The organism is Veillonellaceae bacterium, from assembly GCA_025992895.1.
Classification (GTDB): domain Bacteria; phylum Bacillota; class Negativicutes; order Veillonellales; family Dialisteraceae; genus Dialister.
Window position 1 is genome coordinate 57,672 of the sequence record DAJPGA010000001.1, and the last position, 230,686, is coordinate 288,357.

The 230,686-nt window shown below is 51.7% G+C and carries 150 protein-coding genes, 3 tRNA genes and 5 other annotated features (1 of these 158 running past the window's edge); of the genes, 60 read left to right on the forward strand and 93 right to left on the reverse strand.

From position 1 onward, the window contains the following. Positions 1-306: the start of a substrate-binding domain-containing protein gene (locus OIM03_00260; protein ID HJI72714.1), read on the reverse strand. It extends 372 nt beyond the left edge of the window; 306 of the gene's 678 nt are visible here — the first part of the coding sequence; its start codon is at positions 304-306; the stop codon falls past the left edge of the window. 38 nt (positions 307-344) lie between these two features. Next, on the reverse strand, positions 345-560 hold the full coding sequence (locus OIM03_00265) for a LysR family transcriptional regulator (GenBank protein ID HJI72715.1): 216 nt from the start codon (positions 558-560) through the stop codon (positions 345-347). 61 nt (positions 561-621) lie between these two features. Here OIM03_00265 and OIM03_00270 point away from each other — a divergent pair, with 61 nt between their 5' ends. Then, positions 622-1,632, forward strand: a complete 1,011-nt coding sequence (locus OIM03_00270) for an alpha/beta hydrolase (protein HJI72716.1) — start codon at positions 622-624, stop codon at positions 1,630-1,632. Then, positions 1,629-2,045, forward strand: coding sequence for a MarR family transcriptional regulator (locus OIM03_00275; protein HJI72717.1), 417 nt, complete (start codon positions 1,629-1,631; stop codon positions 2,043-2,045). The genes OIM03_00270 and OIM03_00275 overlap by 4 nt, the downstream gene beginning before the upstream one ends. 54 nt (positions 2,046-2,099) lie before the next feature. Here OIM03_00275 and OIM03_00280 read toward each other — a convergent pair whose 3' ends face one another. The 3 genes from OIM03_00280 to OIM03_00290 all read right to left on the reverse strand — a co-directional run bounded on the left by OIM03_00280 (position 2,100) and on the right by OIM03_00290 (position 4,825). Continuing rightward, entirely contained in the window at positions 2,100-2,342 is a 243-nt protein-coding gene (locus tag OIM03_00280) for a hypothetical protein (GenBank protein ID HJI72718.1), read from the reverse strand. Between the two features lie 397 nt (positions 2,343-2,739). After that, positions 2,740-3,621 (reverse strand): LysR family transcriptional regulator, encoded by an 882-nt coding sequence (locus tag OIM03_00285; protein ID HJI72719.1) that lies wholly within the window; start codon positions 3,619-3,621, stop codon positions 2,740-2,742. A gap of 13 nt (positions 3,622-3,634) precedes the next feature. Further along, positions 3,635-4,825 (reverse strand): MFS transporter, encoded by a 1,191-nt coding sequence (locus OIM03_00290; GenBank protein HJI72720.1) that lies wholly within the window; start codon positions 4,823-4,825, stop codon positions 3,635-3,637. A 346-nt stretch (positions 4,826-5,171) separates the two neighbouring features. Then, positions 5,172-5,381, forward strand: a binding site (T-box leader). A 45-nt stretch (positions 5,382-5,426) separates the two neighbouring features. Then, positions 5,427-5,679: a binding site (T-box leader), on the forward strand. Positions 5,680-5,770: 91 nt separating this feature from the next. On the opposite strand from OIM03_00290, the gene OIM03_00295 reads away from it, so the two are divergent. The 7 genes from OIM03_00295 (at position 5,771) to OIM03_00325 (ending at position 11,917) form a co-directional block, all read left to right on the forward strand. Then, positions 5,771-6,898 (forward strand): glutathione S-transferase C-terminal domain-containing protein, encoded by a 1,128-nt coding sequence (locus OIM03_00295; GenBank protein ID HJI72721.1) that lies wholly within the window; start codon positions 5,771-5,773, stop codon positions 6,896-6,898. Between the two features lie 21 nt (positions 6,899-6,919). Next, positions 6,920-8,254 (forward strand): MmgE/PrpD family protein, encoded by a 1,335-nt coding sequence (locus tag OIM03_00300; protein ID HJI72722.1) that lies wholly within the window; start codon positions 6,920-6,922, stop codon positions 8,252-8,254. Positions 8,255-8,268: 14 nt separating this feature from the next. Then, positions 8,269-8,751 (forward strand): GNAT family N-acetyltransferase, encoded by a 483-nt coding sequence (locus OIM03_00305; GenBank protein ID HJI72723.1) that lies wholly within the window; start codon positions 8,269-8,271, stop codon positions 8,749-8,751. Between the two features lie 16 nt (positions 8,752-8,767). Then, positions 8,768-9,610, forward strand: a complete 843-nt coding sequence (locus tag OIM03_00310) for a transporter substrate-binding domain-containing protein (GenBank protein ID HJI72724.1) — start codon at positions 8,768-8,770, stop codon at positions 9,608-9,610. An 11-nt stretch (positions 9,611-9,621) separates the two neighbouring features. After that, positions 9,622-10,464: a transporter substrate-binding domain-containing protein gene (locus tag OIM03_00315; GenBank protein HJI72725.1), complete on the forward strand. Its 843-nt coding sequence runs from the start codon at positions 9,622-9,624 to the stop codon at positions 10,462-10,464. A gap of 67 nt (positions 10,465-10,531) precedes the next feature. Continuing rightward, complete coding sequence (locus OIM03_00320; protein ID HJI72726.1) at positions 10,532-11,215, forward strand: amino acid ABC transporter permease; 684 nt, start codon at positions 10,532-10,534, stop codon at positions 11,213-11,215. A 9-nt stretch (positions 11,216-11,224) separates the two neighbouring features. Beyond that, on the forward strand, positions 11,225-11,917 hold the full coding sequence (locus OIM03_00325) for an amino acid ABC transporter permease (GenBank protein ID HJI72727.1): 693 nt from the start codon (positions 11,225-11,227) through the stop codon (positions 11,915-11,917). Between the two features lie 224 nt (positions 11,918-12,141). Here the strand turns inward: OIM03_00325 and OIM03_00330 are convergent, their stop codons facing one another. The 6 genes from OIM03_00330 to OIM03_00355 form a co-directional block, all read right to left on the reverse strand. Then, positions 12,142-13,014, reverse strand: a complete 873-nt coding sequence (locus OIM03_00330) for a protein jag (protein ID HJI72728.1) — start codon at positions 13,012-13,014, stop codon at positions 12,142-12,144. Continuing rightward, complete coding sequence (locus tag OIM03_00335) at positions 12,980-13,984, reverse strand: YidC/Oxa1 family membrane protein insertase (protein HJI72729.1); 1,005 nt, start codon at positions 13,982-13,984, stop codon at positions 12,980-12,982. Before OIM03_00335 ends, OIM03_00330 begins: the two co-directional genes overlap by 35 nt. A 184-nt stretch (positions 13,985-14,168) precedes the next feature. After that, the gene (gene yidD, locus OIM03_00340) at positions 14,169-14,378 is read right to left on the reverse strand and encodes a membrane protein insertion efficiency factor YidD (protein ID HJI72730.1); all 210 of its coding nucleotides are present in this window, start codon (positions 14,376-14,378) and stop codon (positions 14,169-14,171) included. Further along, a complete protein-coding gene (gene rnpA, locus OIM03_00345; protein HJI72731.1) occupies positions 14,375-14,755 on the reverse strand; it encodes a ribonuclease P protein component in 381 nt (126 codons plus the stop codon). The genes yidD and rnpA overlap by 4 nt, the downstream gene beginning before the upstream one ends. Then, on the reverse strand, positions 14,748-14,885 hold the full coding sequence (rpmH, locus tag OIM03_00350) for a 50S ribosomal protein L34 (protein HJI72732.1): 138 nt from the start codon (positions 14,883-14,885) through the stop codon (positions 14,748-14,750). Before rpmH ends, rnpA begins: the two co-directional genes overlap by 8 nt. A 211-nt stretch (positions 14,886-15,096) precedes the next feature. Then, entirely contained in the window at positions 15,097-15,606 is a 510-nt protein-coding gene (locus OIM03_00355) for a flavodoxin family protein (GenBank protein HJI72733.1), read from the reverse strand. 161 nt (positions 15,607-15,767) lie between these two features. Between OIM03_00355 and OIM03_00360 the strand changes: the two genes are divergently transcribed. The 10 genes from OIM03_00360 to OIM03_00405 all read left to right on the forward strand — a co-directional run bounded on the left by OIM03_00360 (position 15,768) and on the right by OIM03_00405 (position 27,550). Beyond that, positions 15,768-16,961 (forward strand): DNA polymerase IV, encoded by a 1,194-nt coding sequence (locus tag OIM03_00360; protein ID HJI72734.1) that lies wholly within the window; start codon positions 15,768-15,770, stop codon positions 16,959-16,961. 68 nt (positions 16,962-17,029) lie between these two features. After that, positions 17,030-18,169 (forward strand): M20/M25/M40 family metallo-hydrolase, encoded by a 1,140-nt coding sequence (locus OIM03_00365; protein HJI72735.1) that lies wholly within the window; start codon positions 17,030-17,032, stop codon positions 18,167-18,169. A gap of 45 nt (positions 18,170-18,214) precedes the next feature. Then, a complete protein-coding gene (locus OIM03_00370; protein HJI72736.1) occupies positions 18,215-18,589 on the forward strand; it encodes a pyridoxamine 5'-phosphate oxidase family protein in 375 nt (124 codons plus the stop codon). Positions 18,590-18,968: 379 nt separating this feature from the next. Further along, entirely contained in the window at positions 18,969-19,667 is a 699-nt protein-coding gene (locus OIM03_00375; protein ID HJI72737.1) for a helix-turn-helix domain-containing protein, read from the forward strand. A gap of 29 nt (positions 19,668-19,696) precedes the next feature. Next, the gene (locus tag OIM03_00380; protein HJI72738.1) at positions 19,697-20,539 is read left to right on the forward strand and encodes an IS3 family transposase; all 843 of its coding nucleotides are present in this window, start codon (positions 19,697-19,699) and stop codon (positions 20,537-20,539) included. A 480-nt stretch (positions 20,540-21,019) separates the two neighbouring features. Next, complete coding sequence (ppsA, locus tag OIM03_00385) at positions 21,020-23,410, forward strand: phosphoenolpyruvate synthase (protein ID HJI72739.1); 2,391 nt, start codon at positions 21,020-21,022, stop codon at positions 23,408-23,410. A 139-nt stretch (positions 23,411-23,549) separates the two neighbouring features. After that, positions 23,550-24,182, forward strand: coding sequence for a helix-turn-helix transcriptional regulator (locus OIM03_00390; GenBank protein HJI72740.1), 633 nt, complete (start codon positions 23,550-23,552; stop codon positions 24,180-24,182). Between the two features lie 9 nt (positions 24,183-24,191). Then, positions 24,192-25,025, forward strand: a complete 834-nt coding sequence (locus tag OIM03_00395) for a kinase/pyrophosphorylase (GenBank protein ID HJI72741.1) — start codon at positions 24,192-24,194, stop codon at positions 25,023-25,025. Positions 25,026-25,173: 148 nt separating this feature from the next. Continuing rightward, on the forward strand, positions 25,174-26,199 hold the full coding sequence (locus OIM03_00400) for a deoxyguanosinetriphosphate triphosphohydrolase (GenBank protein HJI72742.1): 1,026 nt from the start codon (positions 25,174-25,176) through the stop codon (positions 26,197-26,199). Between the two features lie 982 nt (positions 26,200-27,181). After that, positions 27,182-27,550, forward strand: a complete 369-nt coding sequence (locus OIM03_00405) for a metalloregulator ArsR/SmtB family transcription factor (GenBank protein ID HJI72743.1) — start codon at positions 27,182-27,184, stop codon at positions 27,548-27,550. 514 nt (positions 27,551-28,064) lie between these two features. Here the strand turns inward: OIM03_00405 and OIM03_00410 are convergent. From OIM03_00410 to OIM03_00430, 5 genes are all read right to left on the reverse strand, one after another. Continuing rightward, positions 28,065-28,907 carry an IS3 family transposase gene (locus tag OIM03_00410; protein HJI72744.1) on the reverse strand — a complete coding sequence of 281 codons (843 nt, stop codon included), beginning with the start codon at positions 28,905-28,907 and terminating at the stop codon, positions 28,065-28,067. Positions 28,908-28,936: 29 nt separating this feature from the next. Further along, positions 28,937-29,635: a helix-turn-helix domain-containing protein gene (locus tag OIM03_00415; protein HJI72745.1), complete on the reverse strand. Its 699-nt coding sequence runs from the start codon at positions 29,633-29,635 to the stop codon at positions 28,937-28,939. A 424-nt stretch (positions 29,636-30,059) separates the two neighbouring features. Continuing rightward, a complete protein-coding gene (locus OIM03_00420; protein ID HJI72746.1) occupies positions 30,060-31,349 on the reverse strand; it encodes an ArsB/NhaD family transporter in 1,290 nt (429 codons plus the stop codon). A gap of 326 nt (positions 31,350-31,675) precedes the next feature. Further along, positions 31,676-31,749 (reverse strand) — tRNA-Gln (locus OIM03_00425). A 39-nt stretch (positions 31,750-31,788) separates the two neighbouring features. Further along, positions 31,789-31,864: transfer RNA gene (locus OIM03_00430), tRNA-His, on the reverse strand. A 345-nt stretch (positions 31,865-32,209) separates the two neighbouring features. Here OIM03_00430 and OIM03_00435 point away from each other — a divergent pair. Both OIM03_00435 and OIM03_00440 read left to right on the forward strand, forming a co-directional pair. Beyond that, complete coding sequence (locus OIM03_00435) at positions 32,210-32,833, forward strand: cyclodeaminase/cyclohydrolase family protein (protein HJI72747.1); 624 nt, start codon at positions 32,210-32,212, stop codon at positions 32,831-32,833. Positions 32,834-32,889: 56 nt separating this feature from the next. Next, the gene (locus tag OIM03_00440; GenBank protein HJI72748.1) at positions 32,890-34,533 is read left to right on the forward strand and encodes a ClC family H(+)/Cl(-) exchange transporter; all 1,644 of its coding nucleotides are present in this window, start codon (positions 32,890-32,892) and stop codon (positions 34,531-34,533) included. 63 nt (positions 34,534-34,596) lie between these two features. Here OIM03_00440 and OIM03_00445 read toward each other — a convergent pair whose 3' ends face one another. The 5 genes from OIM03_00445 to OIM03_00465 all read right to left on the reverse strand — a co-directional run bounded on the left by OIM03_00445 (position 34,597) and on the right by OIM03_00465 (position 39,638). Next, positions 34,597-35,451, reverse strand: a complete 855-nt coding sequence (locus OIM03_00445; protein HJI72749.1) for a TM2 domain-containing protein — start codon at positions 35,449-35,451, stop codon at positions 34,597-34,599. Between the two features lie 187 nt (positions 35,452-35,638). Beyond that, complete coding sequence (mmuM, locus tag OIM03_00450; GenBank protein HJI72750.1) at positions 35,639-36,571, reverse strand: homocysteine S-methyltransferase; 933 nt, start codon at positions 36,569-36,571, stop codon at positions 35,639-35,641. Between the two features lie 10 nt (positions 36,572-36,581). Then, positions 36,582-37,391 carry a basic amino acid ABC transporter substrate-binding protein gene (locus OIM03_00455; protein ID HJI72751.1) on the reverse strand — a complete coding sequence of 270 codons (810 nt, stop codon included), beginning with the start codon at positions 37,389-37,391 and terminating at the stop codon, positions 36,582-36,584. Between the two features lie 34 nt (positions 37,392-37,425). Next, complete coding sequence (metA, locus tag OIM03_00460) at positions 37,426-38,370, reverse strand: homoserine O-succinyltransferase (GenBank protein HJI72752.1); 945 nt, start codon at positions 38,368-38,370, stop codon at positions 37,426-37,428. A 48-nt stretch (positions 38,371-38,418) separates the two neighbouring features. Continuing rightward, positions 38,419-38,660, reverse strand: a binding site (T-box leader). 69 nt (positions 38,661-38,729) lie between these two features. Next, a complete protein-coding gene (locus tag OIM03_00465) occupies positions 38,730-39,638 on the reverse strand; it encodes a DMT family transporter (GenBank protein HJI72753.1) in 909 nt (302 codons plus the stop codon). A gap of 329 nt (positions 39,639-39,967) precedes the next feature. On the opposite strand from OIM03_00465, the gene OIM03_00470 reads away from it, so the two are divergent. Beyond that, the gene (locus OIM03_00470) at positions 39,968-40,846 is read left to right on the forward strand and encodes a LysR family transcriptional regulator (GenBank protein ID HJI72754.1); all 879 of its coding nucleotides are present in this window, start codon (positions 39,968-39,970) and stop codon (positions 40,844-40,846) included. 414 nt (positions 40,847-41,260) lie between these two features. Here the strand turns inward: OIM03_00470 and OIM03_00475 are convergent, their stop codons facing one another. The 4 genes from OIM03_00475 to OIM03_00490 form a co-directional block, all read right to left on the reverse strand. Beyond that, a complete protein-coding gene (locus OIM03_00475) occupies positions 41,261-42,538 on the reverse strand; it encodes a TRAP transporter large permease subunit (protein HJI72755.1) in 1,278 nt (425 codons plus the stop codon). Next, entirely contained in the window at positions 42,535-43,047 is a 513-nt protein-coding gene (locus OIM03_00480) for a TRAP transporter small permease (protein HJI72756.1), read from the reverse strand. Before OIM03_00480 ends, OIM03_00475 begins: the two co-directional genes overlap by 4 nt. 91 nt (positions 43,048-43,138) lie before the next feature. After that, a complete protein-coding gene (locus OIM03_00485) occupies positions 43,139-44,197 on the reverse strand; it encodes a DctP family TRAP transporter solute-binding subunit (protein ID HJI72757.1) in 1,059 nt (352 codons plus the stop codon). A gap of 1,209 nt (positions 44,198-45,406) precedes the next feature. Further along, positions 45,407-46,261, reverse strand: a complete 855-nt coding sequence (locus tag OIM03_00490; GenBank protein HJI72758.1) for a LysR family transcriptional regulator — start codon at positions 46,259-46,261, stop codon at positions 45,407-45,409. A gap of 166 nt (positions 46,262-46,427) precedes the next feature. Between OIM03_00490 and OIM03_00495 the strand changes: the two genes are divergently transcribed. The 3 genes from OIM03_00495 to OIM03_00505 all read left to right on the forward strand — a co-directional run bounded on the left by OIM03_00495 (position 46,428) and on the right by OIM03_00505 (position 48,787). Next, positions 46,428-46,940, forward strand: a complete 513-nt coding sequence (locus OIM03_00495; GenBank protein ID HJI72759.1) for a hypothetical protein — start codon at positions 46,428-46,430, stop codon at positions 46,938-46,940. A 105-nt stretch (positions 46,941-47,045) separates the two neighbouring features. After that, positions 47,046-47,912 (forward strand): aldo/keto reductase, encoded by an 867-nt coding sequence (locus OIM03_00500; protein HJI72760.1) that lies wholly within the window; start codon positions 47,046-47,048, stop codon positions 47,910-47,912. A 23-nt stretch (positions 47,913-47,935) separates the two neighbouring features. After that, positions 47,936-48,787, forward strand: a complete 852-nt coding sequence (locus OIM03_00505) for an aldo/keto reductase (GenBank protein ID HJI72761.1) — start codon at positions 47,936-47,938, stop codon at positions 48,785-48,787. A 441-nt stretch (positions 48,788-49,228) separates the two neighbouring features. Here OIM03_00505 and OIM03_00510 read toward each other — a convergent pair whose 3' ends face one another. Beyond that, complete coding sequence (locus OIM03_00510) at positions 49,229-49,507, reverse strand: hypothetical protein (GenBank protein ID HJI72762.1); 279 nt, start codon at positions 49,505-49,507, stop codon at positions 49,229-49,231. 605 nt (positions 49,508-50,112) lie between these two features. Further along, positions 50,113-50,354: a binding site (T-box leader), on the forward strand. An 83-nt stretch (positions 50,355-50,437) separates the two neighbouring features. On the opposite strand from OIM03_00510, the gene OIM03_00515 reads away from it, so the two are divergent. Continuing rightward, the gene (locus OIM03_00515; GenBank protein ID HJI72763.1) at positions 50,438-51,265 is read left to right on the forward strand and encodes a MetQ/NlpA family ABC transporter substrate-binding protein; all 828 of its coding nucleotides are present in this window, start codon (positions 50,438-50,440) and stop codon (positions 51,263-51,265) included. A 63-nt stretch (positions 51,266-51,328) separates the two neighbouring features. On the opposite strand, the gene OIM03_00520 is transcribed toward OIM03_00515, so the two are convergent. The 6 genes from OIM03_00520 to OIM03_00545 all read right to left on the reverse strand — a co-directional run bounded on the left by OIM03_00520 (position 51,329) and on the right by OIM03_00545 (position 56,715). Continuing rightward, the gene (locus OIM03_00520; GenBank protein HJI72764.1) at positions 51,329-52,279 is read right to left on the reverse strand and encodes an aldo/keto reductase; all 951 of its coding nucleotides are present in this window, start codon (positions 52,277-52,279) and stop codon (positions 51,329-51,331) included. 185 nt (positions 52,280-52,464) lie between these two features. Next, a complete protein-coding gene (locus OIM03_00525) occupies positions 52,465-53,637 on the reverse strand; it encodes a hypothetical protein (GenBank protein HJI72765.1) in 1,173 nt (390 codons plus the stop codon). Further along, complete coding sequence (locus tag OIM03_00530) at positions 53,630-53,782, reverse strand: hypothetical protein (protein HJI72766.1); 153 nt, start codon at positions 53,780-53,782, stop codon at positions 53,630-53,632. The genes OIM03_00525 and OIM03_00530 overlap by 8 nt, the downstream gene beginning before the upstream one ends. Continuing rightward, positions 53,779-54,435, reverse strand: a complete 657-nt coding sequence (locus OIM03_00535) for an ABC transporter ATP-binding protein (GenBank protein HJI72767.1) — start codon at positions 54,433-54,435, stop codon at positions 53,779-53,781. The genes OIM03_00530 and OIM03_00535 overlap by 4 nt, the downstream gene beginning before the upstream one ends. A gap of 13 nt (positions 54,436-54,448) precedes the next feature. Then, the gene (locus OIM03_00540) at positions 54,449-54,880 is read right to left on the reverse strand and encodes a hypothetical protein (protein HJI72768.1); all 432 of its coding nucleotides are present in this window, start codon (positions 54,878-54,880) and stop codon (positions 54,449-54,451) included. Beyond that, complete coding sequence (locus OIM03_00545) at positions 54,877-56,715, reverse strand: alkaline phosphatase (protein ID HJI72769.1); 1,839 nt, start codon at positions 56,713-56,715, stop codon at positions 54,877-54,879. Before OIM03_00545 ends, OIM03_00540 begins: the two co-directional genes overlap by 4 nt. 262 nt (positions 56,716-56,977) lie before the next feature. Between OIM03_00545 and OIM03_00550 the strand changes: the two genes are divergently transcribed. Continuing rightward, positions 56,978-57,190, forward strand: a complete 213-nt coding sequence (locus OIM03_00550) for a 4-oxalocrotonate tautomerase family protein (protein ID HJI72770.1) — start codon at positions 56,978-56,980, stop codon at positions 57,188-57,190. 317 nt (positions 57,191-57,507) lie between these two features. Here OIM03_00550 and OIM03_00555 read toward each other — a convergent pair whose 3' ends face one another. From OIM03_00555 to OIM03_00580, 6 genes are all read right to left on the reverse strand, one after another. Further along, positions 57,508-57,966, reverse strand: a complete 459-nt coding sequence (locus OIM03_00555; GenBank protein HJI72771.1) for a DNA starvation/stationary phase protection protein — start codon at positions 57,964-57,966, stop codon at positions 57,508-57,510. Positions 57,967-58,023: 57 nt separating this feature from the next. Beyond that, positions 58,024-58,455: a DNA starvation/stationary phase protection protein gene (locus OIM03_00560; protein ID HJI72772.1), complete on the reverse strand. Its 432-nt coding sequence runs from the start codon at positions 58,453-58,455 to the stop codon at positions 58,024-58,026. Between the two features lie 258 nt (positions 58,456-58,713). Then, positions 58,714-59,169: a DNA starvation/stationary phase protection protein gene (locus OIM03_00565; GenBank protein ID HJI72773.1), complete on the reverse strand. Its 456-nt coding sequence runs from the start codon at positions 59,167-59,169 to the stop codon at positions 58,714-58,716. A gap of 286 nt (positions 59,170-59,455) precedes the next feature. Further along, entirely contained in the window at positions 59,456-59,884 is a 429-nt protein-coding gene (locus OIM03_00570; GenBank protein HJI72774.1) for a DNA starvation/stationary phase protection protein, read from the reverse strand. A gap of 639 nt (positions 59,885-60,523) precedes the next feature. Further along, on the reverse strand, positions 60,524-61,153 hold the full coding sequence (locus OIM03_00575; GenBank protein ID HJI72775.1) for a TIGR04076 family protein: 630 nt from the start codon (positions 61,151-61,153) through the stop codon (positions 60,524-60,526). A gap of 30 nt (positions 61,154-61,183) precedes the next feature. Beyond that, positions 61,184-61,708: a nitroreductase family protein gene (locus tag OIM03_00580; protein ID HJI72776.1), complete on the reverse strand. Its 525-nt coding sequence runs from the start codon at positions 61,706-61,708 to the stop codon at positions 61,184-61,186. A 173-nt stretch (positions 61,709-61,881) separates the two neighbouring features. Here OIM03_00580 and OIM03_00585 point away from each other — a divergent pair, with 173 nt between their 5' ends. Beyond that, complete coding sequence (locus OIM03_00585; protein ID HJI72777.1) at positions 61,882-62,232, forward strand: helix-turn-helix transcriptional regulator; 351 nt, start codon at positions 61,882-61,884, stop codon at positions 62,230-62,232. A 242-nt stretch (positions 62,233-62,474) separates the two neighbouring features. Here OIM03_00585 and OIM03_00590 read toward each other — a convergent pair whose 3' ends face one another. Further along, positions 62,475-65,756 (reverse strand): autotransporter outer membrane beta-barrel domain-containing protein, encoded by a 3,282-nt coding sequence (locus tag OIM03_00590; protein HJI72778.1) that lies wholly within the window; start codon positions 65,754-65,756, stop codon positions 62,475-62,477. Between the two features lie 79 nt (positions 65,757-65,835). On the opposite strand from OIM03_00590, the gene OIM03_00595 reads away from it, so the two are divergent. Further along, positions 65,836-66,534, forward strand: coding sequence for a helix-turn-helix domain-containing protein (locus OIM03_00595; GenBank protein HJI72779.1), 699 nt, complete (start codon positions 65,836-65,838; stop codon positions 66,532-66,534). Between the two features lie 29 nt (positions 66,535-66,563). Continuing rightward, complete coding sequence (locus OIM03_00600; GenBank protein HJI72780.1) at positions 66,564-67,406, forward strand: IS3 family transposase; 843 nt, start codon at positions 66,564-66,566, stop codon at positions 67,404-67,406. 696 nt (positions 67,407-68,102) lie between these two features. On the opposite strand, the gene rsmG is transcribed toward OIM03_00600, so the two are convergent. The 3 genes from rsmG to mnmE all read right to left on the reverse strand — a co-directional run bounded on the left by rsmG (position 68,103) and on the right by mnmE (position 72,962). Next, positions 68,103-68,813 carry a 16S rRNA (guanine(527)-N(7))-methyltransferase RsmG gene (gene rsmG, locus OIM03_00605; protein HJI72781.1) on the reverse strand — a complete coding sequence of 237 codons (711 nt, stop codon included), beginning with the start codon at positions 68,811-68,813 and terminating at the stop codon, positions 68,103-68,105. Positions 68,814-68,860: 47 nt separating this feature from the next. Further along, complete coding sequence (gene mnmG / locus OIM03_00610; protein HJI72782.1) at positions 68,861-70,732, reverse strand: tRNA uridine-5-carboxymethylaminomethyl(34) synthesis enzyme MnmG; 1,872 nt, start codon at positions 70,730-70,732, stop codon at positions 68,861-68,863. Positions 70,733-71,582: 850 nt separating this feature from the next. Then, positions 71,583-72,962 (reverse strand): tRNA uridine-5-carboxymethylaminomethyl(34) synthesis GTPase MnmE, encoded by a 1,380-nt coding sequence (gene mnmE, locus OIM03_00615; GenBank protein ID HJI72783.1) that lies wholly within the window; start codon positions 72,960-72,962, stop codon positions 71,583-71,585. Positions 72,963-73,219: 257 nt separating this feature from the next. On the opposite strand from mnmE, the gene OIM03_00620 reads away from it, so the two are divergent. The 3 genes from OIM03_00620 (at position 73,220) to OIM03_00630 (ending at position 76,173) form a co-directional block, all read left to right on the forward strand. After that, positions 73,220-74,110 (forward strand): AraC family transcriptional regulator, encoded by an 891-nt coding sequence (locus OIM03_00620; GenBank protein ID HJI72784.1) that lies wholly within the window; start codon positions 73,220-73,222, stop codon positions 74,108-74,110. Positions 74,111-74,379: 269 nt separating this feature from the next. Beyond that, on the forward strand, positions 74,380-75,558 hold the full coding sequence (gene nhaA, locus OIM03_00625) for a Na+/H+ antiporter NhaA (GenBank protein HJI72785.1): 1,179 nt from the start codon (positions 74,380-74,382) through the stop codon (positions 75,556-75,558). A gap of 63 nt (positions 75,559-75,621) precedes the next feature. Further along, a complete protein-coding gene (locus OIM03_00630; GenBank protein HJI72786.1) occupies positions 75,622-76,173 on the forward strand; it encodes a hypothetical protein in 552 nt (183 codons plus the stop codon). Positions 76,174-76,947: 774 nt separating this feature from the next. On the opposite strand, the gene OIM03_00635 is transcribed toward OIM03_00630, so the two are convergent. The 4 genes from OIM03_00635 to OIM03_00650 form a co-directional block, all read right to left on the reverse strand. After that, entirely contained in the window at positions 76,948-77,358 is a 411-nt protein-coding gene (locus OIM03_00635; protein HJI72787.1) for an endonuclease domain-containing protein, read from the reverse strand. Positions 77,359-78,105: 747 nt separating this feature from the next. Further along, on the reverse strand, positions 78,106-78,909 hold the full coding sequence (gene udp / locus OIM03_00640; protein HJI72788.1) for a uridine phosphorylase: 804 nt from the start codon (positions 78,907-78,909) through the stop codon (positions 78,106-78,108). 16 nt (positions 78,910-78,925) lie between these two features. Next, complete coding sequence (locus OIM03_00645) at positions 78,926-79,690, reverse strand: hypothetical protein (GenBank protein ID HJI72789.1); 765 nt, start codon at positions 79,688-79,690, stop codon at positions 78,926-78,928. Continuing rightward, entirely contained in the window at positions 79,674-81,041 is a 1,368-nt protein-coding gene (locus OIM03_00650; GenBank protein HJI72790.1) for a hemolysin family protein, read from the reverse strand. Before OIM03_00650 ends, OIM03_00645 begins: the two co-directional genes overlap by 17 nt. A 360-nt stretch (positions 81,042-81,401) precedes the next feature. On the opposite strand from OIM03_00650, the gene OIM03_00655 reads away from it, so the two are divergent. Continuing rightward, complete coding sequence (locus OIM03_00655) at positions 81,402-82,973, forward strand: IS3 family transposase (protein HJI72791.1); 1,572 nt, start codon at positions 81,402-81,404, stop codon at positions 82,971-82,973. 280 nt (positions 82,974-83,253) lie between these two features. On the opposite strand, the gene OIM03_00660 is transcribed toward OIM03_00655, so the two are convergent. Continuing rightward, a complete protein-coding gene (locus OIM03_00660) occupies positions 83,254-85,290 on the reverse strand; it encodes a PBP1A family penicillin-binding protein (protein ID HJI72792.1) in 2,037 nt (678 codons plus the stop codon). A 633-nt stretch (positions 85,291-85,923) separates the two neighbouring features. Here OIM03_00660 and OIM03_00665 point away from each other — a divergent pair. Both OIM03_00665 and OIM03_00670 read left to right on the forward strand, forming a co-directional pair. Next, entirely contained in the window at positions 85,924-86,622 is a 699-nt protein-coding gene (locus OIM03_00665) for a helix-turn-helix domain-containing protein (GenBank protein HJI72793.1), read from the forward strand. 29 nt (positions 86,623-86,651) lie between these two features. Then, positions 86,652-87,494 (forward strand): IS3 family transposase, encoded by an 843-nt coding sequence (locus tag OIM03_00670; GenBank protein ID HJI72794.1) that lies wholly within the window; start codon positions 86,652-86,654, stop codon positions 87,492-87,494. A gap of 265 nt (positions 87,495-87,759) precedes the next feature. On the opposite strand, the gene OIM03_00675 is transcribed toward OIM03_00670, so the two are convergent. After that, on the reverse strand, positions 87,760-89,043 hold the full coding sequence (locus tag OIM03_00675) for an adenylosuccinate synthase (GenBank protein HJI72795.1): 1,284 nt from the start codon (positions 89,041-89,043) through the stop codon (positions 87,760-87,762). A gap of 242 nt (positions 89,044-89,285) precedes the next feature. Then, positions 89,286-90,728, reverse strand: a complete 1,443-nt coding sequence (locus OIM03_00680) for an AMP-binding protein (protein ID HJI72796.1) — start codon at positions 90,726-90,728, stop codon at positions 89,286-89,288. 181 nt (positions 90,729-90,909) lie between these two features. On the opposite strand from OIM03_00680, the gene OIM03_00685 reads away from it, so the two are divergent. The 3 genes from OIM03_00685 (at position 90,910) to OIM03_00695 (ending at position 93,351) form a co-directional block, all read left to right on the forward strand. Then, positions 90,910-91,431: a hypothetical protein gene (locus OIM03_00685; GenBank protein ID HJI72797.1), complete on the forward strand. Its 522-nt coding sequence runs from the start codon at positions 90,910-90,912 to the stop codon at positions 91,429-91,431. Between the two features lie 349 nt (positions 91,432-91,780). Beyond that, complete coding sequence (locus OIM03_00690; GenBank protein HJI72798.1) at positions 91,781-92,479, forward strand: helix-turn-helix domain-containing protein; 699 nt, start codon at positions 91,781-91,783, stop codon at positions 92,477-92,479. 29 nt (positions 92,480-92,508) lie between these two features. After that, positions 92,509-93,351, forward strand: coding sequence for an IS3 family transposase (locus tag OIM03_00695; GenBank protein HJI72799.1), 843 nt, complete (start codon positions 92,509-92,511; stop codon positions 93,349-93,351). Positions 93,352-93,594: 243 nt separating this feature from the next. Here the strand turns inward: OIM03_00695 and OIM03_00700 are convergent, their stop codons facing one another. Beyond that, positions 93,595-95,229, reverse strand: coding sequence for an NAD-dependent malic enzyme (locus OIM03_00700; protein HJI72800.1), 1,635 nt, complete (start codon positions 95,227-95,229; stop codon positions 93,595-93,597). A 456-nt stretch (positions 95,230-95,685) separates the two neighbouring features. Here OIM03_00700 and OIM03_00705 point away from each other — a divergent pair, with 456 nt between their 5' ends. The 5 genes from OIM03_00705 to OIM03_00725 all read left to right on the forward strand — a co-directional run bounded on the left by OIM03_00705 (position 95,686) and on the right by OIM03_00725 (position 101,265). Continuing rightward, positions 95,686-96,165: a MarR family winged helix-turn-helix transcriptional regulator gene (locus tag OIM03_00705; protein HJI72801.1), complete on the forward strand. Its 480-nt coding sequence runs from the start codon at positions 95,686-95,688 to the stop codon at positions 96,163-96,165. A 14-nt stretch (positions 96,166-96,179) separates the two neighbouring features. Beyond that, positions 96,180-97,910 carry an ABC transporter ATP-binding protein/permease gene (locus OIM03_00710; protein ID HJI72802.1) on the forward strand — a complete coding sequence of 577 codons (1,731 nt, stop codon included), beginning with the start codon at positions 96,180-96,182 and terminating at the stop codon, positions 97,908-97,910. Beyond that, positions 97,900-99,738 (forward strand): ABC transporter ATP-binding protein/permease, encoded by a 1,839-nt coding sequence (locus OIM03_00715; GenBank protein HJI72803.1) that lies wholly within the window; start codon positions 97,900-97,902, stop codon positions 99,736-99,738. Before OIM03_00710 ends, OIM03_00715 begins: the two co-directional genes overlap by 11 nt. Before the next feature lie 539 nt (positions 99,739-100,277). Beyond that, on the forward strand, positions 100,278-100,604 hold the full coding sequence (locus tag OIM03_00720) for a cupin domain-containing protein (GenBank protein HJI72804.1): 327 nt from the start codon (positions 100,278-100,280) through the stop codon (positions 100,602-100,604). A 73-nt stretch (positions 100,605-100,677) separates the two neighbouring features. Further along, a complete protein-coding gene (locus tag OIM03_00725; protein ID HJI72805.1) occupies positions 100,678-101,265 on the forward strand; it encodes a TetR/AcrR family transcriptional regulator C-terminal domain-containing protein in 588 nt (195 codons plus the stop codon). Positions 101,266-101,491: 226 nt separating this feature from the next. On the opposite strand, the gene OIM03_00730 is transcribed toward OIM03_00725, so the two are convergent. The 7 genes from OIM03_00730 to OIM03_00760 form a co-directional block, all read right to left on the reverse strand. Further along, a complete protein-coding gene (locus OIM03_00730; GenBank protein ID HJI72806.1) occupies positions 101,492-103,309 on the reverse strand; it encodes a phosphoethanolamine transferase in 1,818 nt (605 codons plus the stop codon). A 1,033-nt stretch (positions 103,310-104,342) separates the two neighbouring features. Next, positions 104,343-105,239 carry an oxaloacetate decarboxylase gene (locus OIM03_00735; protein HJI72807.1) on the reverse strand — a complete coding sequence of 299 codons (897 nt, stop codon included), beginning with the start codon at positions 105,237-105,239 and terminating at the stop codon, positions 104,343-104,345. 482 nt (positions 105,240-105,721) lie between these two features. Beyond that, complete coding sequence (locus OIM03_00740) at positions 105,722-106,432, reverse strand: hypothetical protein (protein ID HJI72808.1); 711 nt, start codon at positions 106,430-106,432, stop codon at positions 105,722-105,724. A 43-nt stretch (positions 106,433-106,475) separates the two neighbouring features. Continuing rightward, positions 106,476-107,255 carry a helix-turn-helix domain-containing protein gene (locus OIM03_00745; protein ID HJI72809.1) on the reverse strand — a complete coding sequence of 260 codons (780 nt, stop codon included), beginning with the start codon at positions 107,253-107,255 and terminating at the stop codon, positions 106,476-106,478. 9 nt (positions 107,256-107,264) lie between these two features. Continuing rightward, positions 107,265-107,984: a hypothetical protein gene (locus tag OIM03_00750; protein ID HJI72810.1), complete on the reverse strand. Its 720-nt coding sequence runs from the start codon at positions 107,982-107,984 to the stop codon at positions 107,265-107,267. A gap of 69 nt (positions 107,985-108,053) precedes the next feature. After that, positions 108,054-108,800, reverse strand: coding sequence for a hypothetical protein (locus OIM03_00755; protein HJI72811.1), 747 nt, complete (start codon positions 108,798-108,800; stop codon positions 108,054-108,056). Positions 108,801-108,814: 14 nt separating this feature from the next. Then, on the reverse strand, positions 108,815-109,843 hold the full coding sequence (locus OIM03_00760; protein HJI72812.1) for an NAD/NADP octopine/nopaline dehydrogenase family protein: 1,029 nt from the start codon (positions 109,841-109,843) through the stop codon (positions 108,815-108,817). 172 nt (positions 109,844-110,015) lie between these two features. After that, positions 110,016-110,244 (forward strand) — a binding site (T-box leader). Between the two features lie 87 nt (positions 110,245-110,331). Between OIM03_00760 and OIM03_00765 the strand changes: the two genes are divergently transcribed. The 3 genes from OIM03_00765 to OIM03_00775 are packed head-to-tail and all read left to right on the forward strand — an operon-like array spanning position 110,332 to position 112,515. Further along, a complete protein-coding gene (locus OIM03_00765) occupies positions 110,332-111,078 on the forward strand; it encodes an amino acid ABC transporter ATP-binding protein (GenBank protein ID HJI72813.1) in 747 nt (248 codons plus the stop codon). 40 nt (positions 111,079-111,118) lie between these two features. Next, positions 111,119-111,814, forward strand: coding sequence for an amino acid ABC transporter permease (locus tag OIM03_00770; protein ID HJI72814.1), 696 nt, complete (start codon positions 111,119-111,121; stop codon positions 111,812-111,814). Then, positions 111,814-112,515, forward strand: coding sequence for an amino acid ABC transporter permease (locus OIM03_00775; protein ID HJI72815.1), 702 nt, complete (start codon positions 111,814-111,816; stop codon positions 112,513-112,515). Before OIM03_00770 ends, OIM03_00775 begins: the two co-directional genes overlap by 1 nt. Positions 112,516-112,888: 373 nt before the next feature. On the opposite strand, the gene OIM03_00780 is transcribed toward OIM03_00775, so the two are convergent. Further along, positions 112,889-116,962, reverse strand: coding sequence for a hypothetical protein (locus OIM03_00780; GenBank protein ID HJI72816.1), 4,074 nt, complete (start codon positions 116,960-116,962; stop codon positions 112,889-112,891). 433 nt (positions 116,963-117,395) lie between these two features. Here OIM03_00780 and OIM03_00785 point away from each other — a divergent pair, with 433 nt between their 5' ends. The 3 genes from OIM03_00785 (at position 117,396) to OIM03_00795 (ending at position 123,205) form a co-directional block, all read left to right on the forward strand. Continuing rightward, the gene (locus OIM03_00785; GenBank protein HJI72817.1) at positions 117,396-118,127 is read left to right on the forward strand and encodes a LytTR family DNA-binding domain-containing protein; all 732 of its coding nucleotides are present in this window, start codon (positions 117,396-117,398) and stop codon (positions 118,125-118,127) included. A gap of 164 nt (positions 118,128-118,291) precedes the next feature. After that, positions 118,292-122,905, forward strand: a complete 4,614-nt coding sequence (locus OIM03_00790; protein HJI72818.1) for an ESPR-type extended signal peptide-containing protein — start codon at positions 118,292-118,294, stop codon at positions 122,903-122,905. A 21-nt stretch (positions 122,906-122,926) separates the two neighbouring features. Then, positions 122,927-123,205 carry an S-layer homology domain-containing protein gene (locus OIM03_00795; protein ID HJI72819.1) on the forward strand — a complete coding sequence of 93 codons (279 nt, stop codon included), beginning with the start codon at positions 122,927-122,929 and terminating at the stop codon, positions 123,203-123,205. Between the two features lie 168 nt (positions 123,206-123,373). On the opposite strand, the gene OIM03_00800 is transcribed toward OIM03_00795, so the two are convergent. The 3 genes from OIM03_00800 to OIM03_00810 form a co-directional block, all read right to left on the reverse strand. Continuing rightward, positions 123,374-124,720, reverse strand: coding sequence for a GHKL domain-containing protein (locus OIM03_00800; GenBank protein HJI72820.1), 1,347 nt, complete (start codon positions 124,718-124,720; stop codon positions 123,374-123,376). Beyond that, entirely contained in the window at positions 124,717-126,039 is a 1,323-nt protein-coding gene (locus OIM03_00805; GenBank protein HJI72821.1) for a hypothetical protein, read from the reverse strand. Before OIM03_00805 ends, OIM03_00800 begins: the two co-directional genes overlap by 4 nt. A 455-nt stretch (positions 126,040-126,494) precedes the next feature. Then, positions 126,495-127,928 (reverse strand): hypothetical protein, encoded by a 1,434-nt coding sequence (locus OIM03_00810; GenBank protein ID HJI72822.1) that lies wholly within the window; start codon positions 127,926-127,928, stop codon positions 126,495-126,497. A 118-nt stretch (positions 127,929-128,046) separates the two neighbouring features. Between OIM03_00810 and OIM03_00815 the strand changes: the two genes are divergently transcribed. Beyond that, positions 128,047-129,327, forward strand: a complete 1,281-nt coding sequence (locus OIM03_00815; protein HJI72823.1) for a glutamate-5-semialdehyde dehydrogenase — start codon at positions 128,047-128,049, stop codon at positions 129,325-129,327. A gap of 404 nt (positions 129,328-129,731) precedes the next feature. Here OIM03_00815 and OIM03_00820 read toward each other — a convergent pair whose 3' ends face one another. The 9 genes from OIM03_00820 to OIM03_00860 all read right to left on the reverse strand — a co-directional run bounded on the left by OIM03_00820 (position 129,732) and on the right by OIM03_00860 (position 154,502). Continuing rightward, entirely contained in the window at positions 129,732-130,739 is a 1,008-nt protein-coding gene (locus OIM03_00820; protein ID HJI72824.1) for an aldo/keto reductase, read from the reverse strand. An 8-nt stretch (positions 130,740-130,747) separates the two neighbouring features. Beyond that, a complete protein-coding gene (locus OIM03_00825; GenBank protein HJI72825.1) occupies positions 130,748-131,395 on the reverse strand; it encodes a hypothetical protein in 648 nt (215 codons plus the stop codon). Between the two features lie 183 nt (positions 131,396-131,578). After that, positions 131,579-132,808: a hypothetical protein gene (locus OIM03_00830; protein ID HJI72826.1), complete on the reverse strand. Its 1,230-nt coding sequence runs from the start codon at positions 132,806-132,808 to the stop codon at positions 131,579-131,581. A gap of 718 nt (positions 132,809-133,526) precedes the next feature. Next, a complete protein-coding gene (locus OIM03_00835) occupies positions 133,527-139,973 on the reverse strand; it encodes a hypothetical protein (GenBank protein ID HJI72827.1) in 6,447 nt (2,148 codons plus the stop codon). 580 nt (positions 139,974-140,553) lie between these two features. Then, on the reverse strand, positions 140,554-141,396 hold the full coding sequence (locus OIM03_00840; protein ID HJI72828.1) for an IS3 family transposase: 843 nt from the start codon (positions 141,394-141,396) through the stop codon (positions 140,554-140,556). A 29-nt stretch (positions 141,397-141,425) separates the two neighbouring features. Beyond that, the gene (locus tag OIM03_00845; GenBank protein HJI72829.1) at positions 141,426-142,124 is read right to left on the reverse strand and encodes a helix-turn-helix domain-containing protein; all 699 of its coding nucleotides are present in this window, start codon (positions 142,122-142,124) and stop codon (positions 141,426-141,428) included. A gap of 447 nt (positions 142,125-142,571) precedes the next feature. Continuing rightward, entirely contained in the window at positions 142,572-145,622 is a 3,051-nt protein-coding gene (locus OIM03_00850; GenBank protein HJI72830.1) for a hypothetical protein, read from the reverse strand. A 602-nt stretch (positions 145,623-146,224) separates the two neighbouring features. Next, positions 146,225-150,157 (reverse strand): S-layer homology domain-containing protein, encoded by a 3,933-nt coding sequence (locus tag OIM03_00855; GenBank protein HJI72831.1) that lies wholly within the window; start codon positions 150,155-150,157, stop codon positions 146,225-146,227. A gap of 694 nt (positions 150,158-150,851) precedes the next feature. Beyond that, positions 150,852-154,502, reverse strand: a complete 3,651-nt coding sequence (locus OIM03_00860; protein ID HJI72832.1) for a hypothetical protein — start codon at positions 154,500-154,502, stop codon at positions 150,852-150,854. 174 nt (positions 154,503-154,676) lie between these two features. On the opposite strand from OIM03_00860, the gene OIM03_00865 reads away from it, so the two are divergent. Continuing rightward, a complete protein-coding gene (locus OIM03_00865) occupies positions 154,677-154,946 on the forward strand; it encodes a hypothetical protein (protein HJI72833.1) in 270 nt (89 codons plus the stop codon). A gap of 181 nt (positions 154,947-155,127) precedes the next feature. Here OIM03_00865 and OIM03_00870 read toward each other — a convergent pair whose 3' ends face one another. The 4 genes from OIM03_00870 to OIM03_00885 form a co-directional block, all read right to left on the reverse strand. Further along, positions 155,128-160,686, reverse strand: coding sequence for a hypothetical protein (locus tag OIM03_00870; protein HJI72834.1), 5,559 nt, complete (start codon positions 160,684-160,686; stop codon positions 155,128-155,130). A gap of 860 nt (positions 160,687-161,546) precedes the next feature. Further along, positions 161,547-167,828 (reverse strand): hypothetical protein, encoded by a 6,282-nt coding sequence (locus OIM03_00875; GenBank protein ID HJI72835.1) that lies wholly within the window; start codon positions 167,826-167,828, stop codon positions 161,547-161,549. Between the two features lie 828 nt (positions 167,829-168,656). Continuing rightward, positions 168,657-171,749 carry a hypothetical protein gene (locus OIM03_00880; GenBank protein HJI72836.1) on the reverse strand — a complete coding sequence of 1,031 codons (3,093 nt, stop codon included), beginning with the start codon at positions 171,747-171,749 and terminating at the stop codon, positions 168,657-168,659. Positions 171,750-173,260: 1,511 nt separating this feature from the next. After that, a complete protein-coding gene (locus OIM03_00885) occupies positions 173,261-173,851 on the reverse strand; it encodes a nitroreductase family protein (GenBank protein HJI72837.1) in 591 nt (196 codons plus the stop codon). A gap of 259 nt (positions 173,852-174,110) precedes the next feature. Here OIM03_00885 and OIM03_00890 point away from each other — a divergent pair, with 259 nt between their 5' ends. The 5 genes from OIM03_00890 (at position 174,111) to OIM03_00910 (ending at position 179,865) form a co-directional block, all read left to right on the forward strand. Beyond that, the gene (locus tag OIM03_00890; protein ID HJI72838.1) at positions 174,111-174,761 is read left to right on the forward strand and encodes a nitroreductase family protein; all 651 of its coding nucleotides are present in this window, start codon (positions 174,111-174,113) and stop codon (positions 174,759-174,761) included. Positions 174,762-174,917: 156 nt separating this feature from the next. Next, positions 174,918-176,270 (forward strand): AmmeMemoRadiSam system protein A, encoded by a 1,353-nt coding sequence (gene amrA, locus OIM03_00895; protein HJI72839.1) that lies wholly within the window; start codon positions 174,918-174,920, stop codon positions 176,268-176,270. Between the two features lie 23 nt (positions 176,271-176,293). Next, entirely contained in the window at positions 176,294-177,187 is an 894-nt protein-coding gene (gene amrS, locus OIM03_00900; GenBank protein ID HJI72840.1) for an AmmeMemoRadiSam system radical SAM enzyme, read from the forward strand. Between the two features lie 12 nt (positions 177,188-177,199). Then, on the forward strand, positions 177,200-177,556 hold the full coding sequence (locus OIM03_00905; protein HJI72841.1) for a cupin domain-containing protein: 357 nt from the start codon (positions 177,200-177,202) through the stop codon (positions 177,554-177,556). Between the two features lie 737 nt (positions 177,557-178,293). Then, positions 178,294-179,865: a potassium/proton antiporter gene (locus tag OIM03_00910; protein HJI72842.1), complete on the forward strand. Its 1,572-nt coding sequence runs from the start codon at positions 178,294-178,296 to the stop codon at positions 179,863-179,865. 62 nt (positions 179,866-179,927) lie between these two features. Here OIM03_00910 and OIM03_00915 read toward each other — a convergent pair whose 3' ends face one another. From OIM03_00915 to OIM03_00935, 5 genes are all read right to left on the reverse strand, one after another. Continuing rightward, positions 179,928-180,410, reverse strand: a complete 483-nt coding sequence (locus OIM03_00915; GenBank protein HJI72843.1) for a prolyl-tRNA synthetase associated domain-containing protein — start codon at positions 180,408-180,410, stop codon at positions 179,928-179,930. 26 nt (positions 180,411-180,436) lie between these two features. Beyond that, a complete protein-coding gene (locus OIM03_00920; protein HJI72844.1) occupies positions 180,437-180,817 on the reverse strand; it encodes a VOC family protein in 381 nt (126 codons plus the stop codon). A 9-nt stretch (positions 180,818-180,826) separates the two neighbouring features. Next, the gene (locus OIM03_00925) at positions 180,827-181,156 is read right to left on the reverse strand and encodes a cupin domain-containing protein (protein ID HJI72845.1); all 330 of its coding nucleotides are present in this window, start codon (positions 181,154-181,156) and stop codon (positions 180,827-180,829) included. A gap of 162 nt (positions 181,157-181,318) precedes the next feature. Beyond that, positions 181,319-182,620, reverse strand: coding sequence for an ATP-binding protein (locus OIM03_00930; GenBank protein HJI72846.1), 1,302 nt, complete (start codon positions 182,618-182,620; stop codon positions 181,319-181,321). A 750-nt stretch (positions 182,621-183,370) separates the two neighbouring features. Further along, entirely contained in the window at positions 183,371-183,913 is a 543-nt protein-coding gene (locus tag OIM03_00935; protein ID HJI72847.1) for an RNA 2'-phosphotransferase, read from the reverse strand. Positions 183,914-184,078: 165 nt separating this feature from the next. On the opposite strand from OIM03_00935, the gene OIM03_00940 reads away from it, so the two are divergent. Beyond that, entirely contained in the window at positions 184,079-184,423 is a 345-nt protein-coding gene (locus tag OIM03_00940; GenBank protein HJI72848.1) for a hypothetical protein, read from the forward strand. 81 nt (positions 184,424-184,504) lie between these two features. Further along, the gene (locus OIM03_00945; GenBank protein ID HJI72849.1) at positions 184,505-184,960 is read left to right on the forward strand and encodes a hypothetical protein; all 456 of its coding nucleotides are present in this window, start codon (positions 184,505-184,507) and stop codon (positions 184,958-184,960) included. Between the two features lie 111 nt (positions 184,961-185,071). Here the strand turns inward: OIM03_00945 and rlmD are convergent, their stop codons facing one another. The 8 genes from rlmD to OIM03_00985 form a co-directional block, all read right to left on the reverse strand. Beyond that, a complete protein-coding gene (rlmD, locus tag OIM03_00950; GenBank protein HJI72850.1) occupies positions 185,072-186,442 on the reverse strand; it encodes a 23S rRNA (uracil(1939)-C(5))-methyltransferase RlmD in 1,371 nt (456 codons plus the stop codon). 151 nt (positions 186,443-186,593) lie between these two features. Beyond that, positions 186,594-187,559, reverse strand: coding sequence for an NADH:flavin oxidoreductase (locus OIM03_00955; protein HJI72851.1), 966 nt, complete (start codon positions 187,557-187,559; stop codon positions 186,594-186,596). Positions 187,560-187,701: 142 nt separating this feature from the next. Beyond that, complete coding sequence (locus OIM03_00960; GenBank protein ID HJI72852.1) at positions 187,702-188,016, reverse strand: helix-turn-helix domain-containing protein; 315 nt, start codon at positions 188,014-188,016, stop codon at positions 187,702-187,704. Between the two features lie 513 nt (positions 188,017-188,529). Continuing rightward, the gene (locus OIM03_00965; GenBank protein ID HJI72853.1) at positions 188,530-188,688 is read right to left on the reverse strand and encodes a hypothetical protein; all 159 of its coding nucleotides are present in this window, start codon (positions 188,686-188,688) and stop codon (positions 188,530-188,532) included. 67 nt (positions 188,689-188,755) lie between these two features. Next, entirely contained in the window at positions 188,756-189,184 is a 429-nt protein-coding gene (locus tag OIM03_00970) for a YbjN domain-containing protein (protein HJI72854.1), read from the reverse strand. 158 nt (positions 189,185-189,342) lie between these two features. Continuing rightward, complete coding sequence (locus OIM03_00975; GenBank protein HJI72855.1) at positions 189,343-191,010, reverse strand: BamA/TamA family outer membrane protein; 1,668 nt, start codon at positions 191,008-191,010, stop codon at positions 189,343-189,345. Positions 191,011-191,034: 24 nt separating this feature from the next. After that, positions 191,035-191,364, reverse strand: a complete 330-nt coding sequence (locus OIM03_00980; GenBank protein HJI72856.1) for a hypothetical protein — start codon at positions 191,362-191,364, stop codon at positions 191,035-191,037. A 3,137-nt stretch (positions 191,365-194,501) separates the two neighbouring features. Further along, entirely contained in the window at positions 194,502-210,695 is a 16,194-nt protein-coding gene (locus tag OIM03_00985; GenBank protein HJI72857.1) for a leukotoxin LktA family filamentous adhesin, read from the reverse strand. A gap of 340 nt (positions 210,696-211,035) precedes the next feature. Here OIM03_00985 and OIM03_00990 point away from each other — a divergent pair, with 340 nt between their 5' ends. Further along, the gene (locus OIM03_00990) at positions 211,036-211,161 is read left to right on the forward strand and encodes a hypothetical protein (GenBank protein HJI72858.1); all 126 of its coding nucleotides are present in this window, start codon (positions 211,036-211,038) and stop codon (positions 211,159-211,161) included. A 545-nt stretch (positions 211,162-211,706) separates the two neighbouring features. Here OIM03_00990 and OIM03_00995 read toward each other — a convergent pair. From OIM03_00995 to OIM03_01020, 6 genes are all read right to left on the reverse strand, one after another. Next, complete coding sequence (locus OIM03_00995; protein ID HJI72859.1) at positions 211,707-224,045, reverse strand: hypothetical protein; 12,339 nt, start codon at positions 224,043-224,045, stop codon at positions 211,707-211,709. A 139-nt stretch (positions 224,046-224,184) separates the two neighbouring features. Continuing rightward, the gene (locus OIM03_01000) at positions 224,185-225,027 is read right to left on the reverse strand and encodes an IS3 family transposase (protein HJI72860.1); all 843 of its coding nucleotides are present in this window, start codon (positions 225,025-225,027) and stop codon (positions 224,185-224,187) included. Between the two features lie 29 nt (positions 225,028-225,056). Beyond that, positions 225,057-225,755 carry a helix-turn-helix domain-containing protein gene (locus tag OIM03_01005; protein ID HJI72861.1) on the reverse strand — a complete coding sequence of 233 codons (699 nt, stop codon included), beginning with the start codon at positions 225,753-225,755 and terminating at the stop codon, positions 225,057-225,059. 84 nt (positions 225,756-225,839) lie between these two features. Next, positions 225,840-228,548 (reverse strand): hypothetical protein, encoded by a 2,709-nt coding sequence (locus OIM03_01010; protein HJI72862.1) that lies wholly within the window; start codon positions 228,546-228,548, stop codon positions 225,840-225,842. A 678-nt stretch (positions 228,549-229,226) separates the two neighbouring features. Beyond that, positions 229,227-229,303: transfer RNA gene (locus OIM03_01015), tRNA-Arg, on the reverse strand. 44 nt (positions 229,304-229,347) lie between these two features. Then, entirely contained in the window at positions 229,348-230,511 is a 1,164-nt protein-coding gene (locus OIM03_01020) for a hypothetical protein (protein HJI72863.1), read from the reverse strand. Positions 230,512-230,686: the final 175 nt, after the last annotated feature.

The following is a 230,686-nucleotide window of genomic DNA, read 5'->3' on the forward strand; positions in this document are numbered from 1 at the left end:
ATCTGCTCTCATGATGACGCCCCAGCGGGCATCGGGACCGATCGGGACGGAATCATACTTCACTGAATCAAAGGGACGGACGAGGACAGCCGCATCGATGAGGCCCATGTCCATCCACTCGGTGACGCGGTCCGTGACCCCTGTCTGGTAATCGAAGAACACATGGGGATGCTCCTTCTGGAACTTCCGTATCAGGGAAACGAAGACAGATGTCACAAGGAGCTCGCCGCCTCCGACAGCAACCGTCCCCGCCAGTTCCTCGCCCGAAGAAATTTCCTCCTTCGTCTTGGCCAGGAGCTCTTCCATTTCCTCTGCGCGGCGGCGGAAGAGGATGCCCTCGCTCGTCAGTGTGATCCTTCGGCTCGAGCGCTCGAAAAGGCGCGCGCCAAGCTCTGACTCCAGCTCTGCCAGTGACGGGAAAGCGTCGGCTGCGTCATGTGGAGACGCTTCGCTGCCTTTGTGATATTTCCCTCTCTGGCAGCCGCCAGAAAATAATGAATCACACGCATGTCCATGATTTCCTCCTGCCCAATAAAGGGCGTCTTGACAATTAGTAACATATCGTACTAATATGGAATTGTCAAATGAATTGTCCTTGCCGAAAGGCGGAAAGGAGCCTATATGAATAAGAAATGGCTGACAGCCCTTGCGCTGTCCGGATTTTTACTTGCAGGAGGGAGCGCATTCGCTATGGAACCTACTATCAATGTCGATTCTTCAACGGCCAATATGCCGAACAAGGCAGAAAGCCATCTTTTGAAAGTCAATGTCGTGACACCGGAAATCAAGCAGATCTCCGGCGTCGTCTATGAACAGGTACCGTCCCGCGGCTATGAGAACGTAGCCATGAAGATGGATATCCTGAAACCCCAGTCCAAGACACCGCTCCCGGCAATCGTCTACGTCACGGGCGGCGGCTTCATCAATGCCAATAAGGATAACGGCATCCAGCTCCGCATGCACCTGGCCGAAGCCGGCTACGTCGTCGCATCCATCGAATACCGCGTCGCTCCGACGGCTACATTCCCGCAGCCTCTGGAAGACGTGAAGGCATCCATCCGCTACCTGCGCGCCAATGCCAAGAAGTTCAATATCGATCCTGACCGCATCGGCATCGTAGGCGGAAGTGCGGGCGGCTACCTCACTGCCATGGCCGGCGTGACAAGCGGCACGACGACCTTCGACAAAGGCGAAAACCTCGACCAGTCCAGCAGCGTCAAGGCAGCTGTCGATCTCTACGGCCTCTCCGACCTCACCCGCATCGGCGATGATTACTCCGACGCCGTGAAGGAAGCCCACAAATCTGCAGGTGCTACCGAAGCCCTCTGGGTGAACGGCTCTCCTGTCTTTGGCGGACGTGACGGCGGCATCCTGGCCGATCCTGCTGCTGCCAAAGCGGCTGATCCCATGACTTACGTCGGAAAGAACAGCGCTCCTATGCTTCTCATGCATGGCACGAAGGATTTCGTCGTTTCCCCGAGCCAGACAGACCTCCTCTTCCAGGCACTCCGGAAGGAAGGCATCCCCTCTGACCGTTACCTCGTCGAAGGCGCAGCCCATGGCGGCGTCTACTGGGATCAGGCGGAAGTCCTCTCCATCATCACGGACTTCTTCAACAAGTACCTGAAATGAAACTAGACGAAACACCGGGCTATGCCCTCTGCCGCATTGCAAGGAAGGTCCACTACCAGATCGACCTCATCTTCAAGGAGGAAGGCATGACCGTCGAGCAGTGGGTCGCCCTGAAGACGATTTCCGAAAACCAGCCCCTCATCCAGAAGGAACTGGGGCGCCTCATCGAAAAGACGCCGAACACAGTGAAATCCCTAGCAGAGCGCCTTGAAAAGAAAAACTTCATCAAGAGGACGCCGGACCCCTCCGATCACAGGAACCTGATCCTCACCGTGACGGAGAAGGGACAGAAATTCACTGAAGAATACTCCGCCCTCGATGAAAAAGCAAACGATGCCCTCACCTCTTCCCTGACAAAGGAAGAAATGGAGGAGCTCGCAAGACTTCTGGATAAAATAGAAAAGAATCTTTAGCCAAAAAAGAGGCTGCGTGAAATGGATAATCATCTCCGCAGTCTCTTTTTTACGCTATTTGCCGGTGCATGCTTTCTTCTGGCTTGGGCAAGTAGAAGATGGCACAGCGGCCGGGACCGCCGTGTTCATGTCCCTTACGGCGACGAGGTTTCCTGTCGTCGGTTTGGATTTTCCTATTTCCCAGTCCGTATAAGCGATCGGAGCCATCAGATCCTCCGTCGAGCCGCTCCCATAGCTCACGCCCGCAGCTCCTGCCATGCCAAGCAGAAGGACGGCGGCTAAAATATATTTCTTCATGATTCCTCCTCCAGCGCTTGTGACGCTCTCTTTATCTGTATTGTAGAAGAAGAAGGAAATCATATCCAATGCCCATTTTCATGACTCATCCATACATAAAATGAATAGTGGAAGCTGCTGCATGTAAAAAGAGGCTGTGACGAAATCCAATAAAATACTGCTTTTTTCTTTTCTCGAGCGAAGCGAGGTTTAAGGGTGTCAGAGCTCGCCCCGTAGGGGGAGCTGGCGGCGGAGTCGCCTGAGGAGGTTCATTTCCCCAAGGCAAAGCCTTGGTTGTATGGTTTTCAGGTAATTCAATTATGTATCTGTGTTTGACCATCCTCCGATCAATTATCCCAATAGAAAAAGAGGCTGCGACGAAATGATTGCCTATTTTGTCACAGCCTCTTTTATTCTTTTATTTTTCTCCCAGTTCTTCCTTGAGGAATTCGATGAAGGCCTGGGCGGCGCGGCCGAAGGGCTGGCCTCTTTTCCATGCTACGACGGTCTGGATGCGCATTTCCGGGTAGAGCGGGACGTACTTGACGATGCGGTCGTCGACAAGCGGCATGGTGCCTTCTGTCGTGATGATATAGAGTCCTTTCCTCTTGGCAAAGAGGGAGGAATTCGCACCAAGGTCGCAGTGGATGGGCGTCTGGATTGTCTCACAGACGTCTCCCAGCCAGCTCCGGATATCCGCATTGAGTTCTCCGCGGCTCATGAGGACGAGTTTCTTTCCTGCAAGATCTTCTCTTGTGACATGTTCCTTCTGTGCCAGAGGATCGTCTGTCCTCATGGCGGCGCAAAAGCGGGCTTCGGGGCCGATCGGGACGTAGTCATACTTCTCCGCGTCAAAGGGACGGACGAAGATGGCCGTGTCGATCAGGCCGGAGTCCATTTTTTCATTCACCCTTCCCGTGATGTCCGTATTGATATCGAAACGGACAAGGGGATGCTTTTCCTGAAAGCGCATGATGAGGTCGGCGAAATGATCCATGACAAGGAGCTCGCCGCAGGCGCAGTTCACCGTGCCCTCGACGGTCTTGTTGCCGGAGAGTTCTTTTTCCGTCTTGTCGACGAGATCGACGATTTCCTCGGCGCGCCTTTTGAGAAGGAGACCGTCCGAGGTAAGGCTCACGTGACGGCTGCCCCTGTCCAGGAGTTTCACGCCCGTTTCCCTTTCAAGCTCCAGGATCTGGCGGGAAAGCGTAGGCTGCGTGACGTGGAGGATCTCGGCTGCTCTCGTGATGCTCCCTTCGCGGGCGACCGTGAGAAAGTATTTCAAAACGCGGATTTCCATAATGACTCCTTACTTAAATTTCCTTTTCGCCCCTGAAGTTCCAGATGATGACGCAGGCAGCGAGGAAGAAAGCGATGGCCGTGGACCAGAAGACCATGGCGTACCCGAAGTAGTTCGCAATGGCGCCCGAGCAGACAGGGCCGGCGACGTTGCCCATCAGGAAGACGGAGGAAACGACGCCGAAGACGATCGAGCGTTTTTCAGGCGGCACGGATTTGGCGATGATCGTATTCGTGCACGGTGCAATGAAGCCCATGCCAAGGCCCGTGATGCCGCGGAAGAAACCAAGGCCCGCGACGGTCGTCATGAGGTACTGCAGGATGAAGGTGAAGCCGACGAATATCGTCGCGGTGATGAGCACCCGGTGGATGACGAAGCGCGACGTGATGCGGCCGGTATTCAGCGATGCGAGCGCGCTGCAGCCGCCGGAAATGAAGATGATGAACCCGACGACGGTCGCAACGATGGGCGAGTCCCCCATCATCGATTTGATATAGAGCGGCAGGATCGGCCCGATGCCGGTGATGCCGAAGTTGCAGAGGAACTGCATGAATGTCATGATGCGCACACGCGGAATCTTCATGAAGAACTTGATCTGGCTCCATGTGGAGTCCGTTTCCTTCGCCGCCCCTTTCCTGTGAATGTCAGGCAGGAAAATCTGGAGCGCAATGAGGCAGAGGAAGGCAAGAAGCGAAAACGCGTAGAACGGCATGCGGTAGCCGAATGTATCTGCCACAGCGCCGCCAAGGAGCGGTCCGAACATGATGCCCATGACCATGGCTGCCTGGAAGTATCCCATCGACCAGGACGTCTTCTCTTCCGGTGTGACAGAGACGACGATGGATAGACCTATCGGGACAAAGCCTCCGACAAGTCCCTGCAGGGTGCGGAGAAGCAGGAGCTGCCAGGGCGCTGTCGCCATGCCGCTGAAGAAGGACGAAAGCACGACAGCGATAAGGACGATCGACATGACCGTCTTCGGTCCCCGCCTGTCCGCCTGGATCGACCAGAACGGCGCGGAGAATGCGATCATGAAAGGTGTGACGCCGATAATGATCCCTGCCCAGAAAGCAGCCTCGCCGGGATCGGTGATGCCGAGCTCGGAAAGGAACAAAGGCAGGAAGGACATGATGCCCATCATGGAGATGCCTGCGCCGATCTGGATCGCGCAGACGAGGTATATGACATGTTTCCAGTTTTTCATATCCCCTCTCCTTTCTTTTTCTAGTTGAATGGGACGGTTTTCCGTCCTTTTCTTATTATACTCCCTAAGAATAAAGAGTTGCTAACCGAAATGTTTAATGAAAAGAAGGGAAACATTTTTCTTTCATCGTTTCTTATTCGCGAGGTCGCTTATTCAATTTCGCTATAGGAAATGAGTTTCTTATTTTATTTCGTTTCTGATTCTTTTTCATGCTGCTGTTTCTTCTTTATTTTATTTATACAAATAGTATCGATTCGCAGGATGAAAAGCGTGAAATTCATATACGAATTTTTCTATTTCTTGCATTGACAAACTTCTATAGGAATGGTAAAGTAAGTGCAACATAATTTTGGCGATGAAGAAAAAGAGTACCTGAGCCTGTTCCTTTCAAGCGAGTCCGGACGGTGGAAGCGGACAAGGAGAAATCAGCGAAGTGCATTTCCGAGCCCTGCAGGCGAATGAAGTAGCCGCAGCGGGAGCACCCGTTACAGCGCACATGAGATGTAGAAATACATGAAATTGGGTGGAATCACGAAGCTAAGCTCTCGTCCCTTTATGGGGAGGAGAGTTTTTTTGATATCCACCTAAAGCATAGAAATCCATTATGGCAATGAGGAAAAGAGTAGCTGTCTGAAAGTGCAAAGAGAGTTCCCGGAAGGTGAGAAGGGAAACACCGTAAGATAGTGAAGTGCATTTCTGAGCCGGCGCGCCGAACGAAGTAGGCGGCCCGGGAGACGCCCGTTACAGCGCAGGAGTGTATGGAGCCTGACCGGGTCCCATAAGCACTTCAAGAGGCCTTGCGGGGTGACCCCAGGGCGAATCAGGGTGGTAATCACGGAGCTTCCGTCCCTTGACATTCAAATGAATGCCCGGGGCGGAGGCTTTTTTTAGGCCTATTTTCCTCCCCGCGGCGAATAATTTCTTATTCCTTAGGAGGAACATACCATGGCCGATTTCGAAAAAATCAAAGACTTTATCATTGACCCGAGCATCCGCGAAGCACGTGCGCACGTAGAAGTGAAACGCGCAATGAACCCCTGCCCGATCGACTTTTCCCAGTTCCAGTCCACCAACCCGCGCTCCAACGGCATCGACAAGGAGTACGGCGAAGGAGAGGACGCTTCGAACTTCAACATAGCAAGAAAGAAATACGACGACGATGAAGAACCGCAGTTCACTGCCTCCTTTGGCAGCGGCAAGGGACAGCTCCCTGTAGAACCGGGCCGCTACCGCCTCATCTGGTCCCGCCACTGCCCGTGGGCGAACCGCATCGCGATTGCGATCGACCTCTTAGGCCTGGACAAGGTCATTTCCAAAGGCGTCGTCGATCCGCTCCGTCCGGCAGGCGTCGTAGGCGGCTGGTACTTCACCCTCGACAAGGATGATGTCGATCCCGTCCTCAAGATCCATTCCCTCATGGAAGCCTACAAGAAGGGAAATCCGGACTATGACCAGCGTGCGACCGTCCCGGCTCTCGTCGACGTCACGACCGGCGCTGTCGTCAACAACGACTACCACGACCTTGACATCCAGCTCTATGAAGGCTGGCAGGAATACATCGACAAGGACGCTCCGGATATTTATCCTGAAGAACTCCGCTACGATATCGACGCACTGAATGACGTCATCTATGCCGACGTGAACCTGGCCGTCAATCTGGCGGCTCTGGCAGGAACGCAGGAAGAATACGAATACTACTATGACCTCGTATTCGACCGTCTGGACTGGCTGGAAGAAAGACTTTCCACCCGCCGCTACCTCATGGGCGATACCATCACCTCTCCGGACATCCGCCTCTTCGTCACGCTGACCCGTTTCGACCTCGTCTTCTATCAGAAATATCTTCTGAACAAGAAACGCCTCGTCGATTACCCGAACCTCTGGAACTATGCCAAAGACCTCTTCAGCATCCCTGCCTTCGGCAAGAATACAGACTTCAACTCCATGCGTCTTCGTTTCTACTACGTCGACCACACCCCGTTTGCAGATATGCCAAGACTGATGCCTAAGGGTCCGGACGACAGCCGCTGGCTGGAACCGAATGACAGAGCAGAAAAATTTTCCAAGAAATAAGTACGAATGAAAGGAGGAATCATGGATCCCATCACGCAGGAACTGACAAGCCTCATCCTTAAGACGGACGTCACAAGACGCCCCGATCTGGCCGAGGCAGGAAGAAGAGCCTTTGCCGACTATCTCGCATCCGCTCTGGCAGGAAGCAGGGAAGCAGCCGTCAAAAGGACAGCCGCCTTCCTTGAAAGCCGCAAAGGCGAAAGGGCCATCCTTGGCTTTGACGTAAGGACGACGCCGGAAAACGCCGCCTTCTTCAATGGCTTTGCGTCCCACTACCTGGACTTTGACGATGCGGAAGCCAACCTCATGGGCCACTTCAGCACCGTCATCTTCTCCGCCCTCCTTGCGATTGCAGATCCCTCTGATACCTTCGAAGATTTCCTTGCAGGATACACGGCCGGCGCCGAGACCGAGGGGCTCCTTGGAAGACTCGTGAACCCGGCGCACAAGAAGCGCGGCTACCATCCGACAGCCACGATCGGCCCCATCGGCGCCGCCGCTGCCATTGCCCGCTTCCGCCGCCTTCCTGAAAAGGAAGCCAGCGAGCTCCTTTCCCTCGGCGCGACAGAATCTGCCGGCCTTGGCCTTGAGGCAGGGACAGACACCAAGCCCCTCCACTCCGGCTTTGCCGCCAGAAACGCCGTCTTCTCCTACTTTCTCATCCGCGACTGCGCTCTCACATCAAGCACGAGCGCCTTCAACAATGACAACGGATGGGCCGCCGTCACGGCAGGAAAGACGATCGCAGAAGGCGCCCTTTCCAAACGCTGGCTTTCCCCCGGAGAACTCATTTCCCCGGGCCTCTGGATGAAGAAACACCAGTACTGCTCCGCTGCCATTCCAGGCGCGGCTGCGCTGAAGTCCCTCTGGAAGAAAGGTGTCACGCTGGATACCATTTCCAAAGTGACATTCCACTTCCCGCCCGGCAAGAGCTACTCGCTCCACTACCATGCCCCCAAGACAGGCCAGCAGGGCCGCTTCTCGATGGAATACGTCGCCTGGCAGATCCTCACGAAGGGAGACGTCGATGACGACCTCTTCCGCCTTGCCAAGACCCCGGCCTCCTTCACAAGAGCCCTTCCGAAATTCGGCATCCGGGAAGACCTTCCCCCTGCCGGCCAGGAAGTCCGCCGCATCGTCGTCACAGCCGACATGAAGGACGGAAGCCATTTCACGGAAGAAATCCTGAAACCGGACGGCTCGCCCGATCACCCCTTCACAAAAGGCGACCTCACAAAGAAACTCGCTTCTGCCTCCGATGAAGCATACGCAGAAGAAATGATCACCCTTCTCTCGGGAAGGCCTTCCATGAAAGAGCTCCTTGCGCTTCTCACTAAAGCAAGCCGCCATGTATAAGAAAGGAAATCAAATTGTACCGCTTACTCAATGCGAATGACGGCCATGAATACGCCGCCCTCGTCCATGATGCTTATCAGGCAGATGGAGAACTGGGCATCGACTTTGCCGCCGTCACGCTCCCGGAAGAAAAACTCATCCGCGGACTCATCCTGAATCCCACCTACGGCCTCTTCATCGAAGGCCGCCTCGTCAGCGCCATCACGCTCAGGATGCCATGGGTGAAGAAACCGGGCCCCTATGGAGTTCCCCATCTTGGATGGGTCTCCACAAGGCCGGAAGAAAAGCACAAGGGATACGCCAGGAAACTCTTCTTCCTTCTGGAAGAACAAGTCCTCAAAGAAGAACTCCGCACCCCTGCCGTCACCCTCGGCACAGCCGCCGAGCATCCCTGGCTCGTCAAAATGTATGAATCATGGGGATTTGAAATCGTCGAGACAAAGACGCTCCCCGGCAACAGCCACAAAACCGTTTACATGAAAAAATCGTATCTCTGATCGAAAGGACCTCACCATGCAGCTTAAATCCATCTTCAAAATCGCGGCCGCTGCCATCGCTGCCGCTTCCGTCATTGCCCTTGCAGGATGCGGCGGAGACAAGGACGCTTCCGCCTCTGCCGCCAAGAGCCAGGCATCCGGCGCCAAGACATACGTCGTAGCCACCCGCGGCACCTTCCGCCCCTTCACTTACATGGACGACAAGAACAACCTTACCGGCTATGACGTGGAAATCCTGAAAGAAGTCGAAAGACGAAATCCGGGCATCCACTTCGAATTCAAGACCATGGCGCCTTCTGCAGGCTTTGTCGGCATGGAATCCGGACAGGTCGACATCGTCGCCAACCAGATCACCTACAATGAAGAACGCGCGGCAAAGACGATCTACACCAAGGAAGTCAACAACTACACCGCCAGAAAACTGGCCGTCAGAAATGACAGGAACGACATCAACAGCCTCGAAGACCTGAAGGGCAAGAAGGTCGTCACCACGACAAACAGCGAAGTCACCCGCCAGCTCCAGAAGATGAATGAAACCATGGATCCGAAGATGGACCTGATCTACACCGACAAAGGCTTCACCGAAGGGGCGAACCTCGTCGTCACCGGACGCGCAGATGCCACCCCGCAGTATGAAGTCTCCATCACAGACGCTGCCAAGACACTCGGCCTTCCGATCAAAGCCGTAGGACCGGTCATCGCCAGCGATCCGACCTACTTCGCTCTTAGAAAAGACGAAGACCACCAGAAACTGGCCAATACCATCGACAAGACCCTGAAAGACATGAAGGCCGACGGCACGCTCAAGAAACTCTCGGAAGAGTTCCTCGGCAAAGATTACACCGTACCACAGCAGTAAAAGGAGAACCCATGAAATTTTCTTCCCTTCTTAAAGGGGCAGCCGCCCTCATCGCTGCCGCTTCCGTCATCGCCCTTGCGGGATGCGGAGGGGACAAGGACGCTTCCGCCTCTGCCGCCAAGAGCCAGTCCGCCGGCGCCAAGACATATATCGTTGCCACCCGCGGCACCTTCCGTCCCTTCACCTATGTGGACGACAAAGGAAACCTTACCGGCTACGATGTGGAAATCCTGAAAGAAGTCGAAAAAAGGAACCCGGGCATCCACTTCGAATACAAGATGATGCCGACTTCTGCCGCTTTCGTTGCCATCGAATCAGGCCAGGCGGATATCGTCGCCAATCAGGTCGGATATACGGACGAAAGAGCTGCCAAGACGATCTACACGAAGGAAGTCAACAACTACACCGCCAGAAAGATCGCCGTCAGGAATGACAGGAATGACATCAACAGCCTTGAAGACCTGAAGGGCAAGAAAGTCGCCGTCACGACGAACAGCGAAGCCGTCCGCCAGCTGCAGGATCTCAACAAAACCTACAACCCGCCGATTGAACTCATTTACACCGACAAAGGATTCACCGAAGGCGCCAACCTCGTCGTCTCCGGACGCGCAGATGCCACCCCGCAGTACGAAGTCTCCATCACGGACGCCGTAAAGACACTCGGCCTTCCGATCAAGGCCGTAGGCCCCGTCATTTCCAGTGTCCCCACCTACTTTGCATTAAAGAAGGACGATGATCACCAGAAACTGGCCGACACCATCGACAAGACACTGAAAGACATGAAGGCCGACGGCACGCTCAAGAAACTCTCTGAAGAGTTCCTCGGCAAAGATTACACCGTACCACAGCAGTAAGACCCGGCAGAGCCCGGGACTCTGCCATTTCATTTCCAAGACCCTTTCCTGAAAGGAGGCGTTTCTCTTGGACCAATTCTTCAATTTCAATTACATGGTGAGCTCGCTCCCTATCCTGCTCTCCTACCTTGACGTGACGCTCTTCGTCACAGCCGTCTCCTTCCCGATCGGGCTTGCCATAGGAGCCGTCACTGCGCTGGCAAGGATCCACAAGACTCCTGTCTTCTCGCAGATCTCCTCTGTCTATATTTCCTTCATCCGCGGCACCCCCTTCCTCGTCCAGCTCTTCCTCATCTGCTTCGGACTTCCGCAGGTGCTGCGCGCATTCGGCGCATCGGACATCCGCTCCGTGCCGGGCATCGTCTTCGTCCTCCTCATGATGTCGCTTCATGAAGGCGCCTACCTCTCCGAAGTCGTGAGAGGCGCCCTCTCTGCCGTCGAAAAAGGACAGCTCGAAGCCTGCCGCGCCATGAACCTCACCAAGAAGCGCACCTACTTCGGGATCATTTTCCCGCAGGCCTTCCGCTTCGCCGTACCGGTCCTTGGCAATACCCTGATTTCCTGCCTCAAGAATACATCCCTCATCTTCAATGCCGGCGTTGTCGACATGATGAGCAAGGCAGACCTCATGGGCGCCTACAGCTACCACCATCTGGAACTTTACCTTGACGTCGGGCTCATTTACATCGCCCTCTGCGCCATCGTCCAGATCGGCGTCATCATCGTGAACCGTTCATTCCGCTATGCGTAAGGAGGAACTATGCTGAACTTTGACCAAATGGAGAAAATGACACTTCAGATTCTCCCCTACCTTCCTGCGACGCTGGAACTTCTCCTCTTCTCGCTTATTCTTGCGATCGTGCTGGGACTTGGGGCAGCCCTCTCCCGCATCTACCGCATCCCCATCCTGCAGCGTGTCTCCCAGGCCTACATTCTCCTGGGCCGCGCCGTACCGACACTCATCATCCTCTACGTCGTCTTCTACGGGCTGCCGATGATCCTCCTCATGATCCGCGGCCAGGCCGATCTCACCCTCATCTCCGAGATCCCGCCATTCGCCTATGCCGTCGTAGGGCTTGGCCTTCACTCAGGCGCTTACCTTGCGGAAATCTTCTACTCCGCCTTCTACTCCGTCCCCAAAGGGCAGCTTGAAGCAGCAGAAGTCATGGGCCTTTCCACCTTCCGCACCGTGAAGAACATCATCCTTCCGCAGGCACTCACCTTCGCCCTCCCCATGATGGCCAACGAAGTCCTGAACCTCCTCAAAGGCACCTCCATCGCAGCCCTCATCACCGTCGTCGAACTCTTCGGCGCCGCGAATATCCAGGCTGCCCTGACGAACCTTTACCTCGAAATCTACATCTCCGCCGCCCTCATCTACTGGGCGCTCAGCATAGCGATCGAAAGAGGCTTCCGCTTCGCCGAAAGAAGAGCAGGCTTCTACCTGAGATAAGGAAATAGAAAAGCTGTGAAATCCAAATGACTGGATCTCACAGCTTTTTATGTTGGAAGGAAATGGAGGAATCAGAGAATTATCCTGCTGATTCAATTAAAGGGCCTTTTCTCCTTCCTTCATCCTGCTATTAATAAAATCCTACGAGCCGGATGCGCCGGTGATTTAGGCCCATTTCCCGCACAAAAAAACTCCCGTTTTCACGGGAGTCATTTGTTTTCGTCTCAGCGGTTCGGGCTGATGACTACGTATCTGTACGGTACTTCTCCTTCGGATTCGGTGGAGACGGAGGGATCGTCCTGCAGTGCGAGATGGATGATTCTGCGTTCTCCTGCCGGCATCGGTTCGAGTTTGACGGGTTCGCCGGTTCTTCTTGCTTTGCCGGCAAGTCTATGTGCGAGGGCTTCCAGGGTGTCCTGGCGGCGTTCTCTGTAGTTTTCCACGTCAAGCATGACGAAGTAACGGTGACGGAAGGATTTGCCAGCGGCAAGGTTTGTCAGGTACTGGAGTGCGTCCAGTGTCTGGCCGTGTTTGCCGATGAGGATGCCGAGGCCTTCTCCGTGGAGGGAGAGGAGAATTCTTTCTTCGTTCATCATTTTTTCCATGGTGACGTCGAGGTGCATGCCCTTGAATACGTTTTCGAGGAATTTCTTCGCTTCTTCAGCGGTCTGTTCCTGTTCTTCCGCATTGAACGGTGCTTCTTCTCTGCCTTCTCTGTGAGCCGGTTTTTCTTCAGTTTCCTTGGATTCTGTTTCTTCCGTTTCCTTGGATTCTTCAGCGGTTTCAGCCGGAGCTTCTGCTTCTTTTGCTTCTTTCTCAGCTGGTTCTTCCTTGGTTTCTTCGGCTTTCGATTCTTCTGCCGGTGTTTCAGCCAGTGTTTCTTCGGCTTTCGGTGCTTCCGGAGTTTCTTCTGTTTCCGGTTCATCGATGACGGATACGTCAACGACGGCCGGTTTCTTGTGGATCAATCCGAAAAGTCCGCCGGAGGGCTGTTCTACGACATGAACGATTGCTTCTTCACGGCTGATACCCAGCTGTTTTATGCCGTCTTCTACTGCGGCTTCAACTGTTTTTGCTGTGACTCTGACTGTTCTCATTTCGTTTCATCAGCCTCCCCGGGTTTCTTATCGTTGTTCTTTTTTCTTCTGCTTCCGGCTTTGCTTCGGGAGCTTTCTTTTCTTCTTTGTTTTCCTCTTTCGGAGCTTCTGTCTTCGGAGCTTCTGCGGCTGTTTCTCCGCTTTCAGCTTCTTCATCTGCTTCCGGTTCTTTCTTCTTGACTACCTTCTTGATGACTCTTTTGCGAATGACCTTTTTCTTCTTCGGTTCTTCGGTCTTGACTTCATCTTCGTCTTCATGGTTGTGAACTGTCAGTACGCCTTTTTTGGAGACGCCGAGACGGTCGACCATTTCTTCACGATACATGATGGTCTGCTGCACGAGCTGGTACAGGTTGCAGACAATCCAGTAAATGACAAGTCCGCTCGGGAAGTTCAGCGACATCCACCCGATCATGAGAGGCATGAGAAGAAGCATGGTCTTCTGGTTGCCAGGAGCATCTTTCGGTGTGGTCTGCCAGGAAATGATGAAGGTAGACGCAGCGGAAAGGATCGGGAGGATATAGGTGGAGTCCGGTACGGCAAGGCTCTGCAGCCAGAGGAAGCTTTCATGGGCCGGGTCGTAGGGGAATCCCTGAAGGGCGTAGTAAATGGAAACCAGGAATGGCATCTGGATGAGGAGCGGCAGGCAGCCTGCGAGAGGCGATGCGCCGTGTTCCTTGTACAGTTTGCCCATTTCTTCACGCAGTTTGTTCGGATCGTTTTTGTACTTCTTCTGGATCCGCTGCATTTCTGGCTGGATTTCCTGCATGGCCTTCATGGACTTGATCTGTTTTAGGGCAAACGGGAGCAGGAGGGTCTTGATGATCACTGTCAGGACAATGATCGCGATCCCGTAGCTCGGGAAGCCCATATCGTTTGTCATCTTGTAGCAGAATTCGAGGCAGACGCGCATGATGTCTGCGAGGAAGCCTACAAAGGTACTCAGAAGCGGTATCTGAAAATCACTCATTCATTGACTCCTTATACGGTCTGTATTCCAACCGTTAAATGCCCCGGCTTTCTGAATTTCAAGAGCCGGGTGAGTTTTGTGCGGAAATCCGCAGCGGGGAAATCCACCGCTTTCTTGCTTGGCTTTTGTTATGGGTGCTTGTAAAAGCCGCCTGAATGGATGGGCCTATCAAAAAAAGCAGCGGTCACGGCAAAGGATCGTATCCTCCCTTATGAAAAGGGTGACACTTGGAAATCCGTTTGACGGCGAGCCAGCTGCCTTTCAGGGCGCCATATTTTTGTACCGCCTGCAGAGCATATTCGCTGCAGGTGGGGTAAAAACGACAGCAGGGAGCCTTAAGGGGTGAAATAAAGGTCCTGTAGAATCGTATCAATGCGATAAGCAGATTCTTCATGACTGCACCAGTATTCCGGCTTTACGCCACAAGGCCAGGACAGCCTTTTCCGCCTCCTTATAAGTCGCTGTGGTCAGGAAGCTTCCTGCCAGCATGATCGCCTCATAATTGGGCGAAAGTTCTGCCCGGTGAAGGCGGTAAACCTCCTTCATCAGCCGTCTTGCGCGGTTGCGGTCCACGGCATGGCCGATTTTTTTCGTCGTTACAAAACCGATCCGGATGTCTCCGCTCTTGACCCTGGTGACATAAAGCAGTCCAGCCCTGTTGCTGAACCTTTTCCCGGAACGGTAAATTCTTCGGTAATCCCTGTTCTGTCTGATCCGGTAGGAACGGAACAAGCGGTGCCCCGTCTGTTCCTTGTTCTCTAGATTAGGCACTTAATACCTTTCTGCCTTTTGCTCTTCTTCTCTTCAGAACAATACGGCCTGCTTTCGTCTTCATACGAGCGCGGAAACCGTGAGTCTGTTTTCTCCAGTGATTGTTCGGCTGGAACGTCATCTTTGCCATTAGTCAACACCTCCTTACGTAGTGGCAGTGCCATTTATCTGCACCATAACAGACTAATTATAGCTAAGTCGGGCATGGCTGTCAATGAAAAAACCTTTACAAAAGACGGATTTATTCCTATTTTCTTCTGTTTTCTCTTTCATTTCCCAGTTTTCTTCTCATAAAAAAAAGAACGCCCCCGAAAGGTTCCGGAAGCGTCTTCCCAAAAGACTCAGGCCTGTGCTTTTTCTGCCATGGAAACGGCCCATTCTCCTGCGCGGCGGAAGTCGTCCTCATTCGGATGCTTTTCCGCTTCCTGCAGACGTGCCAGCCTGTCAGGGGTCATCGGATGGACGAGCTTGGCATGCTCGCTGCGCTTTCCGATGTGGAAGGAATGAACGCGGCCCTGGCTGATGAAGGTGCCGAGGCATTCGGAATCTTCTGGAAGAAGTGCGGCTGCATTGTCGAGGTAATCCCTGGCTGCCTGGGAATCCGGATAAGTGCCGGCGGTTGCGAAGATGGCAACCTTCTTTCCATGCAGCGACTCGATCGTGCGGCGCGCGGTAAAGTCAGCTCCGCGGCGGAAGCCCCAGAAGCCGACGAAAATCAAATCATACCCGTCCACTGACGGCTGGCGGCCTTCCTCGAAAATGTCCTTTTCGCCCGGAAGCGCTTCATAAACGGCTTCGGCGATGGCTTTCGTATTTCCTGTACGGGAAGACCAGAGTACTAAAGATTTCATAGATAGTTCCTCCTCATTGAACTAATGATATGAACGGCGCCGGACTCTTGATTAAGCGCCTTTTTAATAGTACATGGAAGGGCGTTTTTTGTCAAAAGCGCGTTTGACACCGCCCTTCCCCTTCTCTTATGATGAATACAGATAAAGAAAGGAGGAGCCTCATGAAACGCTGGATTATGCATGTGGACATGGATGCGTTCTTCGCGTCCGTCGAGCAGAGGGACAATCCCGAGCTGCGCGGAAAGCCTGTCATCGTCGGCGGCGATTCCAGAAGGGGCGTCGTCGCGACGGCTTCGTATGAAGCAAGGAAGTATGGTGTGCACTCGGCGATGCCGTCGCTCAAGGCGCACGAGCTTTGCCCGGAAGGCATTTTCGTGAGGCCCCGTTTCGATGCTTACAAGAAGGCATCGGATGAAATCCATCAGATCATGCTCCACTATGCGGATGCGTACGAGCCGATTTCCCTGGACGAAGCTTTTCTGGACATCTCGGGCATGGGCGAGAAATACAAGACGCTTGGCGCCATCGGGCGCGCGATCAAGAAGGAAATCTACGACAAGGTCCACCTCGTCGCCTCGGTCGGGATTGCGCCCAACAAGTTCCTCGCCAAGATGGCAAGCGACATGGATAAGCCGGACGGCCTTTTCATCATCCCTTACGGAAAAGAAAAGGACGTCCTCGCCCCTCTCCCCGTCCGCCGTCTCTGGGGCGTCGGGAAGGTGACGGAGAAGAAACTCATCGCTTCGGGCTACAAGACGATCGGAGATATCCAGAATGCGCCGCCCGGCGAACTGGAGTCGCTCTTCGGAAGCCGCGGCGGAGAGCTCCGCGCGCTTGCTTTCGGAAAGGACGACCGCCCCATCGAATCCGAGAGGAAGATCAAGTCGATCGGGGATGAGGAAACGTACGAGCACGACCTGACCGATCCCGAGGAAATCGACAGGCAGATCGCCATCCACAGCGACATCGTCGCACAGAGGCTCCGGAAGCACGATCTCACTGCGAGGACCATTTCCCTTAAAATCCGCTTCGGCTCTTTCGAGACGGTCATGCGCTCCATGTCCCGGGAAGACGGGACGAACCTGCAGGAGGAAATCTATGCGATGTGCCAGGAGCTCCTCCAGCGTATCCCCATCCGGGAGGGCATCCGCCTGATCGGCGTCACGGGCTCGAATCTTTCTTCCGGCCCGCGCATGACGTCCCTCTTTTCCCATGACTGGGAGAAACGGGAAAAAGCCGCCCGCGCAATGGATGAGATCCAGAAGAAATTCGGCAGGCAGGCGCTCCGGAAAGGCTTCTGGCTGGAAGAAGAAGCGAAGAAGGACTCCGGGAAGGAAAAGGACAAGGATGAGTGAATTTCCTCCCCTGTTTTCATAGGCGTATAATAAAGGTATATATAATGTAAGAAGAAAGGAGAACTTTCATGGTTAATGAAGATAGAATGAGACATACCTTCGAGGATCTCGTAAAGATCGACGCACCGAGCAAGGGCGAGCGCGAGGTCTGCGATTACCTGAAGAAGAAATTAAGAGCACTGGGCGCTGCCAAAATCACCGAGGACAATAACGGCTCGGTCAATGGCGGAAACAGCGGCAATCTGATCGCTGTATTCAACGCGAATACGGAAGGCCTTCCTTCCATCGCGCTGACGGCCCACATGGACTGCGTGGAAAACTGCCGCGGCATCGAGCCCGTCCTGGAAGACGGCGTGTACCGCTCCAAGGGCGATACGGTTCTTGGCGGAGACGACAAGGCAGGCGTTGCTGCCATTTTGGAAGGCCTTGCCCTGATGAAGGAAACGTACATCCCGCATGGCAAAGTCACTGTCATTTTCACCGTACAGGAAGAAATCGGGCTCTGCGGTTCTTCTTCCATCGAAGAAAAATACATCTCCGGCATCGATTTCGGCTATACGCTCGACGGCGACGGCGCTGCCGGCTCTGCTTATACCGCAGGCCCATCCGAATACACCCTCGACTTCACCTGCAAGGGCGTCGCTGCCCATGCCGGCATGGCGCCTGAAAAAGGCACGAATGCGATTGCCATGGCAGGCCTTGGCATTTCCCTCTGCCCGACAGGAAGAATCGACGATGAAACGACATGCAATATCGGCCTCATCGAAGGCGGCACGGCCGTCAATATCGTTCCTGACCGCTGCGTCGTCCACTGCGAAGCAAGAAGCAGAAACGACGAAAAACTCGAAGCCCTTGTCGCTAAGATGGAAGCTGCCTTCAAGGAAGCAGCCGCCAAGTTCCCGGAAGGATCTTTGGAAATCAAGAAGGAAAAGACATATGACTCCTTCTGCATCAAAGACACCGATCCCGCCCTCCAGCTCTTCCGCGCCGCATGCGCTGAAGCAGGCTACCGCGTGACCGCTGGCCCATCCGGCGGCGGCAGCGATGCCAACTGGTTCGGCACCAAGGGCTTCCCGTCCCTCTTAGTCGGCGTCGGCATGACGGACTTCCATACGAACCGCGAATCCCTCAAAGTCAAAGACCTCTACGAAGCAGGCGATCTCGTCTACCATATCATCGAAGCAGAAAGCCACTTCGCAGGCCATTAATCCGATCATTCGGGCCGAAAGGCCATTTCCTGAAGGGAGACGATTATGCTTCCACAGAAATTTTTCGACGTCCTGAAACACGAAGGCGTCGTATCCCTCACCACATGGGGCCGTGATGTCCCCCATGTCACAAACACCTGGAATTCCTACCTCGTCATCACCGATGACGAAAGAATCCTCGCTCCCGCAGCCGGCATGCACCACCTGGAAGAAGACCTTGCCGTCAACGACCGCATCATCGTGACACTCGGCGCAAGAGAAGTCGAAGGAAGAAACGGCTACCAGGGCACCGGTTTCCGCGTAGAAGGCAAAGCCCGCCTCGTCAGCGAAGGAAAAGAATTCGACATGATGAAAGAGAAATACCCGTTCCTGAGATCTGTTCTGGAAATCACCGCAGAAACTGCTGTGCAGCTGCTGTAAAGGGAATATAGAGTCTGTGGCGAAATGTGCAATCATTTCGTTACAGACTCTTTTTGTATTGGGATATTCCATTAAAGGATTATCTAACAAATGTATTTATTGGTTCTGTCTGAAAACCACAAAGGATGCTTCGCCTTTTTAGAAACTGCACCCCTATCGCCCTTCGGGCACTTCCCTCCGTTGGGGGAAGCTCGGCGATGAGAAACAAAAGAAATCAGTTCTTATTTGTTTTGAACTTATATAGCTTTGCTCGAGAACTACTGTATTCCCTGGCTTCGCCAGGACCTTGGTATGATTCAACAAGAAAGACAGAATAATATCATAAATATATTAGGAGGTCATTCTTATGCCATGTAAAACCAAAGCGTCCCCGGAGGAAATGTTAGACCAGATTGCTTCATATCTCTATCAGGGTGTTACGATTACCCAGGCAGCTGAAAATCTTCATATGAGCCGCATAACATTCAGGAAATGGGTCCTCCGGTATAAAGAGGAGGGCTTTAAGGGATTGCGGCCCAGGCAGCATTTGTCTTACTACTCCAATCAGATGAAGATCCAGGCCGTAAAGGAATATCTTAAAGGCGGTGTTTCCATGCTTTCCGTCTGTGCCAAATACAGAATTTCCGGCACACTCTCCCTTAAAACATGGATTGAGGCGTATAATGAGCATAAGTTGACAGACCTCGTTTCTGAAGGAGGAGATCTTATGGGCAAACGCCAGCAATCGGTCAAGGAAGAGCGAGTCAGAATCGTTCAGGAGTGCATCGCCAGTGGATGCGATTATAACAAGATAGCCAAGAAGTACAACATGTCCTACCAAACGCTCTACACATGGGTAAAAAAGTTCAAGGAAATGGGCGAAGTTGGTCTTGAGGATTACAGAGGAAAGCCGATCAGGCTCCAAACGCCCCGGACCGAAGAAGAACAGCTGCGTCAGGAGAATGCCAGACTTCTTGAAGAACAGAAGGATCTTATAGCAGAGATTGCCCTGCTAAAAAAAAAGATGGAGATAGAGGAAAGGTTGCGTTCCTCGAAGGATTCAGCCTTACTCACCTTCTCAGAGATTTTAAAGCCATAAAAGAAGTCCATGAAGAAACCAACATCTCCATAGAAAGTCTCTGCCGACTCTCAAAGGTCTCCCGGGCAGCTTATTACGGATGGCTGAATCATATTAAGAGCGGCCGTGAACTGCTGAGAGAAAAGGTCGCACAGGAGGTCATGAAAACCCATCAGGAATATCCGGATATGGGATACCGCCGGATTAACGATTGGATCAAGAAGGATGACAACATCAATATAAATGTAAGCGACAGTCTGGTTCTTCGTATCATGCGGATACTTAATATTAAGTCCGTGATCAAGTACAAGACCGATGGTTGCACTCGTAACGCAAAGGATCCAAAGTACATTTTTGAAAACCTGCTGAACCGTGACTTTGATGCCGGCGTGTCCAATGCAAGATGGATGACGGATGTCACTGAATTCAAGTACACAACTGCTGATGGAGTTTTGCACAAGTTATATTTAAGCGCGATTATTGACGGCCATGATCGCCGGATTGTCTCTTATGTCATCGGCGACAGGAACAATACTGCACTGGCTTTTGAGACAATGGAAAAGGCACTTAAAGAGAATCCTGGAGAACATCCAATGATTCATACCGACCGCGGATTCCAGTATACAAGCAACGGATTCCATAAGATTGTTGAAAAAGCAGGACTGGTTCACAGCATGTCCCGTGTAGGCTGCTGTGCAGACAACGGTCTGATGGAAGGGTTCTGGGGAATGCTGAAGCGCGAACGTTACTACACACGTAAATTCACCAGCCGTAAAGCAGTGGTAAGCATGATCAACGGCTACATCTACTTCTACAACAACAAACGCATTCAGCGCAAATTACATCTTTTAGCTCCAATGGAAGTATTCAACGCAGCTCCAATGGCTGCATGATTAAGATTAAAGTACGATTAGATTTTTTATGATATTTATTTGTCTGTATTAACAAATCCGCACCACCTTCTCCTGCCGGAGCAAGGTCAAAGGCATTCTTCCCTTCCAGGGCAAGGTCAAAGGCCATCGGCTCTTTTTTGTTGTAAAAAAGCGTACACCATATCTTTCTTATAAGTCTTTATATAAGATTTTAATGAAGCTGTATACACCAATCGCTCTTTTGTAGACAAATAGGTAGGAACACCCTGAAATCTACAGGATAAGCGAAATAGGGTAAGCTTCATCCTTCCCTCAAAGATGAGTAAATCAGCATGAATCGCTTCATGAATGCGAAAAGCATATGTTTATTTCCTTTGAGTATCCCTCTTTTTCTGATTAAGCATTTGACAATGTATCATTTTAGGTATACTCTTAGTAAAGAAATTTGAAATTAAGTGTACATTTCAAACTAATTCTTTTCTTCATTTCTAGGAGGATATGATGGACGTAGAGAAAGCTTATGTTTTATGGTTTGACGAACTGCACAGAAAAGATGTCGCACTGGTTGGCGGGAAATCTTCTTCCCTGGGCGAACTGACGACTTCCACGGGCGTGCCGGTACCGTATGGATACGCTACGACAGCTCATGCTTACAGATATTTCATGGAACAGACTGGACAGAACAAGAAGATCCATGAACTGCTTGAAGACCTGACCGATGTAGAAGACTCCGTGGAACTCCATGAAGTCTGCACAAAGATCCGCGAAAGCATCGTTTCTGCAGAAATGCCGGAAGACCTGGCAAAGGCTATCGGTGATGCATACGAAGAACTCGCACAGAAGGTCAATGAAAAGGATCCTTATGTCGCTGTCCGTTCTTCCGCTACCGCTGAAGATCTGCCGGACGCTTCCTTCGCGGGCCAGCAGGACACCTACCTCAACGTCACCGGACGCGATATGGTCATCCGCAAGGTCAAGGAATGCTATGCTTCCACCTTCACCGACCGCGCTGTATACTACAGAGCCAAGAAGAATTTCGACCATGAAAACGTGGCTCTTTCCGCAGCTGTCCAGATGATGGCTGACTCCAAAGTCGCAGGCGTTATGTTCACCGTCAACATCGCAAACGGCGACGACAGCACCATCATGATCGAAGGATCCTGGGGCCTTGGCGAATACGTCGTACAGGGCACAGTTACCCCGGATAACTTCATCGTCAACAAAGACGACCTCACCATTAAGAGCCGTCAGATCAATGAAAAATCCATTGAACTCGTCCGCAAGGAAGGCGGGGACGTAGAAGAAAGAACCGTTCCGGAAAACCTGGCAAAATCCCAGGCTCTGACCGATGAACAGGTCGTAACCCTTGCTAAATACGCTAAAGCCATTGAAAAACACTATGGCTACTACATGGATATGGAATGGGCTGTAGACCATCAGGACCGCATCTGGATCCTGCAGGCTCGTCCTGAAACCGTTTGGTCCAAGAGAAATAAAGAAAAGAAGGCAGGCACTGAAATGAAAATGACAACTGATCATAAGGTACTCGTTAAAGGTCTTCCGGCTTCCCCGGGAATGGCTTCCGGCAAATGCCACGTCATCACTGATCCGAAGGATATCGACGAATTCAAGGAAGGCGAAGTCCTCGTAACCATGATGACCTCCCCTGACTGGGTACCGGCTATGAAGAAAGCAGTTGCCATCGTTACCGACGCTGGCGGCATGACCTGCCACGCATCCATCGTTTCCCGTGAACTTGGCATCCCATGCGTTGTCGGCACAAAGAGCCGCAGCGTAGAAGCTACCTCCGTTCTGAAGACTGGCGATGACATCACCATCGACGCACAGAACGGCATCGTTTACGAAGGCATCGTAGCTGACCTCGTAAAACCGCAGCAGGCTGAAACCGCTCAGGTCCAGGGCGCTCAGGTCGTACAGGCTGAATACTTCGCTCCGACCGGCACAGGCGTCATGATGAACCTCGGCGATCCGGACCTGGCTGACAAATACTCCGCACTGCCATGCGACGGCATAGGCCTCATGCGCGAAGAATTCATCTGGACCACATTCATCCATGAACATCCGCTGTACCTCATCGAACAGGGCAAACCGGAAAAAGTTATCGACATGCTCGCTGAAGGCATTTCCAAAGTATGCCGTGCACTCGCTCCAAGACCCGTCGTTCTGCGCTTCTCCGACTTCAAGTCCGGCGAATACAGAAACCTCAAGGGCGGCGACAAATACGAACCGGAAGAACCGGCAGACCTCCTCGGCTGGAGAGGCGCTTCCCGTTACTATGATCCGAAATACACCGCTGCATTCCGTCTCGAACTGAAAGCAGTCAAGAAAGTCCGCGAAGAATTCGGCCTGAAGAACCTGAACTGCATGATCCCGTTCTGCAGAACCGTAGACGAAGCAGCTAAAGTTACCGCTATCATGAAAGAAGAAGGACTCGAAAGAGGCCCGGACTTCAAACTGTTCCTGATGGCAGAAATCCCGTCCAACATCATCCTGGCTGACCAGTTCAACCAGTTTGTCGACGGCTACTCCATCGGATCCAACGATCTGACCATGCTCATCCTGGGCTGCGACAGAAACAACGACACCGTTTCCGCACTCTTCGATGAAAGAAACCTGGCTATCAAGAGAGCTATCCGTCACCTCATCGCCACCGCACACAAGGACGGCAAGACCGTTTCCATCTGCGGACAGGCACCGTCCGTATACCCGGACTTCACTGAATTCCTCGTCAAGAGCGGTATCGACTACGTATCCGTCAACCCGGACATGGTCAAAGCCACCAAGAGAAACGTCGCACGCATCGAACAGAGACTCATGCTCGACGCTGCTACCGGCAGAGGACTCCAGGATCCGACCGACTATACCTGGTAATGAAATAAACCGGCGCGCTGGAAAAATCTCCGGACATTTTCCTGCCGGTCAAATGTAAAGATTCGGCATTTCCGGGGCTGTCTATGCAGTCCCGGTTTGCCATAAATTTCTGTCAAGCAGAAGAAAAGGAAGGTACAAGATGCAGTTAACCGGCCGTCAAAAAGAAATCACGCGCATCGTGAGGGAGAACGGACCTATCACGGGCGAAATGATAGCCGAGCGCCTTCACGTTACGCGAAGCGCCCTGCGCGGCGATCTGGCAGTCCTTCTTTCCGGAGAAGTCATTGCCGCGCGCCGCAGACTTGGCTATTACTATCTCGGAGGCGGGGAAGATCCCGCAGCCGCTGAAATCCGTTCCTGCACAGCAGAATCCTGCATGTCACGCCCGATCGTGGTCAACGTGGACACGAACGCCTATGATGCAGCCGTACTCCTCTTTACAGAAGACATCGGCACACTCTTCGTAGGCAAAGAAGACGACGTACTTGGCGTCGTTTCCAGAAAAGATCTGCTGAAAGCAGCCATGGGACGAGAAGACCTCGCGAAGGTGCCGATCTCCATGGTCATGACATCCCGCTCGAAGATGATCTACGCCGAACCGAAAGAAGATATGGTCTCTATTGCCCAGAAACTCATCGACTACGAGATCGACTGCCTGCCCGTAGGCACCTTTAAGGACGTGGGCGGGGAGAAGAAATTCGTTCTCCAGGGCCGTATTTCTAAAACAAATATCACTCGTCTCTTCCTCGATCTGGGAAAAGGCAAACAATAAGAGGGGGTTATGTCTTTGGCTAAAATACCGGAAGTCTATGTCGTCTCCGATTCCCTCGGGGAAACGGCTGAAAGCGTAGCGAAAGCCACCATCAGCCAGTTCGATGAAGACATCGATATCATCCGCGTGCCATTCATCCGTCACGCAGAACAGATTCAGAAAGTCATCGACGAAGCAGCATCACACAATGCTGTCGTATGTCATACACTCGTCAGCCGTGAGCTGCGCGAAACATTTGAAAAAATTGCCGACGCTAAAGGCGTCCGCTACGTCGACATCCTGGGGCCGATGATGGATACCGTAGGCACCATCACCACCACGAAACCAAGAATGAAACCTGGCATCATCCACAAACTCGACGAAGAATACTTCAAGAAAGTAGAAGCCATCGAATTCGCCGTCAAGTACGACGACGGAAAGAATCCGGCCGGCTTTGCCAAAGCAGACGTCGTCCTGCTCGGCGTATCCCGTACATCCAAGACACCGCTGTCTATGTACATGGCGCACAAGAAATTCAAAGTGGCAAACCTGCCGCTCGTACCGGAAGTACCGCTTCCGGAAGAAATCTTCCACGTGCCGCCGTACCGTTTGATCGGACTCATCATTGATCCGTACAAACTCAATACCATCAGAAGCGAACGCATGAAAGCGCTCGGCTTCTCCGGCGCAGCCAACTACACGGACATCGCCCGCATAGAAGACGAACTCTCCTATGCCAAGGAAGTCATGCGCCAGCTCCACTGCCTCGTCCTCGATGTATCCAACAAAGCCATCGAAGAGACAGCCAGCCGTATCATGGCCATCGTCCAGAAAAACAAGGAAACATACGGAGATAAATATTAAGAACAAGGGAATGCGTATCGAAAGGTGCGCATTCTTTTTTATTCCAGTTTTAGAGAATTATGAGACTCTTTCTCATTTCTATGGTAAAATATAGACATGTATCCATATACCAGGGCGGCAAGCCGCTTTTTATACAAGGAGGTCTTTTATGCAAATCCGCGAACGGAGTGAAGAAATAGAAAGCAAGATCGTCTGCGATAGAGCATTTCTGTCCGTGAATTCCACGAGAGACAGACAGGAAGATCCCGATCCATTGAGGACGGCCTTCCAGAGAGACAGGGACAGGATCCTCCACAGCAATTCCTTCCGCCGTCTCAAACACAAGACACAAGTCTATATCGCGCCGATGGGCGACCATTACAGGACACGCATGACGCACACCCTCGAAGTCGCACAGATCGGACGCACCATGGCAAGAGCCCTTCGTCTGAATGAGGACCTCGTCGAAGCCATTGCCTTAGGCCATGACCTCGGCCATACACCCTTCGGCCACGTAGGAGAACAGGCCCTGCAGGAAATCACCGGCCACTTCGAGCACAACGAACAGAGCGTCCGTATCGTCGACAAACTCGAACGCGACGGAAGAGGACTGAACCTCACCGTCCAGGTCAAAGACGGCATCCTCAACCACTGCGGCAAACTCAAAGCCGGCACCCTTGAAGGAAGCCTCATCAAGTACGCCGACCGCATCGCCTACCTCTGCCACGACTACGAAGACGCAGAAACCATGGGACTCATCAGCGCAGCTGAACTTCCCGAAGACGTCAAAGCAAAAATCGGCGTCACCCACTCATCCATGATCACCGCCCTCGTCACCGAAGTCGTGGAAAACTCCATGAAAACACACGAAGACGGCATCCACATGTCCAAAGAAGGAGACGAGATCCTCCTCAAATTCCGCCGCTTCATGTTCGATGAAGTCTACATGTCCGCCTCCCTCATCCCGGACAGGAAACGCGGCAGCAACGTCGTCAAAATGCTCTACGACTACTACACAGAAAAGAAAGAAGACGGCACCTACCACGAAGGCCGCCTCCCCGAAAAACAAGTCGTCCTGGCAGAAGGAAACATCCCGCAGGCCGCCGTAGACTACATCTCCGGCCTCACCGACAACTTCGCCATCAACCTCTTCGAAGACATCTTCGTCCCCAGATACTGGACATTCAAGAAATAATCCGGGCAGATGGCACTTGCCTTCCCAAATGGGGAAGAAGGACCGCAGGCCGGTCTTGACCCTGCCTTTCCACGAGCGCAGCAAGGTTTAGCTGTCCCCGTTAGGGGAAGGAGTATGGTAGGGATGGGGTTTCGTAAGGTTTCAAACAAATAAGAGCTGAGCTCTTTCTTTTATTCCTTGCGAAGCTGTCCCAGTCAGGGGAAAGTGGCCATTATATCAATGATTGCATATGAAATCATGGAAGTGTTTGTAGAATTTTATAATGGCCGAAAGGGGTGCAGTTTAAGTAAAGTTTTTCCTTTTGCGCCGAAAGGGGTTCATTTTCTAAAAAGGCGAAGCATCCTCTCGATTTTCAAATAACACAAATAAATACTTCTGTTGGATCATCCTCCAACAGAATATCCCAGCACAAAAGGAGCTGCAGAAATGATTACCCATTTCCGCAGCTCTTTTTATTTCCCTCAATGAGTATCGAGCTTTGTGCCTTTCGATGCACAGAAAGAAACATTTAGTAATATAGGTTCAAATTTTTCGATAGGTTTAAAAAAGTTTGTGCCAAAATGAATAGTTATCAATTTTTTAGTGACAAAATCGCAAAAATGCATTAGAATAATGTTACTTATAGAGAAAGCTCGCTATTGTACAGAACAATTTGTTTTCTATCATATGGGGTGTCAGGCTGTGAATTTTCCCAATATCTAGAAATCTGGATTGACAGAAGCGGCTTTGTGAGTTACAATGGTTTTGAACAAAATATTTAAATGTATCGATTGAGTAGGATTCACCATTAATTCTTGATGAACGTCTCCGGAGTCAGCTGGTTCATAGATAGACCTCAGGCCGCGCCGGAGGGATAGGAAGTGCGGATCTAGTGATCTGTTGAAGGGAAATCCTCTCCGTTTTTTCATTGCAGGAATTGAGGATAATCTTGAATGAATCGGTGACCGCCCGGATACATAGGTTCAGAAAGGAGCCTTTTATCATGGATTTCCAGCCAAGCTACAAGGAATTCGCCAGCATTTTCAAGGCGCTGTCTGATGAAACACGTTTGAGAGTCGTAGACATGCTCTCCTGCCGCGAAATGTCCGCAGGCGACATTCTTTCCAATTTCACGCTGTCACAGTCCACACTGTCCTACCACATGAAGATTCTGATCGAATCTGGCGTCGTCAACGCACGTCGTGAAGGACTTTGGACTAAGTATTCCATCAACGATGAGACATTCAACCGCGTGATGGACTTCCTGCCGGAACTGTACAAGCTGAAAGATAAATGCGTCTGCCAGCAGATTAAGTACGTCAAGAATCCGGAACGCCAGGAACTCGGCGGAGCCGATGAATTCGGCAACTAATGCCCAATCCGATGCATCATAAAAGCCCGTGAGCAATCACGGGCTTTTTGATTGTCAAAATAAAGAAGCAGTGGAGAAGCGGAACATTTTCTAAAAAGCAGCGAGGTTTGGCTGTCCCCGTCAGGGGAAAGTGGCGCGCATGCGCCGAAAGGGGTTAATTACCACGCAGCAAAGCTGCGGTTGTATGGTTTTTCTCTTTTTTAACGAACGAAGTTCGGCTTAAGGGTGTTTGAGCTCGCCCCGTAGGGGGAGCTGGCGCCGGAGGCGCCTGAGGAGGTTCATCTCCTTCGAGCAGAGCGAGGTTGTACGGTTTTTCTCTTTCCCAAGGAATCCGAGTTTTTTCCCACACAAAAGGAGGGGCTGTGACGAAATTCGTTAAAACACTGCTTTTTCTTTTTCTCGAGCGAAGCGAGGTTTAAGGGTGTTAACCTTGCTCCGGCAGGAGAAGGTGGTGCGGATTTGTTAATACAGACAAATAAATATCATAAAAAATCTAATCGTACTTTAATCTTAATCATGCAGCCATTGGAGCTGCGTTGAATACTTCCATTGGAGCTAAAAGATGTAATTTGCGCTGAATGCGTTTGTTGTTGTAGAAGTAGATGTAGCCGTTGATCATGCTTACCACTGCTTTACGGCTGGTGAATTTACGTGTGTAGTAACGTTCGCGCTTCAGCATTCCCCAGAACCCTTCCATCAGACCGTTGTCTGCACAGCAGCCTACACGGGACATGCTGTGAACCAGTCCTGCTTTTTCAACAATCTTATGGAATCCGTTGCTTGTATACTGGAATCCGCGGTCGGTATGAATCATTGGATGTTCTCCAGGATTCTCTTTAAGTGCCTTTTCCATTGTCTCAAAAGCCAGTGCAGTATTGTTCCTGTCGCCGATGACATAAGAGACAATCCGGCGATCATGGCCGTCAATAATCGCGCTTAAATATAACTTGTGCAAAACTCCATCAGCAGTTGTGTACTTGAATTCAGTGACATCCGTCATCCATCTTGCATTGGACACGCCGGCATCAAAGTCACGGTTCAGCAGGTTTTCAAAAATGTACTTTGGATCCTTTGCGTTACGAGTGCAACCATCGGTCTTGTACTTGATCACGGACTTAATATTAAGTATCCGCATGATACGAAGAACCAGACTGTCGCTTACATTTATATTGATGTTGTCATCCTTCTTGATCCAATCGTTAATCCGGCGGTATCCCATATCCGGATATTCCTGATGGGTTTTCATGACCTCCTGTGCGACCTTTTCTCTCAGCAGTTCACGGCCGCTCTTAATATGATTCAGCCATCCGTAATAAGCTGCCCGGGAGACCTTTGAGAGTCGGCAGAGACTTTCTATGGAGATGTTGGTTTCTTCATGGACTTCTTTTATGGCTTTAAAATCTCTGAGAAGGTGAGTAAGGCTGAATCCTTCGAGGAACGCAACCTTTCCTCTATCTCCATCTTTTTTTTTAGCAGGGCAATCTCTGCTATAAGATCCTTCTGTTCTTCAAGAAGTCTGGCATTCTCCTGACGCAGCTGTTCTTCTTCGGTCCGGGGCGTTTGGAGCCTGATCGGCTTTCCTCTGTAATCCTCAAGACCAACTTCGCCCATTTCCTTGAACTTTTTTACCCATGTGTAGAGCGTTTGGTAGGACATGTTGTACTTCTTGGCTATCTTGTTATAATCGCATCCACTGGCGATGCACTCCTGAACGATTCTGACTCGCTCTTCCTTGACCGATTGCTGGCGTTTGCCCATAAGATCTCCTCCTTCAGAAACGAGGTCTGTCAACTTATGCTCATTATACGCCTCAATCCATGTTTTAAGGGAGAGTGTGCCGGAAATTCTGTATTTGGCACAGACGGAAAGCATGGAAACACCGCCTTTAAGATATTCCTTTACGGCCTGGATCTTCATCTGATTGGAGTAGTAAGACAAATGCTGCCTGGGCCGCAATCCCTTAAAGCCCTCCTCTTTATACCGGAGGACCCATTTCCTGAATGTTATGCGGCTCATATGAAGATTTTCAGCTGCCTGGGTAATCGTAACACCCTGATAGAGATATGAAGCAATCTGGTCTAACATTTCCTCCGGGGACGCTTTGGTTTTACATGGCATAAGAATGACCTCCTAATATATTTATGATATTATTCTGTCTTTCTTGTTGAATCATACCAAGGTGGGCCGTATACAGGTTGACAATAATGGTAAGAGTATGAATGACTCGAAAGTTGGTGTGCGGGTCGGATACAGTAGTTCCTCAGCTGCCAGGCTGGTTTTGTGGTTTTTACGATGAGTTGCATTTCCTCAGCCGTAGGCTGGTCGTATGGTTTTAAAGGTGCAGTTTCTAAAAAGGCGAAGCACCATCGCCTGTGGTTTTTAATGATTCATCTCCTCAAGCGACGGTGAGCCTTCTAGATGTTAGACAATCTTTTAATGGAACATCCCAACAAAAAAATGCTGTGTCAAAATGATTACACATTTTGACACAGCATTTTTAATGATCTGATTACAGGATGAAGTAGCGTACTTCAATGTAAGCAGCCGAGATAATAAGGGAGAGAATCATCAGAGGGAAGCACCATTTCATGAAGGTGCCGAAGGAAATGTTGTGACCTTCTTTCGCTGCGATAGCGACCATGATGACGTTCGGGGATGCACCGATCATCGTGCCGTTGCCGCCGAAGCAGGCGCCGGTAGCCAGTGCCCACCACATGTAGTCGGCATGGCTGATGCCCATGAGGCTCTGCATATCCTTGATCAGAGGAATCATGGTAGCCGTGAACGGAATGTTGTCGATGAATGCGGACGCAATGCCGGAGAGGAACAGGATGAGGTATGTGATCAGATGGTAGTTGCCGTTGACGAGCTCGATGCCCCACTGAGCGATTGCTGTGATGACGCCGGCATTTTCCATACCGCCGACCAGTACGAAGAGGCCCATGAAGAACATCAGTGTATCCAGGTCGACTTCCTTCATGATTTCGTCCGGGTTAAGTCCGCAGACGAAGAGGGCAACGAAGCCGCCGGTCAGAGCGACGGTAGCGGACTGCAGTCCGAAGTAGCCGTGTACAACGAAGCCTGCGATGGTCAGTGCCAGGACGGTCAGGGAACGGTTGAAGATCTTTCTGTCTTCAATGGCAGAAGAAATATCGATAGCATCGACTTCTTCCTGGCTCATATGCTTGGACGGCAGTTCTTTTCTGAACATGAAAAGGATGCAGACAAGCGTTGCTGCGATGACGATCAGTACGACCGGAGCCAGGTTCAGCAGGAAGTCGTTGAAGTCGAGGTGCGTAGCAGAACCGATCATGACGTTTGGCGGATTGCCGATCATGAGGGCTGTACCACCGATGTTGCACATCAGGATTTCAGAAACAAGGATAGGTACGGGAGTAATGTGAAGCATACGACAAAGAGAAATCGTCATCGGCGCAATCAGGAGGGCTGCTGTGACGGAGTCAATCATAGCCGCACCCACTGCGGTGACGAGGGAGAGCAGGACGAGCAGCTCTCTTGGAGACCCCTTGGACATTTTCATCGCCCACAGGGCCAGCAGACGGAAGAAACCGGATTTCTTGACGACGGCAATCAGGATCATCATGCCGCACAGAAGACCGATCGTATTGAAGTCAATGAACTGTTTGATGGCTTCATCCTGCGTAACATAGCCGCAGTAGAGCATCGCACCGCCGCCGAACATGGCGCAGATCGTACGCGGAATCTTTTCTGACATGATAGCGACGTAAGTCAGAACGAAAATAGCAATTGCCAGGTAAAACTGCATCGAACCACTCATGAATTATCAGAACTCCTCTCAGACCCGAATCTTGAAGGGGCTCCCATTCCCTTTCCCGGACTATTTTATGTATTTTAGCACAATGCATAAGAGAAATAAATAATCAATTCTGCATGTTTATATTTATTTCTCATAGCATGTAATCTATTATTCCCTAAATTCATTATGTCTTTTCCTATGCTTCCGTAAGTTCATCGAAAGTGCATATAAGGTAAAAATAATAAGCGGAAAGAAGATGCAAATGAGGCTCCCGGCAGCTGAAAGAAAGCACAAAAAAAGAACTGTAAAAATGATGTCTCATTTCTACAGTTCCCTTGAGGATCCGTTGGCAGGGGTAGGTGGAGTCGAACCACCGATAACGGAGTCAAAGTCCGTTGCCTTACCGCTTGGCTATACCCCCATATATGATCAGGCAAGCCCTGAAATTAGGTAAAAAAAATGGGGCGAGTGGTGGGGCTCGAACCCACGCATAACGGAGCCACAATCCGCCGTGTTAGCCGCTTCACCACACCCGCCACATATAGAGTCATATGACCAGAGCCATATGACGTTGATAATCATATCACATACGACACGCCTCGTCAATTCTTTTTCGCTATTTCCGTCTGATTTTTGTAAAAATTTATCTACGGAAATGATTTCTGCAGTCCCTCTGATGTCTCTTTTATTTTATATATCTATTATATAGCACTTAAAGGATATGTCTGAATGTCCTTTTCTTTCAATGAATTGTTCCCTTTGTAAATTTTGAAATGACAAGAGCGGCGTTCAAACGTATAATAATAAATAATGCATGAATGACTTTTCCTTCAGGGAGAGTCTTTTCGTATATTTAATTCGTATGTTACAGAGGTGCAGCTATGGATCAGAAACCTTTCCGTCAAAGAACGATTGATGAATTTTTGGACGACCTGGGCAGCAGCGCCCCGGCTCCGGGAGGCGGCGCAGCAGCCGGGCTTCTGGGCGCGCAGGCATGCGCTCTGGCTGAAATGGTATGCCACCTGACGGCAGCCAATAAGAATTACGCAGATTTCCACGACAAGGCGAATGAATACCTTTCCGTATTCAATATGGCCCGCTCCATCTTCCTCGACCTGATGGATGAGGATGCCGCCAATTTCCTGGAACTCATGAAGACGCTTCGTGAAATCAGAAGCCTTCCGCTTGATGAAAGACAGGAAAAGCAGTGGGATGCTTTCAAGAAAGCGATTTCTGTCCCGCAGCAGATGGCGCAGACGATGAGCGAGCTTCTCCCCTGCTTCACCGATCTGCTTCTCCATGGCAACAAGAATGCCATCAGCGACACGGTCATGGCCGCGCAGAGCGCTATCGCCTGCATCCATGCGTCCATCATCAATGTGAAGATCAATATGAAGTACATTGACGATGAATTCTATGAACATGAAATGAAAGACACATTCCGTACCTGGGAAGATGCCGTCTCCGCGATTGACGCCGTCCTCACCTATCAGGTCGATCTGTAATCTAAGGCGCCGGCGAAAGCCGGTTTTGCCTTTTCACTCATTTTCAGGAGGTTCCTATGCAGCCGGACTCATCGAAGACGGATAAATCCTCGTCCTCCACAGCCTTCAACCGCCAGCTTCTTCAAACGTACATCGCGCTGGACAATTGGCACAAATTCCGGCTCCGCCTTTTCGTAGAAGGCATTTTCGTCGGGATACTGGGAGGACTGGCTATCAGTCTGTTCCGTTTCCTCCTTGCGGAGGCGGAAAAGTACCGCATCTTTTTATACAACACATATATCATTCCCGGTTTTTCAGCCGGTGATTTCAAGCCGCTCCTTTTCTGGCTCGCCATCCTTGCCATAGCAGGTCTTGCTCTCTACGGCATAGGCCGCTATGCGCCGGAAGCAGGAGGCTCGGGCATTCCGCAGGTCAAGGGCGTCATCTTAGGCGTCATGCGCATGCGCTGGATCCGCATCCTCTGGGTGAAAATCCTGGCTGGTGCTGTCGGCATCGGTGCGGGGCTGTCGCTCGGCCGCGAAGGGCCATCGATTCAGATCGGCGCCGTCGCTGCGCAGGGCATGTCGCGCCTGCTGGGAAGGACACGCATGGAAGAGCGCTACCTCATCACGAGCGGCGCGAGCGCAGGCCTTGCCGCTGCCTTCAATGCGCCTCTGGCCGGTATGATGTTCGCCCTCGAAGAACTCCACCGCAATTTCTCAGGCGCCGTTCTTCTTCCGACGATGACATCTGCCATCACGGCGACAATCGTGACACGTTTCTTCTTCGGGACGAACACGAGCTTCACGATCACCCACCTCGTCCCCGTCCCTGCCAACCATCTGGGCTACGTCGTCATCCTTGCGATTGCATCCGGGTTTGCCGGCATCCTCTTCAACTGGGGACTTCTCAACATCAGTAAGTTCTATAATCTCCCCATTTTCAAGAACAACTTCATGAAGATCGCCTTTGCGCTTCTTTCCGCCTGCTTCCTGGGCTTTACCTTGCCGGATGTCCTCGGCGGAGGCAATTTCCTCGTCGACAAGCTTGCTGAATATCCGTACACGCTCTCCATGATTCTCCTTCTTTTCGTCGGGAAATATATTTTCACGCTGATCAGCTACGGCTGCGGCGTGCCTGGCGGCTTCTTCCTTCCGCTCCTTGTCATCGGTGCGCTTCTCGGTGCTGCGGAGGGCCGCGTCATGGTCATGATGGGCCTCATCACGGATATCTACATCCCGAATATCGTCATCATCGGCATGGTCTCCCTCTTCGCGGCAAGCGTCCGCTCCCCCATCACCGGGACGCTCCTGATCCTTGAAATGACGGGCGACTTCGGCCACCTGATGTCGCTGGCCCTTGCTTCGGCCGTGGCATACATTGTAGCCGAGCTTCTCCACGGTGAACCGATTTACGATTCCCTCCTGAAACGTTCCCTTGCTTCTCATCCGGATAAAGCAGCGGAAGAGCAGAGAACCATCGTCGAGGTACCGATTGCAAGCGGTTCCATTCTGGAAAACAAGCCCCTCTCCCGCGTACCGCACTTGAAACAGACCGTCGTCGTCAATGTCAAGAGAGAAGGGCAGAACATGATCCCGGACCCGGAAACCGTCCTCAAGGCCGGCGACTTCATCTACATCCTGACCGCCGCCAAGAACGCGGAACGGCTCCAGAAACTGGGCGAAGAACAGCTGCCTAAAGATCATATACGAAAGATTTGACAGATACACATAAAAAAGAGCTTTGGAAAAATGAGAAATCATCTTTTCAAAGCTCTTTTATTTTTATCTGAAGAAATGCATGAGGCCGGACATGAGGCCTCTTCTTCCGCCTTCATCTGCGGAGTCTTCGCCGGTGTAGGGCGCCCATCGGATGATGGAGGGACGATTGACCTTCGGCGCATTCTTATAGACTTCAGCCGCAATCCTTCCGTTTTCCACGTCAAGGAGCACGGGCAGTCGGTAGAGGTCGCTCAGCATCCAAAGGAAGCATCCGCCCAGGGGCAGGAGGTACAAGATATTTCTTCTCGGATGGCCGAGGTAGAAGTAATGACAGCCGACCATCCAGCAGAGGAGGGCTTTCCAGAATTTCTTTCTTTTCGAGGGAAGATGCTTGGCCATGTATCGCTCTTCTTCATAGGGAAGCGAGCAGAGCCAGTACGGGTAGCCTTCCTGATAGCCAAAGAGGGCCTTCGCGTCTTCTTCGTAAATTTCGCGCATGCCGCGGGCTCTTTCGAGCGGCTCGACGACGCGGCGGAAATGGCTCATTCTTTCGTGGAACGGCTTGGGATCCGGAACGGATTTCTCGACCTCTTCCTCGACGGTCAGAAGGTCGAGCGTCGCATTCGTAAAGAAGGCTTCGATCGAGTTCATATAGAGACTTTCCATGACAGGCGTCATCCCGCTGATATCGCAGGTGATGACCATGTCGTTGCCGATGAAGGTGCGCAGGCGGTTCACTTCTTCAGTCCGCTTCTTCGCATCCGTCGGGAAGTCCGGGCAAAGGTAGGTCGCCACTTCCTTGCCGTCGCGGACGCGGATGGCGGCAGCGGAAAAGATTTCGAAATCAGGAATCGATCCTTCCTTATCCAGCGTCAGCACTGTGTAATTGTAAATCCTTCTCCGCAAAAGCTGTGCCATATCCCCTTCACCCTTCTTTCATTCATAAAATCTATATAAATTATATCACGAATCACGAACAGTTTTCGAAAAAATGAACAGAAAGTCTGTTTATCTTCCTGAGAAATGTCGATTTTCATCGAAAAGAGTCTCAGAGCATAAAAAGAGAGCCGTAGAAATGCGTATTCCACAGCCCTCTTTGATTTCCTTATTTCTCAATCAGGGATTTTCTGAATGCAGCGACTTTGCGGATGTCTTCCGGGCCGGTGCGGCAGCAGCCTCCGATGAGGCGGGCGCCTGCTTCGTACCAGATTTTCACGTAGTCTTCGTACCTGGCCGCGCTACCTTCCCAGGATTTGCTTCCTGCATCGTAGTCTTCGCCGGAGTTCGGATAGACGACGACGGGCTTGTCGGTGACTTTGACGATTTCCTTGATCAGGGATTCGACATACTGCGGCGCGGTGCAGTTGATGCCGATGGCAGCGACTTCCTTGATGTCCTTCAGCGCTTTGGCGCAGTCGGAGATGAGGTCGCCCCCGCAGGTGTGGAGTCCGTCCTTGCAGGAGAAGGATACCCATGCTTCTGCGCCCGGGATTTCAGAAAGGACGTCGGTTTCTGCCAGCGCTTCGACGAGACAGGGAATCGTTTCACAGGCAAAGACGTCGGGGCCTGCTTCCGCCAGAATGTGGATTCTTTCTCTGTGGAAATCGGCGAGTTCTTCTCTCGTCTTGCCATAGTCACCTCTGTATTCGGAACCGTCAGCAAGATAGGCACCGTAAGGGCCGACAGAAGCAGCGGTCAGTGGCGCCGGGCGGTTTTCTTCTTCATGGGAGGAAAGGTATTCGTCCCTGGCATCCTGCACGAGAGCGATGGAACTCTGGATGAGGGATGCGGCTTCTTCCTTGGAGAACCCCTTCTTCTCGAATCCGTCGACGGTCGCCTGGTAGCTTGCGCTCGTCACGATGTCGGCGCCTGCTTCGTAGTAGGACAGATGGACAGCTTCGACGAGCTCGGGGTTCTTGTAAAGAGCAATCGCGCTCCAGAGTTCATCATTGATGGCAAAGCCCTGTTTCTCGAGCTCGGTGGAAAAAGCGCCGTCCAGGACGATGAATGGATATTTCTTCAGAATTTCAGCAATCATGGCTTCCTCCTTATTTCAAAAGTTCAGCCGGCGGTTCACGGTCGAACCATTTCTTGTAGATAGCAGCAAATTCGCCGTTCTTCTTGATCTTGGCCAGGCCGTCGTCGATCTTCTTCAGGAGGTCCTTATTTCCCTTCTTGACGGCAATGCCCAGGTCTTCGCTCGTAAGAGCGACAGGAGCGGTCTTCACGGAGTGGTCGCTTGTCTTTGCGACGTAGTATTCATTCGTCGGGATATCGTTCACGACAGCATCCACAGCGCCCTGCTTGAGGTCGAGGAAGGCATCGGAGAGGGTATTGTAGACCTTCACGTTGGCGCCTTCGATCTTCCTGGCAGCTTCTTCACCGGTGGAGCCGATCGTTACGCCAAGGACTTTGCCCTTGAGGTCGTCAGCGGTCTTGATGGCATCATTGTCTGCTTTGACGACGACGCCGAGGCCTGCGATGTAGTAGCGCTTGGAGAAATCGACGGATTTTTCGCGGTCCGGGGTGATGGTGATATCGTTGATGGCTGTATCAATGACGCCGGACTGGAGGGACGGGATCAGGCCGTCGAAAGCAATGTTGTGGACTTCCGTTTCAAAGCCTTCTGCCTTGCCGATGGCGCGGATGACATCGACGTCGAAGCCTTCATAGGCTTTCGTTTCCGTGTTCTGGAAGCCGAAAGGCGGATACGCTGCGTCCATGCCGACGCGGATGACCTTCTGACTGGAAGGAGCAGAAGAAGCTGGCGCTTTGCTTGTGCCATTGCCGCAGCCGGCAGCAAGGCCGAGTGTCAGGCAGGATACGATGAGGAGAAACCATTTCAAAAACCGTTTCATAAGAACACCTCCGGGGAAATTTCCTTTCATCCGCTTATACGTGAAGCGGGTTATGTACGTTGAAGGGCACGAGATCGTCTAAGCTGTAAGGGGTTTCCTGGTAGACGAAGTTCAGCCAGTTGTGATAGAAAAGGTGGGCATAGCTGCACCATACGAAGCGCGGGCGTTCCTGCGGATCATCATAAGGATAATAGTTGGCAGGAAGCTTTGTCGGGAGGCCTTTATCGCGGTCCCTCTTGTATTCCCACTCCAGCGTGCGCAGGTCGTACTCGAAGTGACCGAGGACGAAGACGCGGCGGGATTCCTTGTCCGAAATGATATTGATGCCGTTGTCCTTGGAACGGGAAAGGGCGATCAGATCGGGCGTGGCATCAACCTTGGCATCATCGATCGATGTATGACGGGACTGCGGGATGAAGTACCTGTCGTCAAAGCCGCGAAGGAGCGGATGGAACGGCACCTGAAGCCCGTACTGGTAAATGCCGAAGAGCTTCTGCGGAAGGATCCTCTTCTGGACGCCATAGTCGCGGTAGAGGCCTGCCTGTGCGGCCCAGCAGAAGTGGAGCGTGGAGAATACATTCTTGTCTGCCCATTCGAAGTACTTCAGCATTTCCGGCCAGTAATCGACTTCCTCGTATTCCATCTTTTCGACCGGTGCGCCTGTGATGATGAAACCGTCATAGCGCTTGTCCTTGATATCATCGAATGTCAGATAATTCTGCTCCAGGTAGGAACGGTCGGTATGCGTCGTTTCGCGGGAAACCGTGTGTGCGAAGTCCACATCCAGCTGGAGCGGCGTGTCGCCAAGAAGGCGGAGAAGCTGGACTTCCGTCGGTTTCTTGATCGGCATCAGGTTGAGGATCAGAATCTTCAGCGGACGGATATCCTGCGTCCTCGCTCTTTCTGTCCCAATCGTGACGATTCCTTCTTTTTGCAGTTCACTTACGGCTTCGATGCCGTCTGCTACTTTTATTGGCACTGTAAGACCTCCTGTTCAAATTCCCATAAAAAAAATCCCATCCCCTATAAAAGGGACGAGATATTCGTGTTACCACCCAATTTCGCCTCCGCGTCGCCGCGAAAGCCTCCGTAGGTACGCCGGCCGAAGCCTTGATACCGCATCTCTGTAACGGGAGATCCCGGGCTGCCTCATCATTCGGCACACCAGGCTCAGAGGCCATCTTCCGCGATTCTCTCCGCGCTCCTTTTCACCAACCGGAGCTCTCTTTGTCGTATCCTTCCGCGTACTCTTCTCTTCACTGCCTGTCTGAAATTATTTGTACTATACCATTACCCATTATGGCTGTCAAGAGAACGAAGGAAATTTCATGATTCCCCTTATCTGTTCTTTCCGCGGGCGAGGAGCAGCAGTTTCCCGGGAACCTTCTTCACTGATTCCGCCGGCATTTCCGCCAGAAGAATCCCTGCAATCACAAGGAAGGCTCCGATGAACCCCGTCGTCCCCGGATCCTCGGCAAGGAATATCATGCTCCAGAGCGTCGCAAAGAGAGGATCGAGCGCACAGAAAAGCCCTGCGTCCTCAGCCGACATGTACTTCTGCGCAACCGGCTGAAACGTAAAGCCGAAGCATGAGCAGAGGAAGACGAGCGCCAGAAGGTACAGGATCGTATTTTCCCCTTCCGGCATCGTGACGCTGCCAAAGGAAAAGGCGCATACAGCGCTGAAGAGACCCATGAATCCGATCTGCCAGATACAGACCGATAGCGCATCCACCGTCTTCACATACCTCGCAGTGAGCACGATGAAGAATGCATAACCAAGCGCTGACAGGAAACCGTAAATGACGCCCGGCGTAATGTCCGGCCTGCCGCCCTTCAGTGTCAGGAAGCCGGCGCCCACGGAAATGATGAAGACGCTGGCTATGATCTTTCCCGAAGGCAGCTTCCTTGCCATGACCATCGTCAGAAGAGGCACAATCGCGAGCGCCATATTTTCCAGGAAGGCCGTCAGGTAGACATCCGTTTCCTTAAGGCTCAGCATCTCCGCCGCCATGCCCGATGCCAGTGTGACACCAAGGATGGCCCCTTTCCTGACCATGTCCAGAGAGAACGTGCGCATGACGCGTTTCCTGTAAACGAGAAGAAGGAAAGCAAAGGCCAGAAGGAAACGGAGCCCTAAGAGCTCGAAGGGATCCATGCTGACGAGTATGAACTTGGAAAACAGAAATGACGAGCTCCTTGCCACAATGACAGATGCCAGGAGCCACTTTGCTGCGGACGCGCTCATGGAAAGTACCTCTTTCGTACGGCATTCTAACTGATAAATTTTTTGATTTTTTAGGACTTTATGTATACCTTGTTTGATATCGAGTATATATCATCAGATTTATTGACGGAAGAGCAAGTTTCGCAACATGGCCTTGATATACTGGCAATCGTTAATGCAAATATTTTGCATTTCCCTATTTTATAAATCTATTCTTTTGCTATAATAAAGAGAACGAAATAATAACGATTTTGTCACCCTCAAGTACAGCTTATAAATAATGTATATGATGTATGTTTACAAATAAAGCGGACAAAAGAGTGCCATATCTCAAAGAAGGAGGCTTGTCCATGGACACTAACAAATACGCTGCTCTTCTCAGCATCATCCGCCTGGGAAGCTTGTCAGCTGCCGCAGAAAAGATGGGCTATTCACCCTCGGGCATGACAAGAATGATGGACAGCCTTGAAAATGAGATGGGCTTCCCTCTTCTTCACAGGACCAGCCAGGGCGTACAGCTCACGGAAGAGGGAAAGCGCCTTCTCCCCTCGATCAGGGAACTGCTCCTTGCCGAGAAAAAGACGCGTGCTGTCCGCTGTGACATCCTTTCCCTGACAGCCGGCGAGCTTTTCATCGGATCGTATTCCAGCACGGCTGCTGTCTGGCTGCCGCCGGTGCTCCACCGTTACTGCGATCTCTATCCGGATGTGGCTGTGCACCTCAGGGAAGGAAGCAACCGGGAACTTCTGGAAGCGCTGCAGGACGGAGAACTCTCCTGCGCCATCCTTTCCGAGCCCCGCTCCTACAAGGGCGACTGGATCCCGCTCATGGAAGACAGGATGCTCGTGTGGCTTCCACCGGACTCAAGCCTTGCCCAAAAAGAAGCCGTCCACCCCAGAGACCTTGACGGCCTCGACTTCGTCAGCCCGCCCCTTCATGCGGAAACGGACGTGGAAGCTATCCTTGAGAAGCATGACATCCATCCGACCTTCCGCCTGACGACGAGCAGCAACTACACCGCATGGCGTATGGTCGCCGCCGGCCTGGGCGTATCGATCAATAACGAGCTCATGAGTGAGAACTGGAAGGAAGACGTCGTGACACGCCCCTTCGCTCCGGAAGAAAAAATCACCCTGGGCATCGCCCTCCCGTCCCTCCGCGACGCCTCCCCCGCCCTGAAGAAATTCATCGCGGAAATGAAAGCGCACCTGGCAGGAGAAAAAGAATAAGAAGAAACAATGGAGAAGCTCCGACGGGGGCTTCTTTTTTATGGATTCTTTCAAAGTGCATGATTATTCGTACTTCATTATATTTCCCTGTTTTATATGCATCAGACAGACCTCCGGATTTCATTTACAAAAAGCGGCTTTTTTGCAAATGAAAAAAATCTCATTTACAAAATCGGCCATTTTTGTAAATGTCAACCTTCGTTTTTGTCATAATGTTAGTGATTTATTAGAGGAAATTGTGCGGGCACTCGTTCGACTAAGTACTTCATACGATAGAAGCCCACCCTGTTTTTGTATACTTTATACATAAATGAAGCTGTGCTCTACATATAAAGTCATCCCCATTTCCAAAAACGGAGCAAAAAAAAAGAGCCATTGAAAACGATTGTTTTCTTTGGCTCTTTTCCTATCCCGTCACTTCAGCACGGAAGGAAGCCAGGTGGCGATTTCCGGAACGAAGCAGAGGAGAAGGATTTCAAATACCATGATAGCTGCAAATGGCGCAGCGCCTGCGATGATGTCCTGGATGGAGCTGTCTTCGCTAATCCCCTTGATGACGAAGAGGTTCATGCCGACTGGCGGCGTGATGAGGGCGAGTTCCATGTTGATCAGGAGGACGACGTTGAACCAGATGGGGTCGAAGCCGAGCGCCTTGATGATCGGATAGAGCATCGGAAGGGTAATGAGGATGATGGATACGGTTTCCAGTACGCAGCCAAGGATGAGCAGCATGATGTTGATGCCCAGCATGACGATCCAGCGGTTCAGGTCGCCTTCGGTGACGAGTCTCATGAGTGCCTGCGGTACCTGCAGGATGGTCAGTATGTAGCCGAAGAGCATGGCGCCGATCATGATGGAGAAGATCATGCAGGATGTCTTGATGGTCGCGCGGAGGATGGCCGGCATATCCTGGATGGTAACGCTTCTGTAAACGAAGAATGTGATGGCCAGCGCATAGACGGTGCCGACAGCAGCGGCTTCAGTCGGTGTGAAGATGCCGGTGTAGATGCCGCCGATGATGATGACCGGAAGGAAGAGTCCCCAGATGTTTTCACGGAGGGACTTCATCTTTTCAGCATGAGTGGATCTTGCTTCTCTCGGCTTGTTCCAGGAAGCAATGACGATATAAGCGATGAAGAGGGCCGTCAGGAGCGCGCCCGGTACGACGCCGGACATGAAGAGCTTGCCGACGGATTCATCGGTGATCGTGCCGTAGAGGATCATCGGAATGGACGGCGGGATCAGGATGCCAAGCGTACCGCCTGCGGCAACGGAGCCGACGACGAGTTTCCTGTCATAGCCGCGCTTCAGCATTTCCGGAATGGCCATAGCGCCGATGGTGACGGCGGTAGCAACGGAAGATCCGGAAATTGCGGCGAAGATGGCGCATGCGAAGATGGTCGCGATGCCAAGGCCGCCGGGGAGGTGGCCCATCCACTTGCTGCCGAGTTCGAAAAGCCCGCTTCCGACGCGCCCCGTCAGCATGATCTGGCTCATGAGGATGTAGAGCGGAACGGACGTCAGGACGTAGGAGTCCAGCGTCTTGTACGCGATGACCGGCACCTGCGAGAGGAAGGACACATCCACGAACTGGATGATGCCCAGGATCCCGGCAACGGAAAGCGTGAATGCGACCGGCATGCCGATAACGAGGAGGAAAATGATGAATAAGGAAAATCCTGCGAGTATCATAATTTTTCCTCCTTCCCGTCATCAAAGAAATCCCGGAGGAGATGATTCAGGATTTCCAGGAAAAGAAGCGTGAAACCGACGACCATGGCAGTCTGCGGAATCCAGAGCGGCACGCGGAGAAGCGACGGGGACACGATGCCCATGTCATAGCTCATCAGCATGTAGTTCGTCGATTCAGTGACGCAGACATACATGGCAAAGAGTGAAAGCGCCGAGGTGAAGATATCCAGTACGCGTCTGACATTTCTGGAAAAACGCGCGTAGAGGAAATCGACGCAGATGTGGCCGTTCTTCCTCATGGTGTATGCCATGCCGAGGAATCCGGCGAAAATGAGGAAGTATGTGGATATTTCCATGACCCAGACAGTGGGGCTTCCGAAAACGCTGCGGGCGATGATTTCATAGCAGATCATGAATGCTGTCAAAAGGATCGCCAGCCCGGATACAGCGGCTGCCGTATAGGTCACATAACCCAGAAGTTTGTCGAAGTAATGATAAATCGTACGCAAGAGCCAGCCCTCCTTTTCGCAAGGCTCCGCCAGAGGCGGAAAAAGGAAAACCCCGGTCACCCCGGGGCATCCGAGAAAATGACGAAAGGAATTACTTCTGTGCTGCCTGGCTGGCTTTCAGGCAGTCTTCTACGAGCTGCCTGCCTTCAGCGCCCTGTTCCTGTTCAAAGGCTGCGACTACAGGAGCGGTAGCTTCCTGCCAGAGGTGGATCTGATCCTGCGGAACGACATAGACCTGCATGCCCTTTTCTTCCAGTTCCTTGATGCACTTCTGATCTTCTGCCTTGGTTTCCTCGCGGATTTCATTCTGGATTTCCTTGGAAACGTCGGTGATGATCTTCTGCTGATCCGGGCTCAGTTTCTTCCAGGAGTTCGCATTGATAGCGACGAGGTATTCGACATAGGAGCTGTTGGCGACTGTCATGTACTTGGAAACTTCATAGATCTTGCGGGACAGGATGGCCGTCTGTCCGGAGGACTGGCCGTCGATCGTGCCGTTTTTGATACCCATGTATACTTCCGAGGAGCTCATGGTCGTCGGGGATGCACCGAGGGCTTTCAGGACGTCAGCGGAAATTTCGGAATAGGAACGCATCTTCAGTCCCTGGAAATCTTCCGGTTTTTCCAGCGGCCTTACATTATCCGTGAACTGGACGTAGCCATAGTCAGCCCAGATCAGCGGGCGTACGCCCTTCTTTTCCAGCTGTGCGGAGAGTGCTTTGCCCAGGTCTCCGTCCAGAGCGTTATCGACTGCCTGGTAAGATGTGAGGACGAAAGGAAGATCCAGAACCTTCATAGCCGGGACGACCATGGACCAGCGTGCTGTCGAATTCATGCCGATATCGAGACCGCCGCTCATCAGGGCGTCATTCATGTTCTGATCATTGTAAAGCTGGCCTGCCGGGTAGACTTTGACGTCAATGGAACCTTTGGAACGTTCATTGACCTCCTTGGCGAACTTTTCGATGCTCTTGGACAGATGATGATCGGAAGGAAGCTGGTAAGCCAGTTTCAATTCCACTTTCTGTCCGGCTGCACCGCCCGCTTTCTTGTCTCCGCCCGAAGACATGCCGCACCCGGCCATCAGGCCAGTCAAAACCAGGGCTGCTAAACCTGCCGCTGCTGCTTTTTTGTAACTACCTTTAAACATACCCATAGTAATATCCCCTTTCGCAAGACTCTTTCTAAGAAATGATTCCTCACATGACCGCTTTCTACTCTTCTTCCATTCTACGCAAAAAACGCCCTGATCAGTCTGAAAAGACTAACCAGGGCGTAAACCTTTACGCGGTACCACCTCGCACTATACTCAAAGGCTTTCTAACGCTGCCAAACGCTGCATCCTACATTAAATATCAGATCCAGAACTCCCGGACGACTTTGTGAGGACCTTACGCTGCCTTTCACCATACGGCAGCTCTCTGAAGAAAAGCCTTGTCACTCGCTTCCGTTCCCAGTCTTTCATGCACTTGGAGAATCGTGCTGTGAAATTAGTTCATACTTGAGGTTGGACATAGTATACGCTGTCCAAAAATTTTTGTAAAGAGCAAATATTTATCTTTCTGAAAATTTCCATGAAATAGAGAGCGCTGGAAGGCCCGATTCTATCGGTGATCCCAAAACATAGAAAAAATATAGTTTATTATGCTAAAGAGATATAAGCGTGAAAGGCGAATAGAAAACGCCCTCAAGCCGTTAGAAACTACATACCCAATCATAGGCGATAGTTGTAGCATAACTATCTTGTCTATCAATGGTTGTAGCGTAACGCTTGATTATCCCATACAGGGGATACTTGCAAGGGTTACAGTATTTCTAAAGCTTGACGGGCGCGACGTGATAACCTTACAATCTTATCTTAAAATTCGCGGTAACGGATTAGATAACAATGTACATGTTTTTGAATGGACTCATTCAATTACTAATACATTAACAGATTGTCTAGGTTAATCCGGGTTAAAGGTGCATAGGTATGGGGCTTGTATAAAGTTCCTGCCTGAGCCCTTTAAAGTTATTATATCACAGCAGCAATAAAAACTATGAGGAAATGTGCAGTCATCTTGTCGCCGCCCTTTTTTATGTGCTGACAAATTCGATGGGAAAAGTATATACCACATTTATATTTTTGTGCTATCTGAAAACCATACAACCTCGCTCCGCTCGTTGGAAATCAACCCTAACCGCCACTTCGTGGCCCTCCTTCCCCGTCTGGGAAGGTTAACACCATTTCCTTGCTTCGCAAAAGGAAAACAAACAAACCTCGCCCCACTCCCCCAACAAAAAAGAGCCGCGGAAATGATTGTTCATTTCTGCAGCTCTTTTGTTTGGATGTTTTTTCAAGACTTCAGTCTCTCGCCGCTCATCCCATTTTTCTTCTGAGGACTTCGAACCAGGTTTTGTACTTGGTCTCGTCTCCTGCGAGGCATACGCAGTAGAAGTTCATCTGCGCTTCGGGGTCGGAGAAGGGGACGGAGAGTCTGTCTCCGTAGTTTCCTACGACACGGAGGCTGATGTCGGTCGAGAAGCTGGGGAGCGAGGAGTGTTCCACGACTTCGCGGAAGGATTCCTGGTCGTCCTGCATGCGGAATTTCGAATTCGGCATTTTTCCACGGACGATCGGGCTCCAGACGCCTACGTTTTTCATCATGAGGAAGTTTTCCCCGTTCAGTTCATCAAAGCGGATGGACGTGTCGTACGCTCTCTTGTGCGAGGGCGGCAGGCAGGCGCAGAGGTGCTCTGAGCCGCAGGGCTCGCTGTAGTGCGCTGCATCGTCCGAGGGGTGATTCAGGATGACGAACTGGTACGTGTGATCGGCAAGACCGGCAAGGAGTTCCTTCTCCGGCTTGATTTCTGTCGAGACTGTCATCCCCGTGAACGCGTCCGTCAAAAACGGCACGAGCTCCATCATCGGTCCCGGCGCGCAGGAGCCGACCGTGATCGTCCTTCTTCTGCGGTCGAGCGCCTTCACCTGCGCGATCATCTTTTCCTCCTCGCGGAGGATTTCCTTGGCATAACGAGCTGCCATCCACCCGTTTTCGTTCAGACGGATTCTTTTCTTTTCGCGGGTGAAAAGAGGAACGCCGAACGTCTCTTCAAGCTTGTTCATCGATCTGGTCAGCGTCGGTTGTGTCAGATGAAGCACGGAAGCCGTCTCGGACAGCGTCCTGTGCTCGCTGAATACAACCAGGTGCTCCAGCAGGTATGATTCGATCATTTCTCTCTCCTTTCGCAAACCGCCTTCCATTCCATGTTTTTAATTATAAACTGGCATAATATACCTTGCAAGTATATTTTTATACGCATCTTTCATTTTACCCGGCCTCATTTTTCTCCTACAATGAATATGTAAACAGGAATCAAACTCATGAAAGGAGGCACCCATGAAATTACTCATCGCTTATTTTTCCTGGAGCGGCCATACGGAACGGATTGCAAAAATGCTTGCTGTCAAAACAAGGGGACGGCTTTTCCGGATTGAAAGAAATCCGCCTTACAGCACAGATTACGAGACATGTTCCGAGGTCGAAGGCAAGGCTGACGCAGAACAGAAGCTGCGGCCTGCCCTGAAGCTTCCTCTCCCGGACATACGCACATTTGACGCGATTTTCCTTGCTTTTCCGATATGGTACTACACCTATCCCGGCGTCATCCGTTCCTTCCTTTCTTCGTATCCTGACTGGATGGGAAAACCCGTTTACATTTTCCCGAACTCACTGGATGAAGACCCCGGCTTCCTTCCCAATACGATGAAAGAAGCGGAAAAGGATGCTAAAAATGCAGAAATCCGTCCCGGCCTTTACAACAAGGGATTGAAGAACATCGACGAATGGCTTGCCTCGCAGGATTTCTTCGAACCCTTGAAACCCATCAAAAGAAGAGCAAAAAAGGCCTGATTTCCTTCTTATAGGAGAGGCCTGTAATATGCAAAAAATGTATGAATTACTATGTCATTTCATACAGAAAATGTATCAATTTTTTTCACAAAAAGGAGATTTGAAATGGAATTTGCCACACTCAACACCGGCGCTAAGATGCCTATGGAAGGCTTCGGCGTCTACCAGATCACAGACCTTGACGTCTGCGAAAAGTCCGTTTATGAAGCCATCAAGGCCGGTTACCGCCTCCTTGATACCGCAGCCGCTTACGGCAATGAATCTGCCCTCGGCAAAGCTGTGAAGCGCGCGATCGCTGACGGCCTCGTCAAGAGAGAAGACCTCTTCATCACGACGAAAGTCTGGGTGCAGGACATGCACAAGGCAGGCGACACCTACGCATCCGTAAAACGCTCCCTTGCGCTCTCCGGCCTTGATTACTTCGACCTCGTCCTCCTCCATCAGGCCATGGGCGACTACTTCACCGCTTACAGGGACCTCGAAAAAGCAGCCAAAGACGGCCTCACGAAAGCCATCGGCGTATCCAACTATTTCCCGTCCATCCTCGTCAACCTTTGCGAAAACGTGGAAACCATCCCGGCTGTCAACCAGATCGAAGCACATCCTTTCTTCACCCGTGAAGAAGACCTCCGTGTCATGAAATCCTACGGCATCACCCCGCAGGCATGGAGCCCGCTTGCTGAAGGAAATTACGGCATCTTCACTGATCCGGACCTCACCGCCATCGGCAAGAAGTACGGAAAGACCGCAGCACAGGTCGCTCTCCGCTGGAACGTGCAGAGAGGCTTCTCCATCATCCCGAAATTCACCCACGAAGAAAGAATCAAAGAAAATCTGGACATCTGGGACTTTGCCCTCACCGAAGATGAAATGAAGACCATCAGCGCCAAGGACAAAGGCAAGAGCGGCATCATCAACCACTTCGACCCGGACCTCGTCAAGAACCTCAACCATCTTTCATTTGAACATTGATTTAAAGTATAAAGGAGAACACCATGGAAACATTCACATTAAATGACGGCGTCGTCATCCCGTCCGTCGGCTTCGGCGTATTCATGATCCCCGTCGGCGAAGAAACTTACAATGCTGTACGCACAGCCCTGTCCCTCGGCTACCGCCACATCGACACCGCAGCCGCTTACTTCAACGAAGCAGACGTAGGCCGCGCCATCCGTGACAGCGGCATCCCGAGAGAAGAAATCTTCGTCACCAGCAAACTCTGGCTCCAGGACTACGGCTATGAACCGGCCAAGAAGGGCATCGAAACATCCCTGAAAAACTTAGGTCTCGGCTATATCGACCTCTACCTCATCCATCAGCCATACGGCGACGTACCGGGCGCCTGGAAAGCCATGGAAGAAGCCAAGAAAGAAGGAAAGATCCGCTCCATCGGCGTTTCCAACATGACACCGAAGATCTGGAACTCCTTCGTTCCCCAGTTCGACACCATGCCAAGCGTCAACCAGGTCGAATGCAACCCGCTCTACCAGCAGAAGGAAATCCGTAAACTCATGGCAGAACACGATGTCCGCCTCGAAGCATGGTACCCGCTCGGTCACGGAGACAAAACCCTCCTGGAAAACCCCGTCATCACAGCCCTCGCTGAAAAATACGGAAAGAACCCGGGCCAGATCATCCTCCGCTTCGAAAACCAGGAAGGCTTCATCATCCTCCCGAAATCTACCCACGAGGAAAGGATCAAAGGAAACCTCGACATCTTCGACTTCAAACTCACCGATGAAGAAATGAAATCCATGGAAGCTCTGGATACAGGCAAAGGCCACCACGACCCCGACGCACCGGGCGTAGCAGAAATGCTCCTTGCCAACTTTAAAGTACATGACTGATAGATAATTGAAAAGAAGCCGCAGAAATGAGCCATCATTTCTGCGGCTTTTTTGTGTGGGGAAATAAAACCATACGACCGCCTTGCAGGCGGGGAGATGAACCATTAAAAACCAGACAACCGGACTTCGTCCGGGGAAATGCAACTCATCCGCCCGACATTTTTATAAACTGCACCTCATCCGCGCAGCTACAGATAAAAGATAAGCTGCGCACCTTCCCCAGAAGGGAAGGCTTCACAAGGAATAAAGAAAAGATTTCCAATCTGATTTGTTTTGAACCTTTCGTAATCCTATCCAAACCTTCCCTTCCAGGGCAAGGTCAAAGGCCATCAGCTCCCTCTACGGGGCGAGCTCTGACCCCCTTAAACCTCGCGTCGCTCGAAGGAAAAGAGAAAACTGTACAACCGGCTTCCCATTCCCCTCCTATCCTCACTCATGTATTTATTCAATGGACTTATTCAAAAGTTTTTCATGAGAACATTTGGTTCGAATCCTGGGTGTTTTGTTCTGCTCATTTGGGCCTGACCATAAAGTGACCGGCATTGGGATTTGCCCATGGATGCGGGATTTCTTCTTTTCTTTCATTCTCATGATTTCGTTTGAAAAGTCTGTTTTTATCAGATGCTGCCGCATGCGGGGAGCAGCGGGGAAAAATGTGGGTTGACTTTCTCCTGTTTTTGACTCTGAAGGAAATTCTGTTCGATTTGCATGGCTTTCCACATGCGCTTTTTCTTAAATGGTACACTTTCCTTTAAGGGACTTTATGAGGCTCTGAAGTCCTCCCCAAAATATATAGAGGAAAATCTTTCCATTGGGAATGGACAGCGGACAAATATTCCACTATCTGTGAATAGTCCGTCAAACAGGAAGGAAACCGGCTTCCTGCAACCGGTTATTTTGACTTTCGCTTTACTTTGTCATATTTTTTTACAGGTGTTTTCCCCTGTGAAAAGTGAATTCACAGTTTCCACAGGTGTGAATTGTGAATTCATGTCTTGAAATCGGCTTGGAATCGAATGAATCTACAGATAGAAATCCTTCTTTTCTATGAGTTATTCACACTAATTCACAGTTTTCTGTGTATATCTCCAGTGGACAGTGAATTTTTTCCTGCTTATTATCGTGAAAATACCAATTCACACAAATTTTTTACATAGCCTGTGGATAACTGTGAATAACTCTGTGAATATAGTGAACAACCTTATGTTCGGTTCCTTTTCGTGTGATGTAGTGTATGCTCAATCGAAATTTTTCATTAGATTTGTAAAAACGAGGTGAATTTCTTGACAGCCCTATTTTGCAATGCTATAGTAATGGCAAGCTTCATACAGGCAGTGAAGAGAAGAGTATGAAAACAGGATCCGGCCAAGAGAGCTCCGTTTGGTGAGAGGGAGTGCGGATACGTTTCAGAAGATGGCCTCTGAGCCTGGCGTGCCGAATAGTGAGGCAGCCCGGGATCTCCCGTTACAGAGACAGGGTATCGGAGTTTCTCCCGTACCTGCGAGGCTGGCAGAGTGATCTGCCGGTAAAATTGGGTGGTAACACGAACAGACGCTTCGTCCCTTTAGGGGCGGGGCTTTTTTTGTTTCCTTCCCGGCTGCTTTCCTGTGAAGTTTCCATCATTCTGCATTTAGTAAGGAGGTCTCTTTTATGAAATTAAAAACTACCATTGCTCTTTCCCTGGCAGCGATTGCCTTTGCCGGTGTCATTTCCGGCTGCGGCGGCGACAAGAAGCCGGCTGCTTCTTCTGCTGCTGTGAAAAATGAAATTTCCGTAGGTATTACACCTGGTTATTCTGAACAGGTCATGGAATATGTAGCCAAGGAAGCTGCTAAGCAGGGTCTGACTGTCAATATCAAGACATTCTCTGACTATGTCACCCCGGACCAGGCTCTGGCTGCCGGCGACATCGATCTGAACTCTTTCCAGCACGGCCCGTTCCTGCAGGCTTTTAATGAAAAGAACGGGACCCACCTTGTTTCCATCGGAAATACATACCTCGCACCGCTCCGCGTTTATTCCAATAAGATCACCAGCATCAAAGACGTTCCGGACGGCGCAAAGGTTTCCATCCCGAACGATCCGTCCAATGGCGGACGCGCCCTGCTCCTTCTGGACCACAACGGCCTCCTGAAGCTGAAACCGGGCACCGATCCGACAAAGGCAACGATCAATGATATCGCTGAAAATCCAAAGAAACTGGAAATCATCGAACTCGAAGCTGCCCAGCTTCCGCGTTCCCTCGATGATGTAACGATTTCCGTCATCAACGCAGGCTATGCGAAGTCCGCAAACCTGGACTCTAAGAAAGCACTGGCTACTGAAGATAACACGTCCCCATACGTCAATATCATCGCAGCCCGCGAACAGGATAAGGACAACCCGACCTACCAGAAGTTCGTCAAGATCTTCCAGAGCGACAACGTCCGCAAGTATATCAACGATAACTTCTCCGACGGCCTCGTTCCGGCATTCTAAGAAGGAAAATAAAAAGACTGCAGCAAAATGTATCATCATTTTGCTGCAGTCTTTTTTATTTCCTTAGTCCATATCTTTTTCCCATACCCGGAGTGTATGGACGCCGGCTTTGTCGCCTTCTTGTTCCAGCTTCTGGATTTCTTCTTCTGTGAGTTTCACATCCTTGGCAGCGGCGGCTTCTTCTACCTGTTTTACTTTCGTGACGCCGATGATCGGAAGCGTCCCCTTGGCAAGGGCCCAGGCGATGGCGGTCTGGGACGGGGTGATATTATGTGCTTCCCCGATTTCCTTCAGGGCTGCAAGGATGCCGTCCAGTTTGTCCATGATGCCGTTGTAGCTCTTTCCTCTTCCGCTTCTTTCGGGCATGAGGTGGTCTTTGTCATACTTGCCGGTGAGGGCGCCCTGTTCGAGGACCATGTAAGCGTAAAAGGTGATGCCCTTTTCCTTGCAGTAGTCCAGGATGCCTGCGCGTTCGGACGATCTGTGGAGCAGGCTGTAATGGTTCTGCACGGCTGCGACGTGAAGGCCTTCGGATGCGAGGATTTCCTCTGCTCTTTTGATTTCTTTGAGGTTGTGATTGGAAACGCCGACGGCGCGTGCTTTGCCGCTCTTTACGACGGGGATGATTTCCTTTGTCCATCTTTCCACGTCGGCCGGATTGTGGATCCAGTACAGGTCGACGTAGTCGGTGTGGAGGCGCTTCAAGCTTTCCTCCATCATTGTTTCGATGGGATGCTCCACTTCTTTGGCGATCTGCGGGGTGAACTTGGTCGAGATGTAGAGATCATCCCTCTTGCAGTCATCAACGAACTCACCCAGAATCGTCTCAGAAGCGCCCATGCCGTACACGGCAGCTGTGTCCCATAGATTGAGTCCCAGTTCCATGCCGCGGCGGAATACGGGCCATAAATCGTCTTTTGTGAGTGTGTTTCCAAACACGCGGTCTCCGCCATTTCCACCTACGCCCCAGGACCAGGCACCCATGGCAATTCCTGCTGTTTTCTTTTCTGTCATAATACCTCCCCCTCCGTCCCGTCGGACGGCCACCGGAGCCAAAGCTCCGCAAACTCTTCCCTTCTATTATATGGCAGCCATGCGGCTATGTTAAATATTTATTTTGCTTTATATGAATCAATTTAATTAAGCATGGCGAAAATAAAAAGGACTGCAGCATTTTCTCTGCAGTCCTTTCAATTTCCTTAAAGGTATTCTGATACGTCTTTTCTTCCGATCATGCCTGCCGGGATGAGGCCCGCCAGGGTACCGAGGATGGTCATGACGGGGATCGTGAGGAGACCTCTCCAGTCGGGCGCTGTCTCAAGCACAATGGCCGCATTTCCCTGGATCGCCGAAGCGGTCAGGAGGAAGGCTCCGTAGGCGAGGAGCCAGCCGCAGACTGTCCCGAAGAGGAGCAGCATGCCTTCTTCTGCCAGAAGCATAGTGATGATCTGCTGCTTTCCTGCGCCCAGTGCCTGCAGGAGGGCGAGTTCGGGCATTCTGCCAAGTCCGCTCCAGTACATAACGAGGAGCGTGATCATAAGCGAGATTCCGATCAGGGATACGACAAGGACGGTCCAGAAGTGGCGCGTCTGTCCGACCATCGAGTAGAGCTGGATGACGTTCTGCGACGGGAATACCATCTGCACGTCATGGTTCTTCTGATACGCCGAGAGAAGCTGCATGGCTTCGCGGTAGCCCTTCGGCACCGTGAGGATGGCCGTCACTTCCTGCTTGTCTGCCGTGGTGATTCCGTGTTCTTCCCACACTTCATGGATGTCAACGAAAATCGCCGTATCATACGGGCCGCCACAGGGAGCGAGGATGCCCACCACCTTGAATTCGTGGTTGTGCTCCTTTCCCTTATCGGCAAGGCCATGGATGGAACGGAATGTATCACCGATCTTGAGGCCTGCAAGGCGTGCTGTCTCACTTCCGATGACAGCGGCTCCCTCTTCCCCAAAGCCCTTGCCTTCAGCGATGGAAAGCCATGGCGCGCTGGTCTTGTCCGGCTTGTAGGAGAAAATGGCCTCATCCGTTCCGACGATGCGGAAGCCCCTGTAATTGTCCCCGAAGGCGAGCGGATAGACCGCCTGCACCTTGCCGGAGTCTTCGAGCTTCTCCATTTCCGTGTACGGAATATTTCCTATCGGCCGGTCGCGAAGGAAGACCGTATTCAGCACAAGCTGGTACGAGGATCCCTTGGCACCGACGAGAATCGGAAACGGCCGGACGGAATGGTTGATGCCCTCATAGAGCCCGTCTGTCACCTGCAGGAGGAAAACGGGCACGGCTGCCGAAAGCACAATCAAAAGGAAGAGGAGAAACTGCCTTAGGGGTCTTCGGAAAAGGGAGTAAAAGGCGAGCTTAATCATCCGTCCTCCTTTCACCGAACCGTTCGGCAAAGAGGGCGCGGGCTTCATTATTTCTGACGACGAAGAGGAGCGCGAGGATCAGCGCTGCGAAAATGACTGTGCCCACAGGGCGTGTGAAGAAATCCCGCAAAGAAACTGTCATCATGCATTCCCCCTCTTCATGAAATACTGGTTTTCAAAGAGTGCCTGGACTTCCGGATCGTGGGTTGCGCAGAGGAGCATGCACTTCGTCCGCCTCTGGTAATCCAGCATAAGGTTCATCAGAATTTTCCCGTTCTCGCGGTCGAGCCCCGAGGTCGGTTCATCAGCAAGGAGGAGCGACGGATGCCTTGCCACAGCGCGCAGGAAGGAAACCCTCTGCTGCTCGCCGCCGGAAAGGTGCTCCGGACGCCGGTTTCCTTTTCCGGAAAGCCCGACGCTCTCCAGGAGCCCGTCCAGTTCGTCCTGCATGAGGTCCCAGCCGGCGAGCCTTGCGGAAAGGCGGATATTTTCCGCAACCGTCAGGTACGGAAGGATGAGGGACTTCTGAAAAACGTACCCCACCTTCTGCGCGCGGAAACGGCATTTCTCCTGCCTTGTCATCTGCGTGAGATCCGCGCCGGAAACGATGACCGTACCCTTTGTCGGCGTCATGAGCCCGGAAAGGCAGTGAAGAAGCGTCGTCTTCCCGCTCCCCGAAGGGCCGATGAGCGCCATGGCGCCGCCGTCTTCCAGCGTGAAGGACGGGACGTCGAGCGCGCGGATCACGCGGCCGTCGCCGTCAGGAAATTCGCATATGAGATCCCTTACTTCGATCAAGTGGGCCTCCTTTCTAGCCGCTGATGGAATCAGCATGGATGCGGAGCTGGCTGACGAAGCCTGTCTCCGGATCCGTTTCACTGCCGATTTCCAGTGTACCAGACACCGTGATCGGGCTGTCATACGGCAGCGCCGTCACAGGGTCGTCTACCTTGACCACGATGATATTGTCCGGCCAGTCCGCATCGCTCGAGCAGAACGGGCAGACGGACATGGGGACTTCCGTCAGAACGAAGAACCGGATGGTCGGCGTCAAAGGCGGCGCCATGTATCCGGATATTGTCACCTCGCCTCCGGCAAGGCTCTGCGTCTTGTCCGAGAAGGTGAGGCCTTCGGCGGAGTATCCGGAATAGATTTCAGAGAAATCCAGGTTTTCAGCACGGGCTGTCCATCCGGAAAAGAGCACCAGGAGCGTAGTCAAGAGGAGAAGGACAAGTCTTCTCATTTCTTATTGCCGTTGATTCCGAGAGCTCTCAGGATGCCGAAGAAGACTTCTGTATTATCCATGGTGCCGTGGAAATATTCGGAGCCAGGTCCGCCTGCATTGAGGAGAACGTCATCAGCTGCATGCGCTTCCTGTGCATCGTCCTTCGGTGTGTTGGCCGGCATGAGGACTTCCGGATCGCCCGGGTGGATGCGGGCCGGATTTGCCTTGGAAGAAGCGGAAGATACCTGATGGTATTCGATCTTGTCGCCGACTTTGGAAGCTTCCTCTTTCGTCTCGGTGACGGAGAGTGCCGGCGGGGTCGGTGTCTTCATGAAGTGGTAGTTTTCATAGTATTCAGGATGGTTTGCATACTGTACAGCAAGCGTTACATCCGGATCCGGATTATCCGGGAATCCGTCATGATCGGCATCCTTGAAGGTCGGGAATATGGACTTCGCGTAAACGCGGACTGCTTCCGGACCCTTCTTGCCGTCTCTTTCATGGTAGGTGCCGCTGATGGAAACGCCGTGTGCATGGTCAGCTACGACGATGATCAGGGTATCATTGCCATGTTCCTTAGCCCATTTTTCAGCGTATTCGATGGACTTGTCGAATTCGATCGTATCGTAAGCCGCACGCTGCCAGTCCATGACATGGAGCTGCTTGTCGATGGATGCGCCTTCGATCATAGCGAAGAAGCCGTTCGGGTTCTTGGAGAGGATGTCGAGAGATTTCTTCGTCATGTTCATGAGGTTCGGCTGATCAGTGAAGCCCTTCAGGACCTTCGGGTTCTTCAGCATTTCACGGTCGATGTAAACGTTCATCGTGCCGGTGTGGAAGAGGCCGAGGAGCGGCTTGTCAGCCGGGGCTTCCATCATTTCCTTGGACGTGGAAACGAAGGTGTATCCCTTATCCTTGAAATCCTGAATGATGTTGTCATTGTCTTTTCTCTTGGATCCCGGTACAGAGGACGGGAGGTAGCGGGCAGAGCCGCCGCCCATGATGACATCCGGACGATGGTTGTCGTCGAGGTAGCTCTTAGCCAGGAAATCCTGGTTCGCTCTTCTTCTGGTATGTCCGACCATAGCAGCCGGGGTAGCATCGGTGGATTCAGCCTGGGTGATGATGCCGATGGACATGCCGCGTGTACGTTTCAGAATTTCAGAAAGGTTTTCTACCTTCGGATCATCGAGCGGATCCTTGGTGGAGTCTTCGTAAACGCCCATAGCGTTGACTACGGACTTGTGTCCGGTCGCATAAGCGGATGCGGAGTTCGCACTGTCGGTGACGAGGGAGTCGTAGCCGGAAGTGGTGATGACTGCATTATGGTCGAGTTTTTCCATAGCCAGCAGGTCATTGTACTTGCCGTTTGTCATGCCTTTGGAAAGGATGCGGGCAATTTCTCTGGCCTGCAGGGACATGCCGTCGCCGATGAAAAGGATGACGTTCTTTGCGCGTTTCACAGCCTTTTCATTCACAACCTTGTACTTGGCTGTGGAGGTGGAAACGACGCCATTGTCATTAGCGCTGGCAGTGACAGTGATGTCACCGGTCTTCGGAAAGCTGACCTGATCGATGCGGTAGGAAACGACACCGTTATCAAGGGTCTTCTGGACAGCGTTCTTGCCGATGAACTTGTCAGCCGGTACGCCATTGATGTCGACTTTGACATTCTCCAGATTCTTAGCTCCGGAAACCTCTACGTCGAAATCGAAACGGGCGCCAGCCCAGAATTTAGCGGTGTCGACCGGAAGGATCCGGACATTCGCAGCATCGGATACCATAGCGGTTCCGAAAATTGCTCCGCCAGCTACAAGCGTCATGACAGCAGCCTTCAGGAAATTCTTTTTCATTTTATTCTCCTCTCAAAAATAGGAATCATTGCATTTACTACTGTAAAGGGTTCATGCAAGAGTTCTGATAAACTTTTGTATAAACTTCGCAAATTATCGATTAAAAATGAGAGGATTCTCTGATAATCTTGATAATTCATGTACTTCTGTAAAGAGAAGGAAAAGTTTTCAATTCCCGCCCCTCCCCTTTCCCGGAAACTGTTCTTACGATAAAATAAAGGCAGAACATTTCCTTTTTTCTTCCAGCGGAAGGAGGCAAATTATGCCATACGTCAACATTAAAATTACAAAAGAAGGCAACGTCACAAAGGAACAGAAAGCCGCCCTCATCAAAGGCGCCACAGACCTTCTCGTCAATGTCCTTCACAAGAACCCTGCCAGCACCGTCGTCGTCATAGACGAAGTAGACCTCGACAATTGGGGCCTCGGAGGAGATCCCATCCTCGTCGCAAGAGAAAAGAACAAGAAGAAATAAAATAGTAAAAAGAAAGCCGCAGGAATGAGCAGTCATTCCTGCGGCTTTTGCGTGGAGGGAACCCATGCTTCCATTTTCTTCCCACGGAAAAAGCGGTACCCTTGCGGGCGCCGCTTTTTCCGATCGTATTGGATTGGGAGATGATGCTATAGCCAGTCAGGAGCCGAAGGTAACTTCAGTTCCTGACCAACTAGCTGGTTTTCTTTGGAGAAGAGTTCCATGCAGCCATCCGGTTTTCCGTGCTGCATTGTCTTTCCCTGCGATAGCCTTGGCGGATTTCATTCCGTCAAGTAAGTATTGGAAGTTCCTGGGACTCCTTATTTGTTGTCCTGTCCCGGGAAGTGTGGTCTCTTGATTTCCTGACCAACCATCCAGTTAGCTTTGGAGAAGAATTCGATGTAGTCATCCATCAGGTTAGAGGTGACATAGACATCATCCTTGTCTGCCAGGGCTTTGACGGATTTTACTTCGTCCAGGAGGTACTTGAAGTCTTTCAGAACGCTTTCATAAGCTTCTTCAGAGGTGACTTCCTTGTTCTTGGCTTCTTCGATGGAAGAGAGTGCCAGGAAGCCTTTCATGGTGCTTTCCGGTTTGAGGCCGAGCTTCAGCATGTTTTCAGCAACGCCGTCGACAATCTCAGCGACTTCATCATAGTATTCTTCGAGTTTTGCATGGTCATCGAAGAAATGATAACCTTTCAGGTACCAGTGGAAGCTCTGCAGTTTATGATATTCCACAACAAGATCAGCAAGCAGTTTATTTAATTCTTTTTCCATAATAAATTTCCTCCTTATATAGTATGTCTTTCCGTATGTTTCGGGTTCATGCCCTTATTATTTCTTAAGAACCTGGCCAACCATCCAGTTAGCTTTGTAGAACATTTCGATGTAGTCATCCATCAGGTTGGAAGTGACATAAACGTTGTCCTTTTCAGCGAGAGCCTTGACGGATTTAACTTCATCAAGCAGGTACTTGAAGTCTTTAAGAACTTCGGTGTAAGCTTCTTCGGAAGTGACTTCCTTGTTCTTGGCTTCTTCGATAGAAGACAGTGCCAGGAAACCTTTCATGGTGCTTTCCGGCTTGAGTCCAAGCTTCAGCATGTTTTCAGCAACGCCGTCGACAGCTTCAGCAACGGAGTCGTAGTATTCTTCAAGTTTTGCATGGTCATCGAAGAAATGATAACCTTTCAGGTACCAGTGGAAGCTCTGCAGTTTATGATATTCCACAACGAGATCAGCAAGCAGTTTGTTCAATTCTTTTTCCATAATAAATTTCCTCCTTATAACATGTATCCTTGGAGACCTTTCCGGTCTCTCTCTTGATCTGTATACATTGTATCGCTAATCGAATTTCTTCGATAGCAATATTATCTTTTATTTTATAACTATCGTATTCAATTCTGAGATTCATCCATCAGAGCCGATCTCAATTTCACCGGCTCCGACAGGAACTCTCATTTTTACTCAATCATACTTTATTGATTATATTTGTAAAATTATTCTGTTTTGTGTCGATTTGCTGATTCAGGCATCCTGACCAGGGAAATGCGGCTTCTTGGTTTCTTCGCCGACCATCCATTCAGCCTTGGAGAAGAGTTCGATGTAGTCATCCATCAGGTTCGAGGTGACATAGACATCATCCTTCTCTGCCAGAGCTTTGACAGCCTTGACTTCATCAAGCAGCTGCTTGAAATCCTTCAGAATGATTTCATACGCTTCTTCAGAAGTGACTTCCTTGTTCTTGGCTTCTTCAATTGTGGAGAGTGCCAGGAAACCTTTCATCGTGCTTTCCGGCTTGAGACCAAGCTTCAGCATGTTTTCGGCAACGCCGTCGACAGCGTCTGCAATGTCTCCGTAGTATTCTTCGAATTTCTTGTGATCATCGAAGAAGTGGTAACCTTTCAGGTACCAGTGGAAGCTCTGCAGCTTGTGATACTCAACAACCAGATCAGCCAGTAATTTATTTAATTCCTTTTCCATTTTTTGTTCCTCCTTACCATACGATGGATATTTGGAAGACGCTCCCTCTCGGGGAGGTCTCTCCTTCGATCTGTGTATAGTATAGGTCAAAACAAGCAGAGAAAATAGCAAATTTCTCCTTTGATTTGTAACAATCGTCCACATATTGAAGAATTTCTTACTATTCTCATTTATAAATAAACACTGTCACAAAGAGCAGTGCAAATCACTGCGTATTATGACAGTGTCCGGAAATAGGAAGGAGCGGCCCCGAAGGGCCGCTCTCTTGTTAACTAAGTTATTTAAATTATCTGACTTCCTGTCCAACCATCCAGATTGCCTTGGAGAAGAATTCGATGTAATCGTCCATCTTGGTAGATGTGAGGTAATCACCGCTTTCATCAGCAGCCGCCTTGACGCCTTTGACTTCATCCAGGAGATACTTGAAATCTGCAAGGACAGCTTCGTAAGCTTCTACGGAAGTCACTTCCTGATTCTTTGCTTCTTCGATAGAAGAGATCGAAAGGAAGCCTTTCATCGTGCTTTCCGGCTTGAAGCCAAGCATCAGCATATCTTCAGCGACGGTGTCGACTGCTTCAGCGATAGCGTCGTAATATTCTTCCAGCTTTGCATGATCATCGAAGAAATGGTAACCCTTCAGGTACCAGTGGAAGCTCTGCAGCTTATGATATTCCACCACGAGATCAGCCAGTAAATGATTCAATTTCTTTTCCATATTTCTTCCTCCTATATACGATAAGACCCATGGGGTCAGTTCAAATTTGATGTTCTCAGTATACAGGAAAAGCGAATTTTCGAATAGTAAAATCGTCTCCAAAATTATAACTATCGTATCTATATTTATACTTTTCGAAGATGAAAGAGCATGGAATCTTATAGACAAGCCGCAGCACGCCAACTCGCCTTCCCAGACGGGGAAGGGGGACCGCTTTGCGGTGGATAGGGTTGATTACCAGCAGCTGAAGGCTGGTTTGCTTGTTTTCCTCGAGCAACGCGAGGTTTAAGGGTGTCAAAGCTCGCCCCGCAGGGGGAGCTGATGGCCTTTGACCTTGCCCTGGAAGGGAAGGTGGCTCGTATACCGATTGACAATGATGGTAAGAGCACAAACGACACAGAAGTTATTGTACGAGACGGATGAGTTGCATTTCCACGGACGAAGTCCGGTTGTATGGTTTTAAAGGTTCATCTCCCAGCCTGCAAGGCGGCTGTGCGGTTTTAATCATGTTTTACGTTTTCCCCTCTGCTAAAAGCAGCTCTATTTATGTCAGCTATCCCTCTACGCGAATCTGACACTATAAAAGGAGCCGTGAAAATGATCGCTCATCCCGCAGCTCCTCTCTTACCTTATATATAATTACTCTTCGACTCCGGTGACTTCATAACCTTCGATGCCGGAGAGGGCTTTTTCGTACATGCCCTTTGTCTTTTCAGGAACGCCTGCTTCGAGGAATACTTCAGCCACGCCTGTTTCATGGGAAGCGGTAACTTCCTTTACGCCCGGAAGCGCTTCGAAAGCAGCGCGGATCTTCTTCTCGCAGTTCTCGCAGCCCATTCCCTTGATGGAGACTCTCTGGTAATCCAGACGATCGATCTTGAAAATGACAGGACGCGTGCCGTCAGAGCAGCAGCAGATCATCTGTCTCTCATCCTTCATCCAGCCGCGCATGATCGAGCCGCCCTGAAGTCCCGTGTAGATATAGCGGGAAATCGCATCCCATGCTTCCGAGCAGAAAGGCATCTTCGGCCCGCCTGCGACCTCGTCCGGATTTCCTTCCGTCTTCACCAGAGTGGAGAGGCCCATGTGCCAGAAATCATCCTTGCCAGCAGCGCGTTCGAAGATGAACGTGTCGCCCACATTGTAGCAGGGGCAGGCGCCCGACTTCGGATCCATGCAGTATGCTTCCTGCAGTTCCGGATACAGTTTCTTATCAATGACAGTCACTTTTACCTTATGCAGCATTTCATTCACTCCCTGTTTCCACATGGCGGTTTTCCCGCTCTTATTCTTATGAAATTATTTAATGAAAAATGCGCGTCCTGCTTTTCTCGGCGCCGCCTTCGGTGTCTGATCCGCATAGCCGATGACCAGGTTGCCGATGCCAAGGTATTCCCCTTCAAGGCCGGCCTTCTTCAGGATTTCCTTTCCTTCTTCCGTCTCGTAGACTTCCTTCGCGCGGTGGATCCAGCATCCGCCAAGTCCCAGTGCATGAGCGGCAAGAAGCATCTGACCGATGGCGAGGCTTCCGTCTTCGACGCCCTTATCCCAGTCCTTCGGTGTCAGCACGGAAATCACGACCGGCGCACCATAGAAAGGATCGAAACCTTCCTTCCATCCGCCAGCCTTGCGGTTCAGATCAGAAAGCGCATCACGAGTTTCCTTGTCCGTGACCGCCAGAATCACCGGCTTCTGGTATCCCATGCCGCTTGGCGCATACAGCCCTGCTTCCACAATTTCCTGCACAAGCTCTTCCGGCACAGCCTCCGCCTTGTACTTTCTGACACTCCTGCGGCTTACAAGCGCATCCATGACTTCGTTCATATGTAAAACCTCCTTCGTTATTCTGTTTCAAGTATAGACCCATTACCAGCTTTTAAACAAGTACGATATTTTTATGACAGCACACTACTTTAGTAGAGTGTATGCAGTGAAATATAGTACTTGCCCGCGCCGCTCACGCGTAGTACCATCATAGGAAAGAAAGGACGATGCAAATGGACCTGAAACTTGCGCACGAAGAATTCGAACGCGGCATCACGCACACCGGATTCCACTACACCATGTCCCTCATCAAGGGAAAATACAAACTGGGCATCATCTACTGCCTCATGATGAACGGCCCCACACGCTACAACGAACTCAAACGCCGCCTCGAAGCTGCCACCTTCCGCTCCCTGACGAACTCCCTCAAGGAACTCGAAGCCGACGGCCTCATCAGCCGCAAAGAATACAGCCAGATTCCCCCGAAGGTCGAATACGACCTGACCGAAAAAGGGAAATCCATGACACCTTTCCTGGAGCTCCTCTGCGACTGGGGCTGCGAGCACATGCCGAAAGAAAAATAAGGAAATGAAAAAGGACTGTGACGAAATGTGTAATCATTCCGTTACAGTCCTTTTTGTGTGGGTATATTGACTAACACCGAAAAACCTCGCTCCGCTCGTGGAGATGAACCTCCTCAGGCGCATGCGCGCCAGCTCCACCTACGGGGCGAACTCTAACACCCTTAAACCGAACTTCGTTCGAGAAAAGGAAAAAGCAGAGTTTAAACGGATTTTGTCACATCCCCTTTTTTAGTGGAATTCACTTAGAACTTATATGCTGCAGAGACCTGGAAATTCCAGTCGTCATGAAGACCGGAAGAGAATTCGCGGGCAGCGGACAGGGACAGGCGCGCAAATGGCGTAATGTCACAGCGGTAACCGATGCCGAGTGTCTTGACGTGTTCCTTTCCGCTTTCGGAAATGTCCATCGTATTCCATGCATCAGACATGGTGCCGTCTATATCATATCCGGTGCGGATGCCCCAGCCTGCATAAGCGGTAAGAAGGGATACCGGCGAGAGCGGAAGGGACGCTTTGAGTCCGGCTGAGAAGGAGCTGTAATGGCTTTCCTTCATGGTGAACGGGAATCCTTCCCCATCCTTCGTCGTGAATCCGCGGATGCCTGCATAAGCAGCGCGGACAAGAGGTGTGATCGTGCCCTTTCCTGCCGGGACATCCACGCCGACTTCTGCATGGACGCCCGTTGTGCGCGTGCTCATATCGGCCAGACTGGTGTCCTTGATGCGGATTCCGCCGGCAAAGATATCTCCCGCCGCGTAGAGTCCGCCTGCAAAGTCATGACGCCCGTAAAGGGAGACACGGGTGAATTTCTTCTTCATGGACACTTCCCCGAGATTTTCCGTCCCGTCGAGCGAGGAATTCGTATGCATGACAGAAATACCGGCGCGGGAATGATCGGTATGATAGAAATCGACGCCGGCCGCCAGATCGTTGTGGCTTCCGCTCCAGTCTCCCGGACCGTAATTGCCGCGTGACCAGTGTGCCCACACATTTTCATCATTGCTGTCCGGATAGAGCGGCGCATCCATGCCTGCCATGATGAAGCGGCCTGCTCTTCTGACAGCGCCTATCGTGCGGAGGGCTTTATCGGAAACAACATTCTTATCCACTTCATACTTCCCTCCGACATAGCCTGCACTTTCATCCTGGCTGACCGGTGTCACGATGCCGTACATGCTCTCATCCGTCATTGTTGTGACGCCCTTAAGGGTTACACTGCTCCCTTGATCAAAAGACATGATCTTCGTCTTGGCCAGTTCGGAGGCCGGGGTCACGCCCTTTTCTCCGTTGGCGCTGACATAGACCGTGCCAGATGCCGTTTTCGTATTGAGGAGACTGTGCGCATCATCCGTCACTTTGACAGCCAGCGTGCCGTTCTCACTCTTGAAATCATCCGTAGTCAGCGTTACCGGCGCATCTTTTCCGGAAAGATTCAGAGTGGCCTGCTTCATGGACAGAGAGGATGCTGTTGAATCCTTTGTCACATTCCATTGGGATCCTTCATCCAGGCTGACATTGACTTTGCCGGCCTTATTGGCAAGGAGCGCGCCAAACCTTTCTTTGTAATCCGGTATATTGACGTACTGTTTGAGATCCTTATCAATATTCATCTTCTCATTATCCACAGCCGCAGCACCTTCGAAAGTGCCGCCCTTGCTGATATTGATATCCATGACACCGCCATACGATGCCCAGACGGTGCCTTCATCCTTGTACTGCCCGTCTGCATCGGCAGAAACATCATAAGGAATCCCCTGATCCGGATCCGCGGAGGCCGCTTCATGGTAATGGCCTTCCGGATTGAATTTCAGTTCTTTGGCATTGATTGTCACTTTATTGCCAAGGAATATCGCGCTTGCCGACGTATCAAGAGTCAGCGAATCCGCATTGACCGTCGTTTCCGCTCCTTCTTCCAAAGCGGCATAGACATCCGATCCGCCAGACTGGACACGGTAAAGATGCGCTTCGGGAGCGGACAGGACTGCTGTCCCGTTGATATTCTTCACGCCGCCCTCCAAAGTGAGTGTCTTCCCTGCCTCTACCTTTGCCGTGCCGGAGTGGCTGATGGAAATGGACTGGTCGACCGGCTTGCCGTTCCTGGCGTTGCCCTTCGTATTTGCGATACTTTCCAGACTGATATTTTCTGCGCCAAGCGTTACGGATGAATCCGCTGCTTCTGCGTAGGATGCTGCATCCATGATGAGCGCACCGGCTGAAAGATTTTCAAGGCCGTGGATATCCAGCGTATTGCCGCCTTCTTTTACCATGATCGGATCCTTGATGGCAAGTGTTCCTCCATTTTTGGCCGCGATTGTGACTGTGTTCTTGTACTCTTCCTTTGGATTTCTCATATCCAGAAGATCAAGATTCAGTGAGTCCATCGTGCCATTGATCGTATTGGCAGAAATGGAAACGTTCGAGCGTCCCTTGGCCTGCACCTTTTTCCCTTCCAGTGTCAGCGTGTCCGCTTCAATCGTGCCCTCATCCCCTGCGAGAATAATATTTCCTTTCATGGAAACATCATTGCCCTTGATAGAGAATGTATCCGCTGTCTTTGACTTGATGGAGGAAGTGCTCGTTTCATCAAATTCAAGCCCGCCTTCCAGATGGATGCTCTTCCCTGTGAGCGCCATCTTCGACCGGCCGCCTGAAAGGACGACAGAATCATGGACGGTAAGAGATTCCGTATTCTCATCGCCGATGACCGTTTCCGCCAGGTCACTGTTTGTGCCAAGTCCGTTCATCTCAATTGTTTTGGCCAGCATCGTGAGCTTGGATTCGTGCCGGTTCGAGACATTGTTCGCCTTGATGAAATCCTTCGCTTTCAGCGTGATTTCAGACTCCTCAAATCCGGAAACACTGTTGATTGTCATGGAATTCGCATCCACTGAAATGATGCCCTCGCCGGATCCCGTCTGGATATCTCCCACGCGGTAAGACCCGCCGGCAATGCCGCTCTGGCTGATCCAGTCATTCCTGCGGTCTCCGATTTCATTATTCGCATCGCCTGCTATGAGATCCCCGGTGAGGTGGACGATGACCGAGGAGTGGTACTCTTCCTCATCAGCCGGTTCATACCACTGGTTCTTATGCGCATAGAGCAGGTTGAAATTCATATCCTTTCCTTCGATCTGTATCGTCCCGCCCTTTTCAGCTTTTGCCACGATAGGATCATTCACCGTGAGCGTTCCTGAATAATCTTTAGTCAGATCGTAATGATTTTTGATGAAAGCACTGTCCAGATACTTCGGATGGACGGTGATCGTAATCGTATCGTCAGCTTTGCCGTCGTCCTTCCCGATCGTTCCCTTTGTCCCATCGATCGACATCACGTTGCCCTTCCCGCGGGCAACCAGTGTACCTGCAAGGTTCCCGCCCTCCGGTACGTCGATCTTAAGATTCGTTCCCGAGTGAATTTTTGATGCCAGATCAGCCTCAGGCCCCGTCAGCGTCAGTGCCGGCCCGTAAGACCTGGATCCTTCCGAGCTGTCCGCAAAAGCGAGCGTCGAAATGGTATGATTCAACAAGAAAGACAGAATAATATCATAAATATATTAGGAGGTCATTCTTATGCCATGTAAAACCAAAGCGTCCCCGGAGGAAATGTTAGACCAGATTGCTTCATATCTCTATCAGGGTGTTACGATTACCCAGGCAGCTGAAAATCTTCATATGAGCCGCATAACATTCAGGAAATGGGTCCTCCGGTATAAAGAGGAGGGCTTTAAGGGATTGCGGCCCAGGCAGCATTTGTCTTACTACTCCAATCAGATGAAGATCCAGGCCGTAAAGGAATATCTTAAAGGCGGTGTTTCCATGCTTTCCGTCTGTGCCAAATACAGAATTTCCGGCACACTCTCCCTTAAAACATGGATTGAGGCGTATAATGAGCATAAGTTGACAGACCTCGTTTCTGAAGGAGGAGATCTTATGGGCAAACGCCAGCAATCGGTCAAGGAAGAGCGAGTCAGAATCGTTCAGGAGTGCATCGCCAGTGGATGCGATTATAACAAGATAGCCAAGAAGTACAACATGTCCTACCAAACGCTCTACACATGGGTAAAAAAGTTCAAGGAAATGGGCGAAGTTGGTCTTGAGGATTACAGAGGAAAGCCGATCAGGCTCCAAACGCCCCGGACCGAAGAAGAACAGCTGCGTCAGGAGAATGCCAGACTTCTTGAAGAACAGAAGGATCTTATAGCAGAGATTGCCCTGCTAAAAAAAAAGATGGAGATAGAGGAAAGGTTGCGTTCCTCGAAGGATTCAGCCTTACTCACCTTCTCAGAGATTTTAAAGCCATAAAAGAAGTCCATGAAGAAACCAACATCTCCATAGAAAGTCTCTGCCGACTCTCAAAGGTCTCCCGGGCAGCTTATTACGGATGGCTGAATCATATTAAGAGCGGCCGTGAACTGCTGAGAGAAAAGGTCGCACAGGAGGTCATGAAAACCCATCAGGAATATCCGGATATGGGATACCGCCGGATTAACGATTGGATCAAGAAGGATGACAACATCAATATAAATGTAAGCGACAGTCTGGTTCTTCGTATCATGCGGATACTTAATATTAAGTCCGTGATCAAGTACAAGACCGATGGTTGCACTCGTAACGCAAAGGATCCAAAGTACATTTTTGAAAACCTGCTGAACCGTGACTTTGATGCCGGCGTGTCCAATGCAAGATGGATGACGGATGTCACTGAATTCAAGTACACAACTGCTGATGGAGTTTTGCACAAGTTATATTTAAGCGCGATTATTGACGGCCATGATCGCCGGATTGTCTCTTATGTCATCGGCGACAGGAACAATACTGCACTGGCTTTTGAGACAATGGAAAAGGCACTTAAAGAGAATCCTGGAGAACATCCAATGATTCATACCGACCGCGGATTCCAGTATACAAGCAACGGATTCCATAAGATTGTTGAAAAAGCAGGACTGGTTCACAGCATGTCCCGTGTAGGCTGCTGTGCAGACAACGGTCTGATGGAAGGGTTCTGGGGAATGCTGAAGCGCGAACGTTACTACACACGTAAATTCACCAGCCGTAAAGCAGTGGTAAGCATGATCAACGGCTACATCTACTTCTACAACAACAAACGCATTCAGCGCAAATTACATCTTTTAGCTCCAATGGAAGTATTCAACGCAGCTCCAATGGCTGCATGATTAAGATTAAAGTACGATTAGATTTTTTATGATATTTATTTGTCTGTATTAACAAATCCGCACCACCTTCTCCTGCCGGAGCAAGGTAAAAGGCAATTCTTCCCTCCGTCGGGGGCAGCTTCACAAGGAATAAAGAAAAGATTTCCAATCTGATTTATTTTTGACCTTTTGTACCCTATCCCATACGCCCTTCCCCGTCTGGGAAGGTCAACACCCTTAAACCAGCCTGCGGCTGAGGGAAAACCAGAAAACCCCGCAGATGTTAATAGCCGTTCGCGCCAATGCGGAAGGTTTTGACCTGCCCCAGCGGGGAAGGAGTACCGGCCTTCAACTGTTGCCGGGAAAGGGGTGCAGTATTCATTGGTTTTTATAAAAGGTTCGTCGAGCAGCGCGAGGTTGGCGTGTTTTCCCATTCGCACCTTAGGGCGGTTGTACGGTAGTTATATAAGAGCTTTCCTTCTAATCTTTATTAATCTAAGAGCGCACCTTGGCATTTAAACCGCGCCGCGGGCGCAACAAAAAAAGGACCCTCGATGGGTGGCCTTGCTCCGGCAGGAGAAGGGGACCGCTTGCGGTGGATACAGTAGTTCCACGCGGTTTTACCGCGGTTTTCCGGTGTCGTCAGCGCAGTCTGACAACAAAAAAAGGACCCTCGACGAGTCCTTTTTTTGTAACAACTATTATTCCTTTATTCCCCTATTCCCCCAGTATCGGTTTCTTTTCTGCGATGCCGATTTTTCTTGGATAGGTCTTGGGGCATGGGGCTGTTTTCCTGATATAGAGGATACAGCGTTTTTCTCCTGTGGGAAGTTCGAGGTTTTTGACTTCTTCTACTTCTGCGTTGAGTTCGCGGAGGATTTTGCCGGATTCCTTGAGTTCATCTAAGGCGCCGGGGCCTTTCATGGCTGCGAAGACGCCGCCGACTTTGACGAATGGGAGGGCCCATTCGGAGATGACGGGGAGCATTTTCACGGCTCTGGCTGTGACGATGTCGAAGGATTCTCTGGTTTTTCTTCTTCTTCCGCCTTCTTCGGCGCGGATGTGAAGGCACTTGACGTTTTTGATGCCTAGTTTCTGGCATGCGTTTTCGACGAAGGTGAGTTTTTTCTGGATGGAATCTGCCAGGACTGCCTGGATGTCAGGTCTCAGGATGGCAAGGGGTACGCCGGGGAATCCGGCGCCTGTGCCAAGGTCCAGGAGTTTTGCGTTTTCTGGAAAATACTTTTCGTCATAGACGGTCAGTGAATCGTAGACGTTCTTGATCAGACTCTCCTCAGGGTCTTTGATGCCCGTCAAATTGATCTTTCCGCTCATTTCCATGACGAGGTCATTGTAAGCGAAGAGTTTCTGCGCGGCGTCCTCTCGCCCCGCAAGTACGGGCAGCTGCATCATTTCTGCGATTGTCATATGTTTCCCCTTTCAAACCGGAGCCTTGCGGCTCATTTCCCTTATAATTATTTTTCGGCTTTTCTTCTCTTAATATAAACCATCAGGACGGACATGTCAGCTGGTGATACGCCGGAGATGCGGGAGGCCTGTCCGAGTGAGAGCGGACGGACTTCGTCGAGTTTCTGGCGTGCTTCGATGGAGATGCCATCCATGTGGAGGTAGTCGATGTCAGCGGGCATTTTCTCGCTTTCCATCTTGGCTGCTTTCCTGACGGCTGCTTCCTGGCGTGCGATGTAGCCTTCGTATTTGACGGTGATTTCCATTTCCTCTATGGCTTCAGGGTCAAATTCGGGGCATCCCAGGATTTCAATCATTTTTCTGTATGTCATTTCCGGGCGTTTCAGGATCTGGTCGGCGCCGATGCCTGTGGTGAGCGGGGCTGTGCCTGCTTTTTCGAGGGCTTCGTTGATTTCCGGCTTCGGTGTGAAGCGCGCGGTGCGGATGTATTCCATGGCGTCCTCGAAGTTTTTCTTTCTTCTGAGGAAATGTTCATATCTTGCGTCGTTGACGAGGCCGATCTGTCTGCCTTTTTCGGTGAGGCGCAGGTCTGCATTGTCCTGACGGAGGATGAGGCGGTATTCGCTGCGGCTTGTCATCATGCGGTACGGCTCGTTGGTGCCTTTGGTGACGAGGTCGTCAATGAGTGCGCCTGTGTAGGCTTCGTGGCGGCCGAGGATGAAGGGATCTTTTCCCTGAATCTTGAGGGCTGCGTTGATGCCTGCCATGAGGCCCTGTGCTGCGGCTTCTTCGTATCCGCTGGTGCCGTTGGCCTGGCCGGCGGAGTAGAGGCCCGGGAGTTTCTTGAGCTCGAGGGTCGGGTAGAGCTGGAGCGGATCGAGGAGGTCATACTCGATGGCGTAGGCCGGGCGCATGACTTTCACGTCTTCGAGGCCCGGGATGGTGCGCAGGAAGGCGTACTGGACGTCAATCGGCATGGATGTGGACATGCCCTGGACGTACATTTCATTCGTATCAAGGCCTTCCGGCTCGATGAAGAGCTGGTGGCGTTTCTTGTCGGCAAAGCGTACGACTTTGTCTTCGATAGACGGGCAGTAGCGGGCGCCGACACCGTGGATGAGGCCTGCGTACTTAGGCGCACGCATGAGGTTGTCGCGGATGATCTGGTGGGTCTCTTCATTCGTGTAGGTGAGCCAGCAGTTTCTCTGGTTCCTGTCTTCTCTTTCGTTCATGAAGGAGAAGGCATGGTTCTGCGGGTCGCCTTCTTCGAGCTGCATGTGGTCCAAGTGAAGGCTTCTGATGTCGACGCGGCTCGGTGTGCCTGTCTTGAAGCGGAGGATCTTGATGCCTCTCTTCTTGAGGTTTTCGGAGAGTCCGACGGATGGTCTCATGCCGTTCGGACCGCCGGAGTACATGGTCTCGCCGATGATGATTTCGCTGTCGAGGTAGGTGCCTGTGCAGAGGATGACTGCCTTGGCGCGGTATTCTTCATGGAGTTCGGTCGTGATGCCGACGCATTTGCCGTCTTCGACGATGATGTCCATGACCTGGACCTGCTTGAGGTCGAGGTTGTCGGTGTTTTCGACGACTTTCTTCATGTAGCGGTGGTATTCGCTCTTGTCGGACTGGGCGCGGAGGGCATAGACAGCCGGGCCTTTTCCAAGGTTGAGCATGCGCATCTGGATGGCGGTAGCATCGGCAGCGATGCCCATCTCTCCTCCCAGTGCGTCGATTTCCTTGACGAGATGACTCTTGCCCGGTCCGCCGATGGCAGGATTGCAAGGCATCATGGCCACGTTCTCGAGTGAAATCGTGGTAAGGAGCGTCTTCATGCCCATCCGGGCAGCAGCAAGCGCCGCCTCGCATCCGGCATGGCCGGCGCCGACCACGATCACGTCATACGTATCTATCAGATACATGGGTATCCTTCTTTCTGATTCAAAAAAAGCAAAGCAGAGTGTTTCGTAAGAAGAAATTCTGCTCTATTCACAATACCATATTATATAAGAAAAATAGCTCTATTTCAAAGTATAGGGCAGAAAAATAAAAAGAGGATGCAAAGGGACATCCTCTGGATTGAACCTTGGGGGAGAATTGATAAAACCAAACAACCGAGCTGCGCTCGTGGGAAATCAACCCTATCCACCGCGAAGCGGTCCCCCTTCCCCGTCTGGGAAGGCGAGTTTAAAACCAGACAACCGAGCTGCGCTCGAGGGGCTTCACCTTTTGAAAACCACAAAACCAGCCTTCGGCTGAGGAAATGCAACTCATCCGACCCGTACACAAACTTCCGAGTCATTCTTGCTCTCACCATCATTGTCAACTGGTATACGGCCCACCTTCCCTTCCAGGGCAAGGTCAAAGGCCATCAGCTTCCCCTAACGGGACGCCTTTCCCGGTTTGCTTGTTTTCCCTTTGCGCAGCAAATAAGTGGTGTTGACCTTCCCAGACGGGGAAGGAGGGCCACAAGGTGGCGGTTAGGGTTGATTACCAACAGCCGCAGGCTGGTTGTATGGTGTTCCAATTCGCGCTCCGCCGCGGTTGTTTTATGAGTTTAAAACAAATTAGATTTGAACTCTTTCTTTTATCATCATGAAGCTGCCCCCAACGGAGGGAAGTGCCCGAAGGGCGAAAGGGGTGCAGTTTCTAAAAATCTTTTAGATATTAAAGCGTACCTTGGCTTTTTCCTGCGCTGTGGCAGCAGTGCAGGACTCTGGAATGACGAGAGAAGCGAGTTATTTTCGCCGTTCGTACTTTGGTTTCTTTCTTTTATTTCCCTACGCAGAAGCGTTCGAAGATGCCGTTGATGAGTTCATCGTCTACGGTGTCGCCTGTGATGGCGCCCATCTGGGTCCAGGCTTCGGTGAGGTCGACTACGATGCAGTCGGCGGGCATACCGTTTCTGACGGATTCGAGGGCTCTTTCTACACTTGCCAGGGATTTCTTGACGAGGTCTACGTGGCGCAGGTTTGTAAGGAAGAGTTCTCTTCCTGCATCTGCATCCTGGTGGCCTGTGATTTTTCTGAGTTCTTCTTTGAGGTCGTCCATGCCGCTTCCGTATTGAGCGGAGAGGCGGATACAGGGGATGTTTCCGGAGAGTTCTCTGACGTCTTCGATTTCTGTTTCCTGCGGGAGGTCGTATTTGTTGAGGATGACGATGGCGTTTCTTCCTTTGAGTGAGGAAAGGAGGTTCCTGTCATCCGGGGTGAGCGGCTGGGAGCCGTCGATGACGGCGAGGATGAGGTCAGCTTTTTCCATGGAGGCTCTGGCTCTTTCGATGCCGATCTGTTCGACGCGGTTGTCTGTCTCACGAAGGCCGGCTGTGTCCATGAGGACTAAGGGGACGCCGCCGATTTTAATGGATTCTTCGATGGTGTCTCTTGTGGTGCCCGGGATGTCGGTGACGATAGCGCGGTCTTCCTGGAGGAGGGCGTTCAGGAGGCTGGATTTCCCTGCGTTCGGACGTCCTACGATGGCGGTCCTAAGGCCGTCTTTAATGATGCGTCCTTCTTCGGATCTCTGGAGGAGGTCGGCGAGGGATTTCTGGATAGTGACGAGGCCTTCTTCCATCTGTTCGTTGGTGAGGTCTTCGAGGTCTTCTTCGGGATAGTCAATGGTGACTTCAAGTTTCGTGATGAGGTCGGTCAGTTCGTCGCGGCAGGTGTGGACGAAGCTGGAGAGTTTGCCGGAGAGGTGGCTTTCTGCCTGGGAAAGCGCAGCGGCGCCCTTGGCTTCGATGACATCCATGACGGCTTCGGCCTGTGTGAGGTCGAGGCGGCCGTTCAGGAAGGCGCGTTTCGTGAATTCGCCTCTGACTGCCGGGACGGCGCCGTTTTCAAGGACGAGCGCGAGTGTCTGACGGAGGGCTTCCATGGATCCGTGGATCTGGATTTCGACGACGTCTTCTCCTGTGTAGGAGTGCGGCGCTTTCATGAATACGGCAAGGCCTTCGTCGACGATGGTTTTGTCTCCTCTGACGACGTGGCCGAAGCGCATGAGGTATGGTGTGGATTCAGCGAATTTCCCGCCTCTGGCCTGGAATATTTTATCGGCGATGCAGCAGGCGTCGATGCCGCTGATGCGGATGATGCCGATGCCGCCTTCGCCCGGGCTTGTCGCAATCGCTGCGATGGTTGTTTCTTCGTACATGTAAAACTCCTGTCTTTACGCGGATTTTCCGTACAATGTGTCTGTAATATTGAAAAAATTATATATTATCTTATTGTAACAGATACAGGGGAAATTTCCATAGCTGTTTTACGGAATTGATGGCTATTCTCATATATGTTTTCAAATCTTTCTATATTTGTTATAATAATAATGTACATTCAGGGTTACAACTATTTTTCGCCGACTTATTTTTATAACAATCGTACTCTATCGCTTTTTTGGATAAGGAGACTTTCATGGATAAACCATTCACGATTCTGCCGGACGCGCCTGCCATGCCGGGTGCGAAAACCTCGCCTTTCTATGTGCAGACGGAGCAGAAGGGCGAGCAGAAATCATACAGAACCATCACTCACTGGCACGACGAGCTGGAATGTCTGACGATCCTGGACGGGACGCTGGATTTCCAGCTGAACGAATCCGTCATTTCCCTGCAGAAGGGTTCGACGCTGATTGTCCTTCCCGGGACGATCCACAGGAATCTGCCGAAGCCGGAGGACACGGTCTTCATGCGCATTCTGGCCAATCCTGCGCTCCTCACGGCGAATGAGGAAATCCGGGAGAAGCTGGTCCGCCCGCTCCTCCAGAATGCCAGCCGGGAGTATTTCTACATCCCTGCGGGCTCGGATGACGCACCCAAGGTGCAGCGTCTTTTACGGGAACTGCAGGCTTCCAAGGACAGCAAGGAGCCGGCAGCGCCTTTCCGCACGGTGGCTCTCATCCACATGCTTCTTTACTACCTCTACCGCTCGTTCCCTCCGATGCTGAATGCGCTCCCGCAGCCTTCTTTCTCGGACCGCGCTGTCCAGAAGGACATGGTCCATTTCATTCATGAGCATTACCAGGAAAAGATCACGCTGGCGGACATTTCCGCAGCCGGCAAGGTGTCCCGCAGCAAGTGCTGCTCGCTTTTCAAGATTTACATGGGCAGCTCGCCGATTGACTTCGTGAATGACTACCGCCTCGAGGTCAGCCGCTCGCTTCTCCAGTACACGGACACCTCTGTCGCAGACATCGCTTTCAACTGCGGCTTCACGAGCCAGAGCTATTTCACCAAGCTCTTCAGCCGGACGTTCCACATGACTCCTACGGAATTTAGGAATAGTACAAAGAAAATCTCTATATAAGACTATTTTTAGCAATATCGTCGCGAAATCCCTTTTTTTCTTCGGATTTCGCGATTTTTTATTGAAAATTTATATGCAAATAATTTGCTATATCGAAAAGTGATGATATAATATAAGTGGATATAGATAAACACGAATGTGTTACCCCTACTATAACTCCATCTTTCCAGGGAAAGGATCTGTTGCGTACGTACAGGAAGTGACAAATCCTTTTCTTATACGGAAATGTTCCTTTCTCTCCAAAGAGAAGCTAAAGCGGAGGTTAACCTATGAATCCACTCGTATTCTTCTTTCAATCTGCGTCGGCGGGCGGAGTGCTCCTCTTCCTGGCCGCGATCCTGGGCCTTGTGATGGCGAATACCGGTCTTGCTCCTTACTACGAGCATTTCCTTCATGCTGAGCTAGGTCCTCTTCCTGTGCACTTATGGATCAATGATGTGCTGATGGCCATCTTCTTCCTGCAGGTGGGACTGGAAGTGAAACGAGAAATGATCCATGGCGAGCTGAACACGAATGCCAAGCGCTTCCTGCCGGGCATCGGGGCCTTCTTCGGGCTCATCTGTCCGGCCATCGTCTACACGATCGTGAATTTCTCTTATCCTGAGTATCTCTCCGGCTGGGCCATCCCGACGGCGACCGACATCGCGTTTGCGATCGGCATCGTCTCCGTCCTGGGCTCCCGGGTTCCCATATCCATGAAAGTCTTCCTGACGACTCTGGCCGTCATGGATGATCTCATGGCCATCGTCATCATTGCTCTCTTCTACACGCAGGAACTTGCGTGGATGTACCTTCTTGGCGCAGCGGCGGTCACGGCTCTCCTTTTCTACATCAACAGAATCGGTTACATCCGTCCGATCCCCTACCTCATGCTTGGCATCGTCCTCTGGTACTGCGTCTTCCGCTCGGGACTTCATGCGACACTGGCAGGCGTCATCCTCGCCTCCGCCATTCCCTTCCGCGGCATGCGGGAAGGACGCACAGTCTCCCCGGTACAGGAATGGGAGCATGCCCTTACGAACTGGGTCACTTTCCTCATCGTGCCCCTCTTCGGATTTGCAAATACCGGTGTTTATCTCGGTCATTTCCAGATCTCGGATCTGTTCCAGCCCGTGGTCCTTGGCATCGCCATCGGACTATTCCTGGGCAAGCAGGTCGGAGTCTTCGGGACAATGTATATCCTAGTCAAAACAAAACTGGTTCCCATGCCGGCAGCTGCGACCTGGACACATGTCTACGGCATAGCACTCTGCTGCGGCATCGGCTTCACGATGAGTCTTTTCGTCGACCTTCTCGCATTTCCCCCGGGCGACGCCCGCGAACTTGCGAAAGTCGGCATATTCCTCGGATCACTTCTATCCGGCATCGCCGGGTACCTGGTTCTCCGCTTCGCGGCAAAGCCTCACCCACAAAATTTGGAGGCAAGTCCGATAACCAACGTGAATTAAGCCGGCCATTCCCCTGCATAGAACCGGATGCGGCACCCGCCGCCGGGGGGAAAGGGAACCATCATGGTAGAAGCTACCTTCACCAAGAGCATGCGCGCACTGCTTTCGCGCACCAAGGGGTCCACACTCCTTTCTTATGAATGTGCGAAAGACGAGCGATTTTCCCATACCTACGGAAACTGCCGGATCCATCTCAATAACGGAATCATAGAAGTCGCCAACGAACCGAAACAGCTCCCCTTCTTCGGAGCCATGGAAAACATGACCTGCTTCACCTGCCGCCCGATCAGAAACGAGGGGCAGCTGAAGAGAGACGAAATCCATCTCCCCTACAGCACATTCCCCGTAGGAGGCAAGATCAAGTCAGTAGAAATCGTCACCGACTACGTCGACGTCAACCACGGAGCCTACCAGGTCTCCTTCGACATGGCCCTCCTCTTCCACATGGATAAGAAGACCCTCATGCTCGCCCGGGACACCTGGTTCTCCCAGCTCCTCACCGTCACCGACGAACGCTCCATCAACACCATCTTCCCGATCGAAGAAGTCATCAACTCCTGGTCCAACTATGGAGAATATGCGGTGGATGTGAAGAGAATGACGACGAAATTGTGAGAAATGGATATGTTTGAGCGATAAAAAAACGAGCCTCATCGAAAGGCTCGATTTTTTTTGTGGGAAAAATCGTCCCACAAAACCGGAAAACCGCGATAAATAGCGAGGGAAATGCACCTCATCCCTCTACTTATTAACTGCACCCCTTTCGCCCTTCGGGCACTTCCCTCCGTTGGGGGCAGCTTCGCAAGGAATAAAGAAAAGATTTCTAATCTGTTTTGTTTTGGACCTTTCGTAATCCCCACATACCATACTCTCCCCCTCCGGGGCGAGCTCACCCATCGAGGGTCTTTTTTTGATGGCATTTTCGAGCAAAGCGAGGTTGTGCGGTTTTAAACTCGCCTTTCCAGACGGGGAAGGTGCCCGGCCTGCATTGCTGATGCCGGGCGGATAGGGTTGATTATTCATCGAGCTCTGCAAAAAGGTTCCACGAGCGAAGCGAGGTTGTGCGGTTTTAAACTTGCCTTCCCAGACGGGGAAGGTGCCCGGCCTGCATTGCTGATGCCGGGCGGATAGGGTTGATTATTCATTGAGCTCTGCAAAAAGGTTCCACGAGCGAAGCGAGGTTGTGCGGTATTAAACTTGCCTTCCCAGACGGGGAAGGTGCCCGGCCTAAATTCTGATGCCGGGCGGATAGGGTTGATTATTCATCGAGCTCTATAAAAAGGTTCCTCGAGCGAAGCGAGGTCGTGTGGTTTTAAACTTGCCTTCCCAGACGGGGAAGGTGCCCGGCCTGCATTACTGATGCCGGGCGGATAGGGTTGATTATTCAACCTAATCACTCTCAAGCTCTTCCGGAATCAAATCTTCCTTTCCCAGCTCTTTTAATCGTTCTGTAGTGATGTAATCAATATAATCGCATACATCACTGAATTTCTTCAGTACTTCGAAATTAGTAAAACGCAGTACTGCTATATCTCTGGAATTTAATTTATTTGTTCTCCATTTGTCATAGCGAAGGCCAAAATCGGAGTAATGCTGCGAACCATCCAGTTCTATGACAAGGCGTGCCGACGAGCAATAAAAATCAGCAATGAAATTACCGATAACATACTGGCGCCGGAATCGCGGACGATATTTCAGCAGAAACAGGAACCAAAGTTTTGACTCTTCTTTCGTCATTCCACGTCTTAGCGCGCGGGAACGCTTCAGCATAGTTGCATTGACTGGCGGGTGATTATCCATTATCATTCCCTCTTTATCAATAACAAATGATTCTATTATGGTCTTTCTTATAAATATTATATATAAGAAAAACTCTTTTCTGACAAGAGGAAATGCTTAGAAGACTATAAAATCATGAAGCAGGGGAATAAAACCATACGACCAGCTTGCGGCTGAAAGTACCATACAACCTCGCTGACGCTCGCGGTAATCAACCCTATTCCTTTACTTATTACTGCACCCCTTTCGTCGCCTAACGGCGCCACTTCCCCCGAAGGAGGCAGCTTCACAAGGAATAAAGAAAAGGTTTCAAGTCTTATTTGTTTTGGACCTTTTGTACCCCATCCCATACGCCCTTCCCCGTCTGGGAAGGCGAGTGTTAGCGGCACTCGGGTGAACACCGTACTTCCTCATTATGCTTAGAAAACCATACGACCAGCCTGCGGCTGAAAACACCATACAACCTCGCTGACGCTCGCGGTAATCAACCCTATCCACCGCAAAGCGGTTCCCCTTCCCCGTCTGGGAAGGCGAGTGTTAGCGGCACTCGAGTGAACATCGTACTTCCTCATTATGCTTAGAAAACCATACGACCAGCCTGCGGCTGAAAGTACCACACAGCCTCGCTGACGCTCGCGGTAATCAACCCTATCCACCGCGAAGCGGTCCCCCTTCCCCGTCTGGGAAGGCGAGTATTGGCGGCGTCAGCGCAGGCGGACAACAAAAAGGAGACCCTCGATGGGTCTCCTTTTTGCATCGTTCCTATTTCTAAATCCTCACGAGAAAGTGTCCCGTGAGCATTTCAAGTGCTAGTTTGACTGTCTTCTGGAATCTTTTTTCTGCTTCTTCGTAGACGTCGTGCGGGGCGACTGTCTCGCTGTCGGTTCTTTTGGTGACTACGCCGCAGACGGAGCCTGCGTGAAGGCCCATGACGTCGCAAAGGGTGAAGAGGGTGGCGTTTTCCATTTCGAAGTTGGTGCAGCCGAGGTGCTGGTATTCTTCGAGGCTTCCCTGATAGGCGCGGCGGACGTAGCCGGCGTAACTGTCGTAGCGTTCCTGGCCGGGCCAGAAGCTGTCGGTGGAGACGGAGATGCCTGTTTTGAAGGGGATCTTCAAGGTCCTTGCGGCTTCTTCTAAGGCGAGAGTGACGCGCATATCGGCAGCGGCGGGGTATTCGATGGGTGCGTAGGCTTTGGAGGCGCCGTCCATTCTGACGGCGGCTTTGTTGATGACGATGTCGCCGAGGTTCAGGTCTTCCTGCATGGAGCCTGTAGTGCCTACGCGGATGAATGTTTTGACGCCGAGGCGGGCGAGTTCTTCTACGGCGAAGGTGACGCAGGGGCCGCCCATGCCGGTGGACATGACGAGGATGGGCTGTCCATTCACTTCAGCGGTCCAGGTGGTGAAGTCTCTGTGGCTGGCGGCGAAGGCGGCGTTCGGATCAAGGGCTTTGGCAAGGCCTTCGACGCGGCCGGGATCGCCCGGGACGAGGGCGTATTTGGCGCCTTTTATCATTTCTTTTGTCAGGCCGGTATGGTACATGACTTCGCCATCTTTGGCATAATTCGGCATAATGATTCCTTCTTTGTTACTCAAATGTTTTGACGTCGGCGAAGAGGCCGGTTTCTTTGGTCAGTTTCTTGTTCTTTTTGTTTCTCTTGTTCTTCTTTTTGTCTTTTTTCTTGTCTTTCTTGTGTTTCTTATCTTTTTTATCTTTTTTGTGTTTCTTGTCTTTTTTCTTTTCTTCGAGTTCGTCGCTGGTGGCGTAGGCGCGGAAGGCTGGCATCATGTCTTCTTCGTTGAGGTTCCAGTCTGCTTCGATGTTGTCTTCGTCTTCGCCAGGGGTTCCGAGTTCGTGGGTTTTGTATTCAAGGTTGATGTCGTCGGCGGGTTCGGAGATATCCTGGGCTACCGGGATGGAGTCGTCTTCTGCGTCTTCTTCTGTTTCTTCAGGAGTGCCTTCAAGGGAGACTTCTTCCGGTTTTTCGGTTTCTTCTTCGTCGTCAGTTTCTTCTTTCGGTTCTTCTTCCAGGTCTGCGGATTCTTCTGCTTCTTTGATGACTTCTTCGTCTTCCTCTGTTTCTTCAGCAGCTTCTTTTTCTTCCGGTGTTTCCTCTTCCGGGGTTTCTTCTTTGACTTCTTCCGTGTGGACGCCGCCGGTGAGCTGGGCCAGGATATCTTCCATTTCCCCTGCGAGGCGGACGACGGTTTTCAGTCTTTCGTCTTCAGCGGGGCGGGAGTCGGGGTCCGGATCGAGCATGTATGTCTGCAGGAATCCTTTTGTTTCAGAAAGTTCGCTGCGGAGGTTCTCAATGTTCTCCAGCATGGTTTCTTCATCAATTTTTTTTGCCATTTTCTTTCTGCTCCTTCTCGGAAGGAGTTCCTTCCGTTACCAATACCTTATCCACTCTGCGGTTGTCGCAGTCCATGACTTCGAATGTGAAGCGGTCATAGTGTGCTTTTTCCGTTTCCTTCGGAATGTAGCCGAGCAGGTAGGTGATAAAGCCCCCCAAAGTCTTGTAGTAGTCTTCCGCTTCGCCTGGCAGCTCTTCCTCGATGTGGAAATATTCCCTGAATTCATCGATGGAGCAGAGCCCTTCCACCAGCCAGGAGTTCTCGGAGCGGCGGATAAATTTGTTTTTTTCGTCAATGATGTCCTGCTTGTCGCCCGGCATGTCGCCCACGATTTCTTCGAGGACGTCATGGAGTGTGATGAGACCGGATAATGTCCCGTACTCGTCGATGACGACGGCTTCATGGACGCCCTTCGTACGGAAGAAGCGGAGAAGTTTCGTCAGGATGAGTGTCTCCGGAATGAAGAGCGGCTGGCGTACTTTTTCGATGAGCGATGCCTTCAGCGGTTTTTCCGGATAAAGGTGCTGGTCCATAAGGACTTCGGAAAGGTCGGCCAGGCCTTTGAAATCATCGAGGGATCCGCTCCCGACAGGAAGCCTGAAATGGGTGGTTTCCATCATGTCTTTCCAGATTTTTTCCTCGGTGTCTTCCAGGTCGAGCCATGTCAGCTGCGGACGCGCGGTCATGCAGTCAGCGGCGGTGCGGTCGTTGAGCTCAAAGACATTGTCGATGATTTCCGGTTCTTCCTTGTCGAAGGTGCCGAGTTCTGCCCCCTGTTGGAGGAGGACTCGGATTTCTTCTTCGGAGACCGGCTGCTCACCGCCCATTTTCACGCCGATCAGATTGACGACGACTTTCGTCGACCACGTGGAGAAAAGCACGAGCGGACGGCAGACGGTCGCAAGAAGGATCATCGGCCTTGCAATGGCGCAGGCTGCTTTCTCCGGAATGGCGATCGCGACCCATTTCGGGACGAGCTCGCCGATAATCAATGAAAAGTACGTCACAAGCACCATGACGGTGACCATGCTGACGCCCTGCGCATACGGGGCAAGGAACGGGATCTTCTCCAGCTCGCGCCCCAAAGGACCTGCCAGCGATGCGCCCGAAAACATACCAGTGATGATGCTGATGGTCGTGATGCCCACCTGGATCGTGGAGAAGAGTTCTTCCTTCTTCTCCGCCAGACGCAGCGCGTAGACAGCGTTCTTGCTGCCCGCGTCAATCATTTCCTGCAGCTTCGTCTTCCTGGCGCCTACGATGGCAATCTCCGCCAGAGAACAAGCCCCATTGGCCAGTACCAGCAAAATGATGATCAATAATTCGCCCCATATGTGGCCGTCATCCATACTTGTGATTTCCTCCTGAATAGATAAAAATAAATTATTTTTTCTTTATTATATCATGATTTTTAGTAAATCCCATGCAGCAGAGGGAAAAGTGCGATGAAATGCAAGTTTTTGACAGCAAGCCGCGGGAGGAGATTGAGGGATTAGGAAATATGAGTGAGGTTAGTTGAGGAAATGGCAAATGAAGAGATGGGAAAGAGTGGATTTAAAACCATACAACCGAACTGCGTTCGAGGAACTACTGTATTCCCGGTCTCCGACCGGACCTTGGTATGATTCAACAAGAAAGACAGAATAATATCATAAATATATTAGGAGGTCATTCTTATGCCATGTAAAACCAAAGCGTCCCCGGAGGAAATGTTAGACCAGATTGCTTCATATCTCTATCAGGGTGTTACGATTACCCAGGCAGCTGAAAATCTTCATATGAGCCGCATAACATTCAGGAAATGGGTCCTCCGGTATAAAGAGGAGGGCTTTAAGGGATTGCGGCCCAGGCAGCATTTGTCTTACTACTCCAATCAGATGAAGATCCAGGCCGTAAAGGAATATCTTAAAGGCGGTGTTTCCATGCTTTCCGTCTGTGCCAAATACAGAATTTCCGGCACACTCTCCCTTAAAACATGGATTGAGGCGTATAATGAGCATAAGTTGACAGACCTCGTTTCTGAAGGAGGAGATCTTATGGGCAAACGCCAGCAATCGGTCAAGGAAGAGCGAGTCAGAATCGTTCAGGAGTGCATCGCCAGTGGATGCGATTATAACAAGATAGCCAAGAAGTACAACATGTCCTACCAAACGCTCTACACATGGGTAAAAAAGTTCAAGGAAATGGGCGAAGTTGGTCTTGAGGATTACAGAGGAAAGCCGATCAGGCTCCAAACGCCCCGGACCGAAGAAGAACAGCTGCGTCAGGAGAATGCCAGACTTCTTGAAGAACAGAAGGATCTTATAGCAGAGATTGCCCTGCTAAAAAAAAAAGATGGAGATAGAGGAAAGGTTGCGTTCCTCGAAGGATTCAGCCTTACTCACCTTCTCAGAGATTTTAAAGCCATAAAAGAAGTCCATGAAGAAACCAACATCTCCATAGAAAGTCTCTGCCGACTCTCAAAGGTCTCCCGGGCAGCTTATTACGGATGGCTGAATCATATTAAGAGCGGCCGTGAACTGCTGAGAGAAAAGGTCGCACAGGAGGTCATGAAAACCCATCAGGAATATCCGGATATGGGATACCGCCGGATTAACGATTGGATCAAGAAGGATGACAACATCAATATAAATGTAAGCGACAGTCTGGTTCTTCGTATCATGCGGATACTTAATATTAAGTCCGTGATCAAGTACAAGACCGATGGTTGCACTCGTAACGCAAAGGATCCAAAGTACATTTTTGAAAACCTGCTGAACCGTGACTTTGATGCCGGCGTGTCCAATGCAAGATGGATGACGGATGTCACTGAATTCAAGTACACAACTGCTGATGGAGTTTTGCACAAGTTATATTTAAGCGCGATTATTGACGGCCATGATCGCCGGATTGTCTCTTATGTCATCGGCGACAGGAACAATACTGCACTGGCTTTTGAGACAATGGAAAAGGCACTTAAAGAGAATCCTGGAGAACATCCAATGATTCATACCGACCGCGGATTCCAGTATACAAGCAACGGATTCCATAAGATTGTTGAAAAAGCAGGACTGGTTCACAGCATGTCCCGTGTAGGCTGCTGTGCAGACAACGGTCTGATGGAAGGGTTCTGGGGAATGCTGAAGCGCGAACGTTACTACACACGTAAATTCACCAGCCGTAAAGCAGTGGTAAGCATGATCAACGGCTACATCTACTTCTACAACAACAAACGCATTCAGCGCAAATTACATCTTTTAGCTCCAATGGAAGTATTCAACGCAGCTCCAATGGCTGCATGATTAAGATTAAAGTACGATTAGATTTTTTATGATATTTATTTGTCTGTATTAACAAATCCGCACCACCTTCTCCTTCGGAGCAAGGTTAACACCCTTAAACCAGCCTTCGGCTGAAGAAAAACCGCACAACCTCGCTTCGCTCGAGGTAATCAACCCTATCCACCGCAAAGCGGTCCCCCTTCCCCGTCTGGGAAGGCAAGTGTTAGCGGCGCTCGTGGTAACCTCCTCCTCTCCCCACGCAAAAAGGACCGCTAAGTTCGTGCGGTCCTTTTTTATTTCCTTACTTTGTATCTTTTGCTGTATCAGCATTGTTGTCCGCTTTGGAGTCTTTGCCTGTGATGCGGTCGAGGAGTTTGCTGCCTGCGGATTTGTCGTCCTTAGCTTTGGCGTCAGCTGCTTTCTTGGCTTCTTCGGCTTTCTTCTTGGCCTCGGCGTCAGCGGCTGCTTTGGCTGCGCGCTGCTGTTCGATCTGCTGGCGGATCGATTCCGGGATGTAGAAGTTCTTGACGGAGTAGCCGGAGAGGGCTGCTTTCATGTAGTCTCTCCAGATGGCTGCCGGGATGGTGCCGCCGGTGTAGCCTGCGTTGCTGGAGGTATCGTCGCCGATCCAGACGGCTGTGACGAGCTGCGGGGTGTAGCCGACGAACCATGCGTCGTGTTCACCGTCGGTGGTGCCTGTCTTGCCTGCTGCCGGGCGGCCGATGTATGCGTTTCCGCCTGTGCCTCTGGAAATGACTTCCTGGAGGATGCTGGTCAGTTTGTAGACTGCGTTTTCATTGATGACCTGTGTGGATTCTGGTGTGCCGGTGTGGTCTTCGAGGACGCTGCCGTTTCTGTCGACGACTTTGAGAACGGCGATCGGTTTGATGAGTTTGCCGTCGTTGGCGAAGACGGAGTATGCTTCTGCCATGTCGTAGACGGAGACGCCGTTGGTGAGGCCGCCGATGGCAGCTGCGAGGTTGTCATCGTTCTGCTTGCCGCTCATGACGAGGGTGGAAATGCCTGCGTCCTGCGCGGTTTTCAGGATCTTGGACATGCCTACGCGGTTAGCGAGGTCGATGGTCGGAATGTTCATGGAGTCGATCAGGGCCTGTTCGAGGGTGACTTTGCCGCCGCTTTCGCCTTCATAGTTCTTCGGTGTCCAGCCGCCTGCATAGGTCTTCTTTTCATTGCTCAGAAGATCGGACGGTTCAAACTTGTTTTCGAAGGCGGTGACATAGACGAATGGCTTGAATGCGGAGCCAGGCTGACGGACCATCTGGACAGCGCGGTTGAAGTGGTCTTCGCCGCGGCCGCCGACCATGGCTTTGATCTGGCCTGTGCCGACTTCGATGGACATGAGAGCGCCCTGCGGCTGTGTCAGTCCCTTGGAGTCCTTGGAACCTGCCGGGAGGTCGTTCTTCAGTGCATTTTCAGCGTCTTTCTGCATATCCAGGTCGAGTGTGGTGTAAATCTGGAGTCCTTCTTTGTAAATGGTATCAGAGCCATACTTGTCGCTGATGGTCTGAATGATGTAGCTGACGAAGTAGGAAGCTGTGTTTTCTGTCGTCTTGGCAGACTGCGGTTTGGCAAGGTGCAGGTCGGCCTTCTTGGCAGCCGCAGCATCGGCTTCGGAAATGTAGCCGTACTTAGCCATCTGATCGAGGACGATAGCCTGACGGTATTTCGCTGCTTCTACGCTTCTGAATGGCGAGTAGTAATTCGGGCTGTTCGGAAGTCCTGCCAGCAGAGCGCACTGCGCGAGTGACAGATCCTTCACGTCCTTGCCGAAGTAGACGCGGGATGCGGTCTGGATGCCGTAGCAGCCCTGGCCGAAGTAGATCTGGTTCATGTACATTTCAAGAATCTGCTGCTTGGTGTACTTGCTTTCGATTTCAAAAGCAAGAACGACTTCAAGGAGCTTTCTTCTGAGGGTCTGTTCCTGTGTCAGGAAGGCATTTCTTGCGAGCTGCTGGGTAATGGTAGAACCGCCCTGTCCCGTCGCATTGCCGGAAACCAGGTTCGCCCAGACGGCACGGAGAATACCGCGCGGATCCACGCCATGGTGTTCATAGAAACGGACATCTTCCGCTGCCACGAATGCATTCTGCAAATTCTTCGGCACTTCGCTGATCGGTACGGGGATACGGTTTTCCTCCGCATGCACCGTCGTAATCAGGCGGCCCTTCGTATCATAAATACGCGAAGATGCATTCGGCGTAATATTAGCCGTCACATCCGGAAGCTTTCCAGAAACGGACACAAAAAATCCCGCAGCAGCGCCTGCCCCTGCGATAAAGAAAATCACGACAAGAAATATGATAATCTTCTTGAACATGGAAGATTTTTTCTTGGGCCGTTCTCGGCGAATGTCAGAGTTCTTCATAAACTAAACGCGCACTCCTATGCAAATGGTGATAGCCCCGTCAAAACGGATAGCTGACTTTTGATAAAAAAACAATAATCATTTATATTATATCACAATCCCACAATCAGGAGAAAATCAGAGGAAATGAGAGAATGAGAGAGGGGGATATTTATGAAAATGGAGTGGATGTGGGGAAAATATTGACAAGAAAACCAAACAACCAGCCTAAAGGCGGAAGGAAATAAACTTCATCCGTCGGTTTCGCCGCCACCTTCCTCTACGAGGCAAGGTCAAACTCCCTTAAACCAAGCTCCGCTTGAAAAACACAATAAAACCTCGCTGCGCTCGATAACTTCATCTCATCCCCCGGCTCCGCCGGGACCTTCTCCTTCGGAGCAAGGTTAACTCCCTTAAACCAGCCTTCGGCTGAAAAAACATGCCAACCAAGGCTGACGCCTTGAGGAAATACAACTCATCCGAGAAATTTTAAAAAGCAAAAATTTCCCACCTTTGGTATGATTCAACAAGAAAGACAAAATAATATCATAAATATATTAGGAGGTCATTCTTATGCCATGTAAAACCAAAGCGTCCCCGGAGGAAATGTTAGACCAGATTGCTTCATATCTCTATCAGGGTGTTACGATTACCCAGGCAGCTGAAAATCTTCATATGAGCCGCATAACATTCAGGAAATGGGTCCTCCGGTATAAAGAGGAGGGCTTTAAGGGATTGCGGCCCAGGCAGCATTTGTCTTACTACTCCAATCAGATGAAGATCCAGGCCGTAAAGGAATATCTTAAAGGCGGTGTTTCCATGCTTTCCGTCTGTGCCAAATACAGAATTTCCGGCACACTCTCCCTTAAAACATGGATTGAGGCGTATAATGAGCATAAGTTGACAGACCTCGTTTCTGAAGGAGGAGATCTTATGGGCAAACGCCAGCAATCGGTCAAGGAAGAGCGAGTCAGAATCGTTCAGGAGTGCATCGCCAGTGGATGCGATTATAACAAGATAGCCAAGAAGTACAACATGTCCTACCAAACGCTCTACACATGGGTAAAAAAGTTCAAGGAAATGGGCGAAGTTGGTCTTGAGGATTACAGAGGAAAGCCGATCAGGCTCCAAACGCCCCGGACCGAAGAAGAACAGCTGCGTCAGGAGAATGCCAGACTTCTTGAAGAACAGAAGGATCTTATAGCAGAGATTGCCCTGCTAAAAAAAAAGATGGAGATAGAGGAAAGGTTGCGTTCCTCGAAGGATTCAGCCTTACTCACCTTCTCAGAGATTTTAAAGCCATAAAAGAAGTCCATGAAGAAACCAACATCTCCATAGAAAGTCTCTGCCGACTCTCAAAGGTCTCCCGGGCAGCTTATTACGGATGGCTGAATCATATTAAGAGCGGCCGTGAACTGCTGAGAGAAAAGGTCGCACAGGAGGTCATGAAAACCCATCAGGAATATCCGGATATGGGATACCGCCGGATTAACGATTGGATCAAGAAGGATGACAACATCAATATAAATGTAAGCGACAGTCTGGTTCTTCGTATCATGCGGATACTTAATATTAAGTCCGTGATCAAGTACAAGACCGATGGTTGCACTCGTAACGCAAAGGATCCAAAGTACATTTTTGAAAACCTGCTGAACCGTGACTTTGATGCCGGCGTGTCCAATGCAAGATGGATGACGGATGTCACTGAATTCAAGTACACAACTGCTGATGGAGTTTTGCACAAGTTATATTTAAGCGCGATTATTGACGGCCATGATCGCCGGATTGTCTCTTATGTCATCGGCGACAGGAACAATACTGCACTGGCTTTTGAGACAATGGAAAAGGCACTTAAAGAGAATCCTGGAGAACATCCAATGATTCATACCGACCGCGGATTCCAGTATACAAGCAACGGATTCCATAAGATTGTTGAAAAAGCAGGACTGGTTCACAGCATGTCCCGTGTAGGCTGCTGTGCAGACAACGGTCTGATGGAAGGGTTCTGGGGAATGCTGAAGCGCGAACGTTACTACACACGTAAATTCACCAGCCGTAAAGCAGTGGTAAGCATGATCAACGGCTACATCTACTTCTACAACAACAAACGCATTCAGCGCAAATTACATCTTTTAGCTCCAATGGAAGTATTCAACGCAGCTCCAATGGCTGCATGATTAAGATTAAAGTACGATTAGATTTTTTATGATATTTATTTGTCTGTATTAACAAATCCGCACCACGCGTCGATAAGGTTTCACGAGCGTAGCGAGGTCTTATGGTGTTCCCATTCGCGCTCCGTCGCGGTTGTGAAGGTTTGATAAGAAAGCGCTTTCTTTCCCATCTTTTCTAAACTGAAAGCGTACTTTGGCACTTATTTTCCCCCCACTACAAAACCCCCGAAGCTTGGCTTCGGGGGTTTCCTTATTCTTATTCTAATTCTTAGAATACGTCTTTGAGGACGATGGTCTGTTCGCGGCTTGGGCCTACGGATACGATGCCGATCGGTACTCCGATGAGTTTGGAGATGCCTTCGAGGTATTCGCGGCAGAGGGCCGGGAGCTGGTTGTAGTCGCGGATGTCGCTGATCTTTTCTTTCCAGCCTTTGAATGCCTTGTAGACCGGGGTGATCTTGCCCAGGAATTTCAGGTCGGCCGGGTATTCTTCGATTTCTTTGCCTTCGTATTCATAGCCTGTGCAGACTTTGATTTCTTCCATGCCGTCGAGGATGTCGAGGCGGGTGATAGCGAGGTAGTCGAAGGAGTTCAGGGCTGCTGCGTAGCGGACGGCGCGGGTGTCGAGCCAGCCGATGCGGCGCGGGCGGCCTGTGACGGTGCCGAATTCGTGAGCGGTGTTTCTCAGGTATTCGCCGATTTCGTCATGGAGTTCTGTCGGGAACGGGCCTTCGCCTACGCGGGTGCTGTATGCTTTGACGACGCCGAAGATGTTCTGCATCATGTGCGGTCCGATGCCTGCGCCGATGCATGCGCCGCCGGCGGTCGGATGGGAAGAGGTAACGTACGGGTAGGTGCCGTTGTCGCAGTCGAGCATGGATGCCTGAGCGCCTTCGAAGAGGACGTTCTTGCCTTCTTTGACGAGCTGCTGGACGGTGTAGTTGGTGTCTTTGACGTACGGACGGAGTTTTTCAGCGTATCCGAGGTAGTCATTGAGCATGGTTTCGTAGTCGAAGCCTTCCATGCCGTACAATTTTTCGAGGAGCAGGTTTTTCTGTTCTACGTTGTATTTCAGTTTTTCAGCAAAAGTTTCCTTGTCCATGAGGTCGCAGATGCGGATGCCGATACGGTTGATCTTGTCTGCGTAGCACGGTCCGATGCCGTTCTTTGTTGTGCCGATCTTGCGGCTGCCCTTGCGGGATTCTTCGGCTTCATCGAGACGGATGTGGTATGGGAATACGACCTGTGCTCTTGTGGAGATCTGCAGGTGTTTTGCGTCGATGCCCTGTTTTTCAAGGTTTTCCATTTCTTCGAGAAGACTCTTTGGATCGACGACGACGCCTGTGCCGACGATGCAGATCGTTCCCGGGTACATGATGCCGCTTGGCATCAGGCGCAGCGGATATGCTTTGCCTCCCGTTACGACTGTATGGCCTGCGTTGTTTCCTCCCTGAGAACGTACTACGACGTCTGCCTTCGCGGCGAGATAATCAACGATCTTGCCTTTGCCTTCATCGCCCCACTGGGCGCCGATTACCATTGCTGTTGCCATGTGTCCTTCTTCCTTCCTGTTGAGGAATGCCCGCGGTTTCCTTACATGCGAAACTGCGGAGTCAAAAAATATTAGTCTTTCAAGACTCCATACAAAATTATTATAGCATAAACCCGCCCGGCGGGCGTGATTTCCTTTGAATCAAAAACAGCCGTGTGTCCACTAAACATAGGAAAGGAGCTGCGACAATAGCATTTTTACGCTTGTCGCAGCTCCCCTTTTGTGGGGATTTCCGGTCAGTCTCAGTTGTCTCTCAAAGCGCGTTTCAGGATCTTGCCTGTCGCATTCTTCGGGAGGGCATCCAGAGGGATGAAGCGGCGCGGGATCTTGTAGCTGGCGATGTTCTTGGACATGTGCCTTCTGATCTTCATTTCATCGAACTCATAGCCGTCCTTCATGACGACGTATGCCCACACGGCCTGGCCGCGGAGCGGGTCCGGATGACCGACGACGGCGCATTCGCCGACGCCTTCCACTTCGTAGATGCAGTCTTCGACTTCACCGGGGTAAATGTTTTCCCCGTTCATTATGATCAAATCTTTGATACGATCGACGATATAGATGTACTGGTCGTCATCCATGTACGCCAGATCGCCCGTATGGAGCCAGCCGTCCTCGGTGAGGACTTTCTTGGTCTCCTCAGGTTTGTTCCAGTAGCCTTTCATGACGTTGCTGCCGCGGACCATGAGCTCGCCCACGGTGCCCGGCACGTACGGGCCGCCGGATTCTGTCCTGACATAGGCTTCGACGCCCGGAAGGACGGGGCCGCTTGTCAGGTACTTCGGTTTTCCGGCCGGCAGCATGCAGACGACCGGAGATGCTTCGGTCAGGCCGTAGCCTTCCTGGACCGGATGGTGGTAGCGGTTGTGGAATACCTGGGATACAGGCTGCGGAATCGATGCGCCTCCGGAAATGAAGGTATGCACGGATTTCATGACTTCCGGTTCGCCGCGGCGGGCCAAAAGGTTGTACATCGGCGGTACCATGATGGCAATCGTCACGGAATGTTCCACGATCGTATTCGTGATTTCAGACGGGCTCTTCGAGCGCAGGATGACGATGGTCGCGTGCGCGTAGAGGCCGGCATTGACGACAGTCGTGAGGCCATAGCAGTGGAACATCGGAAGGACGCAGAGGACTTTGTCTTCCGGTGTGAAAGGAATGCGCTGCAGGTACTGCTCCACATTCGACACGAGGTTCTTGTGCGTCAGCATAGCGCCCTTCGGGCTTCCTGTCGTGCCGGACGTATAGACCAGCGCGCAGACGTCGTCTTCGGAAATATCTTCCGGGAAATCCGGAGCAGCCGGCGCAATTTCCTTCTTCGTCTTGTAGTCCAGGTCATGGATGCCGATGGACGGGCAGGAAACTTCCAGCGCAGTGTCTGTGATGAGCAGCATGGATCCGGAGTCGCGGAGGATGAAATCCACCTCGCGGTCGACGAGCGAATTGTTGATCGGGATGATAATAGCGCCAAGGCTGACCACTGCCATGAATACGTAGACGAATTCTGCGCGGTTGGCGGTGTAAAGGCCTACACGTTCCCCTTGGCGGACCCCCATTTCATACAGCGTATTTCTGTAGCGGGCGACTGTTTTTTCCAGCTCGCCATAGGTGACGACGGCTTCGCCCTCGAACACCAGGTGCGCCGGATCGGCACCCTTTATAATCTCATGTAAAAACATCATTCACCTCTCGGGAAAAATAGAATAACGTGGTTATTTTAACAAAAATCGCGTTTTGTTTCAAATTCCATACGGATTCCGTCACTTTGTATCTCTATTTTCTATCATCCTATGAAATTTCTTATCCAATTCTTATGGTATAATTAGAAAGTATCATAAAATTTTTATAAAGGAGGCACTTTCCATGATGAGAAGTACCGAAATGTCCATGGATGACCAGATCCGCAGCATCCATCATAAATACCAGATTCCTGAAGACGAAGCGAAGGAAATCCTTTCCAGAGGCTTCCGCTTCAACGACGTCGATAAAGCCGCCCTCCTCTCCTGCCTCTCTGGCAAGACAGCCGGCGAAATCCTCGACATGAGAAAAGACGACCCATGGGGCCGCATCGAGAAGAAACTCGGCCTGACTCCGGAGATCTACAGCAAGCGCTACATCGCCCACAGAGCCGACCGTCTCCACCGCTTCTACGGCATGGATGCCAAGAGAGCAGAGACACTCCTTTCCGAAGGCTATCCGAACCACTGGCTCCGCCTCGCCTACCTCATCGAACAGCACACAGGCAGCCTGATGGAAAACATCGTCAAAGCACGCAGCAAGTCCATGAAATGGGCTCCCTACGTCCAGCAGGAATTCGGCATCAGCGAAGAAGAATTCAAATCCTGGATCGCTGAAACGAGAAATCCTTCACTGAAGAAGAGATAATATAAGGAAAGAAAAGAATAGGAAATGCAAAAATGGAGCTCAGGGTGAGCTCCATTTTTTGTGTGGAAATGCTTTCCCAAAACCAGACAACCTCGCTAACGCTCGAGGAAAGTTCAAGACAACCTTACTTATAAAAACCAAAAGGTATAATCAACCCTATCCACCGGCAACATTAGAAAATTCACTAATTAAAAACCATACAACCAGACTAAAGTCTGCCCGAACTGCATCTCATCCACCACAAAAGTGGTCCCCCTTGGTATGATTCAACAAGAAAGACAGAATAATATCATAAATATATTAGGAGGTCATTCTTATGCCATGTAAAACCAAAGCGTCCCCGGAGGAAATGTTAGACCAGATTGCTTCATATCTCTATCAGGGTGTTACGATTACCCAGGCAGCTGAAAATCTTCATATGAGCCGCATAACATTCAGGAAATGGGTCCTCCGGTATAAAGAGGAGGGCTTTAAGGGATTGCGGCCCAGGCAGCATTTGTCTTACTACTCCAATCAGATGAAGATCCAGGCCGTAAAGGAATATCTTAAAGGCGGTGTTTCCATGCTTTCCGTCTGTGCCAAATACAGAATTTCCGGCACACTCTCCCTTAAAACATGGATTGAGGCGTATAATGAGCATAAGTTGACAGACCTCGTTTCTGAAGGAGGAGATCTTATGGGCAAACGCCAGCAATCGGTCAAGGAAGAGCGAGTCAGAATCGTTCAGGAGTGCATCGCCAGTGGATGCGATTATAACAAGATAGCCAAGAAGTACAACATGTCCTACCAAACGCTCTACACATGGGTAAAAAAGTTCAAGGAAATGGGCGAAGTTGGTCTTGAGGATTACAGAGGAAAGCCGATCAGGCTCCAAACGCCCCGGACCGAAGAAGAACAGCTGCGTCAGGAGAATGCCAGACTTCTTGAAGAACAGAAGGATCTTATAGCAGAGATTGCCCTGCTAAAAAAAAAGATGGAGATAGAGGAAAGGTTGCGTTCCTCGAAGGATTCAGCCTTACTCACCTTCTCAGAGATTTTAAAGCCATAAAAGAAGTCCATGAAGAAACCAACATCTCCATAGAAAGTCTCTGCCGACTCTCAAAGGTCTCCCGGGCAGCTTATTACGGATGGCTGAATCATATTAAGAGCGGCCGTGAACTGCTGAGAGAAAAGGTCGCACAGGAGGTCATGAAAACCCATCAGGAATATCCGGATATGGGATACCGCCGGATTAACGATTGGATCAAGAAGGATGACAACATCAATATAAATGTAAGCGACAGTCTGGTTCTTCGTATCATGCGGATACTTAATATTAAGTCCGTGATCAAGTACAAGACCGATGGTTGCACTCGTAACGCAAAGGATCCAAAGTACATTTTTGAAAACCTGCTGAACCGTGACTTTGATGCCGGCGTGTCCAATGCAAGATGGATGACGGATGTCACTGAATTCAAGTACACAACTGCTGATGGAGTTTTGCACAAGTTATATTTAAGCGCGATTATTGACGGCCATGATCGCCGGATTGTCTCTTATGTCATCGGCGACAGGAACAATACTGCACTGGCTTTTGAGACAATGGAAAAGGCACTTAAAGAGAATCCTGGAGAACATCCAATGATTCATACCGACCGCGGATTCCAGTATACAAGCAACGGATTCCATAAGATTGTTGAAAAAGCAGGACTGGTTCACAGCATGTCCCGTGTAGGCTGCTGTGCAGACAACGGTCTGATGGAAGGGTTCTGGGGAATGCTGAAGCGCGAACGTTACTACACACGTAAATTCACCAGCCGTAAAGCAGTGGTAAGCATGATCAACGGCTACATCTACTTCTACAACAACAAACGCATTCAGCGCAAATTACATCTTTTAGCTCCAATGGAAGTATTCAACGCAGCTCCAATGGCTGCATGATTAAGATTAAAGTACGATTAGATTTTTTATGATATTTATTTGTCTGTATTAACAAATCCGCACCACTTCTCCTCCCGGAGCAAGGTCAAAGGCATTCTTCCCCGCCGGGGCAGGTCAAAACCTTCCGCATCGGGGAAAGTGGCTATGATCATTATCGAAAGTCAAACTTCTCATCCACGCAAAAAGGCTATGACGAAATGATTGCACATTTCGTCACAGCCTCTTTTATTATTTTATTTCATTTTATTTTGTATATTCAGCGTCCCACATGACGTCTTCTACGGCTTTCTTGACGTCGGTGACGGGGATCCTGTTCAGGCCCTGTTTGACGGCGCAGGCAGCGACGGCTTCTGCGACGGCCTTAGTGAATTCGCAGATGCGGGAGACCGGCGGAAGGACGGCTTCGCCTGGCTGCTCTGGATGGATGAAATGAATCGGCACGTGAGCGGCAGCGGAAATCATTTCACGGGATACGCGGCTGGCACCGACGGCGATGCTGCCAAGGCCGAGGCCCGGGTAGATCAGCGCATTGTTTGCCTGACCGATTTTATAGGAAACGCCTTTGTAATTGACCGGATCGGCCGGGATGCCGGTAGCAATCAGGGCTCTTCCGTCAGACCATTCAATGAGGTGCTGCGCGGTGGCTTCGGCGAGTTCTGTCGGGTTGCTCAACGGGAAGATCATCGGGCGGTCGCACCAGGATGCCATGCCTCTGACGATTTTTTCAGTGAATGTGCCAGGTGCTGTCGATGTGCCGACGAGAATGGTCGGGTGGATGGCTTCGACGGCAGCTTCCAGTGTCGTAAGAGCTTCCGGATGTTCAAATTCCGAACGCTTCCTTGCAAACGGTTTCTGTTCCGGAGCGAGGTCCTTCATGTCGTCGAAGAGGAGGCCCTGTTTATCTACCATGTAGAATCTGGACCGGGCTTCTTCTTCGGAGAGGCCTTCATCCATCATTTCTCTCCAGATCCTTGTCACGATACCGCAGCCGGCAGTCCCTGCACCGAAGCACATGTAGACCTGATCGGTCAGCTTCTTTCCGCTGATGTGCATAGCGCCGATGAGGCCGGCCAGTGTGATGATGCCGGTGCCCTGACGGTCGTCATTGAATACCGGGTAGTCGTTGATATATTTTTCAAGGATTTCAGCGGCATGCTCTCTTCCGAAATCTTCGAAATGGAGGTATACACCGGGGAATTCATTTTCCACAGCCTTCACGAAACGGTCGACGAACGCATCATAGGATGCATCGCGGACACGCGGATGACGGTTGCCAAGGTACATCGGATCATTCAGAAGTTCTTTTCTGTCTGTACCGCAGTCAAGGACGACCGGGAGGACCGTAGACGGATCGAGCCCGGCAGCCGCAGTATAGACCATCAATTTCCCGATGGAAATATCCACGCCGTTGACGCCCCAGTCGCCGATCCCCAGGATGGCTTCTGCGTCAGTCACGACGATGAGTTTTATCTTTCTGCCTTCAGCAGCTTTCTTCAGCGTCTCTTCGATCTCTTCCGGATGATCGATGGACAGGAAAGCGGCGTACTGTGGTTTCACGTACTTATCACTGTACGTTTCAATGCTTTCCGCAATAACCGGATCATAAACAACCGGCATCCACTCTGCCACATGCTTCTTGAATGCGTGGAAGAAGAGCGTGCGGTTGTCATTGAAAATTTCCATCAGGTAACGTCTCTTCTCAATGCCAGGATGCTCGCTCTTGTACTGTGCATACACACGATCCGACTGCTGATCGATCGTCTCCACAGCCGGCGGCAGAAGTCCTGTCAGCCCATTCTCTTTTCTTTCTTCCAGTGTAAAGGCAGTTCCTTTATTCATAAAGGGATCCTGCAGCAAATCATAACCGGTTTTTTTCATTTCCTGCACTCCTATCTACAAAAATCAAATAGAACAAAATTGAAAACATAACTCGGCGGGTCGTATCCCTACATTCACGGAGATTTGCCTGCTTTTCCCTTCTCTACCCATAGTATATCACCATTGTTAAGGATGCCTAAATCAGTGGGATATCCGATAAAATCTGAGTTTTCTCATTTTTCACCACTTATTTGTATTTTTTATTATTCACAGGTTTTATAAGTACTTATATTATGCTGCTATAGTTCGATAACAAACATTTTGGATGTCTTTGTTTTTAAATAAATAGCAAATCTTCTTTTTAGAATCGTATGGAAAAGGAAATAAATGAAATCATTTGCTTTGATTTTATGGCAGAGAAAAAGGGCCGCAGGCCAGTCCTCCCCTTGCCAATAGTCCGAATCCGTACTATAATCATAATACGATTTCGGATTTTAAATGTTGCAGGAGGTTTTTATGAAGAATGCACGTCATACAATGCAGCGGCTTGTGATCGCTTTGAATAATGTGGATAAGATTTATTACTATGACACGGCGAAGATCGGGGTGACGGAGTCGCTTCTCTGGCTTCTTTATGCGCTGGATAACGGGGAGGCTCATTCGCAGCGGGAGATCTGCGCAGAGTGGGGATTTCCCAAGACGACTTTGAACACGACAATCAAGCAGGCAGAAGCGGCGGGGTATGTCGAGATGCGGCCGATTCCCGGGAAGCGGCGCGAGATGCATGTGTACCTGACGGAGGAAGGCAGGGCCTATGCACATCGTGTGCTCTCCCCTGTCTACAAGGCGGAGGAGCAGGCGCTGTCTGAGACGGTGGAAAAGTATTCCGGCGAATTCATCGAAGCGATCGAGTATTTCTCTTCCCGTCTGAAGTCTGCTTTCCAGGAGCAGGTGGATGCCAGTTATCCATGTGCTAAGAACAGCCAGAAGAAGTAACGGAAGGTGTCTGTATGAAAACTTTATTTCATTTCCTGAAGCCGTACAGGATGCTCTGCGTCCTGACGCTTCTTGTGATGCTGATGGAGGTCACGGGGACGCTCTACATCCCTACGCTTGTCGCGGATATGATCAATATCGGGGTGGGCAGCAAGGATATGGATTATGTCCTGGACAAGGGCGCAATCATGCTCGTGACGGCAATCCTGACGGAGACGGGCGCGCTTCTGGGCGTCTTTCTCTGCGCGCGTCTCTCCTCCCGCCTTTCCCGGGATATCCGGAATGCGCTTTATGACAAGTCCCTTTCGTTTTCCGCCTATGACTTCGAGCACTTCGGGACGAGTTCCATGATTACGAGGACGCTGACGGATGTGAGTGTCGTGCAGCAGGCTTTCGTCTGGTCTGTGCAGATGATCCTCCCCGTCCCTGCCATCTGTCTTCTGGGCGTCATCATGTCGTTCTCGATCAACCGCCACATGGGTCTTCTCATGGTTTTCGTCACGGCAGTCATCCTGGCCGGGGCTTTCTTCATCACGAGGAGCGCTTCTTCCATTTTTGAAAAGATGCAGGGCTTCCTCGACCGCATCAATGAGATTCTCCGTGAAAATATCACAGGCGTGCGCGTCATCCGTGCTTTCAACAAAGAGCGCTATGAGGAGCACCGCATGCGCCGTTCCTTTGAGGACTACGCCGCCGCTGCCATCCGCGCGAACGGGCTCTTCTTTGCGCTGGAGAGCATGGCAATCTTCATCATGAATGTTTCCATCGTCGCTATCCTCTGGCTCGGCAGCAATCAGGTCGGGACCGGCGGCATGGAAATCGGGGACATCACGGCCGTCACGGAGTACGCGATCCTCATCCTTTTCTACATCATCATGGCCCAGATGGTCATCATCCTCCTGCCAAGGGCGAATGTCTGCATGAAGCGAATTTCGGCTGTCCTTTCGCATGAGCCGGAAATCACGGACGGCAGGAAGAGCCTTTCCCCTTCCTATTCTCAGGAAATCTGCCGTTTCGATGATGTGGATTTCCAGTTCCCCGGCGCCGACGAAGCGACACTGACGGGTCTTTCCTTCTCCATCCGCCGCGGGGAAACGACGGCGATCATCGGGAGTACCGGAAGCGGGAAATCAACAATTGCCAAGCTCCTTCTCCGTTTCCATGACGTCACGAAGGGATCCATCACGGTGGACGGCGAAGATATCCGCAGCATTACGCAGGAAGCGCTGCGCAGCCGGATTTCCTATGTCCCGCAAGCCTCGTGGCTCTTCTCGGGGACGATTGCCAGCAATCTCCGCTATGGCTGCGAGAACGCTTCAGAAGAGGACATGCGCCGCGCGCTCATGCTTGCGCAGGCCGGTTTCGTCTTCGATCTGCCGGAGGGTCTTTCCGCTCCTGTTTCCCAGGGCGGGACGAATTTCTCCGGCGGCCAGCGGCAGCGTCTTGCCATCGCCCGCGCGCTGATGAAGAAGGCGGATCTGTACATTTTCGACGACAGCTTCTCTGCGCTTGATTTCAAGACAGATGCGGCGCTCCGTCATGCCCTTTCCAGGGAAATGAAGGACAGCGCGGTCCTCATCATCGCCCAGCGCGTGAACACGATTGCGCATGCGGACCAGATCATCGTGCTCGAGCATGGCAGGACGGTCGGCATCGGCCGCCATGAAGAGCTGCTGAGGACCTGCCCTGTCTACCGGACGATCGTCGAATCCCAGACGAAGGGAGGCGGTCTCCATGGACTCTGATGCCACGGAAAAGAGCCAGCAGGAATCATCGCTGGCTTATGAAATCAGCTACGAAAAGCCGAAGTCCGCCCGCCAGACGCTACGGCGGCTCTGGAAGACGTCCGAAGCGGCGCATGGCCGTTTCCTTCTCGTCTTCCTTTCCGTCCTCTGCTACACGGGCCTCATGATTGCCGCCCCCTGGTACAGCGCGGGCATCGTGAACCAGATCTGGGAAAACATCAAGGCGTCCCGCTCCATCGGTGAAGCTTTCACCATTTCCTGGCAGCAGGGCGGGGAGGAAATCCTGATCCTTCTCCCCCTTTACCTGGGCGCCTGGGTCTTCTATACCTTCCAGTCCTACGCCATGCTCACCTTTGCCGAGAAGCTGAATCTGTCGCTCCGCACATCGCTTTCGGAAAAGCTTTCCCGCCTGCCCCTTTCGTACTACGACAAGAACAGGACAGGGAGCACGCTCAGCCGTTTCACAAACGACCTGGATAAAATGTCCGAAGTCCTCCAGAACGGCATCCTCGACCTTTTCCAGTCCATCGGCATGGTCATCGGTTCAGCGGTCATGATGACATATTTCCACGCAGGGCTGACCGCCATCTTCCTTGGATTCATCCTCCTTTCCGTCCTCGTCACCCGCTATTTCTCAGGGAAAACGATGGACCGGGCTAGCCTCCGCCAGCAGGCCATGGGGCATGTGACCGGGCTCGTCGAGGAATACTACAGCGGAAGGACCATCATCCAGTCGTTCAATCAGGGAAAGAGAAGCGCAGACGAAGTCCACGCGGCCAATGAGGAACTCGCCAAAACGGCGGAGAAGACTGACTTCGTCATCAATGCGATCAATCCCATCATCCAGTTCGTGAATCAGATCGGCCAGGCCGCCATCGCCCTCTTTGCGACGAAGCTCCTGATCGACGGTACACTCTCCGTCGGCGTATTCCAGGCCTTTTTCCAGTACGTCAACCAGTCCTCCCAGCCATTGACCGAAGCGTCCTACGTCGTGAATTCCATGCAGTCCGCCCTCGCTTCTGCCGAGCGCGTCTATGCCCTTCTCGACGAAGAGGAAATGACGCCGGAGCCTGCGCATCCCCGCATGCTGCCACGCGCCAGGGGCAAGGTCGAATTCAGGAACGTCCGCTTCGGCTACACGAAGGATCGCGAGCTGATGAAGGATATCTGCTTCACCGTCAGCCCGGGGCAGAAGGTCGCCATCGTCGGCGAAACGGGCGCGGGAAAGACGACGCTGATCAATCTCCTCATGCGTTTCTATGATATAGACGGAGGAGAAATCCTCCTCGATGATGTCGACACCTATGCGATGACAAGGAAGGAACTCCGGGATAACTTCGGCATGGTCCTGCAGGACACATGGCTCTTCGAAGGGACGATTGCGGAAAACATCGCCTACGGCAAGCCCAATGCTTCGAAGGAGGAAATCATTCATGCTGCGAAAGCCGCCCGCGTCGATTTCTTCGTCCACACCATGCCGAAGGGCTACGACACCATCCTTGAGACGGACAGCGAAACCATTTCCACCGGGCAGCGGCAGCTCCTCACAATCGCCCGCTGCATCCTCCGGGATCCCGCTGTCCTCATCCTCGATGAAGCGACATCCAGTGTCGATACGAGGACGGAAATAGAAATCAACAGGGCCATGACGTCCCTCATGAAGAACCGCACCACCTTCGTCATCGCCCACCGCCTCTCCACCATCGTCGACGCTGACCTCATCCTCGTCATGGACCACGGCAGCATCGTCGAACAGGGCACCCACAAAGAGCTCCTCGAAAAGCACGGCGCCTACGCAGACCTCTACAACAGCCAGTTTGAGGGGTAGAGGAACGTGGAAATGAAAGCCACACAACCAGCCTGCGGCTGAGGAGATGAACTTCACTCGTCGGCTCCGCCGCCACCTTCCTCTACGAGGCAAGGTCAAACACCCTTAAACCAGCCTGCGGCTGAAAAACACCATATGACCGAGCTTCGCTCGTGGTAATCAACCCTATCCGCCCGGCATATGAATTTGAGGCCGGGCACCTTCCCTGTCTGGGAAGGCGAGTGTTAGCGGCGCTTGGGAAATCACGTCTCCCAGCCCTTTTTATGCGAGTTTCACTAAATTCATGCCTCAAGGGTTCTTTACAAAAGTGCTTATTTATAAAGTATATTGTCATTTAGCAGTTTTTATCTATCGCACAATGCTTTTCTTGCCGATATAATGAATGCATACAAACAGTTAATGGAAAATACAAGTTCCAGAGAATACGGAATGATTGCCAGCTTACCTTATTTCCTGACTACATGTCATTGAGCTATATTTGCCAGTATTCTAACTTTTTCGCCGACTTATTGTAATTATTTGAGAGAGGAGAACTAACAATGAGCAAGTTTTTTGCAGATATTATTGACAAGGTTCCGTCCAGAAATTACGGAATCGAAGGCTTAACGGTTCATGTGGATCATACCTCTACTGGAACGGTATATTTTGTTAGTGCCGAAAAGGATGTTGCATTTCCGGAGCATAGTCATGCTGCGCAATGGACTGTTGTTGTCAGCGGGAAATGCATTTTCACTGCGAATGGTGAAACGAAGGAATATCACCAGGGCGACACATACTTTATTCCTGCCGGCCTGAAGCATCAGATTACCCTTTGCGCCGGCTATTCAGAAGTTGACTATGTTGATGATCCCCAAGATGGTGAATAATCGAATCGCTTCCTAAAGAAAATACAGGCCCTCCTTTGTCCAAAATAGTGTATGATGGACAAAGGAGGGCCTTATGATTATCAGAAAAACGACAAAGGAAATTTTTGCAGAATCCCTTCAGGAACTTTCACTGAACAAAAGCGTTGATAAAATCACCATAAAGGAAATTGCACAAAATTGTGGTATGACCGCTACGACATTTTACAATCATTTTTCCGACAAATATGAACTGCTGGCATGGATTTATAATACGGCCATTGATCCATATTATGGAAAACTTGGTGACGGCGTGTCCTGGCGTGAGTGTGTACGACAAAGCTCTTTGATCTTGCTGGGAAACCGGGAGTTCTATCGTAATGCTTTAAAGAACACTATTGGGCAAACTTCTTTCCGTTATGCCACGAATAACTATGCTGTCGATTTATTGATGGAGCGTATTCGTCTATTAACCAGTTCTGTGGATATTCCTGAAGAAGTTCAGTTTTATGTGCGGTTTTACATGAGAGCCATATCCGAATCAATCAATGATTGGTTTTTGAAAGGGGAAAAAATCCCTCTGGAAGAGTTCACGGATTTACTGGTACATGGGATGCCTATGGTTTTACGAGACTGCAAGGATAAACATGGGAATTTTATATTCAGGGATGATTCCAGCCAATAATTTGTCCACCCTGCCGTAATATTTATTGCCGTAATATTTATTATAGAACCTCTTATCTGGGAGAAACGCTTGAGCCGCAATACCCGGACGGCTGCTTTGCGCACTGCACCCGTCTGGGAAGGTGAGTGTTAGCAACACTGGGAAGTTACGCTCCCATCCACGCAAAAAGTCCGTAGAAATGAATGCACATTTCTACGGACTTTTTTATATTTCCTATTTCCTATTTCTATTTCTTCAAAAATGGATCGTCGGAGATTTTGTACTTGCCTTCTACGGTTCTTGCATTGTCCATGTTGAGGCTGTACTTCGGCGAGGAGAAGTCGTATGCCGGGTTGTAGTAGTTTGTCTTTGCATCCCAGATGCCGGTGACGGTGTCGAAGGCGAGGTCGTTGGTGAAGACCTGGTGTTCATGGGATTTCAGTGTCTGCATGAGGCCCGGGTGGGCTGCCTGGTAGGATGGCGAGAGGTAGACGAAGAACGGGATATGGACCATGTCGTAGTAGAACGGGGACGCTGTGTGGTAGTGTTCCATATTCTCGCCGTGGTCGGAGAAGTAGACCATGGTCTGGAGGTTCAGGTTCTTCTTCGCGTATTCGAAGATGTCGCGGATGACTTCGTCGCTGTAAGCAATCGTCAGGTCGTAGTCATGGTACGGGTCACTGGCCGGGATGCCGAGTTCGTCTCTCTTGTCGATCGGAACGCGGGCAAGGTACGTGTAATGGCTGCCGTCGATATTGATGAAGATGACGCGTTTCTTGGCTGGCGGAAGTTCCTTCAGAACCTCGAGGGTGTAGCCGTCGTAATTCTTTTCCCAGTAGGAGCCGTCGGAGCGTTCAGCGATCATGGTGACACCGGCGCTAGAGAGGGAGCTTCTGTTGTGGAAGGAAATCCAGTCGGTGCGGTAGCCGGCTGCTTTGGCTACGTCGACCATGCTGACGACGTCAGCGAAGGATTTGTCATTGTACTGGTTGGCCGATGTCATGGCATAGGAAAGGGACATCAGCGTATTCGGGAAGTTCGAGTATGCCATGTAGCCCAGAGCGAAGTCCGGTGTATTGGCCATGGAAGAGAGCCACGGTGTCGTGTTTTCCGGATAGGACGGGTTGAATACTTTCATGTGGTCGCGGTTCGCGCTTTCGCCGATGATGACGATGTGCGTGCCTTCGGTAATGCCTGCGCCGGGATCGGTGAAAGTCATTTTCTTCACATTCTTATCCAGGTTGTCCGTCAGTTTCTGGAGCAGCTGGAATTCGCTTCCCTTGCTGTCCATCGTGCGGACGATGGTGAGCGGGAATACGTGGATAATCTGACGGTAGAAGCCGCCGAAGAAAAGGACGAAAATGACGCCAAGGCCGATGAGGTATCCCTTGGACGTGCCGCGGAGCGGAGATTTCATGCCGCGGGCTGCCTTTACCATCGAATGGACAAAGGTAAAGGAAACGGCAAGGACAAAGAGGAAGGCGACGATTGCGCCAATGATTCTGGCAGGCGAGCCCATTGTGGCCAGGAAATCATGGATTTCCTTCATATGGGTGGAACGGACAGCCATCATGGCGAACATGTCCATTTCCCCGCCAAAGAGGATGTAATAGCCGATATAGATAAAGGGGCAGATTGTCATGAAGAAGACGAAAAGGCCCGCAATGATTTCCCAGGGGAAACGGAGCTTCGGCAGGCGCTGATTGATTTTCTCCGTGATCGTCAGGTAAACGTAAGGAAGCCCGAAAGCCACGCCGCCCAGCACATAGTAATCGCCGAGGTGTTTCTTTTCAGGAAGCGACGCGAACCCGTACGCCCAGGTGAAAGTCGCCATCCAGAGGATCGGCAGCACCGCCGCCCACGGGAAAAACTTCTTCAGGAACGCTTTATCAAAGACAGAGAAAAGGCCCAGGGAAACAATGAGGAAAACCAGAACCCCCACGCCCAGACGCGGCTGGACGTAGCTTCGAAGGTCCGGGAAATCCCCGCCCAGATGAAGGATCAGCGCAATCAAGAGCGACAGTCCCGCCGTCCAGGCTAATGACGGAAGAATGACTTTTTTCATACAATACCTCGCAATATATTTCGTGAATTCAAGAATTGTTCATGTTTTCGTAAAACTTCCTTATTATATCATGAAAAATAAAACTCACGTAATAATCATGCGAAAGATGCATAAGCTGGCAACTATATGAAGGATTGATTAGAAGATGATGGGAGGATGGTGAGGGTATTTTAGACTCGCCTTCCCAGACGGGGAAGGGTGTATGGTATGGGATGGGGTACGAAAGGTCTAAAACAAATCAGATTTGAAACCTTTTCTTTATTCCTTGTGAAGCTGCCTCCTTAGGAGGAAGTGGCCATTATACCAATGATTGCATATGAAATCATGGAAGTGTTTGCAGTATTTCATAATGGCCGAAAGAGGTGCAGTAATAAGTAAAGCATATTCCTTTCGCGGCGGATAGGGTTGATTACCTCGGACGAAGTCCGGTTGTGTTGTTCTCTTCAAGCGCAGCTTGGTTGGCATGTTTTCCTTTTGCGAAGCAAGGGAAGGTTAACACCCTTAAACCTCGCTGCGCTCGAGGAACTGCTCTATCCACTTCAAGCTTAGCGAGGTTGTTTGGTTTTGCATTTAATCTTCCGCTTCTAATCCTACACAAGTGAAAATCAGGTATTCCCGGGAAGTGGAATACCTGATTTTCATTTGCTGCTTTATCTCCTTGGAGTGGATAAGGGAGAAGCAGTTTATAGATACGGCGGATTGCCGCGGGGGGCTGGATGCTTCTGGCAAACCCAGTATATAAGATAATGTTTCTTTATTTGCCGCCCCAGCCGGATTTGAGGAGGCCGCTGGAGCCTTTCATCATATCCTCCGTCCCCTTTGTTCCTATTATAAAGGTTATCATTGTCATTTCCGTTCCCCCGGCTTGAAATGGCGGTTTTGGGGCAAGAAAAGTCGCGAAGTAAAACGGTCATGAAACAGGCTTCCGTCTTCATACGCAAAGCATTCCCACGCAAAAATGGAGTCCTCGATGGGATCCATTTTTGCTTTTCACTCTATATTCTTTTCCTTATATATACTCACTTATATATACTCAGTCGTCTCTGTCTACTTTGTATTTTCTTTCATATTCTTTGTAGGTGTCGAGGCCGATCATGCTGTTGAACTGGGAGAATTCGATCATGCGGTCCAGGCTCTTTTCTGTGGTGCCGTCTTTGGCAAGATTGCCGAAGAGGTCGTAGAGGGCTTTGGAGATCGTGTAGACGGCGCTGCAGGCCCAGAATACGAGGGAGAAGCCCATCTGCTCAAGTTCCTTGGCCGGGATGAGGGGTGTCTTGCCGCCTTCGATCATGTTGGCTACGAGGTAGGCGCCGCTGCCGGAGAGTTCTTTGGCGAATTTCTCGAGTTCTTCTCTGGTGCCGATGCCGTCGGCGAAGCAGATTTCTGCGCCTGCATCGATATAGCGTTTTGTTCTTTCGATGGCGTCGTCGATGCCGTAGACGGCGCGGCTGTCGGTGCGGGACATGATCATGGTTTCTTTATCAAAGCGTGCGTCGACGGCGGCGCGGATTTTCTGTGCGTGTTCTTCGGCGGAGATGACCTGCTTGCCATCCATGTGGCCGCAGCGTTTCGGCCATGCCTGGTCTTCGAAGAAAATGCAGGCAGCACCGGCCTGTTCGAACATCTGCTCTGTGCGGATGACGTTCAGTGCATTGCCGTAGCCGGTGTCGCCGTCGGCAACGACGGGAAGGTCGGTGGCGTTGCAGATGCCGGTCAGCTGTTCAGCCATTTCCGTACAGGACAGGAAACCGACATCCGGCTGTCCCAGGCGGGATGCGGAGACGGAGTAGCCGCCCATGGTGAGGGCTTTGATGCCTGCATAGGCTGCGATCTTGGCGGACAGTGCGTCGCCAATGCCCGGTGCAACGATGATTTCTCCGGATTTAAGCATGTTTCTGAATGCGATTCTTTTTTCTGTAGCTGTTTTCATAGTAAGATCCTCCTCAGGGAAAAGACAAAATGGTTAATGGACTTGGACGATCAAATCATATGTCCCCGAGGGGACTCGGTTCCTTCTGCCTGTCATGCCCTGCCTCCTAATAAAAAACTCCCGCGCAGAAAAAATCCTGCACGGGAGGCGCATGCGCGCGGTACCACTCTCACTTATTTCTCACCTGCTAAAGCGGATGCCTAACAAAAAAGCCCTTGTCCCATCGGACAAGGGCGCTTATGCGCGGTACCACCCTGCTTTGTAGCTTGGTTATCCTTAACGCGGATCGACGCTTCGCCTACTTTATTCGGCTCTGAGCTCACGGGCGACACGCTTCCTCTTCCATACCGGTTCCCACCTGCCCGGCTCTCTGTGATTTCGGAAAGAAACTTATTCCCAGTCATCGCTTATATTGGCGTTATTATAGTCTGATTCTTATCCCTTTGTCAAGAAATCTATGATGCATTTCCTGATGACGGGATTTATTTCAGACACCGGAGTACTTCGGCAAATGGAATCTCTGCGACGTTTCCGTCCGGATTCACCAATTCGAAGTCGAAAACGTCCATGTACGGGGAGAAATTCAGCCGTCGTCCGCTTGCAAGGGCGAGGCTGAGTTTTGTGATGCATGGCTTCTGGTCCTTGAATATGTCGAAGTCATCGTCATCCTCGTCTTTTCCTTCACGATCCATGACCCAGTATCCTGTGATCGTATCACCTTTGACGCTGCCCAAAAGCTTGCGGATATCAAAGCTTTCATATCTTTCGCGTTTTTTCGCATAGACGGAAGGCTCGGCGGAATCGACGGCGATATAGAGATCTTCATCTTCGAAATAGACTTCGAGCGTCCCCTTGTCCGTCACGACGAATATTCTTTCATAGAGCTCATAAGAGCCAAGGCCCATGGTGCATTCGGGATTATTCAGGTACGACCTGATGAGCGCCTCATGCGCTTCGTCTCCATCGGAATAAAGGTCCGCCGCTTCCCAGGTTAGGGGCTTGCCAAACCCGTGCAGGTAATCTTCAGGAGCGGCAATCGCTTCGATTTTAGCGCCGACGAGATCGGCTGCTTTCATGAATCCGCGAAGGTCTCTTCCCCTGCGGATCCGAAGCGCTTCCCATTTGCCAAAGGTGAAATCATCTTCTATTAAAATACCCTGCTTCTCAGCAAAATCAGAAATCGCTTTCTTCATAAGGACTCCTTTAAATTTTTGTAGTTGCGCTCGGGGATTTCCTTTATATCCCCTTCATGGCTTCTTTCATTTTGTTCGGGAGGGCCTGGCCGAAGAGTCTTTCCATGGCACTTCGGGTCACTAGCCATACGCGGCCGGATTTTTTTCTTTCTTCTTCGTGCATTCGGGCGTTCATGTGGCCGGCGCCGCCTGCGGCGCTCCTGACGACTCCGCTGTCTCTGTTCCAGATGTCGGCGCCTTCTACGGTGGAGAAGACGAGGAGGAGCGGGTTCACGGCGTACGCTTTGCCTTCTTCTCCTTTATAAGCGCGTTCTGCTGCGGATTTCTGGAGGAGCCAGACGTTGCCGGAGTGTCTGGTTTCGCCTTGTTTCAGGGGGCTTTCAAGGCCTGCACTTTCGCAGTCTTTTTCTATGGTCTTGGCCGGGATGCCGTAGAGTTTCCCTGCTTCCTGGGCTGTCATGACTTCTTCCAGGGGGTCGAAGGAAAGGGCAAAGGGCGTGCCTTCTTCGTTCATGTATTCGCTCTGGAAGGCAAAGTACCCTTCTTTCATGGCAGCAAGGGCTGCGCCTGCGGGGAGGCGGCGGCCGTTTTTGTATTCGCGGAGGGCCGCCCTGCTCTTGGCTTCGTTGTCCAGGATGGAGACGAATTTCTCACTGCCCTCTTCGATTTCTTCGCCCTTCATTTCGAAGGTGTCGCTGGTAAAGACAATGACGGGGCCGGAGACGAGGATGGTGCCTTCTTTTGGTCTTTCGCCTTTGAGGTAGGCTTCATAGCAGGATTCAGCCGCTTCCTGCGAGAGGTTTCTTACTCGGATGTCTGCCATGATGCCTCCTTACCTGGTGCCTTGCAGGATGTGTTCCCTGGCAAAGGTAACGGCTTCGTTCATGATGCCCTGTCTCGCGTCGCGGACTTCTGCGGCTTCGCCTCTGGCGTCGTGCTGGAGGATTTTTCCGTTTTCATCGTAGAGTGTGAGTGAAAGGATCTTGGCCTGGTTATTGGCCATGTTTGCCTTGACCTGGCTGATCTGGGAAGCGATGCCTTTTTCTGCCGGGACGTAGTCGTTTTTCAGCCAGAATATGGCGTAGTCTCCGTCATAGGAAATGTGGCTCTTGTCGATGGAGACGCGGCTGCCGGCGCTGGCGCCCATGCCGGTGCGGTAAATAGTGACCCATTCGGCGTTGGCGAGCTGCGGGATCGGGTAAGCAACGTACTGCATGTAGAGGCTGGAAATGAGGGAGCCTTCTTTGAGCGGGAGGAAGTGACCTGCGAGTTTGTCTGCCGGGACTTCGTCGATGACTTTCCCATTTCCATCAAGGCGTTTCAGGGAAAGGAACTGGTATGTCATGTCCTTCTTATTGAACTGGATCGTCATTTCGGTGCCGTCTGTCGGCCTTACAGTGAGGACGGGCGTATTTCCCTCTGCCTTGCAGGAGTCGGTGTCGATCATGCGGCCCTGGTAGCCTGCGACTTCGATCCAGTTTTCCGCAAAAGCGGCGGGTGCGGAGAGGAGGAGCGCAGAGGCGAGCGCTGCAGCGGTCAGTAATTTCTTCATATGTTTTCCTTTCTATACCTTATATAAGGGATGGAAAAGACGCCTTCCATCAGAAAAGCGTCTGTCTTATTATCCATGTCTTGTCGTGACCATCTTGAGCTGTCCGGTGCGGAGGGCATGGTTCACGTATTCATATACTTTGTACATCGGTGTGTCCGGCTCGATATTGCCGCGGTCTCTGGAGCCTGCGCCATGGGAGCGGACTTTGCCGTCGTAATCATATTCTGTCATGGAGAGTGTCTGCACTTTCTTGTTCGGCACGTCCATCTTCACCTGGTACACGGCAGCGGAGAAGTTCTGGTCCTTCCACGGGTAGGTGATGCGCATCCAGAATGTCGCATAGCCATCGCGGTAGCTCATCGTGTTCTTCTCGATCTGGTATTCGCTTCCATGGAAACGGACGCCCTGCTCTTTATAGAGCGTGACCCAGTCTGGGTTGGTGAAGCGCGGAAGCGGATTTTCGACGTAGTGGGTGTAGATGGTCTTTCCCAAGGTGTTCGGAAGGATCTTGGACCAGTTTTCCGGATTGTCCGGATAGACTTTCGTTTCCATCTTTCCGTCTTTGGAAGGCACCTCCAGTGTCGCGATGCGGTAGGTGTTGTCCTCGCGGTTGAAGGCCATCGAGGAAATAACGTTCTTGCCGCCGGCCGGCAGCTCGAGTGTCATCTGCGCCAGGATGCCGCCGTCCACGTAGGAATCTGTATCGACTTTGACGCCGCTCGTGCCCGGGAGCGCTACCCAGTTTTCTGCAAGGGCGCTGGCGGATGCGCCTGCCATCATGGCGCACGCGAGTATGGCGGTAAATAATTTCTTCATAAATCCCTCCTGATTTACTTGCCCCGGAGCGCTTTGATCGCCCTGAGGTCCTGTACTGTCAGAAACAGCTCGTAAGGTTTCCCCATGTAGAGTGAGGCGGTGTCCACCATCGCCGTGATGTACGGCGCGGGGACATGCATCATGTCCGCCAGATCGAGGAGGCTTCCCAGTCCGCAGGGAAGGTCTTCGGAAAGGCTTCTGTCGGATAAGGAAACGGGGCCTTTGAGCCCGTCGTAGAGTGCATTGTTCCTGAGCGCTTCGTAAAGGGTCGCTTTCTTGTCAGATCGTTGGGAATTCACGGTCTCAAGGAGGCTGTAAAGTTCAAGCCCCAGAGCCTTTCCCACGGTGAGGCGTTCCTTGTCGCAGTGTTCCATGTAGTCTGCTGCGCGGCTGGTGAATGCCGGTCCGAAGAGTTCGAAGTCTTCCCCGTTCTCGATACGCGAGATGTTGAAGAAGGCACTGGCCGCATTCACGATCGGCATCGCCTGCGAAAGGGATGTGGAGACCGGTGAGGAAATGCGGGAAACGCGCGGCGCGATCGTATGGAGAAGCTCGCCCGGATCCTTGCTGGTCCCCAGCGCCGAGTATCCGATTTCCGTACGGATGCCCTTCATTTCCAGTGTCAGGAAATCTTCCGAAAGGCTGGCGACGAAGGGCGAACCAGCCGTCTCGGCAATCGTCAGGTACTTTGCATCTTCCTTCAGCAGGCGGTACGTCTTTACAGCGCCCCAGCAGCCGTTCAGGAAAAGGATGCACTGGCCCTTACGAAGGCAGGGCAGAAGCTCATTGATGACGTCTTCATAGTCGCCTGCGCGGGTGCAGATGATGACGGTATCGGAATAGTTCACCGCTTCCTTCATCGTCTTGGCCATCGGCACGTAGAAGGAGCTCTCCATCACGCCCGTCACGCGGACCGGTTTCGTCGACCATGCAGCAAGCTTTTTCTCGCTTCTGACGTAGACAAGGGACGAAACATCCTTTAATTTTAAATAAGAAGCCGCCGCAAGCGCCATCGCGCCGGCTCCGATGATTGAAACTCTCATTTTACCTCCCTGGATACGCGCCTCTTACAGCGCGCCTGTCTCCTTATTATATATTTGGCAAGCCGCGCAAGGCAACAGGAAAACAGAAAGTGCAGGAACCGCGTGGTAAAAGATTTGTAAACCCTTGATTTTCTCTTCCGTTCTATGTTATATTGATGATAATTAATCTTTTATATGAGCGATGACAAGAGAAAGTACATGGATGGAACCTCCAAAGAGAGCCCCGATGGTGGAAACGGGCGTGGGAATTCCATGGAAGTGCCTCTTCGAGCCGGCCAGCTGAACCCAAGTAAGCGGCCCGGGATCACCCGTTACAGTGGCTGAGTCTTTTTGACTTACCAAGGCTCTTGCGGCAACGCAGGGGCGAAATTGGGTGGAACACGGAAATTCCCGTCCCTTTGCGGCGGGGCTTTTTTATTGCATCGCAAACCATACAAGAATCCAAAAACTAACACATTCAAGGAAAGAAGGTCCTCATCATGTCCCGCATATTGACTGCAGAACATATTCGCAAATCTTTCGGCAATCATACAGTCCTGAAAGACATCAACCTGAACGTTGAAAAAGGTGATGTAGTATCGATCCTCGGCCCGTCCGGCACGGGGAAGACTACCTTCCTCCGCTGCCTGAACTATCTCGAACAGCCAGACTCCGGCAAGCTCACGATTGACGACGTATCCGTCGATTTCTCCAAAATTTCCAAAGATGAAGTCAAACGTCTCAGAAGGAAATCCACAATGGTCTTCCAGCAGTTCAACCTTTTCAGAAATAAGAACGTCCTGGAAAATATCACCGAAGGCCTCATCTACGGCTATGGCAAGTCCGCTTCCGAAGCGAAGGACATCGCCATGGAAGAACTGAAGCGCGTCCACATGGAAGACTACGCCAAGATGTATCCGTCTGAACTCTCCGGCGGCATGCAGCAGCGCGTCGGCATCGCTCGTGCCCTCGCTCCGCGTCCTGACGTCATCCTCTTCGACGAACCGACATCGGCGCTCGATCCGGAACTCGTCGGCGAAGTCCTCGATACCATCGCTGAAGTCGCTACCCTTGGCATCACGATGATCATCGTCACCCATGAAATGCACTTCGCGCGCGAAGTTTCCTCCAAAGTCGTCTTCATGTCCGACGGCCTCGTCGTCGAAGAAGGCGCTCCGGAAGAACTCTTCACCCATCCGAAGGAAGAAAAGACCCAGCAGTTCCTCCAGCGAATGCTCAAGAGAGACGAACACTGATTTTCGTTTCCCGCTCATTCGTTAGAAAGAGGTCTTTTCCATGTTAACTTTTAATTTCGATTACTTCCTCGGGCTCTTCCCGAGGCTGGCGACAGCCATACCGTACACGGCAGAAGTCATCGTTTCCTCGATCCTCATCTGCCTTGTGCTGGGTACCATCGTCGCCGTCATCCGCATAGCGAAGGTTCCCGTCCTTCATCAGTTCTGCGAAGTCTGGCTCTCCTACAACAGAAGCATGCCATTCATCCTGGACCTCTACCTCGTCTACTTCGTCCTGCCGGTCATCGTCCGCGGACTTGGCATCAGCCCTGACGGCTGGCCTCTGACGGCATACGTCCTCATCGCGCTTGCCTTCCACTACACGCCGGTCATCTCGGAAATCATCCGCCCTGCCTACCTCTCCGTAGACAAGGGACAGAGCGAAGCCGCCATCATTTTCGGCCTCTCGCCCTTCCACAGAGTCTTCCGCATCGTAGCGCCGCAGGCATTTCCTGTAGCCCTCCCGAGCCTTGTCAGCGAAGCCATCAACATCATGAAGGATACCTCCGTCATGTACTTCATCGGCGTCATCGACCTCATGGGCCGCGCCGGCAACATCATCAACGCCAACTATGGCCAGGGAAAACTCGAAACCTACTGCGCCGTCGCCCTCATCTACTGGGTGCTCGTCATCCTCGTGGAAATGGTATTCCATGCGACACAGCGCATGACAGATAAAGGAAGGAGGACCACATAATGATCGATTTCGCTGTCATACCGACCGCCCTCCTCTTCATTTCCGAAGCCATCCCGAATACCCTTTTCATGGCATTCATCAGCCTTTTCTTCGGCATCGTCTTCGGCTCCGTGATCGCGCTCATCCGCCTTCGCACAAAAAACGCACTCGTGAACGGCCTCCTCGCCGTTTTCATTTCCTTCTTCAGAGGCGTCCCGAGCATCGTGCAGCTCTTCATCGTCTACTACTCGCTGCCCTATCTCCTCGCGCCCCTCTTCACGTCCATCCTGGGCCACACCGTGAAACCCTTCGACGTCAGCCCTTACTGGACCGTTTACACCACATTCATTCTTTACAACACCGTCTACCAGTCCGAAAACCTCAGAGGAGCCCTCCGCTCCGTCGACCACGGGCAGTACGAAGCAGCCGTCGCCATGGGCATGACCCCATTCCGCGCCTTCACCCGCATCGTCCTCCCCCAGGCCTTCGTCGTAGCCATGCCGGCCTTCTTCACCTACTACCTGAAGACCATCAAACTCCTCGCCCTGGTATTCACCGTCAAAGTCGTCGACATGTTCGCCAAAGCCGATATCTTCTCTGCCCTCTACAACAGAAGAACCGAACCCTACATCGCCGACGCCATAGCCTACTGGGCCGTAGCCATCCTCCTCACCCTCTTCTTCAACTGGTGGGAAAAGAGACTCCGCTCCAAAGGATTCTAATAAGGAAAAAGAATAAGAATAAGAATAAGAATAAGAATAAGGACATCTCAGAAAATGGGATGTCCTTTTTTGCATGGGGGATAATTAAAACCAAACAGCCGCCTTACAGGCTGGGAGATGAATCATTAAAAGCCAGACAACCGGACTTCGTCCGTGAAAATGCAACTCATCCGCCCGACATTTTTATAAACTGCACCTCATCCGCGCAGCTACAGATAAAAGATAAGCTGCGCACCTTCCCCAGAAGGGAAGGCTTCACAAGGAATAAAGAAAAGATTTCCAATCTGATTTGTTTTGAACCTTTCTCAATCCTATCCCGACCTTCCCTTCCAGGGCAAGGTCAAAGGCCATCAGCTCCCCCTATGGGGCGAGCTCAGAATGCTCTCGACAGTCCCAGTGTATAGGTGACGCCTCTTTGTTTGCCGGCCCAGCCGGTAATGTGGAGGTCGGCGCCCCATGGGTTTTCTTTTGTGATTTTGCTCTTCCAGCCGAGTTCGAGGAAGCCGCTCCCGCCTTCCATGGAAGGCGTCGGTGTGTTGAAGGTGCGATAGCTGGCTCTTGCTTCGCTGTCAAATTCATAGTCCCAGCCGATGCCTGCGTAGTAGGACTGTGTTTCGGAGATTTCTTTTGTCCATCTTACGCCGAGTCTTGTGCGGTAGGAATTGATGGTGTCGAAGTCGTAGCTTGTCAGGCCGGAGGTATTGCGGATGGCCGCGGTGTCGCTTCCAAGGCGGGTGTAGAAGAATTTTCCGTAGTAGTCGAAGGAGCTGGTACCTTTGGTGACGACTTTGCCCAGGCCTGCTTCGGCGGCAATGTAGGGTACATTGCTTTCGTAGGAGGAGGGCATGTCTGCGATGAGGCCGGAGAAGTCGCCGTGGAGTCTGCCGGCGCGGATCATGGCTTCGTAGTGGAGGCCGTCATCACGGTCTCTGCGGTAGAGGATGCCTCCGCCTGTGTAGTGCTGTTTGCCATCAGCTCTGGCGCCGCTGTCCAGATGGCTGGTGTAGTTGCTCTTGCCGTATTCGAAGAACGGCATGAGGGTGTCAACGCAGCCTTCTCTTTCGTACTTGCGTACGAAGCCGAGGTTAGCGGCAAGGCCGTTCGTGTCTACGTAGGAGCCTGTTTCATTGCGCAGGTTGAAGCCGCCGATGGATGCATAGGGGACAAAGCCTGTACTGCCGTCTTCGGCAGAGGCTGCTGTGGCGGCGGAGTAAGCCATGGTGGAGACGGCATCGGATCCGTTTCCTACGAGCGCTGCTCCGGCTGCTCTTGTTTCTGCAAAGAGTTTGGTATCGCTGGAAATGTACCAGTCATCTGCGGCCGCTTCCGGATTTGCCGGAAGGTCCATGAGGACGGCATTGTTGGCAGCGTCCAGTCTGACTGTGGCATCTGCTGTCAGATAGTCCGGCGTGACTAAGGTCACCTTTCCGCTGAATTCTTCTGCCAAGGAAGGAAGCGCATCCGCCAGACCATAATTGGTATTGGCATCCGTGGTCAGCGTGCCCGCCTTGAGCAGGGTGATTGTCTTCACCTTCGAGCCCAGCACGTCTTCGCTCTGAATGCCGGCCTTAATTCCTGCACCGGAAATATTTGCTGTGCCCGTTACATTCAGCATGGTATCTGCTTCGGTCATGCCTGATGGGATGTAGAAATTCAGGTTCTGGAAGTAATCCAGTTCCTTCACTGTGATGCCCTTGGTAAACATATTCAGCGTGTTTCCGCTGCCGGCAGTCGCTCCATAGCCGCCGTAGAGCGATATTGCCGGGTCAAAGGTACCTCCAAGGATATTCACCGTATTATTGCTTGCGGTGCCGCCAAGCGAATAACCGCCTGCGATGTATCCTATTGTAATTGTTTCCCCCTCGTAAGATATGGACCGGCTGTTAATTGTGCCGCCGCTGATGGTGACTGTATTTCCTTCCGCAGTGCCTTCATTGGACATTCCGCCCATAACAGCGCCGCCTTTAATCGTACCGCCGCTGATGGTGACTGTATTGCCAGCAGCACTGTTCTCGCCATCACTGCTGCCGCCCATAACAGCGCCATTGATGATGCCATCCTCGATCTTCACCGTATTCTTCGTGACTGTTCCCAGGAGAGAATGGCCGCCATAGACACTGCCTCCGATTTCATCGCCGCTGATGGTGACCGTATTGCCCGCAGCAATGGAATGCTTTGTGGTAGAATCGCCGCCATAGACACTGCCGCTGATCTTGCCACCACTCATGGTGACTATATTGCCCTCTGCAGTGCCCATATAGGAATAGCCGCCAGTGGCATCTTCAGTCATCGTGCCGCCTGTGATGGTGACGATGTTGCCCTTTGCTCCTCCTGTTGTCTCATTATCTCCTTCTGCCCTGCCTCCATCGATGGAGCCGTAAACCGTGCCGCCTTTGATGGCAACCGTATTCTCATTGGCACTGCCTTCACTGGACCAGCCGCCATAGACATGTTCGTACGTATCATCTTCTCCCGTGTCCTTCGTCCCCACGGATCCACGCTCCATGGTCACATGGTTCCCGATGGCATCGCCAGCCCCTGCATAGCCGCCGTAGATGGAGCTCTCCGTGGTACCGCCGGTCATCAGGACGGCATTCTCAGTAACGTCGCCCGGCGAAGGATTGGGATATTCATCGTCATCGTCGCTGTAGCCGCCGTAAATGCCGTCAGAGCCGTTGATTATTCCGCCTTTGATAGTGACTGTATTATGATCCACTGCTCCTCCAAAAGAGACGCCGCCGGCAACCACGCCGTCAATAGTACCGCCACTGATGGTGACTGTATTGCCTATAGGACAGGCAAAGCCAGCATAGCCGCCTATGACACCGCCGCTAATATTGCCTCCGCTGATGATGACGTCATTTTCATTGACACTGCTTTCAAATGACATTCCACCATAGACACCATAGTCATCATCTGTTCCGATAGTGCCTCCGCTGATGGTAACTGTATTACCTGTGACCAAGGAAGTACTTTCGCGAGCCGCATCACCATAGACACTTTTTGTCTCTATACCTCCGCTAATGTCTACCCTATTCCCTTCTGCTCTGCCATTACTGGCAAAGCCGCCATAAATGAAATCGTTAATAGTGCCGCCCGTGATGGTGACCACATTGCTTTTCGCATCGCCTTTTGCAGGATTATCGTTATTATCACGCGAGCCTTCGGCCCAGCCGCCATTCACGGATCCGTGAATGGCACCGCCGCTGATGTCTACCGTATTCTCATTGGCACTGCCATACGAAGAATAGCCGCCATAGTAGGATTCATCAACCTCATCGACACTACCTGTGTACGCAGTCCCAACGACCCCGTCTTCCATCTTGAAGTGGTTCCCGATGGCATTGCCAGTTTCGGCATAGCCGCCATAGGCATTTCCGGTAATGGTTCCAGAAGCCGTCTCCGATTTCTTGACCTCCAAGGTATTATCCGTCACAACGCCAGCTTCTGCATAGCCGCCGTAGGCATTGCCGGTAATCGTACCGCCGCTGGCAGTGACCATATTGCCCTTGACAGTGCCGCCTTGAGACCCTTGGGGAGTATAAGATCCGGCATAGCCGCCATAGGCATTACCGTTGACCGTACCCCCGCTGACAGTGACCGTATTGCCTGTAACGTCTTCATTGTTGCTGCTGTAACCGCCATAGATGTCAGCGGCCACAGATTCATTTCCGATTACCGCATTACCACTGATCTTGACCGTATTATTCGTGGACTTTCCTTTATCTGAACGGCCGCCAATGACTTCGACGACGTTGCTGCCGGTAATACTTCCGCCGCTAATCGTTACCGTATTATGGTCGGCATTGCCGAAATCAGTGTCGCCGCCATAGATGGTGACGTAATAGGTGGAAATCGTGTCGCCGCTGATTGTTACTTCATTCTTTTCAGCATTGCTATTATCCGAACGTCCCCCGATAATTCTTCCGAAATTAATTGTGCCATCACTGATAATGACCTTATTGTCCGAAGCGACGCCATCCTTAGAAAAACCGCCGTAGATCTGGCTGGTCATTGTCCCGCCGTTAATTTCTACCCTATTATTGACAGCAGTTTTGCCAGTTCCATTCGAATAGCCGCCGTAGATGGTACCATAAACAGCACCGCCGTTGATGAATGCCTTGTTTTCATTGGCATTGCCGCCCTCAGAATAGCCGCCATAGATGTAACTATTAGCCTGTCCGTCTTCCATGGTGACTTTGTTCTCATCCGCATCGCCAGCTTCTGCATAGCCGCCGTATGCACTGCCGTTAACCACTCCGCCCGTCTTGATGACCAGATCGCCGCCCGTAGCGACAGTTTCTCCCGAAACCTGCAAGCCATAGGCTGATCCTGCTGTCTCTCCAGTAACCTCGACCGTTTCCGCATACCCTGGCAGCGTTCCCAATCCGACCGTCAGCACTGCCGCCAGAACGGCCGCCCGTAATAAACCTCCCTGTTTTGTCATGATTAAGCCCCCTTAATCTAACAATTATAAATTTTCCGTACTTCCCTCTATTTTTATTATAAAAGTTATAATTGGCGTTTCTTTTTGCATGACTTTAAAGGGCGGTTTTTCGGCACGAAAAGTCATAAAATGGAGGGAATGGCCAGGAGGCGATGCAGGTCGAAATATGTATATTTGTAATAGAAATAAAGAGGCGGGAACACCTTAAAACCTCTCTGCGCTCGTTGAAATGAACTTCATTCAACGAAAAACAGGTCCTATTTCGAATCATATCGAATACGCGATGCTCTTGCGCATTTGTGACAAAAAATGCATTTTTTATGACAGGAAATCTTTTAAGGAAAAAGAACATGATACAATGAAGGCGAAAGGAAAGATAACGAAAAACAACATTCCATAAACCCAATATTATATGTTAGAAGGAGGTGATATTATGCTGAGGATTGCCATCTGTGACGATATACCCGAACAATTGGATATCATGGAAAAAGCTGTTCTTTCCTATTTTTCATCTGACTCGCAGGAGATCCGGATTTCCAAGTACCACAATGCCATGGAATTCCTGGATGACTTCGAAGCGGAGGGAGATTTTGATATCGTCCTGCTAGACATCTGCATGCCCGGGATGCTGGGAACGGATGTGGCGGCGGCAATGAGAAGCCAGAAAAGTCAGGCCGAAATCATATTCCTTTCGACAAGTGATGAATTTGCTATCGAAGCTTTCAGTGTCCATGCTGCGCATTACATCGTCAAACCATTTACTCAGAAACAATTTGATCAGGCTATGGACCGCGTCATGGAAAGCATCCGTCAGCGTCACAGCAGGAAAATCATTTTCCGTCTGGTCGGCGGCGGCATCCAGGTGGAGGAAATCAACGATATTCTTTTCGTAGAAAGCAATGGGCATAACCAGAAAATCTATGTCAATGATGGATCCATACTGGAAACACGTCTGGCTTTGGCACAGCTCGCTTCCACACTAGAGTCTATTTCTCCAGGCCAGCTCATCTCACCGGGCAAAGGGTACATCGTCAATCTATCGGCCATTCATGTCATTAAAAGCGATTACATCGAAATCCAGAACCACAAGATTCCGGTAGCCAATCGTAAGTATCGCCAGCTTCAAGAAAAATATTTCAAATTCGTATTTAAAAAAGATGTATAAAAAATCATAAAAAATCCGATTTTTTGTATAGCTTTATTTTTGTGCGCAAATTCGGGAAACAGCTTGAATATTTATGCAAAATTTAGGAAGATTTTGCTGAGCTGTATTTTTTGCGCCCAAATTCAGGGGAGTTGTGAATTTTTATACAGAAAGCAGGGAGAATTATGAACAAAATCTTTAAGGTTATCTGGAGCAGGACGAAGAACTGCTATGTCACGGCTTCGGAATTAGCCAAGGGCCACACGAAGTCAGCCAGCACCGGCAGCAAGGCCAGACGGAAACTTCTGACATCCGCAGCAGCCCTGGCCATGGTACTCACCTTCGCCGGCGGAGGAAACGCTTGGGCATCCGTCACAGTAAATACAACGGATCCAGGCACCCCAGCAACCGTGTATACAACAGAAGAAGTGGATAACGCTCTGGATGAAAAAGCCAATTCGGATGACGTGGCAAGTACCTATGCGACGAAGTCAGAATTGGAGTCGGGACTGGCCGGTAAAGCAAATTCGACAACTGTGGCAAGCACCTATGCAACGAAGTCAGAATTGGAGTCGGGACTGGCCGGTAAAGCAGATTCGACAACTGTGGCAAGCACCTATGCAACGAAGACAGAGGTGGAAAACACCTATGCGACGAAGACAGAAGTGGATGATGCTCTGGATGAAAAAGCCAATTCGGCCGACGTGGCAAGTACCTATGCGACGAAGTCAGAATTGGAGTCGGGACTGGCCGGTAAAGCAGATTCGACAACTGTGGCAAGCACCTATGCAACGAAGTCAGAATTGGAGTCGGGACTGGCCGGTAAAGCAGATTCGACAACTGTGGCAAGCACCTATGCAACGAAGACAGAGGTGGAAAACACCTATGCGACGAAGACAGAAGTGGATGATGCTCTGGATGAAAAAGCCAATTCGGCCGACGTGTATACAAAGACCGAGGTGCAAAATACCTATGCGACAAAGACAGAGGTGGCAAGTACCTATGCGACTAAGACAGAAGTAAATAACGCTCTGGATGGTAAATTGGATATTAGTGCAGATGGCGACGTGACCGATGTCAGGGACCTTACCGCCAGCGGCACCATTACCGGCGGTACTCTGACTGATGGCACTGCTTCGCTGGCCGGCGGCAGCCTCACTGATGCGGTGGATGTCACAGCGACTGGCACCATTACCGGCGGTACTCTGACTGACGGCGAGGGAGCTTCCATGAGCAATGGAACTGTTACCGGCACGACCCTGACCGACGGCGTTGCTACACTGTCCGAAGGCGATCTGACTACAACTGGCGATATCAATGCTAACGATATTACTACAACAGGCGATTTGAGCACACACGATATCACGGCTACAAGCCTGAATACACAGGGAGGAGATATCTCTGGCGGTGCTATTACAGGCACGTCACTGAATACCAATGGAGGATCTATCTCAGATGGTGCTATCACAGGCACGACGATCACAGGCACGTCCGTTAATGTCGGCAGTGGCTCTGTCAGTGCTGGCAGCGGCACCTTTACAGGCAATGTTTCCGCAGGCAGTATAGATGTAACCAATAAAGTGACTGCAGGCAGCATGGAAACGAGTGGCAACACGAAGACAGATTCCCTAACAGTAACCAACAATGCTTCCGTAGGCGGTGACCTGACTGTGACGGGAGACATTTCCGGCAGCAGCTTGGACGTGGGCTCTGGTACGATTGAAACCACTGGCGCCGTAGAAGCCGGAACTCTGGAAACCACCGGTGCTGCTACCATCGGCGGCACATTGACTTCCAATGGCATTACCAATACAGGCAGCACGAAGACAGATTCCTTGACAGTGACCGACGATGCTTCCGTAGGCGGTGACCTGACTGTGACGGGAGACATTTCCGGCAGCAGCTTGGACGTGGGCTCTGGTACGATTGAAACGACTGGTGCCGTAGAAGCCGGAACTCTGGAAATCACCGGCGATGCTTCGATCGGCGGAAATTTGACAGTAGAAGAAGATCTGACCGTCGACGGCACATTTGATGCCAACACCATCACCAGTAAACTGGATTTAAACAATTATACGGAAATCCAGGGCGGTAATGTGACATCCAAAAACAGCATATTGGATGGCGATGGAATAACATATACCAGCACATCCACTTTAACAGAAAAGGGCAAGACCGAAACGGCTGCCAATGGAACAACCCGAAACGTAGACAAGATGGATGCTGCAGAATCGAGCAATGTGATTTCAAACCTTTCATCCCCAGATACAATCTTCTCCAAGATGGATCAGAAGGTAGATACTATCACCAGCGAAGTGAAAAACGGTGACAATTCGACATCTACCACACAGACGGCTGAGGATATCACCAATACAGCAGAACAAGGGACTATCACTAATAATGCGAAAGCATTGGTCAATACAGCCTCGGATACCATTTCCAATGAAGCCGTGAATGACATCACTACTACGTCAACTGCTGGAAATATTTCCAACACAGCCGAGAGCGGCACTATCTCCAATACTGCCCAAAATATCACCAACGAGGCGTCAAAAGACATGACCAATACTATCGGCGAAAATCTCACGACGACAGTGGGTGGCGATATGAGTACCGAAGTCACGGGCAATCAGACCAATACCGTTACTGGCACACTGACAGAAACCGTAACCCAAAAAGCAACGGAAAACTATAATGGCGGCCTGGAGACCAACGTCACCGGTGAAGAATTACACACCGTCAACGGCAATCAGACCAATACTGTCGATGGCAACCAGACCAATACCGTGACCGGCACACTGACAGAAACCGTAACCGAAAAAGCAACGGAAAACTATAACGGCGGCCTGGAGACCACAGTCACCGGTGAAGAATTACACAAAGTCAATGGCGACCAGACCAATACTGTCGATGGCAATCAGACCAATGAAATCACTGAAGACCAGACCACTACCATCGGCGGCGACAAGACTGAAGATGTCACAGGTGCTGTGACCGAAACCTATGGCAGCCAGAGTACAACTGTCAATGGCGATCAGAGCAATACTGTCAATGGAAACCAGACCAATACCGTGACCGGCACACTGACAGAAACCGTAACTGAAAAAGCAACAGAAAACTATAACGGCGGCCTGGAAACCAACGTCACTGGTGAAGAATCACACACAGTCAACGGCAGCCAGATCAATGAAATCACCGAAGACCAGACCAATACCATCGGCGGCAAGCAGACTACGACCGTAACCGGTGACAGCAGCCTGACAGCCGAAAACATCATCAACGAAGCGAAGAACAAAATCACCAGCAACGCTGTCGATGTAGAAACGACAGCTTCCAGTTCCATTGTCAGCAAGGTTTCCAATGACTATGGATCCAACACATCCACCCAGTTGTCTTCTCAGACAGAGGAAACGATGAGCCAGTCCGATGGCAAGACAGCCTCCTACCTCCGTGGTGCAGCAGAAGAAAAATCCCTGCTCACAGATGGCAGCACCAAGACCACCATTGACACCATCGCCGGCCAGACTAACACTAATATCACCGATGGATCCAATATTTCCAACAATCTGCAAAAGGCCGATCAGCTGGCATCCTCCGTAACCGACGGCACAAATACGACTGTTGCCAACCAAGACGCACAGAGCCTGGCTTCGTCCATCACCGACGGCACGAAATTTAACAATACCAACAGCACCGTCGACAAATCGGAGCAGCTGATTAAATCCAGCGATACGCAGTACAACGCCTCTGTCAAGACCGTAACGACCACGACAGAAAGAATGGTCAGCGGCAGTATCATTGATATTCTGAAGGATGCTGATAACGGGTACATCAATACGACGGTTACACAAGGAGATAACAGCACCGGCGTGAAACAAACCAGCCAGGATATCACCCAGACAGCAAAGCAGGGCACCATCACCAACGATGCCAAGAATCTGGTGAATACGGCAGAAGAAAACATGACCAATACAGCTGGCACGCAGATTCAGGATGTCGTCGGGAATACGACTGTGACTACCACGACAGAGGGAACCACTTTTGAAAATGCGGAACACAACGCAGCTATCGGTGAAGGCTCGATCACGAAAACCACCATTTCCGGCAACACCCTTGAAACAGGAAAAGCGACCATGGACTATGCCGAAGTCACAAAAGATCTTACCGTTGGCGGCACGACCACCACGAAAGACCTGCATGTGACAAACAATGCATCCGTAGACGGCACTCTTGACGTAGGCGGAGCCGCAAACTTCCAGGATTCTGTAACGATTGCCAAAGATCTCAGCGCAGGCGGCAACGCCAGCATAGCAGGCAGCGTGACTGCCGCATCCTACAAGGTAGGAAATAAGACCTACATTGACGACAACGGCATCCATGCGAATAACCAGAAGATCACCAACGTAGCACCAGGAGAACTCTCAGCGGACAGCCTCGACGCCGTCAATGGAGCACAGCTCTATGAAACCAACCAGCGCGTCGCCTCGATGGACAGCCGCATCAACGAAGCCGGTGCCAATGCAGCAGCGATGGCCAACCTCCATCCGCTTGAATTTGACGCTGATTCCAAGCTCAATGTAGCCGCTGCCGTAGGCAACTACAAGAACAAGACAGCAACAGCCCTGGGCCTCTTCTATCGCCCTAACGAAGACGTCATGTTCAACGTGTCCGGCACCGTCGGCTCGAGCGACAACATGGTCGGCGGCGGCGTAGCCATCCGCATCGGCCACGGCGGCAACAAGGCTCGGAATAAACAGATGGCCGAAAACGCTGCTTACGTCAAAGGCCTTGAATCCTGAGTCGACAAGCTGCAGCAGCAGATGGATGCGCTCCTCTCCGTCCTCAATCCGAACCTGTCCAAAGACTTCCCGGACGTACCGGAAAACCACTGGGCTTATGAAGCCGTATCCCGCCTGGCTGGCAACGGCATCATTCAGGGTTACGAAGATGGCAAGTACCACGGTGAACGCACAATGACCCGCTATGAAATGGCAGAAATCATCTACAAAGCCCTGAGCAAAGGTGCAGAGGCAGAAGCCGAACTGGTAGAAGAATTCCGCCCTGAACTGCAGGCCATGGCTGCCCAGAACAAGGCATAAGGATGTTCAAATAGTATTTGTAATAGAAAGGAGCATAGTATAAAACAAAGAGGCTGTGACGAAATGATCGTTATTTCGTCACAGCCTCTTTTGTGTGGGTGTATTTGGTTAGAATAGTAAAGCTCGGTCGTATGTTTTTTTCAGCCGAAGGCTGCTCATCCCCGCCCCCTACTCTTTCGGCAGTTCAAGTCTTACGTACGTGCTGAACCAGCCTTTTTCGCAGGTGCAGATGGCGTTAGCATTGTGTGCATCGAGGAAATGGGCGAGAGATTTCATGCCTATGCCGTGGCCCGGGGCATTGGTTGCGGGCAGGCCGTTTTCGTCGAATGCGACTTTCCCGTCAAAGCGGTTCTTAATGAGAATATTCAGCATGTCGTCCTGGCGGACGGCGATGACGGTCAGGGCGCGCCGGCCCTCCGGCTGTTTCTCGCTGGCATGGACGGCGTTTTCGATGAGGTTGGAAAAGACCATGGATAAATCTGTACTGAAGGACGGGCTGCAGTCGGGGATATCGGCCTTGGCCGTGACGGTAATCCCCTCCTGTTTCGCCGCGTCAAGGTACGTCGTAAGGGCGGCGTTGACGACTGTGTTTTTGCAATACTGCTGCCGTTTCGTCTGCTCGAGTTTGCATCCGATCTGCTCAATCAGCTTCAATGCGGGCTCATATTCCCCATGGGATACGAGGTCTGTCAGTCTTTGCAGGTATTCCCGCTGCTTTTTCCAGAAAACTTCCATCAGCTTCTGTGCTTCATTCAGCGACTGGACGTAGTTCTGATTGGACCGGATCTGCGCGGTGAGGGCATCTTTGCGTTCATAGGCCAGGTACACGGCATCGACCTGTTCGAGCCCGGCCTTTACGCTGAATGCGATAAGGAGCGCGGCGCAGGTAATGATGATTCTCGGCACGAGCATTTCTACATGCAGCACCTCAGGAACCCTCTGTGTGGTAAAAAATGCCGCTTCCGCAAAGATCAGGCAAGGAAGGATACAGATATATTTCCAGTACCCCCGCATGCTGAGCACATGGTCGTTCCGGAATACCTCATTGAAGTACCGGATCAGGACCGGCAGGCAGAGCAAGTAGCCGATGGTGTACAGGAAGAGCTCCAGCGGAAAGAGCGCAGGGCTTTCCCTGCCCGGGAAGATTCCCATCTGGATGAGTACGTAGAACAGGTAGTAGACGAGCGTGTGGAGCATAATCATAAAGACGCTGCGCAGGGCAAACACATAGATATGCTGGAAGAAATACGGGCGGATGATGATGACGGCCCAGATGAAATAAGGAATCCAGAGCACGGTATAGAGCCATTTGAACATGACGAGGGAATACGCCCACTGCCCGCCAAGAGAAACGACCAGCAGGGCCAGTGTCTCGGCTGTGAAACAGGCAGCGTACCCGGCATATATCCACCGCTTCTGCTGCTCAGAGATAAAAGGGACAAATGACGCATACTGCAGGTACGCAGGCGGCACGACGGACAGCGTCAGAAGAAAGGTAATGAGTATACAGATCATACGGCATCCCCTTTCTTCCAAGGGATACGCAGATTGACGATCATCCATCCCTCTTCACACGTATACCGGCTGTCTGCCTGATGGCGCGTCATAAACGGCGCGAGCGATAGGAACGCTCTCGCATACCCGCCATTTCTTGGACGGCCTTCCTCATCCATTTCTACCGGCTCCGTCTGACGGTTCCCGATAACCAGCATGACAGCCGTATCCGTCTGGCGCGCAATGAAGATGACGGCCCGCGTTTCCTTATCCTGCTGCCGGCTCTCCGCCATCGCGGCCTCCGTCAGGAGGGCAGCCACCTCTCCCAATTCCTGCTCGAAGGGAAGCTCCGGAGCCAGTGACAAGTCTGCCATGACATGGATTCCCTCATCCCGGGCCTTCTCCACGAGAGGCTGCAGTGCTTTCTTCATGCAAGCATTCTCTCCCCAATGATATGGCTGCGTGTGGGCCAGCTCCTCTTTGAGCGTTTCCAGAAATGCCAGGGAATCAGCGCTGTCCTTTTCCTGAATCAGGCTGGACAGAAGACGCAGCTGGTGCCGCGTGTCATGACGGTAGATCGACAAACGCTTCTGGGAAGCCTGAAGCATCCGCGTGTAATTGGCAAACATTTCCATCTGCGTCATCAAAGCCGCATTCTCACGCTTCACATCGATGGCCGCGCTCATTTTCCGGGTGCTGAGGTACATCGTGATGGCAATGCAGATACCAAAAAAGGCCTGCAGCATCCGCGGGACAAGGTACTCCCGTGCAACAGGCTCGTTCGTATGCGCCAGGATGATGGAATACAGCAGCGCCAGCACAGGAATCGCAGCCATATATTTCCAGAAAGCCAGCATATCCACCATGCGGTTCGGCGTAATCACCGTGTGGAAAAATTTCAAAAGCACCGGGATCAGCAAGGCATACGACAGCGTATACGCCAGGAGGTACTCGTCGATATACTGGAAAAATTCATCCCGGGAAACGAAAAGGAGCTCGATATTCATGACCAGCGTAAGCACCGCCACGACGAAAAGCCCCTGCATCCCCAGGACAAATATATATTGCAGCCGGTACGAAGGGACAAACAGCAGCCCAATCAAAAGACAGGGAATCGCATGCACGGCAAAAACATCCTTAAAGGAAATCCATGCGGCTCCTACAGTTCCCTGAGAAAATATCTCTATGACGCCTGCGAAAAAGGCAAGGTACAAAATGACAAACGCCCCGGCCAGCCGGCGGGAATCCCGAGGTGTCAAAAGAGATGCAAAAACTCTGTACTGAACAAAAAGAGACGGCACCATGGCAAGAAGGAGCAGATCAACCGACAGAGAATGCATAGAAATGACCTTCCTTTGAACAAGTATAAGTGCTTTGATTATTATAATTATTTTGCATACGATTATTCTTGAATGTATTATAGCAATAAACACGATATAGTGTAAATATTGATACCGCTCCGAGAAATTCCGATTTGGAAAAAACAAAAAGAGGGCTTTGACGAATGTGCAATCACTTCGTCAAAGCCCTTGGAGGGTGTGGATGGGAATCGATGGGAGAAGCGAAATACTCGCTTTCCCAGACGGGGAAGGGCGTATGGGATAGGGTACAAAAGGTCCAAAACAAATCAGACCTGAAATCTTTTCTTTATTCCTTGTGAAGCCTTCCCTTCTGGGGAAGGTGCGCAGCTTATCTTTTATCTGTAGCTGCGCGAATGAGGTGAAGTTATATAAAGATGCCGGTGGATAGGGTTCATTTCCACGAGCACAGCGAGGTTTTATGGTTTTTAGTCCCCCTACCTTTTCAGTGCGTCTTTGAAGTCCTTAACTTGTTCTTTGATTTCTTTCATGTTCTGCTGGATGCCTTTGAAGGTTTTGACGGCTTCCTGCTCTCCTACGGCGTCGGTGATGCGCATGGCTTCTCCGGTGTCGGGGTCGACGAGGCGGATTTCGCCCAGGTGGAGGCGGCCTTTGACGATGCTGAAGGCGTCGGTTTCTGCGATGCCCAGTTTCGTGTACAGTTTAACGTCATAGAAGGCAAGGGTGTGGCCCTTGTTGTCGAAGCGGCCTGTGATCTTTTCAAAGGGAGCGAGCATGTAGAAGCCGCTTCCGGACTGGAAGGTGCCGAAGGAGTCGAGGTCTGCCGGGTTGCCGTCGCAGTGCATTTCACCGACGAGGTCGACGAGGCAGTAGAATTTATCACTCTTCAGCGGGTACCTGGTGTCCATGTCCCAGGCATTGATATAAATATTGTAAGCACGGGAATCGATGTCGTAGTCGCCGCGGGCGAGGAGTCTTCCTCCGTAGACGCCTGCTTTGACGTTGGAGAAGGTCAGGAGGCCGCCTTCGTAGTGGATGTCGCCGTGCACGTCATGGAAGCGCAGCGCAGGGATGCGGAGGCGTTTCATTTCCAGTGTGCCGTCTGCTGTCGGTCCTGCTAAGGGGCCGTCGGCATGAGCTTTCAGTGTCAGGCGGTCGCGGATGCTTGTCCCAAGGCCCAGAGAGGAAGGATCGATACCGTCAAATTCTGCATCGAAGTGGCATTCCTGATCGGGTTTCGAAAAGTCCACGGTGCCATAGAGTTTCACGCCGTCGCCGACAGCTGTGCCGCCGAAGGGTCCGGTCGTCAGGGAAATATATGTCATGCCCTTCGTGTCGAGGTCCATTTCCATATTCACGTGATTGAAAATATGATGGCGCTCCAGGTAGAAGGTCTGAATCTTTGCATTATTCAGGATGAAATTCATTTTGAGGCGCTTGCCGTTCCTGTTGAAGTTCTTTTTGTCGTCGCCGGAATGGTCTTCGATTTCCTTTGGATTGACGAAGTCGACCTGCATGTTCTCATCATAGCGGACAGCGAAGACAGGATCGTTCAGCGTGATGCCTTCCAGTGTGGTCGATTTCAATCTCCTGGTCACGATGTCCCATGGATTGACCTTGAGTGTGCCCGTCGGCACACGGAGGATCGGATTTCCTTCCGGATCATCCCAGGCAAGATTCGTGAACGTCACGCCGCCATGGATATTGGCTGTGATTTCCTCGACCGTGATCGTCCCGCGCAGCATTTTCTGCTTCGATACGGCATAATTGAAGATCCCCGCCGCACCGAGGCTCGCCACCTTGAAGAGGAGCAGCACGACAAGAAAAATGGAAACGAGCAGGCCGAAAAGAGTGGCGGCATAGAGCGTCCACTTTCGTTCTTTCTGGTACTGCTTCAGTTTCCTGAACATAGGCTCCCCTCCTTTGCTTCATCATAGCACAATCCGCCCCGCCCGATAAGGATTGCCTTGACGCGCCCCGCCCTGTCCGACTACAATGAGGGTACATTCCTGCCAAAGGAGGCCCGCTATGAATATCCATGACGAAACACTGAAAATGAAACTCGCATCGCCCCTTCTCGCCGCTTCATCGCTTGAAACGAGAAACAAGGCGCTCGCCCTCATCCGCGAATCTTTGAACGCGCATAAAGAAGAAATCTTCGAAGCCAACAGAAAAGATCTGGCCCTTGCCGAGGAAACAGGCGTCCCGGCTTCGGTCAAGAAACGCCTCAAATTCGACGAAGCGAAGCTTTCTGACGTCACCGAAGAACTCACAGGCCTCATGGCGCTTCCGGATCCACTCCGCAATATCACCCTTGCCCGCGAACTCGACCAGGGCCTCACGCTCTACCGCGTCACCTGCCCGATCGGTGTCATCGGCGTCATTTTCGAAGCACGCCCCGATGCCCTCGTCCAGATTTCCTCTCTGTGCCTGAAGAGCGGCAACTGCGCCATCCTGAAAGGCGGCAAGGAAACGACGTGGACGAACCGCGTCCTTTTCTCCCTCATCCATCAGGCAGCCATCGACGCAGGCCTTCCGGAAAACTGCCTCCTCCAGGCAGAGCAGCACAATGAAATCGACGAACTCCTCGAATGCCACGACACCGTCGACCTCCTGATTCCAAGAGGCTCGAACGCATTCGTCCAGTACATCATGAACCATACGAACATCCCCGTCCTCGGCCATGCCGACGGCGTCTGCCACATCTATGTCGATAAGGAATACGACAAGGAAACCGCGATTCCTCTCATCGTCGATGCTAAGACACAGTACCCGGCAGCCTGCAACGCTGTCGAGACCGTCCTGATCCACAGGGACGTCGCCAAAGACCTCCTCCCGGACCTTGCCAAAGCACTGAAAGACGCCGGCGTGAAACTCAGAGGCACAGCAGAAGTCAACGAAATCACTCCCGTGGAAATCATCCCGGAAAGCGAATCCTTCCATCATGAATACGTTGACCTCATCATCGTCCTGAAGATCGTAGACGGTGTCGATGAAGCCATCCAGCACATCAATACCTACGGCTCCCACCACACCGACTGCATCCTCACCCAGAATGCAGAAACAGCCGAGAAATTCATGACCCTGGTCGACAGCGCCAACGTCTACCAGAACGCAAGCACCCGCTTCGCCGACGGCTTCCGCTACGGCTTCGGTGCTGAAGTAGGCATCTCCACCTCCAAGATCCACGCCAGAGGCCCCGTAGGCCTCGAAGGCCTCCTCTCCTACAAGTACAAACTCTTCGGCCACGGAGACATAGTAGGCGACTACGCCAGCGGAAAGAAACACTTCATCCATAAGGATTTGTGATTAAGAAAATAAAGAAAGGTGCTGTGACAAAATCCATTAAAACGTTGCTTCTTCCTTTTCTCGAGCAAAGCGAGGTTTAAGGGTGTTAACCTTGCTCCGAAGGAGAAGGTCCTGGCGAAGCCAGGGAATACAGTAGTTCTCGAGCAAAGCTATATAAGTTCAAAACAAATAAGAACTGATTTCTTTTGTTTCTCATCGCCGAGCTTCCCCCCAACGGAGGGAAGTGCCCGAAGGGCGATAGGGGTGCAGTTTCTAAAAAGGCGAAGCATCCTTTGAGGTTTTCAGATAGAACCAATAAATACATATGTTGGATAATCTTTTAGTGGAATATTCCAATAGAAAAAGGGCTGTGGCAAAATGATTAACTATTTTGTCACAGCCCCTTTTTGTGTGGGATGGTTCACTTATTTCTTCATCCAGTGGCTGGAGAAGGAGTGCTGCTGGGATTCGTTGATGCCTCTGTGGCCGTGGATTTCCATGGCACCAAGGGCTTCTTCAAGGCGGGCGAATTCGGTCTTGGTGAGGGTGACTTCGGAGGCTTTGAGGTTTTCGAGGATTCTTTCTTTGTTCTTGGATCCCGGGATCGGGACAACGTTGGGGTATTTATAGAGCATCCATGCGAGGGAAATTTGCGCGGGCGTGGCTTTTTTCACTTTGGCGAATTCTTCGAGGAGTTCTACGATCGGGCGGTTGCCTTCGAGGTTTTCTTTGGAGAGCTGCGGGACGAATTTCCTGACGTCGTCAGTTCCGAATTTGGTCTCGGCGGTGACTTTGCCGGAGAGGAGGCCGCTGGCGAGGGGCGAGAAGGGCACGACGCCGATGCGGTGCCCGATGCAGTACGGGAAGATTTCCTTTTCGCAGTCTCTTTCTACCATGGAGTAGAGGTTCTGCACGGCGGTGACGGGCGTGACTTCATGGGCTTTGGAAAGGATGGAAACGTCGACCTGGGAGAGGCCCCAGCCGCGGATTTTTCCTTCCCTGATCAGACGGCCCATGCCTTCTGCGATTTTCTCGATCGGAATGGCTTCGTTGAAGCGGTGGAGGTAGTAGAGGTCGACGTAATCGGTGCGGAGGCGTCTCATGGATGCGGTCAGGTGGCGGAGAAGGACGTTGTAGATGTCCCCTTCCGGATCGTATTCTTCGGTGGAAATATGGAGCTTTGTCGCAAGGACGATGTCCTTTCGGAAGCCTTCGACGGCGCGGCCGACGATTTCTTCATTGTGACCCGGGTGGAACTGTTCCCTGCCGTACGTTTCAGCGGTATCAAAGAAGGTGCAGCCGTAGTCATGCGCTGCGCGGATGGCAGCGACGCTGTACGATGTTTCTGGCACTTTCCCATAGCCGTGGGAAAATCCCATGCATCCCATCCCTATTTCCGAGACGGTCAGATTTCCGATTTTTCTTTTCTTCATGCTTCCTCCTAAAACTGTGCCACACAGATGACGTCTCCGTCCTCCCTGTGGATGGAAAATTCAATATCATCGCCGCCGCGGACGCCGAAGTCGCCTCTGGGGTCGCGAAGAAGGCGGCCTTTGATCTTGCGTCCGTTCAGGCCGGTCGTGAGGACCCAGCAGGGTTCGGGCAGCTCTCCGTCTCTCATGAGGTAGACGAGGACGCGGTCGGGAATGTCCGCATGACGCCATTCGTCGATGATGTCCATTTCACGGACCTTCGCGAGGTCGCGCGGGCAGGCGTACATGGCGCGGATTGTTTCCATTTTCTTCTGGAAGACAGGAATCTTCTCCCCCGCAAAGGGGATGATCCGGCAGTCATTGACGCTTTCCTTCGTCACGGAAGCCGACGTTTCCTGCAGCGCGGAAAGGACGGAAACCATGCCGTTCTGCTCGCGCCCTCCGCCCAGGATTTCAAAACAGATGCCCTTCACCGGGTCGATATAGCCGTAAACAATGACGCCATTCTCATCTTCGCCCGGGAAGAGCCCCCGCAGGCCCGCTTCCATCAGCGCAGAGAAGACAGCGCCATTGATCGTCATGAAACAAGTACGATAAATCATTTCCCGGAAATCCGGGTCTCTCACCTTGATTTCTATCTGTTCATCTTCGCTCATTTTCATCCCTCCCGCTCCCCTCCCGGCGAAAAGCCTGCCGGTCTCCATCGGGGACGTTTACTATGGGAAACCTTTTCTTTATTATATACCGTAAAAAATCCGCCATAAAGGAAGATTTGGAACGAAAAGGCCTGTCTGGCCATTGAAAAAGAGCGGATTTCTCCGCCCTTCCATTCAAGAAATTTATACTCCCTCTATTTCGCCCGTTTCCTTCAGAAGAAATTCCTTCGGACGCTCCAGTGAGGAGAAGGCAAAGGGCGAAAGCGTCGCCGCATACGCGCCTGCATTGCCGATGACGATGCCGTCCCCTTCGTCAAGGCGCGGGAGCGTGATGTCCTCCGCGATGATGTCCGCTGCCGTGCAGAGGTTGCCCGTAATCGTGATCGTCTCCGGATTTCCTTCCTTCAAAGTGGAAATGGGAAATGCCCTCTCGCCGGAGAAAAGCGGCTCGCAGAGCGCCGGATGGCCGGTCGCATCGTACTTCTCCACAAGACGTGCCAGTGCCGGACGAAGGAAACCATGCATCGTCCCTGCCGTGATGAGGAAGACTTTCCCCTCCGACACCTTCCTGTCGAGCACCTTCGTCACATAGAAGCCGGAAGGCCCGGGCGCATACCGGCCGCTCTCAAGGAACAGGCGCGCCTTGGGAAAACGGTCATGGAAAGGCCCGGCAAGCGTAGCAAAGGCTTTCTCAAGAAGCGCCAGGTTCATTTCCTCGTCCTCCGGATCCATCGGAATCCCGATGCCTGAGCCCAAGTTCACGAAAGAAAGCTCCATCGCCTCCGTCCGGCCAAGACGCTCGGCCATGAGAAGGACGTTCTCATAATAGAGCGCCAGCGCTTCTTCGGAGAGCTCCTGGCTCTTCAGATGGACATGGATGCCGGCCGGAGAGACATGCGGAAAATGCCAGTCATTCAAAAGGGTAATCGCCTCTTCCTCATCGATCCCGAACTTCGACGGCTCGCCTCTGCCTCCTGCAAAACCGAAGGAAGGATGAATACGAAGGCCGATTGAAACATGGATCCCCTTTTCTTTAGCCGCTTCCTCAATCCGCGCAATCTCGCCCGCGCTGTCCGCAACCAGCGTTGCCAGCTCCAGCGTCTCCCGGATGTCTTTTGCACGCTTCCCCGGCGCCGAGTACTGGATCTCTTCCTTCTTCATCCCAAGAGAAACCGCCAGGCGCACCTCGGCAGTGCTTGCCGCATCCGCGCCAAAACCTTCTTCTTTCATCACGCGCGCCACGGGAAGGAAAGGATTCGCCTTCAGGGAATACAGGATCTTCGCCGAAGGAAAGGATCCCGTAAGAGCCCTGGCACGGGACCGGATCCCCGCTTCGTCATACAAGTAAAAACAATCCTCCGCCAAAAGAAGCTTTCCTGCCGCAGTCTTCAAACGCTCATTCATTCCTACCATGCTCCACATCCTTTCCCGCCAGAAAGCGGATTTTTCTTGATTGTACCATGGAAACCATTTTTCTAAAAATCAAATAATACGAAACTATAAACGCAAGTATGCCTCATATCTATCTTTTGGGGAGTTTATAAACTCATTTTGTTAGGATGGAAATCGCCAAAGGCCCAAAAGGGAAGCTATTCAGCGATATATCGGAAAATTTCACATTTTAAAAAATAAATGCGTCCCGGTCGAAGAAATTTGCCCAGATCAGACCGCCCTGAAATTGACCGGTATAAAAATAATTGATATGCGAAGCTTTTATAATAAAATCCTATGATAACGCCTGCAGCAATAAAAACTCAAAAATAAACTAAGTATGATTTTTCTCGTAATAAATATAGACGGATTTCTATAAGAAAGAGGAGATGTGGCATCGGCGCTAACACTCGCCTTCCCAGACGGGGAAGGTGCCCGAAGGGCGGATAGGGTTGATTACCAACAGCCGAAGGCTATATAAGTTCAAAACAAATAAGAACTGGTTTCTTTTATTTCTTCATCGCAGAGCTGCCCCCACGGGGGAAGTGGCGCCGTTAGGCGACGAAAACAGCAGTTTCTAAAAAGGCGAAGCATCCTTTTACTAGGTTTTATCATGGTTTTCGTTTACTCCCCACACAAAAACTCCACTCATCAGAAAATGGTGAGTGGAGTTTTCCCTATTTCCTACATAATTTCCCTATCAGAAGTGGTATCTGACGGCTGCGGTCCAGGTGTTGCTTTGTACGCTGGTGCCGTGCTGATACTGATAAGCGACTCCGTAGGTGAAGTTTCCTTTGGCTGCTTCGATACCAAGTCTGCCGTACCAGCTGCCTGCGTCGGCGATGTCAAAGCCGAAGGCATCGCTTGCACCGTCGAGGCTTACTTTATCAGTGCCGTCACGGTCGCCGAATGTCCATACGTAGCCTGCTTCTGCCATCGGGCGGATGGTCCAGCTTCCGTTCTTGATGTCTGCGCTGTAGCGGAGGCCGAGCGGGAGCATCCATACGTTACCATCATCGCTGTCATGGCGTACGCCGAGGCTGTCGGTGTAGGCATCTGTGCCAAGGTGTGCGTAGCGGAGGCCTGCGAACGGGGTCAGTGTACCCATGCCAAGTCCGATGCCTCTTTCGGCTCTGACGCCGATGCTGTAGGTATCACTGTCAGTGGATCCTGTAATCGTGCTGCCGCTGTTATGCTGCTTGAGATCGTTGCTTCCATGCAGGTAGGAGATATCGCCAAGGTAGGTCATCGTTCCCTGTTCGACCCTGCCATAGAGAGCAAGGCCGTAGTAGTCGATGTCGTTCTTAGTGTGCGCTGCTTCGGTATTTCCAGAGAAGCTTCCATCCATGTACGTCAGGGCTGCGCCGACTGTCGCATTTCCCTTCTTATAGAAATCACTGCCGACGACAACGCCATTGAACTGCGCATCATAGGACGCCCCCATATTGGCCAGGCCGGGACCACGGACGTTTTCCTTGGAATGGATGTAATGAGCCCAGAGGTCCTTATCCTGATCTTCTGTGTAGAGGCCGGTCAGGTGGGATGCGAGGGAGCTGTCAAAGAGGTTATTCGCCGCATAGAGTCCATGCTGTACGCCGGCAAGTTCGGTCAGAGCGGATGCGCTGTTAAATGCGTTTTCCTGTGCTTCTTCGGTCAAATTGTCGTCAGAAGCTGCGAGAGCAAAGGCAGATGCAGCACCGCCGCTATTCATAGCAGCATTGATGGTATTGGGCGCAATGACTTTATCGCCGTATACATCATGCGCGTCCTGAGATTCAGCGGTGACGGAGAACTGTGTTTCCCCATTTCCTTCAGCGCCGACGAATTCAAGCAGACGCCCGTACGAGAAGACATTGCTGTTTACGGCTGCTCCGGCTTCTGCATAGAGGCCGTTTCCATCTTTGACGTTCGTGCCGGAGAGGATGTTGTATGTGGTATTGCCCTTGGCATTTGAAATGTAAATCTTTGCGGAAGAGGAAATATCGGTAGTGCTTACATCCGTAATAGCGGCTGCCTGGCTCCCGGATACCTTGTTCCCGTCAACCATCAGGAGGGAGTTCTTGCCCATCTTGAATGTGCCAGCCGTTGCTGTGCTGTCTGCAGTGGCCGAGCTGTTAATGATGATGCTGCCATTGGAAAGGCTGGTGCTTGTTGCGACATAGAGCGCGGAGAGGATATCCGTGTCACTCCAGGTAAGTCCGCTGTCCGTAAATGCTTGCTCGGCAAGGGTCTTGTCGGTGGAGCCGATTGTCAGTGTAGAGTTATTTCCCACGATAACATTGGAGTTGGAGAGAGAGCCCACAGCGACTTCTGTGCCTTCCTGCTGCGTGCCGCCTATCCAGACCGGATCGAGGTAGAGCGTACCGCCGGAGAGGTTGATGCTTTCCGCGCTGAGATTAGCAGCGGCAGTTTCATCACCCAGATTCAGAGTCGTGGTGGAATCGCCCTTGATGGATGCAGCGACAGTGACATCGCCCGTAATGCTGGATGTACCGCTTGTCGTGAGGTCCTTTTCCAGTGTCAGTGCGCCGGTCGCCGCCTGCAGCGTGGAATCTATCAGTGTGACGTCACCAGTAACGGTGGTCTGTCCATTGGCCGCTATCGTGCTGTTTTCCGCAGTCACATCAGCAGCGACGTTCAGCGCTTTATCTTCTGTCACTACGCTGTTGCCGATATTAAGGGTAGATCCTTCCGTCAGCGTGACGGTCGGTGTTGCCGTACTTTCTGTCGTGATGACATCCGTCGTATCGCTGCCGCCGAGGGTCAATGTCTGGCCGCCGGTTACAGAAACTTCCGAAGCATCTCCGGTCAGTTTGAGAGCCCCGACGCTGAAGCCCTGGGCTATGCTTGTTGCTCCTGTATCAGAAGAAGCACCGCCGATAGCAATGTTTGTGGAAGCTTCCACATTGACGTTATTCAGTGCCACGTTATCGCCAATTGCGCTGGCTTCTGCAAGGCTGACCGTATTATCTGTAATGCCGGATGTGTTTACCAGATTTCCTGTCATAACGATACTGGTCGTGGAATCTTCCAGTGCGTCCATGGTCTTCTGGATATTCGTCAGGTATGTATAGCTGTAATCATCCGAGAGGGAGAGCGTGCCTGCCTTGAAATTGACGGAATCCGCCGCGGTCTCGGTCAGACCGTTGTCCCCTGCTGTCGTTTCGGTGGTATCCCCATCGGTAAATACCTGGCCTGCCGTCGTGGCAAGTGTAGCTGTACCATCAAGGGTAAGTTTGCCGCCGCCCGTGATGGAGTCAGAGAGTTTTTCTGTCGTCAGCTTGCCGCTTGTCAGTGTCAGTGTACTGGTGTTGTCCACATTGGCTGTCGTCAGGGCCAGATTGCTGCCGCCTAAGGAAACGGTGGATCCATTCGTAGAGGAAACCGTGCCGCCGATGGTTGCATTTTCTGCCGTGACAGTCGAAGCATCGGAAGAGAGATCTCCGGCAATTGTCAGAGCACCTTCTGCATCAACAGTCGTGCCATTTTCTACAGAAAGACCGCCTGTATTTTCTGCTCCCTCCGCATCTGCCGCATTTATGGTCAAGTCTGCCTCAGGCGCGACATAGATCTTCTGGAAATAACCCAGTTCGCCGACAGTATTTCCTTTCGAATAGACATTGAGCGTATTTCCTGTGCTCGTCGTGCCATAGCCGCCATAGAGAGCTGCCGTGCCGCTCAGCACGCCGCCGGTAATATTGACTGTATTATCCGATGCTTCGCCGTCAGCAGAATAGCCGGCTGCCATAATACCGCTGGCGCTGATGGTGCCGCTCTCTAGGTTGATCGTATTTTTGCTGGCCGTGCCGCTCCCGGTATAGCCGGCGATAACCTCCGGTGTACTCATGCTGCCTGACAGGGTGATGCTGTTGCCTGTACTGCCTGCCGTACCATACCCGCCGTAGAGGGCGAAGTTTCCTAGGATCGAGCCGCCGGAAACGGTCAGTGCATTATCACTTGCAGCACCATCTTCCGTAAAGCCGCCGGCAAGGAAGTCAGATTCCTCATCCATAGGTGTATCCGGATTACCGAGAGTGCCGCCAGAAATCGTTACCTTATTTTCGGATGCCGAGCCGCTGCCTGTATAGCCGCCTATGATCTGCGTGACACCTGTATCGGCCGTACCGATGGTGCCATCGGATATGGTCACCGTATTGAGCTTTACATTTCCAGCAGTTACATCAGCCCCGATGATATTGACATCGCCGCCTGCGTTTTCATAAGTGCCGTCGTTGATGGATCCGCCGCCGATTTCGACGGTATTGTTCGATGCTTCACTGGAAACAATATCTCCAGTATCACTGCCGCGGATTTCTCCGCTGGCTGCGACATCTTCCATGTAGCCACCGGCAATGAGGACATAGTCACCATAGGAATTCATGACGCCGCCAGAGATGCTCACCATGTTATTGGCTGCAAAGCTGGCATTATTATCTTCTTCCGAGGCACTGCTGATCCCGCCATAGATGTTGATATAATTGGCATTTTCATAATCCTGCCTGCCAAAAGTACCGCCTGTGATAATCAGTGTATTGTGGTCGGCACTGCCGCCATCTGCGGTTGCTTCTCCGGCAGCCAGAGTGATCGATGCATTGTTATTGGTACGGCCGAAAGTCCCTCCGGAAATACTGAATACATTATTCGAAGCGGATTGACCATAACCGGCGCCTGCCTTGCTGTTTACCTGAATATTGCCGCCGGAAATATTCAGTGTATTGTTATATGCTATGCCGCTCGGTGCATGACCGGCAAAGAGAAGAGCCCTCAGTGTACCGGATTTGACATTTACCGTATTCCCGTAGGCCATCCCGCTTCTGGCTGCTTCCCCGCCATAGATAGAACGGATGATGGCATTCTCAGCATCAAACGTGACCTCGTTATTTTTGGCATCCGCCTGATAGGCATAGCCGCCGTAAATCTCTGTCGACGTGCCTCCATTCAGTGTAACGGAACCGGCCGTATCTCCATCAGTTATGGAGACGGTATTATAGGTGCTTCCGGAAGAATCCTCCGTAGTGCCCGGACCTGCCGCATAACCGCCATAGATACGATAGGAATTTGTGAAATCCGTACCGGTAATGGAGACCGTATTATGACTGGAAGCCCCCTTCTTGGTATAGCCGCCATAGATATACCTGGACCCTGTGCTGCCACCCGTAAGGGTAACCGCATTTGTGCTGGCATTGCCGGATGTCGTTACATGGCCGCCGTAAATATAGCCGCTTATATTCGCACCGTTTAAGTCCACCTTATTGCTTGCAGCATCGCCTGTGCTCGTCTGGCCGCCGGTGATACTTCCTTTTACCGTGCTGTCTTGAACATTGACCGTATTTTCACTGGCGCTGCCGCTTCCGGTATAGCCGCCAGTGATTTCGACAGTCTTGCTGTCTTTGCCGTAGGTGCCTCCATTGATATCCACTGTATTTCCTGTGGCATTTCCTGACGCATAACCGCCTCTGATTGTGACAGTCTTATCCGAAGCAGAATCGACTGCCGCATTCGTCAGTCTTACCGTATTTCCCGAGGCATCGCCATCTTCTGCATCGCCGCCGATGAGTGATGCATTTCCGGCCTTGGCAGAGCCGACAGTAACACCGGAGAGTATCACTGTATTTTCCGAGACATTTCCATCATCTGATTTAGCGCCCATAATCGTATTGGTATCTGCGTTATAAGCACCAAATGATCCGCCCGTCAATTCAGCGGTATTTCCTTTGGCATCGCCTTCTATCGTATACGCGCCAGCTGCTTCATTCGTATCTCCGCTTTCCGCATCCGCTGAGGCTCCAATCGTTCCGCCGGTCATGGAAAACGTATTATTCACCATCGTTCCTGCGCCATATATACCGACCGCGCCATATATTTTATTGGTATTCCCTCCGGCTGCGCCAATGCTTCCCCCGGAAATATTGATGGCATTCTCCTCCATCAGGCTGTCGGTTCCGGTCTCCTCGTTATAACCACCGTCAATCAGCATCATCTTCCCGACAGAAGATTCAATCGTGCCACCATAAATATTGACGACATTTTGGGAGGTAATGCTGACTGCATCGGTGTCTCCCAGATTATTTCCGGCATCAATTTCCACCGTGCCGATGCTGGATGACCCTATCGTCCCGTCATAAATATTGATGATATTTCCTGTAACGCTTTTTCCAAAAATTTCGGAAGCACCAGCCTCAATTCCAAACCACGTTCTGGCAGGATCTCCTGTAAACGTGCCTCCAGTAATATTAATGACATTGTCGGCAGCATTTCCGTAAACACCTGAACCCGCGTAAATGCCTACCCCTTTTATGGTTCCTCCGGATATATTGACAATGTTTTTATTGGCATCTCCGGCAAGTGTATCGCCGCCTGTTATCGCACCGGTAGCAGTACCCCCTGAAAAGTCCACAATATTCCCGACAGCATTCCCGCTGTATTCTTCAGAAGATTCACTGCTCCAGTTGCTTGCGCCATACACCTTTCCAACCGTCCCTCCTTCAATGATGACATGGTTGGAATTGGTTTCTCCTGCGGCTGAACTGCTGTCTTCTGCGTTTCTAAGGTAGTTTTTCAGCGTTCTGTATGGATTATTTGTCAAACTTTCATTGCCGATACCGCCATAGACAGCTTCGACGCTGCCGTCTGAAACGGTGATTGTATTATTTGATGCTCCTCCATAAAGAGACGCACCGCTGGCTGCCATCTTTGAGACTGTGCCTCCGGAGATTGTCACGGTATTTTGATCAGAGGCTCCTGTTCCTGATAAGCCGCCTAATAAATAAGAAGTACTGCCTGAGGAAATCTCCGCATTGTTTTCTGAAGTACTCCCATTAAGCGACAGTCCGCCCGCGGCCAGAGAATTGACTGTGCCGCCTGTGACAGCAATCGTATTTCCTGATACGCTGTCTGCGGAAATGCTGTCTGTCATACCTGATTCTACTGTTGTTATCGTACTTCCAGCCACCGCGCTTCCCACAGTGGTTCCTGATACGATATTTAATGTGTTACCATTGACCGTCCCGGTATCTTCATTCCCGGTCACCGTCCCGGAGCTGGATTCTGCAGTGACCGCGGCATAAGCCGGCGCACCACAAAAGCCCAGACTCAGGAGACTGGACATGATCAATGCCGTCATAATTTTACGGCGTTCTTGTTTCATTAATATTCCTCCCCTTTTATAAACCGCAAGCGGGGATGGCCTTCCACCACCATCCGCAAACTCGCTCTCCCAGAATCTTCTGAGTGGATCCTGCCGCAGCAGCACCCTTGCGGAACCGCGCCTCCTTTCCTTAAAGCATCCCTCTCATCCGCCGGATACTTCTTTTAATTTTTCTATAATTTGGTCGGAATTATGCAATTCCGTTATTGCTTTTATTTTACAACATTCTTGTGTAGTTGTTTATAGTTTCGTTATAAATTCAGGACAGAAAGATAGATCTGAGCGGAAGAAGATAAAAACAGGTAGCCTCGCTTCGCTCTGGAAATGAACCCTATCCACCGGCATCTTTATATAACTGCTGTTTCCGCGCACTCCTTTTTAGAAACTGCACCTTTGAAAACCATAAGACCAAGGCTTTGCCTTGAGGAAATGCTGTTTCCGCCCGGTATTTTTATAAACTGCTGTTTCCGCGCAGCTACAGATAAAAGATAAGCTGCGCACCTTCCCCAGAAGGGTGGTGCGGATTTGTTAATACAGACAAATAAATATCATAAAAAATCTAATCGTACTTTAATCTTAATCATGCAGCCATTGGAGCTGCGTTGAATACTTCCATTGGAGCTAAAAGATGTAATTTGCGCTGAATGCGTTTGTTGTTGTAGAAGTAGATGTAGCCGTTGATCATGCTTACCACTGCTTTACGGCTGGTGAATTTACGTGTGTAGTAACGTTCGCGCTTCAGCATTCCCCAGAACCCTTCCATCAGACCGTTGTCTGCACAGCAGCCTACACGGGACATGCTGTGAACCAGTCCTGCTTTTTCAACAATCTTATGGAATCCGTTGCTTGTATACTGGAATCCGCGGTCGGTATGAATCATTGGATGTTCTCCAGGATTCTCTTTAAGTGCCTTTTCCATTGTCTCAAAAGCCAGTGCAGTATTGTTCCTGTCGCCGATGACATAAGAGACAATCCGGCGATCATGGCCGTCAATAATCGCGCTTAAATATAACTTGTGCAAAACTCCATCAGCAGTTGTGTACTTGAATTCAGTGACATCCGTCATCCATCTTGCATTGGACACGCCGGCATCAAAGTCACGGTTCAGCAGGTTTTCAAAAATGTACTTTGGATCCTTTGCGTTACGAGTGCAACCATCGGTCTTGTACTTGATCACGGACTTAATATTAAGTATCCGCATGATACGAAGAACCAGACTGTCGCTTACATTTATATTGATGTTGTCATCCTTCTTGATCCAATCGTTAATCCGGCGGTATCCCATATCCGGATATTCCTGATGGGTTTTCATGACCTCCTGTGCGACCTTTTCTCTCAGCAGTTCACGGCCGCTCTTAATATGATTCAGCCATCCGTAATAAGCTGCCCGGGAGACCTTTGAGAGTCGGCAGAGACTTTCTATGGAGATGTTGGTTTCTTCATGGACTTCTTTTATGGCTTTAAAATCTCTGAGAAGGTGAGTAAGGCTGAATCCTTCGAGGAACGCAACCTTTCCTCTATCTCCATCTTTTTTTTTAGCAGGGCAATCTCTGCTATAAGATCCTTCTGTTCTTCAAGAAGTCTGGCATTCTCCTGACGCAGCTGTTCTTCTTCGGTCCGGGGCGTTTGGAGCCTGATCGGCTTTCCTCTGTAATCCTCAAGACCAACTTCGCCCATTTCCTTGAACTTTTTTACCCATGTGTAGAGCGTTTGGTAGGACATGTTGTACTTCTTGGCTATCTTGTTATAATCGCATCCACTGGCGATGCACTCCTGAACGATTCTGACTCGCTCTTCCTTGACCGATTGCTGGCGTTTGCCCATAAGATCTCCTCCTTCAGAAACGAGGTCTGTCAACTTATGCTCATTATACGCCTCAATCCATGTTTTAAGGGAGAGTGTGCCGGAAATTCTGTATTTGGCACAGACGGAAAGCATGGAAACACTGCCTTTAAGATATTCCTTTACGGCCTGGATCTTCATCTGATTGGAGTAGTAAGACAAATGCTGCCTGGGCCGCAATCCCTTAAAGCCCTCCTCTTTATACCGGAGGACCCATTTCCTGAATGTTATGCGGCTCATATGAAGATTTTCAGCTGCCTGGGTAATCGTAACACCCTGATAGAGATATGAAGCAATCTGGTCTAACATTTCCTCCGGGGACGCTTTGGTTTTACATGGCATAAGAATGACCTCCTAATATATTTATGATATTATTCTGTCTTTCTTGTTGAATCATACCAGGGAAGGCTCCAGAAGGAATAAAGAAAAGATTTCCAATCTGATTTGTTTTGAACCTTTCGTAATCCAATCCAAACCTTCCCTTCCAGGGCAAGGTCAAGTGCAAAACCGCTAAACCTCGCTGCGCTCGTGGTAATCAACCCTATCCTTTTACTTATTACTGCACCCCTTTCGCCCTTCGGGCACTTCCCTCCGTTGGGGGCAGCTTCGCAAGGAATAAAGAAAAGATTTCAAAGCTGATTTGTTTTTGACCTTTTGAACCCCATCCCATACGCCCTTCCCCGTCTGGGAAGGCAAGCGCGAAAAAAGGACCCGCCGCATAGAACGGGTCCTTTTTCGTAAAACATATTAATTCATTCAAAAGCTTCTGCTTACTGTCGCGAAGAGTGTGCCGCCTTCCTGCTTTCCGGTCCAGCCTGTGGCTTTGAGGTCTACGCCCCAGGGGTGGTCGCTGGTGACTTTGCTCTTCCAGCCGAGTTCGAGGAATTCGCTGGATCCTTTGACGGTCGGGGTGTCGGTTCTGTAGGCGTCGTAGAAGGCTCTTGCTTTGCTGTCAAATTCATAATCCCAGCCGATGCCTGCGTAGAGGGAGCGGACTTTGTCGAAGTTTCTTGTCCATCTGAGGCCCAGTCTTGTCCGGTAGGAGTTGATATCGTCGAATTCGTACTTCGCTTCGCCGCGGCTGTTTCTGATGGTGGCAGTATCGCTTCCGAGGTGGGTCCAGAAGAATTCGCCGTAGAGGTCGTAGGTGTCTCTGTCTTTGGCGTAGATTTTGCCTGCGCCTGCCTGGGCTGCGACGTACGGCGCGCTGCTGTCGTAGCGGAGGGCAGTGCTGTCGATGATACCATGGAAATCGCCTTTGAGGCGGCCGGCTCTGATGGCGCCTTCGTAGTACTTGCCGTCATCGAGGTCGCGTCTCAGGAGCACGCCACCTCCGGTGTAGTGCTGGCGGCCGTCGCCTCTGGCTCCGTCGTCGAGGAAGCTGGCGTAGTTGCTCCTGCCGTATTCGAGGAACGGCATGACGGTATCGATGGCTCCATCACGGCGGATTCTCCGGATGAGGCCGACGTTGGCTGCCATGCCATTGCTGTCGATGTAGGAGCCCGTGTTGTAGTGGAGGTCGTAGCCGCCTACGATGGCATAGGGCACGAATTTCGCATCGACGTCATGGTCTTCTTTCCATGCGCCTTCTGCCGCATTGGAGACGAGATCGCCTGCGTTCTTGATGGTATTGATCCCGTTCTCACGGTCTTCCGGAATGATCTTGGTGTCCGGATGGATGGTGCCTTTTTCGTCTTTCGGGACATAGACGACGATGGTGTTGTCGTCCTGTTTTTTGACGGCTGCCTTGCGGTCGACGAAGCCGGCGTCGCTGACGATGTCTTTGCCGCTCATCATGCTGTACGATGTGCCGTCTGTCTTGATGCCGCCTGCATCATAGATGAGGTTGATGGCCTGTCCGGGCGCGAGTTTCGTCGTTTTCTCAATCCCTGCCTGGATGGCTGCTTTGGAAACGTCGGCATTTCCTGTGACGGTCACCATTGTTTCTCCTGCCGCGGTTCCTTCCGGGACGTAGAAGTTCAGGTTCTGGAAATAGCCGAGATTCTTCACGGTATTTCCTTTCGTATGAAGGTTCAGCGTGTTGCCGCTGCTTCCTTTTTCGCTGTAACCGCCGTAGAGGCTCATCATGGCGCCCAGGGTGCCGCCTGTGATGTTGACGGTGTTATCATTTGCCTGTCCTTCTTCGGCAAAACCGCCGGCGATAGCATTGTCATCGGCTTCGCCAGTGCCTGATGATTCCGTGCCGATGGTGCCGCCTGCGATGTTGACGGTATTTCCTGTGGCATCCGACAGGGCCGAGTGGCCGCCAAGGACGCTGTTCTTTACAGTGCCGTCATTGATGGTGACCGTGTTGCCGGAAGATTTGCCACTTGTCTGCACTTCGTTATATTCTTCATCAAAAGTATTCGCTGCTGCCGCTTCGCCGCCGACGACGGTGCCGATGGTGCTTGATCCATTGACAATGACCTGGTTGTTTTCAGCATCTTTCGGCTGCCCGGGCTGCGTAATCCAGCCCACCATGTCGCCCGTCTCTCCGCCGACCGCTTCCAATTCCACGCTGCTGTCCGTAATGGTGACGATATTTCCCTTGGCCGAGCCGATCTGGCCCACGCCGCCGTACACGCCCTTTGCCTTTGTGCCGCCGGAAAGGGTTACACGGTTGTCATCGGCCGCGCGTCCATTGCCGGAAAGCCCGCCGAAGACGAGACCGGCCGTGCCATCGTCCGTATTTCCTGTGATGGCCCTGATTTCGGATGAGGAAATTTCCACTGTATTTCCGGACGTGCATCCCATCATGGAATAGCCGCCGCTGACAGAGGAAGCCTTGCTGTCTTCCATGGAAACGCTGTTTCCTTCCACCTTGCCCCAGAAGCTGTAGCCGCCATAGACACCGGAGGAAAACGTGGACGTCGTCAATGGCGCTACGTGGACGCCTTTCAGGTGGACCTTATTGTTCTTCGCGCCGTAGGCCGCCTCATCTCCATCGGGCATTTCCGTCAGATCATCCGGATGCGGCCAGCTGGTTCCGCCGGTAATGGTCTGGAACAGACCGCTTCCCGTATCGGTGACATCGACGATATTTCCCTCCGCCGTACCATTGATGGCTGAGCCTCCGATCAGGTAGAGCTGGGTGTCGCTCGACGTATTCAAAGAAAGAGTCACCTTATTTCCCTTCGCGCTGGCATCGGAGAGGCCGCCGAAGATGGCCATGTACTTGCTCTTGATTTCCGATCCTGTGACCTTGACTACATTCTGGTTCGTATCTCCGTCTGTGGAAATGCCTCCGGCAATGAGGTCGGAAGCGATCTTAGCCGAGGTGGGATGGACTTCGGCCTTTTCGTAAGCACTCTGTCCTGCGCCTCCGATCACGGCGCCCTCGATCGTGACGCTGTTTCCATTCGCGCTTTTCGCCGCTGCTTCGCCGCCGACGATCTTCTGTCCGATGCTTCCCTGCCCTATTGTCACAGTATTCCCATTGGCACTGCCACCGGTTACGACATAGTCCATATTTATAGAATCCGTATACGTCCCTGCCTTGCCGCCCCATACGCTGGCAGCAGAGGTGTTTTTCAGGGATACTGTATTTCCGTCTGCCGAATCATTTTCCGTGAAACCGCCATAAACGGTCCCGCTCACCTTGGCATCCGACGCATCCAGTGTGTTGCCGCCGGATGAACCCGTGTAGGCCCCGGCATCCAGAACTGCATACTCAGCCTCCGAAAGAGTCTGGCTTTCGCCGCTTCCTCCCGAGACTGTCACCGCAGCGTCCACAGGCGCCGCATGGAAGCCCACGCCAAAAAGGGTGGCAAAAACCACCCACGCTAAAAACTTTTTCTGTCGTCTCATAAACTTTTCCCCCGTTCTCAACGACTTATTTCTTCCCCCGAAGAAATAACTTTTTGAAAGATAAATACTTTCTTGTAAATATCATATATGATTCTTATGGATTTATCTTCTTTATTTCTTATAGATATATCTAATCATAAAAATGCAGATTTTTTATAATACATATACTATGTTTTAATGAATTCTGAAATCACTGATAAAATCTAGTAAAAATAATAAGGCAATTCCGAAATTAATTTTAAGAATGTTAACAAATACGGATAGGATTTTGGATTTTATAAAAAAGAAGTATAGGATTTTATAGATGAATAATTGGGAGGGAAATGAGGGATTAAATGCGTCAGGCTTGCCTTCCCGAATAGGAAAAAGATCCATGGGCTGGCTGTGCGATTTTAAAACCATACGACCTCGCTTCGCTCGAAAAAAAAGGCAATGAACCCCTTTCGGCGCATGCGCGCCACTTTCCCCTAACGGGGACAGCTAACCCTGCAACACGCGAGGAAATGCTGTTTCCGCCTTTTTCCTGCACAAAAAATGGCCTCCTTCGGAGGAATTTCCTCTTCGGGAGGCCATAGGGGGGACTTGCTTTCTATCCGGAAAGTTTATTTCTGGATGGTGGAGCCGTATACGTCTTTGAAGACTTTATTGGCTTTGTCGTTTTTATTGTTGACGCGTACGCGTTCGATCTTGTTGCGGTCGTTGTCCTTGCCTGCAACGCGGTCTACGCGGAAGCGGTCGGCTTCTGCGACTTTTTCAATTTCCGGTCCGAATTCGCCCAGGGAACGTCCCATGTCAGCGTCGACAGGAGCGCCGTTCTGGAGGGCTCTGTAGATGATGGCTGCGTATTCATAGCGGGTCATAGTGCGGTCGCCTTTGAATTCGCCGTCCGGATATCCTTCGAGGTATCCTCTGTCTGCCAGGGATTTCACGTAGGTGTAAGCCCAGTGATCTTTCGGTACATCCGGGAAATTGACATCTTTCTGAACCGGGGCTGCGAGGCCTTTGCCAGCGGCCAGCTGCTGGATCATCTTGCTCTGTTCTGCAACGATCTTCTTCAGTTCAAGTACGTCCTTGGCCAGAGCGACGCGGGAACGGGTGACGTTGCTGTGCTGTCCCAGTTTCACGCTGATGCCTGCATTGACCATGTTTTCACCGCCGCCGAAGGAGCCGCCAACGGAGAGCATGGTGTCTTCGTTCGGACGATAGAAGGCACCTACTGCAACGGCGCTGGCATCTTTATAGTTGCCGTAGCCTGCTGCGAAGTCCCATTTATCATCGGGGTCGAAGTCCTGCGGATGGAGGGCTGCCAGTGCGGCTGCGCCGGCGCCGACTCTGTTGACGCGGGTTCCTAATTTATCGATGCGGTTTCCAAGCTGGGTTGTGGAGGTGTTGATCTTATTTTCCAGGTTCTTTGTTACATTGTAGACCTGGCCGCCGTTCACAACGTCTGTGGAGCCTTCGGAAATGTCTCCATTCTTTACGTTGGTGATCGTGGAGTTGTTCATATTGACTGTATTGTCTCCGAGGGTAATGGTGGTGTTTCCGCCATTGCTGATGGAGGTGATGCCATTGAGATCTTTGGCGAGACGAACTTTCAGGTTGTCTTTGCCGTCAGAAACGACGCCGATATTGTCTGCGGAGGTCAGTTTCGACTCATCCTTGATGCCGCCGATGACGTTGACCTGGTTGTTCAGCTTCTTGGCGATGACGTCGCCGGAGTCTCCGCCGTACTTCATGCCATCATCAAGGGTTGCTACCTGATGTTCACCACTCTTGTCTTCGTAAACGATGCGGGTGATGCCGTCCTTGCCATCGACGCCCGTTGCGCCATTGGTGCCGTCGGTGCCGTTATAGCCGTTCTTGACGGAAATATCTACCGCATTCGTGCCATCTTTGCCGTTTGTCCCGGCAGGTCCGGTCAGTCCGATATGGCCGACACCGTCTTTGCCGTTGATGGATACGGCATCTTTGCCGTCAGCGCCTTTGATGGAGATTCCGTCGTTGCCATTGATGCCGACTTCACCTTTATCGCCTTTGACAGAAATGCCATCCTTGCCGTCGATGCCTACACCGGAAACGCCGTCCTTGCCGTTAATGCCCATATGGCCGTCCTGACCATCCTTGCCGTCTTTGCCAGGTCCGCCGATATTGATATTTTCGGAAAGGTCCACGGTGTATTCCTTGCCGCCGGCTGCATTCGTGCCTTCGGTGACAGTCAGGTTCTTGTTATTGCCTGCCTTGACGGTGGTGTGCTTTCCTGCTTCAGTGGTTACGTTTGTAATCTGCGTGTTGAGATTCTTGATGGCATCCGCATTCTTGCCGACTTCACCGGCCAGACTGTAGAGCTGGCTTCCGTTGACGGCATCCGTGCTGTCTGCACTGATCTTACCAGCTGCCACGTTGATGATCTGACGTTCTTTGCCTTTATCACCTACACTGACTACGCCAGTCGGGCTCGTACCTGCAAAGTTTCCATATTCACGGGTCGTTCCATCAGAAAGTGTGATGGTTCCCTTTGTTTCACTCGTTGCAGCGCGGTCAGTGGAATTGGCTCCGAGAACGACGCTATTAGCCTGGGTTGTCGTTACGTTGCTGCCCAGAACGAAGGTATTCTTCTGAGCCACTTTATTTCCTACGCCGACTGCAGCAGAGCCTTCTCCGGACACCTTGTTGCCATTGCCGACAGCCGTGGAGGAGAGCGCCGAAGCTTCATTGCCTACGCCCAGAGCGGAGGACCACTGGCCCGTGGCTTTATTGGAATAGCCCACAGCCGCTGCGCGGTCACCGGCTTCTGAATAGAGCCCGGCTGCCAAACTGTAATTTCCTGCCTTGGAGTTATCGCCGATAGCAACGCCGCCGGCAGAATTAGCGCCTGTACCGATAGCAATGTTGCCATAGAGGTAGTTGCTGTCAGGAGAACCTGCTGTTGCACCGTCTCCGATGGCAATACCGCTCTTGCCGATGGCCTGGCTGCCATTCCCGATGGCCACGGTATTACGCGCGGTTGTCTTTGTTCCATAGCCGATGGCCGTAGATTTTTCCCCCTGCGCGGAAGCATTCACACCGGCTGCCAGTGCTTCTCTGCCTGTAGCGCCGTCATTATTGTAGTTGGACCCGTCGCCCTGTTCATTACTCCTTATGCTGTAGTAGTGAGTGGAAGGAGCGGAGGCAGAGTTCATGGCTTTTTTCAGCTGAGCCACGTTGACTGCATCGGTATCATTCGTGCCTGCTGCCACGCTTGTGATCTGACGGGTAATGCCTTTATCCACATCACCTACGGAAACAGCCGCTGCTGTGGATTTCCATGCAGCAGTGGTATCACTGGAGGCCGCATTGGTGGAAATATCATAACCAGCAGCGCCCTTATCGATAGCCGCATTGGACTGGTAGCCCAGAGCCACGCCGCCTTCCTGGCTGACCTTGGCATCGTAGCCGACTGAAGTCGTATTCGCTGCGGAGCGGGTCTCTGCCTCGGACAATCCGCCGATGGCAATGGTATTGTCAGCCGTTACCGTATGCTTATCGCCCATGACGATGTTATTGGAAGCATTGGTAATCGTATTCTGGAAACCTGTAATAGAGTTCAACTGAGCAGACTTATCGGCTGTGCCCGTGATTGTATTATTGACACCGGAAATCTGTGTCAGAAGGGTATAGTCAGCTTTATTGCCACCACCGATAGCCAGCGTGGATCCGCCGCCATTGGCCTCCTTAATCATATCTTTCAATGTATTCTGCAATTCTTTGGGTGATGCTCCACCAGAGCTTAGTCCATTCACATCTGTTACAGAATTGGTAATTTCATTGCCTGCGCCAAAGACTAAAGCGCCGTTTGAATTGTATACCCTGTTTGCCACACCGATAATGCTGCTGGCAATGCCGGAGTAAGCAGAAGATGCTGTCTTCGATTCAATGCTGTTCAAGGAACCTGTAATAGTCGCACCAAAATTCTTAACAGCATTAGTAGCTCCCCCATTATAATCAGAAGATGCAATGGAATACGAGCCTGTTACAGAAGAGAATAATCCATTTGTATAACTATTGGCACCTACCGTTGTAGAAAACAACGACATATTATCAGCCTTTGCATTTGCACTATCGACCTCTGTGTCGCCTAATGCTCCCTTATAATTATGAGTACCAAGCATGACGCTGCCGGAACGGGCATAGGTATTCTGGCCAATAGCTACACCAGTTACCATTTTTGATGGATCTTTCGGAAATCCGTACGGTACGCCAAAGAAGCTATCATATCGGGCCTGATTAAAATCAAAGGCACGCTCTAAGCCACCAACCATATTTTCCACAAAAGCATTGGCACCAATCGCGATGCCACCACCTTGGTCAATATAGTTATTGGTATGTGCACCACCACCGATGACAATATCACCTGTAGATGGCTGCCCAACGCCGCCAGAGTAGGCAATCTTGGCATTTTTCCCGATAGCCACGTTCTCCGCCTTAGGCGCCGAGCTTCCTGTGCCATAAGCAACCCCAGCACCGCTGCCCACTGCCGTATCGGCAGCGCTTGCCATGCCAAAGCCTCCACACAACAGTGCGGATAAAACCACGCACGTTAAAAACCTGTTATGTCGTTTCATTTAAAATTCCCCCGTTCACAACGACATTTTCTTCCCCCGAAGAAATGAAGAAATATTGTGGAAATAAAATGAAGACGACCCTTCCCCATTCATCTAAGTTGACTGTCTTTCCAGCCAAAGACACCTGCAGATCCATCCGCCTGAGTGACCGTGTTTCCTCAGCGCAGACGCTTTCCGCATGCATCTCTGGAATAGAAAGGCATACTCCTACCTATTTTCAGGTTACTACGAAATATCTGAATATTCAATTAAATTTATATATTGTATAGGTCAAATTATCCTATTTAAGACGGTTATTAACTTTATTCTCGATTTTTCTTGTTTTTACTTTGTCTTATTCTATTTTTCATTGTAACTGATATTATTTTTTGATAACTCATAGTATACAAGGGAAATGGGGGAGATTATTTTATGACAGAACGACCGAGTTCCCTATTTCCCCGAGCGGCGCTAACACTCGCCTTCCCAGACGGGGAAGGGGGACCGCGGAACGCGGTGGATAGGGTTGATTTCCCACGAGCGCAGCTCGGTTTTCTGGTGTCGTCAGCGTAGTCTGACAATTTAAAAAGGACCCTCGACGGGTCCTTTTTAAATCCGCTCGTTCTGCACGAGTTAAATACCAAGTGACTTAAAATTTATGTCCTGCTCCTACGTAGTAGGTAATGCCTCTTTGTTTGCCAGCCCAGCCGGTGGCGCGGATGTTGAAGCCCCAGGGGTGCTGGTCGGTGACTTTGCTCTTCCAGCCGAGTTCGAGGAAGCCGCTGGATCCTTGTTCGCTGGGTCTTGGGGTCTGCCAGGTTTCGTAGTTTGCCCTTGTTTCACTGTCAAATTCGTAGTCCCAGCCAATGCCTGCGTAGAGGGAGCTTAAGTCGCTGTAGTCTTTGGTCCATCTCAGGCCGATTCTTGTGACGTAGGAATTAGCGGAGCCGAAGTCGTACTTGGCATTGCCCAGGCTGCTTCTGATGGTTGCAGAGTCGCTTCCAAGGTGGGTCCAGAAGAATTTGCCGTAGACGTCATAGCTGCTGCTTCCTCTTGTGTAGACTTTGCCAAGGCCCGCATGCATGGCGAGGTATGGTGTGCCGCTGTCGTATCTGACCATGTATCCTTCGATGAGGCCGTGAAAATCGCCTTTCATGTAGCCGGCTCTGGCCGATCCTTCGTAGTAAAGGCCATTAAGAAAATCTCTTCTTACAAGGATGCCTGCGCCGGTGTAATGGTTGTTGCCATCGTCTCTTGCCCCGTCGTCCAGATGGCTGTCATAGGTTCCTCTGCCGTATTCGATGAATGGCATGATGGTGTCTGTCGCACCGTCACGGTCGATTTTCCTGACAAAGCCGACGTTGGCGGCAAGGCCGTGGCTGTCGACGTAGGATCCGGTATCATGACGGAGGCTGTTTCCTCCAATGGCTGCATAGGGAACGAATGCGGCGCCTGTCTTCCCATCCTCTTTCCATGCGGAGGCGGCGGCGCTTGATGCAGCGCCGGTCAGAAGGTTTGCTCCGCCTTTGACGATATCCAGGGATGCCTCTCGTGTTTCAGCGAAGAGTTTCGTGTCTTTGGAGAGCGTAATCTTGCTCAGATCGATGACTTCCTCAGAATTGCCGCTGCTGCTGTTACTGCTGCTGTTGTTACTGTTGCTGCCGTTATTATTGTCCGGCGTAATGACATCCGACGGTTTGGCCGGCAAGGTAATGGCGATGGTATTGTCGTCTGTCTTGCCGATAGTTGCATTTGCCGTCAGGAAGGCAGCATCAACGACCTTGATTGTACCGTTTGCGGTATCGCTGTCGGAAAGCGCACCGTACGTGGTCTTATCCGACGTCGTGATGCCGTTGGCGTCATAGATGAGCGTGATGGTCTTTGGCGTATTCAGGAGGCTTTCGTCCTGAATGCCGGCTTTGATGGCAGCGCCGGAGACGTCGGCAGTGCCCGTGACGGTGAGCATGGTATCGCCGCTCTCAGTGCCGGCAGGAATGTAGAAATTGATGTTCTGGAAATACCCCAGATTTCCTACGCTGTTTCCTTTGGTGTAGACGTTGAGTGTATTTCCTGTGCTCGTCTGGCCCAGGCCGCCGTAAAGGCTGAAGGTGGTCTCAAGGGCTGTGCCGGTGAGGTTGACCGTATTGTCCGAGGCTTCGCCATCCGCAGAATAGCCGCCGGCGATGTAGTTGGAAAGTGTCGTAATGTCCGTCGCATCGTCCTCTGCTGCCGTGCCCGTCTCTTCCGAAGTCTCTGTGTCGGATGCGCTTGCGGCTTCGCCGAATGTGCCGCCGGAGATATTGACCGTATTACCCGAAGCCGTGCCGCTTGCCGTGTAGCCGCCTGCGATATAGGAATTGCTTCCCGAGGCCGTGCCGATGGTGCCGCCGGAAATGTTCAGTGTATTTCCTGTGGCGTCGCCCAATGCGGTATAGCCGCCGTTGACGTAGTTCGTATTGCCGGAGACAGCACCGATGGTACCGCCGGAAATATTCAATGTGTTGCTTTGGGCATTGCCATCTGTCAGGACCATGCCGCCGGCAATGTAGTTTACGTCCAGGGCATTTACGCCGACAGTGCCGCTGGTGATATTGGCCGTATTGGACGTGGCATTGGCAGGATAATACGTATAGACGAAGGTATTCCCAACCGTTCCTTCATTCCAGTCCCGGCCTACGGCAACGCCGCCGGCGATATAGTTCTCGTTCTCTGTCGCGGAGGCAGCAGCCGCCCCAATGATATTGCCGGACATATTGAGAGTATTGCCTATGCTGTCCTGGGCTCCAAACCAGTAAACGTTGTACTCCCTATTAGACCGATACCCATTCAGCCCGCCTGTAATCATTACCGGGTGCCCGGTATTCAGGACGATGGTATTGTCTGTCAGCGTAGCCGTATTGTTGACTACATTTCCTTCTGTATCCGATTCCTCTGCCACATAATCTTTTTCACCGCCAGCCAGTATGATCCATTGGTACTGATTCAAGTCAGAAAGCTGGAAGGTGCTTCCGGAGACGGTCAGTGTATTATTAGAAACTGTATCATACTCACCATACCCGCCGGCAACGGTAATGGTATATGCCTGCGTCGTACCGATGGTGCTGTCTGAAACAGTGACTTCATTGTCGTCCACGGTGCTTCCGGTATACGCATCAGAAGTCATGGACCCGCCATAAATCTCTATGCTGCGATTATTCCAAGGGGTCGACGGATTAACGGTCGCATTTGTCAGAGTCACCTTATTGCCGCTGACCACTGCCTGTCCCGTATAATCATCTGTTTCCGCATATCCGCCTGCCACATGGCCGTCACCTACGATGGAGTCTTTGATTGTCACGGTATTATCCGTCATGGAGATAGGTGAATTTCCGGCATTCGTATAATAGCCATAGCCGCCATATACAGAATAGATATTGGCGCTATTTGAAACATCTACGGTATTCCCTGTAATGCTCCCGGGCTGGACAATGGCCCCATCAGAAGAAGCTGGCACATACATATATCCACCATAAACAGTGCCTACCACATAAGCGCCATCTACATAGGTCTTATTATCCGTTACGTCACCAGTCTTTGTAAAGGAAAGGCTCTCTGCATAGTCTGATAAATAGGTATCCATGACATCTGTCGTAGTACTGCCATCGGCATTTCCCTGGGCTCCGGCAGCCACATTATTATTGATAAAGCCGCCGTTAAGGTGTACTTCGTTGCCGGACACAGGGCCGATATAGGAATAGCCGCCGTAAACGTAGTATGGCGAGGCCCAGAACGAATTATCTTCGTTGTACTTTACCCCGTTGATATACGTTTTATTATCCGAAGCACTGCCCGTGATAGTCGACCCGCCTATAATGTCATCATCTATGTTATTGTAGATGTGGTCTTCCGTTGCTGTTGTCGAATAATTGACGGTCACCGTATTTCCTGTCACGTCTTTATTGATGGCAACGCCGCCGGCTGCCCAGTCTCTCTCTTGATAAGTATCTGACGGATCGTTAATGATGAGGCTGTTGCCCGAAACGGCCGCTGTATCCGTATTTTCAGAGCTGTCATCCATCCCTTCCGAAAAGGTGCTGACAGATGATCCGCCGGCAGCGCCGACGAAGGTGCCGCTATTGATGGTCAGCGTATTATTGCTGTCTGTACCGGTATCATCATTGCCCAAATAATAAACGGAATTATCATAACCGTCTGACGTCCCGCTGACCACAACCGCTTCCGCCATGGCCGGCTGAGCGGCCGGTGCCAGTCCAGCTATCCCTGCCAAGACCAGCATCGTTAAGATTCCCATTCTTTTCATTCTTTTGTCCCTTCTCCCGCATAAGACCTTCCCGAGTAATACAGCCTTGCTGCGCTTTCATGCGTGGTAAAGATTTTCTCGTCTTTATATATTATATATCTTTTCGTTATAATTTATATATTATTTTATATGTATAAATACAATTGAAATATTTCGGGAGAGAGGAAATTAGAAATGGATGAGAATACTCGTCTTCCCAGACGGGGAAGTATGCCTTTGACCTTGCCCTGGAAGGGAAGGTGCGCCGTATACCAGTTGATAGCAGCGGTAGCAACACAAATGTCTCATAAATTAGTGTACGGGGCGGATGAGTTGTATTTCCTCAAGGCGCTAGCCTTGGTTTTATGGTTTTCAAAAGGGTTGATTTCCCACGAGCGCAGCTCGGTTTTCTGGTGTCGTCAGCGCAGTCTGACAACGAAAAAAGGACTCGCCCCTGAAAAGTGAGTACTGCGGTAAGGTGTACCGGCTGCCCCCACGGGGGAAGTGGCGGAGCCGAAAGGGGTGCAGTTCACGCGGCAAAGCCGCGGTTTTCTGGTGTCGTCAGCACAGTCTGACAATTTAAAAAGGACCCTCGACGGGTCCTTTTTAAATCCGCTCGTTCTGCACGAGTTAAATACCAAGTGACTTAAAATTTATGGCTGATTGTCACGCTGTATGCAGCGCCTTCTTGTACGCCGGTCCAGCCTGTGGCTCTGAGGTCGACGCCCCATGGATGGGTCTTGTCGATCTTAGATTTCCAGCCGAGTTCGAGGAAGCCGCTTCCGCCTTCCATGGACGGGCTCGGGGTGGCGAATGCCTGGTAGTGCGCTCTTGCTTCGCTGTCAAATTCGTAGTCCCAGCCGATGCCTGCGTAGAGGGAGCGAACCTGGTCGAAGTTTCTTGTCCATCTCATGCCCAGTCTTGTGACGTAGGAATCGACGGAGTCGAAGTCATACCTTGTGGTTCCTTCCTGGTGGGCGATATTTGCGGAGTCGCTTCCGAGGTGTGTCCAGAAGAACTTGCCGTAGACGTCATAGGTGTCGCGGTCCTTTGTGTAGATCTTGCCTAATCCCGCCTGGGCGGAGATGTATGGTGCGCCGCTTTCGTAGCGTCCGATGAAGTTTCCGATCTTGCCATGGAAATCTCCCTTGGTGTAGCCTGCACTGGCTGCGCCTTCGTAGTAGAGGCCGCTTTCCTGGTCATGTCTTACAAGGATGCCTGCGCCGGTGTAGTGGTTCTTGCCGTCGCCTCTGGCTCCATCGTCCAGGTGGCTGGAGTAGCTGCCTCTGCCGTATTCGATGAATGGCATGATGGTATCGGTGCCGGCATCTGTCTTGACTTTCTTAACGAAGCCGACGTTGGCAGCCATGCCGTTGATATCGATGTAAGAGCCTGTTTCATAATGCATGTCCATGCCGCTGACAACAGCATAGGGAGTGAACTGGGCTTCTTCGCCGTCATTGTCATCATGGGCCGCATCTGCTGCGCCAAGGGCGCTGTCGAGTACATTGCCGGCTGCATTTTTGAGAGCTGCGAGGGCTGCTTCACGGTTTTCCGGAATGAGCTTGGTATCCGGATCGATTTCTCCCTTGCCGTCTTCCGGGATGTAGAGGATGATGGAATCATCGCCGTCTTTCTTGATGGATGCTTCATGCAGGATGAAGTTTGCGTCGCTGATCTTGTTATCCCCGATGAAGCCAAGGCTTGTCGTATCATCCGTTGTAATGGCGCTGGTATTGACGACCAGGTTAATGAAATCGCCCGGATTCATGTAAAGGATCTTGGATGTGTCTGCATTGACGGAGACATTTTCCATATTGATATCACTGCTGGAGACTGTCAGCATCGTATCGCCACTTTTAGCGGTTCCCGGGATGTAGAAATTCAGTTTCTGGAAATCTGCAAGGTTTCCTGCGCTGTTATCCTTGGTGTAGACGTTGAGCGTATTTCCTGTCCCTTCAGAAGCTCCGACGCCGCCGTAGAGGTTTCCTGTCGTTGCAAGTGTTGCATACAGATTGACGATGTTATCATTGGCCGTGCCGGACTGGGAATATCCGCCCGTGATATCTCCTGTGACGGTGCCGCCATAGTAGTTGACGGTGTTGCCCGAAGCATTGCCGCTGTTGTACGTAGTAGTCGTCGTTGTTGTGGTCGTGTCTTCTTCCAAAGCAGCCACGCTCATGACTGCTGCGACCGAAACGTTTTCGGAACTGCTGTCGGAATCATCTTCCGTTTCCGTTATGTCCGCTGCGTAGCCGCCCCAGACATTGCCGATGGTGCCGCCAGTGATCGTCACCGTATTTCCTGTGGCTGTGATAGCGGCAGCCGGACTGGTCAGCAGTGAAGTATATGGGCTGCTTCCCATGCTGGCAGTATCCAATCCCAGGGCAGAGGCATCTTCTTCACTCAGGGGGCCTGCTGCGCCGCCGTAGACGGAAGCTGCACTGCCGCCGGTAACGACTGCCGTATTGCCCGATGCTGTTCCTGTCAGTGTATAGCCGCCTAAGAGAACATCGGCCTTGCTGTCAGAGAGGAGGACGCTGTTTTCCGAAACCGTTCCCATTTCAGAAAGACCGCCGGCTGCCAGGGATGCGGTGGAGTCAGCATTGAGAGAGACCGTATTCTGGCTGGTCGTTCCCTGCGTAGTAAAGCCGCCGATCACTGCGCCTGCTACGGTGCTTCCCTTAAGCGTCACAATGTTTTTGCTTGCTGTTTCATTGGCAGAAATAGTGAGATCGGAGAAATCAAAGCCTGAATTCCCTGAGCTGCCGTCTTCTATTTGGGCAACAGCGCTGCCTCCCACTGCATCCCCGGAAACGGTGCTGTCTGTCAGAGTTACCGTATTCCCGCTAGCCGTGGTAGAAACGGTCAGCTTGCCCGACGGAGCTGCTGCAGCCCCGGTCTCTTCTTCAGTGCTTGTCAATTCCGGCGTGATCATCAGGTATTCAGAGGCAACGCCGCCTTCGACCATTTCTGCTGTGCTACGCTGTAGGGCAACTGTATTTTGATTGGACACAGCGGCAGCTTCATAAGCAAGATTCGTCGTATCGGAAGACAGGTAATCCCTTCCATCATTTATTACATAGCCGCCAGCCACATCGGTGGTTGGGCCCTCCGAGCCGCTGGAGACTGAGTTCGTCACTACGGAATCTGTCAGTGTCACCTTGTTTCCGCTGGCACTTGTGGAGACAGTCCCGTCAGCCAGGATTGCAGGCGCTGAGCTCCTGGACCATGTGAGTACGCTGCCGCCAATGACGCCCGGCATGCTTAAAGAAAATATACTCTGACTATTGATTGTCACATGATCGAGGGATACGGTATTATTGTCTGCATTGCCGTTATAGGTAGTTCCGCCATTTACCCCGTCCCCAACCAGTTCCAGATTCGTCGTGACCGTATCATTTCCTGTGAGAGCCGCTCCGGTAATGGAGACCTGGTTGCCGCTGGCATCGCCATAGTCCGTCCAGCCGCCATACACGCTGTCATAATAGCCCAGCTGCGTTGTATCGGAATAGGTAATGGTTACCTCATTGCCATTCGTATGGTATGGAACAGCGGCTGTACCGCCGACGGCATAACCGCCGTAGACATAGGGTGAGAAAACATATCCGGTTGTATCCGCATCAGTTTCATTCCCCGCAGGTTCTTCAATGAGTACCTGGTTGTAGCTGGCGCCGCCTGTGGTATCCGCCGTGCTGGCGGACGCCGTTTGGCTGGTCTCCGCAAGGCTTTCCGTCGCATAGGCGGAACTGGAATTGCTGCTGGAAGCAGATCCGGCATAGCCGCCATACACGTTTGAACTTGTTTGCGTACCTTTCAGGATGACGCTGTTATGGTTGGCATTATTGATATAGACCGCATCGCTTGAAGAAGAAACTGCGTACAGGGAACTGAGGCCCATTTCGCTGGTCGTGATGATTCCACCACCACCAGAAGAGCTGACACTTCCCGCCAGACCGCCATAGATAGCCCCGGAAACGGTGCTGCTTGTCATTTCCACTTTGTTGCCGCTGGCCGTCAGGGAAATCGTAGGCGTATCTTCCAGAGAATACAGGTCAGAGTTGGAAACGCCGGCATAGCCGCCATAGACAGAGTCCCCGATTGTGCTGTCTGCAATCGTTGCAGTATTGTCATTGGCGCTGATGGACATGGCGGAGATTCCTGTACTGGTATCTGTAGTATCTTCTGCAGCGACAGCCAAAAGACTGGTCAAATAGGTAATGCTGCCAGAATTGCTGGAAGCACTTCCTGCCAGGCCGCCGAAGACGATACCCTCGATCTGGCTGCCCGTAATCGTTACCGCGTTGCTGTTGGCACTGGTGGATATGGAATCTGCTTCTGTGCCGGTATCCGTTTCCGTGCTTTCCTCTACAGGAGCAGCCAAAAGGCTCGTAAATGCAGCTGCAGCAGCTACATTACCGCCGCCTGAAGAGGCATTCCCTGCGCGGCCGCCGAAGACTGTGCCAGAGGAAGTGATCGTATCCAGTGTGACCGTATTGCCATCGGCATTGCCGGACTCGGTTTCACCGCCGGTAATATCGCTGCTCACAGAGGTCAGGTAGATTTCATCATCGTCCGTAACCTTTGTCCCCGTGATTTTCACCGTATTGTCATTGGCATCGCCGTAATCCGTATAACCGCCCGTAACAGTAGAGACGCCATACTCCTCCTCCGCAGTATTGGAAATCTCCACGGTATTGCTGCTGGCATTAAGGGCCGGTGCACTACTAGAGCTCGACACATAGCCGCCATAGACCCTGGTACCGGAAGCGGACGTATTCGTTAACGTGACCGTATTATGATTGACCCCGGCAACAGCATCAGCCTCAGCAGAAGTATCGCCATAGTATTGCATATAGCCGCCGTAGATATCCGAACTCCGGGCAGTACTATTCGACAGCGTTACTGTATTGCCGGAAGCTCTGGCACTAAAAGCCGGCGTACTCGTCGAAGCAGCCGCCTCATCGGTTTCCGCAGCAGATTCATCAGTCGATTCATCAGTCGATGACGCATAGTATTCCTCATAGCCGCCGTAAATGCTGTTGCCGTCAGCCGTACTATTGGTCAGCGTTACCGTATTGCCGGAAGCGCTGGAAGAGGAGCTTCCTGTGGCTACGAGTCCGCCGTAGACTTCCCCATCGGCAACGCTGTTTGTCAATGAAACGGTGTTTCCAGAAGCATTGAAGCTGGCAGTCGTGTAAGACTCAACGAACCCGCCGTAGATATCTTCGCTGGCAAAGACCTGTGTCAGGGAAACCGTATTGGTGCTGGCATTACCGTAGGCTGCATTCCCTCCGTAAATCGTTCCTTCTACATCGATGGAAGGCAGCGTATTCGTGGAATCGCCTGCAGTCCTCGCAATCCCGTTCCCTGTGAGAGTGACCTCATTGTTTTCTGCACTGCCTGACTCGCTATTCCCGCCAAAAATATCGCCGGAAACGGTGAGTACATCATCCGTGGTTTTAGCGGTGGATGTCACGGATACCACGTTGCCATTGGCATTTCCCAGGGCGTACCCGCCGGTGATGTCTGCATAGGATGCTTCCACTGAAGAGGAAATCGTGACGTGGTTGTTCGAGGCCGTATACGCACTGAAATCGTCTGAATCATCGGACTCTGCAGGCTGTGACATGCCGCCCGTAATGGACAGTTTTTCCGTACTGCTGGTGAGATCCGTCAAGGTCACCGCATTATTGTCTGCAGCGGACGCCCCGCTCACCCCGCCTGCAATTTCCAAGCTGCTTGTGGTGGCGTCAGGCAAATTCAGAGAAACCCCTGACAGCGTGACCTGGTTGCCCGAGGCAGCACCCTTCATAGATATGCCGCCTGCAATCCCATTGCCCGTGGCATTGCTAAAACTGACAGATGCTCCATCCGTTACGGAAAGCTTGTTGTTCGATGCATCTCCGCTCTCTAACGTATAAGCGCCGGCTAATGTACTAGCGGTGTAGCTTGATCCGCCAGCGCTGACTGTCTCCCCTGTCAGCGTGACAGTCCCCTCTCCGCTGATAGAAACGGTATTGCCGCTGGTGGAATCCGTGTACATATTTCCATACAGACTTGTAAACTCCGTCCCTGTCAAAGATTTCTCTGTGCCATCCGAAGATCCGACCGTCACGGCAGCCTGCGCTGGAAGCACGCCAAAAGCGGCCCCCGCCAGACCGGACAATACAAGGGTCGCCAAAAGTTTGTAATTCTTTTTCATATAAGTCTCCTTCCCTCGACTTACTGGAAATAATATTCTACTAAACCGCCGTCAAAAGACAGGCCCTCTTCCCCAGAGCCCGGTTCCCTTCCCGCACTTCCCGGCACAGGAAAGAAAACCTTACGTCTTCATCGGCAATCGTCTGTATTACTCATCATACACCATTTGTATTATTTATAGGATATAAATTCTTATAAATTTATTTAATATACATCATATCTCAATATTTATATGATTAGATTTATGGATGAGAGGAAAGAAAGGGGATTAAAAGCAGAGGAATGAAAATGAAAAAACCAGACGACCTCGCGCTGCTCGAATAACCTTTTTATAAAAACCAATGAATACTGCACCCCTTTCTCCGGCAACTTTAGAAAATGCATTTTCTAAAACCATGGGCGATGATGCTTCGCCTTCTTAGAAAATGCAACTCTTTCGCCCAGCATCAGAGAAGTGATAGGCTGGGCACTTTCCCCTCCGGGGACAGTTCGGCGATGTGAAATATAAGAAATCAGTTCTAATTTGTCTTGAACTTATATACCTGCGGCTGAAGAAATGCAACTCATCCGCCCGACATTTTTATATTAACTGCACCCCTTTCGCCCTTCGGGCACTTCCCTCCGTTGGGGGCAGCTTGCGATGAGAAATAAAAAATATCCAATCTGATTTGTTTTGAACCTTTCGTAATCCTATCCAAACCTTCCCTTCCAGGGCAAGGTCAAAGGCATCCTTCCCCGCTGGGGCAGGTCAAAACCTTCCGCTATCGTCATGAACCTATACACTCAAATTCTATTTACAACGCAAAAAAGCCTCGCGCATTTGCACGAGGCTTTTCAATTTACAGGAAGTACTCTCTTTATTTAAAACTTATGTCCAATTCCTACGTAGTAGGTGGCGCCCTTTTCTTTGCCGGCCCAGCCTGTGGCTTTTACATCTACGCCCCATGGATGGGTGTCGTCGATCTTGGATTTCCAGCCGAGTTCGAAGAAGCCGCTCGATCCTTTCATGGACGGGCTCGGTGTGGAGTAAGCTTTGTAGCTGGCTCTGGCTTCATTGTCAAATTCGTAGTCCCAGCCGATGCCTGCGTAGAGGGAACGGACCTGGTCGAAGTTTCTTGTCCATCTCATGCCCAGTCTTGTGACGTAGGAGTTGACGGAGTCGAAGTCGTACTGGGTGGTGCCTTTCTGATTGACAATGGATGCGGAGTCGCTGGCTAAGTGGGACCAGAAGAATTTGCCGTAGATGTCGTAGGTGTCACGGTTTCTGGTGTAGACTTTGCCAAGGCCTGCCTGCGCGGAGATGTATGGCGTGCCGCTTTCGTATCTGGCGTTCATGCTGCCGATTCTTCCGTGGAAGTCGCCTTTCATATAGCCTGCGCTGGCAGCGGCTTCGTAGTAGAGGCCGCCCGCCTGGTCGCGGCGGAAGAGGATGCCGGCGCCGGTGTAGTGCTGTTTGCCGTCGCCTCTGGCTCCGTTATCCAGGTGGCTTGCGTAGTTGCTCCTGCCGTATTCGAAGAATGGCATGACGGTGTCTGTCCGTCCGTCTTTCTTTTCTCTCTTCACGAAGCCGACGTTCGCCGCCAGACCGGTGACGCTGACGTGGGAGCCTGTTTCATAGCGCATATCGCTTCCGCCAACGACTGCATACGGCATGAACTGTGTGCCGCCGTTTCCGCTCTCATCCCATGCAGATGCTGCTGCGCCAAAGGCGCTGTCTGTCACGATGGATGCGCTGTTCTTCAATGCGGCTGTGGCCGCTTCGCGGCTTTCGGGCAGAAGTTTGGTGTCCGGGTTGATTACCCCTTTGCTGTTTTCAGGGATATAAATGACAATGTTATTGCTGTCCTGCTTTGCGATATCCATGGTATAGGAAATGAAGTTTTCGTCGGTGATGTGGTTGTCCCCGATGAGGCCGTAGGTGGTGTTTTCTGCGATGATATCGTTATCGCTATGGATGAGGCCGACGGTTTCGCCCGGCTTGAGGCTCTCGATTCCGGATGGATCGGCCGTGATGACAGCTCCGGAGACGTCCGCCTGGCCAGTGACGGTCAGCATGGTCTCACCGGCTGTCGTTCCTTTAGGCACGTAGAAGTTCAAGCTCTGGAAATGGTCCAGATTTCCTGTGCTGTTTCCTTTGGTATAAACGTTCAGTGTATTGCCGCTGCCTTCACTGCCGCTTTCGCTGTATCCGCCATAGAGGTTTCCAAGGAGACTCAGCATGCCGCTGTACAGGTTGACGGTGTTGTTATTGGCTTCGCCGGACTGGGAATAGCCGCTGATGATGTTCTGGCTGACCGTGCCGCCGTAGTAGTTGACGGTGTTGTCCGAAGCAGCTCCGCTCTCGTAGGTGGTGCCTTCACCCTCCTCATCGCTCATGATGCCATACGCTGTCTCTGCTGCCTCTTCTTCCGTCGGTTCGGCTGCTGCCTCATCCATGAGAGAGTCTGCTGCATAGCCGCCGTAGATAGATTCCACCGTGCCGCTGACCATATTCACCGTATTCCCGCTGGCGCTGATGGCAGATTCTTCTGCATCTGGCACAACTGCTATATTTTCAAAAGTAGTTCCGGAAATATAACCCACGTCCGGATCAATTTCTGCGCCGTAATAACCATTGTTTTTTTCATCATATTCCAAAACCGGAAGGCTGCTCTTCAGGGCAGAACGAATGCTTGCACTGTCTGTGCCCAGGATGCCGGCTGCGCCGCCGTAGACGTTCTCTGCCGTGCTGCCGGAAATGGTGACTGTATTGACCTTGGCTTCGCCTATGCCGGAAATACCGCCATAGACGTCACCAGCCTGAGAGCCGCCAGCCAGTGTGACCGCATTGCCCTCGGCCGTGCCCTGCATGACCATACCGCCCAGGACAAGACCTCCGCTGACATTAGCGAGGGATACGATATTTCCCTTAGCGCTCTGGTCTCCTTCCGCTGCAAAGGAAAGTGCTGATGTATATGGTGTTGTACTATCTACATAGCCATCTTCATCATAACCATAAACCGTTTTCTGCGTGGAGAGAACCGTTGTCCCGCCGATAATGCTGCCTGTGACTTCAGCATTGGCCAGGGAGACTGTATTGCTGTCTGCATGGGTACCGCCGGTGTATCCGCCGGCAACATGAGCTGCTGTGATTCTTCCCTTTTCTGTACCCTGGATGATGACCTGATTTCCATTGGCCTCTCCATAAAGAGTGGTGCCGCCCAGGACATCCTTATACGATGCGTCTTTGTCCACTGTCTGGACAATCTGCAGGATATTTTCATTGGCGCTGGCGTTCTCCCTTGCCTGGAGAACCCACTCGTCATCCTCTTGAACTGGCGTAAGGGCGGTTGCTGCCGTAGGTGCCACATAGCCGCCGTATACGCTGATAGATGAACCCTCTGTCAGCACATCTGTCAGAAGTGTCTTATTCTCATTGGCCTGCACGGTATCCACCATAAATAATTCATAGGTCTTGTAATACCATTCATCATCATCTGCCGCCAGCGTAATGCCTACCAGACCGCCAGCGACATTATTTTTCAGGGTGGTATTTGTCAGCGCCAGTGTATTTTCATTGGCCGTGCCCATATAGGCAGCGCCGCCTGCAGCAGCCACATCCATGCCGGGTACCAGCACAAGACTTTCATCACTATAATCGCCTGCATCGATTGTCATATTGGTGCCGTCATCCAGCTGCCTGCCTTCCATCACCAGGGTGTTCCCATTGGCTGAACCGACTTCTGCAAAGCCGCCCACTGCCTCTCTGTAGTCTGCTGCCGTTTCCAGATCATAAGAGACTCCTGCGATATTGTTATTGGCCCCGGCACTCGCTGCGCTTTCAACAGTATGCGTATACGTCGTATACGCACCATAATAATCTTCTTCATAGGTAACAGACTGTGCACCATCGGAATCGGAAATTGTCGGCAAATACAACCAGTCGGGAAGGGACAGGTATCCGCCAAATAATGATGCGGATGCCGTGCTGTTTACCATGGTGACCTTATTTCCGCTCGCACCATTGACAAAGGTGCCCTGCGCTTTGCCGCCATAGACAGTTTCTGCCTGGACATTTTCCAGAGTGACCGTATTTCCTTCTGCATTGCCCAGGAGACATCTCTCCTGCAGGGTTTCCTTGTATCCGGCGCTCCCGCCAATGACGTCAGTGACTGTTATATTGGATGCAGGACCTTCTTCCTGAGAAAGCCATTCCCCTGTAATACTTACGATATTTCTATCCGCATCGCCTTCTGCCACAGCACCGCCATAGACATCTCCATAGACCGATGCCTGATCCAGCGTGGACGAGACAGTTACCTTATTGTCATTCGCCGTTACAGAGTCAAAGGCTTCTTCGCCGGAAACATACTCCTCCTTGCCGCCGTAGACATTAAGGCCAATGTTTTTTCTCTCGTTTTTCAGATTTGTCAAAGTGACTGTATTATGATTGACACCTGGGCTCGACGCTTTGGGCAGTATATACGATATCGTTTTATTGTCGCTTGTGTAGGTGACCTTTATGCCATCTTCTGTTTCTTCTGCCGTTCCTCCATCCGGCAGAGACCCCACTCTCAAATAACCGCCATACACATAGTTATTGTCCTCGAATCCGTTAAATACGCTGTCAGATATGTCGACCGTATTGCCGCTGACACCGCTGATACCCGCAAGGCCCTTATCTGGATCAGCAACGAAATCAGTACCGACTTTACCGCCATATACAGCTTGGTAAAAATCGACATTCTTCAGCGAAACTTTGTTGCCTTCCGCATTGCCGCCATAATATCCGTACGAACTATTCCCGCCTATGACGTTATGGTATATAGTCAGTATATTGGATCCATTTTCCGCTTGAATTCCCGAGATGCTCACGCTATTATTGTCCGCATTGCCCAGCGATGTATAACCGCCGTAAACATAGTAGAGTGCCATTGTATCCATCAGTGTATCAAAGGAAATATCCACTGTATTGTTATTGACATTGACAGGAGAGAGCACGACGGAAGCAGCCGTATTATTATCGATTACCCCATAACCGCCATAGACATTATCGCCGTCGACATACGTATCCAGAAGTGTGACCTTGTTTCCGGAAACAGAAATCGCATCTGCAGAAGCAGTATCATCTACACCTTTCTCATGTTCCGTCGTTTCAAAATAGCCGCCATAGACTGTGGCTCCAAGAGTGCTGCTTACCGCGGTGACACTGTTGTCACTGACCGTCACATTTTCGGAAGAGAAGCCCGTGATATCACCGGCATACAAGTATCCGCCGTTAACATAAATACGGTTGCTGCTTCCCGTGCTTTTTACCGTGCTGTCCTGGACAGACACATGATTGCCATTGACACTGATGCCCGACGTCTCAGAAATATTTGCAATGCTGTCTGTCGTCAAATAGCCGCCGTACAGATAAGAGGATGCCGTACTGCCATCACTGAGCGTGATGCTGTTGTCATTGATACTGACCTTAGCTTCGCCAGAGAGATCCGTAATGCTGTCCGTCTCCAAATAGGCGCCGAACATATTCCGGCTGACACTACTTTCGCCTGTCATTTCGATGCTGTTTCCATCAAGGCCGACCTTAGCCTCATCAGAGAGATCCGCAATGCTCCCTGTCTCCAAATAGGCGCCGTACAGATAAGAGGATGCCGTACTGCCATCACTGAGCGTGATACCGTTGTTATTGACACTGACTACCGTATTTCCTGATAAATCAGTAAGGTCGTCCGCGTTCATCATGCCGCCGGCGGATCCGCCCGTCAGTGTGCTTTTTATGACATGCAATGCATTGTTATTGACACCGGCACTGGCCGCTAAAGGCGTGGTGACGGTAATCTCTGAATCCGCACTATTCACTGTTATGGGAAGTGTCACGGCCGCCGTATTCGCATCGGTATCCGTGACCAGGTCTCCCCGATTTTCTGCATACATATAGCCGCCGTAAGCAGCGCTGTTTACGGTACTATTTGCCAGATAGACGGTATTGCCGCTGGCTCCATTGACGCCGGCAATGCCATATGCCAGGCCGCCGTTAACGGCACCGGAATCATAATAGGTATTGTACCTGCCGACAGTCTCTATGCCCGTCACTGTCACATTATTCAGGTATACCGTATTGTTTTCGGCATTGCCGATCAGGTAATAATCATCCGTATTATAATCTCCAGTACTGGTATCTATGCCGGCTATACCGCCGTCCGCCTGAGCGATGGAAGTCTTGGCGCTCGATGCGGCCTGCGATTCCGCACCCTCATCCCAATTGACCTTCACGCTGTTTCCCGTCACATTGCCCAGTCCCGCACCGCCAATGACACGGTTATAGGCTGCGGCAGTCCCGGTCATAGCTGCATCGCTGGAAATAGTGACTGTATTGCCGCTGGCCATCATCTGGCTTTCATCCAGCGTGGAAGCATCATACGCAGCCCCCTCGATATCCGCATCAACGCCAGAGAGCTCAGCGGCACCGCCGATGACCGTCCACCGGCAGCTTGTCCCATCCGATCCGGCATTCGTCAGTACGACAGAGTTGTTTTTTGCGATAGTCTGGCTCCGTCCGCCGACAATAGAGGTATTCCCTTTCAGCACAGCATTTTCCACGATGACCTTGTTATCATTGGCCGTCCCTATTTCCGATACACCGCCGGCAAAATTGGTGAAATAATAAGAGCCGTTTGCTAAATCATCATCAACAACAGCCCCATCCGTGATGGACAGAATATTTCTATTCGCATCCTTCACTGATGAATCAAGGGTAATTTCATGAGTCGATCCATATTGGCTCGTATAATAAGCCCCGGGAACATAGCTGGCAGCGATGCCGGACACATTGCCATTGCTGACGCCGGGTGAAAGCGTGGTATCCGAACCACTCAGGGAGACAATATTATGGCTGCCCTGCCCCGTATAGTCTGAGCCGAACAATACATATGTATTGCCAGATGATGCACTGCCCTCTATTTTCGAGATTTCACCTTCCGTAAACGATCCGTCCTCATTCGAAAACGTCCCTGTCTTCAGCGTGACAGCACCCGTCTCCGGATCAACCGTCCCTGCCGTAATCCCTGTCACCGTCTCCGCCATAGCCGGAGCCCCGCTGAAGCCCAGACTGAACAGTCCCGCCATGACCCATACGGCCAATGCACTGCGCTTCTTTCCCATATTCAATTCTCCTTCCCAAACCTTTGGAGCCTCGCAATCCGGCCATACACGACGCCGAATCCTCTCCAACCCTATAGCCTTCCAAGAGAAATCATTACACTGTCCTGCCCGTTTCCCATACGAAACAAGACTTTGTCTACCATATTATATAATACGAATTTATTTTAATGAAATATTTTCGTTATAATATTTAATAAAATAATTAATACTTAAATAAAAATTTTTGAGGGTAGAAGCGAAGAATTGGGGAGGGAGGAAAGGAAAGAGTGGCATTTCACGATAAGCAAAGCATCCTTCTTACTGCCAAATCCCGGTTTTCTGGTTTCGTCAGCGTAGTCTGTCAACGCAAAAAGGACTCGCCTTTGAAAAGTGAGTATTACGGTAAGGTGTACCGGCTGCCCCCACGGGGGAAGTGGCGGAGCCGAAAGGGGGGTAGGAGGGATTTACGAAAGGTTTCAAACAAATAAGCGCAGAGCTCTTTCTTTTATACCTTGGGAAGCTGTCCCCGTCAGGGGAAAGTGGCGCGCATGCGCCGAAAGAGGTGCATTTACGATAGGCGAAGCATCCTTTTTCGCGGCAAGGCCGCGGTTTTCTGGTGTCGTCAGCGCAGTCTGACAACGAAAAAAGGACTCGCCCTTGAAAAGTGAGTACTACGGTAAGGTGTACCGGCTGCCCCCACGGGGGAAGTGGCGGAGCCGAAAGGGGTGCAGTTCACGCGGCAAGGCCGCGGTTTTCTGGTTTCGTCAGCGTAGTCTGACAATTTAAAAAGGACCCTCGACGGGTCCTTTTTAAATCCACTCGTTCTGCACGAGTTAAATACCTAGTGAATCAGAACTTATGGCTCACTGCTGCATAGTACGTTGCTCCTCTTTGTTTTCCGGCCCAGCCTGTGGCTCTGAGGTCTATGCCCCATGGATGTGTCTTGTCGATCTTGCTTTCCCAGCCTAGTTCGAGGAAGCCGCTGCCGCCTTTCATGGACGGGCTGTCGGTCCTGTATGTCTGGTAATATGCGCTGGCTTTTCCGCCGAATTCGTAGTCCCAGCCGATGCCTGCGTAGAAGGCGCGGACGGTGTCGAAGTTTCTTGTCCATCTCAGGCCCAGTCTCGTGACGTAGGAATCGACATCACCGAAGTCATACTTCGAGCTGCCGAAGCTGCTTTTCAGGGTGACAGAGTCGCTGCCAAGGTGTGTATAGAAGAATTTGCCGTAAACATCATAAGTGTCGCGGTCCCTGGTATAAATCTTGCCAAGGCCTGCCTGCGCGGCAAGGTAGGGCGCTCCGCTTTTGTACCTGGTCATGGCACCCGCAATGATGCCATGGAAGTCGCCCTTGGTGTATCCGGCTCTGAGAGCGCCTTCGTAGTAGAGGCCATCCGCCAGATCACGGCGAAGGAGGAGGCCGGCACCGGTATAGTGCTCCCGTCCGTCGCCTCTGGCTCCGTTATCCAAGTGGCTTGTGTAATTGCTCCTGCCGTATTCAAGGAACGGCATGACGGTGTCGGTATGTCCCTTATGATCGATTCTCCTGACAAAGCCGACGTTGGCGGCAAGGCCGTCCGCATCGACATAGGAACCCGTCTCATAGCGGAGGTTGTGTCCTCCGATGACGGCATAGGGCACAAAATGGTCTTTGACGTCATGGTCTTCCCATGCGGCAGAAGCAGCATCGTAGGCATCTTTGGAAATGAGATCCGCTGCGTTTTTGAGTGCGCCCACAGCGGCTTCGCGGCTTTCAGGGATGAGTTTCGTATCCGGATTCAAGGCTGGCGTGCTGTCCTCCGGCACATAAAGGACGATGGTATTCGCATCCTGTTTCCTGATAAGCACTTTTCTTTCAAGGAAACCTGCGTCCATGGCCGTATCCTTTCCGCTCATCATGCTGTATGTGGTGCCGTCGGTCACGATCGGATTGTCTGCCGTATGAATCAGGTTGATGACTTCTCCCGGATTCAGCTTTGTCGTGTCTTCGACGCCTGCGCGGATTGCCGCATTAGAAACGTCGGCCGTGCCGGTCACTTCAAGCATCGTCTCTCCGGCGCTTGTTCCGGCAGGGACGTAGAAATTTAATGTCTGGAAATAGCCCAGGTTCTCGATGGTATTTCCTTTTGTATAAAGGTTCAGCGTATTGCCGCGGCTCTCTGTGGTACTGTAACCGCCGTAGAGGCTAAGGAGTGAAGAAAGAATGCCGCCCGTGATGGTAACGGTATTGTCATCGGACGTCCCGTTTTCACTGTATCCGCCGGAAAGTATGCTCTCCTCACTTCCTCCGATGGTGCCGCTCTGGATATTGACCGTATTCCCGGAGGCATCCCCCTCTTTCGTGTATCCGCCGTAAAGGCTGGCGCTGATTGTACCTCCATCCACGGTGACTGTATTTTCCGAAGCATCCCCGCTTTCAGTGAAGCCGCCATAGACGGCCGGCGACTCTGCCTCTTCTGTGCTTGTATCCTTTTCCACGGCAGCATTCGTCAGAAGGACCGTATTTTTCGACGCATTTCCTGAAGCGGTATACCCGCCGTACGTATTTCCCGTGACGGTGCTCCCGTTGATGCTCACGCTGTTGGAAACGGCATCGCCTGAAACCGTAAAGCCACCATAAAGGTCATAGGCCGTCAAGTCGCTGCCGCCGAGGCTGAGGCTGTTTCCCGAAGCGCCTTCGCTGGCATAGCCGCCGTACATGGGCGCCTGATCATCCGCCATGTTGATGACCGTGCCATTATCCTGCGTGATGGAAAGCGTATTTCCTTCCGCTTTTCCGTCCATGGTCACGCCGCCTGCAATACCGGGCATGCCGGGCATGAATTGGGTATCTTTAGTGAGATTGGTGATGGTAACGTGATTATCCAAAGCATCGCCGGACCCATTAACGATGCCCCCGACGACGAAAAGAATACCATTACCAGTCCCGCCGGTCATTGTCACTGTATTTCCTGATGCATTTCCTGTATTTGCAGATCCGCCGTATACCATAGCAGCACCTGAATTGACCAGCGTCACCGTGTTGCCAGTGGCATCTCCTTCATTTGCACTGCCGCCTGCTACAGAGTTGATCATGCTGTTTTCCAAAGTGACCGTATTGGAGCTGGCGCTGCCTATCCCTGCCGCGACGCCGCCACTAGCATCAGGGATGGACGTATTTTTGACAGATACTGCATTGCCGGAAGCATCGCCATTTCCCGTATATCCGCCATAGGCATCGCTGACATAGGATTTATTATCGATGGATACTTCATTTCTCTCCGCATTGCCGTCAGCCGTATAGCCGCCGTACACAGCGCGCGTTGTCCCGTCAATGGAAAGAGAGCTATTGCTCATGGTGACGGTATTTTGGCTGACGTCGCCTTTTTTGGAAAAACCGCCGTACACTTTGTCCTTGACACTTACATCGTCTGTCAGGATGACCTGATTTCCTTCTGCATTTCCATTGGCTGAATAGCCGCCTGCCACCATGCCGGCGTCAGATAGAAAGACGCCGCTGTCATCGGTACCCGTCAAGGCGACCGTATTTCCCGACGCTGTGCCGCTTCCTGTATAGCCGCCATAAGCGCCTTCTGTCACATACGTTTTCTCCGTCATGGAAATATGATTTCCTGTGACATCTCCTGAGGAAGAATAACCGCCGTATGCTGTGCCCGCGCTCGCATGGTACGCAATGGAAAGGGTATTGCCGGAAGCTATCCCTTCCTCCGCATACCCGCCGGCCGCAATGGATGGCGATGCGGTCCCGGAAAGGGAAAGCGTATTCCCCGTGACCGTATCGTCAGAAGATGCTGCCTTTCCGCCATACGCATTGTCCGTGCCGGACGTGACGGTCACGCTCTCTCCCGTCACGACAGCTGCCTTTGCCGGGGAGAGTCCTCCCGCAAGACTTAATATGCCTGCGGCCAGTACAAGCCGCACCAATTTCTCATTCGTTTTCATAATTTAATCCCCCTCAAGCATTCCAGCGCCAGCCTCCCTCGCAGGCGAGTAATACTATTTATTTCGATACATGCAATTGTACCCTTAACTCAAGTGATATTACATTATGCATTTTTTATGCATTTACCGATTTCAAAAGGAAATCCTATATCCAGGGCTCCATCTTTTTGCCCAATCAAAAACCCGCGCTTGCGCGCGGGCTCTTGATTCTTTTCCTCGTTCATGGCGTAAGTTCTGCGCGGAGCCCCCGCTCCGTGATGCAGTTCTCCGAGTCTCCATAAAACAGGAAAAGCCCCCGATGCCTTCTTTCGGATTCCCCCCGGAAGCGGAAGAAGGGTCTTGCGTTTTGCGTGCTGCTGGCACCTTGTAAAGGCCCTCCAGCTATTGTGATCCCCCCGGCGTCTCTCTACCGGTCCGCACTTTCTTTTGCGGAAATGATGTCTGTTCCACAGATATCTGTCACCACGCCCTTCCATATGGCTTGACACAGGGCGTTTACATCCCGTGGGGAATCAATCCCTTTACAGCCTTATACGTTTGACGGATAAACTTTGATAAATTTATCCACCTCTATATTACCACAAGTTTTAGATATTTAAATATACCAAAAGTATATAAGTAAATAGACGTAATTCTATTAGTGGAATAATTCCCGATTTTGTTCATTCTCAGATTTAACGCGCTAAAGTATCCATTTTAAGACAGCCGTATTCTATCATTTTACAAGGTTGACATCCCTTTATTCCGCCCATGCATGACATATAGTTATACTGAAAGCGGAAATCATTTTCTAGGTGCATTCTCAATTACAGCATCCATTTTTGTGAATCAGATAATGGCCATTCTGTCAAATATACATAGCCCCATTTCCTATGGTTTCTTCGCGGTTTTTGGCGGATAACAATATAATTATAATTAATAGTTTATAATTTCAAACTATGTTTAATATTTATATTATCTGTATCTGAATCTCAATGACTTTCCGGCCCTTTTTTGCAATAAAAAAAGGAAAAAGGAGCTGCTTTTATGGTGTCATCGATTGAAAGAGAGCGGTGCGCGGCCGGCAGCTCTCGGCCGCATTGAAAATCGATGAAACCCGGGTTTCCTTCTTCCTGCATACGACTATAACAGATGGAAAATCCAGAAGATACTATCCGAAAGTATACAAATGAGGAGATTGGGGAGGAAACCATGAACCTCTTTGAAAACCATAAAACCGGACGACCTCACCGTGCTCGATGAAACCGTTTCATATTTTAAAGCCCAATGAATAATCAACCCTATCCGTCCGGCATCAGTACTTGAGGCCGGACACCTTCCCCGTCTGGGAAGGTCAACACCACTTCCTTGCTTCGCAATGGGAAAACAAGCAAACCTCGCTTCGCTCGAAAAAGTCAGGGCTCTGGATGGCGAGGGGAGCGAGTTATGTTTCCTTCCCCACGCAAAAAGGACTGTAACAAATGATTGCATTTGTCACAGCCCCTTTTTTATACATTATATAGTAGTCTTTTTTAGTCTCTGACTTCGATGACTTCGTCTTCGCTCTTTCTGGCGAGCGGGCATGGGTTGTGGTTCGGGTAGCCGAATGCCATGGCGAGGACCATCTGGCCTTTGCCGAGCCATTCTGTGAGTTCTTCGTAGGCGAAGAAGATGTTTCCGATCCAGAGGCTGCCGATGCCCATGGAGGTGGCCTGGAGTGCCATGTTCTGGGCTGCTGCGCCGATGGCCTGGACGTCGCTCAGTTCATGGATCTTGTCTGCCGGTGTCCATTCTTCTTCGATGTCGCGGCCGTTCGGGTTGACGACGAATACGATATTGTATGCTTCTTTCATGCATTTGAGGGTGAAGCGTGAGTTGGTGTAGAGGTCCGGGCTTCCTGCGAGGACGCCTTCGCCTTTTTCGGAGCGTTCGATGCCTTTTTCCATGAGGGCGAGCATTTCATCCTTGCTCTTGCCTCTGACGACGATGAATTTCCAGGGCTGGCGGTTCTTTGCGGACGGTGCCCACATGCCTGCGCGGAGGATTTCTCTCATATCCACTTTGGAAATCGGGTTGCTCTTGAAGAATCTGACACTTCTTCTCTTGAAGATCACGTTGTACATACTATTTCCACCTTTCATCTGACTCGGGTTCATATTTTTTAATTATACACCCGGACCGTAAAAATGAAAAAGCCCGATATGCAAAGTCTCTGTCATTTCCTTCCGCCCCCTTCCAAGCCGGGTCCGATACCGGCGGAATTTTATCTTATTGACTATTGGTCTAAAGACTTGATTTTCTTGTAAAGAACACATATAATTATCCTTATATTGTATTTAATGGAGGAGTCCGGAATTTTTCCGGTAGAAGAGGATTTTAAGAGTGATTGAGGAAATTTACAAAAGAAGGAGTACCCGTCATTTCCTGCAGAAACCTATCGCACAGGAAGATCTTGACGAGATTCTGACAGCCGCTACGTGGGCTCCGTCAGAAAAGAATGAACAGCCATGGAAGTTCATCATCATCCGTGGTGAAGAAAGAAAAGCTATGGTGAAGTGCCTGAAGAAGGGCATCATGCGCAACCGTAAAGGCGATGAGACTGCCATTTTCAGCAAGGGATATGACAAATTCATTCCTTCTGCTATTTATACAGCACGCGTCCTGGAACAGGCACCGGTCATTGTATTCGTAGTGAATACCAAGGGCATGGACTATCGTCAGTCCTACCCGTCTGACAAGTACATGATGGAACTCGCTGATATCCAGTCCATCAGTGCAGCCATCCAGAATATGTGCCTCGAAGCAACTGCCAGAAACATCGGAAGTCTCTGGACTTGCAACATTTTCTTCGCATATGACGAACTGAAGGAATGGCTCCACGCTGACGGCGAAATGGTCGCAGCTATCGCCCTTGGTTACACGGATAAGGAAATCAAGGCCATGCCAAGAAAGCCGCTGGCTGAAGTCGTAGAATACCGCGGCGAATACCCGCAGCCGAAGGACGAAGTCCAGGAAACCGCTGAAGCAGAATAAATACCGATAGCCGAACTCCTACAAAGGATGATTCTCACAAAGAGGATCATCCTTTTTTGTGCAGGGGATCCGCACCCTTCCCCTTTGATTTTTCCCATCATTAGGGCTACACTGAAGAAAACAGAAAGATTCTTATTCCCCGAAAGGAGGCGTCGTATGAAAGGACTTTTGACGGCTGCGGGGCTTTTTCCGCATCCGCCTATCATGGTTCCCGAGATCGGCGGGAAGGAGACGAAGAAGATCCAGCAGACGATGGACGCGGTCCAAAAATCCATGAAACTCATCATGGAAACGGCTCCGGAGACGGTCGTCGTCATGTCTCCGCATAATCTCTGCCTGCCGAGCGGGCCTGCCATTTTCATCAAGGAAAACCTCTCAGGCGATCTCATGTACTTCGGCCACCCTGAGCTTTCTATGGAATTCACCGTCGACCAGGAGCTCGCCGAAACAGTCATGAAGGAAGCCGAACCGGTCATCCCGCTTTTCCGCATGGATGAGGCGGCAGCGAAGAAATTTGGACGTAAGATTGAAATCGACTGGGGCATGTTCGTCCCGATGTACTTCCTGAAGGAAGCCGGTTTCAAAGGAAATGTCCTTCTCTTCTCGCCCTGCTTTACGAATTACGACATGAACAAGGTGCTTGGAGAAATTGTCACGAACTGCGCTGAAAAGCTGGGCCGGCGCATTGCCATCATCGCATCCGGCGACCTCTCCCACCGTCTGACGAAGGATTCGCCGAACGGCTACAGCCCTGACGGCATCGTCTTCGACAGGGGCGTCATGAAGGCGCTCGAAGGAAAGACGATGGAGCCGCTCCTCACGATGACCGATGATTTCATCGAACGCATCGGCATGTGCGGCCTGCCCTCGGTCTATTTTCTCTTCGGCGCGCTCTCCGGCAAGGAATGGTCCATCCCCATCCTCTCGCACGAAGGCCCCTTCGGCGTCGGCTACGGCGTCTGCCTCTGCCTGCCCGAAGAAGTAGATGGGCGAAAAGAAGCCCATGATATCCGCGTGCGCCTGGCCAGGGACTCGATCGCCGAGTACCTGAAGACAGGGACACTTCCCAAGCCGCCAGCGGACATTCCCGAAGAACTCAAGGAAAGAGCCGGCGTCTTCGTTTCCCTTCACGAATTCGGCGCCCTCCGTGGCTGCATCGGGACAATCCTTCCCGTCCGAAATTCAGCGGCTGAGGAAATCATCCATAACGCAAAAGCCGCGGCGAGCGAAGACCCGCGTTTCCCGCCCGTCAATCCCTACGAACTGGACGATCTCGACATTTCCGTCGACGTCCTTTCCGCACCAGAGCCCATTTCCTCGGAAGGCGACCTTAACCCGAAAATCTACGGCGTCATCGTCGAAAGAGGATTCCGAAGAGGCCTTCTCCTCCCCGACCTGCCAGGCATCACCGATCCTCATGAACAGGTCGAAATCGCCCGCAGGAAAGCAGGCATCGGAGCCGATGAGCCCGTCAAAATGTATCGTTTCACCGTCCGGAGGTACTACTGATCCTCCGGCCTTTCGGAGGCATCATGGAAGCTGTATTTTATGAAAGAAATGCCGATGGCAGCATCGTCTGTCATCTTTGCCCGCACGAGTGCCAGATCCCCCTGAACCACAGGGGCTGGTGCCGCACGCGCCTGAACGACCACGGGCTGCTCCGCGCCGTCACATACGGCATGTGCACGTCCGCCGCGCTCGATCCCATCGAGAAGAAGCCCTTCGCCCACTTCCATCCGGGCTCGCGCATCCTCTCCATCGGGAGCATGGGCTGCAACATGTGCTGCCCCTTCTGCCAGAACTGGGAAATTTCCCAGGCAGAACCGGCCTTCCGCCGCATGACGCCCAAGGACGTCCTGGACCTTGCTATTTCCACAAGGAAAGAAGGAAATATCGGCGTCGCCTACACGTACAATGAGCCCCTTCTTTCCTACGAATTCATCCGTGACACCGCGCCCCTCATCAAAGAGGCCGGCATGGTGAACGCCATGGTCACCAACGGCTGCGTGAACGAAGAGCCGCTCACTGCCCTTCTTCCCCTGATCGATGCATGGAACATCGACCTCAAGACATGGGACCCGGACCTCTACCGCTCCTGGGGCGGAGACCTTCCCACCGTGAAACGCACCATCGTCCGCGCCAGCGAAGTCTCCCATGTCGAAATCACCTGCCTCATCATCCGGGGCGTCAACGACGACCCCGAGGCCTTCGAGGACCTTTCCGTCTGGCTCGCCTCCGTCAGCCCGGACCTTCCCCTCCATATCACCCGTTTCTTCCCGCGCCTCCGCATGCAGGACCTGCCGCCGACCCCCGTCGACACCCTCGTCAGGCTCGGAAATATTGCAAGGAAATCCCTCCGCCACGTCAACATAGGAAATACAGAAACCCTGAAACTCCTCCGCCGCGGTTGGACCAATGAATCGTAAAGGAGACCCATCATGCTCGAAAAACCACCCGTAACCATCATCGACCACGCCAACGGCGGAAAAGGCCGCATCATCTTAGAGCACATCGCAGGCCCGGAAACCCTCCGCGAAAACGCACGCCTCTTCGTCAAAGCCACCCTCGAAAAAGGCTGCTCCATGGGCGTCCACAAGCATAAGGGCGACCGCGAGATCTACCACATCCTCTCCGGCAAAGCCCTCTACACCGACAACGACAAAACCTACGAAATGAACCCGGGCGACTCCGCCTGCTGTGAAAACGGAAACTCCCACGGCATCGAAAACATAGGAGAAGAAAACCTCGTCTTCATCGGACTCATCCTGTACGATCTGGATAAGAAGGAAGAATAAAAGTAAGATAGGAAAAGCCCCGCATTTGCGGGGCTTTTTAGATGGCGGAACCAGAAATCATGAAATTTAAAATGCCATTTTATCCCCAAATCACGAAATTTAAAATGCCGTTTTACCCCCAAATCATCAAATTTAAAATACCATTTTACCCCCGTATCATGAAATCTTTAAACTTTGCGGGCTGAAAAGAAAGGCAGAGGAAGTCATACAGCCGCAGCTTTGCTGCGTGGTAATCAACCCTTTTGAAAACCATAAAACCAAGGCTGACGCCTTGAGAGAAATGCTGTTTCCGCCCCGTACACCAACTTATGAGACATTTGTGTTGTTACCGCTGATGTCCTTTTCTATTTACTGCACCCCTTTCGTCGCCTAACGGCGCCACTTCCCTCCGTCGGGGGCAGCTTCAAGAGGAATAAAAGAAAGAGCTCTGTTTATTTGTTTGAAACCTTTCGTAATCTTATCCCGACCTTCTCTTCCAGAGCAAGGTCAAGGGCGTACTTCCCCGTCTGGAAAGGCAAGTGTTAGCGATACATATAATTTCACTCACTTCTTCCTTATTTCCCTCATTTTCGCACTATCCTTCCTAATTTCTCATATCCTTCCTTTTATTATCGATGATTTTCTCTGATTATTTGACAGTATTGCGTCCTAGCTGTTACAGTTGTAAATAGAGTATTTTCTATTGTTTGGGGAAGGATGTGGTGTGGTTGAATCAACCCTTGCTTTTATTGGGGGCTGTGATTTTGATTTGTATTTTGCTGAATCGATTTTTGGAGAGGATTCCTGTTCCTTCTTTGCTCATTTTTATCGGCCTGGGTATGTTCTTCGGGGAGAACGGGCCGTTTCGGATTCAGTTCGATCATTATGCTCTGGTAAATCTGGTATGCTCGGTGTGCCTGATTTTCATTATGTTTTATGGCGGCTTCGGGACGAATATGCGGGCAGCGCGGCCGGTTCTGCGTGAGGCGGCTCTGATGTCTTCGCTGGGAGTTGCGGGGACGGCGGGGGCTGTGGCTGTGTTTGCTCATTTCGCGCTGTCGCTTTCGTGGCTGGAGAGTTTTCTGATCGGGGCCGTGATTTCTTCGACGGATGCGGCTTCAGTCTTTAATATTCTCCGTTCGCAGAAGCTGGCTTTGAAGTATCATACGGATTCGCTCCTCGAGGTGGAGTCGGGTTCGAATGATCCGATGAGTTATATGCTGACGATGGCGGCAATTGCGCTTTTGAGCGGGGCGGCGTTTTCTTTTCCTCTGCTCCTGGCAAAGCAGCTTCTGATCGGGGCTTTTTTCGGGCTTGCGATCGGCTGGCTTTCGCTGAAGCTTCCGCATTCGAGGCTGCTTCCTTCGCAGCAGAGTCACACGGTTTTCCTGTTTTCGATCATGGTGCTGGCGTATGCGATTCCGGCGGAGTTTGACGGGAATGGGTATCTGAGCGTCTACCTCTGCGGGATTTATATCGGCAATTCGAAGCTTCCGCAGAAGAAGTATCTTGTCCATTTTTTCGATGTCCTGACGAATGTGGCGCAGGTGATGATTTTCTTCCTCCTGGGACTCCTCGTGACGCCGGTGGATCTTCCGTCTGTGATTGTGCCGGCCCTGGTGCTGACAACGTTCCTGACGCTTGTGGCAAGACCCTTGGTGAGTGCAGCGATCCTGGCACCTTTCGGGGCCAAGCGGAAGCAGATTGCCCTTGTTTCCTGGGCGGGCCTCCGCGGGGCGGCTTCGATCGTATTTGCCATCGGTGCTGTACTGGCCGATGTGGATATTACGTACAATCTTTATAACCTTGTGTTCTGCATGGTGCTCTTGTCGATTTCCATTCAGGGAACGCTTCTTCCGTTCGCGGCCAAGAAGCTGTCGATGATCGATCCTACGGCAGATATCCGCACGACGTTCAATGATTACCAGGATGACAGCGATATCAGTTTCGTCCGGCTGCGCCTGAAGGAAGGGAGCAACTGGTGCGGCAAGTCACTGGCGGAGCTTCAGCTTCCAAAGGATCTTCTCGTGGCGATGATTATGAGAAATGGCGAAGTCCTTGTGCCTGACGGGAGTACGGTTCTGAAGGAAAATGACCTTCTGGTCTTTGCGGCTCACAGTTTCGAGGATGAAGAGCATCACGCTCTGGAAGAAGTCGTCGTCGACCGCGCAAGCGAAGCGGCCAATCGTCCGCTCGCGGCCATCCCCTCCTCCAGCGCCCGCCGCGTCCTCCTGATCAAAAGAGGCATCGACACCATCATTCCTTCCGGCAGCACCGTGGTCAAACACGGCGATATCCTCGTCTTAGCGCCGGAACTCGAGAGGAAATGAGGAAGGCGAGTCGTTCCACTAAAAAAGCAGTCCTTTTGCGGGGCTGCTTTTTCATTTCCTTTTTATATTTCCACGACGTTGACTTCGGTTCCGTGGTCTTTGAGGATGCGGATGAGGTCTTCTGTGTCCAGCCAGATGGTGGCTGTGTTATCATTGGGATGAACACCTATCTTATGGCCCAAAAATGTCTCATCGAGGTAGAAGTGAACTGCGTTTTCTTCGTCATTCAGAAGGCCGAGCGGGGTAACGGAGCCCGGTGTGAGCTTGAGGTACTTCAGGAGATCATCGGGACTGGCGAAGGAGAGCGCCCGGAGGCCCTGGGCTTTGCGGAATTCTTTGAGGTTTACCTGCTTGTCGCCTTTGACTGTGATGAGGTAGTAATTCCTTTTCTTGTCGTCCCTGACGAAGAGGTTCTTGGCGTCCCATTCCGGATAGGGAAGCTTGACCTCTGCGAGTTCTTCCATGTTGAATACAGCCTTATGCTCGGTGGTCTCAAAAGTAATTCCGTGGTCTCTGAGGTACTGGCAGGTTTCTTCCTTGTTCATGGATTTCTCCTTTCGAATGGTGCAATTCAATCTTCATAAGAAGCAAGTTCGATAAGATTGCCGTCGGGGTCTCTTACGTAGATGCTTTTCATCTCGCCCAGCGCCCCATGGCGTGTGACTGGGCCTTCTTCGATGGCGCCGCCCTTTTCCTTGATTTCCTTTTCGGCATCTTCGATGCTGCCTTCAATGGCAAGACAGAGATCGAGACTGCCGTATTCGGGGTTCCTGGCAGCAGGAAGAAATTCAGCTTTTCTTGTGTGGATGTTGAATTTCTGATTCCCGAAGAAGAGAGCGTATCTCCCGTTCTTCTCCTCGGCCCTCATGCCAAGGATGTCAGCATAGAAATGAAGGCATGCCTCAAGATTCTTCGTAGTGATCACGATGTGGTCGATGTTCTTGTATTTCATGGCTGCCTCCTATCCATGAACCACGATGGTCAGCATTGTAAGGTCGTCTTCTCCTGTATTAATGATGGTATGGGAGGATCCTTTAGGGCAGATGTGGCAGCAGCCGGCAGTGAGGATTTCTTCTTTCCCGTCGCAGATGGCCTTGCCGGTGCCGGAAAGGATGTAATTGATGTCGTCTCCGGATTCCTGCTTGTGAAGTCCGATCGATGCGCCCGGATGGAGTTTCGTCGGGATGATGCGGTACCTGCTGTCATTGAACATCCGGACAGTCATTGTTCCTTCCCCGCCATTCATTCCGGAGAGGACGGCTTCTTTGATTTCATTGAAATTAATCAGCATGGCTGGCTCCTTTTTATTTTACTCCCTCGTCAGCAGGGAAACGGTTTCGATGTGCCCGGAGACACCATTATGAATGTCGAGTGTCTGCGGGAATATATCCAAAATCCGAGGGTATGCGAAAACATATCCATCTGATTTCGAACCAACTCAACAAACTGGAAGTTAATAACCTAACACTTTTTCGTCCAGCAGGAACTGCTCGATTCCAATATAAAGAATCCCATTCTCGTCACGCCATGGTGTGATATACTCTCGCACCACCACAATCTTGTTGAATGAGTCAGGAATATGGATCAGAGATGCTATCTCCTGCTTCCGCTTCTCAGGCTCTGCAATCGTAAGCGCTGATTGAATATATGTACGATTGCTTCCGCGATTAACGACAAAATCTACCTCCAACTGCTTCCTGATCTTCTTTCCCTCAGCAGTTACGGCATTCTGCTCCACGAGTCCCACATCGACATCATATCCACGTCGTATAAGATCACAATAGAGGATATTTTCCATGATATGCGTCTCCTCCTGCTGTCGAAAATTCAATTTCGCATTTCGAAGACCTACATCTGTGAAGTAATATTTGCTGGGAGTCTGCATATATCGCTTTCCCTTCACATCATAGCGATTGGCTTTACTAATGAGAAAAGCCTCCTCAAAATATCCTAAATAGCGCTCTATTGTAGTCGAGCTGATGCTAACATGCTTTTCGCTCATAAATGTTCGGGAGAGCTTTGATGCATTCGTAAGTGATCCAATCGCCGACGCGACAACATTTAGCAGATCATCTAATATTGACACGTCATTTTTTATGTTATGACGCTCAATCACATCCTTAAGGTACGTCCTCTGAAACAGATCCTGCAGGTATCTGCTCTTCTCTTCATGTGTCTGAAGTTCCACCGCTGTCGGCATACCGCCATATGTACAGTAATCGGCCCATGCTCTTCGACTGTCACCTTCATATGCCCCGCTAAATTCCGCAAATGACAGCGGATAGATACGTATTTCATCCCCTCGATCGCGAAACTGTGTGAGGATATCACTGGACAACATCTTCGAATTACTGCCTGTGATATAGAGATCGACATTGCATAACTTCATTAATCCCAAGATCACATCGATAAACGTTAACTTCGCGTTCGGATCATCGAGATATGGGTTAGGAATTGCCGTCACAAACTGGATTTCATCAATCATCACATAGTATTGACGTGACTGATCCACAATTCGACTCCGCACGTATTGATCCAACTCCAGCGGATTACGATATCTGGCATTTGGCAGATCTTCCAGTGAAATCCCAATGATCTGATTATCTGTGACTCCCTGCTCGTGCAGATAGCGGGTAAACAGATGAAAGAGCAGATATGACTTACCACAGCGACGGATGCCTGTAATGATCTTCACGCGGCCATTGTGCATCTTGCCGATCAGCTTCTGTAAGTATAATTCTCTTGGAAACTCCATATGTATTCCCTTTCCACACGAGATAAATATTGCGGATTCCGCATTTTTTCTTTCTTTAATTCCGATTTTACTGCTCAATCCGCATCTGTGTCAACATTATATGAATATTTATTGCGGATTCCGCACTTTTTTAACATATCAATCATTGATCTATCTCCTCGCTGCAAATGACTTATACCACAGACTTCCTGCCCTTGAAGCGCATCACTGAACCTCAGGATTTTATCGCCGGTCAGGAAACCGCCATCGTAGAGTTTGACGATGGGCTGGTACGAAAACTCATCAATCAGATTCTGGTCTACCTCAAGCCTCTGACATCCAACCTCATAACTCGAGGTGGGCACAATTTCCCTTGGACAAGTTCCCTATAACGAATTTTCGCGTCCGGACGGCTGTCTGGACGCGAAAAGGTAAATGCACAGAAATACCTTGTTTTCAAGGCTTTTACGGTACCAGTGTTTAATTTCCTGACATCAATTTTTATAAGGACGTTCTGCCTCTAAAATTCAGGCTTAGGTTTCGCTAACACTTGCCTTCGTTAAGAGGACACATGTCTCAGCACAGTTTGCATGTAATCATCCTTCGCTAACGCTTGGCTTCTTTGATTTCATTGAAATTGATCAGCATGGCTGGCTCCTTTTGGTGTGACTTTTCAGTGATTATACGTCTTACGAGATAACTGGTTCGTGAAACGGCAATGATTTCGTTTATAAGCACAACGATAAAGCCCTTTGGCTCTTTCGTGAAATCTCACAGCTTCTCTATTTTCTTCAAGAACTTGGCAGGTACGCTCTTGGTCAGCCACACTCCGTTGACGGACTGATAAAAATGGTATCCATCTTTCTGCATATCTCCGGCAGCGACGGTATAAACAACGGGTTTACCATGACGGGAGCCGACCTTCACAGCCGTATCATAATCCGCGGTCAGATGAACATACAGCCTGGACTTCGGAATCAGGCCCTGCGCATCAATGGACGATACATACTTCTCTCCAGTGCCGTGCCACAGAATATCCGGCGGTGTTTTCTCTTCCAGCTCCACATCCACGGGAATGGAATGCCCTTGGTTGGCACGGATGAGTGTATGATCCTCGTTGAAGGAATAGCGCATCTTACTGTCTGTCCGCACGATCTCCTCCAGCATATCCCGGTCAAAGGGCTGCTGTTTCGCGATGCCCGCAACCAGCTCATCCACATTCGCCCAGCCGTGCTCATCCAGCGTAATGCCGATAGCCTCCGGCTTATGCCGAAGAATCAGCGCAATAAATTTGCTTGTTTCATTACTGCTCATTTCTAACACCTGATTTACCAAAAGAATCCGACGCTTCAGCCGCCTTTAAAGGTTTTCGACCATCTGTTTCGTAATTTCTTATTGCATATCTTTCTTCTGTAGTTGCCGGTGGAGCAACGGATATATCGTTGGTGCAAAACCTAAAAAGAATGGAGGAAACTAAAAATGATCACGAAAGTTGTAGCTATGCTGGAATATGGATGCTATCCTGTCTGGCTGTACGACGAAGAAGGTCTTGTGGAAGATACACTGCTTCCTGAAGAGTTACGCAATGACACCGAACTTGACTCCCAATTTGATGATTTGCAAGCCAGATATGATGCACTCTTCATTAACAATGAGAATGAATTCTCGTATGCCGGCTTCAAATCTCAGCGCGAAAAGGACTTGTTTATCCATGATTGGGTTAAAGCTATCGAAGAATTACGGAAAAAGTTAGATAAAAAGTACGAATTTTCTGATCAGACGGCAGATATCCTTTCTCTTACTGTTGTTGACAGTAAAATTTGAAGAGAATAATATCGTAGAAAAAAACCTGCTAAAGGCGTGTACCTCAGCAGCGTTGTTGTATTTTCCAATGAGGTATTTTTAATGATAGACTGCGACAACATCATCCCTTATGAAGGGACAGAAAATATCAAGTTATATCAGACAGTTGACGAAATTAAGTCTGTTTTGAAGGAGAACGATGTTATTTATCACGAAGAAGTCTGGAGCTCCAAATATGAAACAGTCCCCAATCCCTGGACAGTGCTGGTTATTGATGGCATTCTCAGTATCTTTTTTGCCAAAAACAATAAGCTCTTTAAGTTGGTATTCTGGGAGGGGTATCAAGGAGCCTTGCCGAATGGAGTAAAAACCGGAATGTCCATCGAGACTGCAAAGGCCCTGGATTCTTCGCTTGCTTATGATGACTGGAACGAGGACTATCAATCGCAAAACGGCTACTGGCTGGAGGATGATCCGGAAAGCGGGACAGTCATGTCCATCAGTATTTTTATCCGGGAGATCCTGGATGAAGAGACATTTGATCAATGTAAGTGGTAAAGGATGAAGAAAAAATGACTCTATCAGAATTTTCAGACTATATTGTAGACATACTTAGCCTGCGCATATAGACTGCTTACTCTTCTAATTCGCTGGCGTCCTTTGCCATTCTTACTCCCTCGTCAGCAGGGAAACGGTTTCGATGTGGGTGGTCTGGGGGAACATGTCTACGGGCTGGACGGACTGGAGTTTATAGCCTAAGCGGCCTAAGATCTCCGCGTCACGGGCGAAGGTGGCGGGGTTGCAGGAGACGTAGACGATGCGGGCGGGCTGCATGCCTGCGGCGGCTTTGAGGACGTCCTCACTGCATCCGGCTCTGACTGGGTCCATGACGATGACGTCGGGGCGGAGGCCTTCTTCGTAGAGTTTCGGCATGAGGAGACCAGCATCGGCGGCGTGGAATTCGGCGTTTTCTATATGGTTGAATGCGGCGTTTTTCTTAGCGTCTTCGATGGCTTCCCTGACGATTTCGATGCCGATGACGCGGCGTGCTTTTTTCGCAAGGCAGAGGGAAATGGTGCCTGTGCCGCAGTAAGCATCGATAACGGTTTCCCCGCCTTTGAGGTCAGCGGCATCCAGGGCCTTCTGGTAGAGGACTTCTGCCTGGACCTTGTGGACCTGGAAGAAGGAAAATGGCGATACTTCGAAGGCAATGCCGCAGAGGGATGCGGTGAGTGTCTTTCTTCCCCAGATGTGGTGGATTTCCGATCCCAGGATGACGTTGCGTTTCTTGTTCTGAACGTCGTGGTAGAGGGAAACGACTTCAGGGAGGGCTTTCTGGATTTCTTCAGCCCAGAGGTCCTTCTTCGGCAGGTTCTCGGTAGCGGTCACGATGACAGCCATGACTTCCCCATTGTCGCCGACACGCCCCATGACGTGGCGGACGCAGCCTTTGCCGGATTTTTCATTGTAGCCGGTGATGCCGTGGCGGATCATGAAGTCTTCCGCAAAGCGGAGAAGGCGGTTGTTTTCCTCTTCCTGAATGAGGCATTCCTGAATCGGGACGATCTGGTGCGTGCCCTGGCGGTAGTAGCCAAGAACGGGGCCGCCTGTCACCTGTCCGACGGGAACGGCCATTTTATTTCGGTAATTCCATTCATGCGGCGCGCCAAGAATCGGAAGGACGACATCTTCACTTGCCTTGCCGATGCGGACCATGACGTCCTTCACACGGCGTTCCTTCGCTGCCAGCTGGCCTTCGTAAGTCAGATGGGAAATCTGGCATCCTCCGCAGGAGTCATAAACAGGGCACTGGGGCACTGTGCGGTAGGGAGACGGCTTCTCGACGGAAATGAGTTTCCCGGAAGCATACGATTTCTTGATCAGGATGATCTTCGCCTTCACCGTCTCTCCAGGAAGAGCTCCCGGAACGAAGACAGTAAAATTCTCCGCCGATCCGATGCCTTCGCCGTGGACACCAAGATCGCGGATCTCGATCGTATACGTCGCGTTTAATGTGAGTGGGGTATTTTTAGTAGACATAACAAGCTCCTTTGCTCCTCCCATTATACCATGGAGGAAGATGGGAAAATGAGAATATCCAAGGGCCTGGGGCGTTTCATGCATGCTAAAAGGAGCTGTGACAAAATGTACAATCATTTCGTCACAGCTCTCTTTTAAATTCCTTATTTCCTTACATTTCCCATTTCGGGTCTGCGTTGAGCGCTCTTGCTACGCCGATGAGATCAGCTTTGCCTTCACGGAGGAAGAGGTCGGCTTCTTTCTTTGTTTTGATGCCGCCTGCTACGAGGATCGGGGTGAATACGCATTTCTTGACGGCTTCGGACATGTCGGTGAAGAAGCCTGGTTCTGCGTGGCCCGGTCTGAAGATCTGGCAGGTGCCGCCGGAGAGGTTCAGGAGGTCGATGTGTTCTCTTTCGAGGAGTTTAGCTGCCGCGCATGCGTCTTCGATGGTGCTGCCGCCTTCTTTGTAGTCGCAGCCTCCCAAGCGTACGGAGACGATGAAGTTCTTATTGGCTTTGGCTTTGATGCCTCTGATGATTTCGAGGGTAAAGCGGAGACGGTTGGTGATGGTCTGCGGGCCGTATTCGTCGTCTCTGTGGTTGGTGATCGGCGAATAGAACTGGTTCAGGAGGTAGGCGTGTGCGCAGTGGATTTCTACGCCGTCATAGCCGGCTTCCTGGACGCGGAGGGCTGCTGCGATGTATTTCTGCTCCAGATCGTGGATTTCATCGACGGTAAGGGCTCTTGCCTGGTCTCTGGTCCATTTGATGTCAGAGGCGGAGACGAGGTCCATGCCTGTGTAGAGTTTGCGTGTGTTGGCGCCTGCGTGGTTGATCTGCGCGAGGAGGCAGATGTCAGGACGCACGTTGCGGATGGATTTCACCATGGCTTTCTGTGCATCGATGACGGAGTCGTCGGCAAAGGAAATCTGGTGCGGGTCTGCTTTGCCCTGTGGATCGACATAGCTGTGTTCAGTGATGATCATGCCGACGTTTGGGTTCGCTGCAATGGCGCAGTAGTGCTGCGTGATTTTTTCGTTCGGCTTGCCGCCGTCTGAGCTTTCAGTTGCGAGCGGCGGGAACACGAGACGTGTGGAGAGTTTCTTTCCTGCGAGGATAAATGGTTTTTCAATCATGTGAACAGTCCTTTCCGGCTTTTGCCTTCAAAATGAGAATTTACATGAAATATTCCAAAATGTATCTCGTTTATTAGATACATAAACCCAAAAATAGACGGCAGGATTCCCTGCCGTCTTTATTATACCTTATAATGACCGGTTATAACGAGTTACGGATGAACTCTGACAATCGGCTGATGTTCCTTTCGTTGCAGCGGTAGTATGTCCACTTGCCGAGACGGCGCGATTCCAAAAGACCTGCTCTCTGCATCATATCAAGATAATGCGAGATGGTCGACTGGGAAATCTGAGTCTTTTCGCAGATCGATCCAACACAGACACTTCTGTCAAAACGGTCTCCCTCCGGCACATGGAGTCCCTGGGGTGGAAAGTTATTCTGCGGTTCCTTCAGCCACTTTATGATGTTTAGCCGTATAGGGTTCGATAGAGCCTTGAAGATTTCTAATTCATTCATGTCTTAATTATATATTGAGAATTTATAATCTGTCAACATTTGATTTATAAATACAAATGGGCATATTCAAAAGATTTCTTTATACTGGATTTTACTCGATATTATCGGATAGAAATTTATAGGTAGAGTAAAACAAAGATATTTAGAATTATTAAAATTACAATTCATTCGCAACTATAAGTCATTGCTTTTCTCAATAAGCATGAGGAAAAGAGATAGGTGGAGGATGAGGGAGAGAGGAATAAAACCATACAACCTCGCGTTGCTCGTGGGAAATCAACCCTATCCACCGCGAAGCGGTCCCCCTTCCCCGTCTGGGAAGGCGAGTATTGGTGGGCTGCTCTGATCCCTCCCAAAAGTCAGGACTCTGGAATATCGAGTGGGCGAGTTGTTTTATGTATACTCTTTATCTTTTTCAACGTAAAAAGCAGGCAGTTCCCGCTGCCTGCTTTTTTGAAATAGTGTTTCTTCCCGGAAACGCTGTTTCTTTCAGGAATTCTTCCTTCCCCGGAATCATTCCATCCCTGTTTTGTTATTCATATCTACCATAAATCTTTCTCTGATGCGGTCTTCATCGAACGCGTCGTTATATTCTGCGTTCCTGCAAAGGATGCAGTAGAAGGCAACGCCTGAAACGGCACCCGCGAGAAGTCCTGCCGCAATCCCTAACATGGTTCCTCCCATTTCCACAAAAGTCCGGGCCCTCCCCGCCCTTCTTTTGTACTATCCCCGGTATGAATTACTTCCAGATGATTTTCATCCACTGCGGATAGGCAGTCTTGAGATGTTCTTCGACGCTCTGGAAGAGGGCATAAATCATCGAGCCGCTTACTTTTTCTTCCGGGCAGAGGATGCTGAGATCGAGGACGAGGTTTCCTTCGTCGTCGAGGTAATATTTGAATGCTTTGTATTGTTTATTGAACTTGTTCATAAGCTCTTCGAGTGCTTTTTCGTTGTTCTTCTTGGCGCTCTGAGCGACAAGGAGACGGACGATGCCGTAGATGCTCTTGTCAAGGATGACGATGATTGGCAGTCTTGCGTTTTCAAGCTGCATGTGCGAGCGGAATACGGCGGTTTCCAATGGATCTTTGGCAATTTCTTCGACAGCGAAGTCTTTGAGTTTTCTCTTGTCCAAGTATTCTTGGAAACTTTCTGCTTTTTTGTTCATTTCGATTCCCTCTTTCTAAATCAATAGAGCTTCCCCGGCGCCATTGCCAGGGCCAAAGCTTTTTCCCTGCATTTACTCTAACCTATCGCAAAATGGAATGAAACTATCCGAAAGTATACTTTTTTGCGATTTTTTACACAAAAGTGAAGGGAAATTTTTTAGAATGCGCTGCTGAGGGAGAAATGGATCCTTGTCCGGCCCTGTTCCTGATCATTGATGGTGCGGATGAGCGGGAATGCAAGAGCGACGTTGAGGGAAATGTGGTCGTTGATCTGGCTCTTGAGGCCAAAGCCCGCACCGACAAGGTTCCTGTCGTCATAGGCGCTTTTGCCCCAGACACGGCCGCCGTCCAGGAAGAGATATCCTTTCAGACGGTGCGATTTTTCGAGGGGGAAGTTGTATTCGGCACTGGCTGCAAAGCCGCCGTCGCCGCCGATCAAACTTTCCTTGTAGCCGCGGACGCTGTACATGCCGCCCAGGTAGAACATTTCTGCAGAGGGCAGGTAGTTCGTGCTGGAAATCTGGCCGTCAAGGCGGATTGTCCAGTCCTGGCCGGATTCGTACGCTTTCTGGTAGACCATGTTCAATTCATACTTACCAAAGGTGCTGTTATCCTCATACAGGTTCTTGTACCAGCCTGTCCGGTAGCCGTGCTTCTGGTAGAAAGCGGAGGATCTTCCGAAGTCGAGCTGGTCGTAGTAGAAGAGGAAGGAATCGATGCGGTCGTCGGTCCAGTGCATCCTCATCGGTGTCTTCGTGCCGAAGTCGGTCTTGGAACGCTGGTGCCCGTACTCGATGCCCCATTCGGATTTCATGTGCTCGGAAGTTATGATTGGTGAAACCATGTAAGCGGTCAATGCATACGCATGGCCCTTGACGCCCAGGCTTTCGAACGGCCCGTCCACGACGTTGACGCTGTTTGTCGTATAGGAAATGCCGGCCCGCGTGCCGATGGTGTTTACCGGCGTATTATAGCTGGCGGAAATAGCTTTCATGCCTTCGAAACGGACGCCGCTCAGGAAGAAATGGTCGCGGTTTCCCATGACGTCCCGGTCCTGCCAGTAGGCGCCGACGCGGTAAAGGCCGCTCGTGTCGCTTCCCGCATTATCCGAGAAGACCCCTGCAATCTGCTTCTGCGGCTCTTTGACGGCGATCACGTAATCCGTCGTCCCTGTTTTCTCGCCGGATTTCAGGAGGATGCGGAGCTGCGCATCATTCGTCGCATTGAAACGGAGGAGATCCGCATTCAGGCGGTTCATGTCCTGAATGTCCCCTTCTTTGATATGAAGTCTGTCCTTGATATAGCTTTCATTCGTAGAATTTCTTCCAACCATTGAAAGTGTGCCGTTTTTGCCTTCGATAAGGCCGATGTGAACGGTTCCCTCATGGATCGTCTGCGGTGCAAGGTATGCGCGGCAGGTGATGAAGCCCTTCTTCTGGTAGAGAGCATTGATATCTCCGACCAGAGCATAGAGATCATCCAGAGACACCTCGCGTCCCTGATACTTTTTCACAATCTGTGAGATTTCCTCCGGCTTCAAGACCTCGGACTTTGGAATCTCTACTTTTTTCAGCACAAAACGGACTGCTCCTTCGGGCTTTTCCTCCGCAGGAGCCGTCTCTTCCACCTTGCTCTTGTCCCAGCCCTCAGCCATCCGCTGCGCCACACGCTGACGCTCCAGCTGCTGGCGTGTCATATTCAGCTGCACGCCTGAATCCGTCGATCCTGACGGCCGCAAAGGCTCACCGGCCGCCATGACCGGCATCGATAATAAACTTCCCAAAACCAGAGCTTCCAGAGCCCGGACCATATTTTTATTCATCATCCCAACCTCGCCTTCCCGACGAAATCACTCCGCCATTCCCAAAAGCGGACGAATAAGCGCATCCTGAAGCGGACACTGTCTCTTTATATAGTGTAAGAGATAATGATTTGGAAAAAAATTATCCGAAAGTATACTTTTGAAAGGAAATGTGAAGGAAATATATGAAAAACCGGGCAACCGAGCTACGGCTCGAAAAACCTTTTTATAAAAGACAATGAATACTGCACCCCTTTCTCTGGCAACAGTTAAAAGATAAGCCAGACGCCTTCCCCGCTGGGGCAGGTCAAAGCCTTCCGTATCGACGAGAGCGGCTATTATCAATGGCGATGTACTGCGTCCTGATTTCTCTCTCATACAGCTCAGTCGTATGGTTTTCCATCGCTCCCCATGCCCACGTCAAAAGGAGCCATGCGGGTTTGATCCTGCATGGCTCCTTCTTATTCCTCCTTTATCCTTCTACTTTAATTTCTGCTTCTTTTTCTGTCTTGTCTTCGATGGCTGTGGTCAGCTGGCTTGCGTCGACGAGGCCTTCGTGGTCGAATTTAGCACGGCCCGGGTTGTACCTGGTGATTCTTGTGGTCATGCCGTCTTTGCCGGTTTCTCTGGCCATTTCTTCAGCCATGCTGTATCTCTGGCTGTAGACGTGGTTGTATGGTTTGACTTCCACGAGGTTTCCGTTGCTCCACTGTCTGCCGGTGTCTCCGTCGAAGTGGAGGTACATCCATCTGCCCGGGTTGCCGTCTCCAAGCCAGGTTTCAAGGTCTGTCCCTGGCCGGTTCAGGCTGGTGTCATTCCAGTAGGTGGTGGAAATGTTCCTGCCTGCGATCGGGGTGGTGCCGAAGACCTGGGTGCTCATGGTGCCGTTACTGAAGTATGCCCTGTCTTCTACGTAGAGTTTGTCGATCTCGATGGTTCCGCCAGATACAGAAACATATCCGTTCTTCATCCAGAGGTGGTCGAATACGAGTTCCGTACCGCCTTTAAGGTCGCCGATGACGAAGTTTTCAATCGGCGCCGTATCATCGGCTGCGATGGATGCGAATTCGAGCGGTGTGGTGTACCCTTCCCGCTGGGCGACGCTTCCGATGTCGATGTGCGTGCCGGAGGTGTCAAGCCTGCTGCCTGCTGTAACATGTGTAGCTTCCATCACTTTGTCAGGGTTCCTTGTGATGACGGCTACGACGTCTCCGTCTACGGTATCGATGACAATGTCGCCGTCTTTGACGTCTGCGCCTGCTTTTTCAAGGGCGTAGAGGGAGTAGAGGTCAACTTCACCGCTGCCGCTGTGGCTGATGGTGAGGTTTCCGCCTTCGGACCTGATGACAGCATGGTCGCCGTTATCTTCCAGCCAGCCGTCCTTGATGTCGCCGGTTCCAGTGGTGGTGATTTCGACGTTTCCGTCCTTCGAGGTGACGTTGATGTCTTCGGATGCATCGTCATCGAGGCCCTTGAAGAAGATGTTTCCTTCATTGGTGCCAAGGCTGATATCCGTGCCGGAAGTAAGGTCATCGCGCAGTGTAATGGTTCCCTGCTTGGCTGCCTTGATTCCGGTCTGCCCGGCGGCGTCGGCTTTCCCGTCGAGGGTAATATCTCCCTCACCGGTATTGAGGAGGATGTCCGCTCCGCTCTTGATATTGCCAGCGTAATGGACATTTCCGCTTTCGGTCGTAGCGAGGACTTCCTTGTCTGCAGTGACATCGCCAAGGAAATCCACGTTTCCACTGGTGGTGTAGCCGCTGACGTAACCGTTCGTGGCCGCTGCCGTGCTGCGGACGATGATATTTCCTTTATCCACATTTCCTGTTTCATTGACGGTCATGAGGTCGACGTTTCCATTGCCGGAAGAAAGCGCACCGCCGATATCCATGGCGCCGTTTCTGGTGCCCATGGCAATGTTGTCTCCGGCCTTGAGGCTGCCTCCGGTCTGGATGATATCGCCTTCGTGAGTGCCTGCCAGGATGTTTCCGCCTGCCGTTGCGCTGCCGGTGAGATTCATGCTGCCCTGATCGGTCTCAAGATCGATATCATCGCCGGCTTCAAGGTCGCCGGTAAGAGTGACTTCTCCTGCCTTGGTGAAGACTTTGATAGTCTTGTCTTCGGAAGAAATGTTTCCTTCGACGAGGACATTGCCTGCCTTGGCGGCTTCGATGTCCATGTCACCCACCGATCCTGCGCTTCCGTAGATGTTGATGTCTCCGGTTTCTGTCCGGATCACGGCCGTATTTCCGGATGCGAGCCCGCTCTTCTCTGTTTCCGTGCCGACTGCAATCTTGCCGTTGTCGGTGGAAATATGGAGGAGGCCGCCGGATGTGACATTGCCTTTGACTTCGATGTCGCCCTTGACGTCTTCAGCTGCCGCATCAGATGCATGGATGACGGCATTTCCTGCTGTGCCTTCCATGTTTCCTGTGAGGCTGATCTTGCCGCCAGTGGAAATGAGGGATGCTGTGTTTGCCGCGGTGATGTCTCCGGTGACAGTGACGCTGCCGGCATCTGTCCCTGCATAAGCATCATGACCGCTTGCGACAGCCGGGTTTCCGTCCTTGCCCGTAAGATTGATATCTCCGTCCCTGGCAAGAACCTCTACATCGCCTTCACCGGTCGTTTCAAGCGTTCCTGTGACGTCGATGCTGCCCTTGATCGTAGTCTGGATGGTCGTGCCGCTTGCGGAGCTGACATTACCATAGATGGCAACCGTGCCTTCGCCATTGGAAATATTGGCTGTCTTTGCCGCGGAAATGGAGACTGGTGCTTCGTCTTCCCCGATGATAAGGCTGCCGTAATTGGTTCCGATCGAAACGTCTCCTGTATCCGAGGTGACATTCCCGTAAACGAGGACGTCTCCATACTGCTCGTCGTCCTTGCTGCCAGATGCAGCGATGGAGGCAAGGCCATTCTTTGCGAGGAGGTTTCCTGAAATCTCGACGGAGCCGTTTTCTGCCGTAAGGCTGGCCGCTCCTGCGCCGGTTACATTGCCAATGATGTCAATATTTCCTGCATCAGCATCCATCGCCTGATCATGGGCTTCGATGGTGAGGTCCCCCTTGGTCGTTTCCAGATTTCCTTCATAGCCGATGGAACCCTGGTCTGTGGAAATAGAGGTATCTCCGCCGGCAAGGATGTTTCCTTTCATTTCGATGTCGCCGAGGGTGGTTTGGATAGCAGCGCCAGTTCCGGCCGAGAGCTCGGTCTTTCCTGTTGCCGTACCGATCATGATCTTGCCATTGACGGTGGAAATGTCGAGGAGGCCGCCGGCTGTGACATTGCCCTTGACTTCGATATCGCCCTTGATTGCTTCATCCGGCGATTCATCGTATCCATGGATGACGACGTTTCCTGCCGTGCCTTCCATGTTTCCTGCGAGACTGATCTTGCCGTCTGCGGAAATGAGGGAGGCATTGTTTGCCGCAGTGACGTCTCCGGTGACAGTGATGCTGCCATCTTTCGCTTCTACATAGGCATCATCGCCGCTTATGATGGCCGCCGTTCCGTCAGGGCCTGTCAGCTTGATATCGCCCGTGCTGGAATAGACATGGACGTCGCCGGAAGCATGCAGGGTGCCTTCCTGTGTGATGCCTTCCCCTGCGGTAAGATCGATGGTGCTTTGTGCTTTCCACGGGAGCGGGTACTTCCTCATTGCTGATGTCGTTCGCGCTGAAGAAGAAACGTTTCATCTTGCTCTGTTTTGCCGGGGCCTGGGCAGTGACCGTACCCTTATTGATGATGGCGCCGGTCGTGGTCATAGAGACGCTGCCCGCGGATGCGCTGACGGCACCCTTATTGGTGATAATGCCGCTGTCCGAGGCCATGGAGACGCCTTCTTTGGCAGCGATAGCCCCTTCATTCGTGATGCCGTCTTTGGCGGTAAGGGTAATGTTTCCGCCATTGGCGGTGAGATTGCTGTCTGTCTTGATGGTGCCTTTTCCGTTATCGATGTTGATATAGGTTTCAGCCGTGCCTTCCCCATGGATGATGACGTTGGAAGAGTCGCTCGTGCTGTTGTTCGTCACGGTAATACTGTTTGTCGTGGTTCCTTCTGCGATATTGACGGTGGTTTCCGTGTCGTGGGCGTTTTCGATGAGGACGTCCTTATCCGCTGCCAGAGCCGTCAGGTTGATGGTTCCGAACTTGTTGGCCGTGCCGCTCTTATTCGTCTGCATGTCTACGCCGCCAGAAGCCTTGACGGTGAGGGAGCCGGACTGGATGGTGTTGCTCGTGGTCTGGGTGATTTCGCCGCTTGCTTCCAGCGATGTATCGCCCGTCTCTGCCGTTTCGATGGTGCCGTTGACAAGATGGACTGCGCCAAGGGTCTTGAAGGAAACATTGTCTGCCGTAATGGCGCTCGATACCGCGGAAGTTCCCGTTTCTTCATCTGCAAGGACGCCTGCATCGACAGTTCCTTCGCTTTCGATCTTGAAATCGCCGCCGGCAGTCACTTCCGAGAGGATGAGCGACTTCGATTCCTTGCCGGAGAGGTAGATGCCCTGTCCGTCTGTTTCTGCATGGGCCGAGAGGAGGGCTCCGTTGTTCCGGATGCGGATGCCGTCACCCTCCTTGCCGATGGCACCGTCCTTCGAGGTGAGGTAAATTCTGTCGCCATCGATGTAGCCCATCGTTTTGCCTGTTTCCGTCGTCATGGCGATGCCTGCATCAGAGGTAAGGTATACGCCGGATGCGCCTGCGTTCTGGAGCATCAGCACACGTGCCTCATTTCCTCCCAGCGCCATCTGGTGGAGATAGAGATTCTTCTCCGTGCGCGCATCAAGGCTGCCGGAAATGTTCGTCAGGATGTTCTTCTCTTCGCTTCCGATATCTCCATTGCCGCCTGTGATGATGAGGTTCCTGGCCGTAATGGTGCCGCTTTCCATTTGGACGCCGTTGTCGCTCATGAGCTTGACGTCGGCATTCGTATCGATGTTGCCGGAAATATTGAGCTGCGTGTTCTTGACGCCGGCGAGGTAAATATTGCCTGTGCTGGAGGTGCCGTCCGGGTTGGCAGAGATGTCCACCGTGCCGCTGGCCTTGATGGTGATCGGCCTCTGCTGGCGGACAGTCAGAATATTCTTCTCGTCATCCCATGTCAGGTCGCCTGCCTTTGCCTTTGACAGGATCTGGAGATTATCCTCATTGCTCAGGCTGTCATAGGACATTTCCACGGGAGCATCGTCCGTGCCGATATTCTCTGCCGCCCTGAGCGTGATGTTCCTGCCTTCGATATTTGCTTCTTCGGCAGTGACGACTTCATTTCTAGGTGACGCGTTCAGGATGCTGTCCTGGATCGCATAGAGGAGATCGTTCTGGCTCCAGCCGTAAGAGGTGCTGCTGATGAGCTCGGCAGAATCGAAAATGAGATTTTCTTCCTCTTCGGTGTAGCCTGTGTATCCCAGTTCTGCCAGGAATGCTTTCTTCTTGTTCGTATAATCCTCATATGCATTTTGCAGGGCCAGTTCATTGTCCGGGTTTGCTTTGACAATCTTTTCATACGTATCCTGGGCTTCCTGCATGTCCGTGCTTTCCGCAAAGGCCTTGGCATACGCAGAAGCGGCCGCCTTGTATTCTTCTGCGGTATGGGAAGAAGCCTGCGCGAGCTGCGTTCCCCTTGCATCGAGGATGGCCTGCCGGTCTGCCTTTGCAGCCTCTGCCGATTTTTCACGGCTGCCGGCTGCATCACCTGCATTGATGAGGCCGAGTTCCTTCCATTGTTTTACCTTGTCTTCGCTGCTGGAAATATCCACATTATTCGCAGCCTCTTCAAAGCTGCCACTGGTCGTAAGGACGACATCGCCCGACTTGCTGACGATCCGGCCGATACGCATGTTGCCATTGTCGTTCCGAAGTGTAATATCTCCATCTGCCTGCGCATTGAGGTTGGCCCACAGGAAGTTGTAATCGTCCGCTTCGGATGCCGCATTGGCAAGAGCAGTGATACTGCCGTGATCACTGGTAAGATCGATGCGCTGTCCTTCTATTTTCTTTCCTTCATTCGTCTGGATGCTGTCGTCGGCATGGATGTTCACCGTGCCATTCAATGCGCTGGCATTATTGACATGGAGATTTCCCTGATCCGAGAGGATGGAAATATCGCCGGACGCAGAAGTAATATCGATCGTTGCGTCCGTTCCGGCAGCTGCATGGTCCAGGAATACATCACTTTCGCCGCGGGCCGTCAAATGATCCGTCGTGATGACCCCGTGCGTGCCGCCTTCGATGGATCCTTTTGTACTGGAGAGAGTGACGGTGCCCGTGCTGCTTGCCGAGGAAACATTTCCTTCCAGCTTGATATTGCCGGCACTTGCGACACTGATACTGCCGTTGCCGCTCTTAAGGAAATCAATCGTGATCGGTTTATTGGCATTGATCGAATACGTCGAACTCTTTGCTGTCTCGTACGATTCTTCCCAGGTATGGGTTCTTGTCCCGATGCCGAAGAACTTGCTCTTGTAGTGTCTCTCTACGACCTCCGGCCCGATGTGTTTTGCACCTTGGTAATAGCTTGTCGTCACTTCGTAATCATTGGTCTGAGGTTCCGATGCATTGATGATGACCTGGCCAGACTCTGCCGGGTTTCCATCAACCTTGACAGAACCGATTGATATTACATTCCCCGTCTCGTCTGCCTTAGCGACAAACTCATCCGTTGTATTGTACGTAATACCGCCCCAGAATACGAAGTCTTCCTTATACTGTTTCGTTTCATGCGTTGTTCCGCCAGAGGAACCTCCTGTCCAGATCAGTCTTTGATTCATCGGATTGTAGGTCAGGCTGCCATCACCATTGGCTGCTATGCGCTCTGCGGAGTCAGCATCTCCATCGATTGGCGTGTAGTCATAAGTGATGCCATTATCTCCCATCCGGATTTCCGTCCGCATGTTGGCTGCCGGATCCCTGATGCTGATCAGCCCGTCGACATCCTGATTCTTGACCGTATTGAGGATCAGAGTGCTGCCCTCGCCGGCCGCAGTCGTATCAATATGGATATCTCCCTTGCCGTCCATGGCCAGAATGCGGCCCTTGCCATTGGTGCTTGCCACATTGCCGGCGATATAGATCTTTCCGCCGACAGGCTCGATGTTTTCTGTCACATAATTGTTTGTCGAAGGATTGTAGTAAATCCTCGGCGCATATTCCCAGACTCTTGTCTCTGTATTGTAATGAGCGCCGCCTCCCTCGTTGACAAGGTACTCCTTATCGCCAAGCACCCTGTCATTCGTGAGTTCCGGACTTCCATTTCCCTGCCAGAGGCTCTTGATGGCACTTGTGCGGTTAAGGCTCTCTGTACTGTCGAGGACTGTCTCATACTTGTTGTAGCCGCTCTGGATCAGGCCGTCGATGATGACGTTCTTGGCGGTGAGGTACACATTTTCACCGGCATGGACGCCTGCTCCGTCATCGGCTTCATAGTCACTTTTGGCTTTTCTGATTTCATCAAGTTCCTCGGTTGTCAGTTTCAGAGCATTGGCATTGGAGATGTGGATGGTACTGAGCGCACCTTCCCAATGATATCCGTTCAAAAGCGTGTCGAGAAATTCTTCATACGTGCTTGCCTTTGTCAGCCAGGATACATCTTTGGTCCCTTTCGCAATAGCTTCCGCATTATCGTTGAGGTATGTCTGGATCTTTTTGGCGATGTCTTCGCTGAAGCGGTAGCGCAGGATCGGATTTGACCCGACGACATTCCAGCCGCTCGTTGCCTGTGTGACAGCGCCTTTTTCCGCGCTGATTTCGATCGTCTTGCCTGTGACATTGGCTTTGCTGTCGACGTAAACGTTTTCATTGTTGTTCCTGATGGTGATCTTGCCGCGCGCATTTTCAATATTTCCGAAAACGCCGATATCCGGGCGGGTGATTCTTACCGTATGGCTCACACCCTTGTCATCCGTCATGCTGACATCCTTCCCCACGCCCGTGCTCTGGATGGTGACGCTCGGAGCGATATCGATGAGGCTGCTGCTTTCCATCGTGCCGGTAAAGCCTGCCAGCTCGTCCTTCGATTTCACGGAGACGCCGTCCCTGCGGATTTCGCCGCCTGATTCCTTGAGAACGATCTTGCCCGTCTTCATGTACAGATCGCTCGCATTGGAAATCGTGGCAGAATTGGCGCTTCTGGCCGTGAGGCTGCCCGTTCCCTGGACCTTGTCGGCATCGATATTGATGTTGCCGCCGGAAATGATGATATCCGGAATCGAAGCAGATGCGATTTCCACTTCTCCAAGGATCCTGCCGTTTCTGGTGTATCCGCCTGATTCCATCATAGCGGCCAGCATTTCGGCCCCTGCCTTCAGATTCTTGTGTTCATTCGATTCAACCGGGTACTCGCCCATCTGCCGGAGGAGGTTCATGTATCTTTCATAGAAGGGGTTCGTGAGGGTGACGGTGCCTATTTCGACACTGTCCTTGTCAAACCAGTCCGCCCCTTTGGAGACCGTGACTTCGACCCCGTCCGTATGAAGCGTCGGTGCAATTCCGGCGCCATTGTCGGTGTAGCTGGTTCCGCCGCTGATGGCAAGGTCCAGATCCGTATGGATACCGGCCAGGATGGAGCCGTTTGCACTCAGATCGATATAATTGTCTTCCACCTCATTCTTGATCCGATCGCCATGAGCCGTCGAGGCGACTTCGCCTTCCCCGCCGTCTTTCGTATAAAGCTTATATTCACGGGCGGTCTCTGTGACCGTAGTCACGCCCTTTTCTGCATACAGATTCGTATGGCGGACAGAGCGCACGCCGCCATCGATCAGGAGCTGATTCTTCTGCGTCATGCTGTTTGTGACTTTAGGATCTGTCCAGAGCGGAATGACCGTCCTGTTATAAGCCTCTGCTGAGAGCTCGTAGTTCAGGCTGGACTCATAACGGTTCAGGCTTGCGCCGGCATAGAGGTTCACATCGTTCATACTTTCGATGAGGCCGCCGGAAATGGAGATCTTATTCGAGCGGTCAAGCGTACTATCCGTGCTGCCGGAAGCGGCGCCCGCGATACCGCCCTGCGTATCGGCGACCGTCTTGAAGGCTGCCCTGGTCACGTCAACGGAGGCCATGGTAATATTCTGGTTTTCCTTCGCCGTCTTCAGCGTGGAATCCTTGGCCGTGATGCTGTTGTCATACGTCACATGGCTGGTCGTCGTTGAGTTCGTACTGGGTCCAACGCCTGCACTCTTCGTCTGATTGAGGTAAGCCATCTCGCCTCCCGTCATGGCAAGCACGTCAATGGATCCCTTCGCACCGTTGGCGGAAAGAGCTGCCTTATCCATATTGACCCCTGCCGTATAGGAAAGGGTATTGTCCATCTCGTTGGCCGTCCGGCTGAGACCGCCGTAGCCGCTGCCGCGGAGATTGACCTCTTCGTCGGCCGTATTGTCGGCATAGTAAGACTGCCTGCCGTCTGTTTCAATCGAGCCGGTGACATTCGTCTTTGCCGTATGGGAAATATTCGTCGTCATCTCGGATCCGCTGGCGTTGACGACAGCCGCGCCAAGGGAATTGACGGAAAGATTTGCATCTTCCTTATTCGCCGACTTCGCACTGAAAGCGTCTGCGCTCCAGTTTCCTTTGACGTTCGTGTCCGTATTCTGCGTGAGCCACGTCGTCAGTTTTGCTGCGACCGGGGAAATATTGGCAATCCCTGCGCCCGTGCCATCAGCACTGCCGTCCAGGATGCCCTTTGTGCTGCCTTCGATGGAGACAGTCCCGAGACGGCTTCCGGACTTCATACCGGATGCAGTGACGGATGTCGTGAGCGTTCCCTTGACGGTCGTATCATTCAGGCCGCCCGTTGTGATGCCTGCATTGACGCCGGTCGAGTCGCCGTGGATGCGCGCCTGGTTGGTGCCCGAAATGATGAGGGAATCGGTATCATACTTGCTTTCTCCGATGCTGACGCCGATATCAGACGTTTCTCTGGCATCTGCCAGATTTCCTGAGAAGCCGCCGATATTGCCGGAAACGCCGACTGCCAGCGCACTTACATTGTCATGGAAGGATTTACCATCGGGCTGCTGGTCAAGGTATGCAGAAATATTGACCTTCTTCCCGGCAAAGGAAGAGCCATCCGCTGCCGTGACGTTCGTCCTGCCCGATGCACTCGCATTGGCGACGGATGCGCCTGCGCCAAGAAGGGAGCCTGCGTAGGACCTTGCTTCCGCTTCCGCCCTTGGAGCAGACTTCGCCTCGATAGCAAGGCTTTCGCCGCCCTTTATCGTATTCGCGCCTGTCAGGACGACTGTGCTGTCACCCAGGTCTTTGGCCTCTGCAATCGTGCCCTGCATGGTGAGGGCTCCGACGGCGCCGCCAAGGGCATAAGCGCTGGTGGTATTCGACTTGTCTGCCTTGATGGATGTGGTGCCCGGGCTTGTGATCCTGGTCGTATCGATGGAAACCTTCGTACTGCTGTCATTTTTCGTATCGGACAGCATAACGCCGCCAGATACCAGAAGAGCACCTTCGAGACCGTACGTATTCGTCTTCGTGATTCCTGTGTCTTCCGCAAGGATCGTCGTATTGCCGCTTGCGGATTCCGTGAAACCAGGCCCGTAGTGATTGATGGCGCTTCCTGTGATGCCGATATTCGTCGAGCCGGCAGAGCGGTTGAATGCCAGAGCTGCGCTGAGGGCGCCGCCCAGAGAGATACCTGCCTGGTAGGAATTGACCTCCGTCTTTCCATGCTGCCTGGCGGTGATGGAAATATCCTTTCCTGCTGAAAGGACAGAATGATCGATCGTAATGCCTGCGTCCTTGTCCGCATCAAGGACAGTGACCGTCGCACTGGCGCCCATTTTTCCGCTGACGGTAATGGCCGCAGAGTCCAGTGTGGCATCCGTCTTCCTGTCCGCGGAAACAGAAATCACGCCTTCACCCTTGTCTTTCTCGGAAATGATCGTATTCTTCATGGATACCTGCGTGCCGCCTCCGGTATTCGTCCCTTTTCCTGCGAAGACGCCTGCTTTGTAGACAGGGTCGACTCCATTGTCCTCGCTGATGAGACTCTTCGCGGACTCTGCATTTCCGTCCTGATCGTCCATCGCGCCATTCGCCTTGTCGATCAGCGCCTGTACGTCTGCCGAAGCGCCGTTATTGTCCGAGCTGCCATAGGTATTTGCTGCTTCCGTTCCGATCGTGGTGACCATGACGTTGGCATTGATGCCGAAGCCCCCGATTGTCGCGCCTTCCATCATCTGATTGACATCGATTTCCTCGCGGGACTTGATATCTGCGGTTTTCGCCGTGATCTGGCTTCCCGTCACTTTGGAAAGCGTACCGGTATCGATCGTATTGATGCCTGCGCCGACACCGATGGCAGCATTTCCGATGGAGAGGGATGCCTGCAGGGAATTGAAATCGGTATGGAGTTCATTGTGCGCATCATTCGTAAACGCACTTCCGGCTGTAATCGTGCTGTTATTCGTTTCTGCCGTCGTCTTGCTGTCAAGATTATTGACGGAGACCGTTGCGCCTGCGGCAATGCCGCCAGAGCCTGCAACGCCTGCGACATACGTCTTGACGGTGGTATTGCTGTCTGCCTTGACGCTGACATTTCCAGTATCCTCTCTATCCACATCTTCCTCTGCCGTAATCGTGCTGTTGTCAAGAAGAGCGGATGTGGTGAAATCATCATTCGTGACACCGATGCCCACGCCTGCTGCGGCGCCGGTGGAAATGGCTGCGCCGGCCGATGCGCTGACAAGGGTCGTCTTGTGCGCATGGGAAGCGCTGATATTGAGGCCATTGCTGGTGCTCTTGATATTCTTCACGACGGCCTCTGTACTGCCGCTCAGTTTCGTTGCTGCCGCTGTTGCAGCCACGGATGCGCCGGACGAGCCAGCTGTGACGGCGACGCCGTCCGCATTCGTGACGACGTCAGAAGACTGCTCGGCCGTGACGTCAATCATCCTGCCGTTCACGGTTGGTTTTACTGCCGTGCCTGAAAGTTCCGCGCGCGTTGTGCGGTCAAAGACGAGCGTATCGGAAGCAGCGGCTACGCCGACGCCCGTGCCTCCGCCAATGCCAAGGGAAAGCGAGCCGACATGGCTTTCGCTGTCCGTCTTGTCCACGGCTTTGACGGTGACATCATCGATCTGGTTATTCCTTCTCGTTTCATTGATGGCTGTATCATTCACGACAGCCTTCGTTGCGCCGCCGATCTTATTGACGGTGACTGTGCCTGCTGCGCCGACAGCCGTTCCGCTGCCGGAAATGCCCACGCCGGCCGTCAGGGCGACGCTCTGGAGATCATGCTGGCCATAAGAAGCGACGACGACGCCCTTCCTCTTGTCGCTCACAGTATTTCCATCTTTTGTGACTTCCGTCTTGATGCCATTGACGTCCATGGCCTGGGTCAGATCGACCGTAGTATCCTGATTGCCCTTTGCCGTAAGGCGGGAATTCTTGACATTGGCCTCGGTTGAACCGGTGATTTCATTGTAGCTGAAACCTACGCCTATGCCGGCACCGACACTTTCGCCGCCTGTGGCAACGCCGAATGCGCCTGCATAGTTTCCAAGATTTTCCCTGCCATTGGCAAGGACTGCGATATTTCCGATGCTTTCAATATTCGTATCCGAAGCTTCTGCCTTGACCGTATTTCCGGTCAAATTGACAGCGATATTTCCTGCCACGCCGGCTGTTCCCACGGCAACGCCTGCGCCGATGCCGACGGTCGTGATGGAGCTGTTTCCTGTGGCTTCAATGGTTACATTCTTTGCGCGGATCTTTCCGCCCGTAGCCGATGCTGTCGTATCCTGGCGGATACGGTTCACGGCAACGCCTGCGCCGCCGGCAAAGTCCTTGCTGACTGCTGCCGCAACGGCTGTGGTGACGATCTTGCTCTTGCTGTCGGCTGTGACATCGACATTTCCGCCGATGGTGCTGTCGGTAGCATTGAGGACGCTGGAATTCTTAAGTTCCGCCGTGATGCTCTTATTGACGAGCGCCGAAGCAGCTGCGCCCTGGACAGCGACGCCGCCCGAGCCGCCTGCGCCTACGCCGATCGTCGTCAGCGTGGAGGTATCTTCAGCATGAACGGATGCTGTATCCGTCCCTGCCATGGTCATATTCGTATTGACGAGAGCGGCCCTTGTCTTCTGCGCGCTTTCCTCCGACGTGCCTGCTCCGCCTACATCGTTGTAGACGATGGCGCCGCCGAGAGCGACCTTCTTGCTTCCGCTGACATTGCCGACGACGGCCAGCCTGTAATCACTGCTTGCTGCATTGACACTTACCTTCTTCACGCGGGTCAGTGTTGTTTTATCCTTGGCAACAACAGTTCCTTCCTCGTTTTCTGCCTCGCCGATGACCGCTTCTGTGTCGCTTCCGCCGTGGTTGGCTGCCGAAGTGCCTGCAAAGGCGACCTTCTGGCTCGCTCCGACAGAGGCGCCGATAGCATAGAGTTTTCCTGTATTGGATGCACTGAGGACGAGATCCGTGCCGCCCATGGAAATATTATTGACAGTGCCGCCTGCGAGGTAGGCATGGATCTGGTTGGCCAGCTTATTGTAAGCCAAAGCTGCACCGATGCCTGCCGTTTTGCCATAAGCAACAGAGCCTGCGACATTGACTGCTTTTGCACTGCTGTTTGCCGTGATGGAAAGGGCATCTGTCGTCAGCGTGGAGTCCAATACCTGCGCGAGGACGTCATTATGCTGCGTCGCCCAGTTCACGCTGCCTACGCCGCCGTAATCGCCCGAAGTGGCTGCAATGCCGGCAGAAACGTCGACATTGAGTGTATCTGCTTCGGCCCCTGCTGTAATCGAATTTGCCCTGATTGTGGAATTGTCGATGAGGGCCGCGAAATCCACATCCCTGTCGCCCACATTGACAGCGGCGCCTCCGGCCGTGCCGTTCGATCCGGCAATGACCATGGCTGCGCCCACGCTGAGGCTTCCCTTGTCTTCCGTATCGACGGTTTCCCCTGCCGTATCCAGCCCATTGCCGTCCTTGTAGTAGGAGGATCCATCGATATCCAGCCCTCTCTTTTCCGCGAAGGCTTCATTCTTCTTATAATCGCCCAGCTTGTCCTGGAACGGCTTGGCTTCTTCCGAGCTGGCCGATGTGTCATGCGAAAGGACAGCGACCGAGCCGTCCGCTGTGATATTGGCACCCGAAATGGATGCTGTGGAATTGTTGGTAATGCCGTTATAGACGACAGCGCCCGAGAAGGCCTTGTTGCTGCTGCCTGATTCTTCGCCGGTTTCGCCTGCCGTGCCTGTTCCTGCTGCTGCACCTGACCCTGCTCCTGCTCCCGCTGCATCGCTCAGATCATTGGCTGCGGAGAGGATTGCGTTGCTGCCTTCGGATGGAGTGCCGCTTCCTGCGCCTTCGGAAGAAGTTCCTCCTTCAGAGGATGCGCCGCCTTCACTGCCGCTTCCTTCGCCGCCGGAATCACCGCCAGTCGTACCTGTACCTTCGCCAGTCGTACCTGTGCCTTCGCCGGTCGTGCCTGTGCCTTCGCCGGTCGTGCCTGTGCCTTCGCCGGTCGTACCTGTACCTTCGCCGGTCGTTCCTGTGCCTTCGCCGGTCGTGCCTGTGCCACTGCCTGTATCACTGCCTGTGTCACTGCCGGAAGAGTCCTGGCTGTTCTTGCCCACAGCGACGCCTGCCGATACGGCCGCCGTGATCTGCTTCGTGGCAAGGAGCGTCTTGACATTGGCGTTATTGACATTCGAATACGTGCCGCCCTTGATGGACGCATTGACATTGTTCTTGATATCGGCCACGGTTGCGCTGCCGCCGACGACCGTGCCGCCGCTGACATCGATATCAGCATTGACGCCGCCCGTGATCTGAAGATCGCTTTCATAGGCAGCCACATTGATGTCAGCCTTCGGTGAGGACGAATCCTGATTGAATGTGTCATTTTCCGCCAGAGCCGTAACGTTCTTTGTGACGAAATTGGCCGAGAAGGACGCGCCGCCTGCGAAATCATTGCTTGGATTCTTATTATAGACCAGGTCAAGTCCCAGACCTGCCGCTGCCGTCGTACCGCCGCTCAAGGCTTCGATGTCCATTTTCCGGACACCCGAAAGAGTACTGCCTTTGATGGCAGCATTGATTGTATTCTCTACTTGGTTGACGCCGACAGCGCCGCTGAAGGCCACACTCTTGCCTTCGCTCTTGGACGTGCGGAAGGAAAGCGCCGCACCGCCACTCCATGCGCCGAGGAAGGACGTATCCCTTGCGCCGACATCGACCTCGCCGGTTGCCCCTTCGCTCGTGTCAAGGATGACATTCGCATTGTCGACGAGAGCTTCTGTATAGTTCTTTTCCAGGTTCACGGAAACACTGCCTGCACCTGCCAGGCTGAAAGTGGATTGGGTTCCGGTTTCACCGCCTGTTTCACTGCCGGTTCCAGTCCCAGTACCAGTTCCGGTTCCGCCCTGTTCACTGGTGCCTCCCTGTTCGCCGGTTCCGCCACCAGTTTCGCCGCCGGTTTGACCGCCAGTTTCGCCACCTGATTCAGAGCCGCTGCCTGATCCAGAGCCGCTGCCGCTTCCCGTTTCACCGGAACTGGACGAAGAAGAGCCCGTGGGCGATGTCTCCGAAGAGGTCTGATCAGGAAGCTTCGATCCTCCCTGCTTCGCCTTCGTTTTGAACGACCCGAGGAAATCGACCGTCTTCTTGGAAACGGAGCTGATCTTGTCATTGATGCCCTTCGTCACCTTATTGGAAATGTCGCTGATCTTATCGCCGGCATTGTCGAGGAAATTCCTTTCTTCCTTCGTCTTCTCGCCGTTCGATGACATGCCGCCTGCAATCGTGAGGGCATTCATGAGGCCCGTCGTCTCTGCATTGACGTAGAGATTTCCCGCCTTGATATATCCGGACGTGCCGTTTTCCACATCTGCCTTATTCAAATCCTCAACGGCAGCCCGGTTCGTGACATTGATATTATTGACTGCGACCGACATACCAGCCGCTGCCTTTCCTTTTCCGCCCGTGAAAGCAAGGATACCATTGTTGACATTCGTATCATTATTGGCCGTAAGGGAAACCGTGCCCGTGCTGTCAGCACTTGCGCGTTTCGCATAGAGCTTGGCATCCTTGTCGACCTGGACAACGTTCGAGCTGTCACTGTCCGTGACGGATGCCATGCCTTCAATCCCGCTTCCGGCCGCTTTCCCCGCAGAGAACATGACTCCTATATGGGAAACGTCGGAATCACTGGAAAGCGCCATGTCACCCGCTTCCATGTATGCGCCTTCATCGACCCTCACATGGGCATCCGAATCAAGGCTCTGGTAATTGAAGCTGCCGCCGACGCCGGCGCCTGCTTCCGCAGATGCATCGTTTTTCCAGAAACTAAACTTTCCTGTGACATTGACTTCAGAAATATTTTCCTTGGATGCGAGCGACAGCTTGCCGCCAGCCTTCACGACAGCATTCTTTCCGACATCCAGATAGCTCTTGTAATTGAAATCCGTTACTGTCACGGAAGCAGCCACTGCCTGCTTCGTATCCTGGCCGCCATAAGCAGAGGCACTGGAGGATACATTGGCATAATTGGACGGCGTTGCAAAAGCCATAGCTGCCTCGGCGACGCCTACGGCATCCATGATGATGCTCACGGTATCCGCGGCAAGAGTGACACCGGCAGCGACCGACTGGGCGACGAGCTCAGCGCTCTTTGCCAGGACCGTACCTGTGCCGCTTGCCACATTTCCTACCTTCGTCCAGGTGCTTTCATCATTCATGGCTTCTGCGCTGGCCTTGCCATCCGCATCCTTCATGCCTTCCGTGCTGCTGGACTGGGCGTTCGCCACATTGATGAGAGCCTCTTCCATCTCTGTCGCCGTAGCGTCGAGCTTCGTCCCTGCCGCGCCCGGATCTGCCTTGATTTTTTCCACAGCAAACTTCAGCTTCTTGATGGCCTCGTCGATGCCTGCCTTCATCCTTTCGATGCGGTTGTATTCCATCAGGGCATTTGACGTCATCGTCAGATTGCCGCCCGCATAGAGATTGGCCTTGTGATTGGCATCCCCGTCAGCAAGAAGGATTTTTGCCGTCTGGTTCATGCCGCCATAAACGACACCCGCAGAAATCGTCGTGGGATCCGTCGTTCCGTCGTCATTCTTGAACGTATTCGAAACAGCAGCCGAATGGAGCATCGTATCCTGATTGATCGTGTCCGCACTGATCGCAAGATTTCCTGTGTCAGACACACTCGCCGTATTTACAATGCTCACAATGGCCGTATTATCTTCATCCGCCACAACGACAGAGGCGCCGGCAGAAAGGGTGCGCGAAAGCTTCTGATCCCAGGAAGTCTTTGGAGACTCTGCCGGCTCTTCCGGCTTCGACGGATCCTTCTTCTTATCGCTGCTGAGAAAGCCTTTGACGCCCGTTATGAGTGAGTCTACGATAGGAATCTTCTTGGCCGTATCCGTGATGCTCTGCAGATCAATAGCCGCATCGCGCTCATTCTGGGCCGTCGTTTTCCCCTGCGCATTATCTGCGGAAACTGTATTGGAATGGAGAATATTCTTTGCGGAAATATCCGTGTTTCCGGCGCCAGAAATCGTGCCATTCACCGTAAGGGCTGCATCACTGTCATGCATCATCACATTGACGGCACTGCTAATCACCGTTTCATCCGATGCTTTGGCCGCAGCTGTGGAAACGATCGTATTTTCCGTCGTCGAGGAAACACCGATGCCGCCATTGGCCGCGGAGAGAGTCCCGTTGATCGTCACTGTGGAATTATTTTCATGGTCGGATATAACGACGGCAGCCGCTGCTACCGGGGAGCCCTCCGTCGTCTGGCCGTCTCCGGTATCGGTCGATCCATTGGAAACTGGATCCGTGGGAATGGCATCGTTGGAAACCGCAGCAAGGATTGCATTCGTCCCGCTGCCAGCATCACCTGAGCCGCCCCCAGCGCCAGCATCACCGCTTGCACTGCCAGAGCTTCCGCCCGCATCGCCACTGCCGCTGGTGCCAGCATCACCACTGCCACTGGAGCTGCCGCTTCCTCCCGCATCACCACTGCCGCTGCTCGTGCCGGTTCCGCCTGTGGTGCCCTTATCGCCGCCTTCTGCAGTCTGCTCTACCCGGTTGCCCTTCTTGACCGTTTCAGAAGCCTCATTTTTCAGAGACGACTTAGCCTGTGAAATGACCTGCAGCGTTTTATCCGTTTCGGAAGTTCCTGTCCCGGACGCCTTCACACTGCCATCGATCGTCACATAGGCATTATTCTTCACCTTTGCATATGCCACAGCAGCAGAGGGGATGGCGGCTGGAATCGACTTGGAAAACTTGCTGCCCGATGCCGACGCATTGACAGTCGCCTGCATATTGGCGATGGACTCGACCGTGACATCCTGGCCTTCCACACTGGCACCCTTGCCGATCGTGACATCCGATTCGCCCTCAAGGATCGCTACATCAGCCCCCATTGGCACGATAAAGCTAAGGAGAGTGCCTGCCTTATCCGTAAAGGAGGAATTATTATCCAGGTACGTATTATCCGAATGGGCCTTGATCGTGACATCCTTTCCTGCTTTCACGCTGCCCTGGATATCTGCATACGCCTTCGTCTTGGCATACGCACTCGAATCGGCCGCGGCGACAAGATCGCCCTCATACTTCTGATGCGCTTTCACCGCCTGTTCCTTCTTCAGCAGTGCCAGATCAAGATCGCCATTCGTAGCCGTCGCACTCAGCACGACATTTCCCGTGCCTTCGATCGTACCGTAATTTTCCACCTTCGAAACAATCGTCTTCGGAAGACTTCCGTGCATGCCAAGCTCAGTGCCCAGATTCTGGAACATCTGGTCATCGCTGTTGTCGCGGGTATATTCATTCTTTGCCGCAAGGACGATATCCCCATTTCCTAAAGCTTCCGCCTGAAGACTCGTAAGCCCCGCTGCTGCCTTCTGCGCATCTGTCAGATTGACAAGACTGCTGAAATCCGCGACACCCGTCTGAATCTTCGCCGTATCCACGACGCTCTCAGGCATTGTCCCGAAAATATTCAATTCCGAACTGTTCTTGCCGACAGAAATGACCGGTGCATACATCTTCACATCGCCCGAAGCATTGATCTTGCCGAGCATCGTGATCGTGCCCATCGTATTCAGCGGAATCGCAAGAGTCCCTGCCTGGATATTCGCCAGCATGGAATCCCCCGCGGTCCCGTTGTAGAAATTGTCCGTCAGATTTGCAAAATTCGTTTCATACGCCTTATCGCCGATATATTCAGAATCCATCGGCGTCATGACATAAAGAGACCCCACATTGAGGACCCCGCCTGAACCGACCGTCATGCCTTCAGGCGAAAGGAAGTACACATTTCCTCCGATATGATGATTGTGGATGGCATTGAGCGTACCGTTGATCTGGATACGATTGTTGACAAAATTGAGCAGATTGCCGACTTCCTTGTCCGGCGCCTCTGCCGTATGGAAATAAAGATTCACCCTGTCCGTATTCTCAAGCGTGAAATCCTTGAACTTATTCACGCCGTAAGACGCCTGATCCTTAGGGAAATACGCCTTCTGCGCCGTGATATCATACACATTGCCCTTCTGCGCATAAGGCTTTTCCGAACCATCCGTAATCTGCGATGCTTCTACCGCGTAAGGATTCAGCATCATCCCTGCCATCGCCGCAGCCGAAAGAATCCGGAGCGAAAGAAGCCTGTCCGCTCCGCCATGCGCCTTCCGGCGCGATCCCTTTACACTATTTCTATACCTTCCCATAAGTCACGCCCCCTTGGCACACACCGGCGAAAGACAAACCCGGCCGGAACTTTATACCAGATGCCGGATCCGGCATCCCTATCCTTCGAGAGCCCCAATCCCCGGGCTCCTGTAAATAAATACCTTCCATATTCCCAACCCGCCTTCCCGACGAAATCGCAGCACCCCTGAAAAGAGCGCACAAAAGCTACTTATCCATTTATAGTATAGAAAAAACTAAATCCTAAAATAACTATCCGAAAGTATACTTTTGAGAGGGAAATTTCTGAAAACAGCGAACCTTTTTGAAAGAACCGCAAGGAAGATAAAGAAAGGATAGCGATTATAAAAAAGAAAAGGGATGGCAAAGAAAAAACTGGGGAAGGATAAAACCATGAAAAAAGAAAAGTATAAAGGAAAACCGGACAACAAAGAGAAAGGAAAAAACCAAACGACCAGTCTGAAGGCTGTGGGAAATCAACCCTAACCGCCACAAAAGGAATATGCTTTACTTATTAACTGCACCCCTTTCGGCCTGTACAGAACAATTGGGTCATTACCGATATTACAGAAGATTCAACTGGTATACAGTCCACTTCCCCCGAAGGTGGCAGCTTCGCAAGGAATAAAGAAAAGATTTCCAATCTTATTTGTTTTGGACCTTTCGTACCCCTTCCCCTACCATACTCCCTTCCCCGTCTGGGAAGGTCAACACCACTTATTTGCTTCGCAAAGGGAAAACAGGCAAACCTCGCTTCGCTCGTGGAACCTTTTATAAAAACCAATGAATAATTAACCCTATCCGCCCCTTTTTAGAAACTGCACCCCTTTCGCCCTTCGGGCACTTCCCTCCGTTGGGGGCAGCTTGCGATGAGAAATGAAAAATCAATGGTTTTGTTTTGAACTTATATAGGCACCTTCCCCGTCTGGGAAGTCGAGTGTTAGCAGCGTTCGGGAGAAATATTAATTCCCCACATCAAAAGGAGCCATGGCAGATGTTTTGCATCTGTCATGGCTCCTTCCTTATCCTCCTTATTCTTCTACTTTGATTTCTGTTTTCTTTTCTGTTTTGTCTTCGATGGCTGCATCGATTTGGCTCGTGTCTACGAGGTCTTCGTGGTCGAATTTGGCACGGCCCGGGTTGTACCTGGTGATTCTCATGGTCATGCCGTCTTTGCCTGTTTCTCTGGCCATTTCTTCAGCCATGCTGTATCTCTGGCTGTAGACATGGTTGTATGGTTTGACTTCCACGAGGTTTCCGTTGCTCATCTGGGTGTTCGCCCCTCCGTCAAAGTGGAGGTACATCCATCTGCCCGGGTTACCGTCGCTGAGCCAGGTTTCAAGGTCTGTCCCCGGCCGGTTCAGGCTCGTGTTGTTCCAGTAGGTGGTGGAAATGTTCCTGTCCGCAATCGGGGTGGTGCCGAAGACCTGGGTGCTCATGGTGCCGTTACTGAAGTAGGCCCTGTCTTCTACGTAGAGTTTGTCGATTTCGATGGTTCCGCCAGATACAGAAACATATCCGTTCTTCATCCACAGATGGTCGAATACGAGTTCAGTGCCTCCTTTGAGGTCTCCGATGACGAAGTTTTCGATCGGACGATCATCGCTGGCTCCGCTTGATGCGAATTCGAGCGGGGTTGCGTAACCTTCCCGCTGAGCGATGCTTCCGATGTCGATGTGCGTGCCGGAAGTCTCAAGCCGGCTGCCTGCTGTAATATGTGTGGCTTCTCCGTTTTTGTCAGGGTTTCTTGTGATGATGGCTACGACGTCTCCGTCTACGGTATCGATGACGATGTCGCCATCTTTGACGTCCGTTCCTGCTCTCTTAAGGGCATAGAGGGAGTAGAGGTCGATATCGCCGGTGCCGGTGTGCGTGATGGTGAGGTCGCCGCCCTCGGATTTGATGACGGCATGGTCGCCGTTATCTTCCAGCCAGCCGTCCCTGATATCGCCATTTCCTGTCGTCATCAGTTCGACGTTTCCTTCCTTCGAAGTGACGTGGATGTCTTCGGATGCGGTATCGAGACCTTCAAAGAAGATGCTGCCGTTGTTGGTTGCAAAGCGCGCATCGGATCCGGAGGTCAGATCGCTCCTGAGTGTAATGCTTCCTGTCTCATCAACGTTGACATCGATCCTGCCGGCCGTATCGGCGGTGCCGTCCAGCGTGATATTTCCCGTCTTTGCGGTCTCAAGGTCGATATTGGCCCCGCTCTGGATGGTGCTGCCATAATGAATGTTTCCTTCTTCCGTTCTTGCAGAAACATCACCGCCTGCGGTGACTGCGCCCAGGAATTCGATATTTCCATTATCGGCAGAGGCTGTGATATAACCATGTCCGGCTGTTACTTTGCCGCGTACGGTCACATTTCCTGCAGTGGTGCTTCCCTCGCTGTCTGTCGTAGCAAGGGAAATGACTCCGTCTTCAGAGGTGAGCGCGCCGCCGATATCGAGGGACCCTTCATTGGCCTTCATGGTCATGTCGGCGCCTGCCTCAAGGTTTCCTCCAGTCTGGGCGATGCTGCCTGCGTCCGTGCTTGCAAGGATGCTTCCCTCTGCCGAAGCGTTTCCGGAAAGCGAGATGTCTCCCTCTTCCGAACGGATGCCGATATCGCCGCCTGCTTCAAGGGCTCCTGTGAGGTCGATCGCTCCTTTCTTTGTATGTACGCTGACGGTCCCGTCGTCGGAGGAAATATTTCCTTTGGCGAGGATATTACCTTCCTTGGCCGCTTCGATGTCCATGTCACTCACCGATCCTGCCGTTCCGTAGATGGAAATATCGCCGGTTCCGGTCTGGATCATGGCCGTATTCCCGGCCGAAAGTGTGCTCTTTTCCGTTTCCGTGCCGGCCATGATATGTCCGTTGTCGGTCGAAACGTTGAGGAGATCTCCGGCTGTGACGCTGCCTTTGATTTCGATATCGCCCTTGACGTCTTCGGCCGGTTCCACATCAGATGCATGGATGACGGCGTTTCCGGCAGTCCCTTCCATGTTTCCTGTGAGGCTGATCTTTCCGCCCGTGGAAATCAGGGATGCCGTGTTTGCCGCACTGACGTCTCCGGTGACGGCGATACTGCCGGATTTTGTCTCTACATAGGCATCATGGGTACTTGCGATGGCGGGTTTTTCGCCCCTGTTCAAAAGATGGATATCTCCCTCTTTGACGAGGACCTCTACATCGCCTTCGCCGGTCGTTTCAAGCGTTCCTTTGACGTCGATGCTGCCCCTGGAAGTTGTCTTGACGGTCGTGCCTTCTTTGGAGCTGACATCGCCATGGATTGCAATCGAGCCTTCGCCATTGGAAATAGTTGCTGTCGTTGCCGCGGAGATGGAGGCCGGTTCATCTTCTGTTCCGATAAGGATGCTTCCGTAATTGGTCCCGATGGAAACGTCTCCTGCATCCGAGGTGACATCCCCGTAAACGAGGACGTCTCCCTGCTCTTCGTCATCCGGGCTGCCGGATGCGGTGATGGAGGCAAGGCCGTTCTTGGCCAGAAGATTTCCTGTAATCACAGCCGAACCGTTTTCGGCCATAAGGCTCAACGCTCCTGCGCTTGTCACGTCGCCAATGATGTCGATATTTCCTGCATCCGGATCCACATCCTCATCATGAGCTTCGATGGTGACATTTCCCTCCGTCGTTTCCAGATTTCCGTCATAGCCGATGGAACCCTGGGCTGTAGAAATAGAGGTATCCCCGCCTGCGAGGATGCTTCCTTCCATTTCGATGTCTCCGAGGGTGCTTCGGATCTCAGCACCCTTTCCTGCGTAGATGGTACTCTCTTCTTCGTCTCCGATGATATCAATGCTTCCTTCATTGTCCAGGATATGTACTGCGCCGGTTCCATCTCCTGCCGCTGCCATATGGCCCGTGATGCGGATATTGCCGGTTTCCTCGGCCTTGATGGTCTGATCGTCGCTTGTTTCCATAGCGGCGTAGATGTCGAGATCTCCATTGTCCGTCTTGATCAGCAGGGACGAGGACGTGAGGCTTTTTTCTTCCGCATCGCTTCTGATCTGGATGCTGCCGTTGTTCGTTGCTACCGTGAGATTGCGCGGGGCCGTCATGCTGCCCTGGATGTTGATATTTCCATCATCCTTGTCCAGAGCATTGCGGTCGGATGCAGAAATCCAGACACTGCGGCTTTCGGAGGTAATATCGCCGGTCAGGTTCACGTGGCCTTCCAGTCCTGAAAGTTCTGCGTTATTGTACGCGTCCACATTGCCTGTGACGTCGATGTCGCCTTTGGCGGTCGATACTGTGATATTTCCTTCGGTAAGGCTGTGAACTTGATTCGGGCTGGAGAGATCTCCCGTGATGCTGACGTCTCCGGAGTTCTTTGCTTCCACGAGGATGCCCTTCTTCGTTCCTGTGCTGCCTTCAAGGGCGATGCTGCCGTCATAGGTTGTGATCGCTGCCTTCCCTTCTGCCTTGATGGAATTCGTGATGTCGATATCGCCGGATGTGCCGGTGCCAACGGCTGCGTTAAGACTGCTGTCGATGACGGGGTCCTCCCCTTCACCGGAAAGGCTGATGGAGCCGTCCTCTGTGAGGACGCTGACGCTTCCGCCTGTGGCCGCAAGTTTGCCCGTGATGTCGATGTCGCCGCTCTCTGTGGTCTGGATCGTCGTATCTCCTCCAGATTCCGCACCGCCATACATAGTGATATCGCCATTGTTCGTCTGGAGATTGATACCCTTCTTGGCGATGACTTTCTTCGTCTTCTTGTTTTCGCCGATGGTGATGCTTCCGTCATCGGTCGTGATGGAGACAGCGTCGCCGCTCGAGATGACATTGCCTTTGAGGGTGATATTTCCTGCTGTTTCGTCCTCATCAGGGTTGGATGCATGGATTGTCAGGAGGCCTCCGGAAAGGATATCGCCTGCCTGGCTGATGTACCCTTTGGCCGTATCGATGGTGGCGGCAAGCGCGCTTTCAATATTTCCGTCAAGGAGGATATTTCCTGCATCGGTATCGATCAGAGCCGTGCCTGCGCTGTCAATGATGGTGCCAAGAGAGTCGGTCTTTGCCAGGGAAATCGTTCCTTCCGGTGTCGTGACTTCGACGTTTCCGCCTTCGGAAGCCACTTTGCCATTGATACTAAGATCGCCTTTCGTTCTGGCGAGGATCTTCGCTCCTTTCTTTGTCGTCAGGACGCCGCCAATGGTAATGTCTCCTTTGTCTGTCTCGATGTCCGCAGTCGTTCCTGCCTTGATTCCAATCGGTGCCTCTGCTTTTCCAAGCGTAATGCTGCCGCCATCGGTCGTTATGGAAACGGCGCCTGTGCCGGACGTGACATTGCCGTAGACCTCGATGTTTCCAAGGCTCTCGGCATTATCCGCATCAGCGGCATGAATCGTGACAAGACCGTCTTTGCCTTCGATAGTGCCAGTCAAAACAACGCTGGCTTCTCCGGCATCGACCGTGATGCCCTTGGCGGCGGTCATGCTTCCTGTTGTAGAAATCCCGCCGTTTTCTGTCTCAAGAATGATGTCCTTGCCGCTTGCAATGACCGGATCGGCAGCTGAACCGGCAGCAAGGGAAATAATGCCCTTCTTCGTCTTTGCCGTGACATCGCCTTCGCCGGTCGTGAGGAGACTGCCGCTGACAATGATATTGCCTGCTTCATTGGTAGAAAGGGTCGTGCCGCCAGAGGAGGATACGCTTCCGTAGAGGATGATATTTCCTTTTCCGTCCGTCGTATTTCCTGTCGTCTGAAGGACGGCCGTTCCTCCCGTCGAAGTGAGGGAGCTTGCATTATCCTCTCCGCCTGCATGGATATTTCCAAGGCGTGTCTGGAAAAGAATGTCTCCCGATGTGCTCATGGTGCCGGTGTAATTGATGTCGCCGGTATCTGTCACAAGCGATGCAGGGCCGCCTGCCGCCGTGATGTCACCGTTCGCAGTGATGGTGCCTGTTCCGCTTTCTACGATGAATCCATTCTGCGGGATTGCAATCGGCGCGCGGAGGATCCGCTTGGCCCTGGCCGGTGTTTCTTCGGCCTGTGTTGCTGCCTTTTCAGGCGAGTCGGTCGTGACATCGCCGGTCAGCTTGATGTCGCCGCTTGTCGTCTTGACGTAGACGGCCTTGCCGCTTGATACATCGCCGGTCAAGGTGACAGCGCCGGTTTCGGAAGTGACATTGACACTGCCTTCTCCCGAAGCCGCAAGATTTCCTGTGACGCTGACAGCGCCCGCGCCAGTTGCCTTAAGCGTCGTGCCTGTCTTGGATGACGTATCGCCGTAGACTTTGATTTCTCCGCCGCTTCCGGCTGTCATGCTGACCGTCGTCCCGGCGGAAAGATTGCTGGAAAGCGTATCCGTTCCGACATAGATGCTGCCGTCCTTTGTTGTAAAGGCTGCCAGGCCGCCTGCCGAAAGGCCGCCATGGAGAGCGACATGGCCTTCTGTTTCGCTTGCAAGGCTCACATCACCGGATGCATCCAGTGCGCCTTCCTGTGTCACATTCTTATCGGCAGTCAGAGAAATGCTTCCGGAAGAGGCGCTGACATCCTTGTCATTGGTGACAGTATCTCCGTCCATCACAACGCCCGTCTCGCCGCTGACATTTCCTTTATTGCGGAGGTATCCTTCTGAAGAAATCAGGCTCACGGTCGTCTTGGCGGTGACGTCCTTGCTGTTGACAAGGATGCTCCTTGTGCTTACGGAGATGCCGCCGAGCGCAGAGGATACTGTATCCATATTGTCAGCGGTGTCTCCGGAAATCGTGACGCCGTCCCTGCCGCTCACCTGGCCCTGGTTCACTGCCTCCTTTGGCGTCTCCATGGTAATGCTTCCGCCCGACGAGGTGACGTCATTCATGTTTGCCAGTCTTCCATTGGCGGCTGTCATCGTGACAGAAAGCGCACCTGTGACGTCCTCATAGTTCTGAATACTTCCATAGGCATCCAGATCGATACCGCCTGCCGTAGAGGAAACAGCACCGGTGCCGAGGCTGTCGGCAGATCCGCCATTGACAAGATTGCCCTTCGCAGAGTTCATCGTAATCGTATCCTTGCCGCCGATGTCTCCGATATTTGTAATATTTCCTATAGCTTCCATGGAAATACTGCCGGAAACTGCGCTGACGCCCGCATCATTATCAAGCGTAGTATGAGCGTTCATGGTAACGCCCGTCTCGCCGCTGACAGCAAGGCTGTTGTGGATGCTTCCGCTAGAGGAGGTGATGGCCGCTGTCGTCTTGGCATTGACGGCCCCTGCGTTTTCAATGTTTCCGGATGCGTCCATATCGACATTGCCTGCCGAGGATGTAACGACACCGGAATTGATAAGACTGCCGCCCGTCGAGTTCAGCTTGATCTCGTTCTTGGCAGTCACGTCCCCGCTGTTTTGGATATTTCCCGTGGCTTCCATGGAAATACTGCCAGAAACTGCGCTGACAGCTGCGTCATTGGTCAGCGCAGATGCCGAGCTCATGGTGACGCCCGTCTCGCCGCTGACGGCTTTCTTGTTATAAATGGTGCCTGCCGAAGAGGTAATCACTGCCGTGGTCTTGGCCGTGACTGCCTCGTCGTTTTCAATGTTTCTGGTTGTTTCCATGGAGATGCTGCCTGCCGAGGAGGAGACTTCGCCCTTATTGGTGATGGTGCCGCCCGCAGAAGTTATGGAGACGCCGTCTTTTCCGGCAAGGGCTCCTTCATTTGTGATGCCGTCTTTTGCCGAGAGGGTAAGGCTTCCGCCCTTGGCCGTGAGGTCGCTGTCTGTCTTGATGGTGCCTTTTTCATTATTGATGCTGATGTATGTTTCAGCGGTGCCCGCCCCATGGATGATGACGTTCGAGGAGTCGGCCGCGCTGTTGTTCGTAACGGTAATGCTGTTTGTCGTGGTTCCTTCTGTGATATTGACGGTGGTGCTGGTATCGTGGGCGTTTTCGATGAGGACGTCCTTATCCGCTGCCAAAGCCGTCAGATTGATGACGCCAAACTTGTTGGCCGTGCCGCTCGTATTCGTTTCCATATCGACACCGCCGGAGGCCTTGACGGTGAGGGAGCCGGACTGGATCGTGTGGTTCGTATTCTGTGTGATTTCGCCGCTTGCTTCCAGCGATGTATCGCCCGTCTCTGCTGTTTCGATGGTGCCGTTGACAAGATGGACGGCTCCCAGCGTTTTGAAGGAAACATTGTCTGCCGCAATCGTGCTCGATACTGCGGAGATGCCTGCTTCTTCATTGGCAAGGACGCCTGCATCGACGGTCCCTTCGCTTTCGATCTTGAAATCGCCGCCGGCAGTCACTTCCGAGAGCTTGAGCGCGCCGGATTCCTTGCCGGAGAGGTAGATGCCCTGTCCGTCCGTTTTTGCTTCCGCCGTGAGGATGCCTCCATTGTTCCGGATGCGGAGGCCATCCGCTGCAAGGCCGAGGGCGCCGTCCTTCGTCTTGAGCTCGATGATGTCGCCATCGATATAGCCCATCGTTTTTCCTGTTTCCGTCGTCATGACGATGCCTGCATCCGAATCAAGGACTACATGGCCGGCATCGATGCTCTGTACGGTCAGTGCCCGGGCCGGCGCAGCGCCAAGCGCCATCTGATGGATGTACAGATTTCCTGCCGTGCGTGCATCAAGGCTTCCTGCAAGGTCCGTCTCGATGTAATTGTCCGCGCTTCCGATGTCGCCCTTGCCGCCTTCCACGATGAGATTATGTGCCGTAATGCTGCCTGAGTTCATAGTGATGCCCAGGTCGCTCAGGAGCTTGACGTCGGCATCCGTATGGATCGTGCCGGTCACATTGAGCGTCGTGTTCTTGACGCCGGCCAGGTACACGCTGCCTGCGCCCGGTGCACCATTCATGTTCGAGTGGAGCGTCACTGTTCCCGGCGTCTGGATCGTCAGAGGTCTCTGCTGGCGGATGGTCAGCATATTCTTATCATCATCCCATGTGAGGTCGCCTGCATCGGCCACTGAGAGGATCCTGAGGTTTTCAAGCGTATTGATTTCATCATAGGAAATCGTGACAGGCGCTGCATTGGCGCCGATATTGTATCCTGCATTGAGTGTGATGTTGTTCCCTTTGACATTCGGGGAATCCACCGTGAGGATTTCATCTCTCGGCTTCGAATTGAGAACTGTATTCTGGATCGCATAGAGAAGATCGTTCCGGCTCCAGCCGTAAGCATCGCTGCCCTTGATTTCGCCGGCATTGATGATGAAATCACGCTCTTCTTCCGTGTATCCCGTTTCTTCTGAATAGCCGAGCCCCTCAAGGAAGGTCTTGCGGGCAGCGTCAAAGTCTTTATAGGCATTGTCGAGAGCGAGCTGGTTGCCCGGATTGGCTTTGACAATCTTTTCATAGGTCGTCTTGGCCGCCTGCATGTCAGCATCGCTGGCGAAAGCCTCCGCATACGCGGTAGCAGCCGCTTCGTAGTTTTCCATCGTATGGGAAGAGGACTGCGCCAGCTGCGCGCCCCTTGCTTCAATGGCCTCCCAGCGTTCTGCCCTGGCGCTTTCTGCCGCCGCTTTCCGGCTGGCCGCATCTTCGGCATCACTAATAAGGCCCATGTCTTCCCACTCCTGGAGCTTGTCGGTGCTGCTTGAAATCGTGCCGCCGCTTGTCGCGTCTTCAAAGCTGCCGTTCGTCGTGAGAGTGACATTGCCGTTATGACTGATGATATGACCTACACGCATATTGCCGTTGGTATTTGTGATCTGGATATCCCCGGCAGCGTCCGCATTGATGCTGGCCCAGAGCGGATCGCTGTTCTTGGGAGAAACTGCCGCATTGGCAATGACATGGATGGAGCCCTTGGTGCTTTCGAGGGTGATCCTGTCGCTTGTAATGGCTGTGCTTCCTTCCGTCTTCAGATTTCCTGCAGACTGGATGGTGAACTCACCGCCTCCTGCATGTCCCTTCGTGACGGTCAGATTTCCCTTATCCGAATAGAGCGAGGAAGTCCCGTTCGTGCTTTCCAGGGATACCCTGGCATCGGTCCCAAGGGCGCTGTGCATCAGGAAGACATCGTCTTTGGCGGACACATTCAGATGGTCCGTCACGACCCTCGCGCCGCCGTCGGAGATGACGCCGCCGTTCTGGATTTCCAGGCTGACAGTTCCGTCCGATGTGCCGGAGGAAATATTGCCGGACAGGAAAACATCCTTGTCCGCCCTGATGGAAATGGTGTCCTTGCTGCCGCTGATGAAGCCTGCGCTGATGGGCAAGTCTGCCTTGATGGAATAGGTCGTGCTGGTGGAGGTATCCTTCGTTTCCCTCCAGGTGTAGTAGGCTGTGCCGTATCCGAAGACCTTGCCCCATTTCCCTTTGTACCTTTTATCGACAACGACGGGCGTCACTTTCGTTTCGCCGCTCTGCGTGACTGTCGTCGTGCTGGAGTAAAGGGGAGACTGCGTTCCCATGGAGATGTACTGCCCGGATTCCAGATTCTTGTCTCCCACCGTGGTCGATGAGGATGTCTGCACTTTCCCGCCGCTTACGGAAGCGTCATTGATGAATGTATTGCTTTTTGCATAGGGAAGGAATCCCCAGGCGAGGAACTTCTTGGTGTACTGGTAATCCACGCCGGTGCTGCTGCCCGAAATGCCTCCGGTCCAGTTGAGGAGCTGCTCTGCCGGCTTGTAAAGAACGGTGTTGCCGCTGCCCGTTATACGATTCTGAGAAGCCATTGAACCATCGATGGCGCTGACGCTGGTATGGATGATCCCGTCTGATGTCATCAGGACCGTCTTCGTGTTCAGGGCTGTATCCTGAATGCTGATGCGGCCGCCCAGGCGATGATTTTCAATCGTATTCAGCATCAGTTCCTTGTCAACGGCCGTCGTGTCGATGGAAATATCCGGTGTGCCGTCCATGGCAAGAAGCCTGCCGCTTCCGTTCGTGCTGGCAATAGCGCCTGTAATGTAGATACCGCCGCCGACCGGTTCCAGGTTTTCAGCAAGAAGCCTTCCTGTATCCGGGTTGTAGTAGATCTTGACCTCATACTCCCACTGGCCGCTTTCTGCATTGTAGTAGGAGCCGCCCTCATTGACGATGTAGTCCGAATTGCTGAGGACGCGCTCGTCGGTCAGGGCCTGCATGTTCTTTTTCCAGCGTTTTTCTATATCATTGACGCGCGCTTTGTCTGCGCTTGTCAGTACCGTCTTGTATGTACCGTAGCCGCTCTGGATCAGGCCATTGATGATGACATTCTTGCCGGAAAGGTATACGTCCTTTTCCGCCACGATGCCTCTTTCGGCATTATCCGACGCATTGCGGATCGTATCGAGCTCGCCCGGTGTCAGATTCAGCTCAGCCGCGCCGAATTTAAGCAGGTTCGCCTTGTATGCATCGTAGTTCCCCTGGCTGGTCAGCCAGGATACATTCCATCCAAGGTTGGCTGCCTTGGTGAGGTATTGCTGGATTTTCTCTGCAATCGAATCGCTGAACTGCCAGCGCGTAACGGGATCGCTGCCGACAAGGTTCCATCCGTCGCTGATCTGGCTGACGGCACCGTGATCGGTATGCAGCTTGATATTCCTTCCGCTGACGACGGCTTTGCTGTCGACCAGGATGCTGCCATTGCTGTTATTGATGGAAACGTCGCCGCTTGCATTGCGGATTGCGCCGAAGATGCCGATATCCGGAGTGGTGACGGTGATCGTTTTCGACGGATCATCCGGAAGCGGCGCCTTCAGCTGGCTTCCCTTCGATGTGATGGTGATGGAAGGCTCGGCGCCGTCTGCGCTGCTGCTTGAAACGCTTCCTGCGAACTCGCTCAGCGCTTCGCCATTGGCGATGACGCCGCCTTTATAGCGGATTTCCCCGCCTTTGTCCTTGATGACGATGTCGTCGGTCTTCAGGTACAGGTTGCTCGTGCTCGTCACATTCACCGAGTTGGCGCCCTGCGCCGTGATGCTTCCGCTTCCTTTGACCTTGTCTGCTTCGATATTGACATTGCCGCCAGAAACGACGATCGCAGGCAGCGTAATGGCAGCGACTTCCATTTCATCAATGATGGAATCATTCTTGACGAAGCCGTTGATCTTCATGAGCTCTATGATATCGTCGAGTTCCTGATCGAGGCCCTTCGCTTCCTTCGATTCCGGGTCGTACTGGCCTTTCTTGGCGCTGATGTCGAGATACCGCGCCATGAGGTCGTTATGGAGGGTGACCCTGCCGATCGTGATGTCGCCGGGATTGAACCAGTCCTGCCCGTCCTTGACGGAAGCATAGATGTTATCGAGATTGAAGGTCGGCACCACGGTCGCTTCGCCATTTTCCTGCACGGTTTCGCCGTTTGCGTTGTACACGGCATTTCCTTCAATCAGAAGGTCGAGGTCCGTATGGATGCCCGCCAGGACAGAGCCTGCCGCCCCGATTTCGACATAGTTGTCCGTCGTCTCATGACTGTTCCTCTTGCCGTTTGCGGTCGAGGTGATGGAGCCCTGCCCGCCGTCCTTCGTGTAGTTATTGTATTCGACGGCGCTCTCTGCCACCGTCGTCAATCCTTCGTCCGCCTTGAGGTTCGTATGGCGTACGGAGCGGATGGTGCCGTCCACAAGGACATGGTTTGCCTGGCTCATGGTATTGGAAACAGAGGGCTTCGTGTGAATCGGCACTGCCGTCTTGTTGTATGCGTCGGCCGTGATGTTGTAGTCCAGGGAAGAGCTGATACCGTCTGCATCAGAGCCTGCATACAGGCCGGCATCATTCGTGCTCTCCAGAAGGCCTCCCGTGAAGGATGTCGTATTGGAACGGGAGAGGGTATTTTCCGTGACCGCCGATGCTGCGCCCACCGCGCCGCCCTGCGTATCCGCGAGCGTCGCAAATGTTGCATCCGTATTGTCCGTTGCGGCCAGGACGATATCCTGATCTTCCGAGAATGTCCTCATCGTCACATCCGATGCGAGGACGCTGTTATCGTACGTCAGCGTATTGGTGCTGTGCGCATTCGTGGAAGGAATGGCGCCGGCGCTCTTCATCTGGTTCTTGTAATTCATCTTGCCTTCCGTGCGGGCAAGGACCGCGAGCGACCCGTCCTCCGAAGAAAGGCTGGCATTATGCAAGTTGACGGAAGTCTTGTAGGAAAGCGTATTGTCCATCGTATTGGAATTGATGCTGACAGCGCCGTAGCCGTTTCCGAGAAGTTTGACATCATGGTTCACGGAATTGACGGCGCGGTACGTCTGCCCGCCTGTCGTCTCGATATTTCCTGTGACATCGATGGCAGCAGCATGGGAAATATTCGTCTTCACGTCCGTGCCGCTGGCGCCGATGACCGCTGCAGAAAGGGAGTCTGCCGTCGTACTTATATCGTCACTGTTCGTGGCCGAAGCCGTGAAGAGGAGCGCTTTCCAGTCCCCGCTGATCGTATTCTTCGTATCTGTCGCAAGTCTCGTATCCGAAGCAGCCGCTGTATCGCTCACATTGACGATGCCGCCGCCCGATCCGGACGCATTTCCCGAAAGGTTGTTGTACGCGTTGCTTCGGATGGTGACAGTGGTGCGGATTTGTTAATACAGACAAATAAATATCATAAAAAATCTAATCGTACTTTAATCTTAATCATGCAGCCATTGGAGCTGCGTTGAATACTTCCATTGGAGCTAAAAGATGTAATTTGCGCTGAATGCGTTTGTTGTTGTAGAAGTAGATGTAGCCGTTGATCATGCTTACCACTGCTTTACGGCTGGTGAATTTACGTGTGTAGTAACGTTCGCGCTTCAGCATTCCCCAGAACCCTTCCATCAGACCGTTGTCTGCACAGCAGCCTACACGGGACATGCTGTGAACCAGTCCTGCTTTTTCAACAATCTTATGGAATCCGTTGCTTGTATACTGGAATCCGCGGTCGGTATGAATCATTGGATGTTCTCCAGGATTCTCTTTAAGTGCCTTTTCCATTGTCTCAAAAGCCAGTGCAGTATTGTTCCTGTCGCCGATGACATAAGAGACAATCCGGCGATCATGGCCGTCAATAATCGCGCTTAAATATAACTTGTGCAAAACTCCATCAGCAGTTGTGTACTTGAATTCAGTGACATCCGTCATCCATCTTGCATTGGACACGCCGGCATCAAAGTCACGGTTCAGCAGGTTTTCAAAAATGTACTTTGGATCCTTTGCGTTACGAGTGCAACCATCGGTCTTGTACTTGATCACGGACTTAATATTAAGTATCCGCATGATACGAAGAACCAGACTGTCGCTTACATTTATATTGATGTTGTCATCCTTCTTGATCCAATCGTTAATCCGGCGGTATCCCATATCCGGATATTCCTGATGGGTTTTCATGACCTCCTGTGCGACCTTTTCTCTCAGCAGTTCACGGCCGCTCTTAATATGATTCAGCCATCCGTAATAAGCTGCCCGGGAGACCTTTGAGAGTCGGCAGAGACTTTCTATGGAGATGTTGGTTTCTTCATGGACTTCTTTTATGGCTTTAAAATCTCTGAGAAGGTGAGTAAGGCTGAATCCTTCGAGGAACGCAACCTTTCCTCTATCTCCATCTTTTTTTTTAGCAGGGCAATCTCTGCTATAAGATCCTTCTGTTCTTCAAGAAGTCTGGCATTCTCCTGACGCAGCTGTTCTTCTTCGGTCCGGGGCGTTTGGAGCCTGATCGGCTTTCCTCTGTAATCCTCAAGACCAACTTCGCCCATTTCCTTGAACTTTTTTACCCATGTGTAGAGCGTTTGGTAGGACATGTTGTACTTCTTGGCTATCTTGTTATAATCGCATCCACTGGCGATGCACTCCTGAACGATTCTGACTCGCTCTTCCTTGACCGATTGCTGGCGTTTGCCCATAAGATCTCCTCCTTCAGAAACGAGGTCTGTCAACTTATGCTCATTATACGCCTCAATCCATGTTTTAAGGGAGAGTGTGCCGGAAATTCTGTATTTGGCACAGACGGAAAGCATGGAAACACCGCCTTTAAGATATTCCTTTACGGCCTGGATCTTCATCTGATTGGAGTAGTAAGACAAATGCTGCCTGGGCCGCAATCCCTTAAAGCCCTCCTCTTTATACCGGAGGACCCATTTCCTGAATGTTATGCGGCTCATATGAAGATTTTCAGCTGCCTGGGTAATCGTAACACCCTGATAGAGATATGAAGCAATCTGGTCTAACATTTCCTCCGGGGACGCTTTGGTTTTACATGGCATAAGAATGACCTCCTAATATATTTATGATATTATTCTGTCTTTCTTGTTGAATCATACCAATCCGTCGCCCAGAGTGGTTGTGCCGCTGACGGAAGCTGTGCCGTATGTATTGATATTGCCGCCATCAGCCGCCAGATTTCCTGTGACGGTCATGGTTGTACTGTTTGCATCTCCTACATTCAGGATGGATCCTTCATTGACAACCACAGTGCCGGTCTCGCCAACATCGATGTCTGCCAGCGATGTGACTTCAGCGGTTTTATCTTCTGTACCCACATTAACGATAGTGCCTTCTTCTGTGGATGTGATTCCCTTTTCCGCGGTCACTGTGCCTGCAATTCCAGTTTCACCGGATGTGGTGAGAGCTTTTTCCAGTGTCAGGCTGCCGATTTCGGATGACAGGCCGGAATCTGCCAGACTGACAGCGCCGGTGATGGTGGTCGTTCCGTTCGTGTAGATTGTGCTGTCCTCTGCATGGATGTCAGCGCCGACATTCAGTTCATGATTGTTTTCAACGAAATCATTCCCGATATTCAGTGTGCCGTCATTCGTGAGGTTGATGGTCGGCGTGCCTGCCGTTGCCGTAATGACATCGCTTGTTGTTGTTCCGCCAAGAGTCAGCGTCTTGCCATCGGATACGGTAACACTCTTGGCATCGCCAGACAGAGCCAGTGTGCCTACAGAGAATCCGTCAATTTCACCTTCGTCAGCACCAATCACGACATCGGAAGAGGATGTGGCAGTGACCTGGTCGAGGGTGATATTCTCACCAAGATTGCCTGCATCATTGGCAGAAATGCGATTCTGTCCAGTGCCTTCTGCCATAAGCGTGCCTGACATGAAAAGCGTGGTATTTTCAGCAGATTTTTCGAGAGTACTCTTTACATCGGAAAGGTAGGCCGGGGTGTAATTGTCTTCCAGGGCGAGTGTGCCTCCCTCGAAGTTGATCTTTGCCTTGGCTGCATCGCTGAAGTCATTACCTTGAGCAGAGAATTCAGTTGTTTCTGTATTCGTGAATACCTGAGCTGCCTTGGTCTGGAGAACGGCATCTTCCGTGATGGTGACTTTACCTTCGCCGGTAATGTCTGTCGACAATGCGTCTACCCCAAGGGTGCCGCTCTGGAGGATGACCTGGCTGTCTGCATCAACGACATGGATCGCGCTCAGCGTGAGATCATCGCCGCCGAGGGTAACGGTAGAGCCATTTTCCGCTGTCACTGTACCGCCATCTCCATCGCCAATCGTTGCATTCTGGGCATTGATTGTGGCACCATCAGCAGTTAAATTTCCACTTACATCCAGAAGGCCGTCTGCCTGGACAACAGCGTCTTTTACAAGACCTGCGTCGACGCTAAGGTGCAGTTTACTCGTTTCATCAACGGTTGTCTGTCCCACGACAAGCCAGCTGCCTCCTATAGTTACATCCGCACCATCGGAAACTGTTATGGCACCGCTGACGCTCAGGTCATTGGCTATGACGGATGCGCCATCGCTGGCAGAAAAGTCTCCTTTGATCGTGGTCTCGCCGGAAGCAATGACTTCAGAGTCTTTGCCTGAAACCGTCAGGGAATCAAAGTTCAGAGCGCCCAATGCGGTCTGAATTTTCCCTCCGTCTTTGACAATGACATCTTCTGCATTGACAATCGTGCCGGACGCGGTATCAAGTATGCCGACGGAATCTTCTATGGTTCGTTCGTACGATCCCAAGTAGTCGACGGACGTAATGGTCAATGTCTCCTCATCTTCTGATTTCGTACTTTCAAACCCTTCAGCCGATAATTTGTCATAGAGGTCGTCAATAACGACATCCTTCAAGTTCAAAGTGCCGCCCTTGAGCTCGTACTTATTTGCCAGGTTCAGTTCCTGATTCAGATTGACAGTACCTGCCTCCTGAGTGAACGTGCCATAGTACCGATTAAGATTGCTGTTGATCGTCAGTGTACCATCGCCCTTTTTCGTGATGGATGGCTCTGTCACGTCCGTCCTGCCATTCACAACAAGCGCACTGGCAATCGTATCTTCATTCGATGTGGCCGGTGTTTCCTTGCCAATCGTCAAAGTAGCTCCGTCAGAAATATTGAACGCAGCCGACGTATTTCCGGCCAGTGCGAGGAAACCGCCGCCGGAAGGTGCGACATAGTCAGCACCGTATTCATCCCAGCTCGTATAATCGCCACTGGTGACCTCGATATCATTTCCAGTGAAAGCAGCATCTTTAGTCACATTGAATACCGCAGAACTTGGAATCGTATAATAAACTTTTTCTTTCAAATAATTTCCTTTATAGTCTGCAAAAATAGCGCCGCCATGGGCAAAAGTACTGCCTGTCGCTTTGTTGCCCGTAATCACTGCATCATTAAATACGGCATTGACACCCTTCAGCGCCACAGCGCCGCCAGATGCACGTCCCTCGGTTCCCGTCAGCGTGTTTCCGGAAATATTGGATTCATTAAAAGCAGCCTGCATGGCAACTACAGTATTCGCTGTCTCGTCATAATGCCCCTGCAGATAAATACCGCCACCGGCAACTTCCGTATTTTCATTGGTCAAGCTGTTATTTTTCACGTTGCCGACTGTGACGCTGTCATCCTTGCCGTCGTAAGTGCCAAACCAGTTATCCGTAATCACCTTGTCTTCGATGTCGCCAATGGCAGTCGGATCTGCTGCCTGCGCCGTTCCCGTCATGCCGAATGTCATCCCTGCCGCCAGAAGTCCCAATAAAATCTTCGTTGACAGCTTCGTTTGCTTACCTTTTTTCATACACTCCACTCCTTCTTCCCGCCAGATTCTTCCCGGAATCCGCAGGAGCACAAATGCCCGTCATGCCCCCGGCGCCTTCCCGACGCCAGCCGCCACACCTCCTGTCTCATTCAAAATCAGGCACGAGGGCTAAAATTTAATCTACAATTCTTCCCAAACAGGAAAATCATACATCCCATCCAAGGCAATTCCATATGAATCAGCTCATTATCCCCAAAAAACTGCCTTGAAAGGATATACTCGTATAAATTAAGTGTATGATTTCAAAAACTGATAAAACAGTATACGAAAGTATACAAATGTTATAAATATTTATTTCTTTCCACTGAATGGAATTAAAAATTTTTGATGGAGAGTGAGAATGACGTTCCGCGATAAGCTGTCCCCGTCAGGGGAAAGTGGCGCGCATGCGCTGAAAGGGGTTCATTTTCCCCGCGTTGCTCGTAAAAAACCAAACAACCTTACTCCGCTCGCGGAACCTTTTTAGATTTTAAAGCTCAATGAATAATCAACCCTATCCGCTCGGCATCAGAATTTAGGGCCGGGCACCTTCCCCGTCTGGGAAGGCGAGTATTAGCGCCCCTCTGAAAAGTCCACACTCAGGAATGGCGAGCGGAGTGAGGTCCTATTTTTCCACGCAAAAAAAGCGCTCCCTTTCGGGAACGCTCTGATTTCCATTGGTGCGCTTGGGGGGATTTGAACCCCCGACACACGGTTTAGGAAACCGCTGCTCTATCCAGCTGAGCTACAAACGCATTAGTATTATTTTACAAAATGATGGTGTCTTTTTCAAGTATGGCTAAAACAGATCTTTCAACTTGGAGAAGATGCCCTTTTTCTTTTCGGGTTTTCTTCTTAAAACCGGCTCTTCTTCTTTCTTCTCCGGCACGGGTTCGCGGCTTGGCGGCGGGGCGGACTGGCCCGGCTTGAAGGGCGGGGGCGCGGTGAAGGTGGGCATCCTTAAGACCGGCGGGGCCATGAAGTTTGGCTTCACGACGGGCGGGTGGTAGGATCTGGGCCTGGCTTCGCTTCTTCCGTACGGTACGTAATGGTATGACTTGGCGGAAGGATCAGGGGTATTTCTCTGAACGATGTACCTGGCTCCATTGAAGTCGATGCCGCGGAGGCGTTCGAGGAGCATGGAGGCCATGACCTGCGGCGAAAAATAGGAAAACGGCAGCCTCGGCGCCATGCGGGCGATGGAGGAAAGGAAGGATGTCTTCACTTCGCCCATAGAGTAGTGGAGATCTTTCCTGATTTCATCCATGAGGAGGATCATGCCCTTCTGCGTGGGGAAAAGGTTCTCGTACGGGACGAGGTTATTCTTGTTTCCCATGCCGGACATGTCCATGAAGAAGACGAGGTACAGGTACGGCAGGGCTTCTTCGTTGTCCTTGATGCGCAGGTAGAAATTCGCGACGGTGTAGTACATGTTGCGGAGCTTCGACCATTCGCCGGCCATGATGTAGAGGGAAATCTTCTGCTGGAAAGCGCGGTACAGGATGTCCCGGGCGGTGTATGGTTCGCCGCGCTGGGCCAGTGTATTCTGCGATTCGCCGATTTCCCCTTCGGTCAGGCCGTAATTCTCACGGACGTTCAGGACATAGGCCATGTGATGCCCGATTTCCGCCTTGCCTTCCTTGGTGAGGACGTAAATCTTCGGCACGCCGTGGGCATAGTCAGACTCGGGAATCTGGGAAATGACGCGCCCGGTGAGCTCGGCATGCGAACCTTCGCCGGAGAGGCCGTAACGCTTCAGGAAATCCGAGAGTGCTTTGTCCGGCAGCATGCTGACCGTCTCCTGCGGCCGGCTGTAGCGGATCCAGCCATTCTCATACAAAAGCCCGATCCGTTCATTGGCATCCTGGCCGTAAACCTTCAGCTTGTACGGCGGTATCTTATGATGCACCGGCTTGCCGTCGAAGTAGTCGAGTATCAAAATGTCCCTGATCGATAAAGCCATCGCAGCGCCTCCTTTCCCATATATTCCGCCTTCTGCGGTCTTCGTAAACTTTTCCATTCTTAAGTATAATACAGAAGTGATTTTTTGGGAATTGGGAGAAATATATTATTCTATATATATTTCTATTATATAAAGGAAATGGGGAATATAGAGAGGAAATCAGGACTCAGCGCAT

What these genes read in the sequence shown, in the direction of transcription:
- OIM03_00575 (HJI72775.1), bottom strand. Translation starts at nt 61,153, where the DNA reads ATGTGGAAACAGGGAGTGAATGAAATGCTGCATAAGGTAAAAGTGACT.
- OIM03_00675 (HJI72795.1), bottom strand. Translation starts at nt 89,043, where the DNA reads ATGGCAACAGCAATGGTAATCGGCGCCCAGTGGGGCGATGAAGGCAAA.
- OIM03_00955 (HJI72851.1), bottom strand. Translation starts at nt 187,559, where the DNA reads ATGATTGAAAAACCATTTATCCTCGCAGGAAAGAAACTCTCCACACGT.
- OIM03_00735 (HJI72807.1), bottom strand. Translation starts at nt 105,239, where the DNA reads ATGAAAACAGCTACAGAAAAAAGAATCGCATTCAGAAACATGCTTAAA.
- OIM03_00875 (HJI72835.1), bottom strand. Translation starts at nt 167,828, where the DNA reads ATGGGAAAGAAGCGCAGTGCATTGGCCGTATGGGTCATGGCGGGACTG.
- rsmG (HJI72781.1), bottom strand. Translation starts at nt 68,813, where the DNA reads ATGACAATCGCAGAAATGATGCAGCTGCCCGTACTTGCGGGGCGAGAG.
- OIM03_00475 (HJI72755.1), bottom strand. Translation starts at nt 42,538, where the DNA reads ATGATACTCGCAGGATTTTCCTTATTCATCATTTTCCTCCTCGTTATC.
- OIM03_00980 (HJI72856.1), bottom strand. Translation starts at nt 191,364, where the DNA reads ATGAGAGAGAAATCAGGACGCAGTACATCGCCATTGATAATAGCCGCT.
- OIM03_00310 (HJI72724.1), top strand. Translation starts at nt 8,768, where the DNA reads ATGCAGCTTAAATCCATCTTCAAAATCGCGGCCGCTGCCATCGCTGCC.
- OIM03_00745 (HJI72809.1), bottom strand. Translation starts at nt 107,255, where the DNA reads ATGGCAGACATCCGAGTAAGAAACCTCTCGCAGGAAGCGGCTGAATCC.
- OIM03_00770 (HJI72814.1), top strand. Translation starts at nt 111,119, where the DNA reads ATGTTAACTTTTAATTTCGATTACTTCCTCGGGCTCTTCCCGAGGCTG.
- OIM03_00855 (HJI72831.1), bottom strand. Translation starts at nt 150,157, where the DNA reads ATGGCAAGCGCTGCCGATACGGCAGTGGGCAGCGGTGCTGGGGTTGCT.
- OIM03_00325 (HJI72727.1), top strand. Translation starts at nt 11,225, where the DNA reads ATGCTGAACTTTGACCAAATGGAGAAAATGACACTTCAGATTCTCCCC.
- OIM03_00490 (HJI72758.1), bottom strand. Translation starts at nt 46,261, where the DNA reads ATGATCGAATCATACCTGCTGGAGCACCTGGTTGTATTCAGCGAGCAC.
- OIM03_00795 (HJI72819.1), top strand. Translation starts at nt 122,927, where the DNA reads ATGGATGCGCTCCTCTCCGTCCTCAATCCGAACCTGTCCAAAGACTTC.
- OIM03_00790 (HJI72818.1), top strand. Translation starts at nt 118,292, where the DNA reads ATGAACAAAATCTTTAAGGTTATCTGGAGCAGGACGAAGAACTGCTAT.
- OIM03_00455 (HJI72751.1), bottom strand. Translation starts at nt 37,391, where the DNA reads ATGAAACGGTTTTTGAAATGGTTTCTCCTCATCGTATCCTGCCTGACA.
- OIM03_00495 (HJI72759.1), top strand. Translation starts at nt 46,428, where the DNA reads ATGAAATTACTCATCGCTTATTTTTCCTGGAGCGGCCATACGGAACGG.
- OIM03_00400 (HJI72742.1), top strand. Translation starts at nt 25,174, where the DNA reads ATGCAAATCCGCGAACGGAGTGAAGAAATAGAAAGCAAGATCGTCTGC.
- OIM03_00740 (HJI72808.1), bottom strand. Translation starts at nt 106,432, where the DNA reads ATGAAGAAAGCGATTTCTGATTTTGCTGAGAAGCAGGGTATTTTAATA.
- OIM03_00485 (HJI72757.1), bottom strand. Translation starts at nt 44,197, where the DNA reads ATGTTTAAAGGTAGTTACAAAAAAGCAGCAGCGGCAGGTTTAGCAGCC.
- OIM03_00805 (HJI72821.1), bottom strand. Translation starts at nt 126,039, where the DNA reads ATGCATTCTCTGTCGGTTGATCTGCTCCTTCTTGCCATGGTGCCGTCT.
- OIM03_00975 (HJI72855.1), bottom strand. Translation starts at nt 191,010, where the DNA reads ATGATGAATAAAAATATGGTCCGGGCTCTGGAAGCTCTGGTTTTGGGA.
- OIM03_00420 (HJI72746.1), bottom strand. Translation starts at nt 31,349, where the DNA reads ATGAGTGGTTCGATGCAGTTTTACCTGGCAATTGCTATTTTCGTTCTG.
- OIM03_00650 (HJI72790.1), bottom strand. Translation starts at nt 81,041, where the DNA reads ATGGATGACGGCCACATATGGGGCGAATTATTGATCATCATTTTGCTG.
- OIM03_00645 (HJI72789.1), bottom strand. Translation starts at nt 79,690, where the DNA reads ATGGCAAAAAAAATTGATGAAGAAACCATGCTGGAGAACATTGAGAAC.
- OIM03_00585 (HJI72777.1), top strand. Translation starts at nt 61,882, where the DNA reads ATGGACCTGAAACTTGCGCACGAAGAATTCGAACGCGGCATCACGCAC.
- OIM03_00415 (HJI72745.1), bottom strand. Translation starts at nt 29,635, where the DNA reads ATGTTAGACCAGATTGCTTCATATCTCTATCAGGGTGTTACGATTACC.
- OIM03_00580 (HJI72776.1), bottom strand. Translation starts at nt 61,708, where the DNA reads ATGAACGAAGTCATGGATGCGCTTGTAAGCCGCAGGAGTGTCAGAAAG.
- OIM03_00870 (HJI72834.1), bottom strand. Translation starts at nt 160,686, where the DNA reads ATGAAAAAGAATTACAAACTTTTGGCGACCCTTGTATTGTCCGGTCTG.
- mnmG (HJI72782.1), bottom strand. Translation starts at nt 70,732, where the DNA reads ATGTATCTGATAGATACGTATGACGTGATCGTGGTCGGCGCCGGCCAT.
- rpmH (HJI72732.1), bottom strand. Translation starts at nt 14,885, where the DNA reads ATGGCAAAGATGACGTTCCAGCCGAACAATCACTGGAGAAAACAGACT.
- OIM03_00815 (HJI72823.1), top strand. Translation starts at nt 128,047, where the DNA reads ATGAATATCCATGACGAAACACTGAAAATGAAACTCGCATCGCCCCTT.
- OIM03_00665 (HJI72793.1), top strand. Translation starts at nt 85,924, where the DNA reads ATGTTAGACCAGATTGCTTCATATCTCTATCAGGGTGTTACGATTACC.
- OIM03_00440 (HJI72748.1), top strand. Translation starts at nt 32,890, where the DNA reads ATGCAGCCGGACTCATCGAAGACGGATAAATCCTCGTCCTCCACAGCC.
- mnmE (HJI72783.1), bottom strand. Translation starts at nt 72,962, where the DNA reads ATGTACGAAGAAACAACCATCGCAGCGATTGCGACAAGCCCGGGCGAA.
- OIM03_00965 (HJI72853.1), bottom strand. Translation starts at nt 188,688, where the DNA reads ATGTTAGGGATTGCGGCAGGACTTCTCGCGGGTGCCGTTTCAGGCGTT.
- OIM03_00690 (HJI72798.1), top strand. Translation starts at nt 91,781, where the DNA reads ATGTTAGACCAGATTGCTTCATATCTCTATCAGGGTGTTACGATTACC.
- OIM03_00500 (HJI72760.1), top strand. Translation starts at nt 47,046, where the DNA reads ATGGAATTTGCCACACTCAACACCGGCGCTAAGATGCCTATGGAAGGC.
- OIM03_00835 (HJI72827.1), bottom strand. Translation starts at nt 139,973, where the DNA reads ATGAAACAAGAACGCCGTAAAATTATGACGGCATTGATCATGTCCAGT.
- OIM03_00620 (HJI72784.1), top strand. Translation starts at nt 73,220, where the DNA reads ATGGATAAACCATTCACGATTCTGCCGGACGCGCCTGCCATGCCGGGT.
- OIM03_00525 (HJI72765.1), bottom strand. Translation starts at nt 53,637, where the DNA reads ATGATTAAGCTCGCCTTTTACTCCCTTTTCCGAAGACCCCTAAGGCAG.
- OIM03_00850 (HJI72830.1), bottom strand. Translation starts at nt 145,622, where the DNA reads ATGAGACGACAGAAAAAGTTTTTAGCGTGGGTGGTTTTTGCCACCCTT.
- OIM03_00990 (HJI72858.1), top strand. Translation starts at nt 211,036, where the DNA reads ATGGCAAAGAAAAAACTGGGGAAGGATAAAACCATGAAAAAAGAAAAG.
- OIM03_00715 (HJI72803.1), top strand. Translation starts at nt 97,900, where the DNA reads ATGGACTCTGATGCCACGGAAAAGAGCCAGCAGGAATCATCGCTGGCT.
- OIM03_00800 (HJI72820.1), bottom strand. Translation starts at nt 124,720, where the DNA reads ATGATCTGTATACTCATTACCTTTCTTCTGACGCTGTCCGTCGTGCCG.
- OIM03_00755 (HJI72811.1), bottom strand. Translation starts at nt 108,800, where the DNA reads ATGAAGAAATTATTTACCGCCATACTCGCGTGCGCCATGATGGCAGGC.
- amrA (HJI72839.1), top strand. Translation starts at nt 174,918, where the DNA reads ATGAAAGGACTTTTGACGGCTGCGGGGCTTTTTCCGCATCCGCCTATC.
- OIM03_00595 (HJI72779.1), top strand. Translation starts at nt 65,836, where the DNA reads ATGTTAGACCAGATTGCTTCATATCTCTATCAGGGTGTTACGATTACC.
- OIM03_00920 (HJI72844.1), bottom strand. Translation starts at nt 180,817, where the DNA reads ATGAAATACAAGAACATCGACCACATCGTGATCACTACGAAGAATCTT.
- OIM03_00905 (HJI72841.1), top strand. Translation starts at nt 177,200, where the DNA reads ATGCTCGAAAAACCACCCGTAACCATCATCGACCACGCCAACGGCGGA.
- OIM03_00405 (HJI72743.1), top strand. Translation starts at nt 27,182, where the DNA reads ATGGATTTCCAGCCAAGCTACAAGGAATTCGCCAGCATTTTCAAGGCG.
- OIM03_00355 (HJI72733.1), bottom strand. Translation starts at nt 15,606, where the DNA reads ATGAAATCTTTAGTACTCTGGTCTTCCCGTACAGGAAATACGAAAGCC.
- OIM03_00630 (HJI72786.1), top strand. Translation starts at nt 75,622, where the DNA reads ATGGTAGAAGCTACCTTCACCAAGAGCATGCGCGCACTGCTTTCGCGC.
- OIM03_00945 (HJI72849.1), top strand. Translation starts at nt 184,505, where the DNA reads ATGATAGACTGCGACAACATCATCCCTTATGAAGGGACAGAAAATATC.
- nhaA (HJI72785.1), top strand. Translation starts at nt 74,380, where the DNA reads ATGAATCCACTCGTATTCTTCTTTCAATCTGCGTCGGCGGGCGGAGTG.
- OIM03_00465 (HJI72753.1), bottom strand. Translation starts at nt 39,638, where the DNA reads ATGAGCGCGTCCGCAGCAAAGTGGCTCCTGGCATCTGTCATTGTGGCA.
- OIM03_00730 (HJI72806.1), bottom strand. Translation starts at nt 103,309, where the DNA reads ATGAAAAAAGTCATTCTTCCGTCATTAGCCTGGACGGCGGGACTGTCG.
- yidD (HJI72730.1), bottom strand. Translation starts at nt 14,378, where the DNA reads ATGAAGAATCTGCTTATCGCATTGATACGATTCTACAGGACCTTTATT.
- amrS (HJI72840.1), top strand. Translation starts at nt 176,294, where the DNA reads ATGGAAGCTGTATTTTATGAAAGAAATGCCGATGGCAGCATCGTCTGT.
- OIM03_00375 (HJI72737.1), top strand. Translation starts at nt 18,969, where the DNA reads ATGTTAGACCAGATTGCTTCATATCTCTATCAGGGTGTTACGATTACC.
- OIM03_00960 (HJI72852.1), bottom strand. Translation starts at nt 188,016, where the DNA reads ATGAATGAATTAGAAATCTTCAAGGCTCTATCGAACCCTATACGGCTA.
- rlmD (HJI72850.1), bottom strand. Translation starts at nt 186,442, where the DNA reads ATGTCTACTAAAAATACCCCACTCACATTAAACGCGACGTATACGATC.
- OIM03_00275 (HJI72717.1), top strand. Translation starts at nt 1,629, where the DNA reads ATGAAACTAGACGAAACACCGGGCTATGCCCTCTGCCGCATTGCAAGG.
- OIM03_00680 (HJI72796.1), bottom strand. Translation starts at nt 90,728, where the DNA reads ATGATGTTTTTACATGAGATTATAAAGGGTGCCGATCCGGCGCACCTG.
- OIM03_00830 (HJI72826.1), bottom strand. Translation starts at nt 132,808, where the DNA reads ATGGTAGGAATGAATGAGCGTTTGAAGACTGCGGCAGGAAAGCTTCTT.
- OIM03_00295 (HJI72721.1), top strand. Translation starts at nt 5,771, where the DNA reads ATGGCCGATTTCGAAAAAATCAAAGACTTTATCATTGACCCGAGCATC.
- OIM03_00540 (HJI72768.1), bottom strand. Translation starts at nt 54,880, where the DNA reads ATGAGAAGACTTGTCCTTCTCCTCTTGACTACGCTCCTGGTGCTCTTT.
- OIM03_00685 (HJI72797.1), top strand. Translation starts at nt 90,910, where the DNA reads ATGATGAGAAGTACCGAAATGTCCATGGATGACCAGATCCGCAGCATC.
- OIM03_01010 (HJI72862.1), bottom strand. Translation starts at nt 228,548, where the DNA reads ATGAAAAAAGGTAAGCAAACGAAGCTGTCAACGAAGATTTTATTGGGA.
- OIM03_00985 (HJI72857.1), bottom strand. Translation starts at nt 210,695, where the DNA reads ATGGGAAGGTATAGAAATAGTGTAAAGGGATCGCGCCGGAAGGCGCAT.
- OIM03_00705 (HJI72801.1), top strand. Translation starts at nt 95,686, where the DNA reads ATGAAGAATGCACGTCATACAATGCAGCGGCTTGTGATCGCTTTGAAT.
- OIM03_00520 (HJI72764.1), bottom strand. Translation starts at nt 52,279, where the DNA reads ATGACAGAAAAGAAAACAGCAGGAATTGCCATGGGTGCCTGGTCCTGG.
- OIM03_00825 (HJI72825.1), bottom strand. Translation starts at nt 131,395, where the DNA reads ATGAGCGAAGATGAACAGATAGAAATCAAGGTGAGAGACCCGGATTTC.
- OIM03_00710 (HJI72802.1), top strand. Translation starts at nt 96,180, where the DNA reads ATGAAAACTTTATTTCATTTCCTGAAGCCGTACAGGATGCTCTGCGTC.
- OIM03_00335 (HJI72729.1), bottom strand. Translation starts at nt 13,984, where the DNA reads ATGAGTGATTTTCAGATACCGCTTCTGAGTACCTTTGTAGGCTTCCTC.
- OIM03_00530 (HJI72766.1), bottom strand. Translation starts at nt 53,782, where the DNA reads ATGATGACAGTTTCTTTGCGGGATTTCTTCACACGCCCTGTGGGCACA.
- OIM03_00470 (HJI72754.1), top strand. Translation starts at nt 39,968, where the DNA reads ATGGACACTAACAAATACGCTGCTCTTCTCAGCATCATCCGCCTGGGA.
- OIM03_01005 (HJI72861.1), bottom strand. Translation starts at nt 225,755, where the DNA reads ATGTTAGACCAGATTGCTTCATATCTCTATCAGGGTGTTACGATTACC.
- OIM03_00760 (HJI72812.1), bottom strand. Translation starts at nt 109,843, where the DNA reads ATGAGAGTTTCAATCATCGGAGCCGGCGCGATGGCGCTTGCGGCGGCT.
- mmuM (HJI72750.1), bottom strand. Translation starts at nt 36,571, where the DNA reads ATGATTGCTGAAATTCTGAAGAAATATCCATTCATCGTCCTGGACGGC.
- OIM03_00725 (HJI72805.1), top strand. Translation starts at nt 100,678, where the DNA reads ATGATTATCAGAAAAACGACAAAGGAAATTTTTGCAGAATCCCTTCAG.
- OIM03_00315 (HJI72725.1), top strand. Translation starts at nt 9,622, where the DNA reads ATGAAATTTTCTTCCCTTCTTAAAGGGGCAGCCGCCCTCATCGCTGCC.
- OIM03_00280 (HJI72718.1), bottom strand. Translation starts at nt 2,342, where the DNA reads ATGAAGAAATATATTTTAGCCGCCGTCCTTCTGCTTGGCATGGCAGGA.
- ppsA (HJI72739.1), top strand. Translation starts at nt 21,020, where the DNA reads ATGGACGTAGAGAAAGCTTATGTTTTATGGTTTGACGAACTGCACAGA.
- OIM03_00550 (HJI72770.1), top strand. Translation starts at nt 56,978, where the DNA reads ATGCCATACGTCAACATTAAAATTACAAAAGAAGGCAACGTCACAAAG.
- OIM03_00880 (HJI72836.1), bottom strand. Translation starts at nt 171,749, where the DNA reads ATGAAAACGAATGAGAAATTGGTGCGGCTTGTACTGGCCGCAGGCATA.
- OIM03_00930 (HJI72846.1), bottom strand. Translation starts at nt 182,620, where the DNA reads ATGGAGTTTCCAAGAGAATTATACTTACAGAAGCTGATCGGCAAGATG.
- OIM03_00860 (HJI72832.1), bottom strand. Translation starts at nt 154,502, where the DNA reads ATGAAAAGAATGGGAATCTTAACGATGCTGGTCTTGGCAGGGATAGCT.
- OIM03_00845 (HJI72829.1), bottom strand. Translation starts at nt 142,124, where the DNA reads ATGTTAGACCAGATTGCTTCATATCTCTATCAGGGTGTTACGATTACC.
- OIM03_00785 (HJI72817.1), top strand. Translation starts at nt 117,396, where the DNA reads ATGCTGAGGATTGCCATCTGTGACGATATACCCGAACAATTGGATATC.
- OIM03_00915 (HJI72843.1), bottom strand. Translation starts at nt 180,410, where the DNA reads ATGAACAAGGAAGAAACCTGCCAGTACCTCAGAGACCACGGAATTACT.
- OIM03_00435 (HJI72747.1), top strand. Translation starts at nt 32,210, where the DNA reads ATGGATCAGAAACCTTTCCGTCAAAGAACGATTGATGAATTTTTGGAC.
- OIM03_00395 (HJI72741.1), top strand. Translation starts at nt 24,192, where the DNA reads ATGTCTTTGGCTAAAATACCGGAAGTCTATGTCGTCTCCGATTCCCTC.
- OIM03_00505 (HJI72761.1), top strand. Translation starts at nt 47,936, where the DNA reads ATGGAAACATTCACATTAAATGACGGCGTCGTCATCCCGTCCGTCGGC.
- OIM03_00780 (HJI72816.1), bottom strand. Translation starts at nt 116,962, where the DNA reads ATGACAAAACAGGGAGGTTTATTACGGGCGGCCGTTCTGGCGGCAGTG.
- OIM03_00300 (HJI72722.1), top strand. Translation starts at nt 6,920, where the DNA reads ATGGATCCCATCACGCAGGAACTGACAAGCCTCATCCTTAAGACGGAC.
- OIM03_00545 (HJI72769.1), bottom strand. Translation starts at nt 56,715, where the DNA reads ATGAAAAAGAATTTCCTGAAGGCTGCTGTCATGACGCTTGTAGCTGGC.
- OIM03_00560 (HJI72772.1), bottom strand. Translation starts at nt 58,455, where the DNA reads ATGGAAAAAGAATTGAACAAACTGCTTGCTGATCTCGTTGTGGAATAT.
- OIM03_00555 (HJI72771.1), bottom strand. Translation starts at nt 57,966, where the DNA reads ATGGAAAAAGAATTAAATAAACTGCTTGCTGATCTTGTTGTGGAATAT.
- OIM03_00925 (HJI72845.1), bottom strand. Translation starts at nt 181,156, where the DNA reads ATGCTGATTAATTTCAATGAAATCAAAGAAGCCGTCCTCTCCGGAATG.
- OIM03_00820 (HJI72824.1), bottom strand. Translation starts at nt 130,739, where the DNA reads ATGAAGAAAAGAAAAATCGGAAATCTGACCGTCTCGGAAATAGGGATG.
- OIM03_00285 (HJI72719.1), bottom strand. Translation starts at nt 3,621, where the DNA reads ATGGAAATCCGCGTTTTGAAATACTTTCTCACGGTCGCCCGCGAAGGG.
- OIM03_00265 (HJI72715.1), bottom strand. Translation starts at nt 560, where the DNA reads ATGTTACTAATTGTCAAGACGCCCTTTATTGGGCAGGAGGAAATCATG.
- OIM03_00635 (HJI72787.1), bottom strand. Translation starts at nt 77,358, where the DNA reads ATGGATAATCACCCGCCAGTCAATGCAACTATGCTGAAGCGTTCCCGC.
- OIM03_00290 (HJI72720.1), bottom strand. Translation starts at nt 4,825, where the DNA reads ATGAAAAACTGGAAACATGTCATATACCTCGTCTGCGCGATCCAGATC.
- OIM03_00360 (HJI72734.1), top strand. Translation starts at nt 15,768, where the DNA reads ATGAAACGCTGGATTATGCATGTGGACATGGATGCGTTCTTCGCGTCC.
- OIM03_00660 (HJI72792.1), bottom strand. Translation starts at nt 85,290, where the DNA reads ATGTTCAAGAAGATTATCATATTTCTTGTCGTGATTTTCTTTATCGCA.
- OIM03_00935 (HJI72847.1), bottom strand. Translation starts at nt 183,913, where the DNA reads ATGAGCAGTAATGAAACAAGCAAATTTATTGCGCTGATTCTTCGGCAT.
- OIM03_00655 (HJI72791.1), top strand. Translation starts at nt 81,402, where the DNA reads ATGTTAGACCAGATTGCTTCATATCTCTATCAGGGTGTTACGATTACC.
- OIM03_00515 (HJI72763.1), top strand. Translation starts at nt 50,438, where the DNA reads ATGAAATTAAAAACTACCATTGCTCTTTCCCTGGCAGCGATTGCCTTT.
- OIM03_00365 (HJI72735.1), top strand. Translation starts at nt 17,030, where the DNA reads ATGGTTAATGAAGATAGAATGAGACATACCTTCGAGGATCTCGTAAAG.
- OIM03_00270 (HJI72716.1), top strand. Translation starts at nt 622, where the DNA reads ATGAATAAGAAATGGCTGACAGCCCTTGCGCTGTCCGGATTTTTACTT.
- OIM03_00700 (HJI72800.1), bottom strand. Translation starts at nt 95,229, where the DNA reads ATGAAAAAAACCGGTTATGATTTGCTGCAGGATCCCTTTATGAATAAA.
- OIM03_00775 (HJI72815.1), top strand. Translation starts at nt 111,814, where the DNA reads ATGATCGATTTCGCTGTCATACCGACCGCCCTCCTCTTCATTTCCGAA.
- OIM03_00390 (HJI72740.1), top strand. Translation starts at nt 23,550, where the DNA reads ATGCAGTTAACCGGCCGTCAAAAAGAAATCACGCGCATCGTGAGGGAG.
- OIM03_00940 (HJI72848.1), top strand. Translation starts at nt 184,079, where the DNA reads ATGATCACGAAAGTTGTAGCTATGCTGGAATATGGATGCTATCCTGTC.
- OIM03_00720 (HJI72804.1), top strand. Translation starts at nt 100,278, where the DNA reads ATGAGCAAGTTTTTTGCAGATATTATTGACAAGGTTCCGTCCAGAAAT.
- udp (HJI72788.1), bottom strand. Translation starts at nt 78,909, where the DNA reads ATGCCGAATTATGCCAAAGATGGCGAAGTCATGTACCATACCGGCCTG.
- OIM03_00810 (HJI72822.1), bottom strand. Translation starts at nt 127,928, where the DNA reads ATGTTCAGGAAACTGAAGCAGTACCAGAAAGAACGAAAGTGGACGCTC.
- OIM03_00865 (HJI72833.1), top strand. Translation starts at nt 154,677, where the DNA reads ATGGATGAGAATACTCGTCTTCCCAGACGGGGAAGTATGCCTTTGACC.
- OIM03_00970 (HJI72854.1), bottom strand. Translation starts at nt 189,184, where the DNA reads ATGAACAAAAAAGCAGAAAGTTTCCAAGAATACTTGGACAAGAGAAAA.
- OIM03_00370 (HJI72736.1), top strand. Translation starts at nt 18,215, where the DNA reads ATGCTTCCACAGAAATTTTTCGACGTCCTGAAACACGAAGGCGTCGTA.
- OIM03_00330 (HJI72728.1), bottom strand. Translation starts at nt 13,014, where the DNA reads ATGAGAACAGTCAGAGTCACAGCAAAAACAGTTGAAGCCGCAGTAGAA.
- OIM03_00885 (HJI72837.1), bottom strand. Translation starts at nt 173,851, where the DNA reads ATGTACAACGTGATCTTCAAGAGAAGAAGTGTCAGATTCTTCAAGAGC.
- OIM03_00565 (HJI72773.1), bottom strand. Translation starts at nt 59,169, where the DNA reads ATGGAAAAGGAATTAAATAAATTACTGGCTGATCTGGTTGTTGAGTAT.
- OIM03_00750 (HJI72810.1), bottom strand. Translation starts at nt 107,984, where the DNA reads ATGAAGAAATTACTGACCGCTGCAGCGCTCGCCTCTGCGCTCCTCCTC.
- OIM03_00445 (HJI72749.1), bottom strand. Translation starts at nt 35,451, where the DNA reads ATGGCACAGCTTTTGCGGAGAAGGATTTACAATTACACAGTGCTGACG.
- OIM03_01020 (HJI72863.1), bottom strand. Translation starts at nt 230,511, where the DNA reads ATGGCTTTATCGATCAGGGACATTTTGATACTCGACTACTTCGACGGC.
- OIM03_00570 (HJI72774.1), bottom strand. Translation starts at nt 59,884, where the DNA reads ATGGAAAAGAAATTGAATCATTTACTGGCTGATCTCGTGGTGGAATAT.